Origin of the sequence: Nocardioides aquiterrae (assembly GCF_039526625.1) — a bacterium.
Taxonomy (GTDB): domain Bacteria; phylum Actinomycetota; class Actinomycetes; order Propionibacteriales; family Nocardioidaceae; genus Nocardioides; species Nocardioides aquiterrae.
Map to the genome: position 1 here is coordinate 56,229 of NZ_BAAAJE010000026.1, position 169,525 is coordinate 225,753.

The window sequence follows — 169,525 nt, forward strand, 5'->3', positions numbered from 1 at the left end:
CACGGCGGGCACCACGGCGGCCGGCCACCAGCGCCGCCGGCGCGGCTCCGGCGCGGCCGCGAGCGCCGCGCGGAGCGCCGTGGCCGACGGGTAGCGGTCCTCGGGCCGCGGGGCCGTGGCCCGGCGCACGACCGGCTCGAGCGGGTCGCCGTCGGGAAGCAGCGCGCGCAGCAGGCACCCGAGCGCATAGACGTCGGAGGCGACGCTCGCAGGGCCGCCCGCGGTCAGCTCGGGCGCCATGTACGCCGGGGTGCCGGCGTCGTCGGAGGGGCCGCCGATCGGTGCGGCGATCCCGAAGTCGCAGAGGTACGCGCGGATCCGCGGTCCGCGGCGCAGCAGCACGTTCGCCGGCTTGATGTCGCGGTGCACGAGGCCGGCCGCGTGCGCGTCGGCGAGCCCCGCCGCCACCTGGTCGACCAGGTCCAGCGCGACCGGCCGCGGCGGCACGCCGTACTCCCGCAGCAGCCGGCCCAGGTCGCCGTCGGGGACGAGCTGGCTGGCGATCCAGAGCCGGCCGCCGTCCTCGCCGTGGGCGTAGACCGGGACCACGTGCTCGGACACCAGCGCCGCCTGGGTGCGGGCCTCGCGCGTGAACCGCTCGCGGAACCCCGGGTCGTCCGCGAGCTCGGGCGAGATCACCTTGAGCGCCACCGGGCGCTCGAGCCCGGCGTCCCACGCCTCGTGCACGACGCCCATGCCGCCGCCCCCGAGGCGGCGCACGAGGCGGTACGGCCCGAGCGTCTCCACGCTGCGAGTCCTACCCCGGTTGCCTAGGGTGCAGACATGAGTGCACAGCGGGTGGCCCTGGCCCTGGGCTCCGGCGGCGCCCGCGGCTACGCCCACATCGGCGCGATCGAGGAGATCCACGCCCGCGGGCACGAGATCGTCGCGATCGCCGGCAGCTCGATGGGCGCGCTGGTCGGGGGCCTCGCCGCGGCCGGCCGGCTGGAGCCGTACGTCGAGTGGGCCCGGTCGCTCACCCAGCGCGACGTGCTGCGGCTGCTCGACCCGAAGTGGTCGGCGCCCGGCGCGATCCGGGCGCAGCGGATCTTCGACCAGGTCGAGCAGCTGATCGGCGACCGGGCCATCGAGGACCTGCCGATCCCCTACACGGCGGTCGCCACCGACCTGCACGCCCGCCGCGAGGTGTGGTTCCAGCGCGGCCCGCTGATCTCGGCGATCCGGGCCTCGATCGCGATCCCCGGCGTGATCACGCCGGTCGAGATGAACGGCCGCCTGCTCGCCGACGGTGGCCTGATGAACCCGGTCCCGATCGAGCCGACCGCCGCGGCCGCCGCGGACCTGACCGTGGCGATCTCGCTCTCCGGGACCCGGCTGCCGCAGGAGCCGTCCGCCCCCGCCCGCGAGGCCGCGCCTCCGTCGTGGCGCGAGGAGCTGGTGGACCGGGTCCGGCGTACCGTCGGCCGGACCGTCGAGCCCGCGGAGCCGAGCCTCCTCGACGAGCTGCGGATCTCGGACGTCATCGGGATGTCGATGGACGCGATGCAGGGCCTGATCAGCCGCTTCCGGATGGCCGGCCTGCCGCCGGACGTGCTGGTGACGGTCCCGGTCAGCGCCGCCCGGTCGCTGGAGTTCCACCGCGCCGCCGAGATGATCGAGCTCGGCCGCCGGCTGACCGCCGAGGCGCTGGACGCCGCCGGACACTGAAGATCTCCTCAATCACCCTCCGGGGTGTGCCGCCCGGCACTAACGTGCGCGCATGTCCCACCGCGACCTCTCCGATCTCGAGCTCCGCGCGCTGGCGTTCGTCGACGAGCGCGAGCTCGTGCGGGACCTCGTCGACCTCATCGCGATCCCGTCGGTGAGCGGTTCGGACGCCGAGTGCGACGTCCAGCACCGGATCGCCAAGCAGGTGGGCGAGCTCGGCCTCGACGTCGACCTCTGGCAGCTCGACCTCGACCGGCTCACCGCCGACCCGGCCTTCCCCGGTTGGGAGGCCGAGCGCCTCGAGGCCTGGGGGCTCGTGGCGAGCAGCGGCCCCGGGGAGCCGGAGCTGGTGCTGCAGGGCCACGTCGACGTGGTCCCCAGCGGCGACCTCGGGTCGTGGCGCGGCGACCCGTTCACCGCGACCGTCACCGACGGCCAGGTCCACGGCCGCGGCACCTGCGACATGAAGGCCGGCGTGGTCGCGAACCTGGCCGCCGTCCGGGCGGTCCGCGCCGCCGGCATCGAGCTGTCGAAGCCGTACGCCGTGCAGCTGGTCGTCGGCGAGGAGGACGGCGGGCTCGGGGCGTTCGCCACCCTCGGCCGCGGCCACCGCGGCAAGGCCTGCATCATCACCGAGCCCACCAGCGGCACCATCACCACGGCGAACGCCGGCGCGCTGACCTTCGAGCTGCGGGTCCCGGGCGTCGCCACCCACGGCAGCACCCGGTACGCCGGGGTGAGCGCGCTCGAGAAGTTCCTGCCGGTCCAGGCCGCGCTGGTCGCGCTCGAGGCCCGGCGCAACGCGGACCCGCACCCGCTGATGGCGGAGTACCCGCTCGCCTACCCGCTCTCGATCGGCAAGGTCTCCTGCGGCGACTGGGCGAGCTCCGTGCCCGACCTGTTGGTCGCCGAGGGCCGGCTGGGCGTCGCGCTCGAGGAGGACCCGGACTCCGCCCGGGCCCAGCTCGAGGAGGCGGTCGCCGAGGCCGCGGCCGCGGATCCCTGGCTGCGCGACCACCCGCCGACCGTGGCGTGGACCGGCGGCCAGTTCGCCAGCGGGGCGTACGCCGAGGCCGACCGCGCCCTGTACGACCTGGTCGCGGCGGCGCACGCCGACGTCACCGAGGGGCCGCGCCCCCGCGAGCGCGGCGCGCCGTACGGCAGCGACCTGCGGCAGTACGCCGCCGCCGGCATCCCGACCCTGCACTACGGCCCGGGCGACGTGCGGCTGGCCCACGGGCCCGACGAGTCGGTGCCGGTGCGCGAGCTCGTCGCGGTGACCGAGAGCCTGGTGCTCGCCCTGGTGCGCGCCTGCCGCTGACCCGTGCCCGACAATGGGGCGATGCGTCGCACCCTCTCGGTGGTCCTCGGGTCCGTCCTCTGCCTCGCTGTCCTCGCTCCGGCGGACGCCGGTGGGCCGCGCACCTGGCGGGTCGGCCCGGACCGCGAGCTCACGACGCCCAGCGCCGCGGCGGCGGTGGCGCGCGACGGGGACACCGTGCTGATCGACGCCGGCACGTACGCCGGCGACGTCGCCACGTGGACCCAGGACGACCTGACCCTGCGCGGCCGGGGCGGGCGGGTGCACCTGCGGGCCGAGGGCCGGAGCGCGCAGGGCAAGGCGATCTGGGTGATCGCCGGCGACCGGACGGCCGTGGACCGCATCGAGTTCAGCGGCGCGACGGTGCCCGACGGCAACGGCGCCGGCATCCGCCAGGAGGGCGAGGACCTGACCGTCACCCGCAGCCGGTTCCACGACAACGAGAACGGCATCCTCGCCGGCGCGGCGCCGGGCAGCGACATCGTGGTCCGGCGGTCGCGGTTCTTCCGCAACGGCGCCGGCGACGGCTACACGCACAACCTCTACATCGGGGCGGTCCGCTCCCTCACGGTCACCGGCAGCTGGCTCTGGGGCGCCGACGAGGGGCACGAGTTGAAGTCCCGCGCGGCCCGCAACACGATCGCCGGCAACCTGATCTCCGACCACGGAGCGACGGCCAGCTACTCGATCGACCTGCCGAACGGCGGGCGGTCCCTCGTCGCCGGCAACACGATCGTCCAGGGGCCCCGCTCGGCGAACTCGGCGCTGGTCTCCTACGGCGCCGAGGGCTTCGGATCCGCCTCGCGCGAGCTGTGGGTCGTCAACAACACCTTCGTGAACCGGCGCGCCACGGGCACCTTCGTCAGCCTCGCCGACGGCAGCGACGCGCAGCTGCGCAACAACCTGCTGGTGGGGCCCGGCGATCTGACGAACCTCGACGGCGTGCCCGCGCGGGCCAACCGCCGGGTGGGGACCCAGCGCTTCGCCGACCCCGCGCACGACGACTTCCGGCTCCGTGCCGGGTCGCCCGCGATCGACCGCGGCGTGCGGGTCCCGCAGCGGTGGCGGGCGCGCTGGGAGTACGTCCACCCCGCCGGGCAGGTCCGCCGCCCGGTGGTCCGCCGGGTCGACCTGGGCGCCTTCGAGCGGCGCCGGTGACCCGACCGACCTCAGAACAGCAGCGCGGAGGCGGGGTCCTCGATGATCCCGGCCACGTCGGACAGGAAGCGGGAGCCCTTCTCGCCGTCGATGTGCCGGTGGTCGAAGGAGAGCGCCAGCGTCGTGAGGTCGCGCGCCACGATCTCCCCGGTGGCCTGGTCGACCCACGGCTGCTTGCGGATGGCACCGAAGCAGAGGATCGCCGACTCGCCGGGGTTGATGATCGGCGTACCCGCGTCGACGCCGAAGACGCCGACGTTGGTGATCGTGAACGTGCCGCCGCTCATCTCCGCCGGCTGCGTCTTGCCCTCGCGGGCGGTCGCGGTCAGCGCGTTCAGCGCCTGGGCGAGCTCGAGCAGCGAGAGGTCCTGCGCGTCCTTGACGTTCGGCACGACCAGCCCGCGCGGGGTGGCCGCGGCGACGCCGAGGTTGACGTACCGCTTGTAGACGACCTCCTGGGCGGCCTCGTCCCACCACGAGTTGATCTCGGGCGTGCGCCGCATCGCCAGCATCACCGCGCGGCTGAGCACCAGCAGCGGCGAGACCTTGACGTCGCGGAACTCGCGGCGCGCCTTGAGCCGCTCGACGAACTCCATCGTGCGGGTGGCGTCGACCGTGACCCACTCGGTCACGTGCGGGCTGGTGAAGGCCGACCGGCTCATCGCCTGGGCCATCATCTTGCGCACGCCCTTGACCGGCTCGCGCCACTCGCGCTCACCGGTGGTCGAGCCCGTCGAGACCCCCGCAGGCTCCGCGCCTGCAGCAGCCTCCACATCGCCGCGCGACACCGTGCCGTTCGGGCCGGTGGGGGTGAGCGAGCGGAGATCGACGCCGAGGTCCTTGGCCAGCTTGCGCACCGGCGGCTTGGCCAGCACCTGCACCGAGGCCGCCGCGGCCGGCGCCGCGGGCGTGGACGGGACCGGGGTCTCGTCGGCCTCGACCATCGGCGACTCGCCGACCTCGAACGCCGCCTGCGCCTGCATGTGCGCGGCGGCGGCGCCGGACGCGACCTTGCGGGCCCGGCGGACCGGGCCGCGGTCGGCCTTGTTGCGGCCGACCAGCGACTCGCCCTCGCCGCCGCCGGAGGCGGCCGGGTTGGACAGGTCGATCTCCGTGGTGGCCGCCGGGGCCGCGTCGGACGTCGCCGCGGCGGGCTCGCCGATCGCGATGATCGGCGTCCCCACCGGCACGGTCTCACCGACCTCGACGAGGATCGCGGAGACCTCGCCGGCGTACGGCGAGGGCAGCTCGACGATCGACTTCGCGGTCTCGATCTCGACGACGATCTGGTTGATCTCGACGACGTCGCCGACCTGGACGTGCCAGGCGACGATCTCCGCCTCGGTCAGGCCTTCACCGACGTCGGGCAGCTTGTACTCGGGCATCGTTCAGAACTCCAGCGAGCGGTCGGCGGCGTCGAGGATCCGGTCCAGGTCGGGGAGGTAGTCCTCCTCGATCCGGGACGGCGGGTACGGCGTGTCGAACGCGCCGACTCGCAGCACCGGGGCCTCCAGGGAGTAGAAGCACTCCTCGGTGATCCGCGACGCGATCTCCGCGCCCATGCCGAGGTTGACGTGCGCCTCGTGCGCGACGACCGCGCGACCGGTGCGGCGTACCGACTCGTAGACCGGCGCCATGTCCAACGGGGACAGCGTGCGCAGGTCGATGACCTCGAGCGACTTGCCCTCGGTGGCGGCGGCCTCGGCCGCGGCCATCGCCGACTTCACGGTGGGGCCGTAGGCGAGCACGGTGGCGTCGGTGCCGGCGCGGACCACGCGGGACGAGAACAGCGGCTCCGGGGTCGCGGACTCGTCGAGGTCGGCCTTGTCGGCGTGGTACTGCCGCTTCGGCTCGAGGAAGATCACCGGGTCGTCGCAGGCGATGGCCTGCTGGATCATCCAGTAGCCGTCGACCGGGTTCGAGCAGGCGACCACCTTGAGGCCGGGCGTGTGCGCGAACTGCGCCTCCGGGCTCTCGCTGTGGTGCTCGACCGCGCCGATGCCGCCGCCGAACGGGATCCGGATCACCATCGGCATCTTCAGCTTGCCCTGGCTGCGGAACTGCATCTTCGCGACCTGGCAGACGATCTGGTCGTACGCCGGGTAGACGAAGCCGTCGAACTGGATCTCGACGACCGGCCGGTAGCCGCGCAGCGCGAGGCCGACCGCCGTACCCACGATGCCGGACTCGGCCAGCGGCGAGTCGATGACCCGGTCCTCGCCGAAGTCCTTCTGCAGGCCGTCGGTGATCCGGAAGACGCCGCCGAGCTTGCCGACGTCCTCGCCCATGAGCAGGACCTTGGGGTCGTCCTCCATCGCCCTGCGCAGGCCCATGTTGAGGCCCTTGGCGAGCGTGACCCGCTGGGTAGAGCCTGTCGAAACCTTCGGCTGCGCTCCGCCGGTCATCGGTGCGCCCCCTCGAACGAGTCGAGGTACGCCGCGAAGCCGTCGCGCTGGGCGACGAGCTCGTCGGTGATCTCGCTGTAGACGTGGTCGAAGATGCTCAGCGGCTGCGGGTCGGGCAGCGCCTTGCAGCCCTCGCGCAGCCGGTGGCCGAGGTCGTCGGCCTCCTGCTGGAGGGTCGCGAAGAAGTCGTCGTCGGCGACGCCGTTGCGGCGCAGGTAGGCCTCGACGCGCGCGATCGGGTCCTTGAGCTTCCAGCGCTCGAGGTCGTCCGACAGCCGGTAGCGGGTCGGGTCGTCGGTCGTGGTGTGCGCGCCCATCCGGTAGGTGTACGCCTCGACGAAGGTCGGGCCCTGGCCCTCGCGGGCGCGGTTGAGGGCGGCCTTGGTGACGGCGTACGTCGCCAGCACGTCGTTGCCGTCGACGCGGACGCCGGGGAAGCCGAAGCCGAGAGCCCGCTGGTAGAGCGGGATCCGGCTCTGGCGCTCGATCGGCTCGGAGATCGCCCACTGGTTGTTCTGGCAGAAGAACACGACCGGGGCGTTGTAGGAGGCGGCGAAGATGAACGACTCGTTCACGTCGCCCTGCGACGAGGCGCCGTCACCGAAGTGCGCGATCACCGCGGCGTCGCGGTCCGGGTCGCCGGTGCCGACCACGCCGTCGCGCTGCATGCCCATGGCGTACCCGGTCGCGTGCAGCGTCTGGGCGCCGATCACGATCGTGTAGAGGCCGAAGTTGTTGTCCGCGGGGTTCCAGGACCCCTGGTCGACGCCGCGGAAGAGGCCGAGCAGGTCGAGCGGGTCGACGCCCTTGCACCAGGCGACGCCGTGCTCCCGGTAGGTCGGGAACACGAAGTCCTGCGGCCGCAGCGCCCGGCCGGCGCCGATCTGCGCGGCCTCCTGGCCGAGCAGCTGCGCCCAGATGCCGAGCTCGCCGTGCCGCTGGAGGGCGGTGGCCTCGGTGTCGATGCGACGGGTCAGGACCATGTCGCGGTAGAAGCCGAGGATGGCGTCGTCGCCGAGGTCGAAGGAGAACTCCGGGTGCTCCACCCGCTCACCCTCGGGGGTCAGGAGCTGGACGAGCTCGGGCCCGCCGTCCTGCTGGGAGGGACCGAAGACCTCGGCCAGGTCCGGTCCGAACTGAGTCGACCCGGGGGGTGGCGTGTCACCCGATGACTGCGTGCTCACGTGCGCTCCTTCGATGTCGTCGGCCATGCGGGGTCCGCCGCGCGCCGATGGCTGTCGCTCCGGACGCGGGACGCGGGGGTGGTGCGCCCTGTGACCCGGAACACAATCGTGCCCGCTCAACTTACCCGCGTCCGCGGCGCCGCCGCCAATCGCCCGGGCCCTCGGTTGCCGGGGGGTCGCCGGGTCCCGATTCGGCGTGTTTCCCTGCGCGGAGCGCCGGCACGGGTGATCCTGTGCGCTCGGTTCAGGGTTTCGAGTCATCTTGGTGGGAACGATGCGGTGGGGGATGCGGGCGGCGCTGGCCGCGCTCGTGGTGGTGCTGGTGGTCGAGACCACGGGAGGTGCGGACGGCTCGGTGGCGCCCCTGCAGCGGGCGACGCCGCTGATCCACCACGACCGGTTCGCCGATCCGTCCGTGGCGTCGTTCTCGGGCGGTTATGTCGCGATCGCGACCGGCTACCTCGCGCCCCGGGCCGTCTCGCGGTCGCCGCGGGGGCCGTGGCACCCGGTACGCCGTGCGCTGGTCGACCTCCCGCGGTGGGTGAAGTCGGACCAGATCTGGGCGCCCGACCTGGTGCAGGCGCGGCACGGCTGGCTCCTGTACTACTCCGCCGTCGCGCACGGCCGGCGCCGGTGCATCGGCGTGGCCGCGGCCCGGCGCGTGCTCGACACGTTCCGGCCGATCGGGAAGCACCCGCTGGTGTGCCCGCCGCAGGGTGCGATCGACCCGTCCGGGTTCCGCCGGAGCAACGGCGGCCGCTACCTGCTGTTCAAGACGCAGGGCAACCCGACCTCGATCCGGGCGATCCGGCTGACCCGCGACGGCCGGCACCGCGGCCACCACGCCCGGGCCCGGGTGCTGTTCCGCAGCCACCGGACCGTCGAGAACCCGGTCCTCGTCCGGCACCGCAAGCACCTGGTCCTGTTCACGTCCGAGGGCTACTTCGGCAGCTGCGACTACCGGACCACCTGGCGCAGCTCGCGGCACCTGTTCGGCTGGAAGCGCGCCCGCCCGCACCTGCTGCTGCGCCGGCACAACACCCGGATCTGCGGGCCCGGCGGCGCCGACGTCCTCACCGCGGGCCGCAAGCAGCCGATCGTGTACTTCCACGGCTGGACCTGCGGCCACGGCCGCCGGCCGTGTCCGCACCGGTTCTACCTCGGCCGCGCCCAGCGCCCGTGGGCGCGCCGGGTCATGTACGCCGCGCACCTGCGCTGGCGGTACGGCGCTCCCCGGGTGCACGGGTTCGTCCGGCGGTGACACCTAGGCTGCCGTCGTGGAGCTCGAGTTCAGCGGCGAGGTGTGGTCGTGGCGCGGGCCCGCGCCGTACCACTTCGTGTGGGTGCCCCACGACGAGGCCGAGCAGATCGCCGAGACGGCGGCGGCGGTGACCTACGGCTGGGGCATGGTGCCCGTGACCGTGACCATCGGCGACACGGCGTGGACGACCTCGCTGTGGCCGAAGGACGGCCGCTACGTCGTACCGCTCAAGGACAAGGTCCGCCGCGCCGAGGCCATCGAGCTCGGCACGGTCGTCCACCTGCGGCTGCGGATCGAGATCTGACCGGACTTGTCGGCCGATCCCTGCACTTGTCGGCCGAAGTTTCGGCCAGCAAGTGCAGGTTTCCCCGGTCGACCGGGGAAACCGCCGCCCCGGTCCCGCCTACAACCCGTCCCGCCCGTGCGGGGTGAGCCAGACCGAGGTGTCGGGGCCCTTGGGCACGATGCCGGTCGGGTTGATGTTCTTGTGCACCACGTAGTAGTGCTTCTTGATCTGGAAGAAGTCGATGGTGTCACCGAAGCCGGGCGTCTGGAAGAGGTCCCGGGCGTAACCCCACAGCGCCGGCATCTCGGTCAGCTTGTTGCGGTTGCACTTGAAGTGCCCGTGGTAGACCGCGTCGAAGCGGGCCAGGGTCGTGAACAGCCGGACGTCGGCCTCGGTGATCTGCGGGCCCATCAGGTAGCGCCGCTCGGACAGCCGGTCCTCGAGCCAGTCCAGGGCGGCGAACAGCCGGTCGTACGCCTCCTCGTAGGCCTCCTGCGACGACGCGAAGCCGCAGCGGTACACGCCGTTGTTGACCTCGTGGTAGATCCGCTCCATGACGTCCTCCATCTCCTCGCGGAGGTCGTCGGGCCACAGGTCCGGGGCGTCGGGCCGGTGGTGGTCGCGCCACTCGAAGAAGAAGTCGTGGGTGATCCAGGGGTAGTCGTTCGTGACGACGCCGCCGGACTCGATGTCGACCACCGCGGGCACCGTGATGCCGCGCGAGTAGTCGGGGAAGCGCTTGAGGTACGCCTCCTGGAGCCGCTCGTAGCCGAGCACCGGGTCGCGCCCGCCGGGGTCGAGGTCGAAGGTCCAGCTGCGCTCGTCGTGGGTCGGACCGCACAGGCCCATCGAGATCACGTCCTCGAGGCCGAGGAGGTTGCGCACGATGATCGACCGGTTCGCCCACGGGCACGCCTTCGCGGCGACCAGCCGGTACCGCCCCGGCTCGACCGGCCACAGCTCGCCCTCGACCGGTCCGTGCTCCGGCTTGCGGGCGTCCTTGGTGATCCGGTCCGGGATGTACTCGGTGTCTCGCTTGAACTCGCCCGAATCGCTCATGGCCCCACCCTAGGCAGCAGCCCCTGACGGTCCTTCGCGCGCAGCACCCGCAGCGCGGCGGCGTCGACCTTCGCGCGGAACGTCGCGCTGTTCCGCGCGCGCTCGAGCACCGCGTCGTACATCGCCGGCAGGGGGTCCGGCTCGACCACCAGCACGATGTCGCCGCCGGCGCCGATGAACCGCAGCGCGCGCCCGGCGGGCGAGAACGACGCCACCTGCTTCGCGCGGGCCAGGTCGTCGGAGATCACCACGCCCCGGAAGCCCAGGTCGCCGCGCAGCATCGTGCCCACGACGAACGGCGAGAACGCGGCCGGCCACCTCGGGTCCAGGTGCGAGTAGTACGCCGTCGACATCATCACCGCCGGCACCCCGGCGCGGACCGCGGCCCGGAACGGCCGCAGGTAGGAGTCGTGCCGCGTGGTCACCCGGTCGGTCACGTGCGCCGACGTGTCGGTGTTCCCGCGGACCCGGCCCAGGCCCGGGAAGTGCTTGACGGTGGGGACGACGTGACCGTCGGTCATGCCGCGCAGGAAGGCCACGCCGTGCCGGCCGACGACCCTCGTGGTGTACCCGAACTCCCGGTCGTACTTCCCGATCGGCGGGTTGTGCCGGGCCGCCTTCCGGCCGGGCACCGTGTCGGTCACCGGCGCCAGGTTCATGTTCACCCCGGCGCCCCGCAGCTGGCCCGCCCAGGTCTCCGCGGCGTGGCGCAGCCGCGGCAGCCCCCACGTGCCCTGCACGAGCGCGGTCGGGATGTCGGAGAAGCCCGGCCCCTGGAGGACCCGCACCAGCCCGCCCTCCTGGTCGGTGGCGACGAACAGCCGCACCCCGCCGGTCGACGCGGCGTCCACCTCGCGGCGCATCACCGTCGAGACGTGCTTGGGCTTCCGCACGCCGTCGTGGCTGCGGCCGGTCAGCATCACGTTCCCGACGTGGTAGGCGCCGATCTGCGCCCGGGTCCGCTGGTCGACCCGGTCGGCCGGCGTCCCGACCATGAACAGCTGGCCGACCCGCTGCGCCAGCGTCATGTCCTCCAGCACCTGGGCGGGCCGGTGCGGCGCGGCGTGAGCGATCGAGAGTGCCAGCGCGACGGCGGCGACCACGGAGGAGAACACCCCGGGACCGTATCCAACCCGATTGCAGAGAACTGTTTGCAAATGATTCTTTGCAATCGTAGGGTGCTGCCGTGGACGTCACCTCGATCACCCCGTCCCCCGACGCGCTCAAGGCGCTGACGCACCCGCTCAGGCTCCGGATGCTCGGCCTCCTGCGGATCGAGGGGCCCGCGACGGCCACGACGCTGGCCACCCGGCTGGGGCTGAACACCGGCGCGACGTCGTACCACCTGCGCCAGCTGGAGCGGCACGGCTTCGTGGTCGAGGACACCGAGCGCGGCAACGCCCGCGACCGCTGGTGGAAGGCGGCCCACCAGGCGACCATGACCGACACCGCGCCGCCCGCGGACCCCGCGGAGAAGGAGACGCTCGAGGCCTACCTGCAGTCGGTCGCGGTCGTGATGACCCAGACCCTGCAACGGTCGGTCGAGGAGCTGGGCCTGCTGCCGCCGGAGTGGGCGGACGCGACGTCGTACAGCGACTGGGTGATCAGGCTGACCCCGGCCCGCGCCAAGGCGCTGCTCGAGACGCTCCACGAGGTCCTCCACGCGGAGCCGGAGGAGGAGGACGCCGAGGACGCCGTGCAGTACGTCGTGCAGCTCAACGGGTTCCCCTACCCGGGCCGGGTGGGCGGAGCGGGCGCATGACCTCGCGGCGCACCCCGCTCTACGGGTGGCTCACCGCGGAGGCGATCTCGCTGACCGGCACCCGGGTGTCGATGATCGCGCTGCCGTTCCTCGTGCTCACGACCACCGGGTCGGCGACGCAGACCGGGCTGGTGGCGCTGTTCGAGACGCTGCCGATGGTCGTGCTGAAGGTGCTCGGCGGTCCCGTCATCGACCGGATCGGCGCCCGCCGGGTCAGCATCACCTGCGACCTGGCCAGCCTGGTCGTCGTCGGGATGATCCCGTTGCTGCACGCCGCCGGGACCCTGAGCTTCCCCGCACTGCTCGGCCTGGTCGCCGTGGCCGGCGGCCTGCGCGGCCCGGGCGACTCGGCCAAGCAGGCGCTGGTGCCGGCGGTCGCGGAGCACGCGAACGTCCCGCTGGAGCGGGTCACCGGCCTCGCCGGCACCGTCGAGCGCGCGTCGTCGATGCTCGGCGCCGCGCTGGCCGGCGGGATGGTCGCCGTCATCGGCGCCACCAACGCGCTGATCGTGGACGCCCTCAGCTTCGGGCTCTCCGCGGTCGCGCTGCTCGTGACGACCCGCACCCTGCCGGCTCCGCCGCCGCTCGTCGAGGAGGACGCGGCGTCGTACGGCCGGCAGCTCCGCGAGGGCTGGGACTTCCTCCGCGGCGACCGGGTGCTGTTCGGCATCGCGACGATGGTGGCGCTCACGAACCTGCTGGACGCGGCCTACGTCACCGTCCTGGTGCCGGTCTGGGCCGTCGAGTCCGGCCGCGGCGCGGGCGCGATCGGGCTGGTGTTCGCGGTCTTCAGCGCCTGTTCCGCGATCGGCGCGGTCTGCGCCGCCGCCTGGGCCGCGCGGCTGCCGCGCTACCGGACCTACCTGCTCGCGTTCCTCGTGTGCGGGCTCCCGAGGTACGCCGCCTTCGCGTTCGACAGCCCGCTGTGGCTGGTCGTCGGCGCGACCATGGCCTGCGGCTTCGCGGCCGGCTTCATCAACCCGGTGCTGGGTGCGGTGATCTTCGAGCGGATCCCGCAGCCCCTGGTCGGCCGGGTGTCCTCGCTGACCACCGCGATGTGCTTCGCCCTGATGCCGCTGGGCGGCCTCCTCGGCGGGGTCCTGGTCACCGGAGTCGGCCTCGGGCCGGCGATGCTGGTGGTGGGCCTGGCGTACTTCGCGGTGACGATGCTGCCCGCCGTCGACCCGCGCTGGCGGGAGATGGACCGCCGGCCGGATCTGAGTACCCGTGCGGATGCGGCGGCCGGGGCCCGGTGACGAAGGTGGGGGCATGACCTCCACCCCCCTCCCGGTCCGGGCCGTCGCGGGAACCGTGGCCGGCCTCGACACCGTGCTGCTGCTCGTGGCGGGCCTGATCACCCTCCACACCTACGACCAGATCTCCGCGTACGGCGACGAGGGCTTCGCGAGCCTCGGCTACCTGCTCGCCGGGCTCTGCGCCGTCGTCGCGCTGCCCTCCCTCGTGCTCGCCGTCGTCGGCCTCCGCGCTCGCGGTGCGGTCGCGGTGGCGTGCACGATCCTCTCGGTCCTGGTGCTCGTCGCCGCCATCGTCTTCGCCGTGAGCTGGGTGTGAGCCCGGCGTACGACGCGGGCACCCGGGCCGTCGCCTACCTCGTCGGCGCGGCGGCGACCCTGGTGCTCGCGTTCTCCCGGCACCTCGCCCGCGCCGTCGACCGCCCCGAGGCCTCCGCCGGCACGATCGCCGTCCTCGCGCTGGCGTCGCTGGCCGGCGTCGGCCTGACGCTCGTCGTACCCGGGGCCTGGCGGATCGCCGCCCTGGCCCTCGCCACGCTGCCGCTGCTCTGGGTGCTGTCCGCGGTGGCCGCGACCGCCTGAGGTCAGCGCGCGAACGCGGCGGCCACGGCGATCAGCCGGTCGTTGGCCTCGGTCTCGCCGATCGACACCCGGGCGCCCTCGCCCGCGAACGGGCGGACGACGATCCCCGCCTCGTCGGCCGCGGCGGCGAAGTCGAGGGTCCGGTCGCCGAGCTCGAACCACACGAAGTTGCCCTGCGCCTCCGGGACGTCCCAGCCCGCCGCCCGCAGGCCCTCGACGACCCGGGCGCGCTCGGCGACCAGCGCCTCGACCCGCTCCAGCAGCTCGTCCTGCCGCTCCAGTGACGCGATCGCAGCGGCCTGCGCGACCGTGGAGACGCCGAACGGCAGCGACACCGCGCGCAGCGCGGCCGCGATCGGGGCCGGCGCGACGGCGTACCCCACCCGGAAGCCCGCCAGCCCGTAGGCCTTGGAGAAGGTCCGGGTGAGCACCACGTTGTCGCGGCCGCGGTACGTCGCGAGGCCGTCCACCGGGTCGGACGTCCGCACGAACTCGACGTACGCCTCGTCGACCACGACGAGCACGTGCGGGGGCACCTTCGCGAGGAACCCGTCCAGCTCGGTCTGGGTGACGGCCGGGCCGGTCGGGTTGTTCGGCGTGCAGACCAGCACCACCTTGGTGCGCTCGGTGATCGCCGCGGCCATCGCGTCCAGGTCGTGCCGGCCGTCGGCCGTGACCGGCACCTTGACCGCGGTCGCGGCCGCGGCGGTGACCGCGATCGGGTACGCCTCGAACGACCGCCACGCGAACACGACCTCGTCGCCGGGGTCACAGAACGCCTGCACCAGCTGGTAGATCAGCCCGACCGACCCGGTCGCGACCGAGAGGTGCTCGACCGGGACGCCGAACCGCTGCGCCAGCGCCTCGTAGAGCGCGACGGCGCCCATGTCCGGGTAGCGGTTCATGGCGGCGACGCCGGCCTGCACGGCCTCGACGACGCCGGGCAGCGGCGGGTAGGGGTTCTCGTTCGACGACAGCTTGTAGGAGGTCATCCCGGGGCGCACCGTCGGCGGCTTCCCGGCGACGTACGGCGGGATCTCCGCGACGTTCGGCCGGGGCTGGGGGCTGGTCATGGGCGTCACCTTAGGCGCTGCCGCCACGGGCGGAGCGCCAGCGCCAGCAGGATGCCGACCCCCGCTCCGATCACCGCCCCGGTGACGTTGTCGATGACGTCGGTGACGTCGCAGGCGCGGTCGATCCGGGCCAGCGCGAGCTGGGTGGCCTCGATGCCGGCCGAGTACGCCGCCAGGAGCGCGATGCCGACCGGCACGCCCACCCAGGCCAACCGCGGCCAGCGCGCCAGCGCCAGCACCAGCAGCGCGCCCGCGGGCGCGAACACGACGGCGTTCAGGGTCCGCTGGCCGCCGCCCACGATCCAGAACCCCTCGGGCGCCGGGCCGCCGATGTCCCACGAACAGCCGGCGAGCCGGCCCTCCGCGGGGACGATGCCCGGCGCGCCGTTGGCCGGGATCAGCGTGATCGAGCCGATCACCGCCAGCGACCAGACGAACCCCGCGACCGAGAGCGCGGTGACCCAGCCGAGCCGGGGCCGCAGCGCGACCGCGAGCAGCGCGCAGCCGGCCCCGGCCACGAGGACCAGGGCGAGCATCACGCCCACGCCGCCGACCGGGAACACGCGGACGACGGTAGCGGGCCTCGCCACCCCCTAGGCTGATCCCGTGGGTTTCGCGAAGTTCGTCGGGTGGCTCGCCACCAATGCCGTGGCCCTGGCCGCGGCGATCCTGATCTTCGACGGCATCGGCTTCACCGGCTCGACCGGCTGGGGCCAGGTCGCCGACAACGTCTGGGCGCTGCTGTTCGTGGCGCTGATCCTGGGCATCGTCAACTCGTTCGTCAGCCCGGTCGTCAAGTTCCTGTCGATCCCGTTCATCATCGTCACGCTCGGGCTCTTCCTGCTGGTGATCAACGCGCTGATGCTGCTGTTCACCGAGTGGCTGGCCGGGCTCTTCGACATCGACTTCTACGTCGACGGGTTCTGGAACGCCGTTGGTGGCGCGATCGTGATCACGGTCGTCACCTGGATCGTCGGCATCCTGTTCGGTGACGCCTCGGACGACTGAGCTGCCGCAGCCGCGGCGACCCGGGAGCTACCGGGTCGCCCTGGTCTGCCTGGGCAACATCTGCCGCTCGCCGATGGCGCACGTCGTCCTGGAGGAGCGGCTCGCCGACGCCGGCCTGGCCGACCGGGTCGAGGTCACCAGCTCCGGCACCGGCGACTGGCACGTCGGCAACCCGATGGACCGCCGCGCGGCCGCGACGCTCGCCGCTGCCGGCTACGACCCGACCCGGCACCGCGCCCGGCAGTGGGGCGGCAACGACGACGCCGACCTGGTGCTGGCGATGGACCTCGCCAACCTCGCCGACATCGGCGGCCGCAGCGACCGGGTGATGCTGTTCCGCGACTTCGACCCGCTCGAACCCGGGAGCGAGGTACCGGACCCGTACTACGGTGGTGACTCCGGTTTCGAGGAGGTCCTCGCGATGGTCGAACGGACGGCGTCGGCATTGGTGGCCGCGCTGGGTGAGAGCGCGACGTGACCCGCCAGCCGCTGGTCGCCCGCCGCGCCGAGGAGCTCCTCGGCGCATCCGTGGTCGCCACGGCCCCGGTCGCCGGCGGCGACATCTCGACGGCGACCCGGCTGCGGCTGAGCGACGGCACCACCGCGCTGATGAAGACGCTCCCGCACGCGCCCGAGGACTTCTTCCCCGCGGAGGCCGCCGCGCTGCGCTGGCTCGCGGACGCCGGCGGCGCGCACGTCCCGGAGGTGCTGGGCGTCGACCACGAGTGCCTGATCATCCGCTGGGTCGAGCCCGGCAAGAGCTCGGTCGACACCGCGGCGGCGCTGGGTCGCGAGCTCGCGGCGACGCACGCGGCCGGCGCGCCGTCGTACGGCGGGGACCGCGACGGCTACATCGGGAAGCTGCCGATGCCGAACCGGCCCGCCGACACGTGGGCGGAGTTCTACGCCGTGCGCCGCCTGCTGCCGTACCTCAAGCTCGCCCGCGACCGGGGCGCGGCGACCCCGGAGCAGGCGGCCGCGATCGAGGCGGTGGTGCCCCGGCTGCCCGACCTGGTGCCGGAGGAGCCGCCGGCCCGGCTGCACGGCGACCTGTGGAACGGCAACGTCCTCTGGGGTCTGGACGGGCACGCGTGGCTGATCGACCCCGCGGCGTACGGCGGCCACCGCGAGGTGGACCTGGCGATGCTGGCCCTGTTCGGCCTGCCGCACCTGCCGCGGGTGCTCGACGCGTACGTCGAGGCCGCGCCGCTCGCCGACGGCTGGGAGGACCGGGTCGCGCTGCACCAGCTGTTCCCGCTGCTGGTGCACGCCTGCCACTTCGGCGGCGGGTACGCCGGCCGGGCCGCCGACCTCGCCTCCCGGTACACGTGAGCCCACTTCTCAGTGCCGACTCAGGCACGGCTGGCAGAGTGGTCGCGTGACCAGCGCTCCTGGACCGAAGCCTCGGGTCCTCGTCGTCGACGACGACAAGGCCGTCCGCGAGTCGCTGCGCCGGTCGCTCGAGTTCAACGGCTACGACGTGGCGCTCGCCTCCGACGGCGCCGAGGCGCTGGCCGGCATCGCGCACACCGCGCCCGACGTCGTGATCATGGACGTGATGATGCCGCGGCTCGACGGCCTCGAGGCGACCCGCGCGCTGCGCACCGCCGGCAACGACCTGCCGATCCTGGTGCTCACCGCCCGCGACGCCGTGGGCGACCGGGTCGAGGGCCTGGACGCCGGAGCCGACGACTACCTCACCAAACCGTTCGCGCTGCAGGAGCTCCTCGCCCGGCTGCGTGCGCTGCTGCGCCGGGCCGCCCCGCGCGACGAGGACGCCGACGACGAGGTGCTCTCGTTCTCCGACCTGTCCATGGACGTCGCCACCCGCGAGGTGCGCCGCGGCGACCGTTCGATCGAGCTGACCCGCACCGAGTTCACGCTGCTGGAGATGTTCCTGCGCCGGCCGCGCCGGGTGCTCGAGCGGTCCTTCATCCTCGAGGAGGTCTGGGGCTACGACTTCCCGACCACCGCCAACTCGCTCGAGGTGTACGTCGGCTACCTGCGCCGCAAGACCGAGGCCGAGGGCGAGCCGCGCCTGATCCACACCGTGCGCGGCGTGGGCTACGTGCTGAAGGAATCGTGACCGTCTTCCCGCCCGCCGGCCCGGACGGACGCTGGCACTACCGCCGCTCGCTCGCCTCCCGCGTCACCGTGCTGACCACCATCGCCGCCGGCGCCACCGTGCTGCTGGTCGCCTTCGGCGCGTACCTCACCGTGCGCATGCAGCTGCAGGCGACGCTCGACGACTCGCTCCTGCACCGGGCCGAGACCACCCCCACGTCCGCGCTGTGCGACCGCAACTTCACCTTCCCCGCCGACTACTTCGGCGCCACCAACGTCTGGGTGGCCTGCCTGGACGCCAGCGGCAGCGGCCTGATCCGGGGCAAGAAGGCCGACCAGCCCCAGCGACTGATCGGCGAGCCCGAGGTCGCGGTCTCCAAGGGCGACGAGGCGACCTCGATCCGCACCGTCAGCAGCGACGGCACCCGGTGGCGGATCGCCGCCGTGCACCGCAGCGACGGCAGCACGATGGTCATCGGTCAGTCGCTCGACTCCCAGGAGGCCGTGCTGCGCAAGCTCGGCATCGTGATGTTCCTCTTCGGCCTCGCCGGGGTGATCGCGTCCGGCATGGCCGGCTGGGCGGTGGCCCGCAACGGGCTCCGGCCGGTCCGGCGGCTCACCGCCTCGGTCGAGGAGATCGCCCGGACCGAGGACCTCCGGCCGCTGCCGGTCGAGGGGGACGACGAGATCGCACGGCTGGCCACGGCGTTCAACCAGATGCTCGCCGCGCTCGCCGCGTCCCGGGACCGGCAGCGCCAGCTGGTCGCGGACGCCGGCCACGAGCTGCGCACCCCGCTGACCTCGCTGCGCACCAACCTCGACCTGCTCAGCCAGGCCGACAGCGCCGGCGGGCTGCCGCCCGAGGCCCAGCAGGAGCTGCTCCGCGACGTCCGCGCGCAGATCGAGGAGATGACCACGCTGATCGGCGACCTGGTCGAGCTCTCCCGCGACGAGCCGCTGACCCACGTGGTCGAGGAGGTGGACGTCGCCGACCTCGTCCACCGCACGATCGAGCGGGTCCGGCGCCGCGCCCCGGGCGTCACCTTCGACGTCGACCTCCAGCCCTGGTACGTCGTCGGCGAGCACTCCGGCGTCGAGCGCGCGGTCACCAACCTGCTCGACAACGCGGCCAAGTGGAGCCCGCCCGACGGCACGATCACCGTGCGGCTGGCGGACGGCGTCCTGGTCGTCGACGACGACGGTCCCGGCATCACCCCCGAGGACCTGCCCCACGTCTTCGACCGGTTCTACCGCTCGCGGGAGTCACGGGCGATGCCCGGCTCCGGGCTCGGCCTCTCGATCGTGCGCCAGGTGGCCGAGCGGCACTCGGGCTCCGTCGAGGCGAGCGCGGCGCCCGGCGGCGGCGCGCGGCTCACGCTGTGGCTGCCCGGCTCGACCGCGCCGGTCCCGGACTGGACCCCGGCGCCGTGAGGCGGGGCGTCGGCGCCGCGGCGGTCGCCGCGGCGGTGCTGCTGGCCGGCTGCTCGTCGTCCTCGGACGGGCCACCGTCCGCCGCGGAGTCGAAGGCCCCGGACGTCGCGTGGAACCCGTGCGACGGGCTGACCGCGGCCGGCGTCAGCCGGATCGCCGGCGAGCCGGTCACCATGCAGACCGGCACCGTCGACCAGCCGCGCTGCACGTTCGTGCCGAAGCGCACCGGCGGGCCGGCGTACGACGTCAGCTACCTGTTCTTCGACGGCGGCCTGGACACCGCCCTGGACTCGATGGGCGCGGCCGGATCCCAGCTGCGGCCGGTCACCGTGCCCGGCGCGGACGCCGCGCGGATCGCCGTCCGCGAGCGCCGGACCGGGATCCTGGTCACCGGCTTCGTGCAGACCCAGGGCGTGGTGCAGAGCGTCAACGCCGTGCACCTGAAGCCGTACGACCGGGACGCGTTCGTGACGAGCACCACGGACCTGCTCGCAGCGCTCGCCCGCTCCGCGCCGACAGAATAGGCCGGTGACCGACCAGCTCTCGTTCTTCACCCGCGACGGCGACGACCTCGTCCCGGCCCCCCTCGCCTGCAGCATGTGGAGCGACGACCAGATGCACGGCGTCGCGCTGAGCGGCGCCCTCGCCTGGGCCGCGGAGGGCGCGCTGGTGCGGGCCGGGCGCACGGACCTGCGGCCGGTCCGCTGGGCGGTCGACCTGTTCAAGCCCGCGCGGATGGTCCCGTGCACGCTGACGACCGAGATCGAGCGCGAGGGCCGGCGGATCTGCCTGGTCGACGTGATCCTGTCCCAGGACGGCGAGCGCGTCGCCCGCGGGACCGCGACCTTCCTCAAGCCGTCGGAGACCACGGAGGGCGAGGTCTGGGCGCCCACCGACCGCCCGGTACCGCCGCCGCTCGACGTGGTCCCGCCCGCGGGCGACGAGCCGCGCGCGCCGTACGTGAAGTCGTCGGTGGACTGGTCGCAGAACTTCCTCGAGCACCAGAACGCCGACCGCAAGGCGTCGTGGAGCACGTCGGTGCCGATCGTTCCGGACCAGCCGCTGACCGGGCTCCAGGCCGCGGCCGCGAGCGCGGACGGCACCAGCATGGTGACCAACTGGGGCAGCAACGGCGTCGAGTACATCAACACCGACATCACGTTGACGCTGGCCCGCGAGCCGGAGGGCATCGAGATCGGGCTGCTCGCGACCGACCGGGTCGAGCACGACGGGATCGCGGTCGGGACGGCCGCGATGTTCGACCGGCGCGGACCGCTGGGCACCGTGATGGTCGCCGCGCTCGCGAACGCGCGCCGGACCGTCGACCTCGGGTCGGTCAGCTACACCGACGACGGCCGGCGCACGACGGACCGGCGCTAGGTACAGCTAGGCGGAGTAGACGTTCGGGTCGCGCCAGGACCGCTCGAACGGCAGCCGCCAGGCGTTCGGCGCGATCAGCTGGTGGATCGCGTTCGGCCCCCAGCTGCCGACCGGGTAGACCCGCACCGGTGGCGGCGCGGCCAGCAGCGGGATCGACTTCTCCCACAGCGTCTCGATGCCCTCGGCGGTCGTGAACAGCGTGTGGTCGCCGCGCAGCGCGTCGTGGATCAGCCGTTCGTACGCCTCCAGCACCGCCAGAGATGACGACGTCTCGTGGGTCGCGAACTGCATCGAGAGCTTCTCGAGCTTCATGCCCGGCCCGGGACGCTTGCCGTAGAAGGACAGCGACATCCGGGACTGGTCGGCGAGGTCGAACGTCAGGTGGTCCGGGCCCTGGGTGCCGGCGTTCGAGCCGCGCGGGAACATCGTCAGCGGCGGCTCCTTGAACGCGATCGAGATGATCCGCGCCGACTCCGCCATCCGCTTGCCGGTGCGCAGGTAGAACGGCACCCCCGCCCAGCGCCAGTTGTCGATCTCCACCTTCAGCGCCACGAACGTCTCGGTGTCGGAGTCGTCGGGCACCTCCTCGAGGTCGGTGTAGCCGGCGTACTGGCCGCGCACGACGTTGTGCGGCTCGATCGGCCGCATCGACCGGAACACCTTGAGCTTCTCGTCGCTGATCGGCTCCGGGGCCAGCGACGTCGGCGGCTCCATCGCCATGAACGCGAGCACCTGCATCAGGTGGGTGACGACCATGTCGCGGTAGGCGCCGGTGCTCTCGTAGAACTTCGCGCGCATCTCCAGTCCGAGCGTCTCGGGGACGTCGATCTGCACGTGGTCGATGAAGTTGCGGTTCCAGATCGGCTCGAACAGGCCGTTGGCGAACCGGAACGCCAGGATGTTCTGCGCGGCCTCCTTGCCGAGGAAGTGGTCGATCCGGAAGATCTGACTCTCGTCGAACACCTCGTGCAGCCGGGCGTTCAGCCGGCGCGCGGAGTCCAGGTCGGTGCCGAACGGCTTCTCCATCACGATCCGCGACTGCTTGACCAGCCCGGCCTCGTCGAGCTGGCGCACGACGTCGAGCGCGGCCTTGGGCGGCACGCTCAGGTAGTGCAGGAAGTCCACGGGCTGACCGCCCCGGGCGAGGTCGGCCTCGGCGAGGCGGACCGCCTCGGCGAGCGCCGGCGGACCCGCGGACTGCGGGACGTAGCTGAGCAGCTGCGAGAACCGCCCCCACTCCTCGTCCGACATCGGCTTCTTGCAGAACTCCAGGCACGCGTCCCGGGCCAGCTGCACGAACGCCTCGGTGTCGATCTCCTCCAGGGAGGTGCCGACGATCCGGGACTCGTCGATCAGGCCGGCCTGCCACAGGTGCATGAGGCCGGGCAGCAGCTTGCGGCGGGAGAGGTCACCCGTCGCGCCGAACAGCACGATGACGTGAGCGTTCTCCATGGTCGCCACGGTACCCATCCGACCTCGTCACCCGACCTCGTCACCCGACCTCGTCACCCGACCTCGAGAGCCCGCAGCAGCCGCTCCGCCTTCCAGCGCGACTCGGCGTACTCGTCGGGCATCTCCGAGCGGACGGTGATCCCTCCTCCGGTGCCGAGCAGGTACCGGCCGTCGCCGGCGGTGGTGAGGCTGCGGATCACGACGCCCAGGTCGGCGCGGCCGTCGGCGGCGACCCAGCCGAACGCGCCGGAGTAGACGCCGCGCGGGGTGTCCTCGACGGCCTCGACGATCTGCATCGTGCGCAGCTTGGGCGCGCCGGTCATCGAGCCCGCCGGGAACAGCGCGCGCAGCGCGTCGACGGTCGAGACGTCGTCGCGCAGCGTGCCGCGGACCGTGCTGACGAGCTGGTGGACCGTCTCGTAGGACTCGACGTCCATCAGCACCGGCACCGAGACGGTGCCGGGAGCGCACACCGTGGAGAGGTCGTTGCGGAGCAGGTCGACGATCATCAGGTTCTCTGCGCGGAACTTCGGGTCCGTCGCGAGGTGCCGCCGGTGCCGCTCGTCCTCCTCCGGCGTGCTGCCGCGCGGCGTCGTGCCCTTGATCGGCTTGGTCTCCAGCGTGCGGTCGGCGCCGACCAGCGCGTACCGCTCCGGGCTGCTGCTGAGCAGCCACGCCCGCGCGCCGGGGACGTCGTGCTGCAGGAACCCGGCGTACGGCGCGGGGTTGAGCTCGCGCAGCCGCAGGTACGCCGTCACCGGGTCCACGCCGCTCTCCTGCTCCAGCCGGTAGGTGAGGTTGACCTCGTAGCTGTTGCCCGCGTGCAGCTGCTCCTGGACCTCGGCGAACGCGGTGGCGTAGGGGGTGGGGGCGGTGGCGGTTTCCCCGGTCGACCGGGGAAACCTGTACTTGTCGGCCGAAGCTTCGGCCGACAAGTACAGGTTTTCGCCGACAGGTGGGTGGTCGAAGAACCGGATCTCGCGCGGGCGCATCCACACCGCGTCGGGCAGCGGGCCGCCCACGGACGCCGGCAGGTCGGGCCGGCAGGCGTAGCCGAGGTAGCCGACCCAGTGGTCGTCGGGCGAGCCGGCGGCGAGCTCGGCGGCGAGCGCGGCGAACACGTCGTCACCGACGACCGACGCGCGACCACCGGCGTGCCGGGTGACCTCCCGGGTCGCGGCCGAGTAGGTGAGCGAGACGTCGTCCGCGTCCAGCCAGCCCACCATCGAGCGGCGGCCCGACCACTCGCGGGCGCCGCCGCCGTCGAGCCAGAAGCAGCGGGGGTACGCCGCCGCCGTCTCGCGGAAGAACTCGACCGGGTCCGTCACGACAGGCCCAGGAAGTTGGCCACCAGGCGGGCGCCGTGCTCGGAGAGGACCGACTCGGGGTGGAACTGCACGCCCTCCAGCGGCAGCGTCCGGTGCCGCACGCCCATCACGACCCCGTCGGCCCACGCGGTCGCCTCGAGCGACGGCGGTACGGCGAGCGCCGCGAGCGAGTGGTAGCGCACCGCCGCGAACGCCGCCGGCAGGCCGGCGAACACTCCCCGTCCGTCGTGGGTCACCGTCGCCACCTCACCGTGGGCCGGCGCGACCCGGCCGACCTCGCCGCCGTACCCCGTCACCAGGCCCTGCATCCCGAGGCAGACGCCGAGCACCGGCCGGGTGCCGGCGGCGAGCACCGCACGGCCGACCGCGAAGTCCTCCGGTACGGCGGGGTGCCCGGGGCCCGGCGACAGCACCACGTGCGAGTGCGCGAGCACCTCGTCGGCGGACACCTCGTCGTGCTGCACGACCGCCGGCAGCACCCCGGTCACCGACGCGACGAGGTGGACGAGGTTCCACGTGTAGGAGTCGTGGTGGTCGACCACGACCACGTCCGGGACCACGGCGCCAACCTAGTGCAGAGATGCGGAAGGGCCCGATGAAGCTGGGGGGCAGTCTTCACCGGGCCCACGAGCGGGTTCCCGCCGGTCCTACAAGGCAGAGCGTAGCGAATCAGGAACCCGATGTACCGCGATCGAGCAGAAGGTCGCCGACGATTTCGTGCAGCAGGTCGTATCCGTGCTCGGTGAGGATGGATTCCGCGTGGAATTGGATGCCTCGGTAGTGCGGACCGGCCACCAGATGGATGTCACCGGTCTGGACATCCGCCTCCGCCGACACGCCGGAGGGCAGCGCCGCGGCCCCCTCACGGGCCACGAACGTGTTGTAGAACCCCACCCGCTCGGTGCGCCCGCCGATGCTCACCGGCGACTGCGTGCCCTGGAAGACGATGTCCTTGTACGTCAGCGGGATGCCGAGGTGGTGGCACAGCGCCTGGTGGCCCAGGCACACCGCGAGGAACGGCCGCTGCGCCGCCATCAGCTCGGCGACCGCGGCCCGCAGGTGGGCCATCTTCGGGTCGGCGCCGTCGCGCGGGTCGCCGGGGCCCGGTCCGACGATCACCAGGTCGTAGCCGTCCAGGACGCCGGGGGCGTACTCCTCGTGGCGTACGACGGTCGAGGTCATGCCGAGCACGCCGAGGACGTGCCGCAGCATGTTCACGAAGTCGTCCTCGCCGTCGAGGATCACCACGGTCTTGCCGGCCAGCCGCGGGTCCGGCGGCGAGCCGCCCTGGTCGGTCAGCCAGAACCGCGACAGCCGCCGGTTGCGGGCGTTCAGCTCGAGCAGCACGTCCTCGTCGTTGACGAGCTCGGTGACGTTGACCTGCGGCGTCGGCGCGGGCTCGACCAGCCCGAAGGCGCTGAGGATGCCACCGGCCTTGGCGTGCGTCTCGGCCACCTCGTACGCCGGGTCCGAGTCGCGCACCAGCGTCGCCCCGGCCGTGACCGTGAGCCGGCCGTCGAGGTCGACGTCGGCGGTGCGGATGACGATCGGGCTGTCGACGACCGGCCCGCCGGCCGCGTCGCGCCCGAGGATCGCCAGCGCCGCGCCGTAGTAGCCGCGGCCCTCGTCCTCGTACTGCTTGATCAGCCGGCAGGCGTTCTCGACCGGCGACCCCGTGACCGTGGCGGCGTACATGGTGTCGCGCAGCACCTCGCGCGGGTCCCGCCGGGTGCGGCCGGCGAGGAGGTACTCGGTGTGGATGAGGCGGCTCATCGGCTTGAGGAACGGCCCGAGCACCTGCCCGCCCTCGTGGCAGATGTCGCACATCATCTTCAGCTCCTCGTCGACGACCATGAAGAGCTCGTAGATCTCCTTCTCGTCGCGCAGGAACTCCAGCAGCTGGCCGCGCAGGTCGGCCGTCTCCTCGCGGGGCAGCCGGAAGGTGCCGCTGATCGGGTTCATCCGCACGTCGCCGCCGTGGATGGTCACGTGCCGCTCGGGGCTCGCGCCGATCAGGTACCGGTCACCGGTGAAGAACACGAACGTCCAGTACGCGCCGCGCTCGCGCTCGAGCAGCCGCCGGAACACCGCGAGCGCCTTGTCCGCGCCCCAGTCCGCGACCGTCGCGCGGTAGTGCCGGCCGATGACGAGGTTCGCGCCCTCGCCCTGGCCGATCTCGTCCTTGATGATCGAGCCGACGAGCTTGCCGTACTCCTCGTCGTCGGTGTCGAAGCCGCCGCGGTCGGAGAACTCGACCGGCACCTCGTCGATCGCCTCGACGACCTCGGCGACCGTGAACTCCAGCTCGGTCTCGACGTCGACCACCACCAGCGGCGTGCCGTCGTCGTGCGCCTCGAAGCCGCGCTCGCGCACCTGGCGGAACGGGACGGCGAGCAGCCGGTCCGCGATGTGCCCGGCCTCGGGCACCCCCTCGGCGAGCGGTACGTCGAGGATCGACTCGACCACGTGCCGGCGCCCCCCGACCACGCCGACCGTGTCCCGGTCGCCGGCGCGCGTGGAGCGGCGGATGATCGCCCAGGCCTCGTGCCCCTGGACGGCCGCGATGGCTTCCCGGGCAGAGGTGGTGGCGCTCATGCGCCGACTCTAGTTGCCGCCGAGTCGGCGCTACTGCCGCGTCTCAACCCCTCGAGTCGGCGCTACTGCCGGCGTCCGGTCTGCATTCACGCCGACTCGGCACCGCTGGCGCCTGCATTCGCGCCGACTCGGCACCGCTAGCCGGTCAGGCGAGGGTGGTCAGCAGCTGGGTCGCGCGGGTCAGCACGACGTACAGGGTCGCGCGGCCGGTGGCCGACTCGTCCTCGATCTCCTGGGGCCGGACGACGACGATGCCGTCGAACTCCAGGCCCTTGGTGTCGAGGCCGGTCAGCACCACGATCCGGTCCTCGCCCGACGGCGTGACCGAGGAGTCGATGGCGGCGCGGGCGCCGGCGGCGTCGTCGGCGAACTCCGGCCACCCCGCCAGCCAGGCGTTGACCTCCGAGCGCCGGGCGACCGGCACCACGATGCCGACGGTGCCCTCGACCTGCCCGGCGATCTCGGCGACCGCGGCCCGGGTGGCGGCCTCGAGGTCGGCGTCCGCGACGCCGTCGACGACCCGCGGCTGCACGCCGGTCGACCGGACTGCGGTCGGCAGGTCGGCGTCCAGGCCGACGCGCTCGGCGTACGCCGCGGCGAACTCGTAGATCTCCGAGGAGTTGCGGTAGTTCGTGGACAGGTGGAACTCGTGGAGCTCCTTGCCCTCGAGCGCGGCCGCGCGGGCGGCCGCCGCCTCGGCCGGCACCGGCCACGAGGACTGCGCCGGGTCTCCGACGATCGTCCAGGACGCGGAGCGGCCGCGCCGGCCGACCATCCGCCACTGCATCGGGGTCAGGTCCTGCGCCTCGTCGATGAGCACGTGCGCGAACGGGTCGTCCTCGATCCGGTGCGTGGGCGGGGCCCAGGCCCGGCCGGTGGGCGCGTACTCGCGGTCCGCGGCGGTGAACAGCTCCTGCATGTCGACGCCGCCCGCGAGCAGGCCGGTCTCGTCCAGGTCGCGCTCGTCGTCGGTGCGCGCCGGCACGTCGCCGATCGCGTACCGCAGCTCGTCCAGCAGCGGCACGTCCTCGACGGAGAGGTCGGCGCCGGTCCACGACTTCGAGAGCAGCCGCTGCTCCTCGTGGCCGAGCACGCCGTCGGCGACCCGGGCGAGGAACTCGGGCTCGCGCAGCCACCCGAACACCTCCGCCGCCTCCAGCGGCGGCCACCAGGCGGCGACGAAGTCGAGGAACGCGGCGTTCGAGGTCATCTCGTCGTCGAACGCCTCGCGGCCCCGGTCCCGGCCGCGCTCGCCGCGGACCTGGCGCCACATCGCGTCCAGCAGGGTCGGCACGACCCGCGGCAGCTGCCGGTTGCGGCGGCCCTGCGACATCAGGCTCCGGCGCACGTTCCCGAGGATCTGCCGGTCCAGCACGATCGTGTCGTCGCGCCAGAAGACCCGGAACTCCCGCGGGCTGCCGGGCGCCTGCTGCCGCGCGGCCCGCCGGAGCAGCTCGGCCATCCGCGCGGAGCCCTTGACGTCGGCGACCGCCGGCTCGTCGTGCCGGGTGGCGCGGACGCCGTCGACGACCTCGCCGAGCGAGCGCAGGGCGACCGCGGTCTCACCGAGGCTCGGCAGCACCCGCTCGATGTAGCGCATGAACACGCCACTGGGCCCGACGATCAGCACGCCGCCGCCCTCGTAGCGGCGCCGGTCGGTGTAGAGCAGGTACGCCGCGCGGTGCAGCGCGACGACGGTCTTGCCGGTGCCGGGGCCGCCGGAGATCGACACGACGCCCTTGCCGGGTGCGCGGATCGCCCGGTCCTGCTCGGCCTGGATGGTCGCCACGATCGAGTGCATGGACCGGTCACGGGCTCGGGACAGCTGCGCCATCAGCGCGCCCTCGCCGACGATCGGGAGGCTGGTCTCGGCCTCCGTGTCGAGCAGCTCGTCCTCGACGCCGACGACCGTCGACCCGGCGCAGCGCAGCACGCGCCGTCGGACGACGTCGTGCGGCTCGGCGGCGGTGGCCTGGTAGAACACTGCGGCGGCCGGCGCGCGCCAGTCGATCAGCAGCGAGTCGCGGTTGGCGTCGCGCAGGCCGATCCGGCCGATGTAGCGGGGCTCGGGGTCGACCTCCTCACGCAGGTCGAGCCGGCCGAAGACCAGCCCCTCGTGCGCAGCGTCGAGCTGCGCGATCCGGCGCGCGGCCTGGAACACCATCGCGTCCCGCTCGACCAGGCCACCCTCGTGTCCGAGGCGGCCACGGCTGTGGCCCTCCTTGGCGAGTGCCTGTGCGGACCTGGCCGACTCGGCCAGCTGCACGTACACGCGGTCCACGAACGCCTGCTCGGCGGCGATCTCCCGATCGACCAGCTCTTCCGACAACGCCTGTCTTCCCCTCGTGCCGAACCGGTTCCGGCAAGTCGACAAGCGTACCCGGCCGCTACTTCTTCCGGGTCAGGAACGCCGTCATCGCGGCCTTCGCCTCCTCGGAGGCGAACAGCCGGGCGGACAGCTCGGCCATGTCGGCGCCGTGCGCGTCGATCCGCTCGACGAGCTCCCGGTTGAGGATCCGCTTCGACTCGCGCAGCCCCTGGGGCGCGCCGCTGGCCAGCGAGGCGCAGACCTTCGCGACCTCGGCGTCGAGGTCGCCGGCCGGCACCGCGGTCGTCACCAGGCCGTACGCCGCCGCGTCGGCACCGGTGAAGACCTCGCCGCCGAGCGTGGTGAGCGCCGCCGCACGCGGGGTCATCCGGGCGTGCACGGTGAGCGAGATGATCGCGGCGGCCAGCCCGAGCTTGACCTCGGTGAGCGCGAACGTCGCGTCCTCGGCGGCCACCACCACGTCGGAGGCCGCCACGATGCCGATCCCGCCGGCGCGCACCGCGCCGGACACGCGGGTGACCACGGGCTTGTCCAGGGTGACGATCAGCCGCTGCAGGTCGACGATCCGCCGGGCGCCCTCGTCCATGCCGCCGGCCGAGGCCTCGGAGAGGTCGGCGCCGGAGCAGAACACCCGGCCCTCCGCGGCCAGCAGGACCACGCGGACGTCGTCGTCGGCAGCCGCCCGCTCGATGCCCTCGAACAGCTCGGTGACCAGCTGCCGGGAGAGCGCGTTGCGGTTGTGGGGCGAGTCCAGGGTGATCGTCGCGACCGCCTCGGAGCCCGCCCCTCCGACGGTGTAGTGCACGAGTTCGGGCATGCGGCCCATCCTGGCAGCAGCGACTGCCGCATGCCCGAACTCCCCCCTCGGCCCCCCGGCCGTGGTCAGTGCTGGAGGCGCACGGTCCTCGAGTCGCCGCCCAGCTTCAGCTTCGCCTTCTTCAGCGCCTTCGAGCCCAGCGCCTTCCGGCCGGCGGTGGTCTTGTGCATCTTCACCACCCCCTTCTTGCCGGACTTGATCTTGTAGGCGCCCTTCGCGAGGACGGTGCCGGCCTTGATGGTCCGGCCGCCGACCTTCACGGTCGACGCCGTGACCAGCGTGGCCCGGCCCTGGCACGTCCCGCCGCCCTTGCCGCAGCGGACCGCAGCGGACACCGACGAGCCGGAGACCTTGAGCGGAGCGACCGGGACCACCACCGGCGAGTCGTCGACCTGGATGGTGACGCTGTCGCTGTTGTCGCCCGTCGTGGTCTCCGGGGTCGTCGTCGTGACCGTCGCGGTGTTCACGACGTGACCACCCTGGTCGGCACCCTTCTCCGTCCGGTTCTTCAGGCAGAGCAGGTACAGGTCACCACTCAGCGGCTGGTTCGTCGGGTTGTAGAACTTGAACACCCGGATGATCGGCCGCGGGTCGTTGCCCATCACGACGAGTCCCTCGTCGATGTCGTAGCCCGCCACGATGCCCTTGGCGTCGTCCGCGCAGGTGAGCGTGAACTCGGCCTCCTGGCCCGGCCCCACGGTGATGTGCTTGCGGACCTCGTCGAGCCCGAGCTGGTGCGTGTGCCCGTTCGCCGTGCTGACCAGGTCGTCCAGGCAGCGCATCGTGAAGGTGCCGGTGCTCGCGTCACCCTCGTTCACGACCCGCCAGGTCCACCCGTTGCCCCCGGAGGGGTACGTGGTCACCACCGGCGCCACGCCGTCGAGCTGGTAGCCGGGCTGGATCGGCGTCTGGCCGGACGCGCAGGTCATCGTGACGTCGGTCGGACCGGTCGGCAGGGCCACGGTCTGGCTCTGCTGCGGGCCCACGACGATCTGGTGGGTGTGGCCGTTGACGTTCTCGCTCTCGGTCTTCACGCAGACCATGAACACCTTGGCCTGCACGCGGCCCATCGCGTCGTTCACGAAGTGCGCGCGCCAGCTGTCGTTGCCGACCGCGCGGTTCTCGGTCATGTGCACGTCGGCGTACGTCCCGGTGCCCTGGTCGACGTGGTCGATCCGGCCCGAGCCGTCGGTCACGACGTACCCGGTCGGGCAGACGACGGTGCCGGTGGCCTGGTCGCCCGGCTCGACGTCCACCTGGACCTCGGCCTTCTGCACGTCGAACAGGTGCTGGTGGTCCGCGCCCACCGTCGGCAGCGGGTCGACCCTGACGTCGATGTCCACGCTGCGCGTGCCCCCGGCCGGGACGGTGCCCAGCTCGCAGCGGACCGTCGAGCCGGTGCGGTCGCAGGCGGCGTCCGCGGACACGTAGGTCACGCCGCTCGGCAGCGAGTCGGTGACGACCACGTCACGGGCGTCGGCCGCACCGGTGTTGGTGACGGTGAGCGTGTACGTGATCACGTCACCGGGGTGCGGCGAGGCGTTGTCGACGGTCTTCTTGACCTTGACGTTCGTGACCGTCGGCTGAACCGGCGTGTGGGTCGAGTCGCTGTCCTGCACCGTGCCGCCGGCCGGCGTCTTGCCGGTCGCGGTCGCGGTGTTGTCCACCGACCCGTTGGCCACGTCGGCCGCGGTGATCGTGTAGACCACGTCGGTGCAGTCGAAGGACTCGTCCGGCTCGAGGCCGCCGGAGGGGCAGGTCACCGGGCCGACCTTCGGGTCGGAGACGGTCACCGGGTCCAGCTTCACGTTGCCGGTGTTCGTCACCTGGAACGAGTAGGTGATCGTGTCGCCGGCGTCCGGCCCGTTGCCGTCGAGGTCCGTGACCGCGCCGGCCGTCTTGGACAGCTGGATCGAGCCGGTGGACGGCAGGTCCACGGTGCGGGAGTCGTCGTCGGTCACGGTCCCACCGCTCGGGGTGGTGCCGGTGACGGTCGCGGTGTTCTCCACCGAACCGTGGTCGACGTCGGCCTGGGTCAGCGTGTAGGTGCGCGGCGTGCAGTCGACCGACGCACCCGGGGCCAGCGGTCCGCTCGGGCAGGTCACCGGGCCGACCTTCGGGTCCGCGATGGTGATGTTGGTGAGCGTGACGTTGCCGGTGTTGGTCACCGTGAACGTGTAGACGACCGTGTCGCCGTCGTCGATGCCGTTGCCGTTGACGTCGTGCACCGCGCTGGCGGTCTTCACCAGGTTGATCGAGGCGCTCGGCGCGACCGGCGTGCTGGTCGCGTCGGTGTCGGTCACGTTCGAGCCGGACGGCGGCGTGCCGGTCGCGGTCGCGGTGTTGTCCACGGTGCCGGCGTTCACGTCGGCCTGGGTCAGCGTGTACGTCCTGTCGGTGCAGGTGACGTGCGCGCCGGGCGCCAGGGCGCCGGACGGGCAGGTGATCGCACCACCGAGCTTCGGGTCGTTGACCGTCACCGGGTTCAGGGTCACGTTGCCGGTGTTGGTCACCGTGAACGAGTAGGTGATCTTGTCGCCCGCGTCGGGGCCGTTGCCGTCGACGTCGTCGATCGTGCTCGCGGTCTTCTCGAGGTGGATCGACGGGGCGGCCGGCACCGACGTCGTGGTCGAGTCGGTGTCGGTCACGTTCGGGCCGGACGGCGGGGTACCGGTCGCGGTCGCGGTGTTGTCCACCTTGCCGGCGTTCACGTCGGCCTGGGTGAGGGTGTACGACTTCGGCGTGCAGCTGACCGATCCGCCGGGCGCGAGCGCGCCCGTGGGGCAGGTGATCGCGCCCAGCTTCGGGTCGCTCACCGTCACCGGGTTCAGCGTCACGTTGCCGGTGTTGGTCACCTGGAACGAGTAGGTGATCGTGTCGCCGGCGTCGGGGCCGTTGCCGTCACCGTCGACGACGGCTCCGGCGCTCTTGTGCAGGACGATGCCGGGGTACGCCGGGACCGGCGTGCTCGTGGAGTCCGTGTCGGTGACCTCCGGGCCGCTCGGCGGCGTGCCGTGGGCGGTCGCGGTGTTCTCCACCTTGCCGGCGTCCACGTCGGCCTGGGTCAGCACGTACTGCACCGCGGTGCACGAGACGCTCGCACCCGGCGCGAGCGCGCCGGTCGGGCAGGTCACCGGGCCGACCTTGGGGTCGGTGACGGTCACCGGGTTCAGCGTCACCGTGCCGATGTTGGTGACCTTGAAGCTGTAGGTGATCTTGTCGCCCTTGTCGGGACCGTTGCCGTCCAGGTCGCTGATCGCGCTCGCGGTCTTGTCCAGCTCGACGGCCGCGGTGCCCTGGAGCACCTTGGTCGCGGTGTCGTCGTCGGTGACGTTGCTGCCCGTCGGCGGCTTGCCGGTGACGGTGGCGGTGTTGTCGATGCGGCCGTTGTTCACGTCGGCCTGGGTGATCGTGTAGACCTTGTTCGGGCAGGTCATCGAGGCACCCGGCGCCAGCGTGGAGCTGGGGCACGGGATGTTGCCGCCCAGCTTCGGGTCGTCGACCGCGATCAGCGTCAGCGCCACGTTGCCGGTGTTGGTGACCGTGAACGAGTAGGTGATCGTGTCGCCGGCGTCCGGGCCGTTGCCGTCGGTGTCGGTGATGGCGCCGGCGGTCTTGTCGATGTAGATCGAGGGCAGCGACGGCACCGTGACGGTCACCGAGTCGGTGCCGGTGACGTTGGGGCCGCTCGGCGGCGCACCCGTCGCGGTCGCGGTGTTGTCCACCTTGCCGGCGTCCACGTCGGCCTGGGTGAGCGTGTAGGTCTTGTTGGTGCAGGTGACGTCGGCACCCGGGGCCAGCGCGCCGCTGGGGCAGGTGATCGCGCCCAGCTTCGGGTCGTTGACCGTCACCGGGTTCAGCGGCACGTTGCCGGTGTTGGTCACCTTGAACGAGTAGGTCACCGTGTCCCCGGCGTCCGGCCCGTTGCCGTCGACGTCGGTGATCGAGCCCGCGGTCTTGTCCAGGGCGATCGACGGGTTCGCCGGGATCAGCACGGTCGCGGAGTCGGGGTCGGTGACCTGGACGCCGTTGGCGGCGGTGCCGGTCGCCGTGGCCGTGTTGTCGACCTTGCCGGCGTTCACGTCGGCCTGGGTGAGCGTGTAGGTCTTCGGCGTGCAGGTCACCGAGGCGCCGGCGGCGAGGGCGCCGCTCGGGCAGGTGATCGCGCCGAGCTTCGGGTCGTTGACCGTCACCGGGTTCAGCGGCACGTTGCCGGTGTTGGTCACCTTGAACGAGTAGGTGACGGTGTCCCCGGCGTCCGGCCCGTTGCTGTCGACGTCGGTGATCGAGCCCGCGGTCTTCGTGAGCTGGATCGCCGGGTTCAGCGGCAGGTTCGTGAAGGTGCAGACCACGGTGACGCCCGAGGTCGACGGCGTCGTGAAGGAGCCGGTGTTGCCGGTGCCCTGCGCGATCGTCGAGCCGTCCGAGCTGGACACGCACTTCCAGGTGGTCGTGTAGTCGGCGAGGTCGGTGCCGCCGGCGGCGGTCTGGGTCACCGTGTACGTCGTGCTCGGCAGCACCACGACCGGGCCGGCGACCTCGCTCGCGTCGGTCTGCAGGCCGGTGTCGGTCCCGGCGGTGGTGCCGGTGTTGCCACCGGAGATGCCGCCACCGGTGATCGTGACCTTGAACTGGTCGGTGTTGTCGTGCCGGCCCTGCGGCAGGTCGACGCGTACCGAAGCGGTGCTCGGGGCCGAGCACGAGGCCATGTCGGAGAGGCTCAGCGAGACGGTCTTGGTCTGGACCAGGTCACCGCTGGACGGGTTGACCTTGAGGACCTTGCCGGTGCCGGTGCCGATGACGAGGACGCCGGAGCCGTCGAACGCCATCGAGGCGTACTGGCCCGAGCTGCCGGGCAGGCTGGCGAGGGTGGTCGCACCCAGCGACGGCGTCCCGGCCGTCGTGGGCAGCGGACCGTTGACGCGGGCGAGGGTGCCGGCCGCGGTGCTGCTGGCGTTGCTGACGACGTAGAGGTTCCCGACGGCGTCGAAGGCCATGTCGCCGTTCACCGACAGCCCGTCGATCGTCCCGACCTGGCCGATGGACGTGTTGGTACTGGTGTTGAACGCGTAGAGCTTCCAGGTGGAGCCGCCCGCGGCGTAGTAGTAGATCCCGTTGGCCGGGTTGATCGCGCCCGCGATGACGCTGCTGGCGTTGGGGTTGGCGGGCGCGTTCCAGGTGTCGGCGTCGTTGGTCGACGCGTCGAACCGGACGATCGCGTTGTCCGTGCGGTTGAACGCGTAGATGTAGCGACCACCCCCGCTGGGCAGCGCGAGCGCGTTGACGGCGTCGCCGCTGCCCGCGGGGATCGTGCCGTTCGACGTGAACGTGCCCGCCGTCGGGTTGACCTTGCTGAGCACGTGCGAGTCGCCGTCGACGCTGTAGACGACGTCGGTCGCACACACGAAGCTCGGCGACGACCCGCCGCCGCCGTACGTCGCATGGGCCGGCGGCGCCGGCAGCAGCACGAGCGCGACGGCGGCGAGCGCCATCACGAGGACGACGACCCCCAGCCGTCGTGCGTGGTCGTGCGGATGTGTCGTCGAAATTGCGCGCGACAGCGTCTTCATCGCCGGCCCCCCAGCCTCAGCCCGTCTCCGGGCAGTACGTTGCGATTCGGGCCAACCGTAGGGGTGAACTGGACGCAGCAGTGCGGACTTGAGGAAATCCTGAGGAACCGCCGGCTCCGAATCCCCCGCATGCGCTCCCGACTGTCGTATGCCGCCTTCGGCGTCCTGGCCTCCCTCGCCGGCGTCGCCGCCGGCCACCTCGCCGCCGCGGCCCTCGAGCCCTCCTCGTCACCGGTGCTGGTGGTCGGGTCCTCGGTCATCGACCTGACCCCGACACCGGCGAAGGAGTGGGCGATCCGGCAGTTCGGCACCCACGACAAGACCGTGCTCGTGGGCTCCGTGCTGCTCGGGGTCCTCGCCCTCGCGGCCCTCGCCGGCCTGCTCGCCCGCCGGCGGCTGCGGTACGGCGCCGCGCTGCTGGTCGCGCTGGTCGCCGTCCCGGCGGTCGCCGCCCTCCGTCGCCCCGGCGCGACGCCTCTGGACGTGCTGCCCAGCCTGGTCGCCGCGCTCGCGGGCGTCGCCGCGCTGGCCTGGCTGGCCCGGGCCGGGAGCCCCGCCGCGGCCGGCGGCAGGCGGGGCGTGCTGATCGCGGGCGGGCTGCTCGCCGGCGGCGCGGTCGGCCTCGGCGCCGTCGGCCTGTGGCTGGCGTCGTACCGCACCCGCGCGGTCGCCATCGACCTGCCCGCCGCCGCCGACCCCGCACCCGCCTTCCCCACCGGACTGGACCAGCGGGTCCCGGGGATCACGCCGTTCCGCACGCCGCGCGCGGACTTCTACCGGGTCGACACCCGGCTCGCGCTGCCGGTCGTCGACCCCGAGGGCTGGACGCTCACCATCGACGGCGACGTCGCGCGCGAGGTGAGCTTCACCCTCGACGAGCTGCTCGCGATGCCGCTCGTCGAGCGGGACATCACCCTCACCTGCGTCTCCAACGAGGTCGGGGGCAGGTACGTCGGCGGCGCGCGCTGGCTCGGTGTCCCGCTCACGGACCTGCTGGACCGCGCGGGCATCGACGACACCCGCGCCGACCAGATCCTCAGCACCGACGTCGACGGCATGACGATCAGCACGCCGCTGGACCTGGCCATCGACGGCCGGGACGCGATGATCGCGGTCGGCATGAACGGGGCCTCGCTGCCGCGCGAGCACGGGTTCCCGGCGCGCATGGTGGTGCCCGGGCTGTACGGGTTCGTCAGCGCCTGCAAGTGGATCACCCGGATGACGCTGACGACGTACGCCGCGCAGGACGCGTACTGGACCCAGCGGAAGTGGGCCACGGACGCGCCGATCAAGATCTCCAGCCGGATCGACACCCCGAAGCCGCTCGCCACGATCGACGCCGGCCGCACCGTGATCGGCGGCATCGCGTGGGCCCAGCACAGCGGGGGCGTGCAGCGGGTCGAGGTGCGGGTCGACGGCGGCGCCTGGCAGCAGGCCCGGCTCGGCCCGTCGGCCGGCAACGACTACTGGCGGCAGTGGTACCTGCCGTGGACGGCCGAGCGCGGCCAGCACACGCTCGCGGTGCGGGCGACCGACGGCGCCGGCGACGTGCAGACCGCGGTGCGCGCGACGCCGTTCCCCGAGGGCTCGAGCGGCGTGCAGCAGATCGTGATCAACGTCTCCTGACCAATCCGGATCCGGGACGGCACCGAATCACTTCCGACAAGACCACGACAGGGAAGGCACCAACGATGAACCGCTCCCTCCGCCGCACCAGCGGCCTCGCCGCGTTCGCACTCGCCGCCAGCATGGGGCTGGCCGCGTGCAGCAGTGACGACGCCGGCGACACCGCCGGCAACTCCCCCTCGACGTCCGAGATGTCGTCGAGCGCCTCGGCCTCCGGGGACGCGATGGACGCCGGCGCCGACACGTTCGGCCCGGGCTGCTCCCAGATCCCCGCCGACGGCGCCGGCTCCTTCAACGGCATGGCGACCGAGCCGGTCGCGACCGCCGCGAGCGCCAACCCGCTCCTGAAGACCCTCGTCGCCGCCGTGGGCGAGGCCGGCCTCGGCGACACGCTGAACTCGGCGGACGGGATCACGGTCTTCGCGCCGACCGACGACGCGTTCGCGGCGATCCCGAAGAAGACCCTGAACGCGGTGCTCGCCGACAAGAAGACGCTGACCAAGATCCTCACCTACCACGTGGTGCCGGGCCAGCTCTCTCCCGACCAGCTCGCCGGCACGCACCAGACGCTCGAGGGCGAGGACCTGACGGTGAACGGATCGGGCGAGGACTTCACGGTCGGCTCCGACGACGCCGCGGTGCTGTGCGGCAACATTCCGACTGCGAACGCCACCGTCTACGTCATCGACTCCGTCCTGATGCCCTGACGGCTTCCGGCACTGGGAAAGGATTCGGTAGTGGACCACCTCAGGCCCGTCGAGTCGAGCGGCCCGTCCCCCCAGGACGGGCCGCTCGGCCCCGACCTGGCGGACCTGCTCCGGATGTCGGGGCGGGGTGACGAGGCGGCGTTCGCCCGCCTGTACGACGCAACCGCGTCGCGGGTCTTCGGCCTCGCGCTCCGCGTGGTCCGCGACCCGGCCCAGGCCGAGGAGGTGACCCAGGAAGCGTTCCTGGACATCTGGCGGACGGCGGGGCGCTACGACCCCGACCGCGGCAGCCCGCTCTCCTGGCTCCTGACGATCACCCACCGCAAGGCCGTCGACCGGGTCCGCGCCGCGGAGTCGGCGGCCCGGCGCGACGAGACGTACCACCAGAGGAACCATGCGGTCGACCACGACTCGACCGCCGAGGCCGCGCAGGCCTCGCTCGAGGCGCGGCGCGTGCGCAGCGCCCTGGAACACCTGACCGACGTGCAGCGCGAGGCCGTCAGCCTCGCCTACCTCGGCGGCTACACACACACGGAGGTGGCGACCATGCTCGACCTACCGGTCGGCACCGCCAAGACACGGATCCGCGACGGACTCATCCGGCTGCGCGACGCCCTGGGGGTGGGGTCATGACCAGCGACATCCACGCGCTGTCGGGCGCGTACGCCGTCGACGCGCTCGACGACCTCGAGCGCGCCGCGTTCGAGCGGCACCTCGCCGAGTGCGCCGAGTGCCGCGACGAGGTCGAGAGCCTGCGCGAGGCCGCCGGGCTGATCTCCGAGACGACGACCGCCGAGCCGCCCGCCGAGCTCCGCGACCGGGTGCTCGCCGGCATCGGCGGCATCCGCCCGCTCCCGCCCGAGGTCCCGGCACCGGCGGCGCCGCGCCGCCGGACGCCCCGGCTCCTGCTGGCCGCCGCAGCGGCCGCGGTGATCGTGGGCGGCGGGGTGGTCGCCTGGCAGCAGCCGTGGTCCGGCAGCAGCCAGACGCAGATCACCGCCGAGCAGCGGGTGCTCCAGGCGAGCGACGCCAAGCGGACCTCGCTGGACTTCCCGGGCGGCGCCTCGGCGACCGTGGTCCGCTCGGACTCGCTCGGCCAGGCCGTGATCGTCACCGAGGACATGCCGCCCCCGCCGGCGGGCAAGGTCTACGAGCTCTGGCTCAACCAGCCGGATCGCGGCATGGTCCCCGCCGGGCTGATGCCGATCGCGTCCGACCAGACGGTGCTCCTCAGCGGGGACGCCGCCACCGCCACCGCGGCCGGCATCACCGTCGAGCCCGCGGGCGGCTCATCGGAGCCGACCTCGGAGCCGATCGCGCTGTTCGACTTCGGGAGGGCCGGTGCGTGAGGGACGGAGCGTCGCCGTCGTCGGGTCCGGGGTCGCCGGCCTGACGGCGGCGTACGTCGCGTCCCGCGGCGCGCGGGTCACGCTCTACGAGGCCGACGACCGGCTCGGCGGCCACGCGGACACCCATGTCGTCGACGGGCTCGCGATCGACACCGGGTTCATCGTGCACAACGAACGCACCTACCCCACGCTGCTGCGGCTGTTCCGCGAGCTCGGGGTGGCCACCCAGGACTCCGAGATGTCGATGTCGGTCCGCGACGACGCGACCGGGCTGGAGTACGCCGGGGCGCTGGGGCCGCGGGGGCTGTTCCCCGGCGGCCGGAACCTGGCGAGCCCGGCGTACCTGCGGATGCTGGCCGACGTCCCGCGCTTCCATCGGTTCGCCCGCCGCCTGCGCGACGACGTGACCCTGCGCGAGTTCCTGGACCGACACGGCTTCTCGCCGTACTTCCGCCGGCACTTCATGGAGCCGCTGGTCGCGTCGGTGTGGTCGTGCGACCCCGCGGTCGCCCTGGACTACCCGGCCCGCTACCTCTTCGCGTTCCTCGAGCACCACGGGATGCTCTCGGTCACCGGGTCGCCGCGGTGGCGCACGGTCACCGGCGGCTCCCACGAGTACGTCCGCCGCGTCGCGGCCGCCCTCCCCGACGTGCGGATCGGCACCAAGGTCACGTCGGTGCTCGAGACCGCCGACGGGGTCGAGGTCACCGACGGGAACGGCGAGGTCGCGCGGTACGACGCCGTGGTGATCGCGGCGCACCCCGCGCAGGCGCTGGCGATGCTCGCCGAGCCGACCGACCTGCAGCGCGAGCTGCTCGGCGCGATCACCTACTCCCCCAACGTGGCGCTGCTGCACACCGACACCTCGCTGCTCCCGGAGGCCCGGGACGCGCGGGCGTCGTGGAACTTCCGCCGCCCGCGGGGGGAGCGCGGCCACGTCACCGTCACCTACGACCTGACCCGGCTGCAGCGGCTGCCCACCGACACCCGCTACCTGGTCACGCTCGGCGGCGAGGACCTCGTCGACCCCGCGACCGTGATCGACCGGATGGAGTACGAGCACCCGCTCTACACGCCCGCGTCGGTCGCCGCCCAGGCCCGCCTGCCCGAGATCGGCTCCGACCGGGTCGCGTTCGCCGGCGCCTACCACGGGTGGGGGTTCCACGAGGACGGCGCGCGGTCGGGCCTCGCCGCGGCCGAGCGGCTCGGGCTGTCGTGGGAGGGCGGGTTTCACCGGTCAGCCGGTGAAACCCGCGCGACACGCCGCGGCGCATCGGCGTGTCGGTCGGGTTTCACCGGTCAACCGGGGATTCCTGAGACGGGTGGGATCTACGAGACCACGATCAGGCACACGCGGCGGTCGCCGTTCCGCCGAACGTTCGCGCACCGCTCGCACACCTGGGTGGTGGACCTGGACGCGCTGCCGGACCATGGCGTCCTGGGACGCTTCCAGGCGCGGGACCACCTCGGCGAACCGACGTCGACGATCCGGTCGAACCTGGCGGGCTTCCTCGCCCGGCACGGGGTCGAGCTCGGGTCCGGGAAGGTCTGGATGGCCGCGCACCCGCGGGCGTTCGGGTTCTGCTTCAACCCGATCAGCGTGTTCTGGGTGTACCCCGAGCAGGACCCGCCGTGTGTGGTCGTCGAGGTCCACAACACCTACGGCGACCGGCACGCCTACCTGGTCCACCCGGACCCGGCCGGTCGCGCGCGCACCGACAAGGCGATGTACGTGTCGCCGTTCCACGGCACGGACGGCTGGTACGACCTCGCGGTCCCGGTCCCGCACGAGCGGCTCGACGTCGCCGTGACCCTGCACTCCGACGACGGGGCCGTGTTCTGCGCCTCGCTGACCGGCACGCGGTCCACCCACGGCGCCCTGCGGGCGGCCCCGGCCGCGCTGCGCGGTGCGCTGCTGATCCGCATCCACGGCATCGCCCTCTGGCTGCGCCGGCTGCCCGTCCGTCCCCGACCCGATCACCACCAGGAGGGTGTCCGATGACGCTGACCCCGACCCGGCCCGCGTGGCCGGGCCTCGACACCGTCCCGGGCGGCGCGCGCACCGCCGTCTCCGCGCGCGTCGCCCGTGGGCTCTACCGGTCGGCGGTGCGCCGGCTGGGGCTGCCGGACGACGCGGTCACGATCCACCGGCCCGACGAGTTCTTCGCGCGGCTCGGCCGGGACGGGCTGATCGGCTTCGGCGAGGCCTACCTGACCGGCGCGTGGGACGCCGAGGACCTGACCGGCTTCCTCACCGCGCTCGCGTCGCACGTCGCCGACCTGGTGCCCGGCCCGCTCCAGCGGCTGCGGCCGCTGGTGCTCCGCGGGACGCCGAGCCACCACCGGCCCTCGCAGGACCACACCCGTGAGCTGATCGCCCACCACTACGACCTGTCCAACGACCTGTTCCGGCTCTTCCTGGACGAGTCGATGACGTACTCCTCGGCGCTGTTCGACGGCACCACCGACCTGCACGAGGCCCAGCTGCGCAAGATCGACCGGCTCCTCGACGCGACCGGCGTGGGTGCCGGCACCCGGGTGCTCGAGATCGGCACCGGCTGGGGCGAGCTCGCGATCCGCGCGGCCGGGCGCGGCGCCACCGTCCGGTCGATCACGCTCTCCACCGAGCAGCAGGCCCTGGCGCGCGGGCGCATCGCCGCCGCCGGGCTCGCGGACCGGGTCGACGTCGAGCTCTGCGACTACCGCGACGTCACCGGCTCGTACGACGCCGTGCTCTCGGTCGAGATGGTCGAGGCGGTCGGGTGGGAGTACTGGACGACGTACTTCCGCACCCTCGACCGGGTCCTCGCGCCCGGCGGCCGGGTCGGGCTCCAGGCGATCCTGATGCCGCACGACCGGATGCTCGCGACCCGCGGCAGCTACACGTGGATCAACAAGTACGTCTTCCCGGGTGGCTTCCTGCCGTCCGCGCAGGCGATCGACGAGATCACCGGCCGGCACACGTCGCTGCGCGTGGTCGACCGGCTCGCCTTCGGCGCCGACTACGCCGAGACGCTGCGGCGCTGGGACGACGCGTTCCTCGCGCGCCGCGAGGACGTGCTCGCGCTCGGGTTCGACGAGACGTTCCTGCGGATGTGGCACTTCTACCTGTGCTACTCCCGCGCGGGGTTCGCCTCCGGCTACCTCGACGTCCAGCAGCTGACCCTCGCCCGGGAGGCCTGATGCCCGTCGCCCCCGCCCTCGCCGAGGCGGTCGCGCCATTCGTCGGCGGCGACCTCCCGGTCCGCCTGCACGCCTGGGACGGCTCCGTCGCCGGCCCCGAGGACGCGCCCGTCGTGGAGCTGCGGTCGCCCGACGCCGTACGCCGGCTGCTGTGGCGCCCCGGCGAGCTCGGCGCCGCGCAGGCCTACGTGACCGGCGAGCTCGACGTGCCCGGCGACCTGGATGCCGCCCTCACCCACGCATTCGCGGTCGCCCGGACGCGGGGCCTACCGCGCCGGCCGGGGCCCGGGGCCCTGGTGCGGGCGCTGCGCGCCGCGCGGGCGGTCGGGGCGTTCGGCGCGCGGCCCGCGACCCCGCGGTCGCAGGTCCGGGCGGCCCGCGAGCACTACGACCTCTCGAACGACTTCTACGAGCTGCTCCTCGACCCGACGATGGCGTACTCCTGCGCCTACTTCACCGACCCGGGGATGAGCCTGGAGGAGGCCCAGCTCGCCAAGCTCGACCTGGTCTGCCAGAAGCTCGGGCTGGAGCCGGGGATGCGGCTGCTGGACGTCGGCTGCGGCTGGGGGTCGCTCTCCCTGCACGCCGCCGAGCGGTACGGCGTCTCGGTCGTCGGCGTGACGATCTCCGCTCAGCAGAAGGCGTTCATCGACGAGCGGGCCGCCGCCCGCGGCCTCGGCGATCGCGTGGAGATCCGGCTGCAGGACTACCGGGAGGTCCCCGAGACGTCGTTCGACGCCGTGGCGTCGCTGGAGATGGGCGAGCACGTGGGCGAGCGGAACTACCCGGCGTACGCCGCCGCCCTGCACCGCGCGGCCCGGCCCGGCGGCCGGGTGCTGGTCCAGCAGATGTCGCGGCGCGGCCGGTACCCCGGCGGCGGACCGTTCATCGAGGCGTTCATCGCCCCGCACATGCACATGCGCCCGGTCGGCGAGACCGTGGCCTACCTCGAGCGCGGGGGCCTCGAGGTGCGTGGTGTGCAGGCGATGCGCGAGCACTACGTCACCACGGTCGCCGGCTGGCTCGCGAACTTCGAGGCCCATCGCGCCGAGCTCACCGACCTGATGGGCGAGGAGGTCGTGCGCGTGTGGCGGCTGTACCTCGTCGGCGGGTCGATGGCGTTCCGGGACGGCAGGATGGGCGTCGACCAGATCCTGATGGAGCGTCCCCGTGCCTGATGTCCTCGTCGTCGCCGGCCTGTCCCTGGCCGTCGCCGCACTCGTGATGGTCGCGACCGCGGTCGCCGCCCGCCGCGCCGGCCGCGTCTCGGTCGTCGACGTCGCGTGGGGGCTCGCGCTCGTCGGCGTCGCCGTCGTCTGTGCCGTGCTCGCCGGCGACTGGCGCGGCTGGCTGCTCGTCGCACTGGTCGGCGTCTGGGGCGCCCGGCTCTCCTCGCACATCTTCACGCGGGGCCGGGGCCACGGCGAGGACCCGCGGTACCGCGAGCTGCTCGGCGGCTCGCTCCCCGACGTCGGCATGCGCGTCGCCGTACGGAAGGTCTTCCTGGTCCAGGGCGCCGCCGTCTGGCTGGTCTCCCTGCCGCTGCAGGCGGCGGCGCTCTGCTCGGTCACGTGGACGTGGGTCGTCTGGCTCGGCGTGGCCGTCTGGGCGCTCGGCGTCCTCTTCGAGACCGTCGGCGACGCGCAGCTGGCGGCATACAAGCGCGACCCCGACCGCGGCCCGGTCATGGACCGCGGGCTCTGGTCCTGGACCCGGCACCCGAACTACTTCGGCGACGCCTGCGTGTGGTGGGGCATCTGGCTCGCCGGCGGCGTCGCCTCCGGCTGGCTGCCCGCCCTGGTCACGGTGCTCTCGCCGATCGCCATGACGATCTGGCTGGTCTGGATCACCGGCGCCCGGCTGCTGGAGCGCACCATGATGGAGCGCCCCGGCTACCCCGAGTACGCCACCCACACGTCGATGTTCGTGCCGCGTCCGCCGAAGCGGGGCCGGCGGGCGTCCCGGGTCTAGACGACCGGGTTGCCGTCGAGCCAGAAGTCGATCTCCTCGCCGGAGTCGACGGCCTCCTGCGACGTGGTCGGCGCGACCCTCGGGTCGGTCACGATGTCCACCATCGTGTCGACCGGGATCGGCAGGTCCAGGTCGCGGGGGTCCCCGGTGATGGCCGGGCCGGAGTACCGCAGGACCACGGTGTGCGTGTCGAGCTCGGCGACGACGACCACCAGGCCGGGGTCCTCCTCCGGCGCGAGCTCGTCCCACGCGAGCCTGACGCCGTCGCCGAGGTCCGCGCAGAAGCCGTCGTCGCACGAGGGGCCGACCTTCTCCCGCTCCGGTGAGACGCCGACCACGACGATGTTGCCGTCGCCGGCGAAGTTGGTCGAGGCGGCGACGGCGCGCTTCGGGTGCGGGAAGAGGCGGCGGTAGTTGTCCGCCGCCCAGTCGACGCCGGCCCTGGTCGGCTCGAGGTCGACGTGCTCGGAGACCACGAAGGCGAGGGAGCGCGGCGTCGTCGGGACGTCGCCGCCCTCGGGGTCGGCGCGGTCCTCGGACCGGCCGCCGACGATCAGGACGGCGACCACGACAGCGACCACGACGGCGGCCAGGCCGGTGGCGAGCCGCCACGAGCGACCGGCCCTCACATCGCGTCCTCCCTGTTGATGAAGCGCGATCGTCTCATGCGGCCCGGCGGGCGATCGTGGTGGTCGTCGCCGAAGACGACCTTTCGAGCATGGGTGTGGCCCCGCCGGCCGTGGTCGGCGGGGTCCTGGTCAGTTGATATGTCGCCGGCCGTGCGGGTCGGTCCACACGAACCCGGTGCCGGGTTCCCAGTGGTAGGTCCACGGGGTGTGGGTCTTCAGGCGGTGGTGTCCCCGGCAGAGCGGGGCGAGGTTCCAGGTGGCGGTGGGGCCGAACGGCCAGGGGATGACGTGGTCGAGGTCGCAGTGGCCTGATGGCCGGTGGCAGTGCGGGAACACGCACTCGGGGTGGCGCAGCCGGACCTGCTCGGCCAGCTCGTCGGTGGGCCGGTAGGCCTCGGTGGACAGCTCCTCGTTGAGGTCGATCACCGGCTTCACGGTCACCTTCGTGCCGGCCTGCTGGCACCAGTCCTGGAGGTGGCCGGGGGTGATCATGGTGCGGGTGTTGTCCACGTCGACCATGGTCTGGTCGGGGCGGACGTGGGCATAGAGCACGACCTCACGGCTCGCGCCGGTGTCGGTGTCGGTGTCGGTGTCGGTGTCGCCGAGCATGCCGGCGGCGGCCGCACGCCGCACGTCCAGCGGCAACGCGGGATCCAAGGTGGCGGCCTTGGCGGCGATCCGCTCGTCGAGGGCGACCGCGTCGGCCAGGTCGAGCATCCCGGTGACCGGGACCAGCCCGTCGTGGGTCATGTCGCGCAGGTGCACGTCGAAGCGCCGCTGCTCCGCGGCCTTGCGGCGGCGTTCCTCGGCGGCCTCGGGGTCGAACTCGGCGCGGGCCTGGTCGACCTGCCGGTCGATCTCGGCGAACGAGCACTTCCGCAGCACGAAGTACAGGGCCCGGTCCACGAACGCCGCACCCGCTTCGGGGAGGGAGCGGGTGGCCTGGGCGACCTTGCGGGCCTTCCACACCGGCACCACCCCGGCGGTGACCTTCGCCCAGATGCGGGGGAGCCGGTGGTGCAGCTCGACCGCGTCACCCAGGTACAGCCGCCCGGAGTCAGTACTGACGCCGATCGCGAGGGCGAACTCCGCGACCGCGCCCTCGTCGATCGTGGGTGCGCCGTCGCCGGCGATCTCCAGGTCCCGCATCCCCCACTCAACGGTGGTGTCGACCTCGTCGCCGGGGTGCAGCTCCACCCACTCGACCGCGAGCTGGAGCTTCTCGATCTCGGCCCAAGTCACCGTGGCCTGGCGTTCGCGGGCAGCGTCGATCACCAGTTGTTCGCGGGTGACCGGCGGAGTGTTCATGACACCTACTCAAGCACTGGCCACCGACAGTGGGATGCGGAGAATCCCCTGCATCCACAGGGAATGTGGCCCACTTCGAGAAGTTCGTCAGGCAAAGTTTCGGGCGCTCGCCGGGTGGTGGTTTCGAGGCTCGTCGCTGGCGCTCCTCGCACCTCAACCACCGATGCCCTGCGGTCCGCGGGCAGGCACCCGGCTTCCGGGGTCTCGACGAGCTCGACCAACGCAGCGGCCGAACCGCGAGGCGGGCGCCGACCGCAACCACCCACCCATCGTCCCGCTCTGCTGCCATAGCGGTCGCAACCGAAGACCAGCGGCGGGTGCCGGCCCGCCGGGACGACCGGTTGGCGGACGGCCGAAGCACCCGGGCAGCCCGGGCAGCCCGTGCCGTCATGGTCGCCGTCGCGCGTCTGGCCAGATACCCGACCAGGGGTCTGCCGGGTCGAGTGTCAGATCCTGTCCGGGCCCGATGACGACGTCGATCGACAGGCCGAGCTCTCGGCAGAAGTCGAACACATGCGTCGACAGCAACCGGTCTCGGAGATCGGTGAGGTGACCGGTGGCTGAGCCGAGCTGCGAATGCGAGAAGGACGCGACGGCAGCACCCGTGTCTCGCCTGAAGACGATGACGTCGCAGAACCTCGGCGGGTCGAAGTCGCTCGACAGGATGCCCCACGAGCCGAGCAGGACCAGCCAATGCCGAGCGGTCAGCACCGCCATCCGGCGTCGGCTGACCAGCTCGAACTCGCCTCGCACGCCGAACCACCTGGCTGCGAGCGCTGCTTCCTCAGGCATCGCCGAGATCGTGCCCGTGCGTCGAGGTCGCGAACCACGTCCACGTCGGGCACTCGAGGACGGCGCGGTCTCGTGGCTGCCGCGACGAATCGGGAGCCGGGAGCCGGGAGCGACCACCCGCAGGAAGCGGGGCATCTTCCGGGGTCTCGACAAGCTCGACCAACGGCAGAAGTCTCGACAAGCTCGACCAACGGCAGGGGTCTCGACAAGCTCGACCAACGGTGTCACCGCGGCCGGGCAGCCCCGAACGCCGAGCCGAGGGCGACGAGCGCGAGGCCGAGCAGGGTCACCCAGAACCCGGGCTGCAGCCCCGTCTCGACCATGAACCCGGACGGCAGGACCAGGTCGGCGGTGTAGACCTGCCACGACATCACCAGCGCGAGGGCGCCCGCGAGCAGCGGCGCGACGCAGCGCAGCAGGAGCGACCACGTGGCGTCCGTCCAGCCGGCGAGGAGGGCGGTGACCGCGCACGCGGCGAACAGGACCCACACCAGCAAGGTGTGCCGGCCCGCCGGATCGTCGAAGACGATCACCCACGAGCTGTGCGAGGAGGCCGCCCGGGCTGCGTCGTGGTGCACCCAGGGCAGCCCGACGAGCGCGACCAGCGTCACGGCGATGCCGACGACGGTGGCGGTGAGCGCGACCGGCCGCAGCCGCCGGTCAGCCACCGGCGCTGTCGCCCTGCTCGCGCTTGCGGCGCTCCTCGTAGGCCTTGCGCTGCGCCTCGGCGCGCTCGCGCACCTGGCGGAGGAACTCCTCGTCCTTCTCCGGGTCGACCGCCGCGGCCCGGCCGGGCCGGTCGTACTCCGGGAACGCCGGCTGCTCGCGCTCGTACGCCGCGCGGCGCGCGGCGCCGTCGTCGGGCCGCCCGGCGACGAGCCAGGCGATCGACCCGACCAGCGGGAACAGCAGCACGATGACGACCCACGCCACCTTGGGCAGGTTGCGGATCCGGTCCGCCGGGCTGCCGATCGCGTCCACCAGGCAGAACACCCACAGGGCGAACGCGACGACCCCGAGCAGCCCTTCGATCTTGATCACGGATCGAAGTGTCACCCGCCGACCCGCCCGGCGTCAGCAGATCGGCCGTGGTTGACTCGAGGGCATGGACGCCGATCGGGTCGGCGACGCGTTCGCCGCGGTTCCCCGCACGTGGTTCCTGCCGCCCTCGCAGCAGCCGCGCGCGTCGTACGACGGCCCGCTCGACATCGGCCACCGCCAGACCAACTCCCAGCCGCGCACGGTCGAGAGCATGCTGCGGCTGCTGGACGTCCGGCCCGGCGACCGGGTCCTCGACGTCGGCTCCGGCTCCGGCTGGACCACCGGGCTGCTCGCGCACCTGACCGGCCCCGAGGGCGAGGTCCTCGGGCTGGAGCTCGAGCCCGACCTCGTCGAGTTCGGCCGCACCAACCTCACCCACGGCGGCTGGCCGTGGGCGCGGATCGAGCCGGCCCGGCCGGGGGTGTACGGCGACCCGGCCGGCGCGCCGTACGACCGGATCCTGGTGTCGGCGGAGGCGCCCGAGCTGCCCACCGCCCTGGTCGACCAGCTCGCACCGGCCGGCCGGATGGTCATCCCGGTGCACGGCGTGATGCTGCTGGTCGAGGCCAGGGGCGACGGACAGCCGGAGGTGAGCCGGCACGGGTACTACCGGTTCGTGCCGCTGCGCTGACTCCGGAGTCAGTGCGAGTACAGGTTGGCCACGAAGTGGGCCTGGTGCCCGGAGTTGGGGTCGTTCCAGGTGCCCTGGAACTCCGTGTCCCAGCTCCAGTGCCCGCGCACGCACTTGCGCGTGTGGCTGTCGCACTTGTGGTGCACGGTCACGCCGCTGACCGGCGCGCTGCTCACGATCAGGTGCCCGTTGACGGTGACGTGCTGGATGTGGCTGCCGTTGAAGTAGAACTTCACGGTCCGGTGGTGGCCGTCGGTGCCCATGTAGTGGCCGTGGTAGGGCAGCACGGACCGGGCCTCGAAGCCCGCCTGGGCGGCGTCCGCCGGTGCGGACGCGGTGAGCCCGACCCCGGCGGCCAGGAGGACGGCGGCGACGGACGCCCCGATCTTGCGCAGCATGAGGTTCTCCCCTCGAAGGATGCCCCCCGGGCTTGCCACGCTAGGGCGGGCGGCCGGCGGCGAGCCATCGCCTGACCGGGCCCCTCGGCCACTGGGGTCACCGCCGGACCCCCCTATCCTGCGGTCGTGACCGACGCGCCCACCGAGCTCCTCCGGCTCGCCTCCGCCGACAACTTCCGCGACGTGGCGGGCACCGGCGCCGGCTACCCGGCCGGGGACGGCGGCCGCGTGCGCCGCGGGGTCTTCTACCGCTCCAACGAGCTCCAGCTCACCCACGCCGACGCCGCCGCACTGGCCGGGCTCGGCATCACCGCCGTCCACGACCTGCGCAGCACGCCCGAGGTCGAGGCGCACCCCGACGTCGAGGTCCCCGGCGCCGCCTGGCACCACGTCGAGGTCGCGGGCATCCCGATGGAGATGGTGGACGGCCTGGCCGACACCGCGGCCGCCGAGCGCGTGATGCGCGAGGTGTACGACGGCTTCGTGCGGTCGGCCGACTCACGGGCGGCGTACGGCGAGCTGCTCCGCGCGCTCGCGACCGGCGGCGTGCCGCAGCTGTTCCACTGCACCGCCGGCAAGGACCGGACCGGCTGGGCGGCCGCGCTGCTGCTCGAGATCGCCGGCGTCGACCGCGACACGATCGTCGCCGACTACCTGCTCACCAACGAGGTCTCCTCGGCGACGCGGGAGAAGTACCTCGCGCTGGTCGGCGAGCATCTCGGCGAGCACCTGGTGGAGGTCTACGAGCCGACCATGGTCGTGGCGCCCGAGTACCTGCAGGCGGCGTACGACGCCGTCGCCGCGGACCACGGCTCAGTCGCGGGCTACCTCCGCGACGGGCTCGGCCTCGACGACGCGACGATCGCCGCGCTCCGCGCGCGGCTGGTCCACTACGACGCCTGATTCCCGGCGAGCACGACCGGCGGCGGCGCGTAGTACAGCGAGGGCTCCTCCGGCACCGGCACGTCCCAGATGCGGCTGGCCCGCTCGCAGACCCCGTCGAGGTCACAGCGGATGATCGCGGCCCCGCCCTCCTCGCCCTGCGCGAGCGTGAGGAAGTGGGTGTCGTCCTCCCACACCGCGTCCCAGTCGAGCCGGCCGGTGATCATGCTCCGGGGCGCCCCGGTCCGGCCGTCGACGACCCACCACCGGTCGGTGCCGGCCGCGTCGAAGTACGACCAGCTGGCGAGCGCGAGGCTCCCGTCCGGCGACCACTGGTGGGGATAGCGGCCGCAGCCGCGCCACAGCGTGTGGCCGGGCCGCGAGAGGACCGCCACCCGCAGGCAGAACTCGCCGCGGTCGGTCCGGTCGAAGACGACCCGGTCGTGCCGCACGTCGGCGCCGAGCGCCGCCTCGTCGTACAGCCGCCACCGCCGGTCACGGTCGTAGTTCCACCACACTGTCGCCGGGTCGTGCCAACGGGCCCGCTTGCCGAGCAGCACCCGGTGGTCGGTCACGGCGGCCAGCGTGACCAGCCGCATGGTGCGGCTGGCGACGACCCGTCCGGTCGCCGGGTCGGACACCGTCACGACCGACCGGAGCAGGCCGGGGCCGGTCGCGTGCTCGGTCGCCACGCGCTCCCCGCTGGGCGAGGCCGCCACGTCGATCCAGTCCCGGGAGCGCGCAACCACCCGCCGCGCGCCGGCAGGGTCCACGAACACCACCACGACGTGGTGGGGGTGGCCGACGTTGTAGTCCCGCAGCAGGTAGCCCCCGGAGACCACCCACAGGGCGTCGTGCCGGCCCCGCTCGGTCGCCGGCACCCGCAGGGCGCCGTCGTGGATCGTGTCGCGCACCAGGTGCACCACTGTCGGGTCGGCCCCGCGGGACAGGGCCGCCGGATCGACCGGGGACGGCGCTGCCGCGACCGCGGGCCGCGGCAGCACCGAGATCAGGGCCCCCGCCAGCATCACCGTCGCGAGGCGGGCCACCCGGGCGGCCGCGCTCATGCCCTCACCGCTTCCGGCTCATCCTGTCCATCTCGCGGGCGATCTGGTCCTCCGTCGGCTCGCCGCCGCCGTAGGCGTCCCAGGCGTTGGCCACCACGCCGACCCCCCAGCCGACCAGGATGAAGATCGGCCAGAAGAACCCGTGGCTGGTCATCGCCCACACGGAGACGATCATCGCGTTGATCATCAGGTAGATCGCCAGGTGCACGTGGAACTCGTGCTTCTTCTTCAGGCGCCGCAGCGCCCGGTCGCGCAGGTCCATGCTCTCCGGTGCCCCGGTGCTCATCTCGCCCTCCTCCTGGACGGCACGCCTCGACACCTTCAGCGTCGCTCGCCGCGCCGCCGCCGGACACGGCACTAGGTCCCCGGCTCGCCCGGACGTTCGCCCCTGCCCGGTGGCCGCCGGCCGGCGGAGACTCGGCCGAGACGAGCGTGGAGGTCCGCATGGACGAGCGCCAGAACCTCGCCGCCGCGATCGGCGGCTGGAGCGTGCGCCACCGCGTCCTGGCCGTCGTCGGCTGGCTGGTGTTCGTGGCGGTCGCCATGGTCGTCGGCGCCCGCGCCGGCCAGGTCCAGATGACCGAGGACCAGTACGCCGAGGGCGACTCGGCGCGCGTGGAGCAGGTGCTGGGCGACGCCGGCCTCAGGACGCCGGCGACGGAGATGTTCCTCGTCACCACCGACGCCCCGGTCACCAGTCCCCCGTCCCGCGCGGTCGTGGCCGACCTGGTCCGCCGGCTGGAGGCCACGTCGGTCGTGGAGCAGGTCACCGAGCCGTTCGCCAACGGCATGGTGTCCGAGGACGGCCGGTCCGCCCTCGTGCAGGTGACGATGTCCGGCGACCCGATGACGTCCGGCGACCGCGCCCAGCCGCTGCTCGACGCGGCGGCGGCAACCCGCGCGGCGTACCCGCAGGCGCGCATCGACGAGTTCGGCGACGGCTCGGCCAACCACTGGTTCGACGAGACGATCCTCCAGGACTTCCGCCGCGCCGAGTGGACCGCCGTCCCCCTGGCGATCGGCATCCTCGTGGTGGCGTTCGGCGCGCTGCTCGCCGCCGTGCTGCCGGTGGGCCTGGCGGTCACGTCCTTCCTCGCCGCGAACGGCCTCCTCGCGCTGGTCAGCCACCGCCTGCACCTGGACAGCTCCACGAGCTCGGTGATGCTGTTGGTCGGCCTCGCCGTCGGCGTGGACTACTCGCTGTTCTACCTGCGCCGGGAGCGGGAGGAGCGGGTGCGCGGGCGCGACCCGGCCACCGCGCTGCGCATCGCCAGCGCGACCTCCGGCCGCTCGGTCCTCGTGTCCGGCCTGACCGTGGTCGCGGCGATGTCCGGGATGTTCCTCTCCGGCATGCTGCTGTTCGAGGGCTTCGCGGCCGCCACGATCCTCGTGGTCCTGATCGCGGTCGTCGGCTCCGTCACCGTGCTGCCGGCGATCCTGTCGCTGCTCGGCGACCGCATCGACCTCGGCCGCGTCCCCGGCCTGGCACGGATGCGGCGGCCCGGCGCCGACAACCGGTTCTGGAACGCCGTGCTCGCCCGCGTGCTCCGCCGACCGGGCGCGTCGGTCTCCGTCGCGGCCGGCGTCCTGCTGCTGCTCGCGGTCCCCGCGGCCGGGCTGCACACCGAGCAGCTGAGCCTGGACAAGCTGCTGCCCGCCGACACCAGCATCATGCAGAGCTACCACCGGATCACCCGGCAGTTCCCGGGCGGCCCGACCCCGGCGCACATCGTGGTCACCGCCCCCGACGTACGAGGCTCCGAGATGACCGCGGCCGTCGCCGACTTCCGCAGCCGCGCGCTCGGGGCCGGCCTCGTGCAGGCCCCGGTCCTGGTCACCGCCCACCCCGAGGCCGGCGTCCTGGAGATCACCGCACCGCTCGCCGGCAACGGCACCGGCCGCGCCTCCGTGCGCGCCCTGCACGCGCTCCGGTCCCAGGTCGTCCCGGACACGCTGGGCGCGGTGCCCGGCGCGGAGGCGTACGTCGGCGGCAACCTGGCCTTCTCGGAGGACTTCAACGCCCAGCTCGGCCGTTCGATGCTGCCGGTGGTCGTCTTCGTGCTGGTGCTCGCGTTCCTGCTGATGCTGGTCGCGTTCCGCTCGGTGACGATCGCGCTCGTCACGGTCGTGCTCAACGTGCTCTCACTGGCGGCGGCCTTCGGCGTCATGGTCGCGGTGTTCCAGCACGGCTGGGGCGCGTCCTTCGTCGGCGGCCGCGGGGTCGGGGCGATCGAGTCCTGGATCCCGCTGTTCGACTTCGTGATCCTGTTCGGCCTCTCGATGGACTACCACGTGTTCGTGGTGTCCCGGATCCGCGAGGCGCACGACCGCGGGCTCCCGACCCGCGCCGCGGTCTCGCACGGCGTCGTCACGTCCGCCGGCGTGGTGACCAGCGCGGCCGCGATCATGGTCGCCGTCTTCGCGGTGTTCGCGACGCTGTCGATGACGACGTTCAAGCAGCTCGGCGTCAGCCTCGCCGTCGCGATCCTGCTCGACGCGACCGTCGTCCGCGCGATGCTGCTCCCGGCCGTGCTGGCCGCGCTCGGCGACCGCACCTGGTGGCTCCCGCGCTGGCTGTCGTTCCTCCCCGACCGCTCCTACCACCCCGAGCCCGAGCCCGCCGGCCGGTCATGACACGTGGTCGGCGCCGTCGTCCTCGTCGCCGGGCAGCACCAGCCGCTGGTCGTCGAAGGTGATCTGGATCGTCTCGAAGCCCTTGTGGCGCTGGGCTCTGGCGTAGCCTGCGTACGCGCGGCGGTCGGCGTCGGTGAGCTCGACCCGGTCGGTGAAGGGGGTCAGCAGGGCGCGCGGCCACAGCCGGCGCTCGAGCACGACGTTGACCTCGATGCCGAGCACGCCGATGACGGCGGTGAGCCAGAGGACGCCGATCAGGCCGAGGACCAGGCCGAAGGTCCGGTTCATGGCGCTGGTCTCGGTCAGGACGTTGGTGACGTAGGCGGTGCCGATGGTCTGGAGCCCGATCCACAGCAGCGATGCGGTGACGGCGCCCGGCACCGACCCGGTCCAGACGTTGTGGCTGCGCGCCGCGCCGACGCGGAAGAGCGCGGTGAGCACGAGCGTGTTGACCAGGACCGTCAGGACGGTGATCGGCCACCGGTACGACGACACCGTCTCGCCGAGCACCTCGGTGTTCGCGGCGAGCGTGGACAGCACCGAGATCGTCAGCACGGCGACACCCGCGGTCATCAGCAGGAAGAGGCTCTTGAGCCGCAGCAGCACCGGGTTGGGCCGGCTGTTGCGGGGCACCGACCAGGCGACGTTGAGCGCGTTCTGCAGCGCCTGGCCCAGGCCGAGGGCGCCGTACAGGGCGACGAGGGAGCCGACGACGATCGCCGTCGTCGAGCCGGTCAGGCCCTCCGGCCGGCCCAGCTGGTCACCGATGATCGGGAACTGGGCGAGGGCCGAGTCGATCAGGTCCGCCTGCAGGTCGGCGTTGCCCTGCAGGAGGAAGCCGAGGATCGAGGAGCCGAGGAGCAGCAGCGGGAAGATCGCGATGAACGCGTAGTAGGTGATGATCGCGGCGATGTAGTTGCCCTGGTCGTCGAAGTACTTGTAGATCACCGCAAGCGGGTAGCCGAGCACCGACCAGCGCCGCTGCGCCCGGTCGGCGCCGTCGATGACCCGTCCCACCGCGACAGGCTACCGATGACCCGGCCCCACCACCGTGATCCTGCCGTCGGCGTCGGTCCGGAAGAGCTCGACGCCGTCGGTGACCGTGGCCGCGTCCGCGCCGAGGGCGACGGCGATCTTGTTGGCGGCGTTGCGGGCGATGTCGAGCACGACCTCCACGACCTGGGCGGGGGCGAGGTGCGCGTTGACGGTCTCGACGACCTCGGGCGGCAGGACGTACGGCGTCCAGATCATCGCGTCGGTCAGCGCCAACGCGGCCTTGGTGTGCTCGGCGAGGTCGCTGTCGGCGTACCGGTCCACGGCGTCGAACGTCGCCTCGTCGGCGCCGAGCTCGATCGCGGCCAGCGACCGGCGGGACTTGCAGAGCCGGCACTCGTGCTGGCGGGCGCCGCGCAGCCGGACCAGCTCGGTGGTGACCGGGTCGAGGGCGTCGAGCCGCGCGACCTGGCGTTGGAACTCCTCGACCAGCGGCCACAGCTCGGTCGGCGGCACCCGGTCGATGGTCTCCTTGAGCATCCGGCCGTCGCCGAGCACCTGGGCCGCCACGACCGCCATCCGCGGCCAGTAGTCGTCGACGTAGACGATCTGCGCGACCTCGAACGCGGTCGGCCCGGTCGCCTCGAGGAAGCGCCGCCGCATGTCGTCGTCGACCAGGGACACGTCGACGCCGAACTGGTCGGCGAACAGCTCCACGCGCGGGTCGAGCAGGTCCACGTCGAGCGCGGCCCGCGCGGCGAGGACCGCCATCAGCGCGGCGTGCGCCTGCGGGGCGTGCGCGCGGATCGGTTCGGCGGGGAGGTCCACGTCGGTCAGCGTAGGCGCGGGGTCGGTCCGGGGTCCGGCAGCGTCGGCATCTCCAGGCCGATGTGGCGCCCGACCAGGGCCGCCCGGGTGACCGATCGCGAGCCGAACCGGTCGCGGACCCGGTCCAGGGCCGCGTCCAGGCCGTTCTCGTGCACGACGTCGGGGAACAGCGGCAGCTCCAGCTGCCGGGAGCGGCCGTCGACGAGGCCGGAGATGGTGATGCCGAGGAGCGTGCAGCCGCGCTCCTCGATCAGCGGCCAGCTGTCGGCGAGCAGCCGCCGCCCGGTCTCCAGCCAGGTCGCCGTGGTCGCGGTCGAGTGCCGCAGCGTGGCCGACCGGGTCGCCCGGCCGAAGTCGTCGAAGCGCAGCCGGAGCGTGAACGTCTGGCCGATCCGCTCCCCCGCCCGCAGCCGCCGCGCCACCCGGTCGACGAGGCCGGCGAGCAGCCCGTCGAGCTCCTCGCGCGACTTCGGCTTGCCGGGCCGGCCCATCGCGCACTGCGACCCGATCGACCGGCGCCGGCGGCCGACCTCGACCGGCCGGGGGTCCATCAGGTTCGCCAGCGCCCACAGGTGCCGGCTCGCGGCCTTGCCGACCGCGGCGGCGAGCTCGACCTCCTCCCGGCCGGCGAGCTCGCCGATCGTGCGGACGCCGTCCGCGTGCAGCTTGGCCGCGGTGATCGCGCCGACGCCCCAGAGCCGCTCGATCGGCAGCGGGTGGAGGAACGCCGCCTCGTCGTCCGGCGGCACCGCGAGCAGGCCGTCCGGCTTGCTGACCGCGCTCGCGACCTTGGCGAGGTACTTGGTGCGCGCGATGCCGACCGAGATCGGCAGCCCGACCTCCTCGCGCACCCGGCGCCGCAGCGTCACCGCGATGTCCTCGGGCTCGCCCACCAGCCGGCGCAGGCCGCCGACGTCGAGGAACGCCTCGTCGATCGAGATCCCCTCCGCCAGCGGCGTGGTGTCGTCGAAGATCTCGAAGACCCGCTTGCTCGCCTCGACGTACGCCGAGAAGCGCGGCGGCACCACGAGGGCGTCCGGGCACAGCCGGGCCGCCTGGCGCCCGCCCATCGCCGAGCGGACGCCGTACGCCTTGGCCTCGTAGCTCGCCGCCAGCACCACGCCCGCCCCGACGATCACCGGCCGGCCGCGCAGCCGTGGGTCGTCGCGCTGCTCGACCGAGGCGTAGAACGAGTCGAGGTCGGCGTGCAGGATCACACGCCCCATGATCGAACAGATGTTCGATCATGCGCAAGAGGCTCACCGCCGCCGTCGGCGCGCCGGCGCGTACACCGCCACGCCGGTCGGGGACAGCAACCCGGCGCCCACCGCGGTCTGCGGCCCACCGTCCGCGGGCACCCGCACCACGCGGCCGTTGCCGTAGTCGGCGACGTACACGTCTCCCGCCGCGTCCACCGCCACCCCGCTCGGCTTGGTGAACCCGGCACCGACCGTGGTCTGCCCGCCGCCGTCCGCCGGTACCCGCACCACCTGGTCGGTGCCGCTGTCGGCGATCAGCACGTCCCCCGCCGCGTCCACCGCCACCCCGACCGGGAAGGAGAGGCCGGTGCCGACCGTGGTCTGCGGCCCGCCGGCCGCGGGCACCAGGAGCACCCGGTGGTTGTTGGTGTCCGCGATCAGCACGTCACCCGCGGCGTCCACCGCCACGGACGTCGGCCTGGTGAGCCCGCTACCGACGGTGGTCTGCGGCCCACCGCCCGCCGGCACCCGCACCACCCGGTGGTTGCTGGTGTCCGCGACGTACACGTTCCCCGCCGCGTCCACCGCCACCCCCGACGGGAACGAGAGCCCGGTGCCCACCGTGGACTGCGCACCGCCGCCCGCCCGGACCCGCAGCACCCGGTCGTTGCCGCTGTCGGCGATGTAGACGTTCTCCGCCGCATCGACCGCGACCGCATACGGGAACGAGAGCCCGGTGCCCACCGGCGTCTGCGCACCGCCGTCCGCCGGCACCCGTACCACCCGGCCGCCGCCGTAGTCCGCGATGAGCAGGTCGCCCGGGACCGGAACCAGAGCCACCGTGATCGTCACGGGGTCGGCCAGGGTGGCGTTCGCGGCGTTCTCGGTCTGCACGGCGAACGTGAAGCCGCCCGCCGTGGTCGGGATGCCGGCCAGGACACCGGCGGCCGGGTCGAGGGTGAGGCCGGGCGGCAGCTGGCCGGCCGCGACCCGGAACCGCGGCGCCGGCTGACCGGCCGCCGCGGCCGCGGTGTAGGTGTAGGAGTACGCCGCCCCCACCGTCGTCGACGTCGGCGGCGAGGACGCCGTGAAGACCGGAGCCGGCGCGTACACCGCCAGCCCGGCCGGGGTCCACGACCCGCTGCCCACCGTGGTCTGCGGCCCACCGTCCGCGGGCACCCGCACCACCCGGGCGTTGCCGTAGTCGGCGATGTACACGTCCCCCGCCGCGTCCATCGCCACCCCCATGGGCAGGGAGAGACCGGAGCCGACCGTGGTCTGCGGCCCGCCGTCCGCGGGCACCCGCACCACCCGGTCGTGCCCGAAGTCGGCGACGTAGACGTCCCCCGCCGCGTCCACCGCCACCCCGTAGGGGTACATGAAGCCGCCGCCCACGATGGTCTGCGGCCCGCCGTCCGCGGGCACCCGCACCACCCGGTTGTTCGCGGAGTCCCCGATGAGCACGTCCCCGGCCGCGTCCGCCGCCACCCCGATCGGCAACGCGAGCCCGGAGCCCACCGTGGTCTGCGCACCACCGCCCGCGGGCACCCGCACCACCCGCTCGTTGCCGAAGTCGGCGATGTACACGTCCCCCGCCGCGTCCACCGCCACCCCACGCGGGAAGTCGAGCCCGGTGCCCACCGTGGTCTGCGCACCACCGTCCGCCGGCACCCGCGCCACCTGGGCGTCGTCGTGACGGCCGTCGGCGACGAACACGTCCCCCGCGGCGTCCACCGCCACCCCGTTCGGGAGCGAGAACCCGGAGCCCACCGTGGTCGGTGGCCCACCGTCCGCGGGCACCCGCACCACCCGGGCGCCGCCCTGGTCCGCGATGAACAGGTCGCCCGAGGCCGGTGCGGCCGCCCCTCGGACACCGGGCATGGGGACCATCCCTCCTCGAGGACCGCCCGTCGTCTCGAGATGCGGTGCTCGGACTGGCTCCGACGGTAGAGGGCGGCCCGCGGAACGGACACCGCCCGGAAGGTCCACCCCGATGGGTCTAGCCAGGCCCTCGGGTCAGTACGACTTCGGCAGCCCCAGCGAGTGCATCGCGACGAAGTTGAGGATCATCTCCCGGCTGACCGGGGCGATCCGGCCGGCCCGGGTGGCGACGAGGAGCCCGGCCACGCCGTACTCCTGGGTGATGCCGTTGCCGCCGTGGGTCTGCACGGCCGCGTCGGCGGCGTGGCAGGCGGCCTCGGCGGCGGCGTACTTGGCCATGTTCGCGGCCTCGCCGGCGCCCATGTCGTCGCCGGCGTCGTAGAGCGCGGCGGCCTTCTGGGTCATCAGCCGGGCCATCTCGGTCTCGATGTGGCACTGCGCGAGCGGGTGCGCGATCGCCTGGTGCGAGCCGATGGCGCCCTGGAACACCGTGCGCTCCTTGGCGTACGCCGCCGCCTTGGCCAGGGCGTAGCGGGCCAGGCCGGTCGAGAACGACGCCGCCATGATGCGCTCCGGGTTCAGCCCCGCGAACAGCTGCACGAGGCCGCCGTCCTCGTCGCCGACGATCGCGTCGGAGGGCAGCCGGACGTCGTCCAGGAACACCTGGAACTGCAGCTCCGGGCTGACGATCTCCATCGGGATGGCCTTGTACTCGAACCCCGCGGCGTCGGTCGGCACGACGAACAGGACCGGCTTCACCTTGCCGGTGCGGGCGTCCTCGGCCCGGGCGACGACCAGGACGTTGTCGGCCTCGTCGACGCCGGAGATGTAGATCTTGCGGCCGTTGAGCACCCACTCGTCGCCGTCGCGCCGGGCGGTCGTGGTGATGTTGTGGGTGTTGGTCCCGGCGTCCGGCTCGGTGATCGCGAACGCCATCGTGCTGGTGCCGTCGCAGATGCCGGGCAGCCAGCGACGCTTCTGCTCCTCGGTGCCGTAGCGGCTGATGATCGTGCCGCAGATCGCGGGGCTGACGACCATGAGCAGCAGCGGGCAGCCGACGGCGGAGAGCTCCTCGCACACGGCCGCGATGTCGCCGATGCCGCCACCACCGCCGCCGTACTCCTCGGGGATGTTGATGCCGAGGTAGCCGTTCTTGCCGATCTCCAGCCACAGCTCGGTGGTCTTCTCGCCGGCGCGGGCCTTCTCGGTGAACCACTCGCGGCCGTACTTGCCGGCCAGCTTCGCCACCGCCTTGCGGAGCTCCCGGCGCTCCTCCGACTCGCTGAAGTTGTTGCTCACTCTCCCACCTCTTCCAACTCAGGCTCCACCACTGCGAGAACCTCCCCGGCCGCGACCTGCGCCCCGGGCTTCACGTCGATCTCGGACACCACTCCGCTGTGCGGCGCGCTGACCGTGTGCTGCATCTTCATCGCTTCGAGCACCAGCACCGGCTGGCCGGCCTCGACGCGCTGCCCCGCCTCGACGGCGACGCTGACGACCGTGCCGGGCATCGGCGCCAGCAGGCTGCCGCTGGCGACCTGCTCGGCCGGGTCGACGAACCGCGGCACCCGGGTCAGGCGGACGTGGCCGCGCGCGCTGTCGACGTCGACGGCGGCGCCGTGGACGGCGATCGAGTACGTCGTGCGCACGCCGTCGGTCTCGAGCGTGACCTCGGTCGGGCTCGCGGCCACCACCTCGTGCCCGTCGACGGCGTAGCCCGCGGAGCCGCCGAACCACTCGACGGTCGCCTCCTCGAAGACCGTGCGCTGCGGCTGCGGGACCACGTTGCGCCAGGCGACGGGGATGCCGCGCTGCACGGTGCGCGCCTGCGTCGCCCGCTCGGCCAGCGCGATCGCCGCCGCGACCGCACTGTCGGTGGTTGAGGAGGGACGAAGTCCCGTCTCGAAACCACCCAGGAAGTCGGTCGACACCTCGCCCGCGAGGAACGTCGGGTCCCGCAGGATCGACACCAGCAGGTCCCGGTTGGTGACCAGGCCGTGGATCCTCGCCCGGCTCAGCACCGAGGCCAGCTTGCGCGCCGCCTGCTCGCGGGTCGGCGCGTGCGCGATCACCTTGGCGAGCATCGCGTCGTAGTGCGTGGACACCTCGCTGCCCGACTCGAAGCCGGCGTCCACGCGGATCCCGTCCTCGCGCGGGATCTCGAACGTCGTGAGCGTCCCGCTCTGCGGCTGGTAGTCGGCCGCCGGGTCCTCGGCGTAGAGGCGGACCTCGATCGCGTGGCCCGTCGGCGGGTCGGTCCAGCCCATGTACCAGTCCGCCTCCGCCGAGGCGATCTGCAGCTTCACCAGGTCCACGCCGTGCACCAGCTCGGTGACCGGGTGCTCGACCTGGAGCCGGGTGTTCATCTCCAGGAACCAGAACCGCTCGGTGGCCGGGTCGTAGAGGAACTCGACGGTCCCGGCGCCGCGGTAGTCGATGGCCTCGGCGGCCTTCCGCGCGGCCTCATGGAGCGCGGTGCGGACCTCCTCGGGCAGGTTCGGCGCGGGCGCCTCCTCGACGACCTTCTGGTGCCGGCGCTGCAGCGAGCAGTCGCGCTCGCCGAACACCACGCTCCCGACGACCTGGACCTCGACGTGCCGGCCGCGCTCGACGTACGGCTCGACGAAGACGGTCCCGTCGCCGAACGCGGAGAGCGCCTCGGCCTCGGCCTTGGCGACCTCGCCGGCCAGGTCCTCGAGCCGGCGGACGACGCGCATCCCGCGGCCGCCGCCGCCGGCGGACGCCTTGACCAGCAGCGGCAGGTCCGCCTCGGTGGGCGACGCGGGCGCCTCGAGCACCGGCACCCCGGCGGCCTGCATGAGCTCCTTGGCCCGGATCTTCGACCCCATCGCCTCGATCGACTCCGGGGCCGGGCCGACCCAGATCAGCCCGGCGTCGACGACGGCGCGGGCGAACTCGGCGTTCTCCGAGAGGAACCCGTAGCCCGGGTGGACCGCGTCGGCCCCGGACCGGCGCGCGGCGTCGACCACCAGGTCGATGCGCAGGTAGGTGTCCGACGGCGCGCTGCCCGGCAGCCGGACCGCGTGGTCGGCCTCGCGGACGTACGGCAGCGCGGCGTCGGCGTCGGAGTGGATCGCGACGGTCTCGATGCCGAGCGCGCGGCAGGTACGGAAGACGCGGGACGCGATCTCGGCCCGGTTCGCGACGAGGAGACGGGTGATCGTGCGCTTCATGGCCTGAACACCCCGAACCGGTCGGTGCCGACGATCGGCTTGTTCTCGATCACGGACAGGCAGATGGCCAGGATGGTGCGGGTGTCGCGCGGGTCGATGACGCCGTCGTCGTAGAGCATCCCGGAGAGGAAGTAGGGCATCGACTGCTCCTCGATCTGCGCCTCGACGATCTCCTTGACGCCCTGGAACCCCTCGGCGTCGAACTCCTGCCCCTTGGCCTCCGCCGACTGCCGGGCGACGATCTCGAGCACGCCCGCGAGCTGCTTGGGGCCCATCACGGCCGACTTCGCGGACGGCCAGGTGAACAGGAACCGCGGGTCGTAAGCGCGGCCGTTCATGCCGTAGTTGCCGGCGCCGTAGGACGCGCCCATGATCACGCTCAGGTGCGGCACCGTGGAGTTGCTGATCGCGTTGATCATCATCGCGCCGTGCTTGATGATCCCGCCCTGCTCGTACTCCTTGCCGACCATGTAGCCGGTGGTGTTGTGCAGGAACAGCAGCGGCGTGTCGGTCTGGTTCGCGAGCTGCACGAACTGCGTGGCCTTCTGGGCCTCCTCGGAGAACAGCACGCCCTGGGCGTTCGCCAGGATGCCGATCGGGCGGCCGTGCAGCCTTCCCCACCCGGTGACCAGCGAAGTCCCGTAGAGCGGCTTGAACTCGTCGAACACCACCCCGTTGGTCTCGGAGACGCCGTCGCAGATCCGGCGGATCACCTCGCGCGGGTCGAACGGCTCCTTGAGGTCGGTGGGGATCAGGTCGAGCAGGCCGTCGGGGTCCTCGTCCGGCTCGACCCACCTCGCCGGAGGCGCCGTCGCCTTGCGCCAGTTCAGCCGCGCGACGATCCGCCGGCCGATCCGGATCGCGTCCAGCTCGTCCTCGGCGAGGTAGTCGGCCAGGCCGGAGGTCCGCGCGTGCATCTCGGCGCCGCCCAGCGACTCGTCGTCGGACTCCTCACCGGTCGCCATCTTCACCAGCGGCGGGCCACCGAGGAACACCTTGGCCTGCTCCTTGACCATCACCGTGTAGTCCGACATGCCCGGCACGTACGCGCCGCCGGCGGTGGAGTTGCCGAAGACCAGCGCGATCGTCGGCTCCTTGCGGGCGCTGGACCGGGTGATGTCGCGGAACAGCTTGCCGCCCGGGATGAAGATCTCCTTCTGGGTCGGCAGGTCCGCGCCGCCGGACTCCACCAGCGAGACGGTCGGGAGCCCGTTCTCCTCGGCGATCTGCGAGGCCCGGAAGATCTTCTTGACCGTCCACGGGTTCGACGCGCCGCCCTTCACCGTCGGGTCGTTGGCGGTGATCATGCACTCGACGCCCTCGATGACGCCGATGCCGGTCACCACGCTCGCCCCGACGGGGAAGTCCGAGCCCCAGGCCGCCAGCGGCGACAGCTCGAGGAACGCCGAGCCCTCGTCGACGAGCAGCTCGATCCGCTCGCGGGGCAGCAGCTTGCCCCGGGCGTGGTGGCGGTCGACGTACTTCTCGCCGCCGCCCGCGACCGCCTTGGCGTGCTCGGCGTCGAGGTCGGCGAGCTTCTCCAGCATCGCCTCACGATTGCTCACGCTCGACCACCTCCTTCATCCGCTCGAGCGTGGTGCGCATGCCCTTCTCGTTGGTGCGGCCGCGCAGCTTGCCCATCACCAGCCAGTAGGCGCGCAGGTAGAACGCCGGCTCGAGCCGGTAGTACTCGGTCACGACCGTGCCGTCCCCGTCCGGCTCGAGGCGGTAGCCCCAGTTGTTGACCGTGACGTCGTCGGTGCCGACGGAGAACTCGAACACCTCGTTCGGGACGCACTTCGTCACCCGGCACGGCGTCCAGTACGTCGGGCCGACGCCGTTGCGGCGCACGTGGCCCTTGAAGTACGCGCCCTCCTCGGGTCCGGTGGACCCGCGGGTCCACTCGGCCTCGAAGGTCTCCGGCGAGAACTCGCCGATCCGGGTCACGTCGGAGACCAGCGCCCACACCTTCTCGGGCGGTGCGGCCATCCGGACGCTCACCTCGCCGGACATGGTCATGCGTAGCCCAGCAGCTTGGCTGCGAGATCGGTCAGCACTTCGCTGGCCCCTCCTCCGATCGGCAGGATCCGGGCGTCGCGGTAGTGCCGCTCCACCTCGGTCCCGTGCATGTATCCCGTCCCGCCGTGCAGCTGGACGGCCTGGTCACAGACGTACGTCGCGCAGTCGACCGCGGTCTGCTTCGCCAGGCAGGCCTCGGCGACGACGTTCTCCCCGGCGGCGTGCCGGCGCGCGACCTCGCGGGTGTAGGTGCGCGCGACCTCGACCTGCCTGCGCATCTCCACGAGCTTGTGCCGCACCACCTGCCGGCTGACGAGCGGCTTGCCGAACGTGTCGCGGTCGCGGCAGTACGCCGCGGTCAGGTCGAGCGCCCGCGCCGCGATGCCGTAGCCGTGCACGGCCAGCGCGAGACGCTCCACCACGAACTGCTCGGCGATCTGCAGGAAGCCCGTGTTCTCCTCGCCGACCAGGTTCGCGGCCGGCACCCGCACGTCGACGAACGACAGCTCGGCGGTGTCGGAGCAGTGCCAGCCCATCTTGCGCAGCGAGCGGTCGACGGTGAAGCCGGGCATGCCCTTCTCGATCACCAGCAGGCTGACGCCGCCCGCGCCCGGCCCGCCGGTGCGCACGGCGGTCGTGACGAAGTCGGCGCGCACGCCGCTGGTGATGAAGGTCTTGGCGCCGTTGACGACGTACTCGTCGCCCTCGCGGACGGCGGCGGTGCGGATGCCGCCGACGTCGGAGCCGCCACCGGGCTCGGTGATGCCGAGGGCGCCGATCTTCTCGCCGGCCAGCGTCGGGCGGACGAAGCGGTCGACCAGGTCGGTGCCGCCGTGCGCGGCGATGTGCGGCAGCGCGATGCCGCCGGTGAAGAGGCCGGCCATCAGGCCGCTCGACGCCCCGGCCTCGAACATCCCCTCCTGGAGGTCGACCGTGTCCAGGACGTCGCCGCCCTCGCCGCCGACCGCCTCGGGGAAGGAGACCCCCAGCAGGCCCTGCTCGGCCGCCGCGAGGTGCAGCTCGCGCGGGATCTCGCCGGCGTCCTCCCACTCCTGGAGGTGGTCGACGACCTCGCGCCGCACGAACTCGGCGCCGACCTCGCGGATGCCCGTCATACGAGGTCCTCCTGCACGTGGACGTAGCGCGAGCGCACCCACTCGCCGAGCCCCTTGGCCTGCGGGTCGAACCGCGTCGACGCCGCGACGCCGTCACCGAGCAGCCCGCGGATGAGCACGTTCACCGCACCGAGGTTCGGCAGCAGGTACACGTCGACATCGAGGTCGGCCGCCTCCGGCACCAGCTCGCGGACCTTGCGCGGGGTGATCAGCTTCTGCAGCCAGGTGACGCGGGCGTCGTACTTCTCCGAGCCGTCGTGCGCGATCCAGAGCCCCAGGTTCGCGTCGCCGCCCTTGTCACCGGAGCGGGCGTGCACGAAGGTGCCGAGCGGCATCCGGCGGGTGCGCGAGTCGGTCGGGGCCGGGTACGGCGAGGGCCGCAGCCCCTGGGTGTCGTCGGGCACCGAGAACTCCGTGGGGTCCGCCACCACCTCGCGGCGGCCGTCGGCGTGCACGACCGTGTGCGTGACGGCCGAGCGGTCGACGTACTCCGGCCGGTAGACGCCGTACGGCGACGGCTGCGCCGGCGGGCCGGTCATCGTGAAGCCGGGGTACGACGCGAGCGCGAGCTCGACCGCCGGGCCGGTGAACGCGCGGCCGACCGGGTCGGGCTTCGGGTCCTTGACCGTGCAGCGGAGCAGGCAGGACGCGCCCTCCTCGGTGTCCGAGTCCGGCTGCGGGAGCGCGGTGAGCGTCCAGGTGACGTCGGCGGCGACCAGCGACGGCGTGAGCTGCTCGCGCACCCAGTCCGCCTTGGCCTCGATGTCGAGCCCGGTGAGCACGAACTCCGCGGTGTTGCGGAAGCCGCCGAGCTCGTTGACGCCGACCTTGAGCCGCTCCGGCGGCGCCTCGCCGCGCACGCCGCTGATCTCGACCCGGTCCGGGCCGGCCTCGCGCAGCCGGATCGAGTCGAGGTGGGTGGTGACGTCGGGGTTGAGGTAGCGGGTCGACTGGATCTCGTAGAGCAGCTGGGCGGTGACCGTGTCGACGGTGACCGCGCCGCCGGTGCCGTCGTGCTTGGTGATCACGCTGGTGCCGTCGGGGGCGATCTCGGCGAGCGGGAAGCCCAGCGGCGCCAGGTGGTCGGGCAGGGACCGGAAGCCCGAGAAGTTGCCGCCCGTGGCCTGGGTGCCGCACTCCAGCACGTGGCCCGCGACGACGGCGCCGGCGAGCTCGTCGTACGACGTGGGCGTCCAGCCGTGGTGCGCGACCGCCGGGCCGACCACGAGGCTGGCGTCGGTGACCCGGCCGGTGACGACCACGTCCGCGCCGGCGCGGAGCGCGGCGGCGATGCCGAAGCCGCCGAGGTAGGCGTTCGCGGTCAGCGCGTTCGCGAACCCGAGGGACCGGACGTCGTCGCCCTCGACGTGCGCGACGTTCGCGTCGAGCCCGAGTCCGCGCGCCACCTCGCGGATCCGGTCGGCGAGGCCGGCGGGGTTGAGGCCGCCGGCGTTGCTGACGATGCGCACGCCGCGCTCGAGGGCGAGGCCGAGGCAGTCCTCGAGCTGGCGCAGGTAGGTCTTCGCGTAGCCCAGCGACGGGTCCTTCATGGTGTCCTTGCCGAGGATCAGCATGGTCAGCTCGGCCAGGTAGTCACCGGTGAGGTAGTCCAGCCGGCCGCCCTCGAGCATCTCCCGCATCGCGGAGAGCCGGTCGCCGTAGAAGCCCGAGCAGTTGCCGATCCTCACCTCTTCGCACGCCCCTCGCCCGCGGGCCCGGCGAACGCCTGGGCGATGTCCAGCCATCGGTCGGCGTCGGGGCCGGCCGCGACCAGGTCCGTGTCGTCGCGGTGCACGCGCTGGGTCACCAGCAGGCAGAAGTCGTACGCCGAGCCGCGCACCGACTGCGCGGCGTTCTCGGGACCCCACGCCCACAGCTCGCCGGACGGCGCGGTCAGCTCGACCCGGAACTCCTCGGCCGGGGCGTCCAGGCCGTGCACCGAGAACGAGAAGTCCCGCGTCCGCACGCCGAGGTGGGTGACGTGCCGGATCCGGTCGCCCCCCTTGTCGGGCAGGGCGTCGGGCACCACCTCGAGCGCGTCGTACACGTCGAGCGCGTGCGCCCAGGTCTCCATGAACCGTGCGGTCGCCATCGAGGCCGGCGACATCGGCGGGCCGAACCACGGCATCTTCTGGCCCTCGGGGAACTCCCGCAGCGCCCGCGGCAGCGCCTCGCGCGCGGCGCCCCAGCGGGCGAGCAGCGCCTCGGGCCGCAGCCGCGCGACCTCCAGCGCCTGCTGGTCGACGAACCCGGTCGGGTCCTCGAGCGCCCGGAGCACCAGGGCGTCCCAGGCCTCCTTGTCGGTCGCGGCGACCACCGCGACCTCGTCGGTCCAGAGCAGGTGCGCGACCTGGGTCGCGATCGTCCAGCCGGTCGCCGGGGTCGGCGTCGACCACCCGTCGTCGTCGAGGCCCGAGACGACGTTCCAGAGCCGGTCGCCCTCGGCCTTCAGATCGTCGAGCAGCTCGTCCAGCAGGCTCATCGCAGCTCCTTGCCCAGGTGTTCGTCGAGCACGTCGGCCCAGCGGTCGAGGATCCGGCCGCGGCGGCGCGCGTCGTCGGTGATGGTGTTCGCGAGGCCGAGGCCCCGGACCAGGTCGAGCGTCGCCTGCACCAGCTCGCGGGTGCCCCGGGCGGACTCGTCGGCGCCGAGCAGCTCGACGGTCAGCCGGTGGGTCTCGCGGCCGACCCGCTGCTCCAGCGGCGCGACCGCGGCGAGCAGGGTCTCGTCGGTCCGGGCCGCGACCCAGAGCTCGAGGGCGGCGCTGAACACCGGGCCGGTGAAGTGGTCGGCGAGCATGTCGAGGACGGCGCGGGTGCGCCGCGTGCCGGCCGGCAGCCGCGCGGCGGCGGCCGCGAGCTCCTCCCCGCGCTTGGCGGTCAGGTGCTCGACGGCGGCGACGACCAGGTCGTTCTTGGTCGGGAAGTGGTGCAGCTGGGCGCCGCGGCTGACCCCCGCGCGCTCGGACACCAGCGTCGTCGACGTACCGGCGAAGCCGTGCTCCACCAGGCAGTCCACGGTCGCCTCGAGCAGCCGCGCCCGCATCAGCCGGGTGCGCTCCTCCTGGGGGACCCGGGTCCCGGCGGCGGTGGTCACCCGACCAGCATGGGGCGCCCACCAACAAACAGTCAAGACTGACTTTTTTGTGATAGTCCCTGACGGAAATGTCGTCGACACGCCGTCTTGACCGCGAAAAGGTCAGGGACTATCTGTCTGATCAGTCGAGCCGGGCGACCAGCGGCAGGCGGGAGCGGGTGGCCGCGCCGACGACGAGGGCGGTCACGAGCGGGAGGCCGAGCACGAGGCCGACGACCAGCAGCCACGGCACGTCGAGGTAGGGCCCGGTGTCGGAGTACGCCGACGACGTCAGGGGCACGGCGACCGCGAGCCCCGGGATGAACCCGACCGCCGCGCCGAGCACGGACCCCACGAAGCCGACGACCAGCGCGTACGACGCGGCGATCCACCGGCGCCGCCGCGGCGAGGCGCCCACGGCCGAGAGCGTCGCGAGGTCCGGCCGGGCGTCCGAGAGCGCCAGGAACGTCGCCGTCAGGGTGCCGCCGAGCATCAGGACCGCGCCGAGGGCCGCGAGCACCAGCTGCACGATGACCGTGCCCTGGTCGGCCTGGTAGCCGCGCTCGACGTAGAACCCGGCGTTCGTGGTCACCCCGGCCACGGCCTCGGAGACGTTCTCCCGCTGGGCCGCCGAGAGCTCGGCACCGCTGACCGCGAGCGCGACCGTGCCCGCCTCGGCCCCGACCCGGTCCACCGCGGCGGGCGACAGGACGGCCGCCAACGGCGCGTCCGGGCCGGCCTCGAAGTGGACGTAGGCGGCGGGGAGCGTGGCCCGCTCGGTCCCGCGCGTCACGACGGCGGCGTCGCCGTCCATCCGGTCGTCGGCGAACGCCACCACGCCGCCGCGCGCCAGCACCGCGTCGGCCCGCTCCCGGTCGGCGGCCGAGAGTCCCGGGACCGCGGCGGGGACCGAGTCGGCCACGAGCGTCGACGAGCCGAAGTTGACCGTCGTGGAGTCCACCAGCGCCCCGTGGTGGCCGGGCGCGGTCAGCTCCACCCGGTTCCGCCCGCGCTCGATCACCCCGGCGATCGGCGCGACGTCGGCGTGCGGCGCCTCGCGGCGCACGGCCTCCTCGAGCTCGGTCCACCTCGCGGGGCTCAGCCCGTACCCCGTCACCGCGGCCTGGCCCATGGCGAGGGTGGGCGTGTAGGTGTCCCGGTTCTCGGCCTCGTCGCTGGTCACCGCGATGCCGAGCGCGACCACGCCCGCGACCGTGGCCGCCACGGCGGCGACCGCGGGCACGGTACGGGTGCGGTGCCGGGCGGCGTCGCGCGCGGCGTACCGGGGCGACAGCGGCAGCCGGCCGGCGAGCCGGGCCACCCCTGCCACCACGACGGGCACGACGAAGATCATCCCGAGCACGGCGAGGATCGCGGCGCCGGCGATGAGGACCTCGCCGTTCTGCGACGCGCTCGCGCCGTACGCCGCCGCGGCGACGCCGGCCCCGAGCAGGACCAGCCCGAGGATCGGTGAGCGCACCGACGGCGGGCGGTCGGCCCGCCGCCCGGCGAGCACCGCCACGACGTCCTGCCGCGAGGCGATCCACGCCGGCACCACCGCGGCGAGCACCGCGCTGGCCAGCCCGAAGGCGGCGACCCCCGCGAGGTGCAGCCACGGCACGTCGAACGGGCCGAACCAGGTGCTCGACATCCGCTGCACCAGCGGGACGAGGAGCCACCCGGCCCCGATGCCGAGCCCGACGCCGAGCGCCGCCGCGGCGCCGCCGAGGACGACGCCTCCGGCGAGCACGACCCGGCGGCTCTGCGCCGGGGTGCCGCCACTCGCGGCCATCAGCGCCAGGCTGCGCGACTGGCGCCGCGCGCTCACGGCGAACGCCGGGCCCGCCAGCAGCACCACCTCGAGCAGCGCCATCACCACGATCAGGGCGACCGCGGCGAGGAAGGCGTCGTCGGTCCCGGAGCTCCAGGCCCGGATCTCCTCCGGGATCTCGGACGGCGGCGGCGGGTCCTCGATGACGGCCCGGGACAGCACGGTGGCGCCCATCGCGTTCAGCTTCGTCACGGTCTCCCACGACACCGGGCCACCGCCGGCCATCCAGGTCCGGCCCGCCGAGTAGCCCCCCGCGACGTCGAGGCTGCCGACCGGTCCCGCGGCGAAGGGGTAGTCACGCGCCTCGGGCGACTCGGCGACGCCGACGATCACCGGCGACGGCGCGTCCCTGCCACGCAGCTCCAGCCGGTCGCCCACGGCGTACCCCTTGTCGAGCAGCGCCTGGTTGACCACGACCTCCTCGGGCCGGTCCGGCAGGCGGCCCGAGGTCAGCTCGGCCAGCCCGGCCGCGATCGGGTCGCGCAGGTCGACCTGAGTGGTCTGCGCCCAGGCGGAGCCCTTGTCGGTGCGGACGTCGACGCCCCCGACCCGCTCCTCGACCAGGCGCGCCCCACCGAGGACGGCGGAGATGTCGGCCGCCGTGGGCGGATCCTGCTTCCGGCCGTGCGTCGAGCTGCCCTGCTCGGGGTCGAACGCCTGGATCATCGGCCGGCCCTCGGCCGGGACGACGACCTGGGCGGCCGCGGATCCCAGCCGGCGGTCCAGGCCCTCGACGCTGCTGACGTCCTGGGTCTGGAGGACGACGTCGGCCGCGGTCACCGCGAGCACGGGCAGCGCGATCATCACCAGCACGAGGACCGAGCGGCCCTTCGCCCGCAGCGCCTCGCGCCGGGCCATCCGCAACGCCAGACGCCACCCGGTGAGTCGGCTCATCGGGCACCCGAGTCGAGCAGGACGTCGGCCCGGTCCGAGCCGGTCTCGTCCACCACGACGCCGTCGCGCAGGAACACGACCCGGTCCGCCCAGGCGGCGTGCCGGGCCTCGTGCGTGACGAGCACGCCGGCGGCGCCGGCATCGCACCGGGCCCGGAGCAGCCGCAGGATGTCCTCGCCGGTCTCGCTGTCGAGCGCCCCCGTGGGCTCGTCCGCGAGGATCAGGCGCCGGTCCCCCACGACCGCCCGGGCGATGGCGACCCGCTGCTGCTGGCCGCCCGACATGTGGTCGGGGAACCGGTCGGCGAGGTCGCCGATCCCCACCTCGTCGAGCGCCTGCCGGGCCGCCGCGCGGGCGGTGCGGGAGCGGACGCCGTCCAGCTCCATCGGGAGCGCGACGTTCTCGACCGCGGTGAGGGCCGGGATCAGGTTGAAGTCCTGGAACACGTAGCCCACGGAGGTACGCCGCATCCGCGCCCGGCCGGCGTTCCCGAGCGTGGCCAGGTCGACGCCCTCGACCGAGACGGTGCCCGAGGTCGGGGCGTCGAGGCCGCCGGCCAGGGTCAGCAGCGTCGACTTGCCGGAGCCCGACGGGCCCATCACGGCGACCAGCTCGCCGGAGCCCGCGCGGAACGACACGTCCCGCAGCGCGCGGACCTCGGTGGCGCCCTCGCCGTGGACCCGGCTGACGACGTTCAGGTGCAGCACCGAGCTCATCGCGCGACCTCCGGCTTCTGGGACCGGGCCGGCGCGGCCGGGGCGTTCTCCCGCTCGATCGCGGCCCTCCGCAGCCGGGCCTCGCAGTGGTCGAGCCAGCGGACCTCGGCCTCGGCCGCGAACACCAGCGAGTCGAGCACCAGCCCCCACGCCAGGTCGGCCCCGCCCCCACCGGTGCCGGTGTCGCGCTTGAGCCGCGTGTAGTCCTGCAGCGCGGCGATCGTCGCCGAGCGCTGCTGCTGGATGACGGTGCCGACGTCGACGCCGGGCATCGTGACCGCGAGCGCGAGCTTGATCGCGAGCTCGTCGCGCGGCGGCTGGGTCCGCGCGACCGGCGTGGTGAACCAGGTCGCCACCTCCGCCCGACCCGCCTCGGTGATCCGGTAGGTCACGTGGCCCTCGCCGTCCTGCTCGCCCTCCTCGACGAGCCCGTCCCGCTCGAGGCGGGTCAGCGTCGTGTAGACCTGCCCGACATTGAGGGGCCACGTGGACCCGGTGCGCTGCTCGAACTCGGCGCGCAGCTGGTAGCCGTAGCGCGGGCCCTGCTCGAGGAGGGCCAGAAGTGCCTGCTTGACCGACATACCGAGTATGTATACCCGGTATGCACCGCGGTCGCAAGGCAGACTCGCGTCATGACGACCACCCGCATCCCCGGCTTCGTCCTGACCGACCACACCGTCGAGGTCCCGCTCGACCACCGCGATCCCGGCGGGCGCACGATCGAGGTCTTCGCGCGCGAGGTCGCGGCGGCCGGCCGCGAGCAGGACGACCTGCCGTGGCTGCTCTTCCTCCAGGGCGGGCCGGGCGGCAAGTCGCCGCGCCCGGGCGGCGGCGCCGGAGACGGCTGGCTCGCGGTGGCCACGCGGACCCACCGGGTGCTGCTCCTCGACCAGCGCGGGACCGGCCGCAGCACGCCGCTGACCGGCCGGACGGTCGCGGGGATGTCCGACGCCGAGATCGCGGCGTACGTCCGGCTGATGCGCGCGGACAGCATCGTCGCCGACGCCGAGGTGCTGCGCGACCGGGTGGCCGGCGGCCGGCCCTGGGAGACGCTCGGCCAGAGCTACGGCGGCTTCGTCACGCTGGCCTACCTGTCGCAGGCGCCGGAGGGGCTGGCCGCCTGCTACGTCACCGGCGGGCTGCCGGGGCTCACCGCGACCGCCGACGAGGTCTACCGGCGCACCTACCCGCGGGTGGCGCGCAAGAACGCCGAGTACTACGCCCGGCACCCCGGCGACGCGGCGCTCGTGCGCCGGGTCGCGAACCACCTCGAGGCGCACGTGGTGACCCTGCCCGACGGCGACCGGCTGACGACCCGGCGGCTGCGGCTGCTCGGCGGCGCGTTCGGGATGAGCGACGGCTACGAGCGGGTGCACTGGCTGTTCGAGGAGGCGTTCCACGGGCACGAGCTGTCCGACGTCTTCCTGGCCGGCGTGCAGGCGCTGACGTCGTACGTCGAGGGGCCGCTGTTCCCCCTGCAGGAGTACACCTACGGCCGGCCCGGCAGTGCGACCGCGTGGGCCGCCGACCGGGCGCTGGGGCAGCACCCGGAGTTCGCCGAGCACCGCGACCCGCTGCTGTTCACCGGCGAGATGTACTACCGCTGGATGTTCGACGAGATCCGCGCGCTGCGGCCGTTCCGGGGGGCGGCCGAGCTGCTGGCGGCGTACGACGACTGGCCGCCGCTCTACGACCTCGACCGGCTCGCCGCGAACGAGGTGCCCGTGCTCGCCGCCGTCTACTTCGACGACATGTACGTCGACGCGGACCTCCAGCTCGACACCGCGGCGCGGGTCGGCAACGTCCGGGCGTGGGTGACCAACGAGTTCGAGCACGACGGCCTGCGCGCCGACGCGGACCGGGTGCTCGGCCGGCTGCTGGACCTGCGCGCCGGCCGCGCCTGACGACGGCGCCGGACCAGCGCGGGTGCGACCCCGGCAGTCCGCGCGGAACGGCGCCCGGAGCTGGCTGCTCCGGGCGCCGTCCCTCAGTGCTCGACCGTCAGGAACCCGTCTTGACGTCGACCAGGGTCACCCGGTCGGAGTCCTGGTAGGCCAGGTAGCCGAGGTAGTGCGAGTTGGCGTCCAGACCGGACCACGACACCGTCACCGACGTCGCCTGGTTCTGGGTCACCGGCACCGGGTTCGGCGTGACCGTCAGGTTGCCCGCCGTCGCCGCCGGGTTGATGTCCCAGAAGTCGAAGGCGTACTCCATCGGCGACCCGGCCGTGCCGGCCGAGAAGCCGTCGATCTCGACGATGTAGGTGCCCGGGTCGGGGTCGGTGAGGGTCACCGCCTCGTCACCCGACGCCGTCGCCGACTGACCCACCAGCGCAAAGATGTCGTTCGGGTCGCAGGAGTCGCTGGCGTAGACGAACATGTCGAGGTCGGCGGTGTTGTCCGCCGCGTCGACCTGGAACTTCGCCAGCGAGCTGTTGTCGGCGACCGTCACGCACTCGAGGTCGTAGTCGTTCGGCGCGACGGAGTCCTGCTGCGTGTCCGACTTGGCCATGCCGTGCGGCGTGATGGCCAGGTCACCGGTGAAGCCCGCGGTGAGCGGGACGTCGACCGATCCGGACGTCGTGTCTCCCGACACCGAGGCCGGTGCGTCGACCGACAGCGGCTGGAGCGCCACCGGCAGCTTGACGGTCGTCGGACCGCGCAGGATCACCGACCCCGACACGTACTGGCCCAGCGGCGCAGTGGTGCGGGTGAAGGTGAACCGGATGTCCTCGAGGTCGCCCACGCGGGTGGCGTGCACCGAGCCCTTGTTGGTCGTGAGCTTGAACCCGGGGACGTGCGACTCGATCTTCCAGGTGCCCTTCTGCGACGCACGGAACGTGCGCGGGAAGGACGTCTCGCCGGTCACCGAGCCGTCGGCCATCGAGGGCAGGTTGACGTCCTTCGGGTCCACGGCCGGGTAGCCGGTGTCGAGGCCCTGCTGGGTGAGGAAGCCGCGCCACTGGACGGGACCCGACTCGACGAACAGGCCCGGGTCGAAGAACCTCTTCGGCGTGACGATGCCGGCGCCCTGGGCGAGCGCGTCGGTGGACGCCTTGCCGTCCTCGGTCTTCGTCGCGGATGCCGTCGTCATCATCGCGGACTTGATCTGCATCGGGGTCCACTGCGGGTGCTGGCCCAGGAGGAACGCACCGAGGCCGGTGATGTGCGGCGCGGCCATCGACGTACCGGAGTAGAGGTCGTAGTCGCGGTCGTGGTTCGACGGCGGGGCCACCGCCGCGAGGACGCTGACACCCGGCGCTGCGATGTCCGGCTTGAGCATGTCGCCGTCGCCGACCAGGATGGGTCCGCGCGAGGAGAAGCCGGCCACCTGCGGCAGCGGAGCGTCGTGGTGGGTCAGGTTGCCGAGCTTGAACGACGCGGTCGCCGAGTCGCCGGCCGAGGCCAGGTAGTTGTAGACCTTCGGCCCGTCGGTGTCGGAGATGTGGATGGTCGGCACCGAGTGGAAGTCGGCGTCGAGGCTGTTCGGCGACGGGTTGACCAGGACCATCGCGATGCCGCCCGCTCGGGCGACCTCGGCGCTCTTGGCGACCCGGTCGTACACGCCCCGCAGGCAGACGACGATCTTGCCGCCGACCGCAGCCGGGTCGAGGGTGTCCGGACCGCAACGCACCAGCGCGTCCGGGTCGGCGCCCACGACGCCGCTGTCAGCGGCGTCGACGAGCGGGCTGCTCGGGACCGGGGTGGTCGAGATCGACGCACCGACGATCTTCTTGCCGTTGCCCAGCACGAGGGTGTTCACGAAGTTGGTGTACGTCGTCGCCGCCACCGTGGTCTCCCACGGGCTCGGGTGGTCGAGCGTCGAGGCGCCCGGGCCGGAGTTGCCGGCCGACGTCGAGACGAAGATTCCGGCCTCGGCCGCACCCTCGAAGGCGAGCTCGGAGGCGTCGAGCGTGGGGCTGGCGTCGCCACCGACGGAGAAGTTGATGACGTCGACGCCGTCGATCACGGCCTGGTCGATCGCCTGGACGATGTCGGCGTTGTTGCAGCCGCTGTCGTCGGGGTTGGCGGCTTCCCAGCAGACCTTGTAGACCGCGAGGCGGGCGGCCGGGGCCATGCCGCTGATCGTGCCGAAGTTGCGGCCCTCGGTGGTCGCCTTGGCGACCTTGTTGCCCGCGGCCGTGCTGGCGGTGTGGGTGCCGTGGCCGCCACCGTCACGGGCCGAGACCTGCTCGGTGTCCGCGAGGTCCTCGACCGGGACGGACTGCAGGAAGCTGTCGCCGTAGTAGCGGGCGCTGATGATCTTGGTGCTGCAGTCGCTGGCGTCCCAGCCGTCGCCCGGCTGGCACGCCCCGTGGAAGACCGTGCCGTCGGCCTTCTCCATGCGGGTGGAGTCACCGCTGCTGGAGATGTCCCACTGCGTCTTCGGCGTCGACGAGAGCGGCTTGCCCGTGAAGGACTTCGACTCCGGCCAGATGCCCGAGTCGAGGTCACCGACGACGATGCCGGAGCCGGCGTTCGCCTGGCCGCCGTGCATCTGCCAGGCGCCCTTCTTGCCGGTCATGCCGAGGAACTCCGGGGTGTTGACGTTGTCGAGCTTCAGCGTCTTCGACGGCTCGACGAGCAGGACCCGGCGGTCCGAGGACAGGCCGATCGCCTGCTCCTTGGTCAGGTCGGCAACGAACCCGTTGCTGGCCACCGTGAAGTCCGCGACCGGCTTCGCGCCGTACTGCTTGGCGATCGAGGCGTGCGTCGAGCGCAGGTGCTGGGTGTACGCCGCGACCCGGGAGCCGCGGGCGTCGAACTGACCGCTCGTCGCGCGGGTCGCCTTGAAGCGGGGGTTGCCGCCGGCGTAGGTCGCGGCAGCGGGGGCCTTCAGCATGACGAGGTAGCGCCCGTTGCTGAAGTGCAACGCGGGGGCCGCGGAGGCGTTGCCACCCGGCGCCGCGGTGGCGGCCGGGTTGCTGGCGAGGAGGCCGGCGACGACCACCCCCGCCGAGAGCAGGCCGACGGCGCGCCTGCGCGTCACCGAGCCTGAGGAACGTGATGTCACGGTGGTGCTCCATCCGAGTGAGTGCTGACGAGAGATGTTGCGGTCAGTGACGCAGATCACGGCCGACGCGCAGCGTCGTCCACCCAAGGTCAGAAGGTGCACCTACGTCAAGAGGTAAGCGCCGAAGATCTTCCTTCGGGGGAGATCCGGCCTGAGGGGCCCCGGGCGGTGCTGGACAGGCACGCCGGCCGCGCCGATGATGGCGGCATGGTCTGGATGGTCGTCGCCCTCGTGGTGGTGCTGCTGGGGCTCGGGTACTGGTGGAGCGCACGCCGCGGCCGCGGCGTCGACCGGCAGGCGCTGTACGAGCTGCGGGTGAGGGACGCACGCAAGACGACGGACCCGAACACGCCCGGCTCCTTCATGTGACCGGCCCCGGGCGAGCGGCGGGCCCGGTCAGCGATAGGTCAGGTGCTCGCCCTCCAGGTGCGGGTGCTCGTTGAACGTGAGCATGCGGGCGCCGGTGGAGCCGACGACGACCCGGGTGAACGACGAGTTCACGATCGTGGTGTTGAAGCGGCTCCACAGCCGGCCGAACGTCGCGTCGTCCGCGTCCGGGTCGAGCAGCGCCGCGCAGGCGGCCGCGATCGGGCCTCCGGAGGTGACCACGACCGCGGTCCCGCCGGGGCCGGCCTGAGCACAGACGTCCCGCAGCGACGCGGTCACCCGGGCGCGGAACGCCGGCCACGGCTCGTCGTACTCCGCGTCGTGCTCGCCGGCGGTCCAGCGGGCGGTGGCGAGCTCGAAGACGCGCTGGAACTCGCGGTTGCCGAGCTCGCCCTCCGGGGGGTCGGGGTAGCGTGCCACGACGCCGAGGTGGTCGAACTCGTCCCACCCGGGGTCGACCACGGCGTCGGTCCACCCGGCCGCCTCGGCCGTCTCCCGGTGCCGGCGCATCGAGCCGCGCACCAGCGCGGTCGGCTTGTCGGCCTTCGTCCGCAGCCAGTCGCCCAGCAGGCGGCCCTGCTCCCAGCCGGTCTCGGACAGCACGTCGTAGTCGTCGGCCCCGAACGACGCCTGCCCGTGGCGGACCAGGATCACCACACCCATGGGTCGGACCCTAGACGGAAGGCCCGTCCGGGCCATTCCCGGTCCCGGGCCGCGGGCCTACGGTCGGAGGATGTTCATCCAGGTGTTCCAGGGCACGTGCACCCGTCCGGACGAGCTCAAGGCGGTCCTGGACCGGTGGCCGGTCGAGCTCGGGCCCGGGGCGGACGGCTGGCTCGGCGGGACCTACGGGTTCACCGACGACGACTACTTCGTCGCCGTGGTGCGCTTCGAGGACCGGGCCGCCGCGGAGGCGAACTCCCGCCGCCCCGAGCAGGGCGCCTGGGCCGAGCAGCTGATGGCGGCCTTCGACGGGCCGGTGGAGTTCCACGACTCCGACGACGTCACGCTGCTCTTCGACGGCGGCTCGGACGAGGCCGGCTTCGTCCAGGTCATCCAGGGCCGGGTCGACGACCCCGAGCGGCTGCGCCGCGTGATCGCGTCGGATCCGGCCGAGCTGCGCCGGCTGCGGCCCGAGATCATCGGCGCGACGCTGGCGTTGGAGCCCGACGGGTCGTTCACCGAGACCGTGGCGTTCACCGACGAGGCGAGCGCCCGGTCGGGCGAGTCCGCCGAGCTGCCGCCCGACGTCCGGGCCGAGCTCGACTGGGCGCTGGCCGGCGCCACGTTCCACGACCTGCGGGAGCCGTGGTTCGGCGCGCCGTAGGTCCCACCCGTCACAGGTTTCACCGGTTGACCGGGGAAACCCGACCGACACGCCGGGCGGGGACGGCGTGTCGCGCGGGTTTCACCGGCTGACCGGTGAAACCCGCGCACGGCGTCGATCAGGCCGGGAACGAGCCGCCCGAGGCGGCCAGGTCGCGCAGGTACGCCGACGGGCGGAACCGGTCGCCGTACCGCTCCGCGAGCTCGTCGGCGCGCTTGACGAACGCGCCGAGGCCGACCTGGCCGGCGACGTTCTCGTAGCCCTGCATGTACTGCGCGGCACCACCGGTCATGGCCGGGAAGCCGATGCCCATGATCGAGCCGATGTTCGCGGCGGCGGCGGACTCGATGACGCCCTCCTCGAAGCACTTCGCGGTCTCGAGCGCCTCGATGAACAGCATCCGCTCACGCATGTCCTCGATCGGCAGCCGCTCCTCGGCGAGGGGGAACGTCTCGGCCAGGCCCTTCCACAGTCCGGCGCGCTGGCCGTTCTCGTCGTACTCGTAGAAGCCGGCGCCCTTGAGCCGCGACGGGCGGCCGAGCCCGATCATCGTCTCGACGACCTGCTCGCCGGCCGACGGCTCCCACGTGCGGCCCTCGCGCTCGGCGGCCTCCCGGTTGGCCTTCTGGATCTTGGCCATCAGCTCCATGTTGAGCTCGTCGGTCAGCTGCAGCGGGCCCACCGGGTAGCCGGCCTGGGTCGCGGCCCGCTCGATCGACACCGGGTGGCAGCCCTCGGCGAGCATCGCCAGGCCCTCCATCACCTGGGTGCCGATCACCCGCGAGGTGTAGAAGCCGCGGCTGTCGTTGACGACGATCGGGGTCTTGCGGATCTGCTGGACGACGTCGTACGCCTTGGCCAGCGCGACGTCCGAGGTCTCCTCGCCCTTGATGATCTCGACCAGCGGCATCTTGTCCACGGGGGAGAAGAAGTGCAGGCCGATGAAGTCCGCCGGCCGGTCGACGCCGGTGGCGAGCTCGGTGATCGGCAGCGTCGAGGTGTTGGAGCACAGCAGCGCGTCGGCGTCGACGTACGGCGCGATCTCGGCGAACACCTGCTGCTTCAGCGACGGGTCCTCGAACACCGCCTCGATCACCAGGTCGCAGCCGGCCAGGTCGGACGGGTCCGCGGTCGGCGTGATGCGGTCGAGCAGCTCCTGGGACTTCTCCTCGGTCAGCTTGCCGCGCGAGACCGCCTTGGCGTTGAGCTTCTCCGAGTACGCCTTGCCCTTCTCGGCGTTCGCCAGCTCGACGTCCTTGAGCACGACCTGCATGCCGGCGCGGGCGCACGAGTAGGCGATGCCGGCGCCCATCATGCCGGCGCCGAGGACGCCGACCTTCGTCGCCTTGAAGGGCTCGATGCCCTGGGGGCGGAGCTTGCCGGCGTTGATGGCCTGGAGGTCGAAGAAGAACGCCTGGATCATGTTCTTCGACGACTGGTTGACGATCAGGTTCGTCAGGTAGCGCGACTCGATCCGCGAGGCGGTGTCGAAGTCCAGCGCCGCGCCCTCGACCGCCGCGGACAGGATCGCCCGCGGCGCCTGGTAGACCGCGCCCTTGGTCTGCTTGCGCAGCAGCGCCGGGAACGCCGGCAGGAAGCCGGCCAGCGCCGGGGACGTCGGGGAGCCGCCGGGCATCTTGTAGCCCGGCCGGTCCCAGGGGTTCTGGCTCTCGTCCGGGTTGGCCTTGATCCAGGCCTTCGCGGCCGGGACCAGCTCCTCGCGCGTGGCGACCAGCTCGTCGACGAGGCCCTTCTCCGCAGCGAGCGCCGGCTTGAACTGGGTGCCCGGGAGCAGCACGTCCATCAGGCCGGACTGCAGGCCGAGCAGGCGGACGACGCGGGTCACGCCGCCCCCGCCCGGCAGCAGGCCGAGGGTCGACTCCGGCAGCCCGATCTTGACGCTGTCGTCGTCGACGGCGATCCGGTGGTTGCACGCCAGGCAGATCTCGAAGCCGCCACCGAGCGCGGCGCCGTTGATCGCGGCCACCACCGGCCTCGGGTAGAGCTCGAGCTTGCGCAGGCCGGCCTTGACCGCCTCGCCCAGGGCGAACACCGCGGCGGCGTCGGCCTTGGTCGCCTGCATCATGTTCTTGAGGTTCCCGCCGGCGAAGAAGGTCTTCTTCGCGCTCGCGATCACCACGCCGGTGACGCTGTCCACCTCGTCGTACAGCCGCTGCACGGCGGCGGCCATCGACTCCTGGTAGAGCTCGTTCATGGTGTTCGCGCTCGCGGTCGGGTCGTCGAGCGTCAGGGTGACGATGCCGTCGGCGTCCTTGTCGTAGTGGACAGCGGTGCTCTGGTCGGTGCTGGTGCTCATCTTCGGAGGTCCTCTTCAGCCATTCGGATGTCTGTGGTGTCGGTGGTCTGTCGGCTCACCGGGTCTCGACACGCTCCTCGCGACTTCGCAAGCTCAGTCGCGTCGCTCGCTCGACCACCGTCGTATCGCGTCGACTCGTCGACGGTGGTCTGGCGGCTTCGCCGCTCAGACCACCTCGACGATCGTCGCGATACCCATGCCGCCGCCGACGCAGAGCGTGGCGAGGCCGCGGCGCAGGTCCCGGCGCTGGAGCTCGTCGATGAGCGTGCCGAGGATCATCGCGCCGGTGGCGCCGAGCGGGTGGCCCATGGCGATCGCGCCGCCGTTGACGTTGGTGATGTCGTGGCTGATGCCCAGGTCGCGCATGAACCGCATCGCGACCGCGGCGAACGCCTCGTTGATCTCGAAGAGGTCGATGTCCCCGACCTCGAGGCCGGCCCTGGCCAGCGCCTTGCGCGCGGCCGGCGCGGGGCCGGTGAGCATGATCGTGGGGTCGGCGCCGGACACGGCGGTCGCGAGCACGCGGGCCCGCGGGGTGAGGCCGAGCTGCGCGCCGACCTCCTCGGTGCCGATCGCCATCAGCGCGGCGCCGTCGACGATGCCGGACGAGTTGCCGGCGTGGTGCACGTGGTCGATCTTCTCGACCCAGTGGTACTTCTCGAGCGCCACGTCGTCGAACCCGGCGTCGCGCCCGATCTGCTCGAAGCTCGGCTTGAGGCCGGCGAGGCCCTCGGGCGAGGTGTCGGGCCGGATGGTCTCGTCGTGGTCCAGGACCGTGAGGCCGTTGATGTCCGTGACCGGCACGATGGCGTTGGCGAAGTAGCCGTTGGCCCAGGCCTTGGCGGCCCGGTGGTGGGACTCCGCGGCGTACGCGTCGACGTCCGCGCGGGTCCAGCCCTCGATGGTCGCGATCAGGTCGGCGCCGATGCCCTGCGGCACGAAGCCGGTCTTCAGCGCGGTGGCCGGGTCGGACGCCCACGCGCCGCCGTCCGAGCCCATCGGCACCCGGCTCATCGACTCCACGCCGCCGGCGAGGATCAGGTCCTCGAAGCCGCCGCGGACGCGGGATGCGGCCTGGTTGACCGCCTCGAGGCCCGAGGCGCAGAAGCGGTTCAGCTGCACGCCGGCGACGGTCTCGGGGTACCCGGCCTTGAGGGCCGCGGTCTTGGCGATGTCGCCACCCTGCTCGCCGATCGGCGAGACGACACCGAGCACGACGTCGTCGACGCGCTCCGGGTCGAGCGTGGGGTTGCGCACCCTGATCTCGTCGAGGAGCCCGACCATCAGATCGACGGGCTTCACCTCGTGGAGCGAGCCGACCTTCTTGCCCTTGCCGCGCGGCGTGCGAATGTGGTCGTACACGAATGCCTCTGCCATGTCAGCGATTGTGACACTATTACTGTCATCGTCAACAGGACGATCGGTGTGGTGCGGGTCACGAGGAGTGGGATGGACGGGCTGCTGACGCTCGAGGAGCTGACGACGCGGGTCGGCATGAGCGTGCGGAACATCCGGTTCTACACGACCAAGGGCCTGGTCCCGCCGCCGATCCGCCGCGGCCGCTCGGGCTACTACAGCGCCGACCACGTCGCCCGGCTCGAGCTGGTCCAGGAGCTCCAGGCCCACGGCTTCACGCTGTCTGCGATCGAGAAGTACGTCGCGCGCATCCCGGCCGACGCCACCCCCGAGGACATCGCGCTGCACCGCACGATGCTCGCGCCCTGGCAGGCCGACCTCCCCGTCGAGATGTCGCGGGCCGAGCTCGAGAAGCGCACCGGCCGCACGCTCAGCGACGACGACCTGACCACCTTGGCCGCCCTCGGCATCGTGTTCCGCACCAAGCGCGGCCGGTACGAGGTCGCCGTCTCCCAGCTGTCCGTCGGCCTCGGCCTGCTCGACCTCGGCTTCCCGACCGAGGCCGCGCTCGCGGCGGCCGACGTGTACGCCGAGCACGGCCGCCAGATCGCCAAGGAGCTGAACGAGCTGTTCCGCACCATGGTCTGGCCGGTCTACAAGGAGGCGGGGGCGTCGCCGGACCGGCTGCGCGAGGTGGTGGAGCGCCTCAAGCCGCTGTCGGTGGCGAGCCTGGTCTCGGCGTACGAGGCCGCCATGGACGAGACCCGCCGCGAGAACATCGCCCGCCGCGCCCGGTAGCGCGGTACCGAAGGGACGCGGTGGGTACGACGGACCCCGTGAAGACCGTCCTCGTCACCGGCGCCACCGGGTTCATCGGCCGCCACCTGGTCCCCGACCTCGTCGACCGCGGGCACACCGTGCGCGCGATGACCCGCCACCCCGAGACGTACGACGGGCCGGGCGAGCCGGTCGCGGGCGACGTCTCCGACCCCGGCTCCCTGGCCGCGCCGCTGGAGGGTGTGGACGTCGCGGTCTACCTCGTGCACTCCCTGGACGACGACGCGTTCGAGGAGCGCGACGCCGAGGCGGCGAAGGCGTTCGGGCTCGCCGCGGCCGCGAGCGGGGTGCGCCAGATCGTCTACCTCGGAGGGCTCGGCAAGGACGACGCCGACCTCTCCCCGCACCTGCGGTCCCGGCGGGAGGTCGAGCGGCTGCTCGGCGAGGCGGGCGTGCCCGTCACGACGCTGCGGGCGGCGATCGTGGTCGGCGCCGGTGGCATCTCGTGGGAGATGACGCGACAGCTGATCAAGAACCTGCCCGGGATGGTGGTGCCGAAGTGGGCCTCGACCCGGACCCAGCCGATCGCCCTGGACGACGTGGTCCGCTACCTGGCCGGCGTGATCGGCCGCGAGGAGGCGTACGGCCGCGCGTTCGAGATCGGCGGCCCGGACCAGCTCAGCTACGTGGACATGCTCCAGCAGGCCGCCGAGGTCATCGACGGGCACCGGGTGCCGATCGTGACCGTCCCCGTGCTGACGCCGCGGCTGTCGTCGTACTGGATCTCGTTCGTCACCAACGTGGACGCGACGACGGGCCGCAACCTGATCGAGTCGATGGGCACCGAGGTGATCGTGACCGACCACGCGATCCGGGACCTCGTGCCGGGCGAGCCGCTCACGTACGCCGAGGCGGTGCGGCGCGCGATCGCCGAGGACGCCGGCGGCTAGAACAGCGCCGGGAGCGCGAACAGCATCACCATCGACCAGGTGCAGTGGGTCAGCATCGGCGCGAGGACGCCGCCGGTGGCGCGGCGCTCCAGGCCGACGACCACGCCGAGGAGCGCCGCGGCGAGCACGAGCGTCAGGTTGCCCGTGGCGAGCGTCGCGATCGCGTAGGCCAGCGTGGTCCAGGCGACGGGGTGGCGCGGGATAGCGGCGAAGGCGGCGCCCCGGAAGAACAGCTCCTCGGCGACGCCGTTGACGAGCGTGACGAGGGCGACGAGCGGCAGGGACCCGCGGTCGGCGTGGTCGACCACGTCGCGGACCTGGTCGTGCAGGAAGTCGACCTGCCGGACGACCAGGGCGCCGACGACGAAGACCGCGCCGAGCCCGAGTCCCACCACCACCGGCAGGACGACGGGCCGCCGGAGCCCGTTGCGGGTGTCGACGCGGCCCAGGTGGAGCGGACCGGAGGCGAACGCGCCCGCCACCCAGACGCCGGCGAGCGCCAGCGTGGCGGGGTAGAACCAGGCGCTGCCCGGCTCGATGCGCAGGGAGAAGCCGAGCACCACGCCGCCCACCACGACGAACGTCGCGGTGACCAGCTGGCGGCGGCGGAGCGCGGCGGGGCTGTCGCGGTGGTCGCGCGGGACGACGTCCCAGAGCGCTCGCCGCACCCAGCTCAGCACCGCAGCTCCACCCCTTCCTCGCGCCGTCCGGGCCGCGAGCTCCGGGGCGACCGGGCTAGGAGGTCAGCCCGTCCTTGACGTCCTTGGCGGCGTCCTTGACGTGCTCCCCGGCGTTCTTGAGCTTGCCGGACGCCTGGTCGCCCTTGCCCTCGGCCTGGAGGTCACGGTCGCCGGTGGCCTCGCCGACCGACTCCTTGCCGTGCCCCTTGAGCTCTTCGGCCTTGTTCTCTGCCTTGTCCTTGAGTCCCATGCTCGCCTAGTGACCGCTGCGAGCGGGGCCGAAACCTCAGCGCCGGCCCGAGCTGAACGACGAGGCGCTGTGGCGGGACTGCCCGCCGGACGCCGCGGCGGGCCGCCGGCGCGAGCGGCCGCCACCACCGGCGGGCTTGGCCGCCGACTGGCCCGAACCCTGCTGGGAACCCTGCTGCTGGGTCGCGGGCTGGCCGCCACGCCGGCCGCGCGACCGGTTGCGCCCGCTACCGCCCTGGCTGCGTCCGCCGCCCTGGCGGGCCGGGGTCGCCGGGGCCTCGACCACGAGGCCGCCCGGGACCGTGACGCGCTCGCCGGGGGCGAGCTCGGCCAGCAGCGGGTGGCTGGAGCCGGAGATCCGGGTGATGGTCGGCTTGATGCCGGCCGCGCGGGTGAGGTCGCGGACGTCGCGCACCTGCTCGTCGGTCATCAGCGTGATCACGGTGCCCTTGGCACCCGCGCGCGCCGTCCGGCCCGAGCGGTGCAGGTAGGCCTTGTGCTCGACCGGCGGGTCGGCGTGCACGACCAGCGCGACGTCGTCCACGTGGATGCCGCGCGCGGCGATGTCGGTGGCGACCAGCGTGGAGGCCTTGCCGGAGTGGAAGGCGTCCATGTTGCGGGTCCGCGCGCCCTGGCTGAGGTTGCCGTGCAGCTCGACGGTCGGGACGCCGTTCCGGTTGAGCTGCCGGGTCAGCGCCTTGGCGCCGTGCTTGGTGCGCGTGAAGACGACCGTGCGGCCGGGGGCGCTGGTCAGGTCGGTCAGCACCGAGACGCGGTGCTCGCGGGCCACGTGCAGGACGTGGTGGTCCATGGTCGCGACCGGAGACTGCGCCGAGTCGGCCTCGTGGGTGACCGGGTTGCGCAGGAAGCGCTTGACGAGCACGTCGATCGCCTTGTCCAGCGTCGCCGAGAACAGCAGCCGCTGGCTCTCCCGCGGGGTGCGGTCGAGCAGCCGGCGCACGCCGGGCAGGAAGCCGAGGTCGGCCATGTGGTCGGCCTCGTCGAGCACCGTCACCTCGACGGCGCCGAGGTCGCAGTGGCCCTGGCCGATCAGGTCCTCGAGCCGGCCGGGGCAGGCGAGCACGATGTCGGCGCCGCGGCGCAGGCCCTGGACCTGCGGGTTCTGGCCGACGCCGCCGAACACGGTCTGGGTCGTCAGGCCGGCGGCCTTCGCCAGCGGCTCGAGCGACTCCTGGATCTGGCCGACCAGCTCACGGGTCGGCGCGAGCACGAGGGCGCGCGGCCGGCCAGGGCGGGCCCGACCACCGGACGCCGCGAGGCGCGCGACGAGCGGCACGAGGAAGGCGTAGGTCTTGCCGGAGCCGGTGCGGCCCCGGCCGAGGACGTCGCGACCCGCGAGGGAGTCGGGAAGCGTCGCGGCCTGGATGGGAGTGGGAATGGTGATGCCGCGGGTCGCGAGGACGGCGGCGAGGTCAGCGGGCACGCCGAGGTCGGCGAAGCCCGCAGCCGAAGCTACGGAAGACAAAGAGGATTCACTCACTGCTGGGGGTGTCTCGCCAGCATGGGATGGAGCTGGCGCAGGAGCGTGACGCTCGCGCAGGGCCCGAGGCAAGACGGAACGGGCTACGAGAAAGAGTGTACGGGAGTGGTGCCCGATTCAACGATTCAGCGGAACGTCAGCACCCCGTCGTCGAGCCGGTCGTGGTTGATCGACCGCACGTCCTTGAGGTAGTTCTGCCGCAGCTTCCAGGGTTCCCGGTCGCCCTGCCGGGGCAGCTCGTCGAGCGCCCGGAGGATGTAGCCCGAGCTGAAGTCGATCAGCCGCTCCTCGCCGACCGAGGGGTCGCGCGGCGCGACCACCCGGCGTACGCCGTGCTCGTCCATGTAGCTCAGCAGCCGGCACACGAAGTCCGCGACCAGGTCGGCCTTGAGAGTCCAGGACGCGTTCGTGTAGCCGATCGTGAACACGAAGTTCGGCACGTCGCTGAGCATCAGCGCCTTGTAGGTCATGGTGTCCTGCATCTTGACCTCGGCGCCGTCGACGGTGAGGTCCATGCCGCCCATCGCCTTCAGCGTCAGGCCGGTCGCGGTCACGATCACGTCCGCCTCGAGCTCCTCACCGGAGCGCAGCAGGATGCCCTTCTCGGTGAACCGCTCGATGTGGTCGGTGACCACCGACGCGGACCCGCTGCGCAGCGCCTTGAAGAGGTCGCCGTCCGGCACGAAGCAGACCCGCTGGTCCCACGGGTTGTACGCGGGCTTGAAGTGCTCGTCGACGTCGATGTCCGGCGGCAGCGCCTTCATGGCCTCCTTGCGGATGAAGCCCTTGACCAGCTCCGGGCGGCGCCGCGACAGCTGGAAGAACAGCGTGGCCTGGAGGATCGCCTTCGACCGCACGACCCGGTAGCGCAGCTTCGACGGCAGCCAGCCCAGGCGGGTCGCGACCGGGTCACGGCCGGGCAGCGAGAGGACGTACGTCGGCGAGCGCTGCAGCATCGTGACGTGGCCGGCGCCGGCGTTCGCCATCGCGGGCACCAGCGTCACCGCGGTCGCGCCGGAGCCGATGACCACGACCTTCTTGCCGGTGTAGTCGAGGTCCTCGGGCCAGTGCTGCGGGTGCACGATCGTGCCGCGGAAGTCCTCCTGGCCGGGGAACTCGGGCGTGAAGCCGCGGTCGTAGTCGTAGTAGCCGCCGCACGTCCACAGGAAGCTCGTGGTGATCTCCCGGTGCTCGCCGTCGACCTCGGCGTCGACGGTCCACAGGTTCGTGCTCGAGTCCCAGCGCGCGCCGACCACCCGGTGCCGGTAGCGGATCAGCCGGTCCACGCCGTACTCGCGGGCCACGGTGCGGAGGTACTCGAGGATCGAGGGGCCGTCGGCGAGCGCGACGTCGCCCTCCCAGTGCCGCCACTTGAACCCGAACGTGAACATGTCGGAGTCGGAGCGGATGCCGGGGTAGCGGAACAGGTCCCAGGTCCCGCCGCTGGCCTCGCGCGCCTCCAGGACCGCCACCGACCTCTCGGGGTGCTCGGTGCGCAGCCGGCAGGCGGCGCCGATGCCGGACAGCCCGGCGCCGATGATCAGGACGTCGACGTGCTCGGTCATGCGGGACACCTTACTGAATATCTGTCAACAAGCATAGAGCTCGACGAACCGTGACAGCAGCCGCGGCGGATGCTCCACGTGGCTGCGGCGCGCCATCGCCTGGATCCGCTCGGCCTCCTCGGGCGGGTCGAAGTAGCCGTGGTGGCGGTAGATGTCGATGCGCAGGCAGATGCCCTCGACGTCGAGCTCGGGGTGGAACTGCGTGGCGTAGACGTTGCGGCCCATCCGGAACGCCTGGACCGGGCAGGTGGCGCTGCCGGCCAGCCGCTCGGCGCCCGCGGGCAGCCGGGTCACCGCCTCCTTGTGGCCGAGGAACGCGTCGAACTCCCGGGGCAGCGCGCCGAGCAGCGGGTCGACCACGCCGGCCTCGGTCAGCGTGATGCGGGTCGCCTGGATCGGCTCGCCGTAGGTCCGGTCGACCAGGCCGCCGCGCAGCCCGCCGAGCACGCCGATGCCGTAGCAGGCGCCGAGGAACGGGAAGTCCTCGGCGAGCACGAGCTCGGCCAGCCCGCGCAGCTCGGCCTCGGCGCGCTTCTGGGCGGCGCTCTTGACCTCCTCCGGGTCGCTGGAGTTGAACGGGCCGCCGCCGAGGATGATCCCGGACCAGTCGGCGAGGTCGACCGGGCCGAGCGCGGCGGCCTCGAGCCGGTGCCGGCGTACGTCGCGCTCGTCGAGCCCGGAGCAGGCGAGGACCGCGGCGTACTCGCTGTCCGCGGCGGCGTCCTCCGCGCGGGTGCCCAGGAAGAGGAACGGCTTCATGCTTGTACGGCCGCGCCGCTCTCGATCAGGTCGTCGACGTCGTCGATCCCCCAGGCTGCGAGCGCCTCGCGGGTGCTGTCGCCCGCGGACTCGGCCAGCCGCCCGATCGTGGCCTCGGTGCGCGAGAACCGCGGGGCGGGAGCGGGCTGGAGGTAGCCGTCGTGGTGGACGAGCGTGCCGCGCGCCTTGATGTGCGGGTGCTCGGCGGCCTCGGTGAGCGGGAGGATCCCGGCCACGCAGGCGTCGGTGCCCTCGAAGACCTCGACCCACTCGGCCTGCGTCCGCTGCCGGAAGGTCTCCGCGATGAGCTTGCGCAGGGCGTCGGCCTGGGTCGCGTCGTACCGGTCCGGGGCGGTGTCCTCGATGCCCAGCAGCCGGACGAACTCGGCGTAGAACTGCGGCTCCAGCGCGCCGACGGACATGTGCCGGCCGTCGGCGGTCTCGTAGAGGTCGTAGTACGGGACCCCGCCGTCCAGCAGGTTGGCGGCCCGCTCCTCGCGGTAGCCGCCGGAGGCGAGGAACGCCGCCGTCATCGTGTTGAGGTGGGCGGTGCCGTCGACGATCGCGGCGTCCACGACCTGGCCCTGCCCGCTGACCCGGGCCTCGAGCAGCGCGGCGAGGATGCCGATCACGAGGTACGTCGAGCCGCCGCCGAAGTCGCCCACCAGGTTGCCCGGGAAGTGCGGCCGGCTCTTGTCCTGGCCGAGCCCGAACAGCGCACCGGTGATCGCGATGTAGTTCATGTCGTGTCCGGCGGCCTGCGCGAACGGCCCGTCCTGGCCCCACCCGGTCATCCGGCCGTAGACCAGGCGCTCGTTGCGCTCGCGGCACTGCTCGGGCCCGAAGCCCAGCCGCTCGGCAACGCCCGGCCGCATGCCCTCGACGAGGACGTCGGCGTCCTCGACCAGCTCGAGCACGGTCTCGACCGCCCGTGGGTTCTTCAAGTCCAGCGCGACGCTGGGCCGGCCGCGGTTGAGCAGCATGTGCGGCCCGCCGCCCGCCAGCGCCTGCCCGCCCGGCCGCTCGATCCGGATCACGTCCGCCCCGAGGTCGGCCAGGATCATGCACGCGTGCGGCCCCGGCCCGATCCCGGCGATCTCCACGACCTTCACGCCCCGGAGCGGTCCCGTCCCCTGGCCGAGTTCGATGCGCATGCGGTGATCATGACAGAGGCGCTGTCAGCGTTCCTGTGGACGGCCGGTCGCGGAACGGGGTCGGTCGGGGTGGACTGCCCGCGTGGAGAAGCTGCTGCGTGCCCAGGCGGGAACGGCGTCCCGGCGCCAGCTCGAGCAGTGCGGCCTCGACCCGCACGACATCGAGCGGCTGCTCCGACGACGTGAGCTGGTGCGGGTGCTGCCGGGAGTCTTCGTCGACCACACCGGCCCGCTCACCTGGCTGCAACGCGCGTGGGTGGGCACGCTCTACTACGCCCCGGCCGTCCTCGCCGGAGACTCGGCCCTGCGCGGCGCCATCGCCGGCTGGCGCTGCCGGGAGCACGCCATCTGGATCGCGATCGACGAGTCGCGGCGCCGTGACGAGGTCCCGGGATACCGGGTGTGCCGGGTCCGCGGCCTGACCGACCGGATCCAGCCGAACGCCTCGCCACCACGTCTGCGCCTCGAGGAGGCGGCGATCGACGAGGCGCTCCGGCAACCGACGGAGCTCGCCGCGATCGGACTGCTCGCCGACGTGTGCCAGTCGCGCCGCACCACCGCACGCCGGATCCTCCTGACCATGGAGGCGCGCCCCCGGGTGCGTCGACGGACGTGGCTGCAGGGCGTGCTCACCGACATCGCCGACGGGACCTGCTCGACCCTCGAGCACGGCTACCTCCACCGGGTGGAGCAGCCGCACGGCCTCCCGCGGGGGCGGCGCCAGGTCGCCGGGCGGGCCAGGTCCGGTGGGGCGTTGCGCGACGTCGACTACGACCCGCTGCCCCAGGTCGTCGAGCTGGACGGCCGGCTCTTCCACGACTCCGCCGGCCAGCGGGACCGGGACCTGGACCGCGATCTCGACGCCGCGGTCGACGGGCGGTCCACGATCCGCCTCGGGTGGGGCCAGGTCTTCGAGCGCCCGTGCTACACGGCGTCTCGGGTGTCCGCCCTGCTCGTCCGGGCCGGGTGGACCGGGCGCGGCCGGAAGTGCGGACCGTCGTGTGTCTTCTGACTGCGGAGTCTGTGACGTACCAGGTACGTCACAGACTCCGCGATCACAGCACCCGGCGCAGGAACTGCCGGGTCCGCTCCTCGCGGGGCGAGGTGAAGATCTCGGACGGCGGGCCCTGCTCGAGGATCCGGCCCTGGTCCAGGAAGCAGACGTGGGTCGCGACGTCGCGGGCGAAGTCCATCTCGTGGGTGGCGAGGATCATCGTGGTGCCGGCGGCGGCCTCGGCGCGGACGATCTCGAGCACCTCGCCGACCAGCTCGGGGTCGAGGGCCGCGGTGATCTCGTCCAGCAGCAGCAGCGTCGGCTCGTTGCAGAGGGCGCGGACCAGCGCGGCGCGCTGCTGCTGGCCACCGGAGAGCCGGTCGGGGTGCTTGGCCGCCTGGTCGGCGAGGCCGAACCGCGAGAGCAGCGACATGGCCCGCTCGGCGGCCTCGGCGCGCGAGACGCCGTGGACCTTGCGGGGGGCGAGCGTGCAGTTCTCGAGCACCGTGAGGTGCGGGAACAGGTTGTACGCCTGGAAGACCATCCCGATCCGCGACCGCACCCGACGTGCGTCGACCCGCGGGTCGGAGATCTCCTCGCCCTCGAAGGAGATGACGCCGTCGTCGATGTCCTCCAGCAGGTCGATGCAGCGCAGCAGCGTGGACTTGCCGGACCCGGACGAGCCGATCAGGCAGACGACGTCGTGGTGGTCGATCGTCAGCGAGACGTCGTCGAGGACCACCTTGTCCCCGTAGGCCTTCCGCACCCCGGACAGCGACAGCAGGCTCACAGCGCCCCCGCGAACTCGCGCCGCCGCGCGCGGGCCGCCAGCCAGTCGGTGAGCCGGGCCAGCGGGATCGTCATCGCGATGAAGAAGCACGACACGACGACGTACGGCGTGTAGTTGAAGTTGTAGTTGCCGTAGTCGCGGGCGACGAAGACGGCCTCGAAGACGCCCACGACCGACGCGAGCGCGGTGTCCTTCTGCAGCGAGACGAAGTCGTTGAGCAGCGGCGGTACGACGCGGCGCACCGCCTGCGGGACGACGACGTGTCGCAGGGTCTGGCCGCGTGACAGTCCCAGCGCGATCGCGCTCGCCCACTGCGACGGGTGGACCGACTCCATGCCGGCGCGGAAGACCTCGGCGACGTAGGCGCTGTAGGACACGATCAGCGCGACGGTGGCCCAGAAGAACGCGCTGATCGGCAGACCCTGCAGCCCCAGGCTCGGCATGCCGAACCCGAGCAGCAGCACCAGCAGGATCGTCGGGATGCCGCGGATCACGTCGGTGTAGACGACCGCGACCAGCCGGACCGGGGTCAGCCACGGGGACCGGCTCACCCGCGCCATGGCGATCAGCATCGCGATCACCAGGATGAACGCCTCGGCGATGAGGAACATCTTGACGTTCAGCCAGATCGCGCCCCAGATGTCCGGGAGCACCGCCCGCGCGTGGAAGCCGTTGAAGAACGCCTCGTGCACCCGCGGCCAGCCGGGCGAGCTGGTGAGGCCGACGACGACCAGGGCGAAGACCACGACCGTCATCAGCGTCGCGATCGCGGCCGACCGCGCGCGCAGCCGACTGCGGACCCGCCGGCGGTCGAGCTCGTGCCGGCTGGGTGACCACTGGCTCACTGCAGCGTCGGGACGTCGACCACGTCGGAGAGCCACTGCTGCTCGATCTGGGCGAGCGTGCCGTCGTCGCGCAGGGCCCCCAGCGCGGCGTTCACGCAGGGAACCAGCTCGCTGCCCTTCTCGAACAGCATGCCGAACTCCTCCTGCTGCCCGGTCTCCGGCTGGAACTGCCCGATGATCGTGCTCTTGGGGATCTCCACCGCGCTGATGTAGAACGCCGTCGGCAGGTCGGCGAGGATCGCGTCGACCTGGCCGTTCTCCAGCGCGGACTTGGCGGCGTTCGTGTCCTCGAAGACGGCCGGGTCGGAGTCGGGCTGGATGACGTCGCGGATCGCGGTCAGTGAGGTCGTGCCGGTCTGCGCTCCGAGCTTGAGCCCCTTCAGGTCGGAGAGGCTCGAGGCCTCCGCCCCCGCCGTGCCCTTGAGCGCGATGACGGCCTGGGCCGCCTGGTAGTACCCGTCGGAGAAGTCCACGACCTTCGCGCGCGCGGGCGTGATCGAGATCTGGTTGATGTCGAAGTCGAAGTCCTTGGGGCCCGGGGCGTAGGACTTGTTGAAGGGCACCTTGACCCAGGTGACCTGGTCCTTGCTGAACCCGAGCTGCTCGGCCACGGCGTACGCCACCGCCGACTCGTAGCCCTTACCGTTGGTGGGGTCGTTGCCGGAGAACCACGGCTCGTACGCCGGCGAGTCGGTGCCCACCGTCAGCTGGCCGGGCGTCCGCACCGGCAGCGAGTCGGTCGCGCACTGGTCGGCGGACGGCGAGCCGCCCGACGTGTCGGCCGCGGTGGTCGAGCCGCCGTCGGACGCGGGGGCGCAGGCCACGGCGGCGAGAAGCAGGGGCACGGCGGCAACCGCCAGGGATCCACGCAGACGCATGGCGGCAGCCTAGGGCTCCGCGCGGGCACACGTACCGTGATCCCATGCGCGGTGTGCTCACCGTCTCACTCGCCACGGTGCTGGCGATGGGAACCGCCTGCACCGACGAGCCGGCCGGCCGTTCCGGCCCACCGCCACCGGTGCAGACCACCCGGCCGGCGCCGACCAGCGCGGCGCCCACCCTCACCCTGCGGGAGTTCGACGCGGACCGGGCGATGGCCACCGTGCGGGTGCTCGCCGGCCGGCTGGGACCACGCCTCGCGACCGCGCCGGCGTACGCCGCGGCGGCGGACCTGCTCGCGCCCCGACTCGTCCGCGCCGGCTACGAGGTGCGGACCCAGCGCTTCCCGGTCCCGGCCGGCGACTCCTGGGGCGTGCCGGTCGACGCCGGGACGTCGTTCAACGTCGTGGCCGAGCCGCCCGGCTTCGACGCCGGCGCGCCGCACGTCGTCGTCGGCGCCCACCTCGACACCGTCGCGGTCGCGCCCGGGGCCGAGGACAACGCGTCCGGCGTCGCGGTCGTGCTGGAGCTGGCGCGGGTGCTGGCCGGCGAGCCGCCGGTGGTGCTGGTGCTGTTCGGCGGCGAGGAGCCGCGCGGGCCGGGCGACCTGCACCACTTCGGCTCGAAGCGGTACGTCGAGGACGCCGGCGACGTCGTCGCGATGGTCGCCCTCGACCGGGTGGGCGTGGGCGACCGGGTGCCGCTCGGCTCCATCACCGGCGGGCCGACGGACGTGCGAGACGAGCTGGCCGGCGTCGCCCGGCGGCTCGACATCCCCACGACCGTCGGGACGAACGACGCCAGCGACCACGAGTCGTTCGCCGACGCGGGCCTGCCCGCGGCGCGGGTCGGGAGCACGCCGTACGCCGCCTACCACTCCGCCGCCGACGTCCCGTCCGTCGTCGACCGGGACCAGCTGGCCAGGGTCGGCCGGCTGCTCACCGCGTGGCTGCGAGGCCGCTGAACTCCCAGAACAGGTCGAAGGTGTGCGCCGCCGAGGAGTACGGCACGACCCGCGGCGCGAAGGCGGGGTCGATCCGGTACGGCACGAAGTCCGCGGCCACCAGCCGGGTCCCCCAGAACGTCGCCTCGAGCATCAGCCCCTCCTGGGTCTCGGGCATGAAGTCCATGTCGAAGACGAAGTTGCCGAGCGAGTTCACGACCAGCGCGTCGCCCACCATCGACGCGCCCTGCACCCAGTGCGGGTGGCCGCCGACGACGAGGTCGGCGCCGGCCCGGACCAGCGCCCGCGCCACCACGCCCTGCACGGGCTCGGGCCGGTTCGTGTACTGCGTGCCCCAGTGCGGCATCACCACGACGACGTCCGCGCGCCGCGCCAGGCGTCGTACGTCGGACAGGACCCGGCCGAGCTCCGCACGGTCGAGCGGGCCGGTGCGCGGCGGCATGCTCACCGACACCGCCCCGGGCTGCCGCGGACCGGCGGCCGGCGTCTCGCCGATCGCGTTGAAGCCGAGGAACCCGAACCGGATCCCGTGCCGGGCCACCCCCACCGGCTGCCGCGCGGCCGCGAGGTCCGGGCCGGCGCCGAACGCCGGCAGCCGGGCCCGGTGGAGCAGCCGCACGGTCTCGACCAGCGCCCGGTCGCCGTAGTCGCCGACGTGGTTGTTGGCCAGGGAGAGCGCGTCGAAGCCCGCGTGCCGCAGCTCGCCGCGCACCGACGGCGGCGCGTGGAACGCGTCGTCCTGGGTCGGCGCGCCGTCGTCGGACAGCGTGCTCTCCAGGTTGCCGACGGTGATGTCCGCGGCCGCCAGCCGCTGCGCGGTCGGCCCCAGGGCCGGGCGGCCCGTCACGCCGCGGCCGAGCATGATGTCGCCGACGACGGTCATCGTGGTGACCGGCGGGTGGTCCGGCCCCTCGACCTGGAGCGGGTAGTCGTCGGGGTCGCGCAGCGGGTCGACGCCGGCCACGGTGATCGCGCGCACCGACGGCTCCATCGCGTCGGCCACCACCAGCGCGATGGTGTTCATCGGCAGGTGCCGGAGCGTGTCGGTGCGATCGATCACCCGCAGCGGCGCGGCCGGCTGGCCGAGGTCGCGCCAGTTCGTGATCGTCCCGTCCCGGATCCACCCGGCGACCGCCTTCCCGACGTCGATCGGCGGGCGCCGGGCGTTGATCGCCAGCACGAGCGGCCGCGTGGTGATCTCGACCGCCTCGGTGGCCCGGGTCGGCGCGGGCGTGGGCGGGGGCGGGTCCGGCCGCTCGTCGGCCGGGGTGCAGGCGGCCACCAGCAACGCCACGCCGAGCGCCGCGAGCCACCTCATCCCCACACGCTAGACGCAGTCGGTTGAATGGGCTCGTGATCCGCGACCTCACCGACGACCAGGCCCGCGCCGCGCTCCCCCTGAAGTGGGACGTCGAGCCCGGGGTGATCCCGGCCTGGGTCGCCGAGATGGACTTCCGGCTCGCCGAGCCGATCGAGGAAGCGCTGGTCCGGGCGATCCGCCGCGGTGCGGTCGGCTACCCGCCCCACCACGACGGCGTCGGTACGGCGTTCGCCGGGTTCGCCGACCGGCACTGGGCCTGGGAGATGCCGGCCGAGGCCTCGGTCCCGGCCGGCGGGGTGATGAGCGGCATCCGGCTCGCGCTCGAGGCGCTCTGCCCGCCCGGCTCCGTCGTGGTGCCGCAGCCCTGCTACCCGCCGTTCCGCGACGTGGTGGCGGTGACCGGCCGCGGGCTGGTGACCGTCGACCTGGACCCGGACGCCGAGGCGGCGACCATGGACCTCGACGCGATCGAGTCGGCGTTCGCCGCGGGCGCGCGCACGTTCCTGCTCAGCAACCCGCACAACCCGCTCGGCCGGGTCTGGACCCGCGAGGAGCTCGAGGCGCTCGCCGGCGTCGCGGCCCGGCACGGCGTCCGCGTCGTCTCCGACGAGATCCACGCCCCGCTGACGCTGCCGGGCGCGACGTTCACGCCGTACCTCACCGTCGACGAGACCGCGGTCGCGGTGACCAGCCCGTCGAAGACGTTCAACATGCCCGGCGTCCACGGCGCCCAGCTGGTGATCCTCGACCCGGAGCTGCGGGCGCGCGCGGCGGCGCTGCCGATCCCCGCGCAGAACAGCTGGTCGTCGCTCGGCGTGGTGGCCGGCGAGGTTGCGTGGCGCGACTGCGACGCGTGGCTCGCCGCGCTGGTCGACCGGCTCGCCGACAACCGCGCGCTGCTCGCCGACCTGCTCGCGGCCCACCTGCCGAAGGCCCGGATGCGGCCGCTCGAGGCGACGTACCTGGCCTGGCTCGACCTGCGTGCGTACGGCGTCGCCGATCCCGCCGCGGCGGCGCTGCGGCACGGGCTGCGGCCGGCGCCCGGGTCGGACTACCAGCCCGGCCTGGACGGGCACCTGCGGCTCAACCTCGCCACGAATGCCACCAGGCTTTCCGAGGGCGTTCGCCGCCTGGCCGCCGCGCTGTCATCTGCCGACGCCTGACTGGAGGCCGTGAGAGTCACGGTCGTCGGATGCGGATACCTCGGCGCGACCCATGCGGCCGCGATGGCCGAGCTCGGGTACGACGTGCTCGGGGTCGAGATCGACCACGCGAAGCGTGAGTCGCTCGCCGCGGGCAAGGTCCCGTTCTACGAGCCCGGGCTCGGGGACCTGCTCGCCGACCACGTCGCGGCCGGGCGGCTGCGGTTCACCAACTCCTTCGAGGAGGCCGGCGCGTTCGGCGACGTCCACTTCGTCTGCGTCGGCACGCCCCAGCGGCCCGACGGGCTCGGCGCCGACGTCCGGTACGTCGACGCGGCCGTCGCGTCGTTGGCGCCGCACCTGCGGGAGGGGGCGCTGGTCGTGGGCAAGTCCACCGTGCCGGTCGGCACCGCCGCGCGGCTGGCGGCGACGCTGCCGGCCGGCACCGAGCTGGCGTGGAACCCCGAGTTCCTCCGGGAAGGCCACGCCGTCCAGGACACGTTGCGCCCGGACCGCCTGGTCCTCGGCGTCGCCTCCGAGCGGGCCGAGCGCGTGCTGCGGGACTGCTACGCCCCGGTGGTCGCCGCCGGCACGCCGGTCGTCGTCACCGACTTCGCCACCGCCGAGCTGGTGAAGGTGTCCGCGAACGCCTTCCTGGCCACGAAGATCTCGTTCATCAACGCGGTCGCCGAGGTGTGCGAGGCCGCGGGAGCCGACGTGGTCGCCCTCGCCGACGCGATCGGTCACGACGACCGGATCGGCCGGAAGTTCCTCAACGCCGGCGTGGGCTTCGGCGGCGGCTGCCTGCCCAAGGACATCCGCGCGTTCCTGAGCCGGGCCGGCGAGCTCGGCGTCGAGGACACGATGTCCTTCCTCCGGCAGGTCGACGACATCAACCTGCGCCAGCGCACCCGGGTCGTGCAGATCGCGACCACGATGCTCGGCGGCAGCGTCGCGCGGTCGCGGATCGCCGTCTGGGGCGCGTCGTTCAAGCCGCACAGCGACGACGTCCGCGACTCCCCTGCGCTCTCGATCGCCGGCCAGCTGCACCTGCGCGGCGCGATGGTGTCCGTCTTCGACCCGCAGGCGATGGAGCCCGCGCGCGCGGTGTTCCCGACCCTCGACTACGCCGAGACCGCGCTGGCGGCCGCGCGCGACGCGGACCTGCTGCTGCACCTGACCGAGTGGCCGGAGTTCCGCGAGGTCGACCTCGACGTGCTCGGCTCCGTCGTCCGCCGCAGGCAGGTGGTCGACGGCCGCAACAGGCTCGACGCGGACACCTGGCGCGGTGCGGGCTGGACGGTCCGGGCGCTCGGGCGGTCCTAGACCCCCGCCTACACCTCGAGCCGGCCGAGCCGCCGCACCAGCGGCCGCTCCGCGTGCGGCAGCCAGGTGCGGGTGATGTGGTCGACGACGTGCACGCCGGGCGGCGCCTCGATGCGCTGCAGGCCCTCGACCTCCTCGCCGCGGCCCGCCGTCAGCGCGCTGTAGACCTCCCACTCGCGGCGCTTGCGCGGCGCCCGCGTGGAGTCCTCGAACGACGTGTGGCTCCAGTGCGCGAACTCGTCCGCGTCCAGCCACTTCAGCTCGACGCAGAGGCCCTCGGGGAGGATCAGCCGCTCGGCGGTGCTCGGGAACTCGCGCACCTCCCACTCGAAGGCCTTCACGAAGGTGTACTCGGGCCCCATCGGGTAGATCCACGGCTCGAGGAACCGGAAGCCCAGGTCGATCCACGCCACCGACTCGCTCTCGATGGAGACCGGGTGCCGCGGCACCAGGACCACTGCACCCGAGCCCTCGAGCTGCCAGGACAGGTCGGCCAGCGCCGCCACGCCCTCGCGGGTCAGCACCATGTCGCCGTCCCACTTCATCGAGTACGACGTGCGCACCTGCGAGAAGGACCAGTTGTAGAAGTGGGTGAGCGAGTGCACCGAGTCCGGCGGCGTGGCCAGGTGCTCGGGGCCCGCGCGGCTCACCCGGAAGGGGTACGACGTCAGCGTGAACCGCTCGGCGGCCCCGCACTCCTCCGCGACCCGCTGCGCGATCTCGGGCGTGCCGTCGTCCGAGCCGTTGTCGACCAGCACGACGTGCTGGACCGCCTCGAGCATCGGCGGCAGCACCCAGGGCAGGTTGCGCGCCTCGTTCTTGACGCGGAACACGCAGGTCAGGCCGGGCTCCAGGCGCCCGGTCGTCCAGGGCCAGGTGACGTCGTACGCCGTCTCGCCCTCGCGGTTGGCGATGCCGCCGGGGTGTTCCGCCATCGGCTCAGCGCTCCCGGCCGAGAGCCTTGCGCAGCCCGCGCCGGACGCTGCCGGGCACCAGCTTGCGGACGCCGTGCGGCACCCGGTCCACGCCGTGGCGCACCGCCGGCTCCGGCTGCTGGGCCAGGCCCTCGCGGCGCGCGGCGAGCGCGGTGGAGTGGGCCATCGCCTCGGCCTCGCCGTACAGCTCGGAGTACGCCGCGCGCAGCTGGTCGAGCACCTCGTGCACCGCGGGCACGTCACCGCCCTCGTCGGCGAGGCGGTCGAGGTGCTGCCAGCTCTCCTCGGCGATCTCGCGGAGCCGGTCCGGGACCTCCACGTCGTCCCAGGTGAGCTGCACCCGGCGCAGCGTCGGGTCGATGAACTGGTGCACGCGGCGGACGTCGTTCGCGGTCGCGGACTTCACCGCGTCCAGGTCGAAGGCCTGCCCGATCGCGAACACCGGGACGGTCCAGTCCTTCAGCATGTCGGCGTACCGGACGAAGCGGCGCGCCGAACCCCGGGTGGAGCGCTCGGTGTGCAGCATCATGTTCACCCACGCGGCGGTGCGCTGCACCTCGCCGGCCGATCTCTGGGCGGCGTAGTACCGCTGCTTGCTGCCGACGACCTCGGTCACCGGCCGCAGCATCGTCACGTACGCCGGCGTCGCGTCGCACCGCAGGGCGGCGGCGCGCCAGAGGCCGAGGAACCAGGCCAGCCTCGGGTCCTTGACGACCAGCTCGGGGCCGCCCTCGACGAACTGCTGCTCCAGCCAGTCGTGCAGCCGCTCGCGCAGCGGCTCGAACGCGGCGAGCTTGCCGGACTCGAACCACGCCGACGGCCGGGCGTCGGACACCTGGACGTTGCAGCGCCTGAGCAGCTCGTCGTGGAAGTCGACCACCCACTGCGGCTCGCCGAAGCCCTTGGGGTTGGTCTCGTCGGCGGCCACCTCCGGCTGCGGCACGTGCATGCCGAGCGTCCGGAGGGCGCCGGCCATCGTGCTCGTGCCGCTGCGCCCGGAGCCGACCACGAACACCACGCGGCGCTCGACCGGGATGGCCTCGGACAGGGGCGTCGGCTGTGCCTCGGGGGTCGGCATGGCCGACAGGCTAGTTGGAGGTCGCTCAGCCGAGTGACCTGGTCTGCGCGGCGACCACGTCCCCGAACCAGTCGAACGACCGCTTCGGCGTTCGTGCCAGCGTGTCGTAGTCGACGTGCACGAGCCCGAACCGCTGCGTGTACCCCTCGGCCCACTCGAAGTTGTCCAGCAGCGACCACGTGTAGTAGCCGCGGACGTCGACGCCGCGCTGCACGGCCGTCGCGACCGCGCGCAGGTGCGCGTCGAGGTAGTCGATGCGCGGCTGGTCGTCCACGACGCCGTCCTCGTCCGGGCCCATGTTGTAGGCGCAGCCGGACTCGGTGACGTAGATCGGGGGCAGCGCGGCGCGGTAGCGGGCGCGCAGCAGGATCAGCAGCTCCCGCAGCGCGTCCGGCACCACCGGCCAGCCGAAGTCGGTCGTCGGGTAGCCGAGCAGCTCCCGGAACTCGAACGGCATCTCGGCGTCCGCGCGGGCGGCGCCGATCTTGAACGGGTTGTAGTAGTTGAGGCCGTAGAAGTCGAGCGGCTGCCGGATCGTCGCCAGGTCGCCGTCGCGGACGATCCCGTCGAGCAGCGGCTGGAGGTCCGCCGGGTAGCGCCCGAGCAGCATCGGCTCGGCGAACATGCCGTTCCAGAGTGCGTCGAAGAGCTTCGACGCGCCCACGTCCGCCTCGTCGTCGGAGGCCGGCCACATCGGCGCGTGGTTGTTGGCGCAGCCGACCGACGTGGCCCCGGCGGCCCGCAGCGCGATCGCGGCCCGGCCGTGGCCGAGCAGCAGGTGGTGGGCGACCGGCATCGAGTCGAACATCAGCGTCTTGCCCGGCGCGTGCAGCCCGATCGCGTAGCCCATGATCATCACGACGTTGGGCTCGTTGACGGGGATCCAGTGCTCGACCCGGTCGGCGAACCGCTCGCCCAGGATGGCGGCGTAGTCGGCGAACCGCTCGACGGTGTCCCGGTTCAGCCAGCCGCCGTCGTCCTCGAGCGCCTGCGGCAGGTCCCAGTGGTAGAGCGTGACCATCGGCTGCACGTCGTTCGCGAGCAGCTCGTCGACGAGCCGGTCGTAGAAGTCCAGGCCCTTCTGGTTGGGCGCCCCCGAGCCGGTGGGCTGGATCCGCGGCCACGACACCGACAGCCGGTAGCCACCGACCCCGAGCCGCTTCATCAGCGCGACGTCCTCGACGTACCGGTGGTAGTGGTCGCACGCCACGTCGCCGGTCGATCCGTCGGCGATCCGGCCCTCCTGGGCGGTGAACGTGTCCCAGATGCTCGGGCCTCTGCCGTCCTCGTGAGCGGCGCCTTCGATCTGGTACGCCGCCGTGCTGGTGCCGAAGCGGAAGCCGGGCGGGAGCTGGGGGAGGGGCACGGGCACAATCATGCAGATGAGCGTCGAGATCCGCCGGGGAACCGAGCGTTACCTCACCCGGGGTGAGGGCTATTTCACCCGGCACTCCTTCGCGTTCGGCGCGCACTACGACCCGGACAACGTCGGCTTCGGCCCGCTGGTCTGCCACGACGACCACCGCCTCAAGGCCGGCGCCGGGTTCCCCGACCACCCGCACCGCGACGTGGAGATCGTCACCTGGGTGCTCAGCGGGTCGCTGTCGCACTCCGACTCCGCCGGCCACTCCGGGGTGGTCCGGCCGGGCGAGCTGCAGGTGCTGTCGGCGGGCTCCGGCGTCACCCATGCGGAGATCGCCGGCCCCGAGGGTCAGGTGCGGTTCGTCCAGGCCTGGCTGACGCCGGACGAGCCGGGTACGCCGCCGGCGTACTCGATCACGCCGGTGGACCTCTCCCCCGGCGAGCTGACCGAGGTGGTCCGCGTCGGCTCGGGCGCCCGCCTGCTCGTCGCCCGGCTGGCGGCCGGCGACACCGTGACGCTGCCGGACGAGCCGCTGCAGCACGTCTTCGTCGCCGGCGGCGCGCTCACCCGCTCCTCGCTGGCGGAGCCCCTCGCCGACGGTGACGCGTTCCGGATCACGGATGACCCGGGCCTCGAGGTCACCGCCGCCGTCCCCACCGAGCTCATGGTCTGGGCCTTCAGCGGCGCCGGAGCACCTTGACCCAGAACCGCATCGCGGTGGTGTCGGTGCCGTCGGTCACGCGCAGCACGACCCGGTAGGTACCGGGCTTGGTGAACGCGTGCTGCACCGACCTGCCGCGGAGCGGGTCGGCGCCACTGATCGACCACGCGTACTGCAGCCGATCGCCGTCGGCGTCCTTCGCCCACGCCCGGAACCGCACCGGCACGCCGACCCGCGGCTTCCCGCCGCGGGCCCGGACCGCCACGTCGGTGATCGTGGGTCCGGCGTTCGGGTCCGGCGTCGCGGTCTCGCTGGGAGTCGGCGTCGCGGTCTCGGTGGGAGTCGGCGACGCGGTCTCCGTCGGGGTGGGCGAGGCGGTCTCCGTCGGGGTCGGCGTCGGCGTCGCGCTCGAGGTCGCGGTCGGCGTCGCGGTGGCGGTCGGCGTCGCGGTGGCCGTCGGCGTCGCGGTCGCGGTCGGCGTGGCCGTCGCCGTCGCCGTGGGCGTGGGCGTCGCGGACGGCGCGCGCTCGGCGCCGACCGTGTAGCCGCACCCGCTGGCGGCGGTGTCGGCGTCGGGCACGACCAGCACCAGCGAGCGCCGGGCGACGATCTGCAGCCCGGACAGCTGCTGGCCGGCGGCGATGCTGCCCGGCAGCGCGAGCTGGCGCCAGGTGGCGGCCGGCAGCGTCACCGAGATCTCGTCCTTGGCCGGGTCGAAGGACCCCGGGAGGCCGCTGGCGAGGGTCTTGCGGGTGGTCTCGAAGGCACCGAGGACGAACGTCTCGCCGTCCTCGAGCGTGCGGGTCGCGCCCAGGTAGTAGTCGCGGCCGCCGAGGGAGAAGTTGTAGTCGAAGTACTCGCCGGTGCCCTCCTGGCCGCCGGGGCTGTCCGCCAGGTCGGAGACCTTCCAGTGGAAGGTCACGTCCGAGGTGACCGGGTCGCTGCTGAACCACGACTCGGTGACGTCCAGGGCGGCGTCGCTGGGCAGCGGCGTCCCCGCGCCGAGCACGCTGGAGGCGTCGCCGGCCGGGTCGGTGAAGCGGCCGTCGGCCGCGCAGGTCGCCTCAGCGACGGGCGCGGCCGTGGCGCCGGAGACCTTCTCGACCGCCGCGAGCAGGTCGACCAGGCCGTGGCCGGCGTCGAACGACGTGCCGGTCGTCGCGTCGGGGTTGCGCGTGTCCGGGACGTAGGTGCGCGACGTCCCGCCGAACTGGTGGGCGGTGTCGACCAGCACGTCCTCGACCTCGGCCGGGGAGAGCAGGCGTCCCAGCGTGCGCTTCGCGACCTGCTGGAGCACGGCGACGTACCCGGCGATGTGCGGGGCGGCCATCGAGGTGCCGCTGATCGTGTTGTAGTTCGGGTCCGCCGTGTCGAGCCCCGTCGAGCAGACCGGCAGGTACGGACGGCAGGCGGAGGTGATGAACGCACCCGGCGCCGAGATGTCCGGGTAGGTGGCGACCGCGGACCGCAGCCCGCGCGACGACGAGGAGTCGAGGGCGTTGTCGCGGCTGCCGGTGCCGCCGTCGTCGTAGTTGGCGACCGAGAGGACGCCGCCGGTCGGGTCGACGGAGTACGGGTTGGTCATGTTGTCGCTGCCGTCGCCGCCGTCGTTGCCCGCCGCCCAGACGACCGTGACACCGGCGGCGACGAGGGCGCGCTGCACGAGCACCTGCGGCGCGTCGGCGCTGAAGTCGCCGCCGCCGCTCGGGCCCCAGGAGTTGTTGACGACCACGATCGGGGGGCAGCTCTGGTCGCCGCACGGGTCGGCGTGGTGCAGCAGCACCCAGTAGAGGCCGGTGGTCCCGCCGTACACGCTCAGGGTCGCGCCGGCGCTGACCGACACGATGTCGGCGCCGGGCGCGCTGCCGCGCAGGTGCCGCCCGGCGGCGTCGGTCACGCGGGAGCCCGCGGCGATGCCGGTGACGTGGGTGCCGTGGCCGCCCAGCGACGGCGTGTCGGTGTCGTTCACCGCGGTCGCGTCGACGGTGCACTCGTCGACGGTCGAGAAGTCGTCGAGGATCCCGACCACGTCGGAGCAGCCGATCTTCACGTTCTTCTTCACCCGGGACGTGCCGTCGGCGGCGGCGAACATCGGGTGGGTGCCGTCGGTGCCCGAGTCGACGATCGCGACCGAGAAGCCGGCGCCGTCGAACCGGTCCAGCACGCCGTCGCCGTCCACGTCCACGGCACCGTCGTGGACCGGTACGGCGCGCGTGGCGTACTGGTCGGTGTCGACGAGGTAGGACACCTTCTCGTCGGCCCAGTCCAGGCGGGTGATGCGCGCGTCGCGGGCCAGCGCTCGGACCTGCGCCGGCGTACCGGTCGCCGTGACGACGCCGATCCGGGAGAGCTCGACACCGGGCCGGAGCCCGTGGGCCCGCGTGGCGCGCTCGACCGCGCCGAGCCGGCCACCGGCCTGGGCCAGGACGCGGACCGGCGTCCCGGCCTCGACGGCGCGCAGGTGCTGCCGGAGCGAGGGCTGCAGGACCGGCCCCTCGTGCCCGACGGCGAGGGCCGCGGAGGAGGTCGAGGGGGTCGCGGCGGCGGGGCCGTTCGCCAGGAGGACGGTGGTCGGGACGGCGACCAGGCTCCCGGCGCAGAGAACGCCGGCGAGCAGGACGGAGATGCGGCTCATCGATCTCACTTCTCGTGGAAGGGGCGGCGCGGGAGCCTGGGTGGCGCTCCCGGCTGGCTCAACGACGACCGCTGGTCCGGGTTAGCCCCCGCCCGCGGCGCTCGGCGCGGGACAGACCACCGCGAGCGCTCCCGGCACGACCTCGACGAGCGCCGGCCGCTGGTTCAGGGAGGGCAGCGGGCCGAGCGGCTCGCCGTCCGCGCCGACCGGGATCGGGGCGCGGGCGGCGCCGCGCAGCTCGACGCGCTTGCCGGACAGCAGCGTCACCTCGGGCAGATCGACGTGGCCGCCGTCGTACACCTGGGGCAGCGACCGCATCAGCGACAGCCGGCCGGCGGCCTCGATCACCACGACGTCGAGCACGCCGTCCTCGACCGAGGCGGGCGGCGCGATCCGCATGCCCTTGCCGTAGTACGCCGAGTTCGCGACCACGACCGTCGCGGCGGCGTACTCGTGCTCGATGCCGTCGACCGCGACCCGGTAGCTCCCGGGCTGGTACGTCGCCAGCGCGCGCAGCGCGGCGTACGGGTACTGGAGCCGGCGCGGCACCCACCGGGCCCGGTCGACGATCTCGGCGGCGCGGGCGTCGACGCCCGCATACACGGACCCGGCGACCAGCCGCCGCTCGCCGCCCAGGCTGATCGCGAGGAGGTCGACCTGCCGCACCCCACCCGACAGCAGGAGCTCCGCCTGCGCCTCGGGGGTCTCGGGCAGGCCGAGCATCCGGGCGAAGTCGTTGCCGCGCCCGGCGGGCAGCACGCCCAGGGTGCCGCCGCGCGCGGCCACCGGCCCGGCGAGCGAGGACAGCATGCCGTCGCCGCCGACCGAGACGACCACGTCGCCGCGGCCCACCGCCTCGTCGACCAGCTCGACCATCGCGTGCGGGCCCGGCGAGTAGGTGACGTCGACGGTCGCCCCCGCCTCGCGCAGCAGCCGCGCGACCGCCACCACCGCCCCCGGCGCCGCTCCGCCGCCGGACGTCGGGTTGACCAGGAACGTAAAGGAGCGGATCACGGGATCATCACCCCCGGGTTGAGGACGCCGGTCGGGTCGAGGTCGGCCTTCACCGCGCGCAGCACCGACACCCCGAGCGGCCCGATCTCCCGGGCGAACCACGGCTTGTGGTCGGTCCCGACGGCGTGGTGGTGGGTGATCGTCGCGCCGGCGTCGATCATCGCGTCGCTCGCGGCCGCCTTGGCGGCCCGCCACTGTGCGAGCGGATCGTCGGCCTCCTTCGCGGCGACCGTGAAGTAGAGCGAGCAGCCGGTCTCGTACACGTGCGAGATGTGGCAGAGCACGAGCGACGGTTCCCCGAGAGCCGCGGTCAGCGCGGCCTTCACGTCGTCGTACAACCGCGTGACGTTCGACCAGAACGTCGCGGTCTCCAGCGTCTCGACCAGCACGCCGGCGTCCAGCATCGAGTCGCGCAGGTACGGCGCGTCGAACCGGCCGTGTGCCCACTTCTCGCCGGCGGCGGTGCCGGCGCCGGTCCCGCCCAGCCCGGCCAGGACCGCAGTGACCGCCGCGCGCTTGGCCTCGACGGCGGCGGGCTCGCCCTCGTAGCCGGTGATCATCAGGCAGGCCTGGCTCGCCTCCGCGCCGATCGCGGCCGGGTCGGCCAGGTTGATCGCGCTCTCGGTCTCGTCGGAGAGCCGCAGCACGGTGGGCAGCAGCCCGGACTGCGCGAGCGTGCGCATCGCCGCGGCCCCGGCCGCGAACGACGGCCACCGCCAGCCCTCGTAGACCTTCACCTCCGGCAGCTTCCGGACCCGCACCGTCACCGCGGTGATCACGCCGAACGCGCCCTCGGAGCCGAGGAACAGCTGGCGCAGGTCGGGGCCGGCGGCGTTCGCGGGCGCGGTGCCCAGGTCGATCCGGCCGCGCGGGGTCGCGACGGTGAGGCCGACGACCAGCGCGTCGAACCGGCCGTAGCCGGCGCTCGACTGGCCGCTGGACCGGGTCGCGGCGAAGCCGCCGATCGACGCGAACTCCCACGACTGCGGGTAGTGGCCGAGCGTCATCCCCTCCGCGGCCAGCAGCGCCTCGGCCTCCGGCCCGCGGAGCCCGGGCTCGAGGACCGCGGTCATCGAGATGTGGTCGACCGACACGAGCCGGTCCATCCGGACCAGGTCGAGGCTCAGCACGCCCGCGTACCCGTCCCGGCGCGCGACCAGGCCGCCGGTCACCGCCGTACCGCCGCCGAACGGCACCACCGCGAGGTGGTGCTCGACCGCGATCGCGAGGACGGCGGCGACCTCGTCGTGGCTGCCCGGGCGGACGACGGCGTCGGGCGCGTCGGTGAGGTCCCCGGCCCGGGCGCGGAGCAGGTCGGGCGTGGACTTGCCGCGGGTGCGCACCCGGCGGGTCTCGTCGTCGGTGCGCACGTTCGCGGGCCCGACGGCCCGCGCGAGCTCCGCCAGCACCGCCGCGTCGATCGCCACGGGAGGGAGGGGCGCCGCGTCCAGGGCGGGCCGGTCGTCGACGCCGAAGACCAGCTCGACCATGCCGCGGGCCCCGTCGGGGAGCGCCTGGGCGCGGGCCGGGTCGCCCCAGCGGGTGGGGTGCATCTCGCCGCTCTGCTGCTGATCCGAAGCCATGCGTTACACTGTGACACATGACGTCACTTCGTCACAACGCCGAGCCTCGGGATGTCTACCTCGACGCCGCGCGTGACTGCATCCTCGACGTCGGCTGGCGCCGCACGACGCTGACCGAGGTCGCCCGCCGCGCCGGGGTGTCGCGGATGACGATCTACCGCACCTGGGCGGACATGCCGCAGCTGCTCGGCGACCTGATGACCCGCGAGTGGGCCGGCGTCGTCGCCGACTCCCTCGCCGAGGAGGACCGGGACGCCCCGACCATCGAGCGCCTGGTCGGCGACATCGTCGGCACCGTGCAGCGGCTGCGCGAGAACGAGCTCTTCGTGCGCATCGTCGACCTCGACCCCGAGCTGATCCTCCCCTACCTCTTCTCCCGCCGCGGCCGGTCGCAGGACGGCATCCTCGAGCTCACCGTCGCCGCGCTGCGCGAGGCCCAGGCCGAGGGCACCGCCCGGGCGGGCAACCCGGTCGCCATGGCCCGGGCGATGCTGCTCGCCGCCCACGGCTTCGTGCTCTCGGCGCACACGATGGTCGACGACGAGGTGTCCCTCGAGGAGCTCGACGCCGAGCTGGTGCTCGCCCTGACGAGGAGCCTCCAGCCGTGACGGCGACCCGGATCCGGGCGGGGCTCGCGGACGCGCCCACGGACGTCGACCTCGTGGTGATCGGCCTGGGCATCACCGGCGCCGGCGTCGCGCTGGACGCGGTCAGCCGCGGCCTGTCGGTGCTCGCGGTCGACGCCCACGACCTCGCGTTCGGCACCTCCCGGTGGTCGTCGAAGATGGTGCACGGCGGCCTGCGCTACCTCGCCAAGGGCCAGGTCGGCGTCGCGCACGAGAGCGCCGTCGAGCGCGGCATCCTGATGGAGGTCACCGCGCCGCACCTGACCCGCCCGATGCCGATGCTGGTCCCGCTCTCGGCCGGCGTGAGCCGCGTCCAGACCGCGTTCACCCGCGGCGGCCTCTGGGCCGGCGACCTGCTCCGGCGCGGCGCGGGCACCGACGCGGAGACCCTGCCCCGGCCGCGGCACCTGAGCGTCACCGAGGCCCTCCGCCTGGTCCCGGCGCTGCGCCGCGACGGCCTGCGCGGGGCGATGGTGGGCTGGGACGGCCAGCTCGAGGACGACGCCCGCCTGGTCGTCACCGTCGCCCGCACCGCCGCGGCGTACGGCGCGCACGTCCGGACCCGGGCCCGCGTGCTGCGGGCGACCGGCACCGGCGTCGAGCTCCGCGACGAGCTGACCGGAGCGACCACCGCCGTCGCCGCGCGCGCCGTCGTCAACGCGACCGGCGTCTGGGCCGACACGCTCGTCGAGGGCATCACCCTGCGCCCCAGCCGCGGCACCCACCTGGTGCTCCGCCAGGACTCGCTGCCCGGACTGACCGTCTCGGTCTTCTGCCCCGTGCCCGGGGAGACGAACCGGTTCGTGATGGTCCTCCCCCAGCCCGACGGCACCGTCTACGCGGGGCTCACCGACGAGCCGGTCGAGGGCGCGGTCCCCGACGTGCCGCAGCCCTCGGAGCCGGAGATCGGGTTCCTGCTCGACGTGGTGTCCGCGGCCTTCACCAAGCAGCTGCACCGCTCCGACGTGGTCGGCGCGTACGCCGGCCTCCGCCCGCTGCTCGACACCGCGGACGGCTCGACCGCCGACCTCTCCCGGCGGCACGCCGTGCTCACCAGCCCCGAGGGCGTGATCACCGTCGTCGGCGGCAAGCTGACGACGTACCGACGGATGGCCGAGGACGCCGTCGACGCGGCGGTCGAGCACGCCCACCTGGACGCCACCGCGTGCCGGACGCGGACCCTACCGCTGCTGGGCGCGGCCTCCCGCGACGAGCTGGCCGCGCTGGAGCTGCCGTCGCGGCTCGTGCGCCGGTTCGGGACCGACGCCGCGCTGGTCCTCGACGACGCGCGCGCGGTCACCGGGCTGTCCGACGACGAGCTGCTCGCGCCCATCGCCGAGCACGTCCCGGTGACGCTCGCCGAGCTGGTCTTCGGCGTCACCCACGAGGGGGCGGTGGACGTCGAGGACCTGCTCGACCGCCGCACCCGCGTCGGCCTGGTGCCGGCCGACCGCGCGCTCGCCGTACCGGCGGCGGAGATTGCTCTCGCGCTGGCGATGAATTAGTCCGTCGACGCCGGTCCACCCAGCAGGCAGACTGAGAGGACCCATGGTGACGACGACAGAGCTCGACGACTTCCCGACGCTGACGCAGCGCTACCAGCGTGAGCTGCTCGCGCACTGCTACCGCATGTCCGGCTCCGTCCACGAGGCCGAGGACCTGGTGCAGGAGACCTTCCTGCGCGCCTGGAAGGCGTCCGCGCACTTCGAGGGCCGGTCGTCGGTGCGCACCTGGCTGTACCGGATCGCCACGAACGTCTGCCTGACGAACCTCGAGGGCCGGCCGCGCCGCCCGCTCCCCGCCGGGCTCGGCACCGCGGACGCGATGGCCGGCGACGCCCTCGAGTCCGACCACGAGATCGCCTGGCTGGAGCCGGTCCCGGACGCCGCGGTCGTCGTCGCGGAGCGGGACTCGATCCGGCTGGCGTTCGTCGCCGCGCTCCAGCACCTGCCCGCCCGCCAGCGGGCGGTGCTGATCCTGCGCGACGTGCTGCGCTGGTCCGCCGCGGAGGTGGCCGAGGCGCTCGACACCACCAGCGCCGCCGTGAACTCCGCCCTCCAGCGCGCGCACGCGCAGCTCGCCGACCGCGGCCTCACCGAGGACACCGTCGAGGCGGACCTGTCGCCGGAGCAGCAGCGGATGCTCGAGCGGTACGTCGACGCGTTCTGGCGCAAGGACGTCGACTCGATCGTCGGGATGCTCACCGCCGAGGCGACGTGGGACATGCCGCCGTTCACGAGCTGGTTCAAGGGCCGGGAGAACATCGGCTGGCTGATCGGCAACGAGTGCCCCGGCGGGGTCCACGACATGCCGATGCTGCCCACGCAGGCGAACGGCCAGCCGGCGTACGGCCTCTACATGCGCACCCCCGGCGGCGACTTCCTGCCGTTCCAGCTCCAGGTGCTCGAGCTGGACGGCGACCGGGTCAAGCACGTGACCGCGTTCTTCGACCAGAGCCTGTTCGAGACCTTCGGCCTGCCGCCCCGGCTCCCGGCCGACCACGTCCCGGGCCCTCGGTGACCGCCACGCTCGGCGGGTCCGTCGAGCTGCTGGAGCGGGCGCTCTGCTACACCCGCGGCCGCCTCGCGCGGGTCGACGACGACCTGCTGGACCGGCCGACCCCGTGCGAGGCCTGGTCGCTCGGCGACCTGCTCGCGCACATGGAGGACGCGCTGGACGCGTTCACCGAGGCCGCCGGCGGCGAGGTCGTGGTGCACGGCGGGACCCGGGCCGAGGGGCGGGTGGCCGCCATCCAGCAGAAGGCGTGCGCGCTGCTCGGCGCCTGGGGCGGACCGTCCCCCGGCGACGTGGTGATCGCGACCACCGCCGGCGGGCTGGACCTGATGAGCAGCGTGCTGGTGTCCACCGCCGCCCTCGAGGTGACGGTGCACGGCTGGGACGTGGGCCGTGCCACGGGTGAGGGCGCCGGGATCCCGGCCGCGCTGGCCCGCGACCTGGTCCCGGTGGCCGAGCGGCTGGTCCGGCCCGAGGACCGCGGGGTCCGGTTCGCCGCGCCGCGACCGGTCCGGCCCGAGGCGGCGGACGACGTGCGGCTGCTCGCCCACCTCGGCCGGACCTGACTGGACCGCTCCCCCGGTTCCGGCATTCCGGGGACTCGCCGCGGTGGCTGTTCCTAGGCTGCTCCCCATGCTGACGCCCCAGGCGGATCTCGCCGAGGCCTCGGTTCGGGACGACGTCCCCAGCCCCCGAGCCACGCTGTCGCGGGGATGCGCGCTGGCTCGGGCCGGGCGGCTCACCGCCGCCCTCGCCGACCTCGACGCGGCTCGCCGGCACGTCCAGCGACTCACCGACCTCGAGCGCGCCGCGCTGTTCACGACCTCCATCGACTGCCGGCTGGCCCGCGGCGAGCTGGCCGCGGCGGCGGCGGACGGCGAGGAGCTCGGCGCCCTGCTCGGTGGCCTCGGCATGACCGGCGCCACCGCGCACTACGGCCGTGCGGAGCTGGCCGCCGCGGCCGGCGAGGCCGAGACCGCCGCCGGACACTACGCCGAGGTCGGCCGGCTGCTCCACGTCGAGGACGTCGACCTGCTCCCGTGGCGCGCGAGCGCCGCCCTCACCGAGGTGCGCCGCGGACACCGGGCCCAGGCCGTCGCCCTCGCCCGCGAGCACCTGGGACTCGCGCGCGAGGTGCACGCGCCGTTCGCCACGGCGCTCGGGCTGCGCACGCTCGCGACCGTCGACGCGCACGCGGACCGGGTCGCCACCCTCCGCGAGGCGCGGGCGGTGCTGGCCACGACGCCGGCCGCGCGGCTCGCCGCGCAGGTCGACACCGACCTGGCCGGCCTGCTGCTGCTGTCCGGTCGTGCCGAGGACGCGCGCGAGGCGCTCGCGCTGCTCCGCTCCGCCGAGGAGTACGTCGGCCGCGAGGAGCAGTGGCCCCTGCAGAGCCGGATCCGGCGGCTCCTGGACCGGCTGGGCGAGCCCGCCCGCCCGGTGCTCGGCGAGGCCCTGCGCGCGCTGACCGCCTCGGAGCGCCGGGTCGCCCGGCTGGCCGCCGACGGGCTGACGAACCGCGAGATCGCGCTCCAGCTGGTCGTGACGGTCAAGGCGGTCGAGTGGCACCTCTCGCACGTCTACCGCAAGCTGGGCATCCGCTCCCGCTCCGGCCTGGCGACCAGCCTCGGCGTCGCCTGACGCCGACTCGGCGCCCGCGCAGGGCGGTCGAGTCGGCGCGAATGCAGGCCCAGGACCGGTCGAGTCGGCGCGAATGCAGGCCCAGGACCGCTCGAGTCGGCGCGAATGCAGGCCCAGGACCGCTCGAGTCGGCGCGAATGCAGGCCCAGGACCGCTCGAGTCGGCGCGAATGCAGGCCCAGGACCGCTCGAGTCGGCGCGAATGCAGGTGTTCACCCTGCATTGGCGCCGACTCGGCACCTCGCCGGCCTGCACTGGCGCCGACTCGGCACCTCGCCGGCCTGCACTGGCGCCGACTCGGCACCCCGCCGGCCTGCACTGGCGCCGACTCGGCACCCCGCCGGCCTGCACTGGCGCCGACTCGGCACCCCGCCGGCCTGCACTGGCGCCGACTCGACGGTCAGAGCCAGCGCAGCCAGGCCCCGTGGCCGTGGGCCAGCGCCACCGCCCGGCCGTCGATGCCGAGCACGAACCCGCGCGCGCCCTCCGGCACGTCGGCGGTCGCGGTGACCTCGGGCAGCACGTTCGGGGCCTCGTTGCTCACCCAGTGGCACGCGCCGTCGGCGACCAGCCCGGACATCATCGCGTGGAAGCGGGCCCGGTCCTCGACCGAGAGGTACGCCGCGACCGCGCTGTGGAACACCACCACGGGCCCGTGCGCCGAGGCCGCCGACACCAGCGCGGGCAGCTCGTCGAGCAGGTCGCCCCGCACGATCGCGGGCGGCTCGGTGCGAGCGATCGACACCGCCCGCTCCAGCCGCTCGCGGCGCTCGTCGTGCTCGGGCCAGACGAGGTGGGACAGCCAGCGCATCGCGTCGTCGTCGGTCACGTCGAGCGGGTTCAGGTCGACCCCGCCGCGCCAGGCGACAGCCGGCACCGACGCCGGCAGCGGCGCCGGGCCGCTGACCCGCGCGCCGAGCACCGGCCCCGAGCCGACGACGCCGGAGCCCCACGAGTACGAGTACCGGTCGGGGAACAGGTTGAGCCCCGCGCTCGCGCCCGCCTCGACCAGGGCGACCGGCTCGTCGGCGAGCAGGGCGAACGCCGGCAGCAGCGTCGCCAGCCGGCCCACCTCGTTGGTCTGCGTCGAGCGGGCCGAGATGGTGGCGACGATCGTCCCGTCGTCGGCCAGCAGCGCGGACCGGAAGGCGTCGTACGGACCCGGGGCGGGCACGCCGTGCCACCGGGCCGCGGCGAGCACCAGGTTCGGCTGTCTCTTCGCCGGCGGCAGCCGGTCCAGCCAGGCCAGCAGCTCCTCGTCCGCGGCGGCCCGGGTGCACCAGTCGTCGTAGCACGGCGAGTAGTCGCGCGCGTCGAGCGCGAAGTCCCGGTACTGCTCCGCGGTGTCGGCCGTCAGGTCCACCACACCATTCTCGATTCCCGCCCGCTGGCGGGGCAGGATGGGTCACCATTCTCGGCATGAGGACCTTCGGGGGGCGAAGGGCGGTGGCGCGTGCCCCCGTCCTGCTGGTGGCACTCCCGCTGCTCGCCGTCGCCGCCTGCAGCGGCGCCCTCGACCAGGCCCACAGCGTGCAGACCCGGCTGAACCGGATCGACGAGGTCGTCGCCTCCCGCGTCAGCACGCCGTCGCCGAGCACCGGCGCCGCCATCGAGGTCGTGTACGACGACGCGGACACGGTGCGGTCGCTGTCCCGGCTGGTCAAGGCCGTCGACGCCGTCGCGGACGACGAGGACTACCCGTCGTACCGCCTCGACCTGGTCCCGGCCGCGAACGAGCACGACCGGCTCACGGTGGACGACTCGTTCGGCGGGAGCACGGACCAGGCGTCCGTCCTCGACAACTGGCTCGCGACCACGGGCGCGCTGCTCGGCGACGTCCGGTACACCTTCGAGCCCGGCACCGAGGAGATCGACGTCGACTCCGGTGCCGGCATCGCCCACGACGTCGGGGAGGCGAGCCGGATCCGCTACGGCTTCCCCGGCACCGTCTGGACCTTCCGCGACGGCGCCAGCTCGTTCGTCGCGTCGGGACGGGTGTCACCCACGGACGTGCTGCTGTTCCAGGGCGCCCAGCGCACCGTCACCTCCGAGATCCTGCCGGCGCCCGCGTCGGCGTGGACCCTCGAGCGCCGCGACCGCCAGGTGCTGCTCGACCTCCACGTCGCGTTCCCCGGCGGGCCGATGCCGCCCGAGCGGCTCACGGTCCGGCGGTACGGCGACGCGGTCGCCCGGCTCTCCGACGCGGCGATGTCGGTGGTGCGGGTCGCCGGCCTCCCGGCCACGATCCGGCTGATCGCGGCCACCCCGGACGGGGACGACGACGTGTTCGGCTACTGGGTCTCCGACCGGCGCCCGGTGCGCGGCCGCGATCCCCTGGCCCGGGGCTGGGACCTGTGGCTGGCGCACCGGGGCGACGGGTTCGGCGACCGCCTCCGTCAGCCGGCCGGCAGCGCCACGTAGGTCGTCTCGAGGTACTCCTCGATCCCCTCGAAGCCGCCCTCGCGCCCGAACCCGCTGGCCTTCACGCCGCCGAACGGCGCCGCCGGGTTCGACAGCAGCCCGCTGTTGATCCCGACCATGCCGAACTCCAGCGCCTCCGCGACCCGGATGGTCCGGGCCAGGTCCCGCGTGTAGACGTACGACGCCAGGCCGTACTCGGTGTCGTTGGCCTGGCGGATCGCCTCGTCCTCGGTCTCGAACGTCGTGATCGGTGCCACCGGCCCGAAGATCTCCTGCACGTTGATCTCGGCGTCGGCCGGCACGTCGAGCAGCACCGTCGGCGTGAAGAAGTAGCCCGGCCCGTCCGGCGCGGACCCGCCGGTCACCACCCGGGCGCCGTCGTGCACCGCGTCGGTCACCAGCTGGCTCACGCTCTCGACCGCCTTCTCGTCGATGAGCGGTCCGACGTCGACCCCGTCGTCCTGGCCGCGGCCGACCGACAGCGCGCCCATCCGCTTGCCGAGCTTCTCGGCGAACTCCTCGGCGACCGAGCTGTGCACGAGGAACCGGTTCGCCGCCGTGCAGGCCTCGCCCATGTTCCGCATCTTCGCGATCATCGCGCCGTCGACGGCGGCGTCGACGTCGGCGTCCTCGAACACCAGGAACGGCGCGTTGCCGCCCAGCTCCATGCTGAGCCGCTGCAGCCGGTCGGCGGACTGGCGGACCAGGGTCCGGCCCACGCCGGTCGACCCGGTGAAGCTGACCTTGCGCAGCCGGTCGTCGCCCTGGAGGGCCTCGCTGAACTCGCTGTGCTTGCTCGTGGTGACCACGTTCAGCACGCCGCTCGGCAGGCCGGCCTCCTCGAGCAGCACGGCGAGCGCCAGCATCGTCAGCGGCGTCTGGCTGGCCGGCTTGACGACCATCGTGCAGCCCGCCGCGACGGCGGGGCCGATCTTGCGGGTGCCCATCGCCAGCGGGAAGTTCCACGGAGTGATGAACAGGCAGGGGCCGACCGGCTTCTTGATGGTCAGCAGCCGGCTGCCACCGGCGGGCGCCTGCATCCAGCGGCCGTGGATCCGCACCGCCTCCTCCGAGTACCAGCGGAAGAACTCGGCGCCGTACGCCACCTCCCCCTTCGCCTCCGCGACCGTCTTGCCCATCTCCAGGCTCGTCAGGTGCGCGAACTGGTCGGCGCGGTCGGTGATCAGCTCGAACGCCGTGCGCAGGATCTCGCCGCGCTCGCGGGGCGCCGTCCGGGCCCAGGACGCCTGGGCCTCGACGGCGGCGTCGAGGGCCTCGACGGCGTCGGTGACCGACGCATCCGCGACGTCGGTCAGCACCGAGCCGTCGGCCGGGTCGATCACGTCGATCCGCCGGCCGCCCTCCGCCTCGCGCCACTCGCCGCCGATGTAGAGGCCCCGATGGTCGGGGCCGAGGAGCTCCAGTCCGTTCATGGAGCCATCTTGCACCCGACCTGTGCGGAAACCGCTGACAGGTCGACCGCCACCGTGCGACTCTTGGAAGGTCGACTTCGGAGGGAGCACCTTGTCGTCGGCAAGAACCCCTTGCTGACCCCATGCAGCGAGGGGTTCGCCCTTATTCGGGCGCGCGCCGATGCACCCCCTCGCACCCGGAGCGCACGAGAGGCCCGAGAGGGGCGAGGGCCCCGGCCGCGCCGGGGCCCTCGCGCCGTCCACCCACCTCCACCAAGGGCCGACAGACCCTTGCGAATCCGGGCCGATCGGGTGTTGGTTCGGACCAGGAGGTACCGGCCATGGCGGACAAGGGAAGCACCAGGAGATCAGCTGGCCAAGATCTGGGGGCGAGCAGCCCGGACCGGATCCGGAACGTGGTGCTGGTGGGCCCAGCCGGGTCCGGGAAGACCACCCTCACCGAGACCCTGCTCGCCGCCTCAGGTGCGATCCCGCGCGCCGGCTCGGTGCGCGACGGCACCACCGTCACGGACTTCGAGGAGTCCGAGCACGCCCACGGCCGGAGCATCTCGCTCGCGGTCGCGGCGCTCCTCCACCAGGACACCAAGATCAACCTGATCGACACGCCCGGGTACGCCGACTTCGTCGGTGAGCTGCGCGCCGGGCTCCGCGCCGCCGACTGCGCGCTGTTCGTCGTCGCCGCGAACGAGGGCGTCGACGACGGCACCCGCTCGCTCTGGCGCGAGTGCGCCGCGGTGGGCATGCCGCGAGCGGTCGTGATCACCAAGCTCGACCAGGCCCGCGCCGACTACGACGGCGTGCTGCGCCAGGCCCAGGAGTCGTTCGGCGACGCGGCCGGGGGCAAGGTCGTGCCGCTGTACGTCCCGGTCCGCTCGGGGACCGACGTCACCGGGCTGACCGGCCTGCTCCGCCCGACCCCCGAGGCCGAGGAGACCGGCCTGCGGGGCGAGCTGATCGAGGCCGTCATCGAGGAGTCCGAGGACGAGACGCTCATGGACCGGTACGTCGGCGGCGAGGAGATCGCCGAGGACGTGCTGGTCGCCGATCTCGAGCGCGCGGTCGCGCGGGCGACGTTCCACCCCGTCGTCCCCGCCTGCTCGGTGACCGGGGTCGGCTGCACCGAGCTGCTCGACCTGGTCGTCCGCGGATTCCCCTCGCCCGCGGAGCACCCGTCGCCGGAGGTGTTCCAGCCGAACGGCGCCGCCGCCGACCCGATCAGCTGCGACAAGGGCGGGCCGCTCGTGGCCGAGGTGGTCAAGACGACCAGCGACCCGTACGTCGGGCGGCTCAGCCTGGTGCGGGTCTTCTCGGGGACGCTGACCTCGGACCAGTCGGTCCACGTCTCCGGCCACTTCTCGTCGTTCTTCGGCGCGGACGCCGGCCACGAGGACCACGACGAGGACGAGAAGGTCGGCGCGCTCTCGTACCCGTTCGGCAAGCAGCTGGCGCCGGCCGACCAGGTCGTCGCCGGCGACCTCTGCGCGATCGGCCGGCTGTCGCGGGCCGAGACCGGCGACACGCTCTCCAGCGTCGACGACCCCCGCGTGTTGAAGCCGTGGTCGATGCCCGAGCCGCTGCTGCCGATCGCGATCGTCGCGCAGACGAAGTCCGACGAGGACAAGCTCTCGCAGGCGCTCGGCCGGCTCGCCGCCGAGGACCCGTCGCTGCGGATCGAGAACAACGCCGAGACCCACCAGCTGGTGCTGTGGACGATGGGCGAGTCGCACGCCGAGGTCACGCTCGAGCGGCTCGGCGAGCGGTACGGCGTCCGCGTCGACCAGGAGCCGTTCGTGGTGTCGCTGCGCGAGACGTTCGGCGGCTCCGCGAAGGGCCTGGGCCGGCACGTCAAGCAGTCCGGCGGGCACGGGCAGTACGCGGTGTGCCACATCGAGGTGGAGCCGCTGCCGGAGGGGTCGGGCTTCGAGTTCGTCGACAAGGTGGTCGGCGGCGCGGTCCCGCGCAACTTCATCCCGAGCGTCGAGAAGGGCGTGCGCACCCAGATGGAGAGGGGCTGCCGGCTCGGCCACCCGATGGTCGACCTGCGGGTCACCCTCACCGACGGCAAGGCGCACAGCGTCGACTCGTCCGACATGGCGTTCCAGATGGCCGGTGCGCTGGCGCTGCGCGAGGCCGCGGCGGCCACGACCGTCACGATGCTCGAGCCCTTCGACACCGTGAGCGTGGTGGTCCCCGACGACATGGTCGGCCCCGTCATGAGCGACCTGTCCGCCCGGCGGGCGCGGCTGCTCGGCACCGACAAGGTCGGCGAGGACCGCACCCAGGTGCTGGCGGAGGTGCCGCAGACCGAGCTGGTGCGGTACGCCGTCGACCTGCGCTCCTCGACCCACGGCGCGGGCGTCTTCACCCGGTCCTTCGCGCACTACGAGCCGATGCCCGAGGACGTCGCCCGGACGATCCCGCCGCGGACCTAGGCGCGCGCGGCCCGCAGGAACGCCTCGAGGACCGGCCCCGCCGTACCGGAGCCGGACGAGCCGACGTCGACGAACACGGCGACGGCCAGGTCGCCCTGGGCCGCGATCATCCAGGCGTGGGTGAGGACCTTGCCGTTCTTCTCGAACTCCGCAGTGCCGGTCTTGGCGATCACCGGCGGGCCGGGCACGTCCAGCAGGCCGGTGCCGCTGCCCGAGGTGACCACGGCCCGCAGCATCTCGCGCAGTTGGCCGGCCTCCTGCTTGCTCAACGGCTCGGCCTCCTCCGGCACGGACACCTCGACGGAGTCGATCATCCGCGGCACGACCGTGTGTCCGGCCTGGATCGACGCGATCACGGTCGCCATCGCCATCGGCGAGGCGAGGACGGTGTCCTGGCCGATCAGGTCGGCGGCGGCCTCGGTCTCCGACGCCGGCGGCTCGACGCTGCCGAAGTACGAGGGGAAGCCGAGGTCGTGGTCGATCCCGAGCCCGAGCGACGCCGCCGCGGCCGCGAGGTCGCCGTCCTTCAGGCGGCCGGCCTGCGAGATGACGGCGGTGTTGCAGGAGTTCGCGATCGCGGTCCGCAGCGGGACCCGGCCCAGGGCGCCGCTCGGGTAGTCGTCGTAGTTCTCGAACCGCTTGCCGTCGACGACGATCGACGAGGTGCAGGGGACCACCGACGACGGGGTGAGCCCGGACCGCAGCAGGGCCAGGCTGCTGACGCTCTTGAAGGTCGACCCCGGCGCGAGCTGGCCGTAGGTCGCGAGGTTGTAGCCGGCGTTCCCCGGCCCGTTGGCGGCGGCGAGGATGTTGCCGGTCGACGGGCGGATCGCGACCAGGGCGCTGCCCGGCCCGATCCCGGCGAGCTGGTTCTCCGCGATCGTCTGCAACCGCTCGTCGAGCGTGATCCGGAGCGGGGTGCCCGGCCGGGCCTCGACCCGGAACAGCTGCCGCTCGCCCCCGGCCGCGCCCTCGGCGTTCACGACCGCGCCCTCGGTGCCCTGGAGCTGGTCGTCGTACCGCGCCTGCAGGCCGGAGAGCCCGGCCACGTCGCCGACCTGGTACTTGTCGGGGTCCTGCTTCACCATCTCGGCGGTCACCGGGCCGACGGACCCGAGGATCGGCGCGGCGAACTCCCGTGTGGGCGCCAGCGGGATGTCGTCGGGGATCGCCCGAGCGCCCTTGATCGCGGTGTAGCCCCGCGCGGCCGCGAGCGGCACGTCCTCCTTGCGGAGGACGATCGCCTCGACGAACGCCTGGTCGCCCGCCGCCTCGACCTCCTTGACGTACGCCGCGGCGTCGACGTCGACCAGCCGCGCCAGCCGGCGCGCAGAGTCGGCGGCCCGCGCCTTCGGCACGAGGGTCTTGTCGATGCCGAACCGCAGCACGGGGCGGTTGCCGACGATCTGGAACCCGCCGGCGCCGACGATCGGCCCGCGGACGGCGGCGATCGGGGTGACGTCGAGGACCGCGCCGTCGCCGAGGTTCGACCAGACCACCCGGTGCGACCAGCCGACCTGCCACTCGTCGCTCGCCTCGGTCAGCGTGGCCTCGGTCGTGTAGGTCCACTCGTCGCCGGCGACCGGCCAGGTCCAGGACAGCGGGACGGTCGCCGTACCGTCGCCCTCGTCGACGTCGCCGGCGCTGACCACCGGCTCGATCTCGCCCATCCCCTCGACGACCGTGCCGTAGTCGGTCGCCACGTCCTCGGGGGTCGCGTCGGTGAAGACCAGGCCGGAGAAGTCACCGGAGGCCAGCGCCCTCGCCAGCTCGTCCGCGGTGTCCTGCGGGTCGGGACCGGAGACCGGGTCCGAGGGGTCGCAGGCCGTGAGCGCGACGACCAGGACCGCAGCCGAGATGAGGGAACGCACCCCCCGGTTCTACCAGCCCCCGACGACCCCGACCGTTGAGTTGGGCAGGAGTCACCGTCGAGTTGGGCTGGATTCGCCCACGGCTGGGAACGGGGCCCAGCTCAACGGGGAACCGGGCCCAACTCAACGGGCAACGGGGCCCAACTCAACGGGTCTTGTGGCGGGGCTTCTTCTGGCGGGCGTCGGCGCGGGGGCCGCCGGAGTCGCGCTGGAGCTCGATCAGCTTGCCGGAGATGCGGGTGGTCCGGAGCGCGTCAAAGACCTCCTCGGCGAGCTCGGCGGGGAGCTCGACGAGCGAGAAGTCCGGGCGGATCTGGATGTGGCCGAAGTCGGCCCGCCGGAGCCCGCCCTCGTTGGCGATCGCGCCCACGATCTGGCGCGGCTCCACCTTGTGCCGCTTGCCGACGTTGATCCGGTACGTCGCCATCGGCTGGTCGCTGCCGCCGCGCGGCCCGCGGGTGGCCCCCCGGGTGGCGGAGCGCTCCGGCCGGTCGCGCTCCTCGCGCGGCTCCCGGACCGGCTTCTCCGCGGCCGGGTCGAGCAGCAGCGGGGTCTCGCCCTGCGCGACGACGGCGAGCGCGGCGGCGACGTCCACCTCGGGCACGTCGTGCTCGCGCACGTAGTGGCCGATGATGTCGCGGAACCGCTCGATCCGGCTCGTCTGGGTGAGCGCCTCGGTGATCGCGTCGTCGAAGCGGGAGAGCCGGGTCGCGTTGACGTCCTCGGCGCTGGGCAGCTGCATCTGGGTCAGCGGCTGGCGGGTGGCCTTCTCGATGTGCTTGAGCAGGTACCGCTCGCGGGGCGTCACGAACGAGATCGCGTCGCCGCTGCGCCCGGCCCGGCCGGTGCGGCCGATGCGGTGCACGTACGACTCGGTGTCGGTGGGGATGTCGTAGTTGACGACGTGGCTGATCCGCTCGACGTCCAGGCCGCGGGCGGCGACGTCCGTGGCGACCAGGATGTCGAGCTTGCCGGACTTGAGCTGGTTGACGGTCCGCTCGCGCTGCGCCTGGGCGACGTCGCCGTTGATCGCGGCGGCGGAGAGGCCGCGGGCGCGGAGCTTCTCGGCGAGCGTCTCCGTCTCGTTCTTGGTGCGGACGAAGACGATCATCCCCTCGAAGTTCTCGACCTCGAGGATCCGGGTGAGCGCGTCCACCTTCTGCGGGTAGCTCACCATCAGGTAGCGCTGGGTGATGTTCGAGGCGGTCGCGGTCTTGTTCTTGACCGTGATCTCCTCGGGGTCGTTCAGGTACTTCTGGGAGATCCGGCGGATCTGCGCCGGCATCGTCGCGGAGAACAGCGCGACGTTCTTCTCCGCGGGGGTGTCGGCGAGGATCGTCTCGACGTCCTCGGCGAAGCCCATGTTCAGCATCTCGTCGGCCTCGTCGAGCACGAGGAAGCGCAGCTCGGACAGGTCCAGCGTGCCCTTGTCGAGGTGGTCCATGATCCGGCCCGGGGTGCCGACCACGACGTGGACGCCGCGGCGCAGCGCGCTGAGCTGCACGCCGTACCCCTGACCGCCGTACACGGGCAGGACGTGGACGCCCCGGATGTGCGCGGCGTACCGCTCGAACGCCTCGCAGACCTGGAGCGCGAGCTCACGGGTCGGCGCGAGCACCAGCGCCTGCGGGGACTTCTGGTGGAGGTCGAGCCGCGACAGGATCGGCAGCGCGAACGCCGCGGTCTTGCCGGTGCCGGTCTGCGCCAGGCCGACCACGTCGCGCCCGGCCAGCAGCGACGGGATCGTCGCCGCCTGGATCGGCGAGGGCGTCTCGTAGCCGACGTCGTCGAGCGCCTTGAGCACCTTCGCGTCGAGCCCGAGGTCGGCAAAGGTGGTGCTGTCCGGGATCTCCTCGTTGCTCACCCGTTCCACGGTAGTGGCTGCGCCGCCCGGCGCCACCTTCGCCGTCGCGGTGGGCTGGCTCACTCGACGGTCACGGACTTGGCCAGGTTCCGCGGCTTGTCGATGTCGTGCCCGAGCCGCAGCGCGGCGTGGTAGGCCAGCAGCTGCAGCGGCACGGTCAGCAGGATCGGGTCCAGCTCGCGCTCGTTGCGGGGTACGACGATCCGCTCGGCCGCCAGGCCGCCCAGGTCGACCCCGTCGTGGGTGACGACCACGAGCGGCCCGCGGCGGGCGTCGATCTCGTGCAGCGCGCCGACGTTCCGGTCGGTGAGCTCGTCCTCCGGCACGATCGCGACCGTCGGCACCTCCGGTGAGATCAGGGCCAGCGGCCCGTGCTTGAGCTCCGAGGTCTGGTAGGCCTCCGCGTGCCGGTAGGAGATCTCCTTGAACTTCTGGGCGCCCTCGCGCGCGACCGGGAAGCCGCGCACCCGGCCCACGAAGAACAGGCTCTCGGCCTCGGCCAGCCGGCCGGCGAGCTCGGCGAGCGCGTCCTCCTGGGCGAGCACCTCCTCGATCTGGCCGGGCAGCCGCTGCAGGCCGGCGATCAGCCGGCGCCCGTCCGCGATCGAGAGGTCGCGCACCCGGCCGAGCTGGAGCGCCAGCAGCGCGAACCCCAGGAACATGTTGGTCAGCGCCTTGGTCGAGGCGACCGCCACCTCCGGGCCGGCGTGCAGGTAGATGCCGCCGTCGCACTCGCGCGCGATCGCGCTGCCGACCACGTTCACCAGGCCGATCACCCGGCCGCCCTTGCGCCGGATCTCCTGCACCGCCAGCAGCGTGTCGATGGTCTCGCCGGACTGGGACACCGCGACGTAGAGGGTGTCGGGCTCGATGATCGGGTTGCGGTACCGGAACTCGCTCGCGGCCTCCGCGTCGGCGGGGATCCGGGCCAGCTCCTCGACGAGCGACGCGCCCATCTGGCCGACGTAGTACGCCGACCCGCAGCCCAGGATCTTCACCCGGCGGATCGCGCGGGTCTCGCGGGCGTCCATGTTCAGGCCGCCGAGGTGCGCGGTGCCGAACCGCTCGTCCAGCCGCCCGCGCAGCACCCGCTCGGCCGCGGCCGGCTGCTCGAGCATCTCCTTGTGCATGAACGAGTCGTGCTCGCCGGCGTCGTACGCGTCCGGGTCGATGTCGAGGGTGACGGTCTCGCGGGCGCTGGTGAACCCGCCGGCGGTGATGGTGGTGATCTCGCCGTCCTCGAGGTGGGCGACCGTGGTGGTGTGCCGCACGAGCGCGGCCAGGTCGGAGGCGACGTACATCTCGCGGTCGCCGACGCCGACGATCAGCGGGCTCCCGTTGCGGGCGACGACCAGCCGGTCCGGGAAGTCGGCGTGCATGACCGCGAGGCCGTAGGTGCCCTCGACCGAGGACAGCGCGTCGCGGACCTTGGCCTCGAGGGTGTCGGCCTCGGAGCCCGCGATCAGGTGCGCGAGCACCTCGGAGTCGGTGTCGCTGGCCAGCTCGACGCCCTCGTCGGCGAGGCGCTGCCGCAGCACCGACGCGTTGTCGATGATGCCGTTGTGCACGATCGCCACCCGGCCCTTGCCGTCGGTGTGGGGGTGCGCGTTGACGTCGTTCGCGGGTCCGTGCGTCGCCCAGCGGGTGTGGCCGATGCCGACCTTGCCCCCGAACCGCTTGGGCAGCCCGTCGGCGAGGTCGCGCACCCGGCCGGCCCGCTTGGCGACCTTGATGCCGGTGCCACCGAGGACGGCGAGGCCGGCCGAGTCGTAGCCGCGGTGCTCGAGCCGGGTCAGCCCCTCGAGCAGGATCGGAGCGGCCTGCTGGCTCCCGATGTATCCGACGATTCCACACATCTGCTGTCTCCTCTTCGCTTGCTGGGTCTCGACACGCCGGTCGCGACTTCGTTCCTCAGTCGCGCGGCTCGCTCGACCACCTTCAGCGGAGCCGCTACGCGGCTCCGCTACCCGTAGACGATGCGCCGCAGCTGCCGCTCGGTGAGCTCCGGAGCGGCGACCACGCGGCCGGCCAGCTCCCCGGCGATCCGGGCGAAGATCTCGTCGTTCTTGGCGCCGTAGGTCTTCAGCTGCGCGTGCCGGCGCCGCACGTACTCCTCCACGGGCTCGTGGTGGAACGCGACGACGTCCTCCACCACCCGGGTCGCCTCGGCCGGCGAGAGACCGGTGCTGGCGGCGATGCGCTCCACCAGCGCGGGGTCGGGAACGGCGGGCACGGGGACGATCCTGCGCTCACGCCACCGGTTTGCGCAAATTCCTGCCCGCATTCGGGCAGATTCCCTCGACTTCTCGAACCCGCGGCGGCCTGCTCCGGCACGGTGGAGCGCCATCGCCGCTCTGGCGGCTCCAGGAGGCACCGAGTGGAGCGCAGAGAGCGGATTCACCGGTTCTTTGGACACCCCGGTGGGTATCGGCTACCTTAGGTGAACACACGGTGAACAACAGGAGTCCGAGGAGCGACACGATGACCAACAACCTGGTGCAGACCTGGGTGTCGGTGACGGACGCCGACGGCCGGACCCGCCTCGAGGCCCGGTGGACCCCGGCTCCGCAGAGCGGCGCCCCGGTGCACGTCGTCGACGCCGCCTGACCCGATCTCCGTCCGACCCCGCCGGCCCGCCGGCGGGGTCGACGCATGTCCAGACATTTCCTGGGATACCGGGGAATGAACCGGACTCTGGTCCGGTTAAGGTCGTCAAAGGTTCAACCAATCGACTACCCGCACCAGGAGCACTCCATGTCGTTCTTCAACCGCCAGACCACCGAGCAGTTCGACGCCCCCACCGCCGCCGTCGAGGACATCTCCGGCGACTACACGATCGACCCGACGCACACGCGGATCGGCTTCAGCACCCGCCACGCGATGGTCACGACCGTCCGCGGCCAGTTCAAGGAGTTCGCCGGCACCGCGCACGTCGACAGCCAGAACCCGGCCAACTCCCGCGTGGAGCTGACCATCCAGACGAGCAGCATCGACACCGGTGTCGCCGACCGCGACGCGCACCTGCGCTCCGCCGACTTCTTCAACGCCGACGAGAACAAGGAGATCACCTTCTCCTCGACCAACGTCGAGCGCGACGGCGAGGACTGGGTCGTCACCGGCAACCTCACCCTCAACGGCGTCAGCAAGCCGGTCACGATCACCTTCGAGCCCACCGGCTCGGCCCGCGACCCGTTCGGCAACCTGCGCATCGGCTTCGAGGGCGGCACCACCATCAACCGCAAGGACTGGGGCGTCACCTGGAACGCCGCGCTCGAGACCGGCGGCGTGCTGGTCTCCGAGAAGGTCAAGCTCGAGTTCGACGTCTCCGCGATCCGCAACGCCTGATCGCCACGTCTCCCCGAACGGGGCCGCCGGGAATCCGGCGGCCCCGTTCGTCATTTCCTGCTTCGATGTCGCGGTGACCGAGCTCGACCTGCCCGCCGGGCTGACCAGCCGCCCCCTCGCGATGTCCGACGCGACGGCCGTCTACGAGGTGATGGCCGCGCAGGAGCAGGAGGACGTCGGCAAGGTCGCGATCGAGGAGGCCGACATCCTGGCCGACTGGCAGCGGCCGTCGTACGACGTGAGCGCGGGCACCGTCGGCGTCCTCGACGGCGACCGGCTGGTGGCGTACGCCGAGCACATGGGCGGCGACAAGGGCGACGCGGCCGTGCACCCGGCGTACCGCGGTCGCGGCATCGGGACGGCGCTCGCGCGCTGGATGCAGGAGCGCGCCCGAGCCGCCGGCGCGACCGTGGTCGGGATGCCGGTGCCGCAGGGGTCGGCCGGTGACCGGCTGCTGGCGGCGCTCGGCTACCGCGTCCGCTGGGAGACCTGGGAGCTCTACCTGCCCGAGGGCGCGGAGATCCCGGCGCGGCCGCTGCCCGAGGGCTACGCGCTGCGCGAGGCCACGCCCGACGACCACCCGGCCTGCTGGTCGGTGCTGGAGGACGCGTTCCTCGAGTGGGCGGTCCGCGACCGCGAGCCGTACGACGACTTCCTCGCCTCGGTCGTGGGGCGGCAGGGCTTCGAGCCGTGGCACCTGCGCGTCGTCACCGACCCCGCGGGCGAGGTGGTCGGCGTGACGAACGTGCTGCTGTTCGGCGGCGACGAGGGCTACGTGAACAAGGTCGCCACCCGCGCCGACCAGCGCGGGCTCGGGCAGGCGATGCTCGTCGACGCGTTCGCCGCCGCCCGCTCGCACGGCGCCACCCGCTCCGGCCTGGCCACCGACTCGCGGACCGGCGCGCTGTCGCTCTACGAGAAGGTCGGCATGCAGGTCACGTCGACCTGGCTGAACCGCGCGATCGATCTGTGACGGGGCCGCGCGTCCAGCTGGTCCAGAGCGGCCGCCCGCTCGTGCGTCACGGCGAGCCCGGGCTCGTAGCCTGAGGCATGCGCGCCACCCTCGCCCTCGCCGCCGTCACCGCCACGACGCTGGTCGGACTCGGCACCGCCGCGCCCGCCGGCGCCACCGCCTGCGAGGCCCACTACCCCGGCTGGACGATCAGCCACCTCGAGCTGCACAACGGGGTGACCTGCGACCACGCGAAGCAGGTGGTCCACCACGCGATGCGGCGCGAGGCCCACAAGATCCACTGGCGGTGCAACGACCCCGCCGGGACCAGCCACAAGCTGTTCAGCTGCTGGTCGACCAAGAACGACCACCGGATCTCGTTCTACGCCTCGGAGAACGGCGCCACCGGGGGCTTCTAGCGGACGGTCGTCACGACGGACCGCCCCGATGTGGCCGCGCGGCCGTGCAACGAAACCTGAGAGCTGCACGCCCCCGACCATGACCCCACACGCCGCGTGCAGCCCTCGGAGTCGTCAGAGACCTGCGGCTGGTGTGCGCGATGGTCTTCCTCGCCGTGCGCAACCAACTGGTCTGGAACGCCGCCGAATCGCGAGCCGGTTCGTCGAGACGTTCCTAGCCTCGATGCATGCGTATCGCACTCCCCCCGGGCACCGGCGCGGGCACATCATTGGCCCTCGACCCGGCGGCGCCTGCCGACGCGAACGCGGGCATGACGCGTGCGCGCCACGAGAGCATCGAGCATCGCCACGTCGTCAGCTGTTGGTCGAAAGACGCCTCAGATGACGGCCAGACGTCCGTGGTCATGAACGTCAGGGCCCGGAGACGCACGCATGGGCGCTAAGAGCATGGACACCAGGACCCGCCTACTCCGGGTTGGGGCCCTGGCCTTTCTCGAGGCGCCGGGTCTGGATCCGTTGCGTGGAATGACTCTCTCGGATATCGCTGAGCGGGCCGGGGTGAGCCGATCGACGGCGTACCGCCACTTCGACAGCAAGGAGGCCTACCTGGCGGACGTCTCTCGGTTCCTCGTCGGTGATGCCGCCCTGTTCGACACCGAAAGCGCACACGTCACGCGCGCCTCGAACCAGGCCAGAGAGCTTCCTCTGCTCGACGGCCTTCTGCACGTGGCCACGGCGGACATCGAAGCACTCTCCTTGACGGACGTTTGGGCGGCTATGGAGGCGTTCGTCGTGGGGTTCCTAAGGATGCGAACCGATCTCCACGACGTCGCGGTCGACGGGTACGTCGAAGTCGACCGGCTCACCTACTCCTGGTACGCACCGGTGCTGCACGCTGCGGGGCGCCTACCGCGCCGCCCATTGACCACCGAGGACGTCGGGGTGCTCATGCAAGCCCTCGTGGAAGGCGCCGGCATCCGGGAAACCGTCCAAGCGATGGTGTTCCAGCGACCGATCGGCACCTCGGGCCCGGCGGGACTGTACGCGTACGGCGTCGCAGCCCTGCTCGCCGCGGTGACGAGAACCGAGGACGACGATCGGAACCTTCATCAGTATCTGGAGGATGTCTTCTCCTCGTAAATGAGACAGAACCGGCCATGACTGTTCTCCAAATCTGCCTGACGGGACGCGACTCTGGGTGAGCCGCAGTCACACCCGAAAGGCAGGACATGATGAAGCGCAGCAGCCGCATCGCCGGCATCTTCGTACTCGCCACGATCCTCGCGATCTTCGCGCTCGCGACGCCGCCCGCCGCGAACGCGGCATCCGTCAGTGTTTCCGGCACCGTCGCTTGCCGCAATGGCCTCCCCGTCGTCGGCGTCTGGGTCAACTCGACGGGCGGCGGCTCCAAGTTCGCCGGCTGGACCCGTCGCAGCGGGATGCCTTGGGTCGCCGACTACTCGACGACACTGTCGTCCGCCTCGTCGACGACCATCCGGCTCGATATCGGCTGCGGGGATGCTGGCGGGGGGCGATGGCTGTCCAACAACCGCACCGGCGACTACGGCGGGTCCGGGTCGCGAGTAATCAACGCGCTGTGCAACGAACCGAGCGGCTCTGCTTCGCCGGCGGTGCGCTGCTCGCTCTGGAACAACACAGTGCTCATCGGCATGCCGGCCTCGGGCTACTACGACCGGTTCGGCTACAGCCCCTTCAGTAGTCATCCCGGCGACGACGTGGCCACCGACATCTACCAGACCGACGGCACCGCCGCGGTGCTTCGCGCCGCCGCACCCACCTCTGCCAACCTCACGATGAAGATCGGCAGCCGCTACGGATCATGCTCTGGTGCAGCCGGCACCGGCCTGACCGTCAACGTCTACCGTAACGGCACCTACATCGGGTTCTACCGGGTCACGCACCTCAACAACGTCTCGCTCACGGCCGGCGCCGCGGTCTACAACGGCACCGTTCTTGGCACCTTCCACAAGTGGGACCTCCACAACAGCTGCTACGACGTGAGTACGCCCGAGGGTGTGCACGTTCACGTCGGCCTGTTCAACGCCGAGGGCCTCCATCAGGGTTGGGCCTGCTACTCGCCCTCCCTCAGTTCCAGGACGTGGTACACCGAGGGCCGATGGATCGGCAGCCTCGGCCCGAACGGGATCAGCACCGGCCACCAGCCGTGCCCGTAGCGCCGAGGGCCGACCTGGTCGGCGGGGTCGAGCCTGCAGACCCCGCCGACCGTGCGGCCGCAGAGCCCACCTAGATCTGGATGTCTCGGAACCCGCCCACCTCGGCGTGGGCGGTCCCGTCGAGCGCCCAGGACCGGTCGGCCAGCGCGATCCGCGCGGTCGCCCGCTCGCTGTTGCGGCACAGCAGCGGCGCGCCGTCGGGGTCCTGGTAGTCGACCTCGACGGTCTCGCCCGCAGGGAGGTCCACGGCGATCGAGAGCCGGCGCCGGCCGAGCCGGCCGCGTACGTCGAAGCCGTCGTCGCGCAGCGTGGCCCGCAGCCCGAGCGACGCGAGCAGCGGGTCGCCCGGCACGTCACCGCCGGCGAGCCGGAACCGGACCAGCGGCAGCGGAGGCAGCCGGTTGAGCCCGGGCCGCATCGAGACCGCGGCCACCACCTCGCAGACCTCGCCGTCACCGAGGTCGGCGTGCAGCCAGCCCCAGCGCCGCGCGTTGCCGTGCCCGTAGATCCGGGCGTCCGCCCCGGGCGCGTCGCGCAGCACCAGCTCGCGGTCACCGACCCGGACCACGCCGGAGTACCGCGCGACCGGTCGCGGGACCACCTGGGCGGCCGGCAGCAGCTCGCGCTGCCAGGCCCAGCGCGGGAACGTGAACAGCGTGCGGTCCGGGCCGGCGGACGCCAGCTCCCAGGTCACCGACCCGGCGCGGCCGGCCAGTGCGCCGTCGTACCGGACGGCACCGCACACGAAGCCCGACTCAGGGCGGTCCCACGGCGCCGGCCCGAAGCGCTCGAGCACCGGCGCGGCCCCGGGCTCGAACACCGCGACCCACCCGTGGCCCCACGCCTCACCGCCGTCACCGGGCGCGACCAGCTCGTGGTGGATCCAGAGGCCGGTGCCGGTCGCCGGGTCGGTGATCGTCGTGTACCAGACCTCCAGCCGCCCAGGCTGACCGCGCCACCGGCTGCGGAGGTCGGGCTCGGTTGCGGTCATCGCACCTCCTGCAGGTGGCTCGGGTTGAGGCAACCCTGTCACCGCGCGCCTCGCTGCGCCCGGTGAGGCCCGGTCACAGGGGCTCGTACGCCGCCCGCGTGACGCCTGGACCGTCCCTCCTCCTCCCCACGGCCCGTGCGGGGCCGCCCGCTGCGATAACGTTCTCAGCGTGACCGAGCCGGGCCGTCCTCCGACCATCCGCGACGTGGCGCGGGTCGCGGAGGTGTCGGTGGCGACCGCGAGCCGCGCGCTCGGCAACTACGGCCGAGTCAGCGCGGAGACCCGCGCCCGGGTGCTCGCCGCCACCGAGCAGATCGGCTACCGGCCCAACAGCCTGGCGCGCAGCATGATCACGCGGCGTACCAACTCCATCGGTGTCGTCTGCGCCGACATCGCCAGCCCGTTCTTCGCGGGCGTGGTCCGCGGGATCACCGACGAGGCGAAGCGCGCCGGCTTCGACACCCTGCTGGTCAACACGGACGAGGACGTCGCGACCGAGCGGGAAGCCGTCGCGCTGCTCATGGACAAGCGCGTCGACGGGCTCATCGTCTCCGCCGCCGACGTCCGCGAGGTCGAGCACCTCGCCGGTGCCCAGGAGCGGGGCACGCCCGTGGTCCTCATCGACCGCATCAGCTCGATGCTCGACGCCGACGCCGTCACCGTCGACGACGTCGCCGCGACCGAGGAAGCGGTCCGGCACCTGCTCGGTCTCGGGCACCGCCGGATCGGCGTCATCGCCGAGCTCCGGATCGAGCGTGAGGCGGACTGGGCGAACCTCCTGGGGCCCGACCTCGACCGCGATCGCGGTGAGCTGAACGCCAGCGCGGCGCGGTTGCTCGGCTACCTGCGCGCCCACCGAGCGGCCGGCGTTCCCGTCGACCCGAGCCTGGTCTGTCGGACCGGCTCCTACGACGTGGGCGGAGCGACCGAGGCCGCCCGTGCGCTGCTGACGCGGACCAACCGGCCCACTGCACTCGTCACCATCGACAACGTGATGACCGTCGGTGCCTTCCGGGCCGTCCGCGAGCTCGACCTCGACCTGCCCGGCGACCTGTCCTTCGTCGGGTTCGACAACCTGGACTGGACGACGCTCGTGCGTCCGGCGTTGACGCTCGTCGAGCAGCCGATGCACGAGATCGGCGAGCAGGCGGCGCGGAGACTCGTCGAGCGCATCAGCGGCGACGACCAGGAGCCGCGCCGCATCCTGCTCCCGACGTCGTTCCTGGTCCGCGGGTCGACCGCGGCCGTGGAGTCCTGAGCCGCCGGCGAGCTCGGCACCGCGTCAGCGGTGCTCGCCGCCGGCGGCCCAGGAGTCGAAGGCGGGCTTGTTGGCAAGCAGCCCGAGCTCGACGCGCAGCCCCAGCGGGCTGAGCAGGTAGCGGAACCGGACACGGCCGTCGTCCTCGAGGCCGTCGCCCTCGGTGCGGTAGCCCGCCTCGTGTAGCTGCGAGGTGGCCACCTCCAGGTCGTCGACCCAGTAGGTCAGGTGGTGCAGCTGGTGGTGGCCGCCGGTCGGAGCCCAGACGCTGCCGGGCGCGGACTCGATCAGCTTCACGTGTGCCGGAGCCGCGGCGGTGACGAAGCGCACCGGGCGTCGCTCGACCGACCCGTCGGCGAGCCGCACGGTGGTCTCCCACTCCAGGACGGTGCTCCAGCGGCCGACCAGCGGCAGGTCGGCCATCGCCGCCTCCAGGTCGTCGACGACGATGCCGACGTGCGCGACGCCGCCGAGCACGTCAGAACCGGATGCCGTAGTCGCCACCGCTGGTCCACTCCTCCCAGGCCGGCCGAGTCTCCGCGGCCCCGATCTCGATGCGCAGGCCGTTCGGCCCGAGCAGATAGATGAAGCGGGTGGCGCCGTGCTCGTCGTCGCCCCAGGCCTCGAGCCGATAGCCCTCCGCCTGGAGCTCGGCACTGTCGCCCGCCAGGTCGTCGCTCCAGTAGGCCAGGTGGTGCAGGCCACCGCCCGGGTTGGCCTCGACCGACCACAGCCCGGACTCGGCCTCGATCACCTCCCACTGCGGCGGCCCACCCCGAGACGCGGTCCACCGCACCCGGCTGCTCTGCTCACTACCGGCCTCGCCGCCCACCAGGTGGACGGCCACCTCGCGCTCGAGCACCGTCGACCACTCGTGACCGAAGGACCGCGCGAGCTGGTCCATGGCCGACTCGAGGTCGCCGACGACGACCCCGACGTGCCAGAGCTCGTCGAAGTCGACCGTCATCGGGCCGTCCGGTAGGCGTCGGCGCCGGAGGGGCTGACCCGCCCGTCCAGCACGTCCGCCTCGAGGTCGTCGGCCGGGCGGGTGGCGGGATCGCCGTACCCTCCGCCGCCGCCGGCGCGCAGACTCACGACCTGGCCCGGGGCCGCGACGCCCTGGCCCTTGACGGGCAGGGCGCTCTCGGCGCCGTCCTCGTCGATGAGGGCGAGCGACGCCGAGCGGCCGGGCCGGCCCCCGTCGAGACCGAGCGGTGCGTACTCCGGCCGGGTCTGCTCCGCCTCGGAGAGGAAGTGCAGCGGCTTCTCGGAGATGTTGCGGTAGTCGGCTCGGATCCCGAGGCCGCCCCGGTGACGGCCGGCGCCACCGGAGTCCGGGATCAGGGAGTACTGCTCGACCCGCAGCTCGTAGGACGACTCGATGACCTCGGCCGGGATCAACTGGCAGTTGGCCATGTGCACGTCGAGCGCATCGGCGCCGTCGCGGTCGGCGCACGCGCCGGCGCCGCCGGCGACGTTCGCCAGGAGGACGACGCCCTCGCCCGACTTCGGCGACCGTGACTCGCACACCAGGACGGGCCAGCCGACGAACCACTCGGCCGAGGCCCGCTGCGGCGCCGCCTCGGCCAGCGCACGGGTGACGATCGACGCCAGCCGCTGCGAGGCGAGGTGCCGGTCCCCGACCGCCGCCGGGAAGTCCGGGTTAACCGCGGTGCCGGCCGGCGCGTGGAACGTCACCGGCGCGAGGGAGCCCTCGTTGAAGGGGACGTCGGCGGGCATCAGGCACTTCACCGCGTAGTGGACGACCGAGCGCAGCGTGGAGTTCGGGATGTTCATCCCGCCCCTCATCTGCGGGTCGGAGCCGGTGAAGTCGAAGTGGATCCGGTCGCCCTCGATCGTGGCGGTGACCGCCAGCTTCACGGGGGAGTCCAGGTCGAGCCCGTCGTTGTCGAGGTAGCCCTCGGCGTAGTAGTCGCCGTCGGGCAGCTTGGCCAGCTCGGCCCTGGTCCGACGGACGGTGTAGCCGAACAGCTCGTCGATGGCGGCGAGCAGGACCCGGGTGCTGAACTTCTCGGCCAGTGCGGCGAAGCGGGTGCCACCCGAGCGGGCCGCCGCGATCTGGGCACGCAGGTCGCCGTGGTTCTGGGCGGGGTGCCGGACGTTGGCGCTCATGATGTCGAGCACGGTGGTGTTCGGCTTCCCCGCCACCTCGACCTTCAGCGCGGGCAGCAGCACACCTTCCTCGTACGCCGACTCCGAGCGCGCCGCGGCGGTGCCGGGCGTCCGCCCACCCCAGTCGGCGTGGTGGGCGATGACCCCGGTGAATCCCACGAGCACGTCGTGCTCGTCGAAGACCGGCACGAAGATGTTGATGTCGTTGGTCTGGCAGGCGCCCAGGTAGGGGTGGTTGTTGATGAAGACATCCCCCGGCTCGATGTCGTCCCCCCACTTGTCGAGGCAGGACTGGAGCGCCGGCGCCATCGACGCCAGCAGGCTGGGGATGTCGAGGGCGGCGGCGAGCATCCGGCCGTGCGCGTCGAACAGCGCGCACGAGTAGTCGCGCATGTCCTTGACCACCACGCTGAGGGCGGTACGCCGCAGGGCGGTGCCCATCTCCTCGGCGATGGTCTCGAGGGCGTGCCGGACGACCTCGGTCGTGATCGGGTCGGCGAGGCGCTCGCCGGCCGGGCCGGTGGGCTCGGTCGCAGTCGCGGTCATGGCGTCACGCCCCTTCGCGGTCGTTGTAGGTGATGAGCAGGTTGAGGTCGTCGTCGACCCGGACCGTGGTGTCGGGGATGACCACAGTCGTGGCCTCGCGCTCCTCGATGATCGCGGGGCCCGGGATGACCGTGCCCGGCGGCAGCGACGGCCGCAGGTAGACCGGCGTCTGCACCCGGCCCGGACCCGTGAAGTAGACCTCGCGGTGCTCGGCCGGCTCGGCGCTCCCGTCGACGGTGGCGACGACGCCTGCCGCGCCCGAGTCGAGGACGCCGTACGCCTCGAGCCCGACGGCGACGAGCTCGACCCGGTCCTCGGGGTTGCTGTGCCCGAACTCGAACAGGTGCTGCTCGTGGAACTGCTTGACCGCCTGGTCGAGCGCGCTGCCGTCGAAGACCGCGCCCTCGACGATGACCTCGACGTCGTTGTCCTGCCAGGCGTAGCGGAACCGGGCGAGTCGGATGTGGTCGATGCGCACCACGCCGGAGCCGGCGAACCGCTCCGCGGCGGCCTCGGCCAGGGCGGCGTAGGTCGCGTCGACCTCGGTGAGGTCCAGGTCCGACACGTCGGCGTCGACGACGCGGACGAAGTTGTACTTGATGTCCGAGCCGGCCATGCCGACGGCCGAGAAGGTGCCGGGGTTCGGCGGCACCAGCACGGCGCCGACGTCGACGAGCGCGCCCACGCTCAGGGCGTGCATGGGACCCGCCCCGCCGAAGGGCAGCAGGTGGAAGTCCCGCGGGTCGTACCCGCGGTTGACGCTCACGACGCGCACGCCGCGGGCCATCACCGCGTCGGCGACGTCGAGGATGCCGATCGCCGCGGTGTCGACGTCGACGCCGAGCGGGTCCGCGACGTGGGTCTTCACGGCCAGCCGGGCGGCCTCGAGGTCGAGGGCCATCTCGCCGCCGAGGAACGAGGTCGGGTCGATCCGGCCGAGGACGAGCTGCGCGTCGGTCGTGGTCGGGCGCGTGCCGCCGCGGCCGTAGCAGGCCGGGCCCGGCACGGCGCCGGCGCTCTCCGGCCCGACGTGCAGGCCACCGGCCTCGTCGACGTACGCGAGGGAACCGCCGCCGGAGCCGATCGTGTGGATGTCGAACTGCGGCACCAGCATCGGCCGGCCCTCGAACAGGCTCTCCCGCTCGACGCGGGCGCGCCCCTCGTGGATGAGGCAGATGTCGGTCGAGGTCCCGCCCATGTCGAAGGTGATCTGGTGGGGGTAGCTCGACTGCTTGGCGACCTGGGTCGCGGCGAGGACACCCGCCGCGGGGCCCGAGAGCACCATGCGGTGGGCGTTCTCCGCCGCCTCGGTCACCTTCATCACGCCGCCGTTCGACTGCATGATGAACGTCGGGCAGGTGACCCCGGCCGGCCCCAAGCCGGCCAGGATCCCTGCCATGTAGCGCGCCACCAGCGGCCGCAGCGCGGCGCTGACGACGGTGGTGCACGCGCGCGGGTACTCCTTGATCTCCGGGGCGACCTCGCTGCTGATCGCCACCGAGAGGTCCGGCAGCGCCGCCCGGAGGGCCGCGGCCAGGCGCTGCTCGTGCTCGTCGTTGCGGAAGCCGAAGAGCAGCGTGACGGCGCATGCCTCGACGTCGGCGGCGCGGACCGCCTCGACGACGCGCTCGATCTCGGCGTCCTCGAGCGGGGTGACCACCCCGCCGAGGCGGTCGACGCGCTCGTCGACCTCGATCACCCGCGACCGGGGGACGTAGGGACGCGGCTTGGCGACCCGGAGGTCGAACAGGTCGCTGCGCAGCTGGGTGCCGATCTCCAGGACGTCGCGGAAGCCACGGGTGACCACCAGCGCCGTCCGCGGGAGCTTGGACTCCAGCAGCGCGTTCGTCGCGACCGTCGAGCCGTGGCAGAAGACGTCGAGACTGCCGACGTCGACGCCGCGCGTCTCCTGGATCTGCTCGATGCCGTGCAGGATGCCGATCGAGGCATCGTGCGGGGTGCTCGGCACCTTCTCGACGACCCGGCGGCCGTCCTCGTGCAGGACGACGACGTCGGTGAACGTCCCGCCTACGTCAATCCCCAGTCGGGACACGGGCTACTCGCTTTCCGGCTTCACGTACAGGTACTGGCTGATCTCGGGGTCGTCGATGTTCTCCGGCGTGGCGATGACGACGTCGTAGAGGTTCTCGCTCTCCGGCTCGTCGCCGCCCCGCGCGTGCTCGACGAGCGCCTCGACCGCGTCCTTGCCCATGTCGTAGGGCTTCTGGACCATGAGGGCGTCGATCTGGCCCTGCTCGAGGAGCGCGACCTCGTCGGGCGAGGCGTCCACGCCGATCACGACGATGTCGTCGCTCTTGCCGGCCTGCTGGACGGCGTTCGCGGCGCCGATGCTTGCGTTGGTCCACGACGCGTAGATGCCGGCCAGGTCGGGCACGCGGGACAGCAGCGCCGAGGCCTTGGCGGCGTTCTCGGCGATGTCGGCGCCGGCGTACTGCTCACCCTCGTTCTCGAGCCCCTCGTGCTCCTCGAGCTGCTCGGTCCAGCCGTCGAGGCGGATGTCGACGCTCTGGATGCCCGGCGTGTAGCCGACGTAGCCGACCTTGCCCTCGCCACCGAGCAGCTCGGCCATCTCGTCGGCGGCCATCTCGCCGTTGACCTTGCCGTCGGACTTGAAGGTCGCCAGGCGCGCCGACTCGTCGTTGACGTCGCTGTCGACGGTCACGATCGGGATGCCGGAGTCCTGGACCTGCTTCATCGGGGCGACCATGGCGTCGGCGTCGAGCGCCGACATGATGATGCCGTCGGGCTTGGTGGCCGCGATGGACTGCAGCAGCTGGGTCTGGCTGGCCACGTCGAGCGTGGTCGGCGCCTGCCAGGAGAAGTCGATGCCGAGCTCCTCGGCCTTCTCCTCCGCACCCTTGACGAGGGTCAGGTAGTAGGGGTCGAACTGGTCGTTGAGCAGCATCACGATCTTGAGGTCGTCACCACCTCCCCCGCCGGTCGAGCCCGACGCCGAGCTGTCCTCCTGGGTGGAGCAGGCGGTGAGGGCCAGCCCGGCCAGGGCCAGGACGGCGGTCTTGTGCAAGGGGTGCTTCATGGTCGGTTCCTCTCGCTGGTCGGCCGACGGCTCGACAGTTGGATGTGGTGCGTGTCCGAGATCCCCGGTCCGTTGGTCACAGGGTGTTCACCGCCCGGCGTCGGTACTGGTCGACGAAGACGGCGAAGATGAGGACGCAGCCGATGGCGACGTTCTGCCAGAACGGCTGGAGGTTCATGATCACGAAGCCGCTCGTGAGCGTGGCCGGGATGAAGGCACCGACGACGGTGCCCGACATCTTGCCCCGGCCGCCCCACAGGGAGGTGCCACCGATGATCACTGCGGTGATCGCCTGGAGGGCGATCGTGGAGTACCCGGTCACCGACGCGGTGGTGAAGCGGGCGATGTCGATCATGCCCACCAGACCGGCGAGCAGCCCGACGAGCATGTAGAGCACGAGCAGGTGCCGGTCGACGTCGATGCCGGCCCGGCGAGCCGCCTCGGGGTTGGCGCCGATCGCGTAGGTGCGCATCCCGAAGCGGGTGCCGGCGAGGATCACCCACAGCAAGCCGGTCACGGCGAAGGACACGACGACCGGCCACGGGACGCCGAGTACCTTGCCGAGCCCGAAGGTCGAGCTGAGCGCGGGCGGCACGCCGCTGACGTTGATGCCGCCGGTCCACACCTGGGCCAGGCCCAGGATGATCGTGCTGGTCGCGAGCGTGACGATGAACGACGGGATCTTGGACTTCACGACGAGCAGGCCGTTGACCAGGCCCCAGGCCGCCCCGGTCAGCAGGCCGGCGCCGACGGCCACCGCGATGCGGAACCAGAGGTCGGCACCGCCCGAGGTCGTGTCGGCGAGCCCCGAGGTCAGGTTGACCATCAGCTTCACGGCCAGGACCGAGGAGAAGACCACGATCGCGCCGACGGACAGGTCGAGCCCGGCGGCGATGAGCAGGAAGGTGACGCCGGCGGCCAGCAGCAGGAGCTGCGAGCCGGAGAGCGCGATGCTCGTCAGGTTGAAGTTGGACAGGAACGACCCGCTGGGCGTGACGACGCTGAAGAAGACGACGATCAGGACGAGCAGTCCGAAGATCGTGACGTTGGAGAACCGCTGACTGGCCAGCAGTCGGGTGCCGAGGCCGGGCTGGTGCTCGGGCTCCGGCGTCGCGTCGTCGAGGCTCGGCTTGGGCTCCGTGGTGGCGGTCATGCCGCACCTCCCTGCGATGCGGGGGCGAGACCGGCGGTCATGCCGGTCATCGCCGCGATCAGGTCGTTGGTGCTGAGGGACGAGGTCTCGGCCGTCAGGACCGTGCGCCCGAGCCGCAGCACGGTGACCCGGTCGGCGACCCGGAAGACGTCGGGCATGCTGTGGGAGATGAGGAGGACCGCGAGGCCCCGCTCGTCACGCAGCCGCTCGACCAGGCGGAGCACCTGCTCGGTCTGGGAGACCCCGAGCGCCGCCGTCGGTTCGTCGAGCATGATCAGCGCGCTGCCCCACAGCGAGGCCCGGGCCACGGCCACGGCCTGCTTCTGGCCGCCGGAGAGCGAGCCGACCTCGTTGCTGAGGGACTGCACGCTGGCGCCCAGGGAGGTCAGCTGGTCCTTGGCCGACCGGTTCATCGCGCCCCGGTCGATGAAGCCGAGCCGACCGAGCAGGCCCTTGCGGGGGATCTCCCGGCCCAGGTAGAGGTTCTCGCCCGGCGTCAGGGTCGGCGCCAGAGCGAGGTCCTGGTAGACCGTCTCGATCCCGGCGGCCTGGGCCTCGGACGGGCTGCTGAAGCTGACCGCCTGACCCCTCACCGAGACCGTGCCCGCGGTCGGCGAGACCGCTCCGGCGATGATCTTCATCAGCGTCGACTTGCCGGCGCCGTTGTCGCCGACGAGCGCGTGGACCTCGCCGGGCCGCACCTGCAGGTCGACGCCGCGCAGCGCCTGCACGTGTCCGTAGGTCTTGGTCACCCCCACGACGTCGAGCACGGGGGTGGGCGGGGTCGTCACGGTCATCGCGTCGCCTCCTCGTTCGGCTGGTGGATGGGGACGGGGTGCCCGAACGCCCCGAAGTGCTCACAGACCCGGGCGGCGTACGCCGCCGCCTCGGCTGCGGCGACGTCAAGTGTGCGGTCCGTCCCGAGCGCGCAGAGCATCGCCGCCAGGTAGGCGTCCCCGGCGCCGAGGGTGTCGATCGGCCGGGCCGGGGCGGCCGGCTGGAGGTGCACGCCGTCGCCTTCGCGCCAGACCAGCGACCCACGCGCGCCCCGGGTGACGACCACGACGCTCGGGCCGTGGGCGCGCACCTGCTCGACGAGTGCGAGGCACTCGTCGTCGTCCCACTCACCGCGCGAGAAGAACGCCGCGGTGACGTGCGGCAGCACCGGCGCGGCCCACTCCAGGTCCTTGTAGGAGAAGTCGAAGACGACGGGCGCGACCGAGCTCAGCTTCGGCACCTCGGGCAGGGTGAAGCTGCTGTGCCCGGTGTGCACCCAGTCGCAGCCCCGCAGGTAGGCGAGGTCCTCGTCGTCGAGCTCGATCCGCCCGACCGGAGGCACGAACTCGCCGAACACCCGGTTGCCGTCGGCGTCGAGCGTCACGTCCGCGAAGGAGTTCGGATGCGGCTCGTAGCGCACGCGCGACACCTCGACGTCCTCGTCGAGCAGGGCTTTGAGGACGTGCGCGGCCGCGTCGTCGTCCCCGAGGATGCCGATGTAGCCGGCGTCGCCGCCGAGCCGCCGGGCGTGCACGGCGACGTTCGCCGCGCTCCCGCCCGGGTACATCAGCCCGGTCCCGAGATACCGGTCGACGACGTTGTCGCCGACTCCACAGATGCGTGTCATCGGCTCAGTACTCGACCTTGTACATGTACCGGCGGATGTCGAGGTCGTGGCCGGTCATCGGCTCGAAGTGGTAGGCGATCCGCGAGGCGACCGAGGCCATCGCGATGTGCGCGACCCGCGGCCGCGCCTCGTCGGGCACTCCCGGCAGGGCGAGGGACGCCGAGTCGAGCACGTAGTGGTCGCGGCCGTAGCGGCCGAGGAAGCGGTTGACCCGGTCCGAGATCGGGCGGGTCTCGTCCTCGCCCGCCAGGTGGATCACCGGCGTGCTGACCTCGTCGACCATCTCGAACGGGCCGTGGAAGAAGTCGGCGCTGTTGAAGTGGGTGGACTTCTGCCGCTGCATCTCGACCAGGTAGCAGACCGAGAGCATGTAGGCGAGGCCGAGGAGCCGGCCGGTGCCGAGCACGAACAGGTTGTCGGCGTCGTAGATCTTGGCGACCGCGGCGCGCGTCTGCTCCTCGGTGGCGTCCACGGCGGCGGCCGTCGCCTCCGGGATCGCGTCCAGGCCGGCCCGCACCGTCGCGACGTCGACATCGGCGCCGACCGCCTCGAACAGCGAGCAGGACAGCTCCTCGAGCAGCTCGTACTTCGCACTGGTCGCGGTCTTCTCGCTGCCGTACACCAGCTGGTGACGGGCGGCGTCGGCGAGCGGGTTCTCGTCGTCGCGGGCGACCGAGACGACCAGGGCGCCGGCGCGGGCGGCGGCCTGGGCCGCGGCCACGGTCTCCGGCGTGCCGCCGGAGTGGGACGAGGCGACGACCAGGCTCCGGGCCCCGACCCGGCCGAGGTGGGTGAGCACGAACTCGGCCGCGTTGACGTTGTGGACCGCGAGCCCGGTCGCCGTGCCCGCGAGCGTCAGGGTCGCGGGGACCGAGGAGGCCCACGACCCGCCCATCCCGACGAAGAAGACGGTGTCGACCTCGCGGCGCACGGCCTCGGCGGCGATCTCCTGGGTCAGGGCGCGCTGGCCGACGGTCGTGCGCAGCGTCGGGACGATGTCCGTCGTGACGGGGCGGAGGGGCAGGGCGAGGGCGGTCACGGCTCCACTTTCGGCTCGGGTGCGGTGCGCCGATGAACGCTGCGAGAACGTTCTCATCGGCGAAGTGCGATAACGTTCTCACTGAAGCACGCGGTCTGGCCAGAGCGCTTTGGTAACGGTTTGGTCACGACGTGGGCCGGATCACGTTTCCCCGCCCGTGGCGCTCGTCGAGCTCGGCGACGAGCACCGGGCTCCTCCGGCGCGACCGGAGGAGCCGGCGGCTCGTCAGCGGAACGCTGCGTGTCCGGTCATGGCCTGGCCCACGACCAGCGTGTGCATCTCGACGGTGCCCTCGTAGGTGAGCACCGACTCCAGGTTGTTGGCGTGCCGGATGACGGGGTACTCCAGCGAGATCCCGTTGGCGCCGAGCACGGTCCGGGCGGTGCGGCAGATCTCCAGGGCCGCGCGCACGTTGTTGAGCTTGCCGAGGCTGACCTGCTCCGGGCGGAGCCGGCCGGCGTCCTTGCGGCGGCCGAGGTGGAGGGCGAGGAGCAGGCCCTTGGTGTACTCCAGGTTCATCTCGACCAGCTTCTGCTGGGTGAGCTGGAACGCCGAGATCGGCTTGCCGAACTGGATCCGGTCGGTCGCGTAGTCCAGGGCCGCCTGGAGGGAGGACCGCGCCGCTCCGAGCGAGCCCCAGACGATGCCGTAGCGCGCCTCGTTGAGGCAGCTGAGCGGCCCCTTGAGCCCGGTGACCTCGGGCAGCACCGCGTCGGCCGGCAGGCGGACGCCGTCGAGCACGAGCTCGCTGGTGACCGAGGCGCGCAGCGACTGCTTGTGCTTGATCGCCGGGGCGCTGAACCCGGGGGTGTCGGTCGGGACGACGAAGCCGCGGATGCCGCCCTCGGTATGGGCCCACACGACCGCGACGTCGGCGATCGAGCCGTTGGTGATCCACATCTTCCGGCCGTCCAGCACCCAGTCGCCGCCGTCTTGCCGGGCGCGGGTGCGCATGCTCGCGGGGTCCGACCCGGCGTCGGGCTCGGTGAGGCCGAAGCAGCCGATCGCCTCGCCGGCCGCCATCCGGGGCAGCCACTCGGTCTTCTGCTCCTCGCTGCCCCAACGCCAGATCGCGAACATCGCCAGCGAGCCCTGGACCGAGACCAGCGACCTGATGCCGGAGTCTGCCGCCTCGAGCTCGAGGCAGGCCAGGCCGTACTCGGTCGCCGACATGCCGGCGCAGCCGTACCCCTCGAGATGCATGCCGAGCACGCCCAGGGCGCCGAGCTCCTTGGCCAGGCCGCGGACGTCGTCGATCTCCCCGCGCTCGAACCAGTCCGCGACGTGCGGCTCGATGCGCTCGGCGCACATCTGGCGCACGGCGGCACGGACCGCCTTCTCGTCGGCCGAGAGCAGGTCGTCGATCCCCGCGGGGTCGAGCGGCTCGAACGGGGGCAGGGCGCTGGTGGCGCTCATCGGTCACTCTCTTCTGTCAGCCAGTGTCGGACGTCGGTGTTGTGCTCCCCGAGGCGCGGCGGCGCTGCGTACCGCGACACCGGGGTCTCGCTGAAGGTGAGGGGGCTGCGGACCTGCCCGAGCGCACCGGGGCCCACGTCGACGACCGGCTCGAGCCCGAGCCGGGTCGCCAGGCCGAAGGCTTCGGCCACCGAGCCGACCCTCCCGGCCGGCACGCCGACCGTGGCGAGGCGGTCGACCCAGAAGTCCACGTCGTGCGTGCCGAGCTGTGCCTCCAGCAGCGCGACCAGCTCGGGCCGGTGCGCCACGCGGTCGGCGTTGCGGGCGAACCGCCGGTCGGTGCCGAGCCACGGGAGGCCGAGGACCGAGGTCAGCCGGCGAAACTGACCGTCGTTGCCGCAGCCGACGGCCAGGTGGCCGTCCTGGGCGGCCAGCGTCTCGTACGGCGCGATGGAGGGGTGCCGGTTGCCCATGGCCGACGGGCTCTCCCCGGTGGCGAGGTACGACGAGCCCTGGTTGACCAAGGCCGCCAGCAGGCTCGAGAGGAGGTTGACCTCGACCCGCTGCCCCCGCCCGGTGACCTCGCGCGCCCGCAGCGCGGCGAGGATCCCGACGACGGCGTCCTTGGAGGTGAGCACGTCGACCAGCGCGACCCCGACCTTCGTGGGGCTCTCCGGCGTGCCGGTGATGCTCATCAGGCCGCCGACGGCCTGCACCAGGAAGTCGTAGCCCGGCAGGTCCCGGCCCGCGCGGCTCCCGAAGCCGGTCACGGAGGCGTAGACGACGCCGGGGTTGGCGGCCGCGACGGCGTCATACCCGAGGCCATGGCGGGCGAGCGTACCGTCCTTGAAGTTCTCCACGAGGACGTCGGCCCGACGCGCCAGCTCGACCGCGAGCTCGCGGTCGCCGGGGTCGGCCAGGTCGAGCTCGACGGACTTCTTCGTGCGGTTGGCGGACTCGAAGTAGGAGCTCGAGTTGTCCGTCCAGGGCGGGCCCCACTGCCGGGTGTCGTCCCCGGTGCCCGGGCGCTCGACCTTCACGACGGTGGCACCGAGGTCGGCGAGCGTCGCGGTGGCCAGCGGGCCAGCGAGCACCCGGCTGAAGTCGGCGACCAGCACGCCCTCGAGCGGCCCGGTCACGGCGCCGTCTGGAGGACGCCGTCGACGCGGCGCGGCACCGACCAGGGGTTGTCGGAGCGGGCCACGGGCGGCAGCCACTCGTCGCGGGCCGACTGGTAGGCGACCGGCCGCACGAAGCGGTCGAGCGCCGCGGCGCCGACCGAGGTCGCTGCGGGCGCGGAGGTCGCCGGCCACGGGCCACCGTGCTGCTGGGCCCAGCTGTAGGCGACCCCGGTGGGCCAGTCGTTGACGGTCACCCGGCCGACCCGGGAGGAGAGCATCCCCATGGCCCGGCCGGCCGCCTCGTCGGGGCCGTCGGCGGTGAAGACGCTGCCGGCGAGCGAGCCCTGCAGACGACCCACCGCGGCGGCGAGCTCGCGCTCGTCGGCGTACTCGACCACGAGCGCGACGGCGCCGAAGCACTCCTCGAGGAGGCGGCTCCCTGGCCGGATCTCCCGGAGGGGCGCACCGAGCACGGCCGCGGGCGCGGCCCAGCCGTCGGCACCGGCCTCGACGACGCCGGCCACCTCCGCCCCGGCGGCGACGAGGGCCTCGAGGCCCGTGCGCACCGCGGCGGCGATGTCGGCGGTGAGCATGACGGGCCGGGGCGCCGCGTCCCGCAGCGCGGCCGCGACGGCGTCGAGCGCGCCCGACCCGGCGGGCGCGAACATCAGGCCCGGCTTGGTGCAGTACTGGCCCGACCCGAGCGTGAACGACCCGACGAAGCCGGCCGCGATCTCGGCCATCCGCGACATCGCGCCCGGCGTGACGACGACCGGGTTGACCGTCCCCATCTCCGCGAAGACGGGGACGACGCGCTCGCGCTCGTTGGCGAGCCGCCAGAGCGCGAGGCCACCGGCCTGCGAGCCGGTGAAGGCGACCGCCGCGATCCCGGGCGCCTGCACGAGGTCGATCCCCGCCTGCCGGCCCGAAACCAGGGCGAAGAGGCCGGCCGGCGCGCCGGCGGCGTCGAGGGCGCTCCGCGCGATCCGGCCGAGAGCCTGACTCAGCAGCGGATGAGCGGGATGGGCCTTGACCACCACCGGGCACCCGGCCGCGACCGCCGAGGCCGTGTCGTTCCCGAGCACGCTGAAGGCGAAGGGGAAGTTGCTGGCGCCGAAAACCGCCACCGGCCCGAGCGGCACCTGCACCCGGGCGAGGAAGGGCTGGGCCTCGCGCGCGTGATCGATGGTCACGCCGAGGTAGGAGCCCTCCGCCGCGACGTCGCCGTAGAAGCGGAGCTGTCCCGCGGTGCGGGCCAGCTCGGCCTCCAGGCGCGGTCGCCCGAGGCCGGTCTCGGAGTCCCCGAGCGCGATGAGATCGTCCGCCTCGGCCTCGAGGGCGTCGGCGACGGCGGCCAGCCAGGCCCGGCGTACGGCGGGCGCGGTGCCGGCCACCTCCTCGGCGACCTCGACCGCGCGCTCGACGGCGGCCAGGACCTCGGCGGGCGTGCTCTCCTCGAGCCGCCCGTTCTCGCGTCCGGTGACCGGGTCGTAGGAAACGACGCTCACGACGCCTCCCGGACGGCCGCCTCGAGCACTCCGACGCCGTCGGCGAGCAGGTCGAAGTCGATGACGAGCGGAGGCAGGAGCCGGATGACGTTGCCGTAGGTGCCGCACACGAGCGTGATGACGCCGGCGCGGTGGCAGGCCTCCGCCACGGCCCGGGCGGTCTCCGGCGCCGGGTCCGTCGACCCCGGTCGCACGAACTCGACCGCCAGCATCGCGCCGCGCCCGCGGACGTCACCGACGCTCGCGCAGCTCTCCCGCAGCGCCTCGAGCCGCGGCAGCACGGCCGCCTCGATGGCCCGGGCCCGCTCCACGAGCGAGTCCCGCTCGATCGTCTCCAGCGCGCCGAGCGCAGCGGCGCACGCGACCGGGTTGCCGGCGTACGTGCCGCCGATGCCCCCGGGTGCGACGGCGTCCATGATCTCGGCGCGGCCGGTGACCGCGGCGAGGGGGAGACCGCCGGCGAGGGCCTTGGCGGTCGTGACCAGGTCGGGGACGACGCCCTCGTGGTCGCAGGCGAACATGGCGCCGGTGCGGCCGAACCCGGTCTGGATCTCGTCGGCGATGAAGACGATGCCGTGCTCGGCGGCGAACTCCTGGACCCCGCGCAGGTAGCCGGCCGGCGGCACGATGAATCCGCCCTCGCCCTGGATCGGCTCGACGATGATGGCGGCGACGTTGTGCGCGCCGATCTGCGACTGCACCGTGTCGCGCAGCGCCGCGAGCCCCTCCTCCGCGGCCTTCTCGGGACCGCCGGGCCACCGGTAGGGGTACGGCGAGGGCACCCGGTAGACCTCGGCGGCGAACGGACCGAAGCCCTCCTTGTACGGCACGTTCTTCGCTGTCAGCGACATCGTCAGCAGGGTGCGACCGTGGTAGGCGTGGCCGAGGGCGACGACCGCCGGGCGACCGGTCGCGGCGCGGGCGATCTTCACCGCGTTCTCGACGGCCTCGGCGCCGGTGGTGAAGAGCGCGGTCCTCTTGTCGTGGTCACCGGGGGTCAAGCGGTTGAGCGCGGCGGCGACCTCGACGAAGCCGTCGTACTCGGTGACCATGAAGCAGGTGTGGGTGAACCGCTCGGCCTGGCGGGCCACGCGGTCGACCACGGTCGGGTCGGCGGCGCCCACGCTGGTCACCGCGATGCCCGACGCGAGGTCGATGAGGTGGTTGCCGTCGACGTCGACGACGACCCCGCCACCGGCCCGGTCGACGAACACCGGGACGGCGATGCCGAAGCCTCCGGCCACCTCCTGCCGACGGCGGGCGTGGAGCTCCTGGGACCTCGGTCCGGGGATGGCGGTCCTCAGGATGCGGCGCTGCTCGGGCTGCGACATGGGTCTCCTCGTCGGGGTGGGTCGGTGTCCCGACGGTAGGAAGGCGCGAGCGGTCACGCCTTGTGCGGATCGACGAGATCGCCCCCGGGCTCGGATGATCAGCACTACCGCTACGCGACACCCCGCGCGCGCATCAGCAGCCACAGCCGGGCGGCGACGTCGGGGTCGTCGAGGTCGAGGCCGGTGACCTCGCGCGCCCGCCCGACCCGGTAGCGCAGCGTGTTGCGATGCACGCCGAGGCTGCGCGCGGCCTGCTCCCACTGCCCGCGGTGGCGGAGGTAGGCGACGAGCGCCGCGACCGTCTGCTCACCCTGCCGGTCGACGAGCTCCTCGAGGGCCCGTCCGAGATCGGGGTCGGCCACCGGACCGGCCTGGTGCTGGGTCAGTCGACCCGGCGGCACGCGCGTGAGCGCGTCCTCGAGCCGGGTCCGGGTCGGCCCGACGTCCTCGAGCCGTGTGAGCTCGGAGACCATCGCGGCGGCCGTGGCGTCGGCCGCCGCGAGTGTCGCGTCGAGCTCCGCGGTCGGAGGGTGCGTCGTCGGCAGGAGGAACCACGCGCGGGTCCGGCCGGAGCTGACGCCCAGCACGCTCGGGCACCACTGCTCGACCGCGCGGGCGAGCCGGTCGCCGTCGCGTCCGGCGACCACCAGCACGCGCGCCTCCCGCCCAAGGGCCGGCAGCCCGAGGGTGGCTGCGAGCCGGCGGGCCGCGTCGACGTGGCCGAGGTCGACCAGGGTCGCGACGGAGCGGGCGTGGGCGTGGCGCTCCGAGGCGCTGCGGCGCCGGTGGAGGGCCTCGATGCTCAGCAGCGCGACGGCCGTCATCACCAGGCGCCGCTGGAGTCCGCTGAGCTGCGCCGGGGTGCCCACCGCCACGTACCCCACGATCACGTCCCGGACGGTGAGCGGGAACAGCGCCACGTACCGGTCGTGCGCGACGAACGACGCCGCCGAGTGCACGCCGGCGACCTCGAGACGGCGCACCTCGTTCTGCAGCGCCTCGGCTTCCTCGACCAGGCCCGCGGGGAAGATCTCCTCCACGGTGCCGGTCGCGCTCAGGCGCGCGGCCCAGCCGCCTCCGGTCCGGGCGAGGCGCTTGAGGATCTCCCCCGCCGGGTCGTCGGAGACCGCCGCGTCGATGAGCGCGCGCTGGGTGGCGAACGCGTCCTGCAGGGGCTGCTCTGTCGAGCGGGACCGGGCCGACCAGTACGCCGCGGTGATGGTGAGGAACGGCGTCGGCGTCGGCACGACGAGCAGCGTCAGCCCGTGGGTGCGGCAGGCGGAGACCAGCGCGGCCGGCAGCTCGGTGTACGTCGGGCCGAGCCCGACTCCGAGCGCCGCGATCCCGATGCGCGTGAGTCGCCCGACGTACTCCTCCCACCCGATCAGGCTGGTGGGCAGCGTGAGCCCGGTCGTGAGCAGCAGCTCGCCGCCGTTGACGTAGGCCGTCGGGTCGATCAGCTCCGAGACGTGGACCGCGGTGATCGGCGTCTCGGGCGCCTCGAATCCCGGTGCTGGCTGGAGGTGCTCCCCGAGCGTCCGGCAGAGGCCGCCCACGGTCGGCAGCGCCATTCCCCACCTCCGTCGCCGACGCCACCGGCGCCCTGCTCACGCCGCTTCGCTGCGAGCGATCGTAGTGCGGATCGACCGATGCAGCCGCAGACCGGACAGATCGTCCGAGCTCCGGCAGCCTGACCGGCAGACCGTCAACGGATGGGCGCGCCGGACACCGACCGGGCGATGACCAGCCGCTGGATCTCGGAGGTGCCCTCGAAGATCGTGTAGATCTTGGCGTCGCGGGCCCAGCGCTCGACGGGGTACTCGCGGGTGAAGCCGTTGCCTCCGAGGATCTGCATCGCGTCGGTGGTGACCCGCACGGCGGTCTCGCCGGCGAACAGCTTCGACATCGAGCCCTCGGCGCTCTCGAACTTCTTGCCCTGCCGCGCCATCCACGCCGCGCGCCACACCAGCAGCCGGGACGCCTCGATCGACATGGCCATGTCGGCGAGCTTGAACGCGATCGCCTGGTTCTCGATGATCGGCTTGCCGAACTGCTCGCGGGTCTTGGCGTAGTCCAGGGCCACCTCGTACGCCGCCCGCGCGATGCCGATCGCCTGCGCACCCACCGCCGGCCGGGTCCGCTCGAAGGTCGCCATGGACGCGTTGCCGCGGGCACCGCTGCCCTCGCGGGCGCGGGCCAGCCGCGCGTCGAGCTTCTCCTTGCCGCCGAGCAGGCACCGGCCGGGCACCCGGACGTTGTCGAGCACGACCTCGGCGGTGTGCGACGCGCGGATGCCGTGCTTGTGGAACTTCTGCCCCTGGCTGAGCCCCTTCGTGCCGGGCGGCACGACGAACGACGCCTGCCCGCGGGTGCGCAGGTCGGGGTCGACCACCGCGGTCACCACGTGCACGTCGGCGATGCCGCCGTTGGTCGCCCAGGTCTTGGTGCCGTTGAGCACCCACTCGTCGGTCTTCTCGTCGTACGTCGCGCGGGTGCGCATCGCCCCCACGTCCGAGCCCGCGTCCGGCTCGGAGGAGCAGAACGCGCCGAGCTTCAGGTCGCCGGGCGTGCCGTACATCGCCGGCACCCACTCGGCCACCTGCTCGTCGGTGCCGTTCGCACGGACGCCGGCCGCGGCGAGCGACGTGCCGACGATGGAGAGCCCGATGCCGGCGTCGCCCCAGAACAGCTCCTCCATCGTGATCGGGAAGCCGAGCCCGGTCTCGTCGAACGCCTGGGTGACGATGAAGTCCACGGAGTAGATGCCGGCCTTGGCCGCCTCCTCCACGACCGGCCAGGGGAACTCCTCCTTCTCGTCCCACTCGGCCGCGGCCGGTCGGATGACGTCCGCGGCGAAGCCGTGCAGCCAGTCGCGCAGGTCGAGGTGGTCCTGGTCCAGGTCGAAGGAGGGCGTCATGCCGACGAGGCTACCGACGGGTCGGAACACGTTCTACTGTGACGGCTGTGGCCTCCACCGCACCCGTCCGCGAGCTCCCGCCCCCGGCGAAGGGGCTGCCGGTCATCGGCCGCAGCCTCGAGTACGCCCGCGACCCGATGGCGCTGTTCCGCAAGCAGTGGGCGGCGTACGGCCCGGTCTCGCCGATGAGCCTGCTCGGCAAGGACCGCTGGGTGATGCTGCTCGGGCCGGACGCGTGCGAGGTCGCGCTGCGCAACGCGGACAAGGCGTGGGCGAACGGGCCGGCGTGGACCTACCTGGTCGGGCCGTTCTTCGGCCGCGGCCTGATGTTCCTCGACTTCGACGAGCACCACCTGCACCGCCGCATCATGCAGCAGGCCTTCACCCGCGACCGGCTCGAGAACTACACGGCGGCCATGCACCCGGCGATCACCGCCGGGCTCGCGACGTGGACGCCGGCGGCCGGGTTCCGGGCGTACTGGGCGCTCAAGCAGCTCACCCTCGACATCGCCACCGACACGTTCATGGGCGGCGCCGACCACACCTCGCGCGAGGAGATGGACCGGGTGAACCGGTCGTTCATCGCGTGCGTGCAGGCGGCCGCGGCGATCGTCCGGTACGACGTGCCGTTCACTCGCTGGCGCCGCGGCCTGAAGGGCCGCCGCCACCTCGAGGAGTTCCTGACCGGCTACCTGCCCTCGCGCCGCGCCGAGGCCACCGACGACCTGTTCTCCGTGCTGTGCCACATCGAGTCCGAGGACGGCGACCGGTTCACCGACGAGGACGTCGTCAACCACATGGTGTTCCTGATGATGGCCGCGCACGACACGTCCACGATCACGCTCTCGACGATGATGCAGCTCCTCGGGCAGCACCCGGAGTGGCAGCAGCGCTGCCGCGAGGAGGCCCAGGCGCTGGCCGACCGGGTCGGTACGACGCCGGGGCTGGCCGACCTCGAGAGCCTGACCTCGATCGACCTGGTGATGAAGGAGTCGCTGCGGCTGCGGGCACCGGTGCCGGTGATCCTGCGCCAGGCGGTCAAGGACACCGTCGTGCTCGGCACCCGGATCCCGGCGGGGACCTACGCCACCGTCGGGCTCCAGTACAGCCACCTGCTGCCGGAGTACTGGACCGATCCGGAGGCCTTCGACCCCGAGCGCTTCTCGCCGGAGCGCCGCGAGGACCGGTCGCACCGGTACGCGTGGGCGCCGTTCGGCGGCGGCGTGCACAAGTGCCTGGGCATGTTCTTCGCCGGAGCCGAGGTGACGGCGCTGATGTTCCACCTGCTGCTGGACTTCGAGTGGTCGGTCGACCCGGCGTACGTCGCGCCGATCAACAACCACTCACTGCCGTTCCCCAAGGACGGGCAGCCGGTGGACCTCAGACGGCGTTGACGTCCTCGCCGTTGTTGGTCGGGCAGTCGGGGTTGGTGCAGATCCGCTCGTCGACGGTGGGGTCGGCCTCGGCCACCCGGTCGCCGCCGCCGGTGCGCGCCTGCAGCTCGACCGGGGATCCGCAGACCGCACAGGGCTTGTGATCGGTGTACATCAGTCGCTCCTCGAGCCCCGCGCCGTCGCGTACGCCGGCTCGCGCAGCCGGCGCACCGACGGGTACTGGTCGAGGCCCGGCAGCTGGTGGACGACCGGGTCGAACGAGATCTCCTCGGGCACGCGCCGCGTCGAGAGGCGCAGGGAGCCGAAGGGCTGCCAGTCCCCGGTCGGCCGCGCCCAGGACAGCTCGAACGCCTCCACGCCGACCGGCTCGGCACTCAGCACCAGGGGGCCGGCCTCGGTGCGGTACGGCAGCAGCGTGGTCATCGGCTGGCTCCGGGACCCGCGGCTCGGCACCAGCACGAACCGGGAGACCGGTCCGCGGCCGGTGGTCGCGAACAGCAGGTCGCCGTACCCGCCGTCGAGCTGGACGCGGACGGCGAGGCCGTGGATGTCCGGCAGCGGGCCCGCCAGCCCGATCGCGCGGGACAGCCGGACCACCGCGTCGTCCTGCCCGGCCTCGTCGAGCCAGGCGACGCCGGAGGGCTCGGCCGAGCCGTTGCGGAAGACCCGGGCGGCGAGCACCTCGCCGGACGGGTGCAGCGGCTTGCGGGCGCGGCGCAGCGCGGCCAGTCCCCCGGTGGCGGCGGCGAGGACGCCGCCGCCCACCGAGGAGGCGGCGCGGGTGAGGATCGGCACGACCGGGCTGTACCCGCACGCCGGAGGATCAGGCGTGGACCGGCGCCTCCGCGTCCAGCTCCGGGTCGACGCCGGCGTCGCCGGCGTCCACGTGGTAGTCCTGCGGCGACGTCTGGTCCGCGCCCTCGGCGATGCCCATCGCGCGGAACGCCACGGTCAGCACCGCGGCGACCAGCAGGTTGAGCAGGAGCGCCAGCAACGCGATGTAGAACTTCGTCTCGGTGCCGGGGAAGTTCACCAGCGGGCCGCCGAAGTGCTGCTGCACCGGGGACGCGACGCCGTACGCGAGCCAGGTGCCCCACGCCATCCCGACCGCCCACCCGGCGAACAGCGCCCACCGGTGCATCCACCGCGTGTAGAGGCCGATCACGATCGCGGGCAGCGTCTGCAGGACCCACACGCCGCCGAGCAGCTGGAGGTTGATCGCGAAGTCCTTCGACAGCGCGAGCACGAACACCAGCGCGCCGAACTTCACCAGCAGCGAGGCGACCTTGCTCTGCCTCGCCTCCTCTGCGTGGGTGGCGTTGCGGTTGAGGAACGCCTTGTAGACGTTGCGGGTCCACAGGTTCGCGGCCGCGATCGACATGATCGCCGCGGGCACCAGCGCGCCGATCACGATCGCCGCGAACGCGACCCCCGCGAACCACGGGCTGAACTGCTCCTCGAACAGCTGGGGCACCGACTGCTGCGGGTTGTCGACCTTCACGCCCGCGGCGATCGCCACGAAGCCCAGCAGCGCGAGCAGCCCCAGCAGGAAGGTGTACGCCGGGAGCAGCGCGGCGTTCCGGCGGATCACCGACCGGCTCCGCGTGGACAGCACCCCGGTCACCGAGTGCGGGTACATGAACAGCGCCAGCGCGGACCCGAGCGCGAGCGAGGCGTAGGCCCACTGGGCCGCCGGCGGCGGCATCATCGCCTTGGGCGCCGCGTCGCCGGCCGCGATCGCGTCCGCGTTCTCCGTGTTGAAGGTGGCGAACGAGTCGCTCACCGTCGAGAAGATGTGGCCCCAGCCGCCGACCTGCGAGGGGATGTAGAAGACGGCGACCAGGATCACCAGGTAGATCAGCGTGTCCTTGACGAACGCGATCAGCGCGGGCGCGCGCAGGCCGCTGGAGTAGGTGTACGCGGCCAGCACGACGAACGCGACGAACAGCGGCAGGTCCTTGACGAACCAGTTGCTCGTCTCGTCGGCGCCGATGCCCATCACCTGGAGCACCACCTGCATGCCGACCAGCTGCAGCGCGATGTAGGGCATCGTCGCGAGGATGCCGGTGAGCGCCACCGCGAGCGCCAGCGGGCGGCTGTCGTAGCGGCCCTGCACGAAGTCGGCCGGGGTGACGTAGCCGTGCCGGTGGCTGACCGACCAGAGCCGCGGGAGGAACAGGAAGATCAGCGGGTAGACCACGATCGTGTACGGCACCGCGAAGAAGCCGACCGCGGAGCCGGCGTACAGGGTCGCGGGCACGGCGATGAACGTGTACGCGGTGTAGACGTCGCCGCCGATGAGGAACCAGGCGATGAAGGTGCCGAAGCCGCGGCCGCCCAGGCCCCACTCGTCGAGCGAGTCCATGCTCTCCGCGCGGCGCCACCGGGCCGCGGCGAACCCGAGCACGGTGACCAGCAGGAACAGGAAGACGAAGACGCCGAAGACGACGCCGTTCACGTGGCCGATCACCGGTCGACCTCCTCGCCGGGCGGGTCCGCCGGCAGGCCGTGGCGCTGCCGGTCCAGCCGGTCGGCGCCCTGGGAGAGCAGGAAGGCCGGCACCGTCAGGCAGACCGCGACGAGGATGAGCGCGAACTGGAACCAGAAGAAGAACGGGAAGTCGAAGAGCTTCGGGTCCTCCCGATCGTAGAGCGAGACCCACAGCGGCAGCACGACAGCGGGGGCGAGGAGCAGGCCGATCAGGCCCCACCGTGCTCGTGACGTCATTCGGTTACCTCCCGAGAAAAGGACCCTCTGTGCGTACCCAATCGCCCGCAGAATGACGCGCATGGAACCCGACCTCTCCCGGTACGACGACTGGCTGGCCTTCCTGCGCGAGCAGGGCGAGACCGACCCGGACCTGCACGTGATCTGGGTGGGCGGCTCCGCGGCCACCGGAGGCTGGGACCAGTGGTCGGACCTGGACGTCGACCTGCTGTGCACGCCGGGCACGACCTCCGCGGTCCACGACCGGCTGGTCGCCCGGAGCCGGGAGCGCTTCGACGTCGACCACGTGTGGGAGCTGCCGCTGACGACCTGGCCGGACGGCCGGCAGTGCTTCGTGAACCTCCAGCGGCGGCCCGGCGCGCTCGAGAAGCCGACGATGATCCTCGACCTGCACTTCTCCGACCTCACCGACGGCCACCGGCACCTCGACGTACGCCGGCACGGCACGCCGATCGTGCTGCACGATCCGGACGGCCGGCTGGTGCTGCGTCACGACGACCGGGAGGCGATAGAGCAGGCGATCGCGGAGGCCGTCGAGCAGGCGCGGCAGCGGCGGGCCACGGCCGAGTGGCTGGTGAACCGCGCGGTCGCCCGCGGGCAGCTCCCCGAGGCCACCGCGCTCTACCTGCGGTTCGGCCTGGGCGTCGTCGTGCAGCTGCTGCGGATCGAGCACTGTCCGTGGCGGCACGACTACGGGCTGCGCTACCTGCGCACCGACCTGCCCGCCGACGCCGCCGACCGGGTCTACGCGCTGCTGCCGGGCGCGGCGCCGCTCACCGAGCTGACCGCGGCCTGCTTCGCATGGCTGGACGAGCTGCTGTCGCGAGCAGCGGCGACGGGGGCGCCGGGGCAGGCGTAGGCCCCACCGGGCGGGACCCGCACTCCTGTCTGGCGCGTTCCCACCCGGTGGGGGGCTCGGGAACGCCGGAGCCCGCCCCGGTGAGGGGACGGGCTCAGGCGTTCAGCTCACGACCGGGTCAGCCCGTCAGGGCGCGACCTGCTTGCCGGTCCGGGCGCGGATGCACAGCGCGGCGAGGTAGTAGTCGCTGCTGCCCGAGCCGTCCCACCAGAAGCGGAACGCGCGCTGCTTGGGCCTCGGGTCCATCCCCATGAACCAGGTGTGCCACGGGTTGGTGAGCCAGAAGGCGCCGACCGCGGCCTTGTAGTCCTGGTAGCTGGCACCACCCGGGTTGTCGTCACAGTTGAGGCGGTACTCGCGGTTGCCGGACGTCAGGTTGCCGTGGAAGCCGTTGAAGCCGTCCGGGCGCCAGGACCAGAACAGGTTGTGGGCGTGTCCGTTGGTGGTGGCGGTCTTGATCTGCAGGCACTTCAGATACAACGAGACATCCGCGCCCGGGTCCTGGACGAGGAAGGCCCAGTGCCAGCTGAGGTAGTCGGGCGACAGCCAGCTGCGGTACTCGCGCACCCGGAAGTCGTCACCACTGAAGTTGAACCCCGGCGCGACGGCGAGCTCGGTGGAGTTGCAGCTCCCGTTGAAGTCCCACTCGTTCGCACCGAAGGCCGGGTCGGTGTCGACCGGCAGGGCGGTGTTCGTCGAATCGACGGGCAGGTTGCGAACCACGATGCCGTGCGTGTGGCCGTAGGCCTGCTCCACCGAGCCCCGGATGCAGGTCGCGAACAGCTTGATCTGCGCGTCGCCGTCGGCGTAGTTGTGGGCCCGGAAGTGCCACTTCGACTGGTCGGCCGTGTCGCCGTACGACGCCGTGAACACGACGTCCCGCTCGTCGCCGACGAACTCGGGCGGCTGGGCCTGGTCGACGTGGTCGACACGCCACATGCCGTCCAGGGCGATGTCGCCCGGGTCGCAGAACACGTGGTCGTGCAGGTACTGGTCCGGGAACTCCCCGGACATGGTCACGTGCTTCTCGACCTTGTAGATGTAGACCTCGTGCGGCTTGCCCGGTGCTGCCGACGCCGGGCTCGCGAACGCGGCCACGATGGCCAGCGGCGCGAGCAGGGCGGCAACGGCGGCACCGACGAGGAAGGTTCGGGACCGGTTTCGAGCCGTCATGACGACGATCTCCTTGCATTGACAGGAAATAGGGCGTGAGCACGTGCCCCGAGAGCGTTCCGCCGGTCCCCCCAGCCCGGTACCAGCCAGGCTAGGTCCGCTCGCGGGCGGCGCGTACATGGTCTACGCCGCTGGTCTACGCCAGCGGTCTGGTCCAGCGGTCTGGACCGGAGGCAGCCCGCCGGACGGGACGCGCACTCCTGTCTGGTGCGGTCCCGCCCGGCGGGGGTCCGGGAAGGCCTGAGCCCGCCCCGGTCGTCGGGACGGGCTCAGGACTCGGCTCACGAGTGGATGCCCGGAAGCGGTTCCACTACGGGAGCGGGAACGACGTCCGGCTGTTGATGCACAGCGTGCCGATCTTCGCCTGGGCCGGCGTGCCGTTGAAGTTCCAGAACACGTAGGCCCGGGTCTTGGGCCGCGGCTCCATGCCGAGGTACCAGCTGTCGTCCCAGTGGTTGCCCATCCAGAACCAGCCGACCATCGCCTTGTAGCCGTGCAGGCTGTTGTCGTCCTGGTCGCAGGAGTACCGCGACTCCTGCTGGTCGCCCAGCGGGACGGACACCGTGAAGCCGGACGCGAAGCTCGCGCTCGGCATGTGCTTCATCCCGACCGAGTGCCGCGGCGTCGCGCCGTCGAACACCCGGCGCTCGATGCACTTGCCGTAGAACCACGGGGCCGCCGCCGGCGCCGAGGCGCCGAACTCCCACTCCCAGCCGCGACCGGAGTTGGTCGGGTAGGTGGCGACGAGCCGGTGGTCGGCCAGGCCGGTCAGGTCGAACCCCGGGGCCACGAACATCTCGTCGGCCGTGCAGACGGCTCCGCGGTCGTAGACGTAGCGGTCGGTGTAGGTCGCGTGCGGGGCGGTGAACGCCTGGATCGGCGCGACGTTCCGCACCTTGATGTCGTGCCGGTGGGAGTTCGTGTACTCGGTGAAGGACCGGATGCAGGTGAGGAAGAGCTTCACCTGGGCGTCGCCGTAGGCCCGGTTGTCGAACTCGAAGTTCCAGCGGCGCGGGTCGAACTGGTCGGGGTACGACGACACCACGTACACGTCGCGCGCGTCGTTGTAGACGCCACCCGTCGTCGTCGGGGGCCCGTCCGGGTCCGGCGGCGGCGGGTTGTACTGGTCGACGTTCTTGATGCTCCACATGCCGTCGAGCACGATGTCGCCGGGGTCGCAGCTGAGCGTCTGGGTCGGCGAGTCACCGACGGTGTCGGTGCCGACGCCGGCCAGCCGGATGTACTTCTCGACCTTGTACTCGTAGATCTGGTGCTTGTGCGACGAGGTGCCCGCGTCCGCCGGTGCGGACGTGGTGGCGACCAGGGCCAACGGAGCGATCAACGCTCCGAGGGCGGCCGCGATCCGATAACGGGACTGAGCCGTCATGAGGACGATCTCCTTGCAGTGACAGGAAATGGGGCGTGAGCACGGATCCCGAGAACGTTCCTCACCGGCCCCCCCAGCCCGGGTGCGAGCAGGCTAGGCGGCCCTCTCGACGTCGAGAAGGTGGTCTACAACAGTGGTCTACCGCGCCGATCTGGACCAGTGGCAGCGGCGGCGACGCGCCGAGACGAACAGCAGCACCAGCACGCCGGCCAGGATCAGCGGCAGGTGGGTGACGACGGTCAGGACCAGCAGCACGGCCAGGACGGCGAGCACCGGGCCCGGCATGCCGTGGCGGAACGGCGGGCCCGGTGCCCAGGACGCCGGCCGGCGGCGCTCGGCCCGCGGCGCGACCGGGCCGTAGCGGCCGGGGAGGTCGCGGAAGACCGGCGCGAGCTCGCCCCGGGTGCGGCTGGCCCAGATCCGGTCCAGCCGCTCCGCGTGCTCCTCGGGGGTGAGCCGGCCCTGCGCGTAGTGCTCGCCGAGCTCGGCGGCGGCCGCCTCGCGCTCGGCGTCGCTGATCCGCAGCTGGTCGTCCATCACGCGTCCTCGGGCTGCTCGGGGTCGCCGTCGGCCAGCACGCCGTACAGCTTGCGGCGGGTCTCGACCAGGATGTCGACGGCCGCGCGGCGCTGCTGGTCGCTGCCGGTGGTGACGATCTGCCAGACCGCGCCCATCACCTGCCCGATCTCCGGACGCAGCTCGGGCATGCCGCCGCCGTCGTCCTCGCGCTCGGGCTCCTCGAACGGCGCCCAGACGGCCGCGAGCTCGTCGGCGTGCGCGTCGACGTACTCGCTGCCGGCGTCGGTCAGGCGCAGGCTGCGCCGGCCGTTGGTGTCCGCCGTCGCGACCAGGCCCTCGTCCTCGAGCTGCTGGATGGTCGGGTAGACCGACCCGGGGCTGGGCCGCCAGGCGCCGTTGCTGCGCTCGGCGATCTGCTGGATGACCTGGTAGCCGTTGATGTCCTCGCCGTTCCACTGCGCGGTGCGGACCACGTCCAGGATCGCGGACCGGACGTCGCCCCGCCGCACCCGCGGCCCGCGCTGGCGATCGCCCTGGGCCAGGCCGAACAGCCCCGCGACCCACGGCGGCGGGCCCGGGTTGCCCGGCCGGCCGAAGCCGTGCGGTCCCCACCCGCCCCACGGCGGGCCGCCCCAGCTGCCCCCGCGGCGGTGCTGCTGCCACTCCTGCTCCACGTGGGCGGCCCACTGCCGCCCGAACCCTCGGTGTCCCATCGCCGGACTCCCTCCGTGATCCGAGTATCGCAACTGTTTCGCGATATATCGCGACCGTACGCCGGGCGGGGTGGTGCGGCAAGGGGGTTCGGCTGTCAGCAGCCGATTCCCGCACGACACGCCGCAGGGAGCCGGCGTGTCGTGCGGGTTTCGGCTGTCAGCCGCCGAAACCGACGGCCCTCACCGCGCCAGCCAGGCGGCGTACGCGTCGAAGGTGTACGGCCGGCCGAGGAAGTCGGCGACCAGGTCGGCGGCGTCCCGGGAGCCGCCGGGGGCGAGCACGCGGTCGCGGTAGCGACCCGCGACCACGGGGTCGAAGAGGTCGGCCGGGTCGAAGGCCGAGAACAGGTCCTTCGCGATGACCAGCGACCACATGTAGGTGTAGTACGCCGACGAGTAGCCGGACAGGTGGCCGAAGCTGGCGAACATGTGGGTCCCGTCGATGTACGCGAACGGCGAGTACCGCTCCTGCAGCTCGCGCATCGCGGCGGTGAGGTCGTCGGGCCGGGAGGTGTGGAACCAGTAGGACATCGCGGCGTAGAACATCTGGGTCCGCGCCTGGTAGCCCTTCCCGAAGTCGTCGGCGGCGCGCATCCGCTCGACCAGGTCCGCCGGGATCGGCGAGCCGGAGGGCGAGACGGCGAAGGTTCGCAGCACGTCCGCGTCCCACGCCCACTCCTCGAGCATCTGGCTGGGCGCCTCCACGAAGTCCCACTCGGTCGCGACACCGGAGAACCGCGTCCACTCCCCCGCCCCGGCGAGCACGTGGTGCACCAGGTGCCCGAACTCGTGGAACAGCGTCACCACGTGGTCGTGCTCCATCAGCCCGCGGCTGAAGTTGCAGACCAGCACGCCCTCGGCGAGCTGCCGCCCCGCCAGCCCGTCGGCGAGCGTGAACTGCGCGGCGTGCTTGTACTTGCCCTCCCGCGGGTGCAGGTCCAGGTAGATCCGCCCGATCCGGGCGCCGTCGCGCAGGACGTCGTACGCCGTCACGTCGTCGTGCCAGACGACGGCGTCGGGGACGGCGTCGTACGAGATCCCGAACAGCCGCGACGTGACGTCGAGCAGTCCCTGCCGGACCCGCGCGAAGTCGAAGTAGGTGCGCACCTGCTGCGCGTCGACGTCGTGCCGCTCCTGGCGGACCAGCTCCTCGTAGTACAGGGCGTCGGCCGAGTCGATCGAGGCCGCGTCCGGTACGTCGCGGCGGTAGCGCTCCAGCAGCAGCTCCAGGTCGCGCCGCATCGGCTCGGCGGCGGCGTCGGCGATCCGGTCGATGAACTCGGGGATCGCCGGCCCCTTCTTGATCATCTTCACGTCGGCGTCGTACGACGCCCAGTCGGCGTACCCCACCAGCGTGGCCAGCTCCTCGCGCAGCGCGAACAGCTCGTGCAGCAACGGCTCGTTCTGCGGCCAGCCCCGCTGGAGGAACGCCACGGTGACCTCCCGGCGCACCGCGGCGTCGTGGGCGAACATCCGGACCGGGACCGAGTCGGGGTAGTCGGTGGTCACGGTGACCAGGCCGTCGTCGCCGGCGGGGTGTGCGTCGAGCCAGTCCTGCGGCATCCCGGCCAGCCGGTCCGGCGTCACCCGGACGGTGCGGACGTCGTCGCGGATGTTGCGGCCGAACTCCTGGCCGACCTCGGTCAGCCGCTCGTTGATCCGTGCCAGCCGCGCCCGGGTCTCGTCGTCGAGGTCCACGCCGGCCCGGCGGAAGTCGTCGAGCGTCTTCGTCAGCAGCCGCGCGGCCACCGGGTCGAGACCGTCCGGCGAGGCGGCGGCGAACACCTCGTAGAGCCGGCGGTCCTGCTTCAGCTCGGTGACGTACCGGTCCACCTCGACCTCGGCCTGCTCGCTGGTGGTGCGCGCGTCCTCGAGCGGGTGGACGTTCGCGAGCAGGGAGCCCGCCGCCGCGACGTTCGAGAGGTGTCGCGACACCTCGTCCCACTGCCGCAGCAGGTCGATCGTCGCCGCCGGCGGGTCGGCCCGCAGGCCCTCGGCCAGCTCGCGCGCGGCGGCCAGCCCGTGCCGCGTGCGGGCGGCGACCCACTCCTGCGCGTCGTCGGCCGAGGGGAGGGAGAGCGGCGCCGGGGCGGTCATGGCGCCAGACTGCCACGCCTCCGGGCGAGGTAGGCCCGCTCGGCGGGGTTCTCGGTGGCGGCCATCGCGGCGTCGTACGCCGCCCGCGCCTCGGCGCTCCGTCCGAGCCGGCGCAGCAGGTCGGCGCGGGTCGCGTGCCACGCGTGGTACGTCCCGAGGTCGAGCCGGTCGACCTCCGCCAGCGCCACCTCGGGGCCGTCGAGCTCGGCGATCGCGACCGCCCGGTTCAGCGCGACGATCGGTGAGGGCGTGACGGCGTACAGCAGGTCGTAGAGCTGCGCGATCTGGCCCCAGTCGGTCGCCGCCGCGTCCGGGGCGTCGGTGTGCACGGCGTTGATCGCGGCGAGCAGCTGGTACTGCCCCGGGCGCCCGAGGGAGAGGCACTCCTGGACCAGCGCATGCCCCTCGGCGATCAGCTCGCGGTCCCAGCCGCCGCGGTCCTGGTCGCGCAGCGGGACGAGCTCGCCGTTCGCGTCGACCCGGGTCGTCCGCCGCGCCTCGGTGAGCAGCATCAGCGCGAGCAGCCCGGCGACCTCGGGCTGGTCGGGCAGCAGCTGGCGCAGGATCCGGCCGAGCCGGATCGCCTCGGCCGTGAGGTCCTCGCGGATCGAGTGCTCGCCGGAGCTGGCCAGGTAGCCCTCGTTGAAGACGAGGTACACGACCGCGAGCACCCCGCCCAGCCGCGCGGTGAGGTCGTCGGGGCCGGGCACCCGGTACGGGATCCTCGCCGCGGCGATCTTCTTCTTGGCCCGGGTGATCCGTTGCGCCATCGTCGTCTCGGGCACGAGGAACGCCTGCGCGATCTCGGGGACGGTCAGCCCGCCGAGCAGCCGCAGGGTCAGCGCCACCCGCGCCTCGGGTGCGAGCGCGGGGTGGCAGCAGGTGAAGATCAGCCGCAGCCGGTCGTCCTCGACGATGCCGGTCGGCTCGTGAGGGGTGTCGTCCTGCATCATCAGGGCCGCCTGGTGCTTGGCGTCGCGGTGGGACTCGCGGCGGATCCGGTCGATCGCGCGGTTGCCCGCGGTCGTCGTCAGCCAGCCGCCCGGGTTGGGCGGTACGCCGTCGACCGGCCACCTCTCGAGCGCGACCAGCAGGGCCTCGGCGGCCGCCTCCTCGGCGAGGTCGAAGTCGCCGAAGCGGCGCACCAGCGAGGCGACCACCCGGCCGTACTCCTCGCGGTAGATCCGCTCGACCGCGGCGTCCGCGCTCGTCACGCAGGCGCCTCCTGGAAGGGACGCACCTCGACCTTGCCGGCGCAGGCCTTCGAGCCCTCGGCCGCCCACTCGAGCGCGGTGTCGAGATCGGGCAGCTCGAAGATCCAGAAGCCGCCCAGCCACTCCTTGGACTCGGCGAACGGGCCGTCGGTGACGACGCGTTCGCCGCCCGTGTTGTCGACGGTCCGCGCGCTCTCGATCGGCATCAGGCCACCGGCGAACACCCACACGCCGGCGTCCATCGCCTTCTGGTTGAACCGGTCGACCGCCTCGAAGATCGGCTGGATGTCCTCGGGGGCCGACGGCATCTCCTCGCCGGCCACGTGGTGGACGGACAGCAGGTACTGGGTCATCTGAATTCCTCCTGGGTAGGGGGCCCGGGTGGCCCGTCACCCTCTCCACGAACGGGGCGACGTCGATACGACACCCTTCCCGAAACAAATTCATCGTGCCTACTGTGAGCCGCATGTCGGCTCCCGGCTTCCGCCTCTCCTCGACCGTGCTCGGCAGCGCCGACCCGCGCGGCCTGGCCGCCTTCTACCGGGAGCTCCTGGGCTGGGAGCTCCGCATGGACGATCCGGAGTGGGTCGTCATCAAGCCACCCAGCGGTACGACGGGCCTCGCGTTCCAGCTCGAGGACGGGCACGTGCCGCCGACCTGGCCGGCGGGGCCGGGCGAGCAGCAGATGCAGGCGCACCTCGACATCGCCGTCGACGACCTCGAGGCCGGCGTCGCCCGGGCCCAGGCGCTCGGCGCCGGGCTGGCGGCGTACCAGCCCCAGGACGACGTCCGCGTGATGATCGACCCGGCCGGGCACCCGTTCTGCCTGTTCGAGCCGGTGCACTGACCGCCCGCACCGACCGCCCCGCACTAGAGTCCTGACATGACGGACTGGGGTGCGCTCTACCGCGACAACGTCGCCTCCGTCTCCGCGCTGGCCGGGGACCTGACCGACGAGCAGCTGGCCACGACCGTGCCCGGGACCCCGGCCTGGACGGTGCGCGACGTGCTCGCCCACCTCGCCGGCGGCGCGGCGGACGCGGTGACCGGCCGGACGGACGGGGCGCCCGGGCCGGAGTGGACCGCGCGGCACGTCGGCGAGCGCTACGAGCTGCCGGTGGCCGACCTGGTCGAGGAGCTGCAGTCGCACCAGGACGCGGTCGCCGAGTCGGCCGTCGACAGCCCGCGCCCGGCGATCGTCTGGGACGTCGCCGTCCACCACGCCGACCTGCACGAGGCGCTCGGCCTCGGGCCGCTGCCGGAGCGGTTGTGGTCGCCGGTGCTGGCCGGCGTCGCGGCGATGAAGTTCGGCACCGCCGGCGTCCCGGAGGACGTCGACCCGTACGAGCTGTTCCGCGCGATCTTCTCCCGCCGCTCCCGCACCCAGATGCAGGCCTGGGGCCTGCCGCTGTCCCCGGAGCAGCTGGACGAGCTCTGTATCTTCGGCCCCCGCGAGGACGATCAGCCCGTACCCTGAACGGGTGCTCCCTCGGACGTTCACCCTGCGCGCCGCCGCGCTGCTGGCCGCCCTCGCGATGGGCGCCGTGGGCCTCGTCGCGCCGACCGCGCAGGCCGAGCACGCCGACCGGAGCCCGGCGGTCAAGCCCGACCCGCGCAAGCGGCTCGGGCTGTTCGTGGACCCGAAGATGCCGGCGTACCAGCAGGGCGGGGTCTACCGCACCAGGATCGGCTCGAACGCCCAGGCCTTCTGGGTGATCCCGGAGGCGTACGACACCTCGTCCGTGAAGAGCAAGGTCGAGGAGTACACCGGCGACGCCGCGAACGCGCGCAAGACCCCGGTGCTGACGATCTACGGCATCCCGGGCCGCGACTGCGGCCAGTACTCCTCGGGCAACCCGCTCCAGACCGCGGCTCAGTACCGCGGCTGGATCAACCAGGTCGCGAAGGGGCTCGGCGGCACGCACGCGCTGGTGATCCTCGAGCCCGACGCGCTGCCGCTGTTCAGCAGCTCGGTGCAGGCCTGCCCGACCAAGCCCGACGGCTGGCTGGGCATGCTCCGGTACGCCTCCCGCAAGCTCAGCGGGACCGGCGCGTGGGTCTACCTGGACGCCGGGCACTCGAACTGGACGCCGTACGACGACCGGCCGAGGTTCCTCCAGAAGGCCGGCATCGCGTACGACCGCGGCTTCAGCACCAACGTCTCCAACTTCCGCCCAACCGCCGATGAGAAGGCCTACGCCGCGAAGATGCTCAGCGGCTTGCGCAAGCTCGGCGTCAAGGGCAAGCGCTACGTCATCGACACCTCGCGCAACGGGGCCCGGCCGCCGGACGGCAGTGGGTACGACGTCATCAACCCGACCTGGGCGCGGCTCGGCAAGCCGCCGCGGCTGGTCTTCGACGGGGCCTTCGACGGCAAGCTCTGGGTCAAGCACCCCGGCGAGTCCGACGGCCAGGTCAACGGCGGCGGCCCGTCCGGGCAGTGGTGCGACATGCTCGCCGACCGGCTGCTCGACCGCCCGTCCGAGCAGCCGTACTGCCCGTAGCCGCTCGCCGGCTCACAGAGTCACAGGAACGGGCGCACCTCGACCTTGCGGTTGCACGCCTTCGAGCCCGCGGCCGCGAGCTTGAGCGCCTCGTCCAGGTCGGCGGCCTCGAAGACCCAGAAGCCGGCCGCCCACTCCTTGGTCTCCGCGAACGGCCCGTCGGTGAACAGCCCCTTGTCGTCCCGGTTGTCGATGACCGTCGCGGTCTCGGGCGCGGCGAGCCCGCCCGCGAACACCCAGTGACCGCCCGCCCTCAACTGCTCGTTGAACGCGTCGACGGCGTCGAACTCCTCCTGGGTGCCGGACGCGGTGCGGTTGTCGATCACGGTGATCAGGTACTGCATGCGGATCATCTCCTGTGGCCGGGGGCCGCCCCTCGCGGGCGGCCTCTCACCCCCGCTACGAACGGGCCCGGGTCCATTCGACACCCGACGCCCGGGAAGATCCCGCCACCGGGTTAGGTTCGGTGATCGTGCGCAGACTCCGGGCTCTGGTGGCCGACACCCGACCGCTGCGCGACGAGCACTTCCGGCGGTTGTGGCTGGCCAACATCGTCACGGTGGTCGGCGCGCAGCTGACGGTCGTGGCGGTGCCGGCCCAGATCTACCAGGTGACCGGCTCGTCGGCGTACGTCGGCCTGACCGGGCTGTTCGGCCTGGTGCCGCTCATCGTGTTCGGGCTGTGGGGCGGCGCGCTCGCCGACGTGTTCGACCGGCGCACGATGCTGATCTGCACGACGCTCGGGCTGATCGGCACCAGCGCGCTCTTCTGGCTGCAGGCCGCGATGGGCAACACCAACGTGTGGCTGCTGCTCGGGCTGTTCTCGGTGCAGCAGGCGTTCTTCGCGGTCAACCAGCCGACCCGGAGCGCGGTGCTGCCGCGGCTGCTGCCGCCCGAGCTGCTGCCCGCGGCGAACTCGCTCAACATGACGATCTTCCAGGCCGGCGCGATCGGGGGGCCGCTGGTCGCCGGCGTGCTGATCCCGGTGCTCGGCTTCGAGTGGCTGTACCTCATCGACACGGTCACGCTGTTCGCGACGCTGAGCGCGGTGGTCCGGCTGCCGCGGCTGCCGGTCGAGGACGCCGCGAAGGGCACGCCCGGCCTGCGCTCGGTGATCGAGGGATTCACCTACCTCAAGGGCCACCCGGTGCTGCTGATGTCGTTCGTGGTCGACCTGATCGCGATGGTCTTCGGCATGCCGCGGGCGCTGTTCCCGGAGATCGCGCACGTGTCCTTCGGCGGCCCGGACGAGGGCGGCCTGGTGTTCGCGCTGCTGTTCGCGGCGATCCCCGCGGGCGCGGTCATCGGCGGGGTGTTCTCCGGCTGGGTGTCCCGCGTCGAGCGGCAGGGGTACGCCGTGATCGTCTGCATCGTGGTGTGGGGCGTGGCGATGACCGGGTTCGGCCTCGCCGTCGGGCTCGCCGACCGTTGGCAGCAGGTGATGCTCGGGATCGCGCTGCTGATGCTGGTGATCGGCGGCGCGGCCGACATGGCGTCCGCGGCGTTCCGCACGTCGATGCTGCAGACCGCCGCGACCGACGCGGTGCGCGGCCGGCTCCAGGGCGTGTTCATCGTCGTGGTCGCCGGCGGCCCGCGGATCGCGGACGTCGTGCACGGCGCCAGCGCCGCCATGGTCGGCACCGCCGCGGCCGCCGCCGGCGGCGGCATCCTCGTCGTGATCGGGACGGTCGCGGCGGCGATCGCCGTACCGTCCTTCGTCCGCTACCGGGTCACCCGGTCGGTGTCAGGCGTCCAGTAGCCCGCGCAGATAGGCCGCCTGCCCGACGTGCTGCGCGTCGTCGTCGGCGATGCTGACCAGCCGGACGCCGAGGCTGACCGGCGGGTCCCAGCGCTCGTCGACGATCCGGTCGAGGTCGAAGTCGGACAGCGTCCGCAGGTAGGCGACCGTCGCCTCGTGGCAGGCCCGCAGGTAGTCGGCCAGCAGCTCGCCGCTCGCCCGGACCTTGCCGACCTGCTCGCTGGTGTGGCCGTAGCCGTGGTCGTTCGGGTCCAGGTCCAGGCCGAAGCGATCCACCCAGCCCTCGGTGAACCAGACCTGCTCGGTGCCGGCCACGTCGGCGATCTGGGCGTCCTGGACGCGGGCGGCGTGCCACACCAGCCAGGCGATGGAGTTGGCGTCGGGGGTCGGCCGGTGGGCGAGCGTGTCGTCGTCCAGGCCGCCGACCACGGCGACGCCGTTCTCGAGGACGCGCTCGAAGAAGTCGATGTAGACGTCAGCGGGGGTCATGGGCCCGACGTTACGCCGCCGGTGAATGGGTACTCCGGCCCCATGACGAACTTCGGGTACACGCTGATGACCGAGCAGAGCGGGCCCCGCGAGCTGGTCCGGTACGCGGTCGCCGCGGAGGAGGTCGGCTTCGACTTCGAGGTCTCGAGCGACCACTACTCGCCGTGGCTGACCGAGCAGGGCCACGCGCCGTACGCCTGGACCGTGCTCGGCGCGGTCGCGCAGGCGACGTCCCGGGTGGGCCTGATGACGTACGTGACCTGCCCGACGATGCGCTACCACCCCGCGGTCGTGGCGCAGAAGTCCGCGACCCTGCAGATCCTCGCCGACGGCCGGTTCACGCTCGGCCTCGGCAGCGGCGAGAACCTCAACGAGCACGTGGTCGGTGAGGGCTGGCCGGCCCTCCAGGATCGCCAGGCGATGCTGGCCGAGGCGATCGAGATCATCCGCGCGCTGCACACCGGCGAGCTCGTCGACCACCGCGGCGAGTACTACCAGGTCGACTCCGCCCGGATCTGGGACGTCCCCGACGAGGGCGTCGACCTCGGGATCGCCGTCGGCGGCGACCGCGCGATCGAGGCGCTCGCCCCGCTCGGCGACCACCTGATCGGCGTCGAGCCCGAGTCGTCGCTGGTCGAGGGCTGGAACGCCGTCGACGGAGCCAAGAAGATCGGCGCCGAGGCCCGCGCCATCGGGCAGATCCCGATCTGTTGGGACCCCGACGAGGACACCGCGATCAAGAAGGCGCACGAGCAGTTCCGCTGGTTCGCCGGCGGCTGGCAGGTCAACGCCGACCTGCCGACCCCGGCCGGCTTCGCCGGCGCGACCCAGTTCGTGCGGCCCGAGGACGTCGCCGAGTCGATCCCGTGCGGACCCGACCTCGACAAGATCGTCGAGGCCGTCTCGGCGTACTGGAAGGCCGGCTTCACCGACATCGCGATGGTGCAGATCGGCGACGAGGGCCAGGACCGGTTCCTCGAGGAGGCCGCCGGCCCGCTGCTGGAGAAGCTGCGCGCCGCAGCGCCGTGAGGCCTACGCTCGGGTGGCGATGAGACAGCGGCACGGAGTCCTGCTCTGCGGCGTCGGCACAGCGGTGCTGTTCGTCGCCGGGGTCGTCGCGGCCCTCGGGCTGAGCCCGGCGGCCGTGGCCTCGCCGTACGACGGCGGCCTGTCGACGCCGCAGGAGGACAGCTACTACCCGGAGCACGGCGACCCCGGGATCGACGTCCTCCACTACGGCCTCGACCTGGCCTGGAACCGCCGCAAGGAGATCCTGTCCGGCACGGCCGACATCACGTTGCGGGCGACTGCGGACGACACGGCCTTCCAGCTCGACCTCGGCAGGACCATGGACGTCCGCCGCGTGGAGGTCGACGGCGTCCCCGTCCCGGCCATGCACCGCAACGCGGTCCTCCGCGTCGAGCATCCGGTCGTCGCCGACCAGCGGTACGACGTGACCGTGCAGTACCGCGGCAAGCCGCGCCCGGTGAAGGCGCCGACCAGCCGCAGCGACGAGCCCACCGTCGGCATGAGCGTCACCAAGGACGGCCAGCTGCGCACGATGCAGGAGCCGTTCGGTGCGTTCACCTGGTTCCCGTCGAACGACCAGCCCTCGGACAAGGCGCTGTTCGACCTCACCATCGCGGCACCGCGCGACTGGGTCGGCGTGAGCAACGGCCGCCTGGTCAGCACGAGCCGGACGGCGACGAAGACCGTCACCCGGTTCCACCTGGCGCACCCGGTGGCGACGTACCTGACGACGCTGGCCGTCGGCCCGTACGTCCACAAGAAGGCCACCGGCCCGCACGGACTGCCCCTCAACTACTGGCTCCCCCGCGGGACGGCGGCGCCGTACCTGAAGATGCTCCGGCACGTGCCCGCCGACCTGCGCTGGCTCGAGTCCAAGCTCGGCCCGTACCCCTTCGAGAGCGCCGGCGTCGTCGTCGTCCCGGGCGACTCGGCGATGGAGACCCAGACCCTGGTGACGTTCGGCCGGAAGACATGGAACAACCCCCGCCAGGACCCGCGCGAGGTGATGCTCCACGAGCTCGCACACCAGTGGTACGGCGACACCGTCACCCCGTCGGACTGGCGAGACCTCTGGCTGAACGAGGGCATGGCCATGTACCTCGAGGCGAAGTGGACGGTCGACCACGGGATGGCGACGTGGCGCGCGTGGCTCCGGTACTTCCGGTACTACAACAAGGTCGCCCGCGCCCAGGACGGCGGGCCGGGCAACTACGACAAGGACACCTTCGCCCAGGCCTGCCCGTACTACTGCACCGCGCTGATGTACGACACCCTCAGCAGGAAGATCGGCGAGCGCCGCTTCTGGAAGCTCGTCCGCCAGTGGCCGCAGTCCCGGCTCGACACCAACGTCGACCGCGCCGGCTTCATCGCCCTCGCCGAGAAGATCAGCCACAAGAACCTCGACCCGTTCTTCAAGGACTGGCTGAACTCGCGGACCTGGCCGCCTCGGTAGGGCACGACGGCTGACCCCGCCGGGCGTTCGTCCTAAGGTGGGGCGGTATGTCCGTCCACGAGTTCTGGGAGCCGGTCGGCCAGGGCTGGCCGCAAGTCGCGGAGCTGGGGCTGGCGTTCGTGCTGTCGTCCCTCGTCGGGGCTGAACGCGAGTACCGCCAGAAGAGCGCCGGGCTCCGCACCCACACCCTGGTGGGGGTGGGCGCCGCGCTGTTCGTCCTGGTGTCGAAGTACGGCTTCTCCGACGTGCTGGGCGACAACGTCACGCTGGACCCGTCACGGGTGGCCGCCCAGATCGTCTCCGGCATCGGCTTCATCGGAGGCGGACTGATCTTCGTACGCCGCGACGCCGTCAGCGGGCTGACCACGGCGGCCTCGATCTGGTTGACCGCGGCCATCGGGATGGCCGCGGGCGCCGGGTTGCCGTTGCTCGCCGTGCTGGCGACCGGCCTGTTCTTCGTGGCCGTCCCGGGCTACACCGCGGTCGTGCGCCGGCTGCCGCGGTCCCCCACTGCGCCGAGCGCGCTGCACATCGACTACCGCGACGGCGAGGGAGTCCTGCGCGAGATCCTCGCTGTCTGCACCCGCCTGGGCTTCGCGGTCCATCACCTCAGCTCGCGACGTCGCCCGGCCCTGGGCGAGATCGACGAGGCGTCCCCGGCCGTCGTCACCGTGCGCCTGGAGGTCCAAGGTCGCGGCGCCGTGGCGGATCTGGCCGCCGCCCTTACGGACTTGGACGGGGTCCTGGGCGTGGAGGCAGAGGACGTCAACGTGAACCGGGAATAGGCGGCCCTGCCCCCGGTGTCGCGCACCAGTGGTACAGCGACACCGTCACCCCGTCGGACTGGCGAGACCTCTGGCTGAACGAGGGCATGGCCATGTACCTCGAGGCGAAGTGGACGGTCGACCACGGGATGGCGACGTGGCGCGCGTGGCTCCGGTACTTCCGGTACTACAACAAGGTCGCCCGCGCCCAGGACGGCGGGCCGGGCAACTACGACAAGGACACCTTCGCCCAGGCCTGCCCGTACTACTGCACCGCGCTGATGTACGACACCCTCAGCAAGAAGATCGGCGAGCGCCGCTTCTGGAAGCTCGTCCGCCAGTGGCCGCAGTCCCGGCTCGACACCAACGTCGACCGTGCCGGCTTCATCGCCCTCGCCGAGAAGATCAGCCACAAGAACCTCGACCCGTTCTTCAAGGACTGGCTGAACTCGCGGACCTGGCCGCCTCGGTAGGCCCAAGGCGAGGGCGCTGTCGCACGGCTACCGCGCTGCCCCGACGGTGAGCAGGGCGCAACTCTGCTTCGGCGAGTTGGCGGTGCAGAGCCGGTAGCCGCCAGGACCTGCAGTGTCCGGAACGACCGCGATGTCCGGCCCGGCTCCGCCGACGCCGATGTCCACCCAGCCCCTACCCGTCCCATCGGCATCCCACCACGTCGGGTCGTGGTTGGCTCGGTACCCCGGCGTCACGGCGGCGATGTAGTACCTGGTCCTCCAGGCGGTCCCCGTCCAGGCGTCGAGGGAGTAGGCGATCCCCCGGAGCTGCTGACCCGGCCAGCGCACACTCAGCTCGTCGCCGGGCAGGTAGGTCCGCTGGTCGATCTCCATCCGCCCGAGGGACGCCGGTGCCAAGGAGGGCGTCGCGGTGCGCGACGACGTGGGCTCACTGCGAACCGAGGTCGCGCCAGCGTCGCCGTCCGGGGAGGTACAACCGGCGACCGATGAGGCGGCGACCAGGCCGACGACGGCCGCCACGTGGATGCGCATGACCGTACGACGCATCAGCTCGCACGGACGTTCCATGCCCGCTTCGTCACGTCCGCCTGTGGAAGGTGACGTCGCCGTTGGGGTGGTAGGTGGTGCGGTACTTCGGGTCGTGGGCGCGG

General features: G+C 72.8%; 155 protein-coding genes. 61 read left to right on the top strand and 94 right to left on the bottom strand.

Features of this window, described 5'->3' with window-relative positions:
* On the bottom strand, positions 1-747 hold a 747-nt coding region (locus tag ABD086_RS20615; protein WP_343909705.1), incomplete at its 3' end, for a serine/threonine-protein kinase.
* A 36-nt stretch (positions 748-783) separates the two neighbouring features.
* Between ABD086_RS20615 and ABD086_RS20620 the strand changes: the two genes are divergently transcribed.
* From ABD086_RS20620 to ABD086_RS20630, 3 genes are read left to right on the top strand one after another with little or no spacing between them, the layout of a single operon-like run.
* Positions 784-1,668 carry a patatin-like phospholipase family protein gene (locus tag ABD086_RS20620; RefSeq protein WP_343909707.1) on the top strand — a complete coding sequence of 295 codons (885 nt, stop codon included), beginning with the start codon at positions 784-786 and terminating at the stop codon, positions 1,666-1,668.
* 52 nt (positions 1,669-1,720) lie between these two features.
* The gene (locus ABD086_RS20625; protein ID WP_343909709.1) at positions 1,721-2,989 is read left to right on the top strand and encodes an ArgE/DapE family deacylase; all 1,269 of its coding nucleotides are present in this window, start codon (positions 1,721-1,723) and stop codon (positions 2,987-2,989) included.
* Between the two features lie 21 nt (positions 2,990-3,010).
* Complete coding sequence (locus tag ABD086_RS20630) at positions 3,011-4,147, top strand: right-handed parallel beta-helix repeat-containing protein (protein WP_343909711.1); 1,137 nt, start codon at positions 3,011-3,013, stop codon at positions 4,145-4,147.
* An 11-nt stretch (positions 4,148-4,158) separates the two neighbouring features.
* On the opposite strand, the gene ABD086_RS20635 is transcribed toward ABD086_RS20630, so the two are convergent.
* Genes ABD086_RS20635 through pdhA form a run of 3 tightly spaced genes read right to left on the bottom strand, consistent with a single transcriptional unit; the run spans position 4,159 to position 7,736 of the window.
* A complete protein-coding gene (locus ABD086_RS20635; RefSeq protein ID WP_343909713.1) occupies positions 4,159-5,532 on the bottom strand; it encodes a dihydrolipoamide acetyltransferase family protein in 1,374 nt (457 codons plus the stop codon).
* A 3-nt stretch (positions 5,533-5,535) separates the two neighbouring features.
* Positions 5,536-6,552: an alpha-ketoacid dehydrogenase subunit beta gene (locus ABD086_RS20640; RefSeq protein ID WP_343909715.1), complete on the bottom strand. Its 1,017-nt coding sequence runs from the start codon at positions 6,550-6,552 to the stop codon at positions 5,536-5,538.
* Complete coding sequence (gene pdhA / locus ABD086_RS20645) at positions 6,549-7,736, bottom strand: pyruvate dehydrogenase (acetyl-transferring) E1 component subunit alpha (protein ID WP_425571669.1); 1,188 nt, start codon at positions 7,734-7,736, stop codon at positions 6,549-6,551. Before pdhA ends, ABD086_RS20640 begins: the two co-directional genes overlap by 4 nt.
* A gap of 274 nt (positions 7,737-8,010) precedes the next feature.
* Between pdhA and ABD086_RS20650 the strand changes: the two genes are divergently transcribed.
* Together ABD086_RS20650 and ABD086_RS20655 are read left to right on the top strand one after the other, a co-directional pair.
* Positions 8,011-8,997 (top strand): family 43 glycosylhydrolase, encoded by a 987-nt coding sequence (locus ABD086_RS20650; RefSeq protein ID WP_343909997.1) that lies wholly within the window; start codon positions 8,011-8,013, stop codon positions 8,995-8,997.
* Positions 8,998-9,013: 16 nt separating this feature from the next.
* Positions 9,014-9,301, top strand: a complete 288-nt coding sequence (locus tag ABD086_RS20655) for a DUF1905 domain-containing protein (protein ID WP_343909717.1) — start codon at positions 9,014-9,016, stop codon at positions 9,299-9,301.
* A gap of 99 nt (positions 9,302-9,400) precedes the next feature.
* Here ABD086_RS20655 and ABD086_RS20660 read toward each other — a convergent pair whose 3' ends face one another.
* Positions 9,401-10,342 carry a glutathione S-transferase family protein gene (locus ABD086_RS20660; RefSeq protein WP_343909719.1) on the bottom strand — a complete coding sequence of 314 codons (942 nt, stop codon included), beginning with the start codon at positions 10,340-10,342 and terminating at the stop codon, positions 9,401-9,403.
* Positions 10,339-11,457, bottom strand: coding sequence for a glycoside hydrolase family 3 N-terminal domain-containing protein (locus tag ABD086_RS20665; protein ID WP_343909721.1), 1,119 nt, complete (start codon positions 11,455-11,457; stop codon positions 10,339-10,341). Before ABD086_RS20665 ends, ABD086_RS20660 begins: the two co-directional genes overlap by 4 nt.
* A 71-nt stretch (positions 11,458-11,528) precedes the next feature.
* On the opposite strand from ABD086_RS20665, the gene ABD086_RS20670 reads away from it, so the two are divergent.
* Genes ABD086_RS20670 through ABD086_RS20685 form a run of 4 tightly spaced genes read left to right on the top strand, consistent with a single transcriptional unit; the run spans position 11,529 to position 13,939 of the window.
* Positions 11,529-12,104 carry a helix-turn-helix domain-containing protein gene (locus tag ABD086_RS20670; RefSeq protein ID WP_343909723.1) on the top strand — a complete coding sequence of 192 codons (576 nt, stop codon included), beginning with the start codon at positions 11,529-11,531 and terminating at the stop codon, positions 12,102-12,104.
* A complete protein-coding gene (locus ABD086_RS20675) occupies positions 12,101-13,360 on the top strand; it encodes an MFS transporter (RefSeq protein WP_343909725.1) in 1,260 nt (419 codons plus the stop codon). The genes ABD086_RS20670 and ABD086_RS20675 overlap by 4 nt, the downstream gene beginning before the upstream one ends.
* 13 nt (positions 13,361-13,373) lie before the next feature.
* A complete protein-coding gene (locus tag ABD086_RS20680; RefSeq protein ID WP_343909727.1) occupies positions 13,374-13,676 on the top strand; it encodes a hypothetical protein in 303 nt (100 codons plus the stop codon).
* On the top strand, positions 13,673-13,939 hold the full coding sequence (locus tag ABD086_RS20685; protein ID WP_343909729.1) for a hypothetical protein: 267 nt from the start codon (positions 13,673-13,675) through the stop codon (positions 13,937-13,939). The genes ABD086_RS20680 and ABD086_RS20685 overlap by 4 nt, the downstream gene beginning before the upstream one ends.
* A gap of 2 nt (positions 13,940-13,941) precedes the next feature.
* On the opposite strand, the gene hisC is transcribed toward ABD086_RS20685, so the two are convergent.
* Together hisC and ABD086_RS20695 are read right to left on the bottom strand one after the other, a co-directional pair.
* Positions 13,942-15,012: a histidinol-phosphate transaminase gene (gene hisC, locus ABD086_RS20690; protein WP_343909731.1), complete on the bottom strand. Its 1,071-nt coding sequence runs from the start codon at positions 15,010-15,012 to the stop codon at positions 13,942-13,944.
* Between the two features lie 5 nt (positions 15,013-15,017).
* Entirely contained in the window at positions 15,018-15,575 is a 558-nt protein-coding gene (locus ABD086_RS20695; protein ID WP_343909733.1) for a VanZ family protein, read from the bottom strand.
* A 43-nt stretch (positions 15,576-15,618) separates the two neighbouring features.
* Between ABD086_RS20695 and ABD086_RS20700 the strand changes: the two genes are divergently transcribed.
* Genes ABD086_RS20700 through ABD086_RS20730 form a run of 7 tightly spaced genes read left to right on the top strand, consistent with a single transcriptional unit; the run spans position 15,619 to position 20,895 of the window.
* A complete protein-coding gene (locus ABD086_RS20700) occupies positions 15,619-16,020 on the top strand; it encodes a phage holin family protein (protein ID WP_343909735.1) in 402 nt (133 codons plus the stop codon).
* Positions 16,001-16,498: a low molecular weight protein-tyrosine-phosphatase gene (locus ABD086_RS20705; RefSeq protein ID WP_343909737.1), complete on the top strand. Its 498-nt coding sequence runs from the start codon at positions 16,001-16,003 to the stop codon at positions 16,496-16,498. The genes ABD086_RS20700 and ABD086_RS20705 overlap by 20 nt, the downstream gene beginning before the upstream one ends.
* Entirely contained in the window at positions 16,495-17,352 is an 858-nt protein-coding gene (locus ABD086_RS20710) for a fructosamine kinase family protein (protein WP_343909739.1), read from the top strand. Before ABD086_RS20705 ends, ABD086_RS20710 begins: the two co-directional genes overlap by 4 nt.
* A 46-nt stretch (positions 17,353-17,398) precedes the next feature.
* Positions 17,399-18,106: a response regulator transcription factor gene (locus ABD086_RS20715; protein ID WP_343909741.1), complete on the top strand. Its 708-nt coding sequence runs from the start codon at positions 17,399-17,401 to the stop codon at positions 18,104-18,106.
* Positions 18,103-19,515 (top strand): sensor histidine kinase, encoded by a 1,413-nt coding sequence (locus ABD086_RS20720; RefSeq protein ID WP_343909743.1) that lies wholly within the window; start codon positions 18,103-18,105, stop codon positions 19,513-19,515. Before ABD086_RS20715 ends, ABD086_RS20720 begins: the two co-directional genes overlap by 4 nt.
* On the top strand, positions 19,512-20,039 hold the full coding sequence (locus ABD086_RS20725; RefSeq protein WP_343909745.1) for a DUF3558 family protein: 528 nt from the start codon (positions 19,512-19,514) through the stop codon (positions 20,037-20,039). Before ABD086_RS20720 ends, ABD086_RS20725 begins: the two co-directional genes overlap by 4 nt.
* A gap of 4 nt (positions 20,040-20,043) precedes the next feature.
* Positions 20,044-20,895 (top strand): acyl-CoA thioesterase domain-containing protein, encoded by an 852-nt coding sequence (locus tag ABD086_RS20730; protein ID WP_343909747.1) that lies wholly within the window; start codon positions 20,044-20,046, stop codon positions 20,893-20,895.
* A 6-nt stretch (positions 20,896-20,901) separates the two neighbouring features.
* On the opposite strand, the gene zwf is transcribed toward ABD086_RS20730, so the two are convergent.
* The 7 genes from zwf to ABD086_RS20765 form a co-directional block, all read right to left on the bottom strand.
* The gene (gene zwf, locus ABD086_RS20735; protein WP_343909749.1) at positions 20,902-22,347 is read right to left on the bottom strand and encodes a glucose-6-phosphate dehydrogenase; all 1,446 of its coding nucleotides are present in this window, start codon (positions 22,345-22,347) and stop codon (positions 20,902-20,904) included.
* 53 nt (positions 22,348-22,400) lie between these two features.
* Positions 22,401-23,675, bottom strand: coding sequence for an anthranilate synthase component I family protein (locus ABD086_RS20740; RefSeq protein ID WP_343909750.1), 1,275 nt, complete (start codon positions 23,673-23,675; stop codon positions 22,401-22,403).
* A complete protein-coding gene (locus ABD086_RS20745; protein WP_343909752.1) occupies positions 23,672-24,235 on the bottom strand; it encodes an anthranilate synthase component II in 564 nt (187 codons plus the stop codon). Before ABD086_RS20745 ends, ABD086_RS20740 begins: the two co-directional genes overlap by 4 nt.
* A 109-nt stretch (positions 24,236-24,344) precedes the next feature.
* Positions 24,345-26,270, bottom strand: a complete 1,926-nt coding sequence (locus ABD086_RS20750; RefSeq protein ID WP_343909754.1) for an anthranilate synthase family protein — start codon at positions 26,268-26,270, stop codon at positions 24,345-24,347.
* Between the two features lie 145 nt (positions 26,271-26,415).
* Positions 26,416-28,599, bottom strand: a complete 2,184-nt coding sequence (locus ABD086_RS20755) for a HelD family protein (RefSeq protein ID WP_343909756.1) — start codon at positions 28,597-28,599, stop codon at positions 26,416-26,418.
* Between the two features lie 58 nt (positions 28,600-28,657).
* Positions 28,658-29,416, bottom strand: a complete 759-nt coding sequence (locus tag ABD086_RS20760; RefSeq protein ID WP_343909758.1) for an enoyl-CoA hydratase-related protein — start codon at positions 29,414-29,416, stop codon at positions 28,658-28,660.
* Positions 29,417-29,481: 65 nt separating this feature from the next.
* Positions 29,482-34,986, bottom strand: coding sequence for a DUF7507 domain-containing protein (locus tag ABD086_RS20765; protein ID WP_343909760.1), 5,505 nt, complete (start codon positions 34,984-34,986; stop codon positions 29,482-29,484).
* Positions 34,987-35,115: 129 nt separating this feature from the next.
* Between ABD086_RS20765 and ABD086_RS20770 the strand changes: the two genes are divergently transcribed.
* From ABD086_RS20770 to ABD086_RS20805, 8 genes are all read left to right on the top strand, one after another.
* The gene (locus ABD086_RS20770; RefSeq protein WP_343909761.1) at positions 35,116-36,612 is read left to right on the top strand and encodes a molybdopterin-dependent oxidoreductase; all 1,497 of its coding nucleotides are present in this window, start codon (positions 35,116-35,118) and stop codon (positions 36,610-36,612) included.
* A 65-nt stretch (positions 36,613-36,677) separates the two neighbouring features.
* Positions 36,678-37,319 carry a fasciclin domain-containing protein gene (locus tag ABD086_RS20775; protein WP_343909763.1) on the top strand — a complete coding sequence of 214 codons (642 nt, stop codon included), beginning with the start codon at positions 36,678-36,680 and terminating at the stop codon, positions 37,317-37,319.
* 30 nt (positions 37,320-37,349) lie between these two features.
* Positions 37,350-37,952 carry an ECF RNA polymerase sigma factor SigK gene (gene sigK / locus ABD086_RS20780; RefSeq protein WP_343909765.1) on the top strand — a complete coding sequence of 201 codons (603 nt, stop codon included), beginning with the start codon at positions 37,350-37,352 and terminating at the stop codon, positions 37,950-37,952.
* A complete protein-coding gene (locus tag ABD086_RS20785; RefSeq protein WP_343909767.1) occupies positions 37,949-38,668 on the top strand; it encodes an anti-sigma factor in 720 nt (239 codons plus the stop codon). The genes sigK and ABD086_RS20785 overlap by 4 nt, the downstream gene beginning before the upstream one ends.
* Entirely contained in the window at positions 38,661-40,670 is a 2,010-nt protein-coding gene (locus tag ABD086_RS20790; RefSeq protein WP_343909769.1) for an FAD-dependent oxidoreductase, read from the top strand. Before ABD086_RS20785 ends, ABD086_RS20790 begins: the two co-directional genes overlap by 8 nt.
* A complete protein-coding gene (locus ABD086_RS20795; protein ID WP_343909771.1) occupies positions 40,667-41,851 on the top strand; it encodes a class I SAM-dependent methyltransferase in 1,185 nt (394 codons plus the stop codon). The genes ABD086_RS20790 and ABD086_RS20795 overlap by 4 nt, the downstream gene beginning before the upstream one ends.
* Positions 41,851-43,029, top strand: a complete 1,179-nt coding sequence (locus ABD086_RS20800) for a class I SAM-dependent methyltransferase (RefSeq protein WP_343909773.1) — start codon at positions 41,851-41,853, stop codon at positions 43,027-43,029. The genes ABD086_RS20795 and ABD086_RS20800 overlap by 1 nt, the downstream gene beginning before the upstream one ends.
* A complete protein-coding gene (locus ABD086_RS20805; protein ID WP_343909775.1) occupies positions 43,022-43,822 on the top strand; it encodes a DUF1295 domain-containing protein in 801 nt (266 codons plus the stop codon). Before ABD086_RS20800 ends, ABD086_RS20805 begins: the two co-directional genes overlap by 8 nt.
* On the opposite strand, the gene ABD086_RS20810 is transcribed toward ABD086_RS20805, so the two are convergent.
* The 5 genes from ABD086_RS20810 to ABD086_RS20830 form a co-directional block, all read right to left on the bottom strand.
* Positions 43,819-44,451 (bottom strand): hypothetical protein, encoded by a 633-nt coding sequence (locus ABD086_RS20810; RefSeq protein ID WP_343909777.1) that lies wholly within the window; start codon positions 44,449-44,451, stop codon positions 43,819-43,821. The genes ABD086_RS20805 and ABD086_RS20810 overlap by 4 nt on opposite strands.
* 129 nt (positions 44,452-44,580) lie before the next feature.
* A complete protein-coding gene (locus ABD086_RS20815) occupies positions 44,581-45,759 on the bottom strand; it encodes an HNH endonuclease signature motif containing protein (protein WP_343909779.1) in 1,179 nt (392 codons plus the stop codon).
* Between the two features lie 387 nt (positions 45,760-46,146).
* On the bottom strand, positions 46,147-46,551 hold the full coding sequence (locus tag ABD086_RS20820; RefSeq protein ID WP_343909781.1) for a hypothetical protein: 405 nt from the start codon (positions 46,549-46,551) through the stop codon (positions 46,147-46,149).
* Positions 46,552-46,775: 224 nt separating this feature from the next.
* Complete coding sequence (locus ABD086_RS20825; RefSeq protein WP_343909783.1) at positions 46,776-47,219, bottom strand: hypothetical protein; 444 nt, start codon at positions 47,217-47,219, stop codon at positions 46,776-46,778.
* Positions 47,212-47,592, bottom strand: a complete 381-nt coding sequence (locus ABD086_RS20830; protein ID WP_343909785.1) for a PLDc N-terminal domain-containing protein — start codon at positions 47,590-47,592, stop codon at positions 47,212-47,214. Before ABD086_RS20830 ends, ABD086_RS20825 begins: the two co-directional genes overlap by 8 nt.
* A gap of 64 nt (positions 47,593-47,656) precedes the next feature.
* Between ABD086_RS20830 and ABD086_RS20835 the strand changes: the two genes are divergently transcribed.
* Entirely contained in the window at positions 47,657-48,223 is a 567-nt protein-coding gene (locus ABD086_RS20835; protein WP_343909787.1) for a protein-L-isoaspartate O-methyltransferase family protein, read from the top strand.
* An 8-nt stretch (positions 48,224-48,231) separates the two neighbouring features.
* On the opposite strand, the gene ABD086_RS20840 is transcribed toward ABD086_RS20835, so the two are convergent.
* Positions 48,232-48,621, bottom strand: coding sequence for a hypothetical protein (locus ABD086_RS20840; RefSeq protein WP_343909789.1), 390 nt, complete (start codon positions 48,619-48,621; stop codon positions 48,232-48,234).
* Between the two features lie 126 nt (positions 48,622-48,747).
* On the opposite strand from ABD086_RS20840, the gene ABD086_RS20845 reads away from it, so the two are divergent.
* Positions 48,748-49,524, top strand: a complete 777-nt coding sequence (locus ABD086_RS20845) for a tyrosine-protein phosphatase (RefSeq protein ID WP_343909791.1) — start codon at positions 48,748-48,750, stop codon at positions 49,522-49,524.
* Here ABD086_RS20845 and ABD086_RS20850 read toward each other — a convergent pair.
* Positions 49,512-50,570 carry a hypothetical protein gene (locus ABD086_RS20850; RefSeq protein ID WP_343909793.1) on the bottom strand — a complete coding sequence of 353 codons (1,059 nt, stop codon included), beginning with the start codon at positions 50,568-50,570 and terminating at the stop codon, positions 49,512-49,514. The genes ABD086_RS20845 and ABD086_RS20850 overlap by 13 nt on opposite strands.
* Positions 50,571-50,574: 4 nt before the next feature.
* The gene (locus ABD086_RS20855; RefSeq protein WP_343909795.1) at positions 50,575-50,856 is read right to left on the bottom strand and encodes a 2TM domain-containing protein; all 282 of its coding nucleotides are present in this window, start codon (positions 50,854-50,856) and stop codon (positions 50,575-50,577) included.
* 158 nt (positions 50,857-51,014) lie between these two features.
* Here ABD086_RS20855 and ABD086_RS20860 point away from each other — a divergent pair, with 158 nt between their 5' ends.
* A complete protein-coding gene (locus ABD086_RS20860) occupies positions 51,015-53,204 on the top strand; it encodes an MMPL family transporter (protein ID WP_343909797.1) in 2,190 nt (729 codons plus the stop codon).
* Here ABD086_RS20860 and ABD086_RS20865 read toward each other — a convergent pair.
* From ABD086_RS20865 to ABD086_RS20935, 15 genes are all read right to left on the bottom strand, one after another.
* Positions 53,199-54,221 carry a YihY/virulence factor BrkB family protein gene (locus tag ABD086_RS20865; protein WP_343909799.1) on the bottom strand — a complete coding sequence of 341 codons (1,023 nt, stop codon included), beginning with the start codon at positions 54,219-54,221 and terminating at the stop codon, positions 53,199-53,201. The genes ABD086_RS20860 and ABD086_RS20865 overlap by 6 nt on opposite strands.
* A gap of 9 nt (positions 54,222-54,230) precedes the next feature.
* Positions 54,231-55,025, bottom strand: a complete 795-nt coding sequence (locus tag ABD086_RS20870) for a carboxymuconolactone decarboxylase family protein (protein ID WP_343909801.1) — start codon at positions 55,023-55,025, stop codon at positions 54,231-54,233.
* A gap of 5 nt (positions 55,026-55,030) precedes the next feature.
* Positions 55,031-56,242, bottom strand: a complete 1,212-nt coding sequence (gene dinB, locus ABD086_RS20875; protein ID WP_343909803.1) for a DNA polymerase IV — start codon at positions 56,240-56,242, stop codon at positions 55,031-55,033.
* 42 nt (positions 56,243-56,284) lie between these two features.
* Entirely contained in the window at positions 56,285-58,105 is a 1,821-nt protein-coding gene (locus ABD086_RS20880) for a putative Ig domain-containing protein (RefSeq protein WP_343909805.1), read from the bottom strand.
* A gap of 135 nt (positions 58,106-58,240) precedes the next feature.
* Positions 58,241-59,404: an acyl-CoA dehydrogenase family protein gene (locus ABD086_RS20885; RefSeq protein ID WP_343909807.1), complete on the bottom strand. Its 1,164-nt coding sequence runs from the start codon at positions 59,402-59,404 to the stop codon at positions 58,241-58,243.
* Positions 59,401-61,299: an ATP-binding protein gene (locus ABD086_RS20890; protein ID WP_343909809.1), complete on the bottom strand. Its 1,899-nt coding sequence runs from the start codon at positions 61,297-61,299 to the stop codon at positions 59,401-59,403. The genes ABD086_RS20885 and ABD086_RS20890 overlap by 4 nt, the downstream gene beginning before the upstream one ends.
* Positions 61,296-62,846, bottom strand: a complete 1,551-nt coding sequence (locus ABD086_RS20895) for an acyl-CoA carboxylase subunit beta (protein WP_343909999.1) — start codon at positions 62,844-62,846, stop codon at positions 61,296-61,298. The genes ABD086_RS20890 and ABD086_RS20895 overlap by 4 nt, the downstream gene beginning before the upstream one ends.
* A 4-nt stretch (positions 62,847-62,850) precedes the next feature.
* The gene (locus tag ABD086_RS20900; RefSeq protein ID WP_343909811.1) at positions 62,851-63,318 is read right to left on the bottom strand and encodes an SRPBCC family protein; all 468 of its coding nucleotides are present in this window, start codon (positions 63,316-63,318) and stop codon (positions 62,851-62,853) included.
* A complete protein-coding gene (locus ABD086_RS20905; protein WP_343909813.1) occupies positions 63,315-64,433 on the bottom strand; it encodes an acyl-CoA dehydrogenase family protein in 1,119 nt (372 codons plus the stop codon). Before ABD086_RS20905 ends, ABD086_RS20900 begins: the two co-directional genes overlap by 4 nt.
* Entirely contained in the window at positions 64,430-66,121 is a 1,692-nt protein-coding gene (locus tag ABD086_RS20910) for an acyclic terpene utilization AtuA family protein (protein WP_343909815.1), read from the bottom strand. Before ABD086_RS20910 ends, ABD086_RS20905 begins: the two co-directional genes overlap by 4 nt.
* Complete coding sequence (locus tag ABD086_RS20915) at positions 66,118-66,915, bottom strand: TIGR03084 family metal-binding protein (RefSeq protein ID WP_343909817.1); 798 nt, start codon at positions 66,913-66,915, stop codon at positions 66,118-66,120. Before ABD086_RS20915 ends, ABD086_RS20910 begins: the two co-directional genes overlap by 4 nt.
* Positions 66,912-67,529 carry a TetR/AcrR family transcriptional regulator gene (locus ABD086_RS20920; RefSeq protein WP_343909819.1) on the bottom strand — a complete coding sequence of 206 codons (618 nt, stop codon included), beginning with the start codon at positions 67,527-67,529 and terminating at the stop codon, positions 66,912-66,914. Before ABD086_RS20920 ends, ABD086_RS20915 begins: the two co-directional genes overlap by 4 nt.
* Positions 67,530-67,650: 121 nt before the next feature.
* A complete protein-coding gene (locus ABD086_RS20925; RefSeq protein WP_343909822.1) occupies positions 67,651-70,233 on the bottom strand; it encodes an FtsX-like permease family protein in 2,583 nt (860 codons plus the stop codon).
* Complete coding sequence (locus ABD086_RS20930) at positions 70,230-70,949, bottom strand: ABC transporter ATP-binding protein (RefSeq protein WP_343909824.1); 720 nt, start codon at positions 70,947-70,949, stop codon at positions 70,230-70,232. Before ABD086_RS20930 ends, ABD086_RS20925 begins: the two co-directional genes overlap by 4 nt.
* On the bottom strand, positions 70,946-71,530 hold the full coding sequence (locus ABD086_RS20935; protein ID WP_343909825.1) for a PadR family transcriptional regulator: 585 nt from the start codon (positions 71,528-71,530) through the stop codon (positions 70,946-70,948). The genes ABD086_RS20930 and ABD086_RS20935 overlap by 4 nt, the downstream gene beginning before the upstream one ends.
* Positions 71,531-71,581: 51 nt before the next feature.
* Between ABD086_RS20935 and ABD086_RS20940 the strand changes: the two genes are divergently transcribed.
* Positions 71,582-72,853 (top strand): alpha/beta fold hydrolase, encoded by a 1,272-nt coding sequence (locus tag ABD086_RS20940; protein ID WP_343909827.1) that lies wholly within the window; start codon positions 71,582-71,584, stop codon positions 72,851-72,853.
* Between the two features lie 97 nt (positions 72,854-72,950).
* On the opposite strand, the gene ABD086_RS20945 is transcribed toward ABD086_RS20940, so the two are convergent.
* Entirely contained in the window at positions 72,951-75,938 is a 2,988-nt protein-coding gene (locus ABD086_RS20945) for a S8 family serine peptidase (protein WP_343909829.1), read from the bottom strand.
* Positions 75,939-76,169: 231 nt separating this feature from the next.
* On the opposite strand from ABD086_RS20945, the gene ABD086_RS20950 reads away from it, so the two are divergent.
* Positions 76,170-76,331: a hypothetical protein gene (locus tag ABD086_RS20950; RefSeq protein WP_343909831.1), complete on the top strand. Its 162-nt coding sequence runs from the start codon at positions 76,170-76,172 to the stop codon at positions 76,329-76,331.
* 27 nt (positions 76,332-76,358) lie between these two features.
* On the opposite strand, the gene ABD086_RS20955 is transcribed toward ABD086_RS20950, so the two are convergent.
* Positions 76,359-77,012 (bottom strand): histidine phosphatase family protein, encoded by a 654-nt coding sequence (locus ABD086_RS20955; protein WP_343909833.1) that lies wholly within the window; start codon positions 77,010-77,012, stop codon positions 76,359-76,361.
* Positions 77,013-77,082: 70 nt separating this feature from the next.
* Between ABD086_RS20955 and ABD086_RS20960 the strand changes: the two genes are divergently transcribed.
* Complete coding sequence (locus ABD086_RS20960; RefSeq protein ID WP_343909834.1) at positions 77,083-77,676, top strand: hypothetical protein; 594 nt, start codon at positions 77,083-77,085, stop codon at positions 77,674-77,676.
* Positions 77,677-77,794: 118 nt separating this feature from the next.
* Here the strand turns inward: ABD086_RS20960 and ABD086_RS20965 are convergent, their stop codons facing one another.
* Both ABD086_RS20965 and ABD086_RS20970 read right to left on the bottom strand, forming a co-directional pair.
* On the bottom strand, positions 77,795-79,993 hold the full coding sequence (locus ABD086_RS20965) for a 3-hydroxyacyl-CoA dehydrogenase NAD-binding domain-containing protein (RefSeq protein ID WP_343909835.1): 2,199 nt from the start codon (positions 79,991-79,993) through the stop codon (positions 77,795-77,797).
* Between the two features lie 165 nt (positions 79,994-80,158).
* Positions 80,159-81,370, bottom strand: a complete 1,212-nt coding sequence (locus ABD086_RS20970; RefSeq protein ID WP_343909837.1) for an acetyl-CoA C-acetyltransferase — start codon at positions 81,368-81,370, stop codon at positions 80,159-80,161.
* Between the two features lie 72 nt (positions 81,371-81,442).
* Between ABD086_RS20970 and ABD086_RS20975 the strand changes: the two genes are divergently transcribed.
* A complete protein-coding gene (locus ABD086_RS20975; protein WP_343909838.1) occupies positions 81,443-82,147 on the top strand; it encodes a MerR family transcriptional regulator in 705 nt (234 codons plus the stop codon).
* A gap of 38 nt (positions 82,148-82,185) precedes the next feature.
* Entirely contained in the window at positions 82,186-83,076 is an 891-nt protein-coding gene (locus tag ABD086_RS20980; RefSeq protein WP_343909839.1) for an NAD(P)H-binding protein, read from the top strand.
* On the opposite strand, the gene ABD086_RS20985 is transcribed toward ABD086_RS20980, so the two are convergent.
* The 6 genes from ABD086_RS20985 to ABD086_RS21010 form a co-directional block, all read right to left on the bottom strand.
* On the bottom strand, positions 83,073-83,756 hold the full coding sequence (locus ABD086_RS20985) for a CPBP family glutamic-type intramembrane protease (protein WP_343909841.1): 684 nt from the start codon (positions 83,754-83,756) through the stop codon (positions 83,073-83,075). The genes ABD086_RS20980 and ABD086_RS20985 overlap by 4 nt on opposite strands.
* Before the next feature lie 55 nt (positions 83,757-83,811).
* On the bottom strand, positions 83,812-84,006 hold the full coding sequence (locus ABD086_RS20990) for a CsbD family protein (protein WP_343909843.1): 195 nt from the start codon (positions 84,004-84,006) through the stop codon (positions 83,812-83,814).
* 36 nt (positions 84,007-84,042) lie between these two features.
* Positions 84,043-85,449: a DEAD/DEAH box helicase gene (locus ABD086_RS20995; protein WP_343909845.1), complete on the bottom strand. Its 1,407-nt coding sequence runs from the start codon at positions 85,447-85,449 to the stop codon at positions 84,043-84,045.
* A gap of 182 nt (positions 85,450-85,631) precedes the next feature.
* Positions 85,632-87,071, bottom strand: coding sequence for a flavin-containing monooxygenase (locus tag ABD086_RS21000; RefSeq protein WP_343909846.1), 1,440 nt, complete (start codon positions 87,069-87,071; stop codon positions 85,632-85,634).
* A 24-nt stretch (positions 87,072-87,095) separates the two neighbouring features.
* Entirely contained in the window at positions 87,096-87,830 is a 735-nt protein-coding gene (locus ABD086_RS21005; RefSeq protein ID WP_343909848.1) for a glutamine amidotransferase, read from the bottom strand.
* The gene (locus tag ABD086_RS21010; RefSeq protein ID WP_343909850.1) at positions 87,827-88,984 is read right to left on the bottom strand and encodes a CaiB/BaiF CoA transferase family protein; all 1,158 of its coding nucleotides are present in this window, start codon (positions 88,982-88,984) and stop codon (positions 87,827-87,829) included. Before ABD086_RS21010 ends, ABD086_RS21005 begins: the two co-directional genes overlap by 4 nt.
* 82 nt (positions 88,985-89,066) lie before the next feature.
* Between ABD086_RS21010 and ABD086_RS21015 the strand changes: the two genes are divergently transcribed.
* Positions 89,067-89,996, top strand: coding sequence for a type IV toxin-antitoxin system AbiEi family antitoxin domain-containing protein (locus ABD086_RS21015; protein WP_343909852.1), 930 nt, complete (start codon positions 89,067-89,069; stop codon positions 89,994-89,996).
* A 43-nt stretch (positions 89,997-90,039) separates the two neighbouring features.
* Here ABD086_RS21015 and ABD086_RS21020 read toward each other — a convergent pair whose 3' ends face one another.
* The 3 genes from ABD086_RS21020 to ABD086_RS21030 are packed head-to-tail and all read right to left on the bottom strand — an operon-like array spanning position 90,040 to position 92,491.
* Positions 90,040-90,768 carry an amino acid ABC transporter ATP-binding protein gene (locus tag ABD086_RS21020; protein WP_343909854.1) on the bottom strand — a complete coding sequence of 243 codons (729 nt, stop codon included), beginning with the start codon at positions 90,766-90,768 and terminating at the stop codon, positions 90,040-90,042.
* Positions 90,765-91,613 (bottom strand): amino acid ABC transporter permease, encoded by an 849-nt coding sequence (locus tag ABD086_RS21025; protein WP_343909856.1) that lies wholly within the window; start codon positions 91,611-91,613, stop codon positions 90,765-90,767. Before ABD086_RS21025 ends, ABD086_RS21020 begins: the two co-directional genes overlap by 4 nt.
* On the bottom strand, positions 91,610-92,491 hold the full coding sequence (locus ABD086_RS21030) for an ABC transporter substrate-binding protein (RefSeq protein WP_343909858.1): 882 nt from the start codon (positions 92,489-92,491) through the stop codon (positions 91,610-91,612). Before ABD086_RS21030 ends, ABD086_RS21025 begins: the two co-directional genes overlap by 4 nt.
* A gap of 44 nt (positions 92,492-92,535) precedes the next feature.
* Here ABD086_RS21030 and ABD086_RS21035 point away from each other — a divergent pair, with 44 nt between their 5' ends.
* Positions 92,536-93,456: a M28 family metallopeptidase gene (locus ABD086_RS21035; protein WP_343909860.1), complete on the top strand. Its 921-nt coding sequence runs from the start codon at positions 92,536-92,538 to the stop codon at positions 93,454-93,456.
* Here ABD086_RS21035 and ABD086_RS21040 read toward each other — a convergent pair.
* Positions 93,431-94,774, bottom strand: coding sequence for a CapA family protein (locus ABD086_RS21040; protein ID WP_343909862.1), 1,344 nt, complete (start codon positions 94,772-94,774; stop codon positions 93,431-93,433). The two genes, ABD086_RS21035 and ABD086_RS21040, sit on opposite strands and share 26 nt — an antisense overlap.
* 35 nt (positions 94,775-94,809) lie before the next feature.
* Between ABD086_RS21040 and ABD086_RS21045 the strand changes: the two genes are divergently transcribed.
* Positions 94,810-95,940, top strand: a complete 1,131-nt coding sequence (locus tag ABD086_RS21045; protein ID WP_343909864.1) for a MalY/PatB family protein — start codon at positions 94,810-94,812, stop codon at positions 95,938-95,940.
* Positions 95,941-97,245, top strand: a complete 1,305-nt coding sequence (locus tag ABD086_RS21050) for a UDP-glucose dehydrogenase family protein (protein ID WP_343910001.1) — start codon at positions 95,941-95,943, stop codon at positions 97,243-97,245. It begins immediately after the preceding gene.
* Positions 97,246-97,253: 8 nt separating this feature from the next.
* Here ABD086_RS21050 and ABD086_RS21055 read toward each other — a convergent pair whose 3' ends face one another.
* Genes ABD086_RS21055 through ABD086_RS21065 form a run of 3 tightly spaced genes read right to left on the bottom strand, consistent with a single transcriptional unit; the run spans position 97,254 to position 100,624 of the window.
* Positions 97,254-98,180 carry a hypothetical protein gene (locus tag ABD086_RS21055; RefSeq protein ID WP_343909866.1) on the bottom strand — a complete coding sequence of 309 codons (927 nt, stop codon included), beginning with the start codon at positions 98,178-98,180 and terminating at the stop codon, positions 97,254-97,256.
* Positions 98,181-98,184: 4 nt separating this feature from the next.
* Positions 98,185-99,258 carry a sulfotransferase family protein gene (locus tag ABD086_RS21060; protein WP_343909867.1) on the bottom strand — a complete coding sequence of 358 codons (1,074 nt, stop codon included), beginning with the start codon at positions 99,256-99,258 and terminating at the stop codon, positions 98,185-98,187.
* A gap of 25 nt (positions 99,259-99,283) precedes the next feature.
* Positions 99,284-100,624 carry a GH1 family beta-glucosidase gene (locus ABD086_RS21065; protein ID WP_343909868.1) on the bottom strand — a complete coding sequence of 447 codons (1,341 nt, stop codon included), beginning with the start codon at positions 100,622-100,624 and terminating at the stop codon, positions 99,284-99,286.
* 16 nt (positions 100,625-100,640) lie between these two features.
* Here ABD086_RS21065 and ABD086_RS21070 point away from each other — a divergent pair, with 16 nt between their 5' ends.
* Positions 100,641-101,321: a pirin family protein gene (locus tag ABD086_RS21070; protein WP_343909870.1), complete on the top strand. Its 681-nt coding sequence runs from the start codon at positions 100,641-100,643 to the stop codon at positions 101,319-101,321.
* Here the strand turns inward: ABD086_RS21070 and ABD086_RS21075 are convergent.
* The 3 genes from ABD086_RS21075 to ABD086_RS21085 form a co-directional block, all read right to left on the bottom strand.
* Complete coding sequence (locus ABD086_RS21075) at positions 101,299-103,917, bottom strand: S8 family serine peptidase (protein WP_343909872.1); 2,619 nt, start codon at positions 103,915-103,917, stop codon at positions 101,299-101,301. The genes ABD086_RS21070 and ABD086_RS21075 overlap by 23 nt on opposite strands.
* An 81-nt stretch (positions 103,918-103,998) precedes the next feature.
* Positions 103,999-104,931, bottom strand: coding sequence for a diacylglycerol/lipid kinase family protein (locus ABD086_RS21080; RefSeq protein WP_343909874.1), 933 nt, complete (start codon positions 104,929-104,931; stop codon positions 103,999-104,001).
* A complete protein-coding gene (locus ABD086_RS21085; RefSeq protein ID WP_343909875.1) occupies positions 104,928-106,514 on the bottom strand; it encodes an FAD-binding oxidoreductase in 1,587 nt (528 codons plus the stop codon). The genes ABD086_RS21080 and ABD086_RS21085 overlap by 4 nt, the downstream gene beginning before the upstream one ends.
* Positions 106,515-106,531: 17 nt before the next feature.
* Here ABD086_RS21085 and ABD086_RS21090 point away from each other — a divergent pair, with 17 nt between their 5' ends.
* The 5 genes from ABD086_RS21090 to ABD086_RS21110 all read left to right on the top strand — a co-directional run bounded on the left by ABD086_RS21090 (position 106,532) and on the right by ABD086_RS21110 (position 111,295).
* Positions 106,532-107,122: a TetR/AcrR family transcriptional regulator gene (locus ABD086_RS21090; RefSeq protein WP_343909877.1), complete on the top strand. Its 591-nt coding sequence runs from the start codon at positions 106,532-106,534 to the stop codon at positions 107,120-107,122.
* Positions 107,119-108,645 carry a glycerol-3-phosphate dehydrogenase/oxidase gene (locus tag ABD086_RS21095; protein WP_343909879.1) on the top strand — a complete coding sequence of 509 codons (1,527 nt, stop codon included), beginning with the start codon at positions 107,119-107,121 and terminating at the stop codon, positions 108,643-108,645. The genes ABD086_RS21090 and ABD086_RS21095 overlap by 4 nt, the downstream gene beginning before the upstream one ends.
* A gap of 46 nt (positions 108,646-108,691) precedes the next feature.
* Positions 108,692-109,660, top strand: a complete 969-nt coding sequence (locus ABD086_RS21100) for a sigma-70 family RNA polymerase sigma factor (protein ID WP_343909881.1) — start codon at positions 108,692-108,694, stop codon at positions 109,658-109,660.
* Positions 109,657-110,220 (top strand): TIGR03086 family metal-binding protein, encoded by a 564-nt coding sequence (locus ABD086_RS21105; protein ID WP_343909883.1) that lies wholly within the window; start codon positions 109,657-109,659, stop codon positions 110,218-110,220. Before ABD086_RS21100 ends, ABD086_RS21105 begins: the two co-directional genes overlap by 4 nt.
* Positions 110,221-110,287: 67 nt before the next feature.
* A complete protein-coding gene (locus ABD086_RS21110) occupies positions 110,288-111,295 on the top strand; it encodes a LuxR C-terminal-related transcriptional regulator (RefSeq protein ID WP_343909885.1) in 1,008 nt (335 codons plus the stop codon).
* A 399-nt stretch (positions 111,296-111,694) separates the two neighbouring features.
* On the opposite strand, the gene ABD086_RS21115 is transcribed toward ABD086_RS21110, so the two are convergent.
* A complete protein-coding gene (locus ABD086_RS21115; RefSeq protein WP_343909887.1) occupies positions 111,695-112,657 on the bottom strand; it encodes a DUF2332 domain-containing protein in 963 nt (320 codons plus the stop codon).
* A gap of 56 nt (positions 112,658-112,713) precedes the next feature.
* Here ABD086_RS21115 and ABD086_RS21120 point away from each other — a divergent pair, with 56 nt between their 5' ends.
* Positions 112,714-113,715 carry a hypothetical protein gene (locus tag ABD086_RS21120; RefSeq protein WP_343909889.1) on the top strand — a complete coding sequence of 334 codons (1,002 nt, stop codon included), beginning with the start codon at positions 112,714-112,716 and terminating at the stop codon, positions 113,713-113,715.
* Here ABD086_RS21120 and ABD086_RS21125 read toward each other — a convergent pair.
* On the bottom strand, positions 113,691-115,148 hold the full coding sequence (locus tag ABD086_RS21125) for an NAD-dependent succinate-semialdehyde dehydrogenase (protein ID WP_343909891.1): 1,458 nt from the start codon (positions 115,146-115,148) through the stop codon (positions 113,691-113,693). The genes ABD086_RS21120 and ABD086_RS21125 overlap by 25 nt on opposite strands.
* A 320-nt stretch (positions 115,149-115,468) precedes the next feature.
* Here ABD086_RS21125 and ABD086_RS21130 point away from each other — a divergent pair, with 320 nt between their 5' ends.
* Positions 115,469-117,580, top strand: a complete 2,112-nt coding sequence (locus tag ABD086_RS21130) for an elongation factor G-like protein EF-G2 (RefSeq protein WP_343909893.1) — start codon at positions 115,469-115,471, stop codon at positions 117,578-117,580.
* Here ABD086_RS21130 and ABD086_RS21135 read toward each other — a convergent pair.
* The 4 genes from ABD086_RS21135 to ABD086_RS21150 all read right to left on the bottom strand — a co-directional run bounded on the left by ABD086_RS21135 (position 117,577) and on the right by ABD086_RS21150 (position 123,548).
* Complete coding sequence (locus tag ABD086_RS21135; RefSeq protein WP_343909895.1) at positions 117,577-119,451, bottom strand: penicillin-binding transpeptidase domain-containing protein; 1,875 nt, start codon at positions 119,449-119,451, stop codon at positions 117,577-117,579. The genes ABD086_RS21130 and ABD086_RS21135 overlap by 4 nt on opposite strands.
* A gap of 145 nt (positions 119,452-119,596) precedes the next feature.
* Positions 119,597-121,315, bottom strand: a complete 1,719-nt coding sequence (locus ABD086_RS21140; protein WP_343909897.1) for a DEAD/DEAH box helicase — start codon at positions 121,313-121,315, stop codon at positions 119,597-119,599.
* Positions 121,316-121,374: 59 nt separating this feature from the next.
* On the bottom strand, positions 121,375-123,171 hold the full coding sequence (glmS, locus tag ABD086_RS21145) for a glutamine--fructose-6-phosphate transaminase (isomerizing) (protein ID WP_343909899.1): 1,797 nt from the start codon (positions 123,169-123,171) through the stop codon (positions 121,375-121,377).
* A gap of 107 nt (positions 123,172-123,278) precedes the next feature.
* Positions 123,279-123,548 (bottom strand): hypothetical protein, encoded by a 270-nt coding sequence (locus ABD086_RS21150; RefSeq protein WP_343909901.1) that lies wholly within the window; start codon positions 123,546-123,548, stop codon positions 123,279-123,281.
* A 248-nt stretch (positions 123,549-123,796) separates the two neighbouring features.
* Between ABD086_RS21150 and ABD086_RS21155 the strand changes: the two genes are divergently transcribed.
* The 6 genes from ABD086_RS21155 (at position 123,797) to ABD086_RS21180 (ending at position 128,226) form a co-directional block, all read left to right on the top strand.
* A complete protein-coding gene (locus ABD086_RS21155; protein ID WP_343909903.1) occupies positions 123,797-123,922 on the top strand; it encodes a hypothetical protein in 126 nt (41 codons plus the stop codon).
* A 147-nt stretch (positions 123,923-124,069) separates the two neighbouring features.
* Entirely contained in the window at positions 124,070-124,660 is a 591-nt protein-coding gene (locus tag ABD086_RS21160) for a YceI family protein (protein ID WP_343909905.1), read from the top strand.
* Positions 124,661-124,733: 73 nt separating this feature from the next.
* A complete protein-coding gene (locus ABD086_RS21165; protein WP_343909907.1) occupies positions 124,734-125,633 on the top strand; it encodes a GNAT family N-acetyltransferase in 900 nt (299 codons plus the stop codon).
* Positions 125,634-125,710: 77 nt separating this feature from the next.
* Positions 125,711-126,031, top strand: coding sequence for a hypothetical protein (locus ABD086_RS21170; RefSeq protein ID WP_343909909.1), 321 nt, complete (start codon positions 125,711-125,713; stop codon positions 126,029-126,031).
* 432 nt (positions 126,032-126,463) lie between these two features.
* Positions 126,464-127,171: a TetR/AcrR family transcriptional regulator gene (locus ABD086_RS21175; protein WP_343909911.1), complete on the top strand. Its 708-nt coding sequence runs from the start codon at positions 126,464-126,466 to the stop codon at positions 127,169-127,171.
* 92 nt (positions 127,172-127,263) lie between these two features.
* Positions 127,264-128,226 carry a hypothetical protein gene (locus ABD086_RS21180; protein ID WP_343909913.1) on the top strand — a complete coding sequence of 321 codons (963 nt, stop codon included), beginning with the start codon at positions 127,264-127,266 and terminating at the stop codon, positions 128,224-128,226.
* 70 nt (positions 128,227-128,296) lie between these two features.
* Here the strand turns inward: ABD086_RS21180 and ABD086_RS21185 are convergent, their stop codons facing one another.
* Positions 128,297-129,217, bottom strand: a complete 921-nt coding sequence (locus tag ABD086_RS21185) for a hypothetical protein (RefSeq protein WP_343909915.1) — start codon at positions 129,215-129,217, stop codon at positions 128,297-128,299.
* 169 nt (positions 129,218-129,386) lie between these two features.
* Between ABD086_RS21185 and ABD086_RS21190 the strand changes: the two genes are divergently transcribed.
* The gene (locus tag ABD086_RS21190) at positions 129,387-130,475 is read left to right on the top strand and encodes a LacI family DNA-binding transcriptional regulator (RefSeq protein WP_343909917.1); all 1,089 of its coding nucleotides are present in this window, start codon (positions 129,387-129,389) and stop codon (positions 130,473-130,475) included.
* 24 nt (positions 130,476-130,499) lie between these two features.
* Here ABD086_RS21190 and ABD086_RS21195 read toward each other — a convergent pair whose 3' ends face one another.
* The 15 genes from ABD086_RS21195 to ABD086_RS21265 form a co-directional block, all read right to left on the bottom strand.
* Positions 130,500-130,952, bottom strand: a complete 453-nt coding sequence (locus ABD086_RS21195) for a VOC family protein (RefSeq protein ID WP_343909919.1) — start codon at positions 130,950-130,952, stop codon at positions 130,500-130,502.
* A 1-nt stretch (position 130,953) separates the two neighbouring features.
* Positions 130,954-131,442, bottom strand: coding sequence for a VOC family protein (locus ABD086_RS21200; protein WP_343909921.1), 489 nt, complete (start codon positions 131,440-131,442; stop codon positions 130,954-130,956).
* The gene (locus ABD086_RS21205) at positions 131,439-133,154 is read right to left on the bottom strand and encodes a hydantoinase B/oxoprolinase family protein (protein WP_343909923.1); all 1,716 of its coding nucleotides are present in this window, start codon (positions 133,152-133,154) and stop codon (positions 131,439-131,441) included. The genes ABD086_RS21200 and ABD086_RS21205 overlap by 4 nt, the downstream gene beginning before the upstream one ends.
* 4 nt (positions 133,155-133,158) lie before the next feature.
* On the bottom strand, positions 133,159-135,207 hold the full coding sequence (locus ABD086_RS21210) for a hydantoinase/oxoprolinase family protein (protein WP_343909925.1): 2,049 nt from the start codon (positions 135,205-135,207) through the stop codon (positions 133,159-133,161).
* 3 nt (positions 135,208-135,210) lie between these two features.
* On the bottom strand, positions 135,211-136,212 hold the full coding sequence (locus ABD086_RS21215) for an ABC transporter substrate-binding protein (RefSeq protein WP_343909927.1): 1,002 nt from the start codon (positions 136,210-136,212) through the stop codon (positions 135,211-135,213).
* Positions 136,213-136,288: 76 nt separating this feature from the next.
* The gene (locus tag ABD086_RS21220) at positions 136,289-137,365 is read right to left on the bottom strand and encodes an ABC transporter permease (protein WP_343909929.1); all 1,077 of its coding nucleotides are present in this window, start codon (positions 137,363-137,365) and stop codon (positions 136,289-136,291) included.
* Positions 137,362-138,162: an ATP-binding cassette domain-containing protein gene (locus ABD086_RS21225; RefSeq protein WP_343909931.1), complete on the bottom strand. Its 801-nt coding sequence runs from the start codon at positions 138,160-138,162 to the stop codon at positions 137,362-137,364. Before ABD086_RS21225 ends, ABD086_RS21220 begins: the two co-directional genes overlap by 4 nt.
* On the bottom strand, positions 138,159-138,989 hold the full coding sequence (locus ABD086_RS21230) for a PfkB family carbohydrate kinase (RefSeq protein ID WP_343909933.1): 831 nt from the start codon (positions 138,987-138,989) through the stop codon (positions 138,159-138,161). The genes ABD086_RS21225 and ABD086_RS21230 overlap by 4 nt, the downstream gene beginning before the upstream one ends.
* A 4-nt stretch (positions 138,990-138,993) precedes the next feature.
* Positions 138,994-140,028 (bottom strand): SIS domain-containing protein, encoded by a 1,035-nt coding sequence (locus ABD086_RS21235; protein WP_343909935.1) that lies wholly within the window; start codon positions 140,026-140,028, stop codon positions 138,994-138,996.
* A 225-nt stretch (positions 140,029-140,253) separates the two neighbouring features.
* Positions 140,254-141,444: an acyl-CoA dehydrogenase family protein gene (locus tag ABD086_RS21240; protein ID WP_343909937.1), complete on the bottom strand. Its 1,191-nt coding sequence runs from the start codon at positions 141,442-141,444 to the stop codon at positions 140,254-140,256.
* A complete protein-coding gene (locus ABD086_RS21245) occupies positions 141,441-142,583 on the bottom strand; it encodes a CaiB/BaiF CoA transferase family protein (RefSeq protein ID WP_343909939.1) in 1,143 nt (380 codons plus the stop codon). Before ABD086_RS21245 ends, ABD086_RS21240 begins: the two co-directional genes overlap by 4 nt.
* A complete protein-coding gene (locus ABD086_RS21250) occupies positions 142,580-144,073 on the bottom strand; it encodes an aldehyde dehydrogenase family protein (RefSeq protein ID WP_343909941.1) in 1,494 nt (497 codons plus the stop codon). The genes ABD086_RS21245 and ABD086_RS21250 overlap by 4 nt, the downstream gene beginning before the upstream one ends.
* A complete protein-coding gene (gene gabT / locus ABD086_RS21255) occupies positions 144,070-145,404 on the bottom strand; it encodes a 4-aminobutyrate--2-oxoglutarate transaminase (protein ID WP_343909943.1) in 1,335 nt (444 codons plus the stop codon). Before gabT ends, ABD086_RS21250 begins: the two co-directional genes overlap by 4 nt.
* 110 nt (positions 145,405-145,514) lie before the next feature.
* Positions 145,515-146,975 carry a helix-turn-helix domain-containing protein gene (locus ABD086_RS21260; RefSeq protein ID WP_343909945.1) on the bottom strand — a complete coding sequence of 487 codons (1,461 nt, stop codon included), beginning with the start codon at positions 146,973-146,975 and terminating at the stop codon, positions 145,515-145,517.
* Positions 146,976-147,109: 134 nt separating this feature from the next.
* Positions 147,110-148,321, bottom strand: a complete 1,212-nt coding sequence (locus ABD086_RS21265; protein ID WP_343909946.1) for an acyl-CoA dehydrogenase family protein — start codon at positions 148,319-148,321, stop codon at positions 147,110-147,112.
* A 47-nt stretch (positions 148,322-148,368) separates the two neighbouring features.
* On the opposite strand from ABD086_RS21265, the gene ABD086_RS21270 reads away from it, so the two are divergent.
* On the top strand, positions 148,369-149,715 hold the full coding sequence (locus tag ABD086_RS21270; protein ID WP_343909947.1) for a cytochrome P450: 1,347 nt from the start codon (positions 148,369-148,371) through the stop codon (positions 149,713-149,715).
* Here ABD086_RS21270 and ABD086_RS21275 read toward each other — a convergent pair.
* Genes ABD086_RS21275 through ABD086_RS21290 form a run of 4 tightly spaced genes read right to left on the bottom strand, consistent with a single transcriptional unit; the run spans position 149,702 to position 152,442 of the window.
* Positions 149,702-149,869 (bottom strand): hypothetical protein, encoded by a 168-nt coding sequence (locus tag ABD086_RS21275; RefSeq protein WP_343909949.1) that lies wholly within the window; start codon positions 149,867-149,869, stop codon positions 149,702-149,704. The genes ABD086_RS21270 and ABD086_RS21275 overlap by 14 nt on opposite strands.
* On the bottom strand, positions 149,869-150,510 hold the full coding sequence (locus tag ABD086_RS21280; protein WP_343909951.1) for a hypothetical protein: 642 nt from the start codon (positions 150,508-150,510) through the stop codon (positions 149,869-149,871). Before ABD086_RS21280 ends, ABD086_RS21275 begins: the two co-directional genes overlap by 1 nt.
* Positions 150,511-150,538: 28 nt before the next feature.
* On the bottom strand, positions 150,539-152,185 hold the full coding sequence (gene mctP, locus ABD086_RS21285; protein WP_343909952.1) for a monocarboxylate uptake permease MctP: 1,647 nt from the start codon (positions 152,183-152,185) through the stop codon (positions 150,539-150,541).
* The gene (locus tag ABD086_RS21290; protein ID WP_343909954.1) at positions 152,182-152,442 is read right to left on the bottom strand and encodes a DUF3311 domain-containing protein; all 261 of its coding nucleotides are present in this window, start codon (positions 152,440-152,442) and stop codon (positions 152,182-152,184) included. The genes mctP and ABD086_RS21290 overlap by 4 nt, the downstream gene beginning before the upstream one ends.
* 61 nt (positions 152,443-152,503) lie before the next feature.
* On the opposite strand from ABD086_RS21290, the gene ABD086_RS21295 reads away from it, so the two are divergent.
* Complete coding sequence (locus tag ABD086_RS21295; protein ID WP_343909956.1) at positions 152,504-153,301, top strand: hypothetical protein; 798 nt, start codon at positions 152,504-152,506, stop codon at positions 153,299-153,301.
* Positions 153,302-153,427: 126 nt separating this feature from the next.
* Here the strand turns inward: ABD086_RS21295 and ABD086_RS21300 are convergent, their stop codons facing one another.
* The 7 genes from ABD086_RS21300 to ABD086_RS21330 all read right to left on the bottom strand — a co-directional run bounded on the left by ABD086_RS21300 (position 153,428) and on the right by ABD086_RS21330 (position 160,757).
* Positions 153,428-154,474 (bottom strand): hypothetical protein, encoded by a 1,047-nt coding sequence (locus ABD086_RS21300; RefSeq protein ID WP_343909958.1) that lies wholly within the window; start codon positions 154,472-154,474, stop codon positions 153,428-153,430.
* A gap of 310 nt (positions 154,475-154,784) precedes the next feature.
* Positions 154,785-155,861: a hypothetical protein gene (locus tag ABD086_RS21305; RefSeq protein ID WP_343909960.1), complete on the bottom strand. Its 1,077-nt coding sequence runs from the start codon at positions 155,859-155,861 to the stop codon at positions 154,785-154,787.
* 138 nt (positions 155,862-155,999) lie between these two features.
* Positions 156,000-156,398: a DUF1707 SHOCT-like domain-containing protein gene (locus ABD086_RS21310; RefSeq protein ID WP_343909962.1), complete on the bottom strand. Its 399-nt coding sequence runs from the start codon at positions 156,396-156,398 to the stop codon at positions 156,000-156,002.
* Positions 156,398-157,093 carry a PadR family transcriptional regulator gene (locus tag ABD086_RS21315; RefSeq protein ID WP_343909964.1) on the bottom strand — a complete coding sequence of 232 codons (696 nt, stop codon included), beginning with the start codon at positions 157,091-157,093 and terminating at the stop codon, positions 156,398-156,400. Before ABD086_RS21315 ends, ABD086_RS21310 begins: the two co-directional genes overlap by 1 nt.
* A 180-nt stretch (positions 157,094-157,273) precedes the next feature.
* Positions 157,274-159,190 (bottom strand): M3 family metallopeptidase, encoded by a 1,917-nt coding sequence (locus tag ABD086_RS21320; protein WP_343909966.1) that lies wholly within the window; start codon positions 159,188-159,190, stop codon positions 157,274-157,276.
* Entirely contained in the window at positions 159,187-160,404 is a 1,218-nt protein-coding gene (locus tag ABD086_RS21325; RefSeq protein WP_343909968.1) for an RNA polymerase sigma factor, read from the bottom strand. The genes ABD086_RS21320 and ABD086_RS21325 overlap by 4 nt, the downstream gene beginning before the upstream one ends.
* On the bottom strand, positions 160,401-160,757 hold the full coding sequence (locus ABD086_RS21330) for a YciI family protein (RefSeq protein WP_343909970.1): 357 nt from the start codon (positions 160,755-160,757) through the stop codon (positions 160,401-160,403). Before ABD086_RS21330 ends, ABD086_RS21325 begins: the two co-directional genes overlap by 4 nt.
* A 113-nt stretch (positions 160,758-160,870) precedes the next feature.
* Between ABD086_RS21330 and ABD086_RS21335 the strand changes: the two genes are divergently transcribed.
* From ABD086_RS21335 to ABD086_RS21345, 3 genes are read left to right on the top strand one after another with little or no spacing between them, the layout of a single operon-like run.
* On the top strand, positions 160,871-161,251 hold the full coding sequence (locus tag ABD086_RS21335; protein ID WP_343909972.1) for a VOC family protein: 381 nt from the start codon (positions 160,871-160,873) through the stop codon (positions 161,249-161,251).
* Between the two features lie 36 nt (positions 161,252-161,287).
* Positions 161,288-161,881 (top strand): maleylpyruvate isomerase family mycothiol-dependent enzyme, encoded by a 594-nt coding sequence (locus tag ABD086_RS21340; protein ID WP_343909974.1) that lies wholly within the window; start codon positions 161,288-161,290, stop codon positions 161,879-161,881.
* A gap of 4 nt (positions 161,882-161,885) precedes the next feature.
* A complete protein-coding gene (locus tag ABD086_RS21345; protein WP_343909976.1) occupies positions 161,886-162,908 on the top strand; it encodes a glycoside hydrolase family 6 protein in 1,023 nt (340 codons plus the stop codon).
* Positions 162,909-162,928: 20 nt separating this feature from the next.
* On the opposite strand, the gene ABD086_RS21350 is transcribed toward ABD086_RS21345, so the two are convergent.
* Positions 162,929-163,252 carry a YciI family protein gene (locus ABD086_RS21350; RefSeq protein WP_343909978.1) on the bottom strand — a complete coding sequence of 108 codons (324 nt, stop codon included), beginning with the start codon at positions 163,250-163,252 and terminating at the stop codon, positions 162,929-162,931.
* A gap of 149 nt (positions 163,253-163,401) precedes the next feature.
* Here ABD086_RS21350 and ABD086_RS21355 point away from each other — a divergent pair, with 149 nt between their 5' ends.
* On the top strand, positions 163,402-164,667 hold the full coding sequence (locus ABD086_RS21355) for an MFS transporter (protein WP_343909980.1): 1,266 nt from the start codon (positions 163,402-163,404) through the stop codon (positions 164,665-164,667).
* On the opposite strand, the gene ABD086_RS21360 is transcribed toward ABD086_RS21355, so the two are convergent.
* Complete coding sequence (locus tag ABD086_RS21360) at positions 164,653-165,156, bottom strand: mycothiol transferase (protein WP_343909982.1); 504 nt, start codon at positions 165,154-165,156, stop codon at positions 164,653-164,655. The two genes, ABD086_RS21355 and ABD086_RS21360, sit on opposite strands and share 15 nt — an antisense overlap.
* Positions 165,157-165,198: 42 nt before the next feature.
* Between ABD086_RS21360 and ABD086_RS21365 the strand changes: the two genes are divergently transcribed.
* Genes ABD086_RS21365 through ABD086_RS21380 form a run of 4 tightly spaced genes read left to right on the top strand, consistent with a single transcriptional unit; the run spans position 165,199 to position 168,875 of the window.
* Complete coding sequence (locus ABD086_RS21365) at positions 165,199-166,185, top strand: LLM class F420-dependent oxidoreductase (RefSeq protein WP_343909984.1); 987 nt, start codon at positions 165,199-165,201, stop codon at positions 166,183-166,185.
* A 19-nt stretch (positions 166,186-166,204) separates the two neighbouring features.
* Positions 166,205-167,638, top strand: coding sequence for a M1 family metallopeptidase (locus ABD086_RS21370; protein ID WP_343909986.1), 1,434 nt, complete (start codon positions 166,205-166,207; stop codon positions 167,636-167,638).
* A gap of 47 nt (positions 167,639-167,685) precedes the next feature.
* Positions 167,686-168,423, top strand: coding sequence for an MgtC/SapB family protein (locus ABD086_RS21375; protein ID WP_343909988.1), 738 nt, complete (start codon positions 167,686-167,688; stop codon positions 168,421-168,423).
* Positions 168,420-168,875 carry a M1 family aminopeptidase gene (locus tag ABD086_RS21380; RefSeq protein ID WP_343910003.1) on the top strand — a complete coding sequence of 152 codons (456 nt, stop codon included), beginning with the start codon at positions 168,420-168,422 and terminating at the stop codon, positions 168,873-168,875. The genes ABD086_RS21375 and ABD086_RS21380 overlap by 4 nt, the downstream gene beginning before the upstream one ends.
* Positions 168,876-168,902: 27 nt before the next feature.
* Here ABD086_RS21380 and ABD086_RS21385 read toward each other — a convergent pair whose 3' ends face one another.
* On the bottom strand, positions 168,903-169,442 hold the full coding sequence (locus ABD086_RS21385; protein WP_343909990.1) for a hypothetical protein: 540 nt from the start codon (positions 169,440-169,442) through the stop codon (positions 168,903-168,905).
* Positions 169,443-169,525: the final 83 nt, after the last annotated feature.

Excerpts from the sequence above, each read along its gene's own strand:
- ABD086_RS20620 (WP_343909707.1), top strand. The coding sequence starts at position 784 with ATGAGTGCACAGCGGGTGGCCCTGGCCCTGGGCTCCGGCGGCGCCCGC.
- ABD086_RS20625 (WP_343909709.1), top strand. The coding sequence starts at position 1,721 with ATGTCCCACCGCGACCTCTCCGATCTCGAGCTCCGCGCGCTGGCGTTC.
- ABD086_RS20630 (WP_343909711.1), top strand. The coding sequence starts at position 3,011 with ATGCGTCGCACCCTCTCGGTGGTCCTCGGGTCCGTCCTCTGCCTCGCT.
- ABD086_RS20635 (WP_343909713.1), bottom strand. The coding sequence starts at position 5,532 with ATGCCCGAGTACAAGCTGCCCGACGTCGGTGAAGGCCTGACCGAGGCG.
- ABD086_RS20640 (WP_343909715.1), bottom strand. The coding sequence starts at position 6,552 with ATGACCGGCGGAGCGCAGCCGAAGGTTTCGACAGGCTCTACCCAGCGG.
- ABD086_RS20650 (WP_343909997.1), top strand. The coding sequence starts at position 8,011 with ATGCGGTGGGGGATGCGGGCGGCGCTGGCCGCGCTCGTGGTGGTGCTG.
- ABD086_RS20660 (WP_343909719.1), bottom strand. The coding sequence starts at position 10,342 with ATGAGCGATTCGGGCGAGTTCAAGCGAGACACCGAGTACATCCCGGAC.
- ABD086_RS20675 (WP_343909725.1), top strand. The coding sequence starts at position 12,101 with ATGACCTCGCGGCGCACCCCGCTCTACGGGTGGCTCACCGCGGAGGCG.
- ABD086_RS20680 (WP_343909727.1), top strand. The coding sequence starts at position 13,374 with ATGACCTCCACCCCCCTCCCGGTCCGGGCCGTCGCGGGAACCGTGGCC.
- hisC (WP_343909731.1), bottom strand. The coding sequence starts at position 15,012 with ATGACCAGCCCCCAGCCCCGGCCGAACGTCGCGGAGATCCCGCCGTAC.
- zwf (WP_343909749.1), bottom strand. The coding sequence starts at position 22,347 with ATGGAGAACGCTCACGTCATCGTGCTGTTCGGCGCGACGGGTGACCTC.
- ABD086_RS20750 (WP_343909754.1), bottom strand. The coding sequence starts at position 26,270 with ATGAGCGCCACCACCTCTGCCCGGGAAGCCATCGCGGCCGTCCAGGGG.
- ABD086_RS20760 (WP_343909758.1), bottom strand. The coding sequence starts at position 29,416 with ATGCCCGAACTCGTGCACTACACCGTCGGAGGGGCGGGCTCCGAGGCG.
- ABD086_RS20765 (WP_343909760.1), bottom strand. The coding sequence starts at position 34,986 with ATGAAGACGCTGTCGCGCGCAATTTCGACGACACATCCGCACGACCAC.
- ABD086_RS20770 (WP_343909761.1), top strand. The coding sequence starts at position 35,116 with ATGCGCTCCCGACTGTCGTATGCCGCCTTCGGCGTCCTGGCCTCCCTC.
- ABD086_RS20775 (WP_343909763.1), top strand. The coding sequence starts at position 36,678 with ATGAACCGCTCCCTCCGCCGCACCAGCGGCCTCGCCGCGTTCGCACTC.
- ABD086_RS20785 (WP_343909767.1), top strand. The coding sequence starts at position 37,949 with ATGACCAGCGACATCCACGCGCTGTCGGGCGCGTACGCCGTCGACGCG.
- ABD086_RS20795 (WP_343909771.1), top strand. The coding sequence starts at position 40,667 with ATGACGCTGACCCCGACCCGGCCCGCGTGGCCGGGCCTCGACACCGTC.
- ABD086_RS20800 (WP_343909773.1), top strand. The coding sequence starts at position 41,851 with ATGCCCGTCGCCCCCGCCCTCGCCGAGGCGGTCGCGCCATTCGTCGGC.
- ABD086_RS20815 (WP_343909779.1), bottom strand. The coding sequence starts at position 45,759 with ATGAACACTCCGCCGGTCACCCGCGAACAACTGGTGATCGACGCTGCC.
- ABD086_RS20820 (WP_343909781.1), bottom strand. The coding sequence starts at position 46,551 with ATGCCTGAGGAAGCAGCGCTCGCAGCCAGGTGGTTCGGCGTGCGAGGC.
- ABD086_RS20835 (WP_343909787.1), top strand. The coding sequence starts at position 47,657 with ATGGACGCCGATCGGGTCGGCGACGCGTTCGCCGCGGTTCCCCGCACG.
- ABD086_RS20840 (WP_343909789.1), bottom strand. The coding sequence starts at position 48,621 with ATGCTGCGCAAGATCGGGGCGTCCGTCGCCGCCGTCCTCCTGGCCGCC.
- ABD086_RS20850 (WP_343909793.1), bottom strand. The coding sequence starts at position 50,570 with ATGAGCGCGGCCGCCCGGGTGGCCCGCCTCGCGACGGTGATGCTGGCG.
- ABD086_RS20855 (WP_343909795.1), bottom strand. The coding sequence starts at position 50,856 with ATGAGCACCGGGGCACCGGAGAGCATGGACCTGCGCGACCGGGCGCTG.
- ABD086_RS20860 (WP_343909797.1), top strand. The coding sequence starts at position 51,015 with ATGGACGAGCGCCAGAACCTCGCCGCCGCGATCGGCGGCTGGAGCGTG.
- ABD086_RS20880 (WP_343909805.1), bottom strand. The coding sequence starts at position 58,105 with ATGCCCGGTGTCCGAGGGGCGGCCGCACCGGCCTCGGGCGACCTGTTC.
- ABD086_RS20890 (WP_343909809.1), bottom strand. The coding sequence starts at position 61,299 with ATGAAGCGCACGATCACCCGTCTCCTCGTCGCGAACCGGGCCGAGATC.
- ABD086_RS20895 (WP_343909999.1), bottom strand. The coding sequence starts at position 62,846 with ATGCTGGAGAAGCTCGCCGACCTCGACGCCGAGCACGCCAAGGCGGTC.
- ABD086_RS20900 (WP_343909811.1), bottom strand. The coding sequence starts at position 63,318 with ATGACCATGTCCGGCGAGGTGAGCGTCCGGATGGCCGCACCGCCCGAG.
- ABD086_RS20905 (WP_343909813.1), bottom strand. The coding sequence starts at position 64,433 with ATGACGGGCATCCGCGAGGTCGGCGCCGAGTTCGTGCGGCGCGAGGTC.
- ABD086_RS20915 (WP_343909817.1), bottom strand. The coding sequence starts at position 66,915 with ATGAGCCTGCTGGACGAGCTGCTCGACGATCTGAAGGCCGAGGGCGAC.
- ABD086_RS20925 (WP_343909822.1), bottom strand. The coding sequence starts at position 70,233 with ATGAGCCGACTCACCGGGTGGCGTCTGGCGTTGCGGATGGCCCGGCGC.
- ABD086_RS20930 (WP_343909824.1), bottom strand. The coding sequence starts at position 70,949 with ATGAGCTCGGTGCTGCACCTGAACGTCGTCAGCCGGGTCCACGGCGAG.
- ABD086_RS20935 (WP_343909825.1), bottom strand. The coding sequence starts at position 71,530 with ATGTCGGTCAAGCAGGCACTTCTGGCCCTCCTCGAGCAGGGCCCGCGC.
- ABD086_RS20940 (WP_343909827.1), top strand. The coding sequence starts at position 71,582 with ATGACGACCACCCGCATCCCCGGCTTCGTCCTGACCGACCACACCGTC.
- ABD086_RS20950 (WP_343909831.1), top strand. The coding sequence starts at position 76,170 with ATGGTCTGGATGGTCGTCGCCCTCGTGGTGGTGCTGCTGGGGCTCGGG.
- ABD086_RS20955 (WP_343909833.1), bottom strand. The coding sequence starts at position 77,012 with ATGGGTGTGGTGATCCTGGTCCGCCACGGGCAGGCGTCGTTCGGGGCC.
- ABD086_RS20960 (WP_343909834.1), top strand. The coding sequence starts at position 77,083 with ATGTTCATCCAGGTGTTCCAGGGCACGTGCACCCGTCCGGACGAGCTC.
- ABD086_RS20965 (WP_343909835.1), bottom strand. The coding sequence starts at position 79,993 with ATGAGCACCAGCACCGACCAGAGCACCGCTGTCCACTACGACAAGGAC.
- ABD086_RS20970 (WP_343909837.1), bottom strand. The coding sequence starts at position 81,370 with ATGGCAGAGGCATTCGTGTACGACCACATTCGCACGCCGCGCGGCAAG.
- ABD086_RS20975 (WP_343909838.1), top strand. The coding sequence starts at position 81,443 with ATGGACGGGCTGCTGACGCTCGAGGAGCTGACGACGCGGGTCGGCATG.
- ABD086_RS20990 (WP_343909843.1), bottom strand. The coding sequence starts at position 84,006 with ATGGGACTCAAGGACAAGGCAGAGAACAAGGCCGAAGAGCTCAAGGGG.
- ABD086_RS21000 (WP_343909846.1), bottom strand. The coding sequence starts at position 87,071 with ATGACCGAGCACGTCGACGTCCTGATCATCGGCGCCGGGCTGTCCGGC.
- ABD086_RS21005 (WP_343909848.1), bottom strand. The coding sequence starts at position 87,830 with ATGAAGCCGTTCCTCTTCCTGGGCACCCGCGCGGAGGACGCCGCCGCG.
- ABD086_RS21010 (WP_343909850.1), bottom strand. The coding sequence starts at position 88,984 with ATGCGCATCGAACTCGGCCAGGGGACGGGACCGCTCCGGGGCGTGAAG.
- ABD086_RS21030 (WP_343909858.1), bottom strand. The coding sequence starts at position 92,491 with ATGCGTCTGCGTGGATCCCTGGCGGTTGCCGCCGTGCCCCTGCTTCTC.
- ABD086_RS21035 (WP_343909860.1), top strand. The coding sequence starts at position 92,536 with ATGCGCGGTGTGCTCACCGTCTCACTCGCCACGGTGCTGGCGATGGGA.
- ABD086_RS21040 (WP_343909862.1), bottom strand. The coding sequence starts at position 94,774 with ATGAGGTGGCTCGCGGCGCTCGGCGTGGCGTTGCTGGTGGCCGCCTGC.
- ABD086_RS21055 (WP_343909866.1), bottom strand. The coding sequence starts at position 98,180 with ATGGCGGAACACCCCGGCGGCATCGCCAACCGCGAGGGCGAGACGGCG.
- ABD086_RS21060 (WP_343909867.1), bottom strand. The coding sequence starts at position 99,258 with ATGCCGACCCCCGAGGCACAGCCGACGCCCCTGTCCGAGGCCATCCCG.
- ABD086_RS21070 (WP_343909870.1), top strand. The coding sequence starts at position 100,641 with ATGAGCGTCGAGATCCGCCGGGGAACCGAGCGTTACCTCACCCGGGGT.
- ABD086_RS21075 (WP_343909872.1), bottom strand. The coding sequence starts at position 103,917 with ATGAGCCGCATCTCCGTCCTGCTCGCCGGCGTTCTCTGCGCCGGGAGC.
- ABD086_RS21085 (WP_343909875.1), bottom strand. The coding sequence starts at position 106,514 with ATGGCTTCGGATCAGCAGCAGAGCGGCGAGATGCACCCCACCCGCTGG.
- ABD086_RS21090 (WP_343909877.1), top strand. The coding sequence starts at position 106,532 with ATGACGTCACTTCGTCACAACGCCGAGCCTCGGGATGTCTACCTCGAC.
- ABD086_RS21110 (WP_343909885.1), top strand. The coding sequence starts at position 110,288 with ATGCTGACGCCCCAGGCGGATCTCGCCGAGGCCTCGGTTCGGGACGAC.
- ABD086_RS21120 (WP_343909889.1), top strand. The coding sequence starts at position 112,714 with ATGAGGACCTTCGGGGGGCGAAGGGCGGTGGCGCGTGCCCCCGTCCTG.
- ABD086_RS21125 (WP_343909891.1), bottom strand. The coding sequence starts at position 115,148 with ATGAACGGACTGGAGCTCCTCGGCCCCGACCATCGGGGCCTCTACATC.
- ABD086_RS21130 (WP_343909893.1), top strand. The coding sequence starts at position 115,469 with ATGGCGGACAAGGGAAGCACCAGGAGATCAGCTGGCCAAGATCTGGGG.
- glmS (WP_343909899.1), bottom strand. The coding sequence starts at position 123,171 with ATGTGTGGAATCGTCGGATACATCGGGAGCCAGCAGGCCGCTCCGATC.
- ABD086_RS21155 (WP_343909903.1), top strand. The coding sequence starts at position 123,797 with ATGACCAACAACCTGGTGCAGACCTGGGTGTCGGTGACGGACGCCGAC.
- ABD086_RS21160 (WP_343909905.1), top strand. The coding sequence starts at position 124,070 with ATGTCGTTCTTCAACCGCCAGACCACCGAGCAGTTCGACGCCCCCACC.
- ABD086_RS21170 (WP_343909909.1), top strand. The coding sequence starts at position 125,711 with ATGCGCGCCACCCTCGCCCTCGCCGCCGTCACCGCCACGACGCTGGTC.
- ABD086_RS21175 (WP_343909911.1), top strand. The coding sequence starts at position 126,464 with ATGGGCGCTAAGAGCATGGACACCAGGACCCGCCTACTCCGGGTTGGG.
- ABD086_RS21180 (WP_343909913.1), top strand. The coding sequence starts at position 127,264 with ATGAAGCGCAGCAGCCGCATCGCCGGCATCTTCGTACTCGCCACGATC.
- ABD086_RS21185 (WP_343909915.1), bottom strand. The coding sequence starts at position 129,217 with ATGACCGCAACCGAGCCCGACCTCCGCAGCCGGTGGCGCGGTCAGCCT.
- ABD086_RS21200 (WP_343909921.1), bottom strand. The coding sequence starts at position 131,442 with ATGACGGTCGACTTCGACGAGCTCTGGCACGTCGGGGTCGTCGTCGGC.
- ABD086_RS21205 (WP_343909923.1), bottom strand. The coding sequence starts at position 133,154 with ATGACCGCGACTGCGACCGAGCCCACCGGCCCGGCCGGCGAGCGCCTC.
- ABD086_RS21215 (WP_343909927.1), bottom strand. The coding sequence starts at position 136,212 with ATGAAGCACCCCTTGCACAAGACCGCCGTCCTGGCCCTGGCCGGGCTG.
- ABD086_RS21220 (WP_343909929.1), bottom strand. The coding sequence starts at position 137,365 with ATGACCGCCACCACGGAGCCCAAGCCGAGCCTCGACGACGCGACGCCG.
- ABD086_RS21225 (WP_343909931.1), bottom strand. The coding sequence starts at position 138,162 with ATGACCGTGACGACCCCGCCCACCCCCGTGCTCGACGTCGTGGGGGTG.
- ABD086_RS21230 (WP_343909933.1), bottom strand. The coding sequence starts at position 138,989 with ATGACACGCATCTGTGGAGTCGGCGACAACGTCGTCGACCGGTATCTC.
- ABD086_RS21240 (WP_343909937.1), bottom strand. The coding sequence starts at position 141,444 with ATGAGCGCCACCAGCGCCCTGCCCCCGTTCGAGCCGCTCGACCCCGCG.
- gabT (WP_343909943.1), bottom strand. The coding sequence starts at position 145,404 with ATGTCGCAGCCCGAGCAGCGCCGCATCCTGAGGACCGCCATCCCCGGA.
- ABD086_RS21260 (WP_343909945.1), bottom strand. The coding sequence starts at position 146,975 with ATGGCGCTGCCGACCGTGGGCGGCCTCTGCCGGACGCTCGGGGAGCAC.
- ABD086_RS21265 (WP_343909946.1), bottom strand. The coding sequence starts at position 148,321 with ATGACGCCCTCCTTCGACCTGGACCAGGACCACCTCGACCTGCGCGAC.
- ABD086_RS21275 (WP_343909949.1), bottom strand. The coding sequence starts at position 149,869 with ATGTACACCGATCACAAGCCCTGTGCGGTCTGCGGATCCCCGGTCGAG.
- ABD086_RS21290 (WP_343909954.1), bottom strand. The coding sequence starts at position 152,442 with ATGACGTCACGAGCACGGTGGGGCCTGATCGGCCTGCTCCTCGCCCCC.
- ABD086_RS21295 (WP_343909956.1), top strand. The coding sequence starts at position 152,504 with ATGGAACCCGACCTCTCCCGGTACGACGACTGGCTGGCCTTCCTGCGC.
- ABD086_RS21300 (WP_343909958.1), bottom strand. The coding sequence starts at position 154,474 with ATGACGGCTCGAAACCGGTCCCGAACCTTCCTCGTCGGTGCCGCCGTT.
- ABD086_RS21305 (WP_343909960.1), bottom strand. The coding sequence starts at position 155,861 with ATGACGGCTCAGTCCCGTTATCGGATCGCGGCCGCCCTCGGAGCGTTG.
- ABD086_RS21310 (WP_343909962.1), bottom strand. The coding sequence starts at position 156,398 with ATGGACGACCAGCTGCGGATCAGCGACGCCGAGCGCGAGGCGGCCGCC.
- ABD086_RS21315 (WP_343909964.1), bottom strand. The coding sequence starts at position 157,093 with ATGGGACACCGAGGGTTCGGGCGGCAGTGGGCCGCCCACGTGGAGCAG.
- ABD086_RS21320 (WP_343909966.1), bottom strand. The coding sequence starts at position 159,190 with ATGACCGCCCCGGCGCCGCTCTCCCTCCCCTCGGCCGACGACGCGCAG.
- ABD086_RS21330 (WP_343909970.1), bottom strand. The coding sequence starts at position 160,757 with ATGACCCAGTACCTGCTGTCCGTCCACCACGTGGCCGGCGAGGAGATG.
- ABD086_RS21335 (WP_343909972.1), top strand. The coding sequence starts at position 160,871 with ATGTCGGCTCCCGGCTTCCGCCTCTCCTCGACCGTGCTCGGCAGCGCC.
- ABD086_RS21340 (WP_343909974.1), top strand. The coding sequence starts at position 161,288 with ATGACGGACTGGGGTGCGCTCTACCGCGACAACGTCGCCTCCGTCTCC.
- ABD086_RS21350 (WP_343909978.1), bottom strand. The coding sequence starts at position 163,252 with ATGCAGTACCTGATCACCGTGATCGACAACCGCACCGCGTCCGGCACC.
- ABD086_RS21360 (WP_343909982.1), bottom strand. The coding sequence starts at position 165,156 with ATGACCCCCGCTGACGTCTACATCGACTTCTTCGAGCGCGTCCTCGAG.
- ABD086_RS21365 (WP_343909984.1), top strand. The coding sequence starts at position 165,199 with ATGACGAACTTCGGGTACACGCTGATGACCGAGCAGAGCGGGCCCCGC.
- ABD086_RS21370 (WP_343909986.1), top strand. The coding sequence starts at position 166,205 with ATGAGACAGCGGCACGGAGTCCTGCTCTGCGGCGTCGGCACAGCGGTG.
- ABD086_RS21375 (WP_343909988.1), top strand. The coding sequence starts at position 167,686 with ATGTCCGTCCACGAGTTCTGGGAGCCGGTCGGCCAGGGCTGGCCGCAA.
- ABD086_RS21385 (WP_343909990.1), bottom strand. The coding sequence starts at position 169,442 with ATGGAACGTCCGTGCGAGCTGATGCGTCGTACGGTCATGCGCATCCAC.